The 230,686-nt window shown below is 56.0% G+C and carries 208 protein-coding genes, 7 tRNA genes and 1 pseudogene (2 of these 216 running past the window's edge); 70 read left to right on the forward strand and 146 right to left on the reverse strand.

Going from position 1 to position 230,686, the window contains the following annotated elements:
- The 3 genes in view from nrdA to yfaE are tightly spaced (at most 49 nt apart) and all read left to right on the forward strand, a layout consistent with a single transcriptional unit that may run on beyond the window.
- A protein-coding gene (nrdA, locus tag ELK40_RS15710) for a class 1a ribonucleoside-diphosphate reductase subunit alpha (protein ID WP_045908710.1) crosses the window boundary here: on the forward strand, positions 1-1,837 show its 3' portion. 449 nt of this gene lie to the left of the window's left edge; only the last 1,837 of its 2,286 coding nucleotides appear in the window; the start codon falls outside the window, past its left edge; the stop codon is at positions 1,835-1,837.
- A 49-nt stretch (positions 1,838-1,886) separates the two neighbouring features.
- Complete coding sequence (gene nrdB, locus ELK40_RS15715) at positions 1,887-3,017, forward strand: class Ia ribonucleoside-diphosphate reductase subunit beta (RefSeq protein WP_047074992.1); 1,131 nt, start codon at positions 1,887-1,889, stop codon at positions 3,015-3,017.
- On the forward strand, positions 3,017-3,271 hold the full coding sequence (gene yfaE, locus ELK40_RS15720; RefSeq protein WP_008500234.1) for a class I ribonucleotide reductase maintenance protein YfaE: 255 nt from the start codon (positions 3,017-3,019) through the stop codon (positions 3,269-3,271). Before nrdB ends, yfaE begins: the two co-directional genes overlap by 1 nt.
- A gap of 24 nt (positions 3,272-3,295) precedes the next feature.
- Here the strand turns inward: yfaE and glpQ are convergent, their stop codons facing one another.
- Both glpQ and glpT read right to left on the reverse strand, forming a co-directional pair.
- Positions 3,296-4,348 carry a glycerophosphodiester phosphodiesterase gene (gene glpQ / locus ELK40_RS15725; RefSeq protein ID WP_127731760.1) on the reverse strand — a complete coding sequence of 351 codons (1,053 nt, stop codon included), beginning with the start codon at positions 4,346-4,348 and terminating at the stop codon, positions 3,296-3,298.
- Between the two features lie 11 nt (positions 4,349-4,359).
- Positions 4,360-5,712, reverse strand: a complete 1,353-nt coding sequence (gene glpT / locus ELK40_RS15730) for a glycerol-3-phosphate transporter (RefSeq protein WP_045354273.1) — start codon at positions 5,710-5,712, stop codon at positions 4,360-4,362.
- A 251-nt stretch (positions 5,713-5,963) separates the two neighbouring features.
- Here glpT and glpA point away from each other — a divergent pair, with 251 nt between their 5' ends.
- From glpA to glpC, 3 genes are read left to right on the forward strand one after another with little or no spacing between them, the layout of a single operon-like run.
- A complete protein-coding gene (glpA, locus tag ELK40_RS15735) occupies positions 5,964-7,592 on the forward strand; it encodes an anaerobic glycerol-3-phosphate dehydrogenase subunit A (RefSeq protein WP_127731762.1) in 1,629 nt (542 codons plus the stop codon).
- Positions 7,582-8,799, forward strand: coding sequence for a glycerol-3-phosphate dehydrogenase subunit GlpB (gene glpB / locus ELK40_RS15740; protein ID WP_127731764.1), 1,218 nt, complete (start codon positions 7,582-7,584; stop codon positions 8,797-8,799). The genes glpA and glpB overlap by 11 nt, the downstream gene beginning before the upstream one ends.
- Positions 8,796-9,986: an anaerobic glycerol-3-phosphate dehydrogenase subunit GlpC gene (gene glpC, locus ELK40_RS15745; RefSeq protein ID WP_127731766.1), complete on the forward strand. Its 1,191-nt coding sequence runs from the start codon at positions 8,796-8,798 to the stop codon at positions 9,984-9,986. Before glpB ends, glpC begins: the two co-directional genes overlap by 4 nt.
- 33 nt (positions 9,987-10,019) lie before the next feature.
- Here glpC and ELK40_RS15750 read toward each other — a convergent pair whose 3' ends face one another.
- The 10 genes from ELK40_RS15750 to ELK40_RS15795 form a co-directional block, all read right to left on the reverse strand.
- A complete protein-coding gene (locus tag ELK40_RS15750) occupies positions 10,020-11,219 on the reverse strand; it encodes a nicotinamide mononucleotide deamidase-related protein YfaY (protein ID WP_127731768.1) in 1,200 nt (399 codons plus the stop codon).
- A 93-nt stretch (positions 11,220-11,312) separates the two neighbouring features.
- A complete protein-coding gene (locus ELK40_RS15755) occupies positions 11,313-11,852 on the reverse strand; it encodes a YfaZ family outer membrane protein (RefSeq protein WP_115875883.1) in 540 nt (179 codons plus the stop codon).
- A 124-nt stretch (positions 11,853-11,976) separates the two neighbouring features.
- Positions 11,977-13,338 carry an o-succinylbenzoate--CoA ligase gene (menE, locus tag ELK40_RS15760; RefSeq protein WP_127731770.1) on the reverse strand — a complete coding sequence of 454 codons (1,362 nt, stop codon included), beginning with the start codon at positions 13,336-13,338 and terminating at the stop codon, positions 11,977-11,979.
- Entirely contained in the window at positions 13,335-14,300 is a 966-nt protein-coding gene (gene menC, locus ELK40_RS15765) for an o-succinylbenzoate synthase (RefSeq protein ID WP_127731772.1), read from the reverse strand. The genes menE and menC overlap by 4 nt, the downstream gene beginning before the upstream one ends.
- Positions 14,300-15,157: a 1,4-dihydroxy-2-naphthoyl-CoA synthase gene (gene menB / locus ELK40_RS15770; protein WP_045402731.1), complete on the reverse strand. Its 858-nt coding sequence runs from the start codon at positions 15,155-15,157 to the stop codon at positions 14,300-14,302. The genes menC and menB overlap by 1 nt, the downstream gene beginning before the upstream one ends.
- Positions 15,154-15,930, reverse strand: coding sequence for a 2-succinyl-6-hydroxy-2,4-cyclohexadiene-1-carboxylate synthase (menH, locus tag ELK40_RS15775; RefSeq protein ID WP_127731774.1), 777 nt, complete (start codon positions 15,928-15,930; stop codon positions 15,154-15,156). Before menH ends, menB begins: the two co-directional genes overlap by 4 nt.
- Positions 15,927-17,597, reverse strand: a complete 1,671-nt coding sequence (menD, locus tag ELK40_RS15780; protein ID WP_127731776.1) for a 2-succinyl-5-enolpyruvyl-6-hydroxy-3-cyclohexene-1-carboxylic-acid synthase — start codon at positions 17,595-17,597, stop codon at positions 15,927-15,929. The genes menH and menD overlap by 4 nt, the downstream gene beginning before the upstream one ends.
- A gap of 88 nt (positions 17,598-17,685) precedes the next feature.
- Positions 17,686-18,981: an isochorismate synthase MenF gene (gene menF / locus ELK40_RS15785; protein WP_127731778.1), complete on the reverse strand. Its 1,296-nt coding sequence runs from the start codon at positions 18,979-18,981 to the stop codon at positions 17,686-17,688.
- Positions 18,982-19,067: 86 nt separating this feature from the next.
- On the reverse strand, positions 19,068-19,373 hold the full coding sequence (gene elaB, locus ELK40_RS15790) for a stress response protein ElaB (RefSeq protein WP_008500219.1): 306 nt from the start codon (positions 19,371-19,373) through the stop codon (positions 19,068-19,070).
- Between the two features lie 53 nt (positions 19,374-19,426).
- Entirely contained in the window at positions 19,427-19,888 is a 462-nt protein-coding gene (locus ELK40_RS15795; RefSeq protein ID WP_127731780.1) for a GNAT family N-acetyltransferase, read from the reverse strand.
- 71 nt (positions 19,889-19,959) lie between these two features.
- Here ELK40_RS15795 and rbn point away from each other — a divergent pair, with 71 nt between their 5' ends.
- Both rbn and ELK40_RS15805 read left to right on the forward strand, forming a co-directional pair.
- Entirely contained in the window at positions 19,960-20,877 is a 918-nt protein-coding gene (gene rbn / locus ELK40_RS15800; protein ID WP_127731782.1) for a ribonuclease BN, read from the forward strand.
- Between the two features lie 64 nt (positions 20,878-20,941).
- Complete coding sequence (locus tag ELK40_RS15805) at positions 20,942-21,946, forward strand: chemotaxis protein (RefSeq protein ID WP_023312530.1); 1,005 nt, start codon at positions 20,942-20,944, stop codon at positions 21,944-21,946.
- Positions 21,947-22,037: 91 nt separating this feature from the next.
- On the opposite strand, the gene nuoN is transcribed toward ELK40_RS15805, so the two are convergent.
- The 14 genes from nuoN to lrhA all read right to left on the reverse strand — a co-directional run bounded on the left by nuoN (position 22,038) and on the right by lrhA (position 38,547).
- Positions 22,038-23,495: an NADH-quinone oxidoreductase subunit NuoN gene (gene nuoN / locus ELK40_RS15810; protein ID WP_023312531.1), complete on the reverse strand. Its 1,458-nt coding sequence runs from the start codon at positions 23,493-23,495 to the stop codon at positions 22,038-22,040.
- A gap of 6 nt (positions 23,496-23,501) precedes the next feature.
- On the reverse strand, positions 23,502-25,031 hold the full coding sequence (gene nuoM, locus ELK40_RS15815; protein WP_023312532.1) for an NADH-quinone oxidoreductase subunit M: 1,530 nt from the start codon (positions 25,029-25,031) through the stop codon (positions 23,502-23,504).
- A gap of 76 nt (positions 25,032-25,107) precedes the next feature.
- Positions 25,108-26,949: an NADH-quinone oxidoreductase subunit L gene (gene nuoL / locus ELK40_RS15820; protein ID WP_023325763.1), complete on the reverse strand. Its 1,842-nt coding sequence runs from the start codon at positions 26,947-26,949 to the stop codon at positions 25,108-25,110.
- Complete coding sequence (nuoK, locus tag ELK40_RS15825) at positions 26,946-27,248, reverse strand: NADH-quinone oxidoreductase subunit NuoK (protein ID WP_003861496.1); 303 nt, start codon at positions 27,246-27,248, stop codon at positions 26,946-26,948. Before nuoK ends, nuoL begins: the two co-directional genes overlap by 4 nt.
- Positions 27,245-27,799: an NADH-quinone oxidoreductase subunit J gene (gene nuoJ, locus ELK40_RS15830; RefSeq protein WP_127731784.1), complete on the reverse strand. Its 555-nt coding sequence runs from the start codon at positions 27,797-27,799 to the stop codon at positions 27,245-27,247. The genes nuoK and nuoJ overlap by 4 nt, the downstream gene beginning before the upstream one ends.
- Before the next feature lie 10 nt (positions 27,800-27,809).
- The gene (gene nuoI, locus ELK40_RS15835) at positions 27,810-28,352 is read right to left on the reverse strand and encodes an NADH-quinone oxidoreductase subunit NuoI (protein WP_003861491.1); all 543 of its coding nucleotides are present in this window, start codon (positions 28,350-28,352) and stop codon (positions 27,810-27,812) included.
- A gap of 13 nt (positions 28,353-28,365) precedes the next feature.
- Positions 28,366-29,343: an NADH-quinone oxidoreductase subunit NuoH gene (gene nuoH, locus ELK40_RS15840; protein ID WP_008500211.1), complete on the reverse strand. Its 978-nt coding sequence runs from the start codon at positions 29,341-29,343 to the stop codon at positions 28,366-28,368.
- Positions 29,340-32,063, reverse strand: a complete 2,724-nt coding sequence (nuoG, locus tag ELK40_RS15845; protein WP_127731786.1) for an NADH-quinone oxidoreductase subunit NuoG — start codon at positions 32,061-32,063, stop codon at positions 29,340-29,342. Before nuoG ends, nuoH begins: the two co-directional genes overlap by 4 nt.
- A 55-nt stretch (positions 32,064-32,118) precedes the next feature.
- Positions 32,119-33,456: an NADH-quinone oxidoreductase subunit NuoF gene (nuoF, locus tag ELK40_RS15850; RefSeq protein WP_008500209.1), complete on the reverse strand. Its 1,338-nt coding sequence runs from the start codon at positions 33,454-33,456 to the stop codon at positions 32,119-32,121.
- Positions 33,453-33,953: an NADH-quinone oxidoreductase subunit NuoE gene (gene nuoE, locus ELK40_RS15855; protein ID WP_006176513.1), complete on the reverse strand. Its 501-nt coding sequence runs from the start codon at positions 33,951-33,953 to the stop codon at positions 33,453-33,455. The genes nuoF and nuoE overlap by 4 nt, the downstream gene beginning before the upstream one ends.
- 2 nt (positions 33,954-33,955) lie before the next feature.
- Entirely contained in the window at positions 33,956-35,758 is a 1,803-nt protein-coding gene (gene nuoC, locus ELK40_RS15860; RefSeq protein ID WP_023312537.1) for an NADH-quinone oxidoreductase subunit C/D, read from the reverse strand.
- 89 nt (positions 35,759-35,847) lie between these two features.
- Positions 35,848-36,522 carry an NADH-quinone oxidoreductase subunit NuoB gene (gene nuoB / locus ELK40_RS15865; RefSeq protein ID WP_003861482.1) on the reverse strand — a complete coding sequence of 225 codons (675 nt, stop codon included), beginning with the start codon at positions 36,520-36,522 and terminating at the stop codon, positions 35,848-35,850.
- Between the two features lie 15 nt (positions 36,523-36,537).
- Positions 36,538-36,978, reverse strand: coding sequence for an NADH-quinone oxidoreductase subunit NuoA (gene nuoA, locus ELK40_RS15870; protein WP_014171000.1), 441 nt, complete (start codon positions 36,976-36,978; stop codon positions 36,538-36,540).
- Positions 36,979-37,608: 630 nt separating this feature from the next.
- On the reverse strand, positions 37,609-38,547 hold the full coding sequence (gene lrhA, locus ELK40_RS15875; RefSeq protein ID WP_111965271.1) for a transcriptional regulator LrhA: 939 nt from the start codon (positions 38,545-38,547) through the stop codon (positions 37,609-37,611).
- 937 nt (positions 38,548-39,484) lie between these two features.
- On the opposite strand from lrhA, the gene alaA reads away from it, so the two are divergent.
- Positions 39,485-40,699, forward strand: a complete 1,215-nt coding sequence (gene alaA / locus ELK40_RS15880) for an alanine transaminase AlaA (RefSeq protein ID WP_008500204.1) — start codon at positions 39,485-39,487, stop codon at positions 40,697-40,699.
- Positions 40,700-40,793: 94 nt separating this feature from the next.
- The gene (yfbR, locus tag ELK40_RS15885) at positions 40,794-41,393 is read left to right on the forward strand and encodes a 5'-deoxynucleotidase (protein ID WP_010433329.1); all 600 of its coding nucleotides are present in this window, start codon (positions 40,794-40,796) and stop codon (positions 41,391-41,393) included.
- A gap of 54 nt (positions 41,394-41,447) precedes the next feature.
- Here the strand turns inward: yfbR and ELK40_RS15890 are convergent, their stop codons facing one another.
- From ELK40_RS15890 to yfbV, 4 genes are all read right to left on the reverse strand, one after another.
- Positions 41,448-43,280, reverse strand: coding sequence for an SLC13 family permease (locus tag ELK40_RS15890; protein ID WP_127731788.1), 1,833 nt, complete (start codon positions 43,278-43,280; stop codon positions 41,448-41,450).
- Positions 43,281-43,355: 75 nt separating this feature from the next.
- On the reverse strand, positions 43,356-44,015 hold the full coding sequence (locus ELK40_RS15895) for a sugar phosphatase (RefSeq protein WP_115875897.1): 660 nt from the start codon (positions 44,013-44,015) through the stop codon (positions 43,356-43,358).
- A gap of 11 nt (positions 44,016-44,026) precedes the next feature.
- Positions 44,027-44,521, reverse strand: a complete 495-nt coding sequence (locus tag ELK40_RS15900; protein ID WP_023617380.1) for a YfbU family protein — start codon at positions 44,519-44,521, stop codon at positions 44,027-44,029.
- Between the two features lie 91 nt (positions 44,522-44,612).
- Positions 44,613-45,068 (reverse strand): terminus macrodomain insulation protein YfbV, encoded by a 456-nt coding sequence (gene yfbV / locus ELK40_RS15905; RefSeq protein ID WP_023312543.1) that lies wholly within the window; start codon positions 45,066-45,068, stop codon positions 44,613-44,615.
- Between the two features lie 337 nt (positions 45,069-45,405).
- Between yfbV and ackA the strand changes: the two genes are divergently transcribed.
- Positions 45,406-46,608 carry an acetate kinase gene (gene ackA / locus ELK40_RS15910; protein ID WP_063145415.1) on the forward strand — a complete coding sequence of 401 codons (1,203 nt, stop codon included), beginning with the start codon at positions 45,406-45,408 and terminating at the stop codon, positions 46,606-46,608.
- 76 nt (positions 46,609-46,684) lie between these two features.
- Positions 46,685-48,826: a phosphate acetyltransferase gene (pta, locus tag ELK40_RS15915; protein WP_045327913.1), complete on the forward strand. Its 2,142-nt coding sequence runs from the start codon at positions 46,685-46,687 to the stop codon at positions 48,824-48,826.
- Between the two features lie 72 nt (positions 48,827-48,898).
- On the opposite strand, the gene ELK40_RS15920 is transcribed toward pta, so the two are convergent.
- The 5 genes from ELK40_RS15920 to ELK40_RS15940 form a co-directional block, all read right to left on the reverse strand.
- Complete coding sequence (locus ELK40_RS15920) at positions 48,899-49,852, reverse strand: transketolase family protein (protein ID WP_127731790.1); 954 nt, start codon at positions 49,850-49,852, stop codon at positions 48,899-48,901.
- Positions 49,845-50,675, reverse strand: a complete 831-nt coding sequence (locus tag ELK40_RS15925; protein WP_127731792.1) for a transketolase — start codon at positions 50,673-50,675, stop codon at positions 49,845-49,847. The genes ELK40_RS15920 and ELK40_RS15925 overlap by 8 nt, the downstream gene beginning before the upstream one ends.
- Complete coding sequence (locus tag ELK40_RS15930; protein WP_115875900.1) at positions 50,672-52,063, reverse strand: PTS ascorbate transporter subunit IIC; 1,392 nt, start codon at positions 52,061-52,063, stop codon at positions 50,672-50,674. Before ELK40_RS15930 ends, ELK40_RS15925 begins: the two co-directional genes overlap by 4 nt.
- 21 nt (positions 52,064-52,084) lie before the next feature.
- On the reverse strand, positions 52,085-52,357 hold the full coding sequence (locus tag ELK40_RS15935; protein ID WP_003861447.1) for a PTS sugar transporter subunit IIB: 273 nt from the start codon (positions 52,355-52,357) through the stop codon (positions 52,085-52,087).
- Between the two features lie 80 nt (positions 52,358-52,437).
- A complete protein-coding gene (locus tag ELK40_RS15940; RefSeq protein ID WP_115875901.1) occupies positions 52,438-52,881 on the reverse strand; it encodes a PTS sugar transporter subunit IIA in 444 nt (147 codons plus the stop codon).
- A 234-nt stretch (positions 52,882-53,115) separates the two neighbouring features.
- Between ELK40_RS15940 and ELK40_RS15945 the strand changes: the two genes are divergently transcribed.
- Positions 53,116-54,135, forward strand: a complete 1,020-nt coding sequence (locus ELK40_RS15945; protein WP_127731794.1) for a LacI family DNA-binding transcriptional regulator — start codon at positions 53,116-53,118, stop codon at positions 54,133-54,135.
- A gap of 3 nt (positions 54,136-54,138) precedes the next feature.
- Here ELK40_RS15945 and yfcD read toward each other — a convergent pair whose 3' ends face one another.
- From yfcD to yfcF, 3 genes are read right to left on the reverse strand one after another with little or no spacing between them, the layout of a single operon-like run.
- Positions 54,139-54,693 (reverse strand): NUDIX hydrolase YfcD, encoded by a 555-nt coding sequence (yfcD, locus tag ELK40_RS15950; protein ID WP_127731796.1) that lies wholly within the window; start codon positions 54,691-54,693, stop codon positions 54,139-54,141.
- A 55-nt stretch (positions 54,694-54,748) separates the two neighbouring features.
- Positions 54,749-55,300, reverse strand: coding sequence for a phosphodiesterase (gene yfcE, locus ELK40_RS15955; RefSeq protein ID WP_127731798.1), 552 nt, complete (start codon positions 55,298-55,300; stop codon positions 54,749-54,751).
- A 55-nt stretch (positions 55,301-55,355) separates the two neighbouring features.
- On the reverse strand, positions 55,356-56,000 hold the full coding sequence (yfcF, locus tag ELK40_RS15960) for a glutathione transferase (RefSeq protein ID WP_127731800.1): 645 nt from the start codon (positions 55,998-56,000) through the stop codon (positions 55,356-55,358).
- A 140-nt stretch (positions 56,001-56,140) separates the two neighbouring features.
- Between yfcF and yfcG the strand changes: the two genes are divergently transcribed.
- The 4 genes from yfcG to ELK40_RS15980 all read left to right on the forward strand — a co-directional run bounded on the left by yfcG (position 56,141) and on the right by ELK40_RS15980 (position 58,675).
- Positions 56,141-56,770 carry a GSH-dependent disulfide bond oxidoreductase gene (gene yfcG / locus ELK40_RS15965; RefSeq protein WP_023312554.1) on the forward strand — a complete coding sequence of 210 codons (630 nt, stop codon included), beginning with the start codon at positions 56,141-56,143 and terminating at the stop codon, positions 56,768-56,770.
- 75 nt (positions 56,771-56,845) lie between these two features.
- The gene (gene folX / locus ELK40_RS15970) at positions 56,846-57,214 is read left to right on the forward strand and encodes a dihydroneopterin triphosphate 2'-epimerase (protein WP_127731802.1); all 369 of its coding nucleotides are present in this window, start codon (positions 56,846-56,848) and stop codon (positions 57,212-57,214) included.
- 13 nt (positions 57,215-57,227) lie between these two features.
- Positions 57,228-58,121, forward strand: coding sequence for a TIGR01777 family oxidoreductase (locus ELK40_RS15975; protein ID WP_127731804.1), 894 nt, complete (start codon positions 57,228-57,230; stop codon positions 58,119-58,121).
- A 44-nt stretch (positions 58,122-58,165) separates the two neighbouring features.
- The gene (locus ELK40_RS15980; RefSeq protein WP_127731806.1) at positions 58,166-58,675 is read left to right on the forward strand and encodes a GNAT family N-acetyltransferase; all 510 of its coding nucleotides are present in this window, start codon (positions 58,166-58,168) and stop codon (positions 58,673-58,675) included.
- Between the two features lie 47 nt (positions 58,676-58,722).
- Here ELK40_RS15980 and hisP read toward each other — a convergent pair whose 3' ends face one another.
- The 15 genes from hisP to pdxB form a co-directional block, all read right to left on the reverse strand.
- Positions 58,723-59,496 carry a histidine ABC transporter ATP-binding protein HisP gene (gene hisP / locus ELK40_RS15985; RefSeq protein ID WP_014832781.1) on the reverse strand — a complete coding sequence of 258 codons (774 nt, stop codon included), beginning with the start codon at positions 59,494-59,496 and terminating at the stop codon, positions 58,723-58,725.
- An 8-nt stretch (positions 59,497-59,504) separates the two neighbouring features.
- Complete coding sequence (locus ELK40_RS15990) at positions 59,505-60,221, reverse strand: ABC transporter permease (protein ID WP_008502590.1); 717 nt, start codon at positions 60,219-60,221, stop codon at positions 59,505-59,507.
- Entirely contained in the window at positions 60,218-60,904 is a 687-nt protein-coding gene (locus ELK40_RS15995) for a histidine ABC transporter permease HisQ (protein WP_014832782.1), read from the reverse strand. The genes ELK40_RS15990 and ELK40_RS15995 overlap by 4 nt, the downstream gene beginning before the upstream one ends.
- 88 nt (positions 60,905-60,992) lie before the next feature.
- Positions 60,993-61,775 carry a histidine ABC transporter substrate-binding protein HisJ gene (gene hisJ / locus ELK40_RS16000; RefSeq protein WP_023336423.1) on the reverse strand — a complete coding sequence of 261 codons (783 nt, stop codon included), beginning with the start codon at positions 61,773-61,775 and terminating at the stop codon, positions 60,993-60,995.
- A gap of 226 nt (positions 61,776-62,001) precedes the next feature.
- Complete coding sequence (gene argT / locus ELK40_RS16005; protein WP_023616063.1) at positions 62,002-62,784, reverse strand: lysine/arginine/ornithine ABC transporter substrate-binding protein ArgT; 783 nt, start codon at positions 62,782-62,784, stop codon at positions 62,002-62,004.
- Between the two features lie 291 nt (positions 62,785-63,075).
- Entirely contained in the window at positions 63,076-63,645 is a 570-nt protein-coding gene (locus tag ELK40_RS16010) for a UbiX family flavin prenyltransferase (protein ID WP_127731808.1), read from the reverse strand.
- 89 nt (positions 63,646-63,734) lie between these two features.
- Positions 63,735-65,252 (reverse strand): amidophosphoribosyltransferase, encoded by a 1,518-nt coding sequence (gene purF, locus ELK40_RS16015; RefSeq protein ID WP_021241570.1) that lies wholly within the window; start codon positions 65,250-65,252, stop codon positions 63,735-63,737.
- 33 nt (positions 65,253-65,285) lie between these two features.
- A complete protein-coding gene (gene cvpA / locus ELK40_RS16020; protein WP_000262116.1) occupies positions 65,286-65,774 on the reverse strand; it encodes a colicin V production protein in 489 nt (162 codons plus the stop codon).
- A 165-nt stretch (positions 65,775-65,939) separates the two neighbouring features.
- Positions 65,940-66,638 (reverse strand): cell division protein DedD, encoded by a 699-nt coding sequence (gene dedD / locus ELK40_RS16025; protein ID WP_127731810.1) that lies wholly within the window; start codon positions 66,636-66,638, stop codon positions 65,940-65,942.
- The gene (folC, locus tag ELK40_RS16030) at positions 66,628-67,896 is read right to left on the reverse strand and encodes a bifunctional tetrahydrofolate synthase/dihydrofolate synthase (protein WP_111965257.1); all 1,269 of its coding nucleotides are present in this window, start codon (positions 67,894-67,896) and stop codon (positions 66,628-66,630) included. The genes dedD and folC overlap by 11 nt, the downstream gene beginning before the upstream one ends.
- A gap of 70 nt (positions 67,897-67,966) precedes the next feature.
- Complete coding sequence (gene accD, locus ELK40_RS16035; RefSeq protein WP_111965256.1) at positions 67,967-68,872, reverse strand: acetyl-CoA carboxylase, carboxyltransferase subunit beta; 906 nt, start codon at positions 68,870-68,872, stop codon at positions 67,967-67,969.
- Positions 68,873-69,026: 154 nt separating this feature from the next.
- Positions 69,027-69,686, reverse strand: a complete 660-nt coding sequence (locus tag ELK40_RS16040) for a DedA family protein (protein WP_008502599.1) — start codon at positions 69,684-69,686, stop codon at positions 69,027-69,029.
- Positions 69,687-69,714: 28 nt separating this feature from the next.
- Positions 69,715-70,527, reverse strand: coding sequence for a tRNA pseudouridine(38-40) synthase TruA (truA, locus tag ELK40_RS16045; protein WP_111965254.1), 813 nt, complete (start codon positions 70,525-70,527; stop codon positions 69,715-69,717).
- A complete protein-coding gene (locus tag ELK40_RS16050) occupies positions 70,527-71,540 on the reverse strand; it encodes an aspartate-semialdehyde dehydrogenase (protein WP_024908943.1) in 1,014 nt (337 codons plus the stop codon). Before ELK40_RS16050 ends, truA begins: the two co-directional genes overlap by 1 nt.
- Before the next feature lie 67 nt (positions 71,541-71,607).
- Positions 71,608-72,744, reverse strand: coding sequence for a 4-phosphoerythronate dehydrogenase PdxB (gene pdxB, locus ELK40_RS16055; RefSeq protein WP_127731812.1), 1,137 nt, complete (start codon positions 72,742-72,744; stop codon positions 71,608-71,610).
- 113 nt (positions 72,745-72,857) lie between these two features.
- On the opposite strand from pdxB, the gene flk reads away from it, so the two are divergent.
- Complete coding sequence (gene flk, locus ELK40_RS16060) at positions 72,858-73,862, forward strand: flagella biosynthesis regulator Flk (RefSeq protein WP_127731814.1); 1,005 nt, start codon at positions 72,858-72,860, stop codon at positions 73,860-73,862.
- Positions 73,863-73,904: 42 nt separating this feature from the next.
- On the opposite strand, the gene ELK40_RS16065 is transcribed toward flk, so the two are convergent.
- Positions 73,905-75,083, reverse strand: a complete 1,179-nt coding sequence (locus ELK40_RS16065; RefSeq protein ID WP_127731816.1) for an MFS transporter — start codon at positions 75,081-75,083, stop codon at positions 73,905-73,907.
- Positions 75,084-75,290: 207 nt separating this feature from the next.
- The gene (gene fabB / locus ELK40_RS16070; RefSeq protein ID WP_014832795.1) at positions 75,291-76,508 is read right to left on the reverse strand and encodes a beta-ketoacyl-ACP synthase I; all 1,218 of its coding nucleotides are present in this window, start codon (positions 76,506-76,508) and stop codon (positions 75,291-75,293) included.
- 158 nt (positions 76,509-76,666) lie between these two features.
- Here fabB and mnmC point away from each other — a divergent pair, with 158 nt between their 5' ends.
- Positions 76,667-78,664 (forward strand): bifunctional tRNA (5-methylaminomethyl-2-thiouridine)(34)-methyltransferase MnmD/FAD-dependent 5-carboxymethylaminomethyl-2-thiouridine(34) oxidoreductase MnmC, encoded by a 1,998-nt coding sequence (gene mnmC, locus ELK40_RS16075; protein ID WP_127731818.1) that lies wholly within the window; start codon positions 76,667-76,669, stop codon positions 78,662-78,664.
- A gap of 58 nt (positions 78,665-78,722) precedes the next feature.
- Here mnmC and ELK40_RS16080 read toward each other — a convergent pair whose 3' ends face one another.
- The 6 genes from ELK40_RS16080 to prmB are packed head-to-tail and all read right to left on the reverse strand — an operon-like array spanning position 78,723 to position 83,274.
- Positions 78,723-79,001, reverse strand: a complete 279-nt coding sequence (locus tag ELK40_RS16080; protein ID WP_048029667.1) for a YfcL family protein — start codon at positions 78,999-79,001, stop codon at positions 78,723-78,725.
- Positions 79,002-79,014: 13 nt separating this feature from the next.
- Positions 79,015-79,560, reverse strand: coding sequence for an elongation factor P hydroxylase (locus tag ELK40_RS16085; RefSeq protein WP_111965248.1), 546 nt, complete (start codon positions 79,558-79,560; stop codon positions 79,015-79,017).
- Positions 79,560-80,369, reverse strand: coding sequence for a sulfite exporter TauE/SafE family protein (locus ELK40_RS16090; protein WP_008502609.1), 810 nt, complete (start codon positions 80,367-80,369; stop codon positions 79,560-79,562). The genes ELK40_RS16085 and ELK40_RS16090 overlap by 1 nt, the downstream gene beginning before the upstream one ends.
- Complete coding sequence (gene mepA, locus ELK40_RS16095; RefSeq protein ID WP_115875912.1) at positions 80,369-81,193, reverse strand: penicillin-insensitive murein endopeptidase; 825 nt, start codon at positions 81,191-81,193, stop codon at positions 80,369-80,371. Before mepA ends, ELK40_RS16090 begins: the two co-directional genes overlap by 1 nt.
- Before the next feature lie 2 nt (positions 81,194-81,195).
- On the reverse strand, positions 81,196-82,281 hold the full coding sequence (gene aroC, locus ELK40_RS16100) for a chorismate synthase (protein ID WP_127731820.1): 1,086 nt from the start codon (positions 82,279-82,281) through the stop codon (positions 81,196-81,198).
- 60 nt (positions 82,282-82,341) lie between these two features.
- On the reverse strand, positions 82,342-83,274 hold the full coding sequence (gene prmB / locus ELK40_RS16105) for a 50S ribosomal protein L3 N(5)-glutamine methyltransferase (protein ID WP_008502612.1): 933 nt from the start codon (positions 83,272-83,274) through the stop codon (positions 82,342-82,344).
- 145 nt (positions 83,275-83,419) lie between these two features.
- Between prmB and smrB the strand changes: the two genes are divergently transcribed.
- Positions 83,420-83,971 (forward strand): endonuclease SmrB, encoded by a 552-nt coding sequence (gene smrB, locus ELK40_RS16110; protein ID WP_008502613.1) that lies wholly within the window; start codon positions 83,420-83,422, stop codon positions 83,969-83,971.
- Between the two features lie 46 nt (positions 83,972-84,017).
- Here smrB and sixA read toward each other — a convergent pair whose 3' ends face one another.
- The 4 genes from sixA to ELK40_RS16130 all read right to left on the reverse strand — a co-directional run bounded on the left by sixA (position 84,018) and on the right by ELK40_RS16130 (position 88,701).
- Entirely contained in the window at positions 84,018-84,503 is a 486-nt protein-coding gene (gene sixA, locus ELK40_RS16115) for a phosphohistidine phosphatase SixA (RefSeq protein WP_045330962.1), read from the reverse strand.
- A gap of 209 nt (positions 84,504-84,712) precedes the next feature.
- Entirely contained in the window at positions 84,713-86,860 is a 2,148-nt protein-coding gene (gene fadJ / locus ELK40_RS16120) for a fatty acid oxidation complex subunit alpha FadJ (protein ID WP_127731822.1), read from the reverse strand.
- Positions 86,860-88,170 carry an acetyl-CoA C-acyltransferase FadI gene (gene fadI, locus ELK40_RS16125; protein ID WP_127731824.1) on the reverse strand — a complete coding sequence of 437 codons (1,311 nt, stop codon included), beginning with the start codon at positions 88,168-88,170 and terminating at the stop codon, positions 86,860-86,862. The genes fadJ and fadI overlap by 1 nt, the downstream gene beginning before the upstream one ends.
- Positions 88,171-88,416: 246 nt before the next feature.
- Positions 88,417-88,701: a YfcZ/YiiS family protein gene (locus ELK40_RS16130; RefSeq protein ID WP_023294142.1), complete on the reverse strand. Its 285-nt coding sequence runs from the start codon at positions 88,699-88,701 to the stop codon at positions 88,417-88,419.
- Between the two features lie 372 nt (positions 88,702-89,073).
- Here ELK40_RS16130 and fadL point away from each other — a divergent pair, with 372 nt between their 5' ends.
- Positions 89,074-90,357, forward strand: a complete 1,284-nt coding sequence (gene fadL / locus ELK40_RS16135) for a long-chain fatty acid transporter FadL (RefSeq protein WP_127731826.1) — start codon at positions 89,074-89,076, stop codon at positions 90,355-90,357.
- 44 nt (positions 90,358-90,401) lie between these two features.
- On the opposite strand, the gene mlaA is transcribed toward fadL, so the two are convergent.
- Positions 90,402-91,154 (reverse strand): phospholipid-binding lipoprotein MlaA, encoded by a 753-nt coding sequence (gene mlaA / locus ELK40_RS16140; protein ID WP_115875917.1) that lies wholly within the window; start codon positions 91,152-91,154, stop codon positions 90,402-90,404.
- 313 nt (positions 91,155-91,467) lie between these two features.
- On the opposite strand from mlaA, the gene ELK40_RS16145 reads away from it, so the two are divergent.
- The 3 genes from ELK40_RS16145 (at position 91,468) to ELK40_RS16155 (ending at position 93,877) form a co-directional block, all read left to right on the forward strand.
- Complete coding sequence (locus tag ELK40_RS16145) at positions 91,468-92,397, forward strand: formate/nitrite transporter family protein (protein ID WP_115875918.1); 930 nt, start codon at positions 91,468-91,470, stop codon at positions 92,395-92,397.
- A gap of 75 nt (positions 92,398-92,472) precedes the next feature.
- A tRNA-Arg gene (locus tag ELK40_RS16150) sits at positions 92,473-92,547 on the forward strand.
- Between the two features lie 160 nt (positions 92,548-92,707).
- Positions 92,708-93,877: a tyrosine-type recombinase/integrase gene (locus ELK40_RS16155; protein WP_127731828.1), complete on the forward strand. Its 1,170-nt coding sequence runs from the start codon at positions 92,708-92,710 to the stop codon at positions 93,875-93,877.
- Positions 93,878-93,887: 10 nt separating this feature from the next.
- Here the strand turns inward: ELK40_RS16155 and ELK40_RS16160 are convergent, their stop codons facing one another.
- From ELK40_RS16160 to ELK40_RS22980, 6 genes and pseudogenes are all read right to left on the reverse strand, one after another.
- The gene (locus ELK40_RS16160; protein WP_127731830.1) at positions 93,888-94,622 is read right to left on the reverse strand and encodes an HNH endonuclease; all 735 of its coding nucleotides are present in this window, start codon (positions 94,620-94,622) and stop codon (positions 93,888-93,890) included.
- The gene (locus ELK40_RS16165) at positions 94,619-95,863 is read right to left on the reverse strand and encodes an AAA family ATPase (protein ID WP_127731831.1); all 1,245 of its coding nucleotides are present in this window, start codon (positions 95,861-95,863) and stop codon (positions 94,619-94,621) included. Before ELK40_RS16165 ends, ELK40_RS16160 begins: the two co-directional genes overlap by 4 nt.
- Before the next feature lie 462 nt (positions 95,864-96,325).
- Positions 96,326-96,598, reverse strand: coding sequence for an ogr/Delta-like zinc finger family protein (locus ELK40_RS16170; RefSeq protein WP_127731833.1), 273 nt, complete (start codon positions 96,596-96,598; stop codon positions 96,326-96,328).
- Between the two features lie 277 nt (positions 96,599-96,875).
- A pseudogene (locus tag ELK40_RS22895) lies at positions 96,876-97,778 on the reverse strand (alkaline-shock protein); the annotation flags it as partial.
- A gap of 140 nt (positions 97,779-97,918) precedes the next feature.
- Positions 97,919-98,200 (reverse strand): hypothetical protein, encoded by a 282-nt coding sequence (locus tag ELK40_RS16180; RefSeq protein WP_164850637.1) that lies wholly within the window; start codon positions 98,198-98,200, stop codon positions 97,919-97,921.
- A 122-nt stretch (positions 98,201-98,322) separates the two neighbouring features.
- On the reverse strand, positions 98,323-98,457 hold the full coding sequence (locus tag ELK40_RS22980) for a hypothetical protein (protein WP_274240462.1): 135 nt from the start codon (positions 98,455-98,457) through the stop codon (positions 98,323-98,325).
- Positions 98,458-98,738: 281 nt separating this feature from the next.
- Here ELK40_RS22980 and ELK40_RS16185 point away from each other — a divergent pair, with 281 nt between their 5' ends.
- The gene (locus tag ELK40_RS16185; RefSeq protein ID WP_127731835.1) at positions 98,739-99,146 is read left to right on the forward strand and encodes a hypothetical protein; all 408 of its coding nucleotides are present in this window, start codon (positions 98,739-98,741) and stop codon (positions 99,144-99,146) included.
- Positions 99,147-99,580: 434 nt separating this feature from the next.
- On the opposite strand, the gene ELK40_RS16190 is transcribed toward ELK40_RS16185, so the two are convergent.
- The 23 genes from ELK40_RS16190 to ELK40_RS22745 form a co-directional block, all read right to left on the reverse strand.
- Positions 99,581-100,912 carry a VasL domain-containing protein gene (locus tag ELK40_RS16190; RefSeq protein WP_127731837.1) on the reverse strand — a complete coding sequence of 444 codons (1,332 nt, stop codon included), beginning with the start codon at positions 100,910-100,912 and terminating at the stop codon, positions 99,581-99,583.
- A gap of 103 nt (positions 100,913-101,015) precedes the next feature.
- A complete protein-coding gene (locus ELK40_RS16195) occupies positions 101,016-101,486 on the reverse strand; it encodes a hypothetical protein (protein ID WP_127731839.1) in 471 nt (156 codons plus the stop codon).
- 14 nt (positions 101,487-101,500) lie between these two features.
- Positions 101,501-101,953, reverse strand: coding sequence for a type VI secretion system baseplate subunit TssE (gene tssE / locus ELK40_RS16200; protein ID WP_127731841.1), 453 nt, complete (start codon positions 101,951-101,953; stop codon positions 101,501-101,503).
- Positions 101,946-102,482, reverse strand: a complete 537-nt coding sequence (tssJ, locus tag ELK40_RS16205) for a type VI secretion system lipoprotein TssJ (RefSeq protein ID WP_181899766.1) — start codon at positions 102,480-102,482, stop codon at positions 101,946-101,948. The genes tssE and tssJ overlap by 8 nt, the downstream gene beginning before the upstream one ends.
- Complete coding sequence (gene tssG / locus ELK40_RS16210; RefSeq protein ID WP_127731843.1) at positions 102,463-103,566, reverse strand: type VI secretion system baseplate subunit TssG; 1,104 nt, start codon at positions 103,564-103,566, stop codon at positions 102,463-102,465. Before tssG ends, tssJ begins: the two co-directional genes overlap by 20 nt.
- Positions 103,521-105,284: a type VI secretion system baseplate subunit TssF gene (gene tssF, locus ELK40_RS16215; protein ID WP_127731845.1), complete on the reverse strand. Its 1,764-nt coding sequence runs from the start codon at positions 105,282-105,284 to the stop codon at positions 103,521-103,523. Before tssF ends, tssG begins: the two co-directional genes overlap by 46 nt.
- Before the next feature lie 20 nt (positions 105,285-105,304).
- A complete protein-coding gene (gene tssA, locus ELK40_RS16220) occupies positions 105,305-106,900 on the reverse strand; it encodes a type VI secretion system protein TssA (RefSeq protein ID WP_127731847.1) in 1,596 nt (531 codons plus the stop codon).
- Positions 106,900-110,307, reverse strand: a complete 3,408-nt coding sequence (locus ELK40_RS16225; protein WP_127731849.1) for an ImcF-related family protein — start codon at positions 110,305-110,307, stop codon at positions 106,900-106,902. Before ELK40_RS16225 ends, tssA begins: the two co-directional genes overlap by 1 nt.
- Positions 110,294-111,454: a hypothetical protein gene (locus tag ELK40_RS16230; protein WP_127731851.1), complete on the reverse strand. Its 1,161-nt coding sequence runs from the start codon at positions 111,452-111,454 to the stop codon at positions 110,294-110,296. Before ELK40_RS16230 ends, ELK40_RS16225 begins: the two co-directional genes overlap by 14 nt.
- 3 nt (positions 111,455-111,457) lie before the next feature.
- Entirely contained in the window at positions 111,458-111,724 is a 267-nt protein-coding gene (locus tag ELK40_RS16235; RefSeq protein WP_115875928.1) for a PAAR domain-containing protein, read from the reverse strand.
- Positions 111,725-111,751: 27 nt separating this feature from the next.
- Positions 111,752-112,522: a hypothetical protein gene (locus tag ELK40_RS16240; RefSeq protein ID WP_127731853.1), complete on the reverse strand. Its 771-nt coding sequence runs from the start codon at positions 112,520-112,522 to the stop codon at positions 111,752-111,754.
- On the reverse strand, positions 112,515-114,542 hold the full coding sequence (locus tag ELK40_RS16245; protein WP_127731855.1) for a lipase family protein: 2,028 nt from the start codon (positions 114,540-114,542) through the stop codon (positions 112,515-112,517). The genes ELK40_RS16240 and ELK40_RS16245 overlap by 8 nt, the downstream gene beginning before the upstream one ends.
- Before the next feature lie 461 nt (positions 114,543-115,003).
- A complete protein-coding gene (gene vgrG / locus ELK40_RS16255) occupies positions 115,004-117,871 on the reverse strand; it encodes a type VI secretion system Vgr family protein (protein ID WP_244599390.1) in 2,868 nt (955 codons plus the stop codon).
- An 80-nt stretch (positions 117,872-117,951) separates the two neighbouring features.
- Positions 117,952-118,179, reverse strand: coding sequence for a hypothetical protein (locus ELK40_RS16260; RefSeq protein WP_115875933.1), 228 nt, complete (start codon positions 118,177-118,179; stop codon positions 117,952-117,954).
- Positions 118,176-118,769, reverse strand: a complete 594-nt coding sequence (locus tag ELK40_RS16265) for a DUF2778 domain-containing protein (RefSeq protein WP_348523112.1) — start codon at positions 118,767-118,769, stop codon at positions 118,176-118,178. Before ELK40_RS16265 ends, ELK40_RS16260 begins: the two co-directional genes overlap by 4 nt.
- 13 nt (positions 118,770-118,782) lie before the next feature.
- Positions 118,783-121,431, reverse strand: coding sequence for a type VI secretion system ATPase TssH (gene tssH, locus ELK40_RS16270; RefSeq protein WP_127731859.1), 2,649 nt, complete (start codon positions 121,429-121,431; stop codon positions 118,783-118,785).
- A 155-nt stretch (positions 121,432-121,586) separates the two neighbouring features.
- Positions 121,587-122,078 (reverse strand): type VI secretion system effector Hcp, encoded by a 492-nt coding sequence (gene hcp / locus ELK40_RS16275; protein WP_023325816.1) that lies wholly within the window; start codon positions 122,076-122,078, stop codon positions 121,587-121,589.
- Between the two features lie 4 nt (positions 122,079-122,082).
- Positions 122,083-123,807 (reverse strand): OmpA family protein, encoded by a 1,725-nt coding sequence (locus ELK40_RS16280; RefSeq protein WP_206529367.1) that lies wholly within the window; start codon positions 123,805-123,807, stop codon positions 122,083-122,085.
- Positions 123,808-123,810: 3 nt separating this feature from the next.
- Positions 123,811-124,464: a type VI secretion system protein TssL, short form gene (gene tssL, locus ELK40_RS16285; RefSeq protein WP_115875936.1), complete on the reverse strand. Its 654-nt coding sequence runs from the start codon at positions 124,462-124,464 to the stop codon at positions 123,811-123,813.
- The gene (tssK, locus tag ELK40_RS16290; RefSeq protein WP_127731861.1) at positions 124,461-125,798 is read right to left on the reverse strand and encodes a type VI secretion system baseplate subunit TssK; all 1,338 of its coding nucleotides are present in this window, start codon (positions 125,796-125,798) and stop codon (positions 124,461-124,463) included. The genes tssL and tssK overlap by 4 nt, the downstream gene beginning before the upstream one ends.
- An 18-nt stretch (positions 125,799-125,816) precedes the next feature.
- Positions 125,817-127,361: a type VI secretion system contractile sheath large subunit gene (tssC, locus tag ELK40_RS16295; RefSeq protein ID WP_127731863.1), complete on the reverse strand. Its 1,545-nt coding sequence runs from the start codon at positions 127,359-127,361 to the stop codon at positions 125,817-125,819.
- Between the two features lie 32 nt (positions 127,362-127,393).
- On the reverse strand, positions 127,394-127,891 hold the full coding sequence (tssB, locus tag ELK40_RS16300) for a type VI secretion system contractile sheath small subunit (RefSeq protein WP_127731865.1): 498 nt from the start codon (positions 127,889-127,891) through the stop codon (positions 127,394-127,396).
- A 639-nt stretch (positions 127,892-128,530) separates the two neighbouring features.
- Positions 128,531-128,668, reverse strand: coding sequence for a hypothetical protein (locus ELK40_RS22745; protein WP_159427010.1), 138 nt, complete (start codon positions 128,666-128,668; stop codon positions 128,531-128,533).
- 12 nt (positions 128,669-128,680) lie between these two features.
- On the opposite strand from ELK40_RS22745, the gene lpxP reads away from it, so the two are divergent.
- Together lpxP and ypdK are read left to right on the forward strand one after the other, a co-directional pair.
- Positions 128,681-129,601, forward strand: a complete 921-nt coding sequence (gene lpxP, locus ELK40_RS16305; protein ID WP_024907634.1) for a kdo(2)-lipid IV(A) palmitoleoyltransferase — start codon at positions 128,681-128,683, stop codon at positions 129,599-129,601.
- A 358-nt stretch (positions 129,602-129,959) separates the two neighbouring features.
- Positions 129,960-130,031 (forward strand): membrane protein YpdK, encoded by a 72-nt coding sequence (ypdK, locus tag ELK40_RS16310; RefSeq protein WP_099458937.1) that lies wholly within the window; start codon positions 129,960-129,962, stop codon positions 130,029-130,031.
- Between the two features lie 52 nt (positions 130,032-130,083).
- Here the strand turns inward: ypdK and alaC are convergent, their stop codons facing one another.
- Positions 130,084-131,322, reverse strand: a complete 1,239-nt coding sequence (gene alaC, locus ELK40_RS16315) for an alanine transaminase (protein ID WP_127731867.1) — start codon at positions 131,320-131,322, stop codon at positions 130,084-130,086.
- Between the two features lie 386 nt (positions 131,323-131,708).
- Here alaC and ELK40_RS16320 point away from each other — a divergent pair, with 386 nt between their 5' ends.
- Together ELK40_RS16320 and ELK40_RS16325 are read left to right on the forward strand one after the other, a co-directional pair.
- Positions 131,709-133,415, forward strand: coding sequence for a sensor histidine kinase (locus ELK40_RS16320; RefSeq protein WP_115875940.1), 1,707 nt, complete (start codon positions 131,709-131,711; stop codon positions 133,413-133,415).
- 3 nt (positions 133,416-133,418) lie between these two features.
- A complete protein-coding gene (locus ELK40_RS16325) occupies positions 133,419-134,150 on the forward strand; it encodes a LytTR family DNA-binding domain-containing protein (protein WP_111965218.1) in 732 nt (243 codons plus the stop codon).
- Positions 134,151-134,185: 35 nt separating this feature from the next.
- Here ELK40_RS16325 and glk read toward each other — a convergent pair whose 3' ends face one another.
- On the reverse strand, positions 134,186-135,151 hold the full coding sequence (glk, locus tag ELK40_RS16330) for a glucokinase (protein ID WP_115875942.1): 966 nt from the start codon (positions 135,149-135,151) through the stop codon (positions 134,186-134,188).
- A 205-nt stretch (positions 135,152-135,356) separates the two neighbouring features.
- Here glk and ELK40_RS16335 point away from each other — a divergent pair, with 205 nt between their 5' ends.
- Positions 135,357-136,592: an ion channel protein gene (locus ELK40_RS16335; protein WP_127731869.1), complete on the forward strand. Its 1,236-nt coding sequence runs from the start codon at positions 135,357-135,359 to the stop codon at positions 136,590-136,592.
- Here ELK40_RS16335 and ipdC read toward each other — a convergent pair whose 3' ends face one another.
- Positions 136,593-138,251, reverse strand: a complete 1,659-nt coding sequence (gene ipdC, locus ELK40_RS16340; RefSeq protein ID WP_127731870.1) for an indolepyruvate decarboxylase — start codon at positions 138,249-138,251, stop codon at positions 136,593-136,595.
- A gap of 184 nt (positions 138,252-138,435) precedes the next feature.
- On the opposite strand from ipdC, the gene mgrA reads away from it, so the two are divergent.
- Positions 138,436-139,434, forward strand: a complete 999-nt coding sequence (gene mgrA / locus ELK40_RS16345) for an L-glyceraldehyde 3-phosphate reductase (RefSeq protein WP_127731872.1) — start codon at positions 138,436-138,438, stop codon at positions 139,432-139,434.
- 127 nt (positions 139,435-139,561) lie between these two features.
- Positions 139,562-139,903, forward strand: a complete 342-nt coding sequence (locus ELK40_RS16350) for a DUF2502 domain-containing protein (protein WP_111965213.1) — start codon at positions 139,562-139,564, stop codon at positions 139,901-139,903.
- Positions 139,904-139,934: 31 nt separating this feature from the next.
- On the opposite strand, the gene ELK40_RS16355 is transcribed toward ELK40_RS16350, so the two are convergent.
- Entirely contained in the window at positions 139,935-141,173 is a 1,239-nt protein-coding gene (locus ELK40_RS16355; RefSeq protein WP_127731874.1) for an Nramp family divalent metal transporter, read from the reverse strand.
- Positions 141,174-141,521: 348 nt separating this feature from the next.
- Here ELK40_RS16355 and ELK40_RS16360 point away from each other — a divergent pair, with 348 nt between their 5' ends.
- Positions 141,522-142,709 (forward strand): NupC/NupG family nucleoside CNT transporter, encoded by a 1,188-nt coding sequence (locus ELK40_RS16360; protein WP_008501591.1) that lies wholly within the window; start codon positions 141,522-141,524, stop codon positions 142,707-142,709.
- 44 nt (positions 142,710-142,753) lie between these two features.
- Here ELK40_RS16360 and ELK40_RS16365 read toward each other — a convergent pair whose 3' ends face one another.
- The 3 genes from ELK40_RS16365 to ELK40_RS16375 form a co-directional block, all read right to left on the reverse strand.
- Positions 142,754-144,943 (reverse strand): EAL domain-containing protein, encoded by a 2,190-nt coding sequence (locus ELK40_RS16365; protein WP_127731876.1) that lies wholly within the window; start codon positions 144,941-144,943, stop codon positions 142,754-142,756.
- Between the two features lie 215 nt (positions 144,944-145,158).
- Positions 145,159-145,234, reverse strand: a tRNA-Ala gene (locus ELK40_RS16370).
- Positions 145,235-145,275: 41 nt separating this feature from the next.
- A tRNA-Ala gene (locus ELK40_RS16375) sits at positions 145,276-145,351 on the reverse strand.
- 217 nt (positions 145,352-145,568) lie between these two features.
- Between ELK40_RS16375 and ELK40_RS16380 the strand changes: the two genes are divergently transcribed.
- Positions 145,569-145,931 carry a YfeC-like transcriptional regulator gene (locus ELK40_RS16380; RefSeq protein ID WP_115875947.1) on the forward strand — a complete coding sequence of 121 codons (363 nt, stop codon included), beginning with the start codon at positions 145,569-145,571 and terminating at the stop codon, positions 145,929-145,931.
- A gap of 1 nt (position 145,932) precedes the next feature.
- Positions 145,933-146,325, forward strand: coding sequence for a YfeC-like transcriptional regulator (locus ELK40_RS16385; RefSeq protein WP_127731878.1), 393 nt, complete (start codon positions 145,933-145,935; stop codon positions 146,323-146,325).
- Between the two features lie 44 nt (positions 146,326-146,369).
- On the opposite strand, the gene gltX is transcribed toward ELK40_RS16385, so the two are convergent.
- Entirely contained in the window at positions 146,370-147,785 is a 1,416-nt protein-coding gene (gene gltX, locus ELK40_RS16390; RefSeq protein ID WP_127731880.1) for a glutamate--tRNA ligase, read from the reverse strand.
- Between the two features lie 258 nt (positions 147,786-148,043).
- On the opposite strand from gltX, the gene ELK40_RS16395 reads away from it, so the two are divergent.
- From ELK40_RS16395 to ELK40_RS16415, 5 genes are all read left to right on the forward strand, one after another.
- A tRNA-Val gene (locus ELK40_RS16395) sits at positions 148,044-148,119 on the forward strand.
- A gap of 41 nt (positions 148,120-148,160) precedes the next feature.
- Positions 148,161-148,236: transfer RNA gene (locus tag ELK40_RS16400), tRNA-Val, on the forward strand.
- A gap of 29 nt (positions 148,237-148,265) precedes the next feature.
- Positions 148,266-148,341: transfer RNA gene (locus tag ELK40_RS16405), tRNA-Val, on the forward strand.
- Between the two features lie 4 nt (positions 148,342-148,345).
- Positions 148,346-148,421: transfer RNA gene (locus tag ELK40_RS16410), tRNA-Lys, on the forward strand.
- Positions 148,422-148,600: 179 nt separating this feature from the next.
- On the forward strand, positions 148,601-148,939 hold the full coding sequence (locus ELK40_RS16415; RefSeq protein ID WP_111965208.1) for a FlxA-like family protein: 339 nt from the start codon (positions 148,601-148,603) through the stop codon (positions 148,937-148,939).
- On the opposite strand, the gene ELK40_RS16420 is transcribed toward ELK40_RS16415, so the two are convergent.
- Positions 148,930-149,871 carry a LysR family transcriptional regulator gene (locus tag ELK40_RS16420; RefSeq protein ID WP_127731882.1) on the reverse strand — a complete coding sequence of 314 codons (942 nt, stop codon included), beginning with the start codon at positions 149,869-149,871 and terminating at the stop codon, positions 148,930-148,932. The genes ELK40_RS16415 and ELK40_RS16420 overlap by 10 nt on opposite strands.
- Before the next feature lie 89 nt (positions 149,872-149,960).
- Between ELK40_RS16420 and ELK40_RS16425 the strand changes: the two genes are divergently transcribed.
- Positions 149,961-150,956, forward strand: a complete 996-nt coding sequence (locus ELK40_RS16425; protein ID WP_111965206.1) for a bile acid:sodium symporter family protein — start codon at positions 149,961-149,963, stop codon at positions 150,954-150,956.
- A 1-nt stretch (position 150,957) separates the two neighbouring features.
- On the opposite strand, the gene ELK40_RS16430 is transcribed toward ELK40_RS16425, so the two are convergent.
- The 3 genes from ELK40_RS16430 to zipA all read right to left on the reverse strand — a co-directional run bounded on the left by ELK40_RS16430 (position 150,958) and on the right by zipA (position 154,261).
- Positions 150,958-151,173 carry a DUF3820 family protein gene (locus tag ELK40_RS16430; protein WP_003861328.1) on the reverse strand — a complete coding sequence of 72 codons (216 nt, stop codon included), beginning with the start codon at positions 151,171-151,173 and terminating at the stop codon, positions 150,958-150,960.
- 1 nt (position 151,174) lies between these two features.
- Complete coding sequence (gene ligA, locus ELK40_RS16435) at positions 151,175-153,190, reverse strand: NAD-dependent DNA ligase LigA (RefSeq protein ID WP_127731884.1); 2,016 nt, start codon at positions 153,188-153,190, stop codon at positions 151,175-151,177.
- Between the two features lie 69 nt (positions 153,191-153,259).
- Positions 153,260-154,261, reverse strand: a complete 1,002-nt coding sequence (gene zipA / locus ELK40_RS16440; RefSeq protein WP_127731886.1) for a cell division protein ZipA — start codon at positions 154,259-154,261, stop codon at positions 153,260-153,262.
- A gap of 230 nt (positions 154,262-154,491) precedes the next feature.
- Here zipA and cysZ point away from each other — a divergent pair, with 230 nt between their 5' ends.
- The 5 genes from cysZ to crr all read left to right on the forward strand — a co-directional run bounded on the left by cysZ (position 154,492) and on the right by crr (position 159,285).
- The gene (cysZ, locus tag ELK40_RS16445; RefSeq protein WP_111965203.1) at positions 154,492-155,253 is read left to right on the forward strand and encodes a sulfate transporter CysZ; all 762 of its coding nucleotides are present in this window, start codon (positions 154,492-154,494) and stop codon (positions 155,251-155,253) included.
- 163 nt (positions 155,254-155,416) lie between these two features.
- On the forward strand, positions 155,417-156,388 hold the full coding sequence (gene cysK / locus ELK40_RS16450) for a cysteine synthase A (protein ID WP_014884739.1): 972 nt from the start codon (positions 155,417-155,419) through the stop codon (positions 156,386-156,388).
- Between the two features lie 317 nt (positions 156,389-156,705).
- Positions 156,706-156,963 carry a phosphocarrier protein Hpr gene (gene ptsH / locus ELK40_RS16465; protein ID WP_045909449.1) on the forward strand — a complete coding sequence of 86 codons (258 nt, stop codon included), beginning with the start codon at positions 156,706-156,708 and terminating at the stop codon, positions 156,961-156,963.
- Between the two features lie 44 nt (positions 156,964-157,007).
- Complete coding sequence (gene ptsI, locus ELK40_RS16470; protein WP_023332954.1) at positions 157,008-158,735, forward strand: phosphoenolpyruvate-protein phosphotransferase PtsI; 1,728 nt, start codon at positions 157,008-157,010, stop codon at positions 158,733-158,735.
- A 40-nt stretch (positions 158,736-158,775) separates the two neighbouring features.
- On the forward strand, positions 158,776-159,285 hold the full coding sequence (crr, locus tag ELK40_RS16475) for a PTS glucose transporter subunit IIA (protein ID WP_003861316.1): 510 nt from the start codon (positions 158,776-158,778) through the stop codon (positions 159,283-159,285).
- A 45-nt stretch (positions 159,286-159,330) separates the two neighbouring features.
- Here crr and pdxK read toward each other — a convergent pair whose 3' ends face one another.
- From pdxK to ELK40_RS16525, 10 genes are all read right to left on the reverse strand, one after another.
- Positions 159,331-160,167 (reverse strand): pyridoxine/pyridoxal/pyridoxamine kinase, encoded by an 837-nt coding sequence (gene pdxK / locus ELK40_RS16480; protein WP_115875954.1) that lies wholly within the window; start codon positions 160,165-160,167, stop codon positions 159,331-159,333.
- Positions 160,168-160,172: 5 nt separating this feature from the next.
- Positions 160,173-161,084 (reverse strand): cysteine synthase CysM, encoded by a 912-nt coding sequence (cysM, locus tag ELK40_RS16485; protein WP_115875955.1) that lies wholly within the window; start codon positions 161,082-161,084, stop codon positions 160,173-160,175.
- A 118-nt stretch (positions 161,085-161,202) separates the two neighbouring features.
- Positions 161,203-162,297: a sulfate/thiosulfate ABC transporter ATP-binding protein CysA gene (gene cysA / locus ELK40_RS16490; protein ID WP_008501607.1), complete on the reverse strand. Its 1,095-nt coding sequence runs from the start codon at positions 162,295-162,297 to the stop codon at positions 161,203-161,205.
- On the reverse strand, positions 162,287-163,162 hold the full coding sequence (gene cysW / locus ELK40_RS16495; RefSeq protein WP_045325891.1) for a sulfate/thiosulfate ABC transporter permease CysW: 876 nt from the start codon (positions 163,160-163,162) through the stop codon (positions 162,287-162,289). The genes cysA and cysW overlap by 11 nt, the downstream gene beginning before the upstream one ends.
- Positions 163,162-163,995: a sulfate/thiosulfate ABC transporter permease CysT gene (gene cysT / locus ELK40_RS16500; protein ID WP_004123378.1), complete on the reverse strand. Its 834-nt coding sequence runs from the start codon at positions 163,993-163,995 to the stop codon at positions 163,162-163,164. The genes cysW and cysT overlap by 1 nt, the downstream gene beginning before the upstream one ends.
- A complete protein-coding gene (locus tag ELK40_RS16505; RefSeq protein ID WP_127731888.1) occupies positions 163,995-165,008 on the reverse strand; it encodes a sulfate ABC transporter substrate-binding protein in 1,014 nt (337 codons plus the stop codon). The genes cysT and ELK40_RS16505 overlap by 1 nt, the downstream gene beginning before the upstream one ends.
- Positions 165,009-165,180: 172 nt before the next feature.
- Complete coding sequence (locus ELK40_RS16510; protein ID WP_111965199.1) at positions 165,181-166,080, reverse strand: Dyp-type peroxidase; 900 nt, start codon at positions 166,078-166,080, stop codon at positions 165,181-165,183.
- Between the two features lie 92 nt (positions 166,081-166,172).
- A complete protein-coding gene (locus ELK40_RS16515) occupies positions 166,173-166,748 on the reverse strand; it encodes an RpoE-regulated lipoprotein (RefSeq protein ID WP_127731890.1) in 576 nt (191 codons plus the stop codon).
- Between the two features lie 63 nt (positions 166,749-166,811).
- Complete coding sequence (locus ELK40_RS16520) at positions 166,812-167,261, reverse strand: DUF2919 domain-containing protein (RefSeq protein WP_127731892.1); 450 nt, start codon at positions 167,259-167,261, stop codon at positions 166,812-166,814.
- Positions 167,248-167,673: a GNAT family acetyltransferase gene (locus ELK40_RS16525; RefSeq protein WP_014884750.1), complete on the reverse strand. Its 426-nt coding sequence runs from the start codon at positions 167,671-167,673 to the stop codon at positions 167,248-167,250. Before ELK40_RS16525 ends, ELK40_RS16520 begins: the two co-directional genes overlap by 14 nt.
- 212 nt (positions 167,674-167,885) lie before the next feature.
- On the opposite strand from ELK40_RS16525, the gene amiA reads away from it, so the two are divergent.
- Both amiA and hemF read left to right on the forward strand, forming a co-directional pair.
- Positions 167,886-168,761 (forward strand): N-acetylmuramoyl-L-alanine amidase AmiA, encoded by an 876-nt coding sequence (gene amiA, locus ELK40_RS16535; protein WP_023308739.1) that lies wholly within the window; start codon positions 167,886-167,888, stop codon positions 168,759-168,761.
- Positions 168,761-169,660 (forward strand): oxygen-dependent coproporphyrinogen oxidase, encoded by a 900-nt coding sequence (gene hemF / locus ELK40_RS16540; RefSeq protein WP_127731894.1) that lies wholly within the window; start codon positions 168,761-168,763, stop codon positions 169,658-169,660. Before amiA ends, hemF begins: the two co-directional genes overlap by 1 nt.
- A 45-nt stretch (positions 169,661-169,705) precedes the next feature.
- On the opposite strand, the gene maeB is transcribed toward hemF, so the two are convergent.
- Positions 169,706-171,985 carry an NADP-dependent oxaloacetate-decarboxylating malate dehydrogenase gene (gene maeB / locus ELK40_RS16545; RefSeq protein ID WP_115875960.1) on the reverse strand — a complete coding sequence of 760 codons (2,280 nt, stop codon included), beginning with the start codon at positions 171,983-171,985 and terminating at the stop codon, positions 169,706-169,708.
- Between the two features lie 289 nt (positions 171,986-172,274).
- Between maeB and tal the strand changes: the two genes are divergently transcribed.
- Both tal and tkt read left to right on the forward strand, forming a co-directional pair.
- Complete coding sequence (tal, locus tag ELK40_RS16550; RefSeq protein WP_115875961.1) at positions 172,275-173,225, forward strand: transaldolase; 951 nt, start codon at positions 172,275-172,277, stop codon at positions 173,223-173,225.
- 19 nt (positions 173,226-173,244) lie between these two features.
- The gene (gene tkt / locus ELK40_RS16555) at positions 173,245-175,233 is read left to right on the forward strand and encodes a transketolase (protein WP_127731896.1); all 1,989 of its coding nucleotides are present in this window, start codon (positions 173,245-173,247) and stop codon (positions 175,231-175,233) included.
- 42 nt (positions 175,234-175,275) lie between these two features.
- On the opposite strand, the gene ELK40_RS16560 is transcribed toward tkt, so the two are convergent.
- The 3 genes from ELK40_RS16560 to aegA all read right to left on the reverse strand — a co-directional run bounded on the left by ELK40_RS16560 (position 175,276) and on the right by aegA (position 179,057).
- Entirely contained in the window at positions 175,276-176,319 is a 1,044-nt protein-coding gene (locus ELK40_RS16560) for a DUF1176 domain-containing protein (RefSeq protein WP_111965192.1), read from the reverse strand.
- A gap of 101 nt (positions 176,320-176,420) precedes the next feature.
- Entirely contained in the window at positions 176,421-177,014 is a 594-nt protein-coding gene (nudK, locus tag ELK40_RS16565) for a GDP-mannose pyrophosphatase NudK (protein WP_127731898.1), read from the reverse strand.
- 66 nt (positions 177,015-177,080) lie between these two features.
- A complete protein-coding gene (aegA, locus tag ELK40_RS16570; RefSeq protein ID WP_127731900.1) occupies positions 177,081-179,057 on the reverse strand; it encodes a formate-dependent uric acid utilization protein AegA in 1,977 nt (658 codons plus the stop codon).
- Positions 179,058-179,209: 152 nt separating this feature from the next.
- Between aegA and narQ the strand changes: the two genes are divergently transcribed.
- On the forward strand, positions 179,210-180,904 hold the full coding sequence (gene narQ, locus ELK40_RS16575; protein ID WP_127731902.1) for a nitrate/nitrite two-component system sensor histidine kinase NarQ: 1,695 nt from the start codon (positions 179,210-179,212) through the stop codon (positions 180,902-180,904).
- Between the two features lie 142 nt (positions 180,905-181,046).
- Positions 181,047-184,160: a multidrug efflux RND transporter permease AcrD gene (acrD, locus tag ELK40_RS16580; RefSeq protein WP_127731904.1), complete on the forward strand. Its 3,114-nt coding sequence runs from the start codon at positions 181,047-181,049 to the stop codon at positions 184,158-184,160.
- Between the two features lie 109 nt (positions 184,161-184,269).
- On the opposite strand, the gene ypfM is transcribed toward acrD, so the two are convergent.
- Complete coding sequence (gene ypfM, locus ELK40_RS16585) at positions 184,270-184,329, reverse strand: protein YpfM (RefSeq protein ID WP_015572204.1); 60 nt, start codon at positions 184,327-184,329, stop codon at positions 184,270-184,272.
- Positions 184,330-184,716: 387 nt separating this feature from the next.
- On the opposite strand from ypfM, the gene ELK40_RS16590 reads away from it, so the two are divergent.
- The 3 genes from ELK40_RS16590 to ELK40_RS16600 are packed head-to-tail and all read left to right on the forward strand — an operon-like array spanning position 184,717 to position 186,427.
- Positions 184,717-185,067: an ArsC family reductase gene (locus ELK40_RS16590; RefSeq protein ID WP_115875967.1), complete on the forward strand. Its 351-nt coding sequence runs from the start codon at positions 184,717-184,719 to the stop codon at positions 185,065-185,067.
- 10 nt (positions 185,068-185,077) lie between these two features.
- Positions 185,078-186,205, forward strand: coding sequence for a succinyl-diaminopimelate desuccinylase (gene dapE / locus ELK40_RS16595; protein ID WP_115875968.1), 1,128 nt, complete (start codon positions 185,078-185,080; stop codon positions 186,203-186,205).
- Between the two features lie 24 nt (positions 186,206-186,229).
- On the forward strand, positions 186,230-186,427 hold the full coding sequence (locus ELK40_RS16600; RefSeq protein ID WP_008501627.1) for a YpfN family protein: 198 nt from the start codon (positions 186,230-186,232) through the stop codon (positions 186,425-186,427).
- A 38-nt stretch (positions 186,428-186,465) separates the two neighbouring features.
- Here ELK40_RS16600 and ypfH read toward each other — a convergent pair whose 3' ends face one another.
- The 6 genes from ypfH to dapA form a co-directional block, all read right to left on the reverse strand.
- Positions 186,466-187,161: an esterase gene (gene ypfH, locus ELK40_RS16605; RefSeq protein WP_127731906.1), complete on the reverse strand. Its 696-nt coding sequence runs from the start codon at positions 187,159-187,161 to the stop codon at positions 186,466-186,468.
- Between the two features lie 73 nt (positions 187,162-187,234).
- Positions 187,235-189,181, reverse strand: a complete 1,947-nt coding sequence (locus ELK40_RS16610) for a GNAT family N-acetyltransferase (protein ID WP_127731908.1) — start codon at positions 189,179-189,181, stop codon at positions 187,235-187,237.
- Positions 189,181-190,047 carry a neutral zinc metallopeptidase gene (locus ELK40_RS16615; RefSeq protein ID WP_111965183.1) on the reverse strand — a complete coding sequence of 289 codons (867 nt, stop codon included), beginning with the start codon at positions 190,045-190,047 and terminating at the stop codon, positions 189,181-189,183. The genes ELK40_RS16610 and ELK40_RS16615 overlap by 1 nt, the downstream gene beginning before the upstream one ends.
- Positions 190,048-190,167: 120 nt before the next feature.
- Positions 190,168-190,881: a phosphoribosylaminoimidazolesuccinocarboxamide synthase gene (gene purC / locus ELK40_RS16620; protein WP_008501631.1), complete on the reverse strand. Its 714-nt coding sequence runs from the start codon at positions 190,879-190,881 to the stop codon at positions 190,168-190,170.
- Positions 190,882-190,990: 109 nt separating this feature from the next.
- Positions 190,991-192,025, reverse strand: coding sequence for an outer membrane protein assembly factor BamC (bamC, locus tag ELK40_RS16625; protein WP_111965182.1), 1,035 nt, complete (start codon positions 192,023-192,025; stop codon positions 190,991-190,993).
- A 16-nt stretch (positions 192,026-192,041) separates the two neighbouring features.
- Positions 192,042-192,920 (reverse strand): 4-hydroxy-tetrahydrodipicolinate synthase, encoded by an 879-nt coding sequence (gene dapA, locus ELK40_RS16630; RefSeq protein ID WP_008501633.1) that lies wholly within the window; start codon positions 192,918-192,920, stop codon positions 192,042-192,044.
- A gap of 145 nt (positions 192,921-193,065) precedes the next feature.
- Between dapA and ELK40_RS16635 the strand changes: the two genes are divergently transcribed.
- Together ELK40_RS16635 and bcp are read left to right on the forward strand one after the other, a co-directional pair.
- Positions 193,066-193,635 carry a glycine cleavage system transcriptional repressor gene (locus tag ELK40_RS16635; RefSeq protein WP_023308758.1) on the forward strand — a complete coding sequence of 190 codons (570 nt, stop codon included), beginning with the start codon at positions 193,066-193,068 and terminating at the stop codon, positions 193,633-193,635.
- Positions 193,635-194,105: a thioredoxin-dependent thiol peroxidase gene (bcp, locus tag ELK40_RS16640; protein WP_014171119.1), complete on the forward strand. Its 471-nt coding sequence runs from the start codon at positions 193,635-193,637 to the stop codon at positions 194,103-194,105. Before ELK40_RS16635 ends, bcp begins: the two co-directional genes overlap by 1 nt.
- Before the next feature lie 95 nt (positions 194,106-194,200).
- Here bcp and ELK40_RS16645 read toward each other — a convergent pair whose 3' ends face one another.
- The gene (locus ELK40_RS16645) at positions 194,201-195,265 is read right to left on the reverse strand and encodes an AI-2E family transporter (protein ID WP_033146172.1); all 1,065 of its coding nucleotides are present in this window, start codon (positions 195,263-195,265) and stop codon (positions 194,201-194,203) included.
- A 221-nt stretch (positions 195,266-195,486) separates the two neighbouring features.
- On the opposite strand from ELK40_RS16645, the gene bepA reads away from it, so the two are divergent.
- Positions 195,487-196,950 carry a beta-barrel assembly-enhancing protease gene (gene bepA, locus ELK40_RS16650; RefSeq protein WP_111965181.1) on the forward strand — a complete coding sequence of 488 codons (1,464 nt, stop codon included), beginning with the start codon at positions 195,487-195,489 and terminating at the stop codon, positions 196,948-196,950.
- 18 nt (positions 196,951-196,968) lie between these two features.
- Entirely contained in the window at positions 196,969-197,325 is a 357-nt protein-coding gene (gene arsC / locus ELK40_RS16655) for an arsenate reductase (glutaredoxin) (RefSeq protein WP_127731910.1), read from the forward strand.
- Here arsC and ELK40_RS16660 read toward each other — a convergent pair.
- Positions 197,322-198,146, reverse strand: a complete 825-nt coding sequence (locus ELK40_RS16660) for a helix-turn-helix domain-containing protein (protein WP_115875972.1) — start codon at positions 198,144-198,146, stop codon at positions 197,322-197,324. The two genes, arsC and ELK40_RS16660, sit on opposite strands and share 4 nt — an antisense overlap.
- Positions 198,147-198,291: 145 nt before the next feature.
- Here ELK40_RS16660 and celB point away from each other — a divergent pair, with 145 nt between their 5' ends.
- From celB to ELK40_RS16675, 3 genes are read left to right on the forward strand one after another with little or no spacing between them, the layout of a single operon-like run.
- The gene (gene celB, locus ELK40_RS16665) at positions 198,292-199,611 is read left to right on the forward strand and encodes a PTS cellobiose transporter subunit IIC (RefSeq protein WP_115875973.1); all 1,320 of its coding nucleotides are present in this window, start codon (positions 198,292-198,294) and stop codon (positions 199,609-199,611) included.
- 3 nt (positions 199,612-199,614) lie between these two features.
- Positions 199,615-200,571: a N(4)-(beta-N-acetylglucosaminyl)-L-asparaginase gene (locus tag ELK40_RS16670; protein ID WP_115875974.1), complete on the forward strand. Its 957-nt coding sequence runs from the start codon at positions 199,615-199,617 to the stop codon at positions 200,569-200,571.
- Positions 200,571-201,992: a leucyl aminopeptidase family protein gene (locus ELK40_RS16675; protein WP_127732821.1), complete on the forward strand. Its 1,422-nt coding sequence runs from the start codon at positions 200,571-200,573 to the stop codon at positions 201,990-201,992. The genes ELK40_RS16670 and ELK40_RS16675 overlap by 1 nt, the downstream gene beginning before the upstream one ends.
- Positions 201,993-202,012: 20 nt before the next feature.
- On the opposite strand, the gene ELK40_RS16680 is transcribed toward ELK40_RS16675, so the two are convergent.
- The 4 genes from ELK40_RS16680 to ELK40_RS16695 form a co-directional block, all read right to left on the reverse strand.
- Positions 202,013-202,714, reverse strand: a complete 702-nt coding sequence (locus ELK40_RS16680) for a DnaA inactivator Hda (RefSeq protein ID WP_211438414.1) — start codon at positions 202,712-202,714, stop codon at positions 202,013-202,015.
- 96 nt (positions 202,715-202,810) lie between these two features.
- Positions 202,811-204,100 (reverse strand): uracil permease, encoded by a 1,290-nt coding sequence (uraA, locus tag ELK40_RS16685; RefSeq protein WP_045399708.1) that lies wholly within the window; start codon positions 204,098-204,100, stop codon positions 202,811-202,813.
- An 86-nt stretch (positions 204,101-204,186) separates the two neighbouring features.
- Positions 204,187-204,813: a uracil phosphoribosyltransferase gene (gene upp / locus ELK40_RS16690; protein WP_023308769.1), complete on the reverse strand. Its 627-nt coding sequence runs from the start codon at positions 204,811-204,813 to the stop codon at positions 204,187-204,189.
- 227 nt (positions 204,814-205,040) lie between these two features.
- Positions 205,041-206,471, reverse strand: coding sequence for a 6-phospho-beta-glucosidase (locus ELK40_RS16695; protein ID WP_127731912.1), 1,431 nt, complete (start codon positions 206,469-206,471; stop codon positions 205,041-205,043).
- 266 nt (positions 206,472-206,737) lie between these two features.
- Here ELK40_RS16695 and purM point away from each other — a divergent pair, with 266 nt between their 5' ends.
- From purM to ppx, 4 genes are all read left to right on the forward strand, one after another.
- Positions 206,738-207,775: a phosphoribosylformylglycinamidine cyclo-ligase gene (gene purM / locus ELK40_RS16700; RefSeq protein WP_127731913.1), complete on the forward strand. Its 1,038-nt coding sequence runs from the start codon at positions 206,738-206,740 to the stop codon at positions 207,773-207,775.
- Positions 207,772-208,413 (forward strand): phosphoribosylglycinamide formyltransferase, encoded by a 642-nt coding sequence (gene purN, locus ELK40_RS16705; protein WP_127731915.1) that lies wholly within the window; start codon positions 207,772-207,774, stop codon positions 208,411-208,413. Before purM ends, purN begins: the two co-directional genes overlap by 4 nt.
- Positions 208,414-208,620: 207 nt before the next feature.
- The gene (ppk1, locus tag ELK40_RS16710; protein ID WP_111965176.1) at positions 208,621-210,681 is read left to right on the forward strand and encodes a polyphosphate kinase 1; all 2,061 of its coding nucleotides are present in this window, start codon (positions 208,621-208,623) and stop codon (positions 210,679-210,681) included.
- Positions 210,682-210,684: 3 nt separating this feature from the next.
- Positions 210,685-212,223 carry an exopolyphosphatase gene (gene ppx, locus ELK40_RS16715; RefSeq protein ID WP_045399702.1) on the forward strand — a complete coding sequence of 513 codons (1,539 nt, stop codon included), beginning with the start codon at positions 210,685-210,687 and terminating at the stop codon, positions 212,221-212,223.
- A 4-nt stretch (positions 212,224-212,227) separates the two neighbouring features.
- On the opposite strand, the gene ELK40_RS16720 is transcribed toward ppx, so the two are convergent.
- Positions 212,228-214,468, reverse strand: coding sequence for an EAL domain-containing protein (locus ELK40_RS16720; protein ID WP_127731917.1), 2,241 nt, complete (start codon positions 214,466-214,468; stop codon positions 212,228-212,230).
- A gap of 353 nt (positions 214,469-214,821) precedes the next feature.
- Here ELK40_RS16720 and ELK40_RS16725 point away from each other — a divergent pair, with 353 nt between their 5' ends.
- A complete protein-coding gene (locus tag ELK40_RS16725; protein ID WP_021241815.1) occupies positions 214,822-215,010 on the forward strand; it encodes a YfgG family protein in 189 nt (62 codons plus the stop codon).
- Here ELK40_RS16725 and ELK40_RS16730 read toward each other — a convergent pair.
- On the reverse strand, positions 215,007-215,888 hold the full coding sequence (locus ELK40_RS16730) for a LysR family transcriptional regulator (RefSeq protein WP_127731919.1): 882 nt from the start codon (positions 215,886-215,888) through the stop codon (positions 215,007-215,009). The genes ELK40_RS16725 and ELK40_RS16730 overlap by 4 nt on opposite strands.
- Positions 215,889-215,985: 97 nt before the next feature.
- Here ELK40_RS16730 and ELK40_RS16735 point away from each other — a divergent pair, with 97 nt between their 5' ends.
- The 3 genes from ELK40_RS16735 to ELK40_RS16745 are packed head-to-tail and all read left to right on the forward strand — an operon-like array spanning position 215,986 to position 218,489.
- Positions 215,986-217,215 carry an MFS transporter gene (locus ELK40_RS16735; RefSeq protein WP_127731921.1) on the forward strand — a complete coding sequence of 410 codons (1,230 nt, stop codon included), beginning with the start codon at positions 215,986-215,988 and terminating at the stop codon, positions 217,213-217,215.
- Between the two features lie 51 nt (positions 217,216-217,266).
- Positions 217,267-217,734 (forward strand): DUF6130 family protein, encoded by a 468-nt coding sequence (locus ELK40_RS16740; protein ID WP_127731923.1) that lies wholly within the window; start codon positions 217,267-217,269, stop codon positions 217,732-217,734.
- An 11-nt stretch (positions 217,735-217,745) separates the two neighbouring features.
- Entirely contained in the window at positions 217,746-218,489 is a 744-nt protein-coding gene (locus tag ELK40_RS16745) for an alpha/beta hydrolase (protein WP_127731925.1), read from the forward strand.
- Between the two features lie 53 nt (positions 218,490-218,542).
- Here the strand turns inward: ELK40_RS16745 and iolB are convergent, their stop codons facing one another.
- The 10 genes from iolB to ELK40_RS16795 all read right to left on the reverse strand — a co-directional run.
- Entirely contained in the window at positions 218,543-219,367 is an 825-nt protein-coding gene (iolB, locus tag ELK40_RS16750) for a 5-deoxy-glucuronate isomerase (RefSeq protein ID WP_127731927.1), read from the reverse strand.
- 9 nt (positions 219,368-219,376) lie between these two features.
- Positions 219,377-220,267 carry a myo-inosose-2 dehydratase gene (iolE, locus tag ELK40_RS16755; protein ID WP_127731929.1) on the reverse strand — a complete coding sequence of 297 codons (891 nt, stop codon included), beginning with the start codon at positions 220,265-220,267 and terminating at the stop codon, positions 219,377-219,379.
- 11 nt (positions 220,268-220,278) lie between these two features.
- Complete coding sequence (gene iolC, locus ELK40_RS16760) at positions 220,279-222,183, reverse strand: 5-dehydro-2-deoxygluconokinase (RefSeq protein ID WP_127731931.1); 1,905 nt, start codon at positions 222,181-222,183, stop codon at positions 220,279-220,281.
- Between the two features lie 12 nt (positions 222,184-222,195).
- Complete coding sequence (locus ELK40_RS16765) at positions 222,196-223,329, reverse strand: Gfo/Idh/MocA family oxidoreductase (RefSeq protein ID WP_127731933.1); 1,134 nt, start codon at positions 223,327-223,329, stop codon at positions 222,196-222,198.
- An 8-nt stretch (positions 223,330-223,337) separates the two neighbouring features.
- Positions 223,338-224,366, reverse strand: coding sequence for an ABC transporter permease (locus ELK40_RS16770; RefSeq protein ID WP_008502116.1), 1,029 nt, complete (start codon positions 224,364-224,366; stop codon positions 223,338-223,340).
- A gap of 11 nt (positions 224,367-224,377) precedes the next feature.
- Positions 224,378-225,925: a sugar ABC transporter ATP-binding protein gene (locus ELK40_RS16775; RefSeq protein ID WP_025912800.1), complete on the reverse strand. Its 1,548-nt coding sequence runs from the start codon at positions 225,923-225,925 to the stop codon at positions 224,378-224,380.
- A gap of 54 nt (positions 225,926-225,979) precedes the next feature.
- Positions 225,980-226,909, reverse strand: a complete 930-nt coding sequence (locus tag ELK40_RS16780; protein WP_127731935.1) for a sugar ABC transporter substrate-binding protein — start codon at positions 226,907-226,909, stop codon at positions 225,980-225,982.
- Between the two features lie 31 nt (positions 226,910-226,940).
- Positions 226,941-227,927: an inositol 2-dehydrogenase gene (iolG, locus tag ELK40_RS16785; protein WP_127731936.1), complete on the reverse strand. Its 987-nt coding sequence runs from the start codon at positions 227,925-227,927 to the stop codon at positions 226,941-226,943.
- Between the two features lie 289 nt (positions 227,928-228,216).
- Positions 228,217-230,142, reverse strand: a complete 1,926-nt coding sequence (iolD, locus tag ELK40_RS16790; RefSeq protein WP_127731938.1) for a 3D-(3,5/4)-trihydroxycyclohexane-1,2-dione acylhydrolase (decyclizing) — start codon at positions 230,140-230,142, stop codon at positions 228,217-228,219.
- 11 nt (positions 230,143-230,153) lie between these two features.
- Positions 230,154-230,686, reverse strand: the 3' end of a protein-coding gene (locus ELK40_RS16795; RefSeq protein WP_127731940.1) for a CoA-acylating methylmalonate-semialdehyde dehydrogenase. The gene runs 973 nt beyond the window's last position; only the last 533 of its 1,506 coding nucleotides appear in the window; its start codon lies off the right edge, out of view; it ends in the stop codon at positions 230,154-230,156.

The following is a 230,686-nucleotide window of genomic DNA, read 5'->3' on the forward strand; positions in this document are numbered from 1 at the left end:
GCTCGAAGGCAAATACCTGGTTCAGAACCGTGTAACCGGCGAGATCTACGAAAGCGCCCAGTTCCTCTACATTCTGGTGGCTGCCTGCCTGTTCTCTAACTACCCGCGTGATACCCGTCTGGATTACGTGAAGCGTTTCTACGATGCGGTCTCCACGTTCAAGATTTCTCTGCCGACGCCGATCATGTCTGGCGTGCGTACCCCAACCCGTCAGTTCAGCTCCTGCGTACTGATCGAGTGTGGTGACAGCCTGGATTCCATCAACGCCACCTCCAGCGCCATCGTGAAATACGTCTCCCAGCGTGCCGGTATCGGCATCAACGCCGGTCGCATCCGTGCGCTGGGCAGCCCGATTCGCGGCGGTGAAGCGTTCCACACCGGCTGTATCCCGTTCTATAAACACTTCCAGACGGCAGTAAAATCCTGCTCTCAGGGCGGCGTGCGCGGCGGTGCTGCGACCCTGTTCTACCCGATGTGGCACCTGGAAGTGGAAAGCCTGCTGGTTCTGAAAAACAACCGTGGCGTGGAAGGCAACCGCGTGCGTCACATGGACTACGGCGTGCAGATCAACAAGCTGATGTACACCCGTCTGCTGAAAGGCGAAGACATCACCCTGTTCAGCCCGTCCGACGTCCCGGGCCTGTATGACGCGTTCTTTGCCGATCAGGACGAGTTCGAGCGTCTGTACACTAAATACGAAAAAGACGACAGCATCCGTAAGCAGCGCGTGAAGGCGGTAGACCTGTTCTCCCTGATGATGCAGGAACGTGCCTCTACCGGCCGTATCTACATCCAGAACGTTGACCACTGCAACACCCACAGCCCGTTCGATCCGGTGGTTGCGCCAGTGCGCCAGTCTAACCTGTGCCTGGAGATCGCCCTGCCGACCAAACCGCTGGAAGACGTGAACGACGAAAACGGCGAAATCGCGCTGTGTACGCTGTCCGCGTTCAACCTGGGCGCGATTAAGAGCCTGGACGAGCTGGAAGAGCTGGCCGTGCTGGCGGTTCGTGCGCTCGACGCCCTTCTGGACTACCAGGATTACCCAATCCCGGCCGCTAAACGCGGTGCGATGGGCCGCCGTACCCTGGGTATCGGCGTGATCAACTTCGCCTACTGGCTGGCGAAAAACGGCAAGCGTTACTCTGACGGCAGCGCCAACAACCTGACGCACCAGACGTTCGAAGCGATTCAGTACTACCTGATGAAAGCGTCCAACGAGCTGGCGAAAGAGCAAGGCGCGTGCCCGTGGTTCAACGAAACCACCTACGCGAAAGGCATTCTGCCAATCGACACCTACAAGAAAGACCTGGATGCGATTGTCAGCGAGCCGCTGCACCTCGACTGGGAAGGCCTGCGCGAGTCCATCAAGACTCACGGCCTGCGTAACTCCACGCTCTCTGCCCTGATGCCGTCTGAGACCTCTTCGCAGATCTCCAATGCCACCAACGGTATTGAGCCGCCGCGCGGCCACGTCAGCATTAAAGCGTCGAAAGACGGCGTGCTGCGTCAGGTGGTACCGGATTACGAGACGCTGGGTGACAACTACGAGCTGCTGTGGGAAATGCCAAACAACGACGGCTACCTGCAGCTGGTGGGTATCATGCAGAAGTTTATCGACCAGTCGATCTCTGCCAATACAAACTATGACCCGACGCGCTTCCCGTCAGGCAAGGTCCCGATGCAGCAGCTGCTGAAAGACCTGCTCACCGCCTACAAATTTGGCGTGAAAACCCTGTACTATCACAACACCCGTGATGGTGCGGAAGACGCGCAGGACGACCTGGTACCGTCAATTCAGGACGATGGCTGCGAAAGCGGCGCATGTAAGATCTAATGAAGGGCGGGGATATCCCCGCCTTTATTTCGTAAGACAGGACACACTCATGGCATATACCACCTTTTCACAGACGAAAAACGACCAGCTCAAAGAGCCGATGTTCTTCGGCCAGCCGGTCAACGTGGCACGCTACGATCAGCAAAAATATGACATCTTCGAAAAGCTGATTGAAAAGCAACTCTCCTTCTTCTGGCGTCCGGAAGAAGTGGATGTATCCCGCGACCGTATTGACTACCAGTCGCTGCCGGATCACGAAAAACATATCTTCATCAGCAACCTGAAGTACCAGACGCTGCTGGATTCCATTCAGGGACGTAGCCCTAACGTGGCGCTGCTGCCGCTGATCTCGATTCCTGAGCTGGAGACCTGGGTGGAAACCTGGGCATTCTCCGAGACCATTCACTCCCGCTCTTACACGCACATTATCCGCAACATCGTGAACGATCCGGCGGTTGTGTTTGACGATATCGTCACCAACGAGCAGATCCAGAAGCGCGCGGAAGGCATTGCTCACTACTACGACGAGCTGATCGAGATGACCAGCTACTGGCACCTGCTGGGCGAAGGCACCCACCACGTGAACGGTAAAACCATCACCGTGAACCTGCGAGCGCTGAAAAAGCAGCTGTACCTGTGCCTGATGAGCGTCAACGCTCTGGAAGCGATCCGCTTCTATGTCAGCTTCGCCTGCTCCTTCGCCTTTGCCGAGCGCAAGCTAATGGAAGGCAACGCCAAAATCATCCGTCTGATTGCCCGTGATGAAGCCCTGCACCTGACCGGCACCCAGCACATGCTGAACCTGCTGCGCAGCGGTACGGACGATCCGGAGATGGCGGAAATCGCTGAAGAGTGCAAGCAGGAGTGCTACGACCTGTTCGTGCTGGCCGCTCAGCAGGAGAAAGAGTGGGCAGACTACCTGTTCCGCGACGGCTCCATGATTGGCCTGAACAAAGACATCCTGTGCCAGTACGTTGAGTACATCACCAACATCCGCATGCAGGCTGTTGGTCTCGACCTGCCGTTCCAGACGCGCTCTAACCCGATTCCATGGATCAACACCTGGCTGGTGTCCGATAACGTGCAGGTTGCGCCGCAGGAAGTGGAAGTCAGCTCTTATCTGGTCGGTCAGATTGATTCTGAAGTCAACACCGACGACCTGAGCAACTTCCAGCTCTGATGTCACGCGTCACGTTAAGTCTTTCCGGCACTGAGGTACTGTGTCGGGAGGAGCACCCTTCTCTGCTGGTGGCGCTTGAGGCACATCAGGTAGAAGTAGAGTACCAGTGTCGTTCCGGCTACTGCGGCTCCTGCCGCTGCCGTCTGGTCGCCGGCCAGGTGGACTGGCTGACCGAGCCGCTGGCCTTTATCAACGAAGGGGAAATTTTGCCCTGCTGCTGCCGGGCAAAAGGCGATATAGAGATCGAGATGTAAAAAAGGGCCTTACGGCCCTTTTTTCTATTTTAAGAACGTCACCGCTTTATCCGGGAAATCCGTAAACAGTCCGTCCACGCCCGCCTGCTTATACAACACTTCATAAAGCTGATTCACGTCCGTGGCATATGGCGGCAGCTGGTCTGCACGCACGGTATACGGGTGCACCTGCATCCTGCTGGCGTGCGCCTCTTTCACCATCGCAGTCAGCTTCACGTGACCAGGCGTTGAACCTTCCGCCACCAGCATGTGGTAATCCGGCCCGATGCCGTCGGCGTACTGCGCAATCTGCTTCATCGCGCCCGGCTTAAACATCCAGTCGTAATTGTAGTTCACCCACGTTCCGTCCGGCTGCTTCTCCTGGGTTTCATTCCAGTCGGTATAGGCAATCAGCTGAACCAGATTGAGATCCATCCCCATCTTCGGCTCCAGCTCGGTTTTGATGCGTTTCAGCTCGGCGGCATCAAAACACTGCAGGTAGACCTTGTCCTTCTTGCCGGTGTAGCCGTACTGCTTCAGCACCTCGAGCGTCTTCGCGGCAATATCTTTTCCTTCCTGATGGTGGAACCACGGCGCTTTGATTTCCGGGTAGATGCCGATGTTTTTACCGGTTGAGTGGTTCAGCCCCTGAACAAACTCAATCTCTTCCTGGAAGGTATGGATCCGGAAGTCAGATTTGCCCATCGGGAAACGTCCCGGATAGACCTGCACCTTCTTGCCGTTTTCAATCTCAAAGCCCTCGGTAAACTTCAGGGAACGGATCTCCGCCAGCGTGAAGTCGATGGCATAGAAGCGGCCATCTTTACGGGCGCGGTCCGGGAAGCGCTCCGCCACGTCCGTCACGCGGTCAAGATAGTGATCATGCAGGACGACCAGCTGGTCGTCCTTCGTCATCACCAGATCCTGCTCCAGGTAATCCGCACCCTGCGCATAGGCCATCGCCTTCGCCGGGAGCGTATGCTCCGGCAGATAGCCGCTGGCGCCGCGGTGGGCAATAACAATTTTATCCGCCGCCAGCGCGGACCCGGTCATCAGGCCCGCCAGCAGCAGGCCGGTTGCAAGTTGGGTAAATTTCATCGCTAAGCTCCTTATTGACGACGCGCCAGCACTTCCGCGTGGTGACGTTTCTCACCGATCATCACAACAATCAGCAGCAGTACCGCCAGCACGCTACCGCCGATCATCACCATAAAGCCGCCGTCCCAGCCGAAGAAGTCAACGGTGTAGCCCACGATGGCGCTCGCCGCGACCGAACCGCCCAGGTAGCCGAACAGGCCGGTAAAGCCCGCCGCCGTGCCCGCCGCTTTTTTCGGCGCCAGCTCCAGGGCATGCAGACCGATCAGCATCACCGGACCGTAAATCAGGAAGCCGATGACGATCATGCAGGCCATATCTACTGATGGGTTGCCCGGCGGGTTGAGCCAGTACACCACGGTAGCAATGGTCACCAGCGTCATAAAGAAGACGCCCGTCGCGCCCCGGTTACCTTTAAACACCTTGTCCGACATCCAGCCGCAAAGCAGCGTGCCCGGGATCCCAGCATATTCATACAGGAAATAGGCCCAGGAGGATTTATCCAGCGCGAAGTGCTTCACCTCTTTCAGGTAGGTTGGCGACCAGTCGAGGATGCCGTAGCGCAGCAGGTAAACGAACACGTTCGCGACCGCGATGTACCACAGCAGCTTGTTCGGCAGCACGTACTTCATGAAGATCTGTTTCGCGGTCAGCTCTTCTTCGTGCTCCTTGCTGTAATCATCCGGATAGTCGTTTTTGTACTCTTCAATCGGCGGCAGGCCGCAGGACTGCGGCGTGTCGCGCATCAGGGCGAAGGCAATAATCGCCACCAGAATGGCGCCAAAGGCAGGCATATAAAGCGCCGCATGCCAGTCGTTGAACCAGGCCATCCCCAGCAGGAACAGCAGAGGCGGAATACCGCCGCCCACGTTATGCGCGCAGTTCCACACCGACACGATGCCGCCGCGCTCTTTCTGGGACCACCAGTGCACCATGGTACGCCCGCACGGCGGCCACCCCATCCCCTGGAACCAGCCGCAGAGGAACAGCAGCACGAACATGATGGCAATGCTGGAGGTTGCCCACGGCACAAAGCCCATGAACAGCATGACCGCGGCCGCCAGGATCAGACCGGCGGGCAGGAACACGCGCGGATTCGAGCGATCCGACACGGAACCCATGATGAATTTGGAAAAACCGTAGGCGATGGAGATCCCCGACAGCGCGAACCCCAGATCGCCACGGGAAAAGCCCTGCTCCACCAGATACGGCATGGCGAGCGCGAAGTTTTTACGTACAAGGTAGTACGCCGCGTACCCGAAGAAGATCCCCAGGAAGATTTGCCAACGCAGACGGCGATAGAGCGGATCTATTTCTGCCTCTGGCAGACGCGCCCTGTGCGGCGCAGGTTTAAAGATACTGAGCATAACAGCCTCCGTGGCCTTGAAATGAATGAGCAGGTGGCTCGCACCTGAATTCCAGAGGCGGGGATGTTAAGAAATCACGGTGATTGTTACTGTGAATCAACGCACAGATTGTTACAGAAATATGACAGAATGCGCAAAAAAGCGCATGAAATCACGTTTCACTTTCGAATTCCGCGCGTTTATGTTCGAAATCAAACAAACCACAAAATTAATATGGCTAAATGATAAAAAACGAACATAGAGGGTAAACAATGACCAGTCACGATCCTCGTTATAGTGATGTGATAATCATTGGTGGTGGCGCGACCGGCGCCGGGATCGCGCGCGATTGCGCCCTTCGCGGCTTAAGCGTCACGCTTCTGGAACGCCATGATATCGCCACGGGCGCAACCGGGCGTAACCACGGCCTGCTGCACAGCGGCGCCCGGTATGCGGTCACCGACGCTGAATCCGCGCGCGAATGTATTGCTGAAAACCAGATCCTTAAGCGTATCGCCCGTCACTGCATTGAGCCGACTGACGGCCTGTTTATCACTCTTCCCGAAGATGACCTCACCTTTCAGGACACCTTTATTACCGCCTGCTGTGCAGCGGGCATTAAGGCTGAGGCCATGGATCCGGCTCTGGCGCGGCGGCTGGAACCGTCGGTTAACCCGGCGCTTATCGGCGCGGTTAAAGTGCCTGACGGCACCGTTGACCCCTTCCGCCTGACTGCCGCCAACATGCTGGAAGCCCGCGAACATGGCGCTCACATTCTGACCGGACACGAAGTGACCGGGCTTATCCGCGAGGGAAACCGCATCTGCGGCGTACGGATCGTTGATACGCAATATAACGAACACAGCGAGCTGTATGCCGCCGTGGTGGTTAACGCGGCGGGGATATGGGGGCAGCGCATCGCGGAATACGCGGACCTGTCGGTGCGCATGTTCCCGGCGAAAGGCTCGCTGCTGATCCTCGACCACCGCATCAATAACCACGTCATTAACCGCTGCCGCAAACCGTCAGATGCCGATATTCTGGTACCAGGCGACACCATCTCATTAATCGGTACGACCTCAACCCACGTGGACTATAGCGAGATTGACTACAACCGCGTGACCGCTAAAGAGGTCGACATCCTGCTGCGCGAAGGGGAAAAACTGGCCCCGGTGATGGCGCAGACGCGTATTCTGCGCGCCTACGCAGGCGTGCGTCCGCTGGTCGCCAGCGATAACGATCCGAACGGGCGTAACGTCAGCCGGGGCATTGTGCTGCTCGATCACGCCGGGCGTGACGGCCTGGACGGGTTTATCACCATCACCGGCGGCAAGCTGATGACCTACCGCCTGATGGCCGAGTGGGCGACCGATGCCGTCTGCCGCAAGCTGGGCAATACCGAACGGTGCGTGACGGCAGAACAACCCCTGCCCGGCTCGCGTCAGTCCACCGAAAAAACGCTGCAAAAAATCATCTCCCTGCCCGCGCCGCTGCGCGGATCCGCTATTTACCGCCACGGCGACAGAACGCCGCAGTGGCTCGGTGAAGGGCGCCTGAGCCGCAGCCTGGTGTGCGAGTGCGAAGCCGTCACCGCCGGTGAGGTGCAGTACGCGGTGGAAAATCTGACGGTTAACAGCCTGCTCGATCTTCGCCGCCGCACCCGCGTCGGAATGGGTACCTGTCAGGGCGAGCTGTGCGCCTGTCGTGCCGCCGGACTGCTGCAGCGCTTTCATACCACCACCGCTACCCAGTCGCTCGATCAGCTCAGCGCGTTTTTAAACGAGCGCTGGAAAGGCATCCAGCCTGTCGCCTGGGGCGATGCCCTGCGCGAAAGCGAATTTACCCGCTGGGTCTACCAGGGGCTTTGCGGTCTTGAGAAGGAGCAACGCGATGAAATTTGATACCGTAATCGTCGGCGGCGGGCTGGCAGGCCTGCTCTGCGGCATCAGGCTCACCAGGCAGGGGCTGCGCTGCGCCATTATCACACGGGGCCAGAGCGCCCTGCACTTCTCGTCGGGCTCGCTGGATCTGGTGGACGAAACGTACCGCGATAAGCTGCCGCCGGAGCACCCCTATCACCTGATTGGCGCGCACAACGTTGACCGCTTTGCGCTGGAAACCGAAGCGCTGCTGGCGGACTGCGGCGCGCGTCTGAAGGGGAGCGCCCGGCTCAATCACCAGCGCGTCACGCCGCTCGGTACCTTACGCTCTGCCTGGCTCAGCCCGGAGGAGGTGCCCGTTGCGCCCGTCAATGCCGCGCGCGTCCGGGTCGTGGGTATTAGCGGTTTTCTGGATTTTCAGCCCCATCTCGCGGCGGCGTCGCTTTGCCGCCAGGGGATCAATGCCGAAACGGCAGAGATAGAACTACCTGAGCTTGATGTCCTGCGCGATAACCCGAGCGAGTTTCGCGCGGTGAATATCGCCCGATTTCTGGATAACGAGGACAAATGGCCGCTGCTGTATGACGCGCTCAGGCCCCTCAGCGACAGCTGTGACGCCCTGCTGATGCCCGCCTGCTTTGGCTTACGCGACAACCGGCTCTGGCGCTGGCTATCGGATCGTCTGCCCTGCTCGCTCGGCCTGCTGCCAACGCTGCCTCCGTCCGTACCCGGCATTCGTCTGCATACCCAGCTCCAGCGCCAGTTTGTCGCGCAGGGCGGCGTGTGGATGGCGGGTGATGAGGTGAAAAAAATCACCCTGACCGACGGCGCGGTGAGCGAAATCTGGACGCGCAACCACGACGATATTCCGCTTCGTGCGCGCTATACGGTGCTGGCAAGCGGCAGCTTCTTCAGCAACGGGCTGCTGAGCAGCCGGGAGGGTATCCGGGAAGCTATTATGGGACTGGATGTTCGCCAGCATGCCTCCCGCGCGGACTGGTATCAAAGTGATTTCTTCTCGCCGCAGCCCTGGCAGCAGTTCGGCGTGATTGTCGATAACCGGTTACACCCGCAGCTTGCCGGTAGACCTGTCAGTAATCTCTTTGCCATCGGCTCGCTGCTGGGCGGGTACGATCCTATTGCTCAGGGGTGCGGTGGCGGCGTCTGCGCCGTCACGGCGCTGTATGTGGCAGAGCAGATTAGCCAGCGCACGGAGGCTGAACAATGAACGATACCCGTTTTGAAAGCTGCATCAAATGCACGGTGTGTACCACCGTCTGCCCGGTCAGCGGCGTGAACCCACGCTATCCCGGACCAAAGCAGGCCGGACCGGACGGCGAGCGTCTGCGCCTGAAGGACGGCAAGCTGTATGATGAAGCGCTGAAATACTGCATCAACTGCAAACGCTGCGAAGTCGCCTGCCCGTCGGATGTGAAAATCGGCGATATTATCCAGCGCGCCCGGGCGCGCTACAGCACGCAAAAGCCGTCGCTTCGTGACGCAATCCTGAGCCATACCGATCTGATGGGCAGCGTCTCTACGCCGTTTGCCCCGCTGGTGAATGCCGCGACCTCTCTCAAACCGGTGCGCCAGCTGCTGGATGCCACGCTGAAGATAGACCATCACCGCAGCCTGCCGAAATATTCTCACGGAACCTTCCGCCGCTGGTATAAATCCGTCGCGGCGAAACAGGCTCAGTACGCCGAGCAGGTGGCCTTTTTCCACGGCTGCTACGTGAACTACAACCACCCGCAGCTGGGTAAAGATCTGCTGAAGGTGCTGAACGCCATGGGAACGGGCGTTCAGCTACTGAATAAAGAGAAGTGCTGCGGCGTACCGCTGATCGCCAACGGGTTTACCGATAAAGCGCGCAGGCAGGCTCAGAGCAATGTCACCTCCCTGCGCGAAGCGATTGTCGATAAAGGTATTCCGGTGCTGGCGACCTCTTCCACCTGTACCTTTACCCTGCGCGATGAGTACCCGCATCTGCTGGACGTAGACAACACCGGACTACGCGAGCACATCGAGCTGGCGACGCGCTTCCTGTGGCGCAAGCTGGACAGCGGACAGACGTTGCCGCTAGGGAAATTACCCCTGAAAGTGGTGTACCACACGCCGTGTCATATGGAGAAAATGGGCTGGTCGCTCTATACGCTGGAGCTGCTGCGGTTAATTCCGGGGCTGGAGCTGACGGTGCTGGATTCACGCTGCTGCGGGATTGCGGGAACCTACGGCTTTAAGCGTGAAAACTATGACACGTCGCAGGCGATCGGCGCCCCGCTGTTCCGTCAGATTGAGGAGAGCGGCGCGGATATCGTGGTGACCGACTGCGAAACCTGCAAGTGGCAGATTGAGATGTCCACCAGCAAGCGCTGCGAGCATCCGATTACGCTGCTGGCAAAGGCGCTCGGCTGAACATGGCCGGGGCGAAAGGCCCCGGCACAGGCGTTACTCCACGAACAGCGATTCAACCACGTTAATCCAGCCGTGCTCGCTGGCCACCTCTTTGCCATTCAGCCAGCGGCGCAGCATGTTCAGCGCCATCATGGCGCATACCTCCTGACGCACCGCCAGGCTGTGGCGGGTAATGCTCATTTTCACCCGCAGGGCGTGGGTGCCCTCGGGCGTCGCCAGCGCGAAGTTGAGGTGTTCTTCATCCAGCCCGCCGACGAACAGCGCCAGACCGGCAAAATGCTTCACCCTTCTCTCGGACGCCCAGCGGGCGGTCTGCGCCAGAGTCTCCTGCTGGAACGGCACCACTTCGCTGGCCAGCAGCGGCGCGTTGACGCGCGACAGCTGAAGTGCCAGCAGGCCACCGGTGAACTGCTCGCTTAAGGTCACGCTGAGCTGACGCGCCTGCAGCTGCTTCGCAATCAGCGCGGGCAACCCTTCCGTACCTTCAAAGATCAGGCTTTCGCCAGCCACGCGCTGCACCTCGGGCCACAACGCCAGTATCGCCTCTTTCTGCTCGGCCGGACCTGTCAGCTTAAGTTCAATGATCGGCATGGAGGAGCGATAGCCCATAGACACGCCCGGCGGCAGCAGAAGGTGATCGAGGCTTTGGGCCAGATCGCTTTCCGAGCGGCCAAAGGTGGTCAGACGCAGACACAGCGGCGGTTCCGGCAGGGTAAAACGATCGCGAAGGCGCGGCAGGATCTGCTGCTCGACCATCACTTTAAATTCTGAGGGCACGCCCGGCGTGAAGAACATCAGGCAGCGGTTCAGCTGCATGGCAAATCCGCACGCGGTACCCACCGGGTTATCAACCAGCTCGGCGCTGGCGGGAATTTCAGCCTGTTTGCGATTGCTGGGGGCCATGATGCGGCCACGTTCGGAGAAAAAGCGCTCCATCTGCGAAAGCCACGCCTCATGCAGCACAAGCCCTTCGCCTTTTGCGGTCGCGGCGGCCAGCGCGCTGAGATCGTCACTGGTAGGGCCGAGCCCACCGTTCACAATCAGCACGTCACAGTGCTCACTGCGTTCACGCAGAATAGCGACCAGTGACTCAAGATTGTCGCCCACCGTATTGCGGCGCGTTAACGGTAATCCTTGCTCAAAGAAAAGATCGGCAAGCCAGGCTGCATTGGTATCAATAATTTGTCCATGCAGCACTTCGTCGCCGGTGGATAACATCTCCACGTTAATCATTATGTTCTCCCGCTTATTTGGTCAAAACACTATAACGCAAACGCGGGGCGGATAAGAGAGAAACTGGCGCGACAGAATGCCGCGCCGGAGTGATTAAAAGCCTGCGCTGACGCCCACGTACGGGCCGTCGGCCAGCGCGTTGTCGCGGTTGCCGTCTTTACCGGCCAGGTTCAGATAACGATAGCCCGCTTCGATGGTAATCGGACGCATGATGGTCCAGCGCGCGCCGGCGTTAGCCTCTTCATAGCTTTCGATACCGCTTGAGAGGGAGTCCGGCGAATAGTAGTACTCACCAAACAGGCCGAAGCTGTCGCCAATTTTCCACTGCAGGCCGCCGCCCACTGCCGCCGCGTACCCTTCGTCACCGTCATTTGGATTGGTATAGATACCTTTACCGCCGACGGTGGCCAGGAACGGGCCAAGAGGAACGTTGAGACCCAGGCCGAGGCTGGCCGCATCGCCGTCATCATCGTTATGCGTCCAGCCGCCGGTCATCGCCAGACCGGATGTCTCGGTACCCATGCCAAAGCCCAGGTGGGTATAATCCTGACCCGCCGAGCCGTTAATGCTGATGGCGTTAGCCGCCGCAGATACAACCATCAGGCCGAAGCCCAGTAATGCCGCTTTTTTCATTGTCGTGATCCCGCACAATTATTATAAAGAAGTCCCAAAACCGCGAGATTTTAACCGGAGTCTCCCGGGGATCAAGCACTCTGCGTGCGGCAGGTCATCAGATTGTAACTATTTGAAACGGCTATTATCCCTTCAGCGATGCGTTCACCCACTGCTGCAACGCGCGGCGCGAGACTTTAATACCGCCATTTTTGAGTTCGGTCGGCAACAGCAGCCAGCGGACGGGTTGCTCAAAACGCGCCACCTTATCCCTCACCCAGTCAGGTAAACAGGTGATATCCGTTCCCGGCTCACACTCCACCACCGCCACCGGACGCTGCCCAAACTCGGCGTCGTCCAGCGGAACAATAAACACCTGGTTAACCTGCGGGTGCGTGGCGATAACGCGCTCCAGCGATTCCGGCTGGATCCCTTCTCCGCCGCTAAAAAAGAGGTTGTCCATGCGGCCCAGGATCGTCAGACGGCCGTTATGCCATTCGCCGCTATCGCGTGTGGCGAACCATCCCTGCGCGTTGGTCAGCGGAATCAGTTCGCCATCCCGCCAGTAGCCTGAGGCCATGCTTTGCGCCCTGATCCAGACTTCCCCGTTAACCACCTGAACCTCTCTGCCCGGCAGCGCATAGCCCACGTCCGGCTCGCCGTCCGCCTCTTTCGCGCAGACGGTAGAGGCAAACTCGGTCAGGCCGTAGCCGCAGAAGGTGCGTATATCCTGTTCTCGCGCCTGTTCGGTCAATTCAACAGGGATGGCCGCCCCGCCCAGCAGCACCGCTTTCAGTGCAATATGCTGGTGTGCATTAAGCAGACGCCAGAGCTGGGTTGGCACCAGCGAGGCGTGGGTACAGCCTTGCAACGCCTCCGCCAGCGGCTGTTTCTCGCGCACGGTTAACCGCGCGCCGGCCTGCAGCCAGCGCCATAAAATCCCCTGGCCGGAAACGTGAAACAGCGGCAGCGAAAGCAGCCAGTCGTCGTCTTCACCGTAGGGCATCAGCGACAAAACGCCGCGCGCGCTGGCAAGATGGGCCTCGCAGGTATGGACCGCCGCTTTCGGCAGCCCGGTGGAGCCGGAGGTCAGCGTCATGGACGCCAGCCGCGCCGGTTGCCACGCAGTGCAATACGCATCGGCGGTCTCGCGCATGCTCAGGGCAGGAAGACCGTCATAGCTGCCATCCAGTACCAGCGCAAAGCGCAGCGTCATCTGCGGGAGCAGCACGTCCAGCAGCGGGCGCGGCAGCTGCGGATTCACGGGAAGAATACGCGCCCCGCACTGGAGCAGCGCCAGCCACGCCAGCAGGGTGTGCGGATGATTATGGGCCAGCAACAGCACGCCGTCGCCCTCCTCCACGCCCTGACGGTGAAAGCCCGCCGCAAGGCGGTCAATGCGCGCGCGCAGCTGTTGCCAGGTAAGCGTCTCGTCGTTAAGACTCAGGGCCGGCTTATCGGCAAACTGCGCGCACCAGTGCCGCCACGGCCAGTCGGTAAAACTCATTGCAGCGGCTCCAGCGCCGTAAGGTCGAGGCAGGGCAGCGCGCTGTCCGGCCACGGGCGGAGAAGCTGGGCCTGCATCAGGTTCAGCGTGTCGAGACCAGGGACCGTATCAGGCGTTAACCAGGCGGCAATGCGCGCCAGCTGGGTTAGCCCAAGGCTGGACTCAATCGACGAGCTGATGACCGCCGTCAGCCCTAAGGCGTGCGCCGCCGCGACCTGCTCGCGCACTTTCGCCAGGCTGCCGGTCAGCGTCGGTTTAATCACCACCGCGCTGACGCCGGGTTCGGCGACAAATTCAAAATCGGCCTCGCGCAGGCTTTCATCCCAGGCGATGGCAATCCCCGTTTCGCGGGCAAACGCACGCGAATCATCGCGCGTCTTGCACGGTTCTTCGAGGAAGGCAATGCGGCTGCGGTACGCCGGATTGACGTACTTCGCAAACTGCTGCGCCTTAAGCGGCGTCCAGGCGCGGTTGGCGTCCAGACGCAGATGAAGATCGGGGATCGCTTCCAGCAGCAGGTTGGCGACCATGCCGTCGCGCACCGCCTCATAGAGCCCAACTTTGATTTTCGCGACCTTCTCGCCCGGCATAGCGGAGAGCAGCGCGAAGAGTTCGTCCGGATCGCCCGTGCAGAGCGGTGCCGCGCGGTAATTTCCCGCTTCCGGCAGGCTACCGTCCAGCTCCGCGAGCGCGCAGCTGATACCAAAAGCCGCGGAAGGCACATCCGGCAATGCCGGATTCGTGCCCTCACGCCACGCGTCTGCCCACGCCAGCAATGCTGACTGCGCGTCTTCCAGCGACTCCATGCTAAAGCCCGGCAGCGGTGAAATCTCGCCCCAGCCTTCCCGCTCGTCCTGCTGCAGATGCACGAAGAAGCCGTCACGGGTTTTTAACCGCCGTTCACGCAGCACCACGCCCACGTCCATCGGTATCTGCCAGCGGTAAACCTGCGCGCGACGCATTACGGGTTCCGTTTGTATTTGCTGAAGTCCGGCTGGCGTTTTTCGTTAAACGCGTTGCGCCCTTCCTGACCCTCTTCGGTCATGTAGAACAGCATGGTGGCGTTGCCCGCCAGCTCCTGCAGACCAGCCTGACCGTCACAGTCGGCGTTAAGTGCCGCTTTCAGGCAGCGCAGCGCCATCGGGCTGTTTTGCAGCATTTCACGGCACCAGCGCACGGTCTCTTTTTCGAGATCGGCAAGCGGCACCACGGTGTTCACCAGGCCCATATCCAGCGCTTCCTGCGCGTTGTACTGACGGCACAGGAACCAGATTTCGCGGGCCTTTTTCTGCCCGACGATGCGCGCCATGTAGGAGGCACCCCAGCCGCCGTCGAAGGATCCCACTTTCGGGCCGGTCTGGCCGAAGATGGCGTTCTCGGCGGCAATAGTCAGGTCACACATCATGTGCAGCACGTGGCCGCCGCCGATGGAGTAGCCCGCCACCATCGCCACCACCGGTTTTGGACAGGTGCGGATCTGACGCTGGAAATCGAGGACGTTCAGGTGATGCGTACCCGCGTCGTCCTGGTATCCGCCGTAGTCGCCGCGCACTTTCTGATCGCCGCCGGAGCAGAACGCTTTATCGCCTTCGCCGGTCAGGACAATCACGCCGATGTTATCGTCGTAGCGCGCATCCGCCAGGGCCTGAATCATCTCTTTCACGGTCAGCGGACGGAAGGCATTACGCACCTGCGGACGGTTAATGGTGATTTTAGCAATGCCGTCGGTGGATTTATGGTAACGAATGTCGGTGTAGCCTTCGGAGCAGTCTTGCCATTCAACCGGTGCATAGAGCATGTTTTCATCAGGGTAGATCATAGAGTGTCCTTTATGCGAAGACGCAGTATCTGAGCCAGACTTGCGGTAACCGCATCGGGATTTTCCCGGTGGGCGTTGTGTCCGGCGTTGGGAATTGCATGGCGAACGGCGTTCAGCTCAGCGGCCAGGGCCGCAAACTTCTCATCACGTTCGCCATAGAGATAATCAAAAGAGAAATCGCGCGCGCTCAGGGCAGCACGCAGGTCGGGCTGCACGGCCAGCGACGTTGCCTCGAGCATCAGCGCCAGCGTCGCGCCGCTGTTCTGGCTGCGCAGGGTAATCAGCGCGTCGCGCTGGGCGTCCGTAAGGGAGGCGAAAACGGGCTGTTGGTACCAGTCAGCGAACACTTTCTCCAGCGGTTCGGTACGAAAACGCGTTGCCCAGCGGCGGTCGGATGCCAGCCGCGCATTTCGCGCATCGTCATCCTGCAGGCCCGGATGCCCTCCCTCCACCACCACGCCCTGCAGCCCCTTCGGCTGCTGGCAGGCATGGAACATCGCAATGCGGCCGCCGAGGGAGTACCCGACAAGCCAGAATTTAAGTATGTTGTAACTAAGCAGGGTTCGGGTGAGCAACGCGCTCATCTCGTCAAACCCCTTCACACCCAGATTCCGGGATCCACCGTGCCCCGGCAGATCCAGATATAGCCTGGGATAATCGCTAAGTCCTGCACCGACCCTCTGCCACTCGCGACAGTCACCCGAAAAACCGTGCAAAAAGACCAGCCAGGGATAGCCTGGTTTTCCGGCCTGCAGCACGCCCGAAAGGATCACAGCTGGCTCACCTGCGCCAGCAGGCTTTGCAGGGCCTGCGCACCGTCAGCATCGTTCACCACAAGCTCAATCAGCGTCGCGCCCGGCTGTTTCCATGCGCTGTTTAACGCCGCGTCCAGCTGTTCCCAGCTTTCCGGGCGATGGTATTTCAGGCTAAACATCGCCGCGGCGTGTTCGAACTGCACGTTCTGCGGCATCAGATAGAAACGCTCGCGCTCGCTCTGCGGCGTAGGCAGCAGGGAGAAAATCTGCCCACCGTTGTTGTTGACCACAATCAGCACAAACGGGGCTGACGCCTGACGCAGCAGCGCCAGCGCGTTGAGATCGTAGAGCGCGGAGAGATCGCCCACGATCGCCAGCGTCGATTTCGCGCTGGCGCGCTGCACGCCCGCCGCCGTGGAGATCAGCCCGTCGATGCCGCTGGCGCCACGGTTGCTGTACACCGGGTAGCCCGCGGGCAGCTTCGAAAAAGCGTCAATCAGGCGCACCACCAGGCTGTTGCCGACAAACAGCTGCCCCTGCTCGGGCAGGTACTGGCGAATACGGTGCGCCAGCCCGGCTTCGCTAAACGCTTCACAGTGCGCTTTGGTTAGTTCCCACGCCTGGCGCGAAAGGTCCGGAATGGCCACCGCCCAGGGCTTGCGTTTTTCAGCGGGATGGAGCGCCAGCCAGGCGTCGATAGAGCTGACGAGACGACGACCGCGGTGGTGCGCCGGGTCAAGCCGCCCTTCCAGCGCGTCCACCAGCCAGTACTCGTCCGGTGTGCAGGTCGCCTGCCACTGCAGTAACCGTTTGCCGGTCAAGCTCGATCCAAGCTGGACCACAATCTGCGCCTGCGCCAGTTCGGTGACCGCTTTGGCATTACCCAACCAGAGATCGGTGCACGGCAGCGGCTGACCGGTCTGGGAAAGCACGTCGCCTATCAGCGGCCAGCCCAGGGTTTGCGCCCATTCGGCAACCAGCTTGCCTTCAGAGGCGCTCATGCGCCCGGCGATAACCACGCCGCGCTTCTGCCGCCAGAAGAACCAGTCGCGCTGTTTCGCGCTCTCAAGGTGCGTCTGCTCGCGCAGCCACGGTTTTTCACTCTCCCACCAGTCGCCGAGGGTCTGCTGCCAGTCAAGCCCCGTGTCGTCCAGCTCACCGTACAGCGGCTCGGCAAACGGGCAGTTGATATGCAACGGTCCGCTACGCAACGTCTCCATGGCGTGATCGACGGTGGAGACCAGCCAGCTTGCCGGAATATCCTGGGTGGGACGGGGCAGCGAAATCGTCTGCGAAGGATGCGAAGAAAAGAGTCCCGGCTGGCGAATGGCCTGATTGGCGCCGCAGTCGATAAGCTCAGGAGGACGATCGGCCGTCAGCAGAATCAGTTTTTCACCGGTTAACCCGGCTTCAATCAGCGCCGGATAGAGGTTCGCCACGGCGGTACCGGAAGTGACAATCACCGCCACGGGTTCTTTGCTGACCTTCGCCAGACCCAGCGCAAGATGCCCGAGGCCACGCTCATCAAAGTGGGTGTGGTGAATTAACGCCCGGTTTTCGGCGGCCGCCAGCGTCAGCGGCGTTGAGCGAGAACCCGGTGCAATACACACGTGCCTGACGCCATGGCGCGTCAGGGCTTCAAGGATCACCGCCGCCCAGCGTCGGTTAAAAGAACTTACTGACATGAGATTGTCCGGTATCAAGAATGCGACACAGTATAAATAATAGAAAAAATTGGAATTTTGATATGAATCGGGATTGCGCGAATCTGTATTAATCCCTTAGGAGCAGAGAGCGCAATCCGGCGGCTTTGTTTTCAATCTCCTGCCACTCCTGCTCCGGGTCAGACCCGCTGACGATACCGGCGCCGGCGTAGAGCCGCAGGGAGTCCTCCTGAACGCGCGCGGAGCGCAGCGCCACGCAGAACTCACTCTGCTCGGGGGATAAATACCCGGCCGAACCGGCGTACCACTCGCGGTTAAAGGGTTCAACCTTCTGAATAAACTCGCGCGCAGGCTGTCGGGGTAATCCGGCAACGGCCGCAGTCGGCTGCAACATGAGCAGACACTGCTCGTCATCAGCCTGTTTAAGCTCGGTCCAGATACAGCGGCGCAAATGCTGCACTTTACGCAGGCGTACCACCTGGGGGGGCAGTACCTCGAGCGTCTGCGTAGAGTGCTGAAGACGCTGACAGATATCCTCCACAACCAGCATATTTTCACGCTGGTTTTTATCATCGTTCAGCAGCCACTCGCCGAGACGCTGCGCCTGGCTATCATCGCTATGGCTGGCGACGGTGCCCGCCAGCGCTTCCGTGCGCAGCAGCGTGCCTCGCCGCCGCCAGAGACGCTCGGGCGTAGAGCCGAGAAACGCGTTGCGGGCGTCGAATACCATGCAGAAATGATAGCAATGTAAATTGAGGGCCCGGCTGGCTGCCATCAGCGCGACGGGGTTTACGCGCTGTGTAAAACGAATATCGGTTGCCCGGGCGAGAACCACTTTTTCAAATTCACCGCACGCAATGGTCTCTGTCGCCCTGCGGATAAGCGTCAGCCATTCGGCCTGCTGCGGCAGATGGGTTTCGTGCTCTACCTGAACGGACAGCGGGCGGATAGGCCTTGCAGGACGGAGCTGCTGTAAAAAATCCAGCGCGGCGCGGGCATCTTCCTGAAGAGAATAATTGCTCCACAACTGCAGGCGCAGCGTAGCGTTGCCGGCGGTACGTCGCCAGAGCAGCCGCGGTAAAAAGAGGCTCCCCTGCTCCGGATTAAAAGCGTTCAGGCCGCAGATACGGGTATCTTGTGCCGCATTTTGCTCGCGCAAAAACTGCGTGGCTAACGCCAGAGAGGAAAATTGGGTAACCGCCCCCAGCGCAGCCAGCTCTTCATCGCCGTTACGCTGTTGCCAGTAAAACTGCGGATAGCACTGCTGAGCTCCAAGCCAGGCGAGAGGGTCGAAGGCGTCGTTTAACGGGAAAGAGACGTCGAAATGACGTAAGCCGGGTGTTGCGGGTAACGCTTGCGAAAGCTGGGTACGCAATTGCTCCAGCGCGAGGAAAATCGAATTCACGCGAACCTCTCCCTGTTAAAACCTCGTATTATACGGGGTACTGACGATAAATAGCAGTACCCACGTATAGGGAGTGGTTAAGCGGTTTAGCGACGGGCCAGCAGCAGCCCCAGCACCAGCCCTACGGCAGCCCCCACGCCAATACCCTGCCACGGTTTTTCATGCACGTAATCATCGGCACGATACACTGCTTTTTTGGCCCGGTAGTAGTAGGTATCAGACGCATGGCTGACGCGGTTTTTCACTTCATGCAGCGCCTGCTCGGCGCGGGCTTTTAGCTCAATATATTTCTGATCGGCAGGGTCGCCCGAGGAACGTAACACCTCTTCCAGCGTTTCGCTCAGTAAAGCCAGGTCGTCGTCGATACGGGTATCCCAGGATTGAAATGACATATTTTTCTCCATGTTAGTACACCAGTCCGCTAACTATAGCCAACGACTCGCTATTACGCCTGCTTCGCTTCTCGCGCCATGCCGACGTGGGGAATGCCATCTTCATCGTACACATCGGTGACCGGCACGAAACCAAAGTGGCCGTAGAAGGACTGCAGGTGTGCCTGCGCGCCCAGGTATAACGCCTTGTCAGGCCACTGTTTCCGGCACGCCTCCAGCGTTTTTTCCATCAGCTGATAGCCCAGCTTTTCGCCGCGCGCCTTACCGCTGATGATGACGCGGCCAATGACGACAGGCTCAAAATCGTCTTCGCTTTTCAGAATCCTCGCATACGCCGCCAGCTCGTTATTCCGCCAGCCGAGTATATGGCGGTTCTCGCCAACGAGATCGTCGCCGTCGATGTCCTGATACGGGCAGGTCTGTTCAACCACAAAAACTTCGCAGCGCAGTTTCAGCAGGGCGTAAAGTGAATGAACGGTGAGGTCACTATGGTGTAAATCTTGCCACTGGGTCATGTCAGTCTCCTTCCTGGGGTTCATCACGTTATACTAAACCCCTCCCCGTTCGGCAAAGGGCTGATTGCGTTATGGAACTGATTTTTCTGGGTACGTCCGCTGGCGTGCCAACCCGCTCACGGAACGTGACGGCGATCCTTCTGGATCTTAAACATCCCACCCGCGGCGGGCTGTGGCTATTTGACTGTGGTGAAGGGACGCAGCATCAGCTGTTACACACCGCTTATCACCCCGGCAAGCTGGATAAAATTTTTATCACCCATCTGCATGGTGACCATCTGTTTGGCCTTCCCGGCCTGCTGTGCAGCCGCTCGATGGCCGGTAACGCCAACTCGCTGACGATTTACGGGCCTGCGGGTATTCGTGAATTTGTTGAAACCACGCTGCGCCTTAGCGGGTCATGGACGGATTATCCGCTGGAGGTCGTTGAAATTAGCGAAGGCCTGGTTTTCGATGACGGCGAATATAAGGTGAGCGCTCAGCCGCTCAATCACCCTGTCGAGTGCTATGGATACCGCATTGAAGCGCATGACAAACCCGGCGCGCTGGACGCCGCCGCGCTGATGGCCGATGGCGTCAAACCCGGGCCGCTGTTCCAGCGCCTGAAGCACGGTGAGACCGTCACGCTGGAGGACGGGCGCGTCATCAACGGCCAGGATTATCTCGCCGCACCGCAGCCCGGCAAAAAGCTGGCGATATTTGGCGACACGGCCCCGTGCCCGGCAGCGCTTCAGCTTGCCCAGGGCGTGGATGTGATGGTGCATGAAGCAACGCTTGAAACAGCGATGGAAGAAAAAGCCAACGGCCGGGGCCATAGCTCTACGCGTCAGGCGGCGCAGCTTGCCCGTGATGCGGGCGTCGGGAGGCTCATCATCACCCATGTCAGCTCGCGCTACGACGCGCGAGGGTGTGCAAATCTGCTTGCAGAGTGCCGCGCGCTGTTCCCGGAATGTGAGCTGGCCGAAGATTTCGCTCAGGTCAGCGTTTAGTCCTTCATTTTTCCCTCAGGATGCCGATAACGATTAAAAGGTCAGCATTTCTCTCGAGGGTAGAATGGATAATTTCCAGAAAGATATTGATGACAGGGCGAATCTGACCCTGTCGAACCGTTTTGAACTGTTGCTGTTCCGTCTTGGCACCTCTCTTAACGAAAATAAATCTGAGCTGTTTGGCATTAACGTCTTTAAGCTGCGTGAAATTGTGCCGATGCCGGAGTTCACGAAACCCGCCGGGATGAAATCACCGCTGATGGGAATGGTGAATATTCGCGATCAGGTGATCCCGGTGATCGACCTGGCCGCCGTGGCGGGCTGTAAGCCCACCACCGGGCTGAATATCCTGCTGATCACCGAATACGCGCGCAGCGTGCAGGCGTTTGCCGTGGAGTCGGTTGAGAACATCATGCGTCTGGACTGGAAGCAGGTGCACGCGGCGGAAACCGCCGTCAGCGGTCGCTACATCACCAGCATCGCCTGCCTGGATGAGAAAACGGATACCAACGATCTGGCGATGGTGCTGGACGTTGAGCAGATCCTGTACGACATCACTCCGGCCAATCACGATCTGCACGCCACGAATCTGAAGACCACCAAATTCCATATTAAGCCGGGCGCTGTCGCCATCGTTGCGGAAGATTCCAAGGTGGCGCGCTCGATGCTGGAGAAAGGTCTGCAGGCGATGGAGATCCCCGCGCAGCTGCATATCACCGGCAAAGATGCGTGGGAGAAAATTGGCGTACTGGCCGCTCAGGCGCAGGCTGAAGGAGTTCCCATCACCGACAAGATCGCGCTTGTGCTGACCGATCTTGAAATGCCGGAGATGGACGGCTTTACGCTGACGCGCAAAATCAAAACCGACCCGGTATTAAAGGACATTCCGGTGGTGATCCACTCTTCCCTTTCCGGTAACGCCAACGAAGACCATATTCGTAAGGTGAAAGCGGACGGGTATGTGGCGAAGTTTGAGCTAAACGAGCTGTCGTCGGTGATTGAGGAAGTGCTGGACCGCTCGATGAAGAAGATTGACGGGCCGCTTATAAGCAGGAAGCAGCTGGCTTAAGTCTGGTGCGGGCTGGTGCCCTCACCCCATCCCTCTCCCACAGGGAGAGGGCGAAAACCATAAAAAAACCCGCCGAGGCGGGTTTTTTGTTTTACATCAGCGGCATCGCTCGCTGCACGATATCAATCAGCGGCTGCGGATAGATACCGAAGATCAGCACCAGCAGTGCGGAGATGAGTACCACGATACCACCGGCGCTGTACTGCCAGTTGGTTGGGGCATCACGGTTGAGCTGCTGAGGCGCACTCAGGTACAGGCTTACTGCCACGCGCAGGTAGTAGTAGAGACCAATCGCGGACCCGATCACCACGCCCGCGGTCAGCCACCACAGGTGCGCCTGCACACCGACGGCCAGCACGTAGAATTTACCGATAAAGCCAAGCGTCATCGGGATACCTGCCAGAGAGAGCATCATCACGGTCATCACCGCAGACAGGATCGGACGGTGCCAGAACAGCCCACGGTAGGAGAACAGTGAATCGGCATCCGGACCACGGTACGGGCTGGACATCAGGCTCACCACGCCGAAGGCGCCGAGACTGCTGAACAGGTAACCGGCCAGATACACGCCCACGGTTTCCATCGACATCTCGCCGCTCTGCAGCGCAATCAGCGCCACCATCAGGTAGCCCAGATGAGAAATAGACGAGTAGCCCAGCAGACGCTTGATGTTGGTCTGGCTCAGCGCCATCAGGTTACCGAAGATGATGGAGACGAACGCGATAATGCCCAGCACCACGCGAACCGCTTCGCTGTCACCTACCGGCGCGTACAGGAACAGACGCATGACCACACCGAAGATAGCGATTTTGCTCGCCGTCGCCAGGAAGGTCGACACCGGAGCCGGAGCGCCCTGGTATACGTCTGGCGTCCACAGGTGGAACGGCACCAGAGAGAGTTTGAAGCCAAGGCCAACAATCATCATGCCCAGACCCGCCAGCAGCAGCGGCTCATGCAGCATGCCGTCGCCGAGGCTCTTGCCGAGCGCCATGAAGGAGAGATTACCGGACTGTGCGTACAGCAGCGCAATACCAAACAGCAGGAACGAGGATGCAGCTGCAGACAGAATAGTGTACTTGATGCTTGCTTCCAGGGAGCGCTTCTGACGGAAGGCGTAGCCAATCAGGCCGAACAGCGGCAGAGATATCAGCTCAATGCCGAGGAACAGCGCGGCCAGGTGGTTCGCATTCGCCAGCAGAATGCCGCCCAGCGCGGCAATCAGAACCAGCAGGTAAAACTCTTCTTTATTGTCGTTGTAGCCTTCGAGCCACGGGTACGCAAAGGTACAGGTTGCCAGGCTTGCCAGCAGCACCAGTCCGGTATACAGCATGGCGTAACCGTCAACGCGCATCAGCGGGGTGACGTCCATCGCCCCACCCTGACCAACAAACCAGAGAGAGACTAACGCGGCGTTCAGGCCGATGACCGACAGCGTGGCATTCAGGAAGTGATTGCGTCGCCACGCAATGGAGAGCATCACAACCACCACCGTCAATCCGACGATCAGCAGCGGTAGCAGCGCGATCAGTTGTTGTGGAGTTATTGTCATGGCGAATTACGGCCTTGTAGTAGAAGCAGAATTAACAAACCACTGCTGGATGTTACCCATCGCGCTGTGCGAGGTATCCAGAATTGGCTGCGGGAAGAAGCCCAGCAGCACCAGCAGTACGACCAGCAGCAGGATGATGAACAGCTCACGCAGCGACATCCCCGGCAGTTCTTGTGCAGCAATTTCGCTCTTCGCTTTACCGAAGTAAGCGCGGTGCAGCATCGCCAGCGAGTATACGGAAGCGAACACCAGACCAAACGTGGAGATCACGGTAATCACCGGTACCACTTTGAAGCTGCCGAACAGAATCATAAATTCGCCGACGAAGTTACCGGTACCCGGCATTCCCAGGGTAGCCACCGCGAAGAACATGGACAGCGCTGGCAGCCACTTAATTTTGCTCCACAGACCGCCCATCATACGCATGTCGCGGGTATGCAGACGTTCGTACAGCTGGCCGCACAGGATGAAGAGGCCGGCTGCAGACAGACCGTGCGCAATCATCTGGATCACCGCGCCCTGGTACGCCAGCTGGCTGCCGGTGTAGATAGCAATCAGCACGAAGCCCATGTGGGAAACGGAGGTGTAGGCAATCAGACGCTTGATGTCGTACTGCGTGAAGGCCATCCAGGCACCGTAGAAGATACCGATCACACCAAGCCACATGGCAATCGGTGCGAACTCTGCGGAGGCGTTCGGGAACAGCGGCAGAGCGAAACGCAGCAGGCCGTAGGCCGCCGTTTTCAGCAAGATGCCCGCCAGGTCAACTGAACCCGCCGTTGGCGCCTGAGAGTGCGCGTCTGGCAGCCAGCCGTGCAGCGGAACGACCGGCATTTTCACCGCGAACGCGATGAAGAAGCCCAGCATTAGCAGATATTCCACGCCGTGCGACATCGGGGTCTTCAGCAGGTCTTCGTAGTTGAAGGTCCAGGTGCCGGTCGCGTTGTGGTGAACAAACACCAGCGCCAGAATGGCAATCAACATCACCAGACCACTCGCCTGGGTATAGATGAAGAACTTGGTTGCCGCCGTGATACGCGTTTTACCGTCGGACGCCTTGTGGCCCCACAGCGCGATCAGGAAGTACATCGGCACCAGCATCATCTCCCAGAAGAAGAAGAACAGGAACATGTCGATGGCAAGGAACACGCCGATTACGCCGCCCAGGATCCACATCAGGTTCAGGTGGAAGAAGCCCTGGTATTTTTCGATTTCTCGCCAGGAGCAAAGTACCGCCAGAACGCCGAGCAGACCGGTCAGCACCACCATCAGCAGCGATAGGCCGTCAATCGCCAGGTGGATCGTAATGCCGAAACGTGGGATCCACGGCAGGATGAACTCAGACTGCCACTGCGGAATGCCCGCAGACTGGGTCAGTGAGTAACCGCCCTGCAACCACAGTTGCAGGCCAAGCGCGAGCGTCAATCCCATGGTGATCAGCGCGATCCAGCGCGGCATCTTCACGCCAAAGCGTTCAGTCTGCCAGCACAGGAAGCCGCCGATGAAGGGAATTAATATTAGCCAGGGTAGTAACATGGCGATTTACATTCCTTTTTAAGGCCCCCAGCAGGGGCCTGATTTTCAACGAATTCGAATAAAATTCACTTAACGATCAACGCAACACCATCAGCAGCGCCAGCACGACAACCGCACCGATGCTCATGGACGCCACATACCAGCGCAGGTAACCGTTCTCGCTGTACAGCAGGCCTTTACCTGCAAAGCGGGAAAGGATCGCCGGGATGTTCATCAAGCTGTTCAGCGGGTCGCGCTTCAGCAGCCACGCGATGCCCAGGAACGGCTTAACGAAGATCATGTCGTACAGCCAGTCGAAGCCCCACGCGTTGTACCACCAGGTGCCCAGCAGGCGGCCCGGCGCACTGTTGGCCACGGCAGTGACCAGCGTACGTTTGCCCAGCCACAGCCATGCTGCGATCAGGATGCCCGCGATAGCGACCACACCGGAGGTGATTTCAAGCGTCAGAACGCGACCGTGCTCAAGCTCGGTGGTGTCTGGCAGTACGCCCTGCAGCGGTGGCACAATCATCGCGCCAACGAAGGTGGACAGTACCAGCAGCACAATCAGCGGCAGGTGGTGGGTAATCCCCTTCCCTGCGTGAGCGTGAATTTGTTCTTTACCGTGGAATACGATGAAAATCATACGGAAGGTATACAGGGAGGTCATGAACGCACCGACCAGACCCGCAACCATCAGATTGATATGACCATTCGCCATGGCACCCGCAAGGATTTCGTCCTTACTGAAGAAGCCCGCGGTGATCAGCGGCAGTGCCGCCAGCGCCGCGCCGCCCACCAGGAAGCAGACATAAACCAGCGGAATGGACTTACGCAGTCCGCCCATCTTGAAGATGTTCTGCTCGTGGTGGCAGGCCAGAATCACGGAACCGGATGAGAGGAACAGCAGCGCTTTAAAGAACGCGTGCGTCATCAGGTGGAAAATGGCCGCGTCCCACGCCTGAACGCCCAGCGCCAGGAACATGTAACCAATCTGGCTCATGGTGGAATACGCGAGAACGCGTTTGATGTCGGTCTGCACCAGCGCGGCAAAGCCTGCCAGCACCAGCGTGACCGCACCGACGATACCCACCAGATGCAGAATTTCCGGGGTCATCAGGAACAGGCCATGGGTACGCGCAATCAGGTAAACACCGGCGGTAACCATGGTCGCAGCGTGGATCAGCGCGGAGACAGGGGTTGGACCCGCCATCGCGTCGGCCAGCCACGTCTGCAACGGCAGCTGCGCGGATTTACCCACGGCACCACCCAGCAGCATCAGCGTCGCCCACCACAGCATGTTGTTGCCTGCCGCGAAGTGCGCCGGCGCCAGTTCCACCATTTCGCGGAAGTTCAGCGTGCCCAGTTCGTTGTAAAGAATGAACAGCGCGAACGCGAGGAAGACGTCACCCACGCGGGTCACGACGAATGCTTTCATGGCCGCTGCGCCATTCTTCGGATCGGTATAGTAGAAACCGATCAGCAGGTAAGAACACAGACCTACGCCTTCCCAGCCCAGATACATCAGCAGCAGGTTATCGGCCAGCACTAGAACCACCATGCTGGCGATAAACAGGTTGGTGTAGGCGAAGAAGCGGGAGTACCCCTCTTCACCGCGCATATACCAGGAGGCGAACATGTGGATCAGGAAGCCGACGCCGGTGACCACGGAGAGCATGGTCAGCGAGAGGCCGTCCAGCACCAGGTTGAAGCCGATGTTGAAATCACCGACCGACATCCAGGTCCACAGCGGTACGCTGAAAGGCTGACGCCCGTTGTTAAAGAAGTCGATACCCGCATACGCTGTAACCAGCGCGGCCAGGCCAACAGAGCCCATGCCGACGGTCGCAGACAGATTCTCAGACCAGCGGCCGCGAGAAAACGCCAGCAGCACGAAGCCAATCAGCGGAAAAATAATGGTTAAGGCAAGCATGTTCATCCACGCAACTCACTTACTGAATCGATGTTCAGATTCTGGCGGCGACGATGGAGCTGCAGCAACAGCGCCAGGCCAATACTCGCTTCGGCAGCCGCGAGGCTGATGGCGAGAATGTACATCACCTGACCATCGGTCTGGCCCCAGTAGCTTCCGGCGACCACGAAGGCCAGCGCGGAGGCGTTAATCATGATTTCCAGCCCGATCAGCATAAACAGCAGATTGCGGCGGATAACCAGACCGGTCAGACCCAGAACGAATAAAATCGCAGCGAGGATCAGTCCATGTGTTAAGGGGATCATGCGCGCTCCTCCGTTTTTCTTTTCGAGCGGTCGTCAGTGCGGTTGCTCAGCACCTCGCCAGCACGCTCTTCGCGGCCAACGTGGAAAGCAACAACCAGACCTGCCAGCAGCAGCATTGAGGCCAGTTCAACCGCCAGAACGTATGGGCCAAAGAGCGTGATACCTACCTCTTTCGCGCCAATTGGCGTGCCGTCGATGCCCTGATCGTTAACACCCAGAATGGCGTACACGATCACCACCAGCATGATAGCCGACAAAATTGCCGGGCCGATCCACACCTGCGGTTTTAACCACTGACGTTCCTGCTCAATTTCAGAGCCGCCCAGGTTCAGCATCATCACCACGAACACGAAGAGCACCATGATGGCCCCGGCGTAGACGATGATTTCCAGCGCACCGGCGAAGTGCGCGCCCAGTGCGAAGAACACCCCGGAAATGGCCAGCAGCGAGATGATTAAGTACAGCAGCGCATGCACCGGATTGGTGTGCGTAATCACTCGCAGCGTAGCCAGGATGGCGATAAGGCCACAGATATAAAAAGCGAATTCCATTGCCCTCTCCTTACGGTAACAGGCTCTTGACGTCGATAGGCTTAGCTTCGTTCTCTGCTTCACCCTTATCTTTGCCGTCGATTGCCATACCCGCCATCCGGTAGAAGTTATATTCCGGGTATTTGCCCGGACCGGAAATCAGCAGATCCTCTTTCTCGTACACCAGGTCCTGACGCTTGTACTCACCCAGCTCGAAGTCTGGAGTCAGCTGAATCGCCGTGGTTGGGCACGCTTCTTCACACAGACCGCAGAAAATGCAGCGTGAGAAGTTGATGCGGAAGAACTCAGGGTACCAGCGGCCGTCTACCGTCTCGGCTTTCTGCAGAGAGATACAGCCTACCGGACACGCTACCGCACAAAGGTTACAGGCAACGCAGCGCTCGGAACCGTCCGGGTCGCGCGTCAGCACGATACGGCCACGGTAGCGCGGCGGCAGATATACCGGCTCTTCCGGGTACATCCGGGTTTCGCGTTTGGCAAACGCGTGCAGGCCGATCATCCAGATACTGCGTACCTGGGTACCGAAGCCTACCAGTAATTCTTTTAAGGTCATGGTCTATTGCCCCTTATGGCTGCTGCCAGAGAATGACAGCGGCCGTTACCAACAAGTTGACGAGCGTCAGCGGCAGGCACACTTTCCAGCCGAAGGACATTACCTGGTCATAACGCGGACGCGGTAACGCTGCGCGAATCAAAATGAACATCATCATGAAGAACGCGGTTTTCAGCGCGAACCAGATGAACGGCGGTAAGAACGGGCCATGCCAGCCACCGAAGAACAGCGTTACCATCAACGCCGAAATGGTGACGATACCGATGTACTCGCCCACGAAGAACAGACCGAATTTCATACCGGAATATTCGATGTGGTAACCGTCGGCCAGTTCCTGTTCGGCTTCTGGCTGGTCAAACGGGTGACGGTGACACACTGCCACGCCCGCGATGGCAAAGGTAATAAACCCAAAGAACTGCGGAATAACGTTCCAGATGTCGGCCTGGTTATTGACGATGTCGGTCATGTTGAATGAACCGGCCTGCGCCACCACGCCCATCAGGGAAAGACCCAGGAACACTTCGTAACTCAGGGTCTGCGCGGAAGCACGCATCGCACCCAGCAGCGAGTATTTGTTGTTACTGGACCAGCCTGCGAACAGGACCGCGTAAACCGCGAGGCCTGCCATCATCAGGAAGAACAGAATGCCGATGTTCAGGTCAGCGACCACCCAGGTCGGGCTGACCGGAACGATAGCAAACGCCAGCAGCAGCGAGGTGAAGGCGATCATCGGTGCCAGAGTAAAGATCACGCGATCCGAGAAGCGCGGGATCCAGTCCTCTTTAAAGAACATCTTGATCATATCCGCGACCAGCTGGAGTGAACCACCCCAGCCCACGCGGTTCGGTCCGTAACGGTTCTGGAACAGACCGAGCAGACGACGTTCACCAAAGCTCATGAACGCGCCGCAGGTGACCACCACCAGCAGGATTACAATCGCTTTCAGAATGCTCAGCAGGATGTCGATAAGATCCGGCGTTAACCAACTCATGCTTTTGCCTCCTGCAGATTATCAAGACGCGCACCCGCCAGAACCGGCGCGATGCCTGGCATACCCATCGGCAGCCCCACCTGCCCTGCTGTCAGACTTTCAGAAATAATCAGCGGCAGGCTGATGGTCTGGCCGTCATAGCTAAAGGCGATGTTTGCACCCGCGTTAACGCCAAGCTTCGCGGCGTCAGCCGGGTTAAGCTTGATGTACGGCTGCGGCATACGGGTCTGGAAGACCGGTGAACGCTGGGACAGCTCGTCGCTACCGAACAGGTGGTAGTACGGGGCAATACGCCAGCTACCGTCCTGCGCCTGGAAACTCGCCGGTACGGTGGTGAAGAAGTCCAGACCGGTTTCGGAGGCTTCAATCAGACGCACGCCCGGATCGCCGTGGCGCAGGGAGCCGCCCACTTCAGCCTGGAACTTGTTCCATGCCTGCGGGGAGTTCCAGCCCGGTGCCCATGCGAACGGGATTTGCGAACGCGGCGCAGACGGCTGGTTGTTCCCTTCCATCGAGAAGGCGAACATGGTGTCTTTATCCTGCGGCTGGCGCGGTTCGTGCACGCTGATGTTGGCACGCATCGCAGTACGGCCACTGTAACGGTGCGGTTCACGCGCCAGTTTCTGGCCGCGAATGCGGAAGCTTGCTTCAGGCGCGGCATCTTTAATGCCTGCCAGCTGAGGCAGTTTTTCGACTACCGCGTCGATAACGTGGTCGAGCTGCGTCCAGTCCACTTCACGGCTCTGCACGGTGCTGTGCAGGGAGTGCAGCCAGCGCCAGCTTTCCAGCATCACGGTGTTGCTGTCGTAGTACGCCGGGTCATAAACCTGGAAGAAACGCTGGGCGCGACCTTCGTTGTTGATAACGGTACCGTCGCTTTCTGCGAAGCTTGCCGCAGAGAGCACCAGGTGCGCTTTGTCCATAATCGCGGTGCGCTGATGGTCAATGACCATCACCAGCGGGGCTTTGGAGAGCGCAGCGTCTACGCGAGCGGCAGAAGCATGACGATGCAGGTCGTTTTCCAGCACCACCACGGCGTCAGCGGCACCGGATTCCAGTTCGCTTAACGCTTCTTCCAGCGAGCCGCCGCCAATCATGCCCAGACCAATGCTGTTCACCGCACGGGCAATCATGGTCACACCGACGTCAGCACCGCGGCCTTTCAGAGCTTTGGCCACGTTGGCTGCTGCCTGAATGATCTCTGCGCTACCGGCGTTGGTACCGGAAATAATCAGCGGTTTCTTCGCACCGGCCAGGGCCTGAACAATCACGTCGACCTTGTTTTGCAGGTCGCGATCCAGCTCAACGGCCGGTGAGCTGTTGTCCAGCGCGTGGGCAATCGCAAAGCCGAGGCGCGCCTGATCTTCAACCGGTGCGCAGTAGGTCCACGCCGCGATATCGTCCAGACGGGTGTTGTCGACGTTGGTCACAAACAGAGGATGCTTCGCGCGCTGACCGATGTTCAGGATCGCCGCAATCTGCCAGTCAGCCACTTTTTGCGCCGCTGCCATTTCACGTGCTTTACCCTTCACCGCCTGGCGAACCGCCAGAGCCGCGCGTGCGCCGGTCTGCGTCAGGTCTTCACCCAGCACCAGGACCGCATCATAGGATTCGATTTCGCGCAGCGCCGGGGTATGGATACCGCCTTCACGCAGCACTTTCAGTACCAGCTGCAGACGTTCCTGCTCGCCCTGGGCGATACCGGTATAGAAGTTTTCCGCCCCGACCAGCTCGCGCAGCGCGAAGTTGCTTTCGATGCTGGCACGCGGGGAGCCAATACCAATCACTTTCTTCGACTGGCGCAGAATATCTGCCGCGCCCTGCATCGCCTGTTCAGCGTTTAGGGTAATGAAGTCGTCGCCACGGCGCTGAACCGGCTGACGCGGACGGTCCTTCAGGTTCACATAGCCATAGCCGAAACGACCGCGGTCGCACAGGAAGTAGTGGTTAACGGTACCGTTGTAACGGTTTTCGATACGACGCAGTTCGCCGTAGCGCTCACCCGGGCTGGTGTTACAGCCGAGAGAACACTGCTGGCAGATGCTTGGCGCAAACTGCATGTCCCATTTACGGTTGTAACGCTCGGAGTGGGTTTTATCCGTGAATACGCCGGTCGGGCAGATTTCTACCAGGTTACCGGAGAATTCGCTTTCAAGCGTACCGTCTTCCGGACGACCGAAGTAGACGTTGTCATGCGCGCCATACACGCCCAGATCCTGACCGTCTGCATAGTCTTTGTAGTAACGCACGCAGCGGTAGCAGGCGATGCAGCGGTTCATTTCGTGAGAGATGAACGGCCCCAGATCCTGGTTACGGTGGGTACGCTTGGTAAAGCGATAGCGACGGAAGCTGTGGCCGGTCATCACGGTCATATCCTGAAGGTGGCAGTTACCGCCCTCTTCACAGACCGGACAGTCGTGCGGGTGGTTGGTCATCAACCACTCCACCACGCTCTCGCGGAACTGTTTGGCTTCTTCGTCGTCAATCGAAATAAAAGTGCCTTCGGTGGCTGGCGTCATACAGGACATCACCAGGCGACCACGCGTGTCTTCCGCGTTTTGATATTGCTTCACCGCACACTGGCGGCAAGCACCGACGCTGCCCAGCGCCGGATGCCAGCAAAAGTACGGAATATCGAGGCCAAGAGACAGACAAGCTTCCAGCAGGTTGTCCGCCCCGTTGACTTCGTATTCTTTGCCGTCTACATGAATCGTAGCCATTAGCATGCTTCCAGTTGGCTCGGTCGAAACCGAGCGTTAATCAAAATTCTTGTCGTTACCAGCGCGCTTTAAGCAGGTTCGGCTGAATCCCATTGATGGCATGAGTATTGCTGAACGGCTGCTTGATGCCTGCTTCGAACTCGTCGCGGAAATATTTGATCGCGCTCTGCAGAGGTTCGACGGCACCCGGTGCGTGGGCACAGAAGGTTTTACCCGGGCCCAAGAATCGACACAGTTGCTCAAGCGTTTCGATATCGCCAGGCTGGCCTTCGCCACGTTCGATTGCACGCAGGATCTTCACGCTCCACGGCAGACCATCACGGCACGGTGTACACCAGCCGCAGGACTCACGGGCGAAGAACTCTTCCAGGTTACGCACCAGCGAGACCATGCCGATCTCGTGGTCGACGGCCATCGCCAGCGCCGTACCCAGACGGCTGCCTGCTTTACCAATGCTTTCGAACTCCATCGGCAGGTCAAGGTGGGCTTCGGTCAGGAAGTCTGTCCCTGCCCCACCCGGCTGCCAGGCTTTGAATTTCAGGCCATCACGCATGCCGCCAGCGTAGTCTTCAAGAATTTCACGTGCGGTGGTACCGAACGGCAGCTCCCAGACGCCAGGATTTTTAACGCGACCGGAGAAGCCCATCAGCTTGGTACCGGCATCTTTGCTTGAGGAGATGCCCTGATACCACTCCACGCCGTTGGCGAGGATAGCCGGAACGTTACACAGGGTTTCGACGTTGTTTACGCAGGTCGGTTTACCCCACACGCCGGAGCTTGCCGGGAACGGTGGCTTGGAACGCGGGTTCGCGCGGCGGCCTTCCAGGGAGTTAATCAGCGCAGTTTCTTCACCGCAGATGTAACGCCCGGCGCCGGTGTGCACGAACAGTTCGAAGTCAAACCCGGTGCCCAGGATGTTTTTACCCAACAGGCCCGCTTCGGTGGCTTCGGCAATCGCGCGACGCAGGTTTTCCGCCGCTTCGATGTACTCACCGCGCAGGAAGATATAGCCACGGTACGCTTTCAGCGCGAACGCGGAAATCAGCATGCCTTCCACCAGCAGGTGCGGCAGCTGTTCCATCAGCAGGCGGTCTTTATAGGTGCCCGGCTCCATTTCATCGGCGTTACACAGCAGGTAACGGATGTTCATGGATTCATCTTTTGGCATCAGGCTCCACTTCAGACCGGTGGAGAAGCCCGCGCCGCCGCGGCCTTTCAGGCCAGACTCTTTTACCGCGTTAACGATGTCGTCCGGCGCCATGCCGCCAAGGGCTTTACGCGCACCGGCATAGCCGTTTTTGCTCTGATATTCGTCGAGCCATACCGGCTGTTTGTCATCACGCAGACGCCAGGTCAGCGGATGCGTCTCAGCAGTACGAATTACAGTTTTCATTTGTACTGCTCCAGCAGGTCAGGAATCGCTTCCGGCGTCAGATGGCTGTGAGTGTCCTCATCAATCATCATGGTCGGCCCCTTGTCGCAGTTACCCAGGCAGCAGGTTGGCAGCAGAGTAAAGCGTCCATCGAACGTGGTCTGGCCCGGCTTGATATTGAGCTTCTTCTCAATCGCAGCCTGGATGCCCTGATAACCGGTGATATGGCAGACAACGCTGTCACAGTAGCGGATCACATGGCGGCCAACCGGCTGACGGAAGATCTGGCTGTAGAACGTGGCTACGCCTTCTACGTCGCTTGCCGGAATACCCAGCACTTTCGCGATCTCATAGATCGCCCCATCCGGCACCCAACCACGCTGTTTCTGTACGATTTTCAGCGCTTCAATGGACGCCGCACGCGGGTCTTCGTAGTGGTGCATCTCGTGCTCAATGGCGGCACGTTCTGCTTCACTCAGCTCAAAAGCCTCGGTTTGTGGTTGTTGATTCTCGTGCATAATTAGCGGTCCACATCTGACATAACAAAATCGATACTACCCAGATACACAATCAGGTCAGAGACCAGACTGCCGCGGATGGCGGACGGGATCTGCTGCAGGTGCGCAAAGCTCGGCGTACGCACGCGGGTACGGTAGCTCATGGTGCTGCCGTCACTGGTCAGGTAGTAACTGTTAATACCCTTGGTCGCTTCAATCATCTGGAAGGATTCTTGCGCCGGCATGACCGGACCCCAGGAAACCTGCAGGAAGTGTGTGATCAGGGTTTCGATATGTTGCAGCGTGCGCTCTTTCGGCGGCGGCGTCGTCAGCGGGTGATCCGCCTTGAACGGGCCTTCCGGCATGTTGTTGAGGCACTGCTCAAGGATGCGCAGACTCTGGCGCAGCTCTTCCACTTTCAGCATCACGCGGGTGTAGCAGTCGGAAACACCGCCGCCCACCGGGACTTCAAAGTCGAAGTTCTCGTAGCCAGAGTAAGGACGGGCTTTACGCACGTCGAAATCAATACCGGTCGCACGCAGACCTGCACCTGTTGTCCCCCACTCCAGCGCTTCTTTCGCGCCGTAGGCAGCAACGCCCTGGGAACGGCCTTTCAGGATGGTGTTACGCAGCGCGGCTTTCTCGTAAGACGCCAGACGTTTTGGCATCCAGTCGAGGAATTCACGCAGCAAACGGTCCCAGCCGCGCGGCAGATCGTGTGCCACACCGCCGATACGGAACCAGGCCGGGTGCATACGGAAACCGGTAATCGCTTCCACCAGATCGTAGATTTTCTGACGGTCGGTAAAGGCGAAGAAGACCGGGGTCATCGCGCCGACGTCCTGAATGAACGTGGAGATGTACAGCAGGTGGCTGTTGATACGGAACAGTTCTGACAGCATAACGCGAATCACGTTAACGCGATCCGGCGTAACGATACCCGCCAGTTTCTCAACGGCCAGCACGTATGGCATCTCGTTGACGCAGCCGCCGAGGTACTCGATACGGTCCGTATACGGAATGTAGCTGTGCCAGGACTGACGCTCGCCCATCTTCTCAGCACCACGGTGGTGGTAACCAATGTCAGGCACGCAGTCGACAATCTCTTCGCCATCGAGCTGAAGAATAATACGGAATGCACCGTGCGCAGACGGGTGGTTCGGACCTAGGTTGAGGAACATGAAGTCCTCGTTGTCGGTACCGCGCTTCATGCCCCAGTCTTCCGGTTTGAAGGTCAGCGCTTCCATCTCCAGATCCTGCTTGGCTTTAGTCAGCTCAAACGGATCGAATTCGGTTGCACGTGCCGGGTAGTCTTTACGCAGCGGGTGGCCGGTCCAGGTCTGCGGCATCATGATGCGCGTCAGGTGCGGGTGGCCGTCGAAGGTCATGCCGAACATTTCCCAGGTTTCACGCTCATACCAGTTGGCGTTCGGGAAAAGTTTGGTGATCGTCGGCAAATGCATGTCGTTTTCAGACAATGCCACCTTGAGCATGATATCCGTATTACGGTCTATTGAGATCAGGTGGTAGAAAACGGAAAAATCCGCAGCAGGGAGCCCCTGGCGGTGGGTACGCAGACGTTCATCCATGCCGTGTAAGTCAAACAGCATGACGTACGGTTTTGGCAATTTCTTGAGGAAATCGACAACTTCCAGCAATTGCTCACGCTTCACCCAAACAACGGGTACCCCGGTGCGGGTAGCCTGAACAGTAAAGGCATCCGGCCCAAAACGGTTGCGCAGTTCGCCAATGACTGGGTCATCCAGATGATCCCGGGTCTGCCAGGCGGCTTCTTGCGCGGTTAAGTCGGTCATATTGTTCACCATTGCAAATGGTCCGTGGTGACTGTTGAGCCTGGCTTCGCGCTATTTGAGTAGTGATATGCGAAGGTGTTCTCCAGGCCTACAGGCGCAATTTAAATTTCGTCAGGCGTACGCAGATTGGTGACGGCAATACGTTCACCACGTTTACGCTCGCGCTCAGACTGCATGTTCGCGCGATACACACCCTGATCGCCAACAACCCACGACAGTGGGCGACGTTCTTTACCGATAGACTCCTGCAGCAGCATCAGCGCCTGCATATAGGCTTCCGGACGTGGCGGGCAACCCGGGATGTACACATCCACTGGGATAAATTTATCTACGCCCTGTACGACGGAATAGATGTCGTACATACCGCCAGAGTTAGCACATGCCCCCATGGAGATAACCCATTTAGGCTCCAGCATCTGGTCATAAAGACGCTGAATAACAGGTGCCATTTTGGTAAAGCACGTACCGGCTACCACCATCAGGTCAGCCTGACGCGGGGAAGCACGGAGTACCTCTGCCCCAAAACGCGCAACGTCATGCACCGCAGTGAATGACGTCACCATTTCAACGTAGCAGCAAGAAAGGCCAAAGTTGTAAGGCCAGATGGAGTTCTTACGACCCCAGTTGACCATATCGTGCATGGCATGTTCGAGTTTGCCCATGTACACGCTTTTATTGACTTCTTGCTCCAGGGGGTCGGTTACGATCTCCTGTTTTTGCAGGGGGTAACGGTCATTCTCACCGTTAGGATCTATGCGGGTGAGCGTATAATCCATCTTATTGCCTCGCTGTTACTGCTGACGATTAGAGATACTGTTTTCCGGGTTGATGTGTTCACGACGTGAACGCGCAGGCGTCCAGTCAAGCGCGCCAATACGCACCAGATAAACCAGACCGGCCAGTAGCACTAAAATGAAAATTGCGGCCTCGACAAAGCCCACCCAACCACTTTCGCGGATGGACGTTGACCATGCGAAAAGGTAAAGCGCTTCCACGTCGAAGATGACGAAGAACATGGCTACCAGATAGAACTTGGCAGACAGGCGTAAGCGAGCGGAACCTACTGAATCAATACCTGATTCGAAAGGTGTGTTTTTGTGCCTTGCACGGGCGCGACCGCCCAGGAACCAGCCGCCGACTAACATCAGGCAGCACAGGCCAATGGCTACAATAAGAAAGATTGCGAATGCCCAGTGATGAGCGATGACTTCTGTGGATGTTGACATACTCATTGCTTACTCATCAAAAGTGATACCAACGACACTGCTCTTGCTGGCAGATGGGCATCACATCGATTCATGGGGAGGAACAAATAACCTTACACTAACTGTCAGAAATGAGACGTAGACAGCAAAATGATGGGGTTTTTTACTCCTTTCTATAACCTATTGTCAACTTTAACAAAGGTTTCTTCACATTAAATTACATCGAGCGATTCTCATTAACATTTGGTGCCCTTTAACCCTGGTGGGTGCATGACTTTCCGTCAAATGTATGTTGTTGAATCGTGTCCGTTTCGGAAGTAAAAAAAATAACCCTCCTATTTTGACAGGATTTGCCAACGATTCCTCCCCCCAAATAGGAGTATTTTCTTGATCTGTGACACGCTTTTGTTAATTCAACCAGGAAAACGGCAACATATTTCCTGTTTTTTTAACATGAGAGGGATATGGATGAAGTTAGAACGGAAAACGGACAATATGTAAGCAAAATCATTTAGCTTATTGATAAATAGAGAGTATCCTGAAAATCCATATGCTATAAGCGGATATTATTGCTAAAAAAAAGCCACTGCATGCGAAAATCACACGAGTGGCTTTTTTTTACACTTACATTTTGTTACCAGAATTTTGAGCTGGCGATCACTCAAAATCCCCTTCAACGATCAGGGAATCATCCCCCCCTTCGGAGGTAACGCGCTCGAACTGCCACGGGTTATGGTAGTTTTCCATCGCGTCGAACACCACCTTTGCCAGCTCGTTATGGCTGGACGAATTGTGGCAGAGCAGATATTCCGTATCCGGCAGCGCAGGCAGGCCATCGGACTTCCCCAGAACGCGCAGATCGGGGCTCATCATCTCTACCGGACGCGCCGTTACACCCAGACCGGCCTTCACGGCTGCACGGACCGCTGGTAACGTGGAAGCCACATACGCCAGACGCCACGGAATGTTGGCCTCATTCAGCGCCGTGAGCACCATATCGCGAAACGGGCTCGGGTCATCCAGTAAGACCAGTGGCACCGGTTCCCCTTTTTGCAGCACGTATTCGGCTGCACAATACCAGTGCGTAGGCGATGTACGCAGCGTCAGGCAATCAAACTGCCCGGGACGATGCGTAGTCACCACCAGGTCGACTTTATTCTCATTTAACATCTCAACCATAAAAGCATTACGCTTTACGCTAACGTCCAGTGCAAGCTTCGGATAAACCGAACTGATACGATTGAGGAGAAACGGCAATATTGTATCCGCTGACTCATCAGATGCGCCTAACGTTAGCACCCCTTGTAGGTTGCTAAACATTAATGACATACATGCTTCATCATTAAAGCGAAGAATTTTCCTGGCATAACCCAGAAGCTGAATACCGTGTTCCGTTAAGAGCTTATTACGCCCATGACGCGCAAAAAGCTCTTTACCAACCAGTTGCTCCAGCCGCTGCATTTGCTGGCTGACGGCGGACTGAGTTCGGCAAACGGCGGCAGCAGCTGCTGCAAAAGTGTTGAGATCGGCGACCGCAACAAACGTTCTCAGCAGATCGAGGTCGAGATTCATTATCGGACGATTTGCATTTATCATATCTATTCACTTTCAGGTTGCTCGTGCGGAGCTGCCCGGGTTGAAGCTGTGTGTAACAGTTAAGCAATTCCCTCTGAAGGTTTTCCCTCGCATCCCGGCCCGGCAGACTGCCTGACAGATAGTTATTGTGCTGCTTTATATCAACAGTCAGAAAGCACGTTTCATGACGTTATTTTTATTCTCTTAAACGTTCAGGATATTTAGATGTTCGCAGGTTTATGTAAATTACATTAAAGGTATAACACCTTTTCTGCCATCTTTATCGCAGCGCTGTCAACGTAGCAGGAGATGTTCGACACATTCCAGCCAGAGATAACTCCAACAATAACAATCAATTAATTCGGAAAATCAGTTACAGATATACAAAAACCGTGTATCTGCCCCCTGCTTTCCTGTAAGACATCTTAACCCAAATCCACTTTATTTATAAGTCTTATTGCAATATTGAGGATTAAAGAAGAATGTTAAGCTTCTAAACTAATTTTATTAAAATTAACTAAAGTTGCATTTTATAGGTTAATAATAAATAAATTTTAATTTAGATTAAGACCATTCATTAATGGCACTTAACATTAATTTCACATGAGTAACTTTTAGCCACATTATGCTTTTACAGGAACATTCCTCAAGCATTCAGGATTTACGAAAAGTCACTCAGGGTGATTGCTACCGTCGTCCGGCTCACCACTTATTTTATTCAGCACAATATACAGGATTTTGAAAAATTAATAGCATATTCGACCCATCCTGGTACCGTAAGTGCAACTTTAAGCCAGTATAAAAGCGAATGTGCAGCGAAAAAGATTTATCAATTTTTTGCTGCCGGCACAAAATCTTCTACTGCACACCCTTCAAAACGAAGCGAGGGGGGAGTACATTATTCCGTGCTGACTTCCACGGCAGGGAGCGGCAATAATAGCGAAAAGGTTAAAGGTTCATGTCCCCTATCGAAAAATCCAGCAAGCTAGATAACGTCTGTTATGACATCCGCGGCCCGGTTCTGAAAGAGGCAAAACGCCTTGAAGAGGAAGGCAACAAGGTTCTGAAACTCAACATTGGTAACCCTGCGCCATTTGGTTTTGAAGCGCCGGATGAAATTCTGGTTGATGTGATCCGCAACCTTCCTACTGCACAAGGCTATTGCGATTCAAAAGGACTTTACTCCGCACGTAAAGCCATCATGCAGCACTACCAGGCACGCGGCATGCGTGATGTTACCGTTGAAGATATTTATATTGGCAACGGCGTCTCCGAACTGATCGTGCAGGCGATGCAGGCGCTGCTGAACAGCGGGGACGAAATGCTGGTTCCCGCACCGGACTATCCGCTGTGGACGGCTGCAGTATCCTTGTCCAGCGGTAAGGCCGTGCACTATCTTTGCGACGAGTCCTCCGACTGGTTCCCGGACCTCGATGATATTCGCGCAAAAATCACGCCCCGCACGCGCGGCATCGTGATCATTAACCCGAACAATCCAACGGGTGCGGTATACTCAAAAGAGCTGCTGATGGAGATCGTCGAGCTCGCCCGCCAGCACAACCTGATCATCTTTGCCGACGAAATTTACGACAAGATCCTATACGACGCGGCACAGCACCACTCAATCGCAGCGCTGGCCCCGGATCTGCTGACCGTCACCTTTAACGGCCTGTCTAAAACCTACCGCGTGGCCGGTTTCCGTCAAGGCTGGATGGTATTAAACGGTCCGAAAAAGCACGCCAAAGGCTATATTGAAGGGCTGGAGATGCTGGCCTCCATGCGTTTATGTGCCAACGTTCCGGCGCAGCACGCAATCCAGACGGCGCTGGGTGGTTATCAGAGCATTAGCGAGTTCATCGTGCCCGGTGGACGCCTGTACGAACAGCGTAACCGCGCGTGGGAGCTGATCAACGATATTCCGGGGGTTTCCTGCGTGAAGCCGAATGGGGCGCTCTATATGTTCCCGAAAATTGACGCGAAGCGCTTCAATATTCACGATGATCAGAAAATGGTGCTTGATTTCCTGCTGCAGGAAAAAGTGCTGCTGGTCCAGGGCACGGCGTTTAACTGGCCGTGGCCGGATCATGTGCGCATCGTGACGCTGCCGCGCGAAGATGACCTCGAAATGGCCATCAGCCGCTTTGGTCGCTTCCTCTCTGGATACCATCAGTAATCTTAAAATCAGGCTACTTCGGTAGCCTGATTTGCATCTTCCCTCCCCTCCCCGCACAATGAACGCCTGTCGCAGTGAAGACAAAAGGTATCCTATGAGTCAGAGTCATTTCTTTGCCCACCTCTCCCGCCTGAAACTCATCAACCGCTGGCCGCTGATGCGCAACGTGCGCACAGAGAACGTGTCAGAGCACAGCCTGCAGGTTGCCATGGTCGCTCACGCGCTGGCCGCCATTAAAAACCGCAAATTCAACGGTCAGGTCAATGCAGAGCGCATTGCCCTGCTGGCGATGTACCACGATGCGTCAGAAGTGCTGACCGGCGACCTGCCTACGCCGGTGAAATATTTCAACTCGCAAATTGCGCAGGAATATAAGGCCATCGAGAAGATTGCCCAGCAGAAGCTGATCGACATGGTGCCGGATGAGTTGCGCGACATCTTTGAGCCGCTCATCGATGAGCATCAGTACACGGAAGATGAAAAGTCGCTGGTCAAACAGGCCGACGCGCTCTGCGCCTATCTGAAGTGTCTTGAAGAGTTGTCCGCAGGGAATAACGAATTTTTACTGGCAAAAACGCGCCTGGAAAAAACGCTGGAATCCCGCCGCAGCGAAGAGATGGATTATTTTATGCAGGTGTTTGTACCGAGCTTCCATTTATCGTTGGATGAGATCAGTCAGGATTCGCCATTGTAATTTTTCGCCGGGTGGCGGCTTCGCCTTACCCGGCCTACGTTTCTGCGCTCACGCTTAAAACGGGAACAGGATCGGTATCAATACCACGCACACCACCATCACCAGCACGGTGAACGGCACGCCCAGCTTCACGAAATCGCTGAACTTATAGTTCCCGGGCCCGAGCACCAGCGTGTTCACCGGTGAAGAGACCGGCGTCATAAATGCCGCGGAAGCGGCCATCGCCACCATCATCGCAAACGGGTACGGCGATACGCCCATGGACTTTGCCATCGCCAGCGCGATAGGCGCCATCAGTACCGCCGTCGCGGTGTTGGAGATAAACAGACCGATGGTGGCGCACATGATAAACAGGCAGACCATCATCATGTACGGCCCATACCCGCCGCCGACGTCCATTAAGCCTTTAACGATCAGATCCACGCCACCGGTTTTTTGCAACGCCAGGGCGAAAGGCATCATCCCGACGATGAGAATAATGCTCGGCCAGTGAACGGCTTTATAGGCGCTTTCGGCGTCAATACAGCGGAATTTACCCATCAACAGGCAGGCGATGATTGCCGCGACCGGATTGGGAATTTCATCGGTCAGCATCAGCGCCACCATCAGCACCAGACAAAAAATAGCGTGAGGCGCCTGGCTGTGCGCAGGCGACGCGTCGCTCTCCTCAACAGGCATGTTGAGCACCACAAAATCACGCCCTTTTTGCCCGAGCTGGCTTATCAGCTTCCAGTTACCGACAACCAGGAAGATGTCGCCCAGCAGGATCGGCTCATCGACTACCGCCCCTTCCATCGCCACGCCATCGCGCTTCAGCCCCACGACGTTAAGGCCATAACGGGTACGGAATCCCATTTCCCGCACGGTTTTACCTAACAGTTCCGACTCCGGGATTAGCGACACCTCGGCCATGCCGACATCCAGCGCCTGATCGGAGAAATACTCCCCGCGAAGCACCATAGGTTCCAGCAGCTGTTCGCTGCAAAAATCGCGCAGATCCACGTCCGCGGTGGACATATCAATCAGCAGGACGTCACGCGCGCGGAATTCCGACACCCCGTTGACGTTAACGATCACTCGACGAAAACGTCGCCAGCGCTCTACGCCAATCACATTCGCGCCATAGCGCTCACGCAGTTTCAGATCATCAAGCCGCTGCCCAACCATCGGCGATCCGGGGCGAATAGCCAGACGGCGCGCGCGCCCGGTAAGGCGGTACTCTTTAATCAAATCGCGGAAGGTGCGTCGCTTCCATCCTTCTTTATTTTTGTCCTGTTTTTCACCTTTAAGGGCAAAACGGGTCAGCAGCATGTAGACCACGCCCATTACAAGAATAACCAGCCCAAGCGGGGTGACGCTGAAAAAACTGAAGCCCTCAAATCCTTCCCGGATCAGCTCGCTGTTGACGACCAGGTTCGGCGGCGTTGCCACCAGCGTCATCATTCCGCTGATCAAACCGGCGAAACTCAGGGGCATCATCAGGCGCGACGGCGAGCTCTGCATCCGCATGGAAACGCTCAGCACCACCGGGATAAAGATGGCGACCACGCCCGTGGAGCTCATAAACGCCCCCAGTCCGGCGACGGTCACCATCAGGTAGATCAGCATTTTGGTTTCGCTGCTGCCCGCCACTTTCACTAGCCACGACCCCACAATGGTCGCCACGCCGGTGCGCACCAGCCCATCACCAATAATAAACAGGGCTGCAATCAGGATAACGTTGGGATCGCTAAACCCGGAGAAGGCTTCCGGCAGCGTGAGCGTACCGCTCAGCACAAACGCGACGATGACAAACAAGGCGACGGCGTCCATGCGTACCTTGCCCGTTGCAAAAAGAAGGATGGCGATTAAAAGCAGGCTCAGGACCCAAATCAGTTCACCGTTCACAACATGTCCTTGTCAGTGGGAGATGAGAAATTTTGCCATAAAAAAGCCCCATCAGCGTGGGGCTATATCATGGGTTTACATTTTTAGCGAGACGGTTACAACACCATCAGAGGCTTTCGAAACAGCCAGTGCCGTCAGTGAATCGAGCACCAAATCTGCCTCCTCCAGGCGGGGAGATCCCGCCGGAACGTTAACAGCGATGACGTGGCTCCCTGCGTTCAGCCCGGCCAGTACGCCAGCCGCCGCATCTTCCACCACCACGCACTCTGCCGGGTCGAGGCCCAGCAGTTCAGCGCCCAGTAAAAATGCATCAGGCTCCGGTTTACCCCGCTTCACGCGCTCCGCCGTAATAAACACGTCAGGCGTCGGCAACCCTGCCGCCTTGTGTCGGGCGTGGGCAACCGGTACGGAACCGGAGGTGACGATAGCCCACGGGATCTGCGCCTCGTTCAAATGCTCAAGCAGTTCGCGCGCGCCCGGTAATGCGGTGATACCGTCAGTATCGGTGGCTTCAATATGCTCCAGGTATTTGAACTCCGCCTGAATTTCGTCCTCAGTGCGTCCGGCCAGGAAGTGCCGTAGCGAGGTAATGGCCTGTTTGCCATGGATAAAATTCAGCACGTCCTGATGGTCGATGCCATGTCTGTCAGCCCAATGGCACCATGAACGCTCAACAACCGGCAGCGAGTCCACCAGCGTACCGTCCAGATCAAACAGAAAACCTCTACACTGCACACGCACCTCCGTCAGGCATTAATGATTTGTTGAATTTCGTTGCTGCTTAAATGGTACTGACGCGGACAGGCATGCCACGCGCTCAGCATGCGCTGATACTTATCCCACATCGGGGTCTGCGCGTTGAAGCCGTGGGTGCCCGCGTCAAAGTGGGTATAACGCCCTTCAGTATTCACCATAAAACGAACATAGCTCAGATAACGCGCTTCCGTTGCGGCATCAAAGCCTAAAAAGGTCACGCGGCGCTCGTCAATGGACTGCCGATCTTTGAGATTCGTCCAGGACACGTGCAGAGCGTGATACATCTCCATAATATCGATCACGATGCGGCAGGTTTCTTCTTTCAGCTCGCCAAACTCGCGGTCCAGTTCACGCATTTGCAAACCAAAGCCGCGTTCGACGATGGTTTGCAGGCGGCTGTAGCGCGCAGCGTTATCGGGATCAAGCATAGTCATCATCTTGTACTGGTTAGACAAAATCAGACGTTGAGCATGGGTCATTTCCATCTTTCGACTCCTGTAGCGCATTGCACTTAAAAAAAAGACACGGTAACTGATTGTTACTGTGCCTTCTTTTCGTCGTCGTTTCGATGATCAATCACAAATCATCGAGGAATGTTTTATCCAGTTGCTTAAAAGCACGCTTTAACGTGTCCGCCAGCGCCTGGTAATCCGGCTTGCCTTCAACCGGAGCGAGCGCCTGCCCGGCCTCTTCCAGCTTACCGCGCACTTCATAAAACCAGTGTAAAATAGAAGGTGGAAGTGGGGTGATGGACCGTTTACCTAACCACCACAGGCCCTGCATCGGCAGGCTTAATGCGAAGAGCGCCGTGGCGACGGCAGGTCCAAGCTGCCCACCCAGCGCAATCTGCCAGCACAGCGTAAAGACAGCGACAGGCGGCATAAAACGAATCGCATAGCGCGTGGCGCGGATGGTGCGATTCTCAATAAACATCGGCGCAAGGCGCTTTTCCATTGGCCACGTCTTTGCGTAATGCTGTCCCCGACGAAACAGACTGAAGAAATTTACGGACGGGTTCTCTGGTGTCGACATGGCTGTACCTCAACTTCACATATAAAAATTAAAATTTTCGTGCAAAACCACAACAAGCTATGACAACGTTCAAAATATTTTGTCATCTCTACCCCGTATCGGGTATCCTGTGCCAGCCTGATAGGGCCATAGACGAGAATCATTAGCTCGTCAAATTATTGCATATTATGCCATTGGCTGAAAATTGTGCAAAATGGCATAAAATCATAGTTATTTCTTCCATCATGCCACAATGTTCGTTTGGCATGATGTTAATCATAAATGTCCGAGTCATCATGCGTTACGCTGTTAGACTCACTGACGTTTTTTTAGCCACGTATCAATAATAGGTACTTCCATGTCGAGTAAGTTAGTACTGGTTCTGAACTGCGGTAGCTCCTCACTGAAATTCGCCATCATCGATGCGCTCAACGGTGACGAATACCTCTCTGGTTTGGCCGAATGTTTCCATCTGCCTGAAGCACGTATCAAGTGGAAGATGGACGGCAGCAAACAAGAAGCGGCTTTAGGTGCAGGCGCCGCTCACAGTGAAGCGCTGAACTTTATCGTTAACACTATTCTGGCACAAAAACCAGAACTGTCTGCTCAGCTGACTGCGATTGGTCACCGTATCGTCCACGGCGGCGAAAAATACACCAGCTCCGTCGTCATCGACGAATCTGTGATCCAGGGCATCAAGGACTCTGCGTCCTTCGCACCGCTGCACAACCCGGCTCACCTGATCGGTATCGCTGAAGCACTGAAATCCTTCCCGAATCTGAAAGACAAAAACGTGGCCGTATTCGATACCGCGTTCCATCAGACCATGCCGGAAGAGTCTTACCTCTATGCCCTGCCATACAGCCTGTACAAAGAACATGGCGTACGTCGTTACGGCGCGCACGGCACCAGCCACTTCTATGTGACTCAGGAAGCGGCAAAAGTGCTGAACAAGCCGGTTGAAGAACTGAACATCATCACCTGCCACCTGGGCAACGGTGGTTCTGTTTCGGCTATCCGCAACGGTAAATGTGTTGATACCTCCATGGGTCTGACCCCGCTGGAAGGTCTGGTGATGGGTACCCGTTCCGGTGACATCGACCCGGCAATCATCTTCCACCTGCATGACACCCTGGGCATGAGCGTTGACCAGATCAACAAAATGCTGACCAAAGAGTCTGGCCTGCTGGGTCTGACCGAAGTCACCAGCGACTGCCGTTACGTTGAAGACAACTACGCAGAGAAAGAAGACGCTAAACGTGCAATGGACGTTTACTGCCACCGTCTGGCGAAGTACATCGGCTCTTACACTGCGCTGATGGAAGGCCGTCTGGACGCGGTTATCTTCACCGGTGGTATCGGTGAGAACGCGGCAATGGTTCGTGAACTGTCCCTGGGCAAACTGGGCGTTCTGGGCTTTGAGGTTGATCACGAGCGTAACCTGGCTGCCCGCTTCGGCAAGTCTGGCTTCATCAACAAAGAAGGCACCCGCCCTGCTCTCGTAATCCCAACTAACGAAGAGCTGGTCATCGCGCAAGACGCGCACCGCCTGACTGCCTGATTCCACACCGCCAGCAATGCTGGCGGTGCTGTTTTGTAACCCGCCCAATCGAGGCGGTAACGAAAGAGGATAAACCGTGTCCCGTACTATTATGCTGATCCCTACCGGAACCAGCGTCGGCCTGACCAGCGTCAGCCTTGGCGTTATCCGTGCTATGGAACGCAAAGGCGTTCGTCTGAGCGTCTTTAAGCCAATCGCCCAGCCACGTGCCGGTGGCGATGCGCCAGACCAGACCACCACCATCGTGCGCAAAAACTCCAATCTGCCAGCGGCCGAACCGCTGAAGATGAGCCACGTTGAATCTCTCCTCTCCAGCAACCAGAAAGATGTGCTGATGGAAGAGATCATCGCCAACTACCATGCTAACGCGCAAGACGCGGAAGTGGTGCTGGTAGAAGGTCTGGTTCCAACCCGCAAACATCAGTTTGCTCAGTCTCTGAACTTTGAAATTGCGAAAACCCTGAACGCAGAGATCGTTTTCGTGATGTCTCAGGGCACCGACACCCCAGAGCAGCTGAACGAGCGTATCGAGCTGACGCGCAGCAGCTTCGGCGGCGCGAAAAACACCAACATCACCGGCGTGATCGTCAACAAGCTGAACGCGCCAGTGGATGAGCAGGGCCGTACTCGCCCTGACCTGTCCGAGATCTTCGACGACTCTTCCAAAGCGAAAGTCATCAAAGTTGACCCGGCTAAGCTGCAGGAATCCAGCCCGCTTCCAGTTCTGGGCGCGGTGCCATGGAGCTTCGATCTGATTGCCACCCGTGCAATCGACATGGCGCGTCACCTGAACGCCACCATCGTTAACGAAGGCGACATCAACACCCGCCGCGTGAAGTCCGTGACCTTCTGTGCGCGTAGCATTCCGCACATGCTGGAACACTTCCGCGCAGGTTCCCTGCTGGTGACCTCCGCAGACCGTCCAGACGTGCTGGTTGCAGCCTGCCTGGCCGCGATGAACGGTGTGGAAATCGGTGCGATCCTGCTGACCGGTGCCTACGAGATGGACCCACGCGTCAGCAAGCTGTGCGAACGCGCGTTCGCCACCGGCCTGCCGGTCTTCATGGTGAATACCAACACCTGGCAGACCTCCCTGAGCCTGCAGAGCTTCAACCTGGAAGTGCCGGTTGATGACCACGAGCGTATCGAGAAAGTTCAGGAATACGTTGCGGGCTACATCAACGCAGACTGGATCGAATCCCTGACTGCGACCTCCGAGCGCAGCCGTCGTCTGTCTCCTCCAGCATTCCGTTACCAGCTGACCGAGCTGGCGCGCAAAGCGGGCAAACGCGTTGTTCTGCCAGAAGGCGATGAACCACGTACCGTTAAAGCAGCGGCTATCTGTGCAGAGCGCGGCATCGCGACCTGTGTGCTGCTGGGTAACCCGGATGAGATCAACCGCGTAGCGGCATCTCAGGGCGTTGAGCTGGGCGCTGGCATCGAAATCGTTGACCCAGAAGTGGTTCGCGAAAGCTACGTTGCCCGTCTGGTTGAGCTGCGTAAGAGCAAGGGCATGACCGAAGCCGTTGCGCGCGAGCAGCTGGAAGACAACGTAGTGCTGGGCACGCTGATGCTGGAGCAGGACGAAGTTGACGGTCTGGTTTCCGGTGCGGTTCACACCACGGCGAACACCATCCGTCCACCGCTGCAGCTGATCAAAACCGCGCCAGGCAGCTCTCTGGTTTCTTCCGTGTTCTTCATGCTGCTGCCTGAACAGGTTTACGTTTACGGCGACTGCGCGATCAACCCGGATCCAACTGCAGAACAGCTGGCCGAGATCGCTATCCAGTCCGCAGACTCCGCGACCGCTTTCGGTATCGAGCCGCGCGTGGCTATGCTCTCCTACTCCACCGGCACCTCAGGTGCAGGTAGCGATGTAGAGAAAGTGCGTGAAGCGACCCGTATTGCGCAGGAAAAACGTCCTGATCTGATGATCGACGGCCCGCTGCAGTACGACGCCGCGGTTATGGCTGACGTTGCAAAATCTAAAGCGCCGAACTCGCCGGTTGCAGGCCGCGCTACCGTGTTCATCTTCCCGGATCTGAACACCGGTAACACCACTTACAAAGCGGTACAGCGTTCTGCCGACCTGATCTCCATCGGGCCAATGCTGCAGGGCATGCGTAAACCTGTGAACGACCTGTCTCGTGGCGCACTGGTAGACGATATCGTTTACACCATCGCGCTGACGGCGATCCAGTCTTCGCAGCAGCAGTAATGTTAAAAAGCCCGGTGGCGCTAGCGCTTACCGGGCAAGAAAGGCGACCACTTAACCGGTCGCCTTTTTTATTTACAGCAGCTCGCGCGCCGCCGATACAATGTCATGTGCCGTCAGGCCATACTCTTTCTGCAGAAAATCCTGCGTCCCCACCTGGCCGTAACGCTCCTTAACGCCCACCCGCCGCATCGGCACCGGGCAGGTTTCCACCAGCACTTCCGCCACCGCCGACCCGAGGCCGTTGTGAATGCTGTGGTTTTCACAGGTGACGATGCGCCCGGTCTTCTCGGCGTAGTTTTTCACCAGCATCCGGTCGATAGGCTTCAGGGTAAACATGTCGATGACCGCCGCGCTGACGCCCTCCTGCTCAAGCTGGCGCGCAGCTTCCAGCGCTTCCGACACCATGATGCCGTTGGCAATCAGGGTAATATCGGTTCCTTCGCGCAGCACGTTGCCTTTGCCGATTGTGAAGGTTGAGCCAGGCGCATACACGCTCGGAGCCTGCTTACGGATGGTCCGTACCCAGTAGAAGCCGTCGAGATCGATAAGCTGGCGCAGCACGTCCTCGAACATCACCGCGTCGGTCACCTCCAGCACCACCGAGTGCGCCAGACCGCGCACGATGCCCATATCCTCAAACGACATATGCGTTCCGCCGTTGTGGCAGGCCGTCACGCCCGCGTCTGAAGCAATCACCTTCACGTTGTTGCGCTGATAGTCCAGGGACATAAACAGCTGGTCAAAACAGCGGCGGCTGGCAAAGGCGGTGAAGGTGTGAACGAAAGGCTTGCGTCCGGTAAGCGACAGCCCCGCCGCCGTGCCGATGACGTTGGCCTCCATAATGCCGCAGTTAATCACGTGCTGCGGATAATCTCGCGCTACGCCGTCCATCGCCATCGAGCTCATCAGGTCTGCTTCGAGCGCAATGATGTCACTTCCGGACTCAATCTGTTTTGCCACGAAGCCAGCGTAGACCTTACGCATCTCAACGGCGTCTTTCTGTCCTGCCGGTGCAACCTTAATCATGTGAAGCCTCCAGTTGGCGAATCGTCTCGTTGAGGGCCGCTTTGCTCTCCGCGGTCAATCGCAGGTGGTGCGAGTTGCTGAGCTGCTCCAGATACGGCACCCCCTGGCCTTTGATGCTGTCGAGGATGACGACTAACGGACGCGCATCGGCTGCCCGGATCCGCGACGTCACTGCCAGCAGACCCGGAATGTCGTCCCCCTTCACCGTCGCCACGTCAAAGCCAAAGGCGCGGAATTTCCCCTCCAGGTCGAACGCGCTGATGATCTCGTCCAGCTCGCCGTCGAGCTGCTGTTTGTTCCAGTCGACAAATACCGTCAGGTTGTTCAGGCGATGGTGAGCAATAAACTGGAATGCTTCCCAGCACTGCCCCTCGTTCAGCTCGCCGTCGCCGACGATGCAGAAGACCCGATTCGGTCGCCCGGCCAGCCTGTGCGACAGCGCCATACCGCCGGCGATGGAAATCCCCTGTCCCAGCGAACCGGTGGTAGCATCTACGCCGCGCGTTTTCAGGCGGTCCGGATGGCTCGGCAGGCGCGTGCCGTTCTGGTTTAGCGTGCTTAGCTCTTCCACCGGGAAGTAGCCCTTGATTGCCAGCGTGCTGTAGAGCGCCGGGCCCGCATGGCCTTTCGACAGGACAAAATAGTCTCGCTCCGGCCAGTCCGGATCCGCCGGGTCGATTTTCATCACCGCGCCGTAGAGTACGGCCAGCGTTTCAACCACCGACATGCTGCCGCCGTAGTGGCCAAAGCCCAGCTGCGTCAGCGACTTCAGCGTCTCAAGGCGGATCTGACGCGCGAGTTCGGTTATCTCATTCTCATTCATGATTTGGCTCCGGTGTTTTCCTGCGCGTTACCGCCTGCAGGTTTGTTTTTCGCGAAGATGTTGTACGCCACCAGCAGCGCAAACAGCGCCACGACCAGCCCGGTGATGGCCAGCGGCGACAGGAAGCGCGCCAGGTTGCCGAGCACAATCCCGACCGCGCCGAAGTCGGCGTCCGAGAAGGTGGTGTTGGCAAAACCAATGGCGCCCAGTACCGGCAGCAACAGGACCGGCAGGAAGGTAATCAGCAGGCCGTTGGCAAACGCACCGATCATCGCCCCGCGACGTCCACCAGTGGCGTTACCGAACACGCCCGCCGTTGCGCCGGTGAAGAAGTGCGGCACGACGCCCGGGAGGATCAGCACCCAGCTAAACTGACCGCAGATGAACAACCCCACAATCCCGCCGAGGAAGCTGAACAGGAAGCCAATCAGCACCGCGTTTGGCGCATAGGGGTACACCACCGGGCAGTCCAGCGCAGGACGCGCGTTCGGCACCAGTTTCTCCGAGAAGCCGGTAAAGGCCGGGACGATTTCTGCCAGAATCAGGCGTACGCCCTGCAGGATGATGAACACGCCCGCCGCAAAGGTGATCGCCATGATGATGGCATAGACGAGGTAGTTCTGGCCGGCGCTGAAGGTAGCCTCGACGTACTCGCGCCCGGCGCTCACCGCCATGATCAGGTAGATAATCATCATGGTCAGGGAAATGGAGATCGAGCTGTCGCGCAGGAAGCTCAGATTCTTCGGCAGGTTCATCTCTTCGGTTGAGCGGGAGCCTTTGCCGACCTTGCTGCCAATCCAGCCCGACAGCACGTAGCCCAGCGTGCCAAAGTGGCCGAAGGCAATCTCATCGTTGCCGGTAATGCGCTTCATGTAGCGCTGCGCAATCGCCGGGAAGAAAGCCATGATCAGGCCGAGGATCAGCGAGCCGGTAAAGACCAGACCCACGCCCTCAAAGCCTGCTACCGTCAGGATCACGCCAATCATGCACGCCATGTAAAACGTGTGGTGCCCGGTCAGGAAGATGTACTTCAGGCGAGTAAAGCGCGCGACGATAATATTCGCCACCATGCCGAAGGCCATAATCAGCGCGGTCGCTGCACCGTATTTTTCCAACGCAATGGACACAATGGCTTCATTGTTTGGAATAATGCCCTGAATCGTAAAGGCGTGTTCGAACATACCGCCTAACGGATTTAATGACCCGACCAGCACCGTGGCGCCGCCGCCCAGCACAATAAAGCCCAGAATAGTTTTAATGGTTCCTTTCACCACGTCCGAAAACGCTTTTTTCTGCGCAACCAGACCAATAAGCGCAATTAAACCGACCAGCACCGAAGGGACTTTTAAAATATCAACAACGAAATTCAGCGTTTCAAGGATAAACATATCCACCTCGCCTTATCAGGGTTATTGTCTTTCGAACCAGGCGCGCAGCTGCGCTTCAAGTTCATTGATGTCGATGATGTTGTTGATCACCACCAGCTGGCTTTCCGGCACGCTGGCGCTGGCCGCAATGTCTTTTGCCATCACGAACAGATCGGCCGCGCCCGGCGTGGCCGAGGAGAGATCGGAATGTTCAACCTCAGCCTCAATCTCCAGCTTTTTGAGCACCTTTTTTATATTCATTTCGACCATAAAACTGCTGCCCAGGCCAGAACCGCAAATAGCCATGATTTTCATTGTTGTCCCCTTATTTTGAGTAGAGTACGCCCCATCACGCTGACGCGTAATGTTGTGAAAAACCGGATTAAAGAATTAAATCAGAAGCGGTTAATAATTGTTTTAATTTCCTCCCGCGTATTCGCCTGATGCAGTTTCTCCATATCCTCGTCGCTGGAAAATAACTCTGCCAGCGACGAGATCATCTCGATATGGCTATTTTTGTCGGGTGCCGCGAGCATAATAATGACGTCGACAGGGTCAAACTCACCGGCACCAAACGAGACGCCCTGTTTTAGTTTTAATAACGACAACCCCAGTCCTTTGGCGCCTTCCTCCGGCCGCGCATGCGGCATCGCCAGCCCTGGTGCCAGCACATAATAAGGTCCTAACGTGTGGTGCTGCTGAATGATGGCCGTGACGTATTCAGGCTCAATCACCTGCAAATCCAGCAGCGGCTTCGCGCACAGCTCCAGCGCCTGCGGCCAGTTTTCCACGCTATCCTGCAGCGTGATGGTTGTATCATATATCCATTTTTTGAGCACTTTTTACTCCCGCTACACGCTAAAGATGAGCAAACTTTATTCAACACATCGCTGGATGACTGCGATCGGGATCACAAAGATAGCGCTACCAATCGTTAACATGCAGAAATGTGATAGCGCTATCAAATTACATTCACGGCGCTAAATCACAGCAAAAAAAGGGATTTAAGGCGTATACTGCCTGTCACGTGAAGCGAAGGAAATGAAGAACGCGTCTTGTCAGCAGGAAGGTGTATGTCTCTAACCCGAAAACGGCGCAGTACTGGTAAAGTGACACTCGCCGATGTCGCACAGCTTGCCGGTGTGGGCACGATGACCGTGTCCCGTGCACTCCGCACGCCCGAACAGGTTTCCGATAAACTACGAGAAAAAATTGAAGCTGCCGTGCAGGAGCTGGGTTATATGCCTAATCTTGCCGCCAGCGCGCTTGCCTCGGCGTCGTCGTGGACAATAGCCATGGTGGTGCCCAACCTCTCCGAAGCCGGCTGCTCGGAGATGTTCGCCGGGCTACAGCAGGTGCTGCAGCCTGCCGGGTATCAGATCATGCTGGCAGAATCCCAGCATCGCCTGGAGCAGGAGGAGAAACTGCTGGAGACGCTGCTGGCGTCGAACATTGCCGCCGCTATCCTGCTCAGCGTTGAACATACCGATACCGTTCGCCACTGGCTGAAAAACGCCTCCATTCCGGTGATGGAGATGGGTGCCATGCGCGCCGACCCGATTGATATGAATATCGGGATTGATAACGTAGCGGCCATGTATGAGCTCACGGAAATGGTGATTAAGCGCGGCTACCAAAATATTGGCCTCCTGTGCGCCAACCAGGAGCAGTGGATTTTCCAGCAGCATCTGCAGGGCTGGTACAAGGCCATGCTTCGCCACCATATGTCGCCGAACCGGGTCATTAACGCGGCGATGCCGCCGAGCTTCTCGACCGGCGCGGCGCAGCTGCCTGAATTCCTGCTGGCGTGGCCGGAGCTGGATGCGTTGGTGTGCGTCTCTGACGAGCTGGCCTGCGGCGCGCTATACGAGTGCCAGCGCAGGCGAATCAAAGTGCCGGACGATCTGGCAGTGGTAGGGTTTGGCGATAGCGACGTGAGCCGCGTCTGTCAGCCGCCGCTGACGACGATGGCGGTGCCGCATCGTAAGATTGGAGTTGAAGCCGGGAAAGCACTACTGGAGCGACTGAATGGCGGCGACTGGCGCGATCAAAAGCCCATCGCGTCCAGTCTGTGTCTGAGAGAGAGTTGCTGAAGCTTACTCAGCCTCTTCCTCTTTCTCTGATTTGGTCGATTCGTTTTTGGCGTTGCGGGTCATCCACAGCGCCAGCGCTTTTAATGAATCCGGCGTAAACTCGTCGCAACGCGCGGTAATTTCTTCCGGCGTCATCCAGCAGACTTCACTCACCTCTTCTTCCTGCAGGGCAAACGGGCCGTGAGAAACGCAGCTAAACAGCCCGCCCCAGACGCGACAGTTTTCGTCTTCGAAATAGAACTGACCGTGCTCGGCAAACGGCACACCGGCGATACCTAGCTCTTCTTCTGCTTCTCGACGCGCGGAATCCAGCAGCACTTCATCTGCCTGGACAACACCGCCTGCGGTGGCATCCAGCATACCCGGGAGAAAATCTTTGGTGTTCGTGCGGCGCTGGACCAGAATTTTGCCCATACCGTCATGCACAACGATGTACGTTGCGCGGTGACGCAGACGCTCCGCACGCATTTGTTCGCGGCTGGCCTGCGCGATCACTTCATTCTCTTCGCTGACAATGTCAACCCACTCTGTACTTGCCAAATGACTCTGCTCCACCATCGGGAAACCTTCTCTTCTAAGCGCTCTTTCGGCGCGTTTGCAGTTGAGGTGTAACTTACGGATTAATCGCTACCTGCGCAATAACTTGCTGATCATTAAGTGCGATAACGCTCAGGGTATTTCCTTCCAGCATGCCGTAGCTCGCAGGATATCCGCCTTTTGGGATGCTGACCGAGCCCGGATTAAAGTGATAAATCTCACCGCGTTTTTCCGCAACCGGAATATGAGTATGACCGTAAACCAGGACATCGCCAGCCGCGAGCGCCGGGAGATTATCTGGGCTAAAAAGATGCCCGTGCGTCAGGAACAGGCGGCTTTGTTCCAGCAGCACCTGCTGCCACGGCGCGGTAAGGGGAAAATGCAGCAGCATCTGGTCCACTTCGCTGTCGCAGTTGCCGCGAACGGCGATGATGCGCGAGGCGTACGGGTTGAGCTTTTCCGCGACCTGCGCAGGATCATAGCCTTCCGGCAGCGCGTTGCGCGGGCCGTGATTCAGCACGTCGCCCAAAATAATCAGCCACTGCGCACCGCTTTGTGCAAACAGGGAAAGGACACGCTCGGTTGCGGGCAACGATCCATGGATATCCGACGCAAACATCAGTTTCATCAGTCACTCCTCGGTAAAACAGACTGCCCCATCATACCTTAAGCGTCTGGGCTTATCAGCCCGCGCGCTTAGCCGAGAGTGCCACATAGCGCTGCACGGAGGCACGCTGCCACTGAAACGCAGCATAATCCACCAGCAGCTGCGGCACCTCATCACCGTTGAGGATCAGGCGGTTTAGCATCAACGCCAGATCGGCGTCGGCAATGCACCACTCGCCAAAAAGATTCGGGTTGCCATGGGCAAGCAGCGAGGTGGCGGTTTCAATCAGTTTCTTCGCGCTTTCTACACCTTCTGCGCTCAGCGCCGGCTTTTTCACCCCGGCAAACACAACGTCCGTCGAGCGTTCGACGCGAATCGGCACCAGATCGCTACGCAGCCACGCCTGGATCTGCCGCGCCCGCGCGCGCTTTTGCAGATCGTGAGGATAGATACGTTCCCACTCCGGGGGGGCGAACCGATCTTCCAGATACTCATCGATCGCCGACGATTCGCTCAGGGCAAAACCGTCAATCTCCAGCACCGGCACGCGTCGGGTCAGGTCGTAACCCTGCCACTGTGGCTTGAGATGTTCACCGCCGTCGAGATCAACGGTCTTCAGCGTAAAGGTGAGTCCTTTTTCGGCCAGCGCAACGTATACGCTCATAACATAGGGAGAAAAGAAATTCGCATCGGACCACAACGTGATTACGGGCTGGTTCATAACATCCTCATAGGCTGATCGGTTTTTACTCAACATATAATCTCTTTGCGTCGCTGTCACTTGATGAAAACTCACGATTTACAACAAACACCTATACTCATTTGTCATGGCACCACTATTCGCATGGACAGGAGTTGAGAATGATCGACCTTTATTACGCCCCTACCCCAAACGGCCATAAGATCACCCTCTTTCTTGAAGAAGCCGAGCTGGATTACAGGATCATTCGCGTGGATATCAGCAAAGGCGAACAGTTCAGCCCTCTCTTTCTGGCTATTTCGCCGAATAATAAAATCCCAGCCATTATTGATAACCAGCCGGCGGACGGGGGCAGACCATTGAGCCTGTTTGAATCCGGTGAAATTTTGCTCTATCTGGCGGAGAAAACCGGCAAGCTGCTGAGCGGCGAACTGCGCGAGCGTCACCATACCCTGCAATGGCTTTTCTGGCAGGCAAGCGGGCTGGGCCCCATGCTGGGACAAAATCATCATTTTACCGCTTACGCCCCGCAGCCTATTCCTTACGCGATAGAACGCTATCAGGTTGAGACTCAACGGCTCTATGACGTTCTGAACCGTCGGCTGAAGAAAACGCCGTGGCTCGGGGGCGATCATTACAGTATTGCCGATATCGCCTGCTGGCCGTGGGTGAATACGCATGAAAAACATCGCATTGACCTGGCCGCTTACCCGGCGGTGAACAACTGGTTTGAGCGCATCCGGACCCGCCCGGCGACCGAGCGGGCGATGCAAAAAATCCAGCAAATTTAACCCGGTATGAGGCTGGGTGCCTGTGAAGCTCTCATGTATTATGGGCAGGAAATACTGACACGGAGAAGACCTGCAATGTCACAGCCAGACGCTATTATTCGCATAAAAAATTTACGCCTGCGTACCTTCATCGGCATCAAAGAGGAAGAGATCGCCAACCGTCAGGATATTGTCATTAACGTGGTAATTCACTACCCCGCAGACAAAGCGCGGGCCAGCGAAGACATCAACGACGCGCTGAACTACCGCACAATCACCAAGAACATCATTCAGTACGTTGAGAATAACCGCTTCTCTCTGCTGGAAAAATTAACTCAGGATGTGCTCGATATCGCACGCGAACATCACTGGGTCACTTATGCTGAAGTTGAGATCGATAAACTTCACGCCCTGCGCTATGCCGACTCCGTCTCCATGACGTTAACCTGGCGGCGCCAGGCGTAAACCTGGAGGTTGTATGAAGATTTTGCTGACCGGCGGTACAGGCCTGATTGGTCGTCACCTCATTGCGCGTCTGCAGGCCTTGCATCACGACATTACCGTGGTCACGCGCAGCCCGGAGAAAGCGCGCCAGGTGCTGGGGGCAGGCGTTGATATCTGGAAAAATCTGGCCGAGCAGCAAAATCTGGACGGCTTCGACGCCGTCATTAACCTCGCGGGTGAACCCATCGCCGATAAGCGCTGGACGGAAGAGCAAAAACAGCTGTTGTGCAGCAGCCGGTGGAACATCACCGAAAAGCTGGTCGAGCTGATCCGCAATAGCCACACGCCGCCTTCGGTGCTGATTTCGGGTTCCGCAGTGGGCTACTACGGCGATCTTGGCGAGGTGGTTGTAACCGAGGAAGAGCCGCCCCATAACGAGTTTACCCATAAGCTCTGCGCCCAGTGGGAGCGTATCGCCTGCGCGGCGCAGAGCGAGCGGACCCGCGTCTGCCTGCTGCGGACCGGTGTCGTTCTCGCGCCGAAAGGCGGCATTCTGGCTAAGATGCTTCCCCCTTTCCGGCTCGGACTCGGTGGCCCCATCGGTAATGGTCGTCAGTACCTGGCCTGGATCCATATCGACGATATGGTCAACGGGATTCTCTGGCTGCTGGATAACGATCTGCGCGGGCCGTTCAATATGGTTGCGCCGTATCCGGTGCGTAATGAACAGTTTGCCCACGCGCTGGGGCATGCCCTGCACCGTCCGGCAATTTTGCGCGTGCCTGCGACGGTTATTCGCCTGATGATGGGTGAAGCGTCTGTTCTGGTATTAGGCGGGCAGCGGGCACTGCCCAAACGGCTGGAAGCGGCCGGCTTTGCGTTCCGCTGGTATGAATTAGAAGAGGCGCTGGGGGATGTGGTGCGGTGAATATGGTACAGTGACAGGCCGTGTTCCGAAGATATGGCGTAACAATGGCAACCATCACCACACCCCGGCTTTACCTCACCCCTTTCGAACCCACTGACTGGGCCTTCTTCCGCTCGCTACGAGAAGATCGCAGTATCATGCGCTACATGGCCGCCATCGCGCCGGAAAAAGAGACCCGACGCGTGTTTGCCGCGCGACTCGCTGCTGCTCATGTGTTTGTCATTCGCTCCCGGAATGATGATACGCCGCTGGGCGATATCGGCCTGCAAATCAGCGCAGAGAATCGTGATGAGGCGGATATCGGCTATACGGTTGTGCCTGCCGCGCAGGGCAAAGGTATCGCCAGCGAAGCGCTGCGCGCGGTGTGTGATTATGCGTTCAACCAGACCGGCGTGAAAGCGATTAACGCGTATGTCCTGGCGGACAACGGCGGGTCGGTGCGGGTGCTGGAGAAAGCCGGGTTTGTGCGTATGCAGGTGCTGGAAAAGGCGTATGAGATTGACGGCGTGCACTATGACGACTGGGTGTACAGGTTGGAGTGCGGTGCGGCCTGATGCCCTCAACTCGCCCCTCTCCCATAGGGAGAGGGGAAAGACAAAATCTACTTCAACGACCCCTTCAGGAACTGTTGCAAACGCGGGCTTTGCGGGTTCGCCAGCACTTCGTCCGGGTGCCCCTGCTCTTCAATTTTCCCCTGATGCAGGAAGATAACGTGGTTCGAGACGTTACGGGCGAAGCCCATCTCGTGCGTCACCACCACCATCGTTTTGCCCTCTTCGGCCAGCTTCTGCATGATGCGCAGCACTTCGCCAACGAGTTCAGGGTCCAGCGCGGAAGTCGGTTCGTCGAACAGCAGCACCTCGGGCTCCATAGCCAGCGCGCGGGCGATAGAGACACGCTGCTGCTGACCACCGGAGAGATGCACCGGGTATTTCATCTGCTGGCGCTCGTCGATACCCACTTTCGCCAGGTATTTCACCGCGCGCTCGCGAGCTTCATGCTTGCTCAGGCCCAGCACCTGAACCGGCGCTTCCATCACGTTCTCCAGCACCGTCATGTGGCTCCAGAGGTTGAAGTGCTGGAACACCATCGTCAGGCGGGTACGCAGCAGGCGCAGCTGATTTTTATCCGCAACCTTCAGCTGGCCGTCTTTATCACGGACCAGGTTAATATTCTGCCCGCTCACCACAATCGAGCCTTCGCTCGGTTTTTCGAGGAAGTTAATGCAGCGCAGGAAGGTACTTTTCCCCGAGCCGGATGAGCCGATGATACTGATTACGTCGCCAGCATTTGCCTGCAGCGACACCCCTTTCAGCACTTCATGTTCGCCGTAGCGTTTGTGCAAATCAATAACGTTTAATTTGTTCTCAGCCATCATCTTTCTCAGTGCGTCGAAGAAGGTTTTATATGCTGCAACCAGCGTTTTTCAGCCTTACGGAACAGGCTAATCAGAACATAAGAGATAATTAAATAGAGCACCGCCGCAATGCCAAACGCGGTAAACGGCTGATAGGTCGCGGAGTTAATATCGCGCGCGATTTTGAGCAGATCCGGCACCGTCGCGGTAAAAGCGAGCGCGGTGGAGTGCAGCATCAAAATCACTTCATTACTGTACGCCGGTAACGCAATACGCAGGGCCGACGGCAGAATGATGCAGCGGTAGAGTTTCACCGACGAGAAGCCGTAGGCCCGCGCAGCTTCTATCTCACCGTATGGAACCGAACGAATCGCCCCCGCGAAAATCTCGGTGGTGTAGGCGCAGGTGTTGAGCGTCAACGCCAGCACCGTACAGTTCAGACCGCTGCGGAAGAACGCATTCAGCATCTCAGTGCCTTTTACGATCTCAAGCGTATACATCCCCGAATAGAACACCAGCAGCTGCACGTACAGCGGCGTACCGCGAAATACGTAGGTGAACAGCCAGATCGGGAACTGGATGAATTTATTGTTCGACACGCGGCCAATGGCGAGAAACACCGCCAGAATACCGCCCATCACCACGGAGGAGATCAGCAGCCAGAGGGTAATCGCCACGCCGGTAAAGCGGTAGCCATCTGTCCACAGCAGCGATTTCCAGTATTCCTGAATAATCTCAATCACAGGTCAGCCCTCTTCACACCCACGGAGTAGCGACGCTCGAGAAGAAGCAGCACACCATTGGAGACGGTCGTAAAGACCAGATAGATCACGCCGCAGACCACCGCAAAGTAGAACGGCTCCCAGGTGCTCTTGCCCGCCAGCTGAGTCGCTTTCACGACGTCTTCCAGACCGAGCAGCGAGACCAGCGCCGTGGCTTTAAGGATAACCTGCCAGTTGTTGCCGATGCCCGGAAGCGCATAGCGCATCATGGCCGGGAACATAATCCGACGAAACGTTTGTGAAGAGGTAAAACCAAATGCGGTTGCCGCCTCAATGTGGCCTTTCGGCACGGCCATGTAGGCGCCGCGGAAGGTTTCGGTGAAGTAGGCGCCGTAGATAAAACCGAGGGTAATAATACCGGCCACCATCGGGTCGATATCAATTTGTCCCATGCCCATCGCGTCCGTTACGCTGTTCAGCGCAATCTGCAGACCGTAAAAGATAAGCAGCATCAGCACCAGATCGGGAACGCCGCGAATAAGCGTGGTGTAGCCTTCAAAGATCAGCGCCAGCGGTTTATTAGCCGAAAGCTTCGCCCCTGCGCCTGCCAGACCTATCAGCACCGCCAGCACCACGGAGCTGATAGCCAGCTCAAGGGTGACAAGCGCGCCCTGTAAAATAACGCCAGAAAATCCGTACAGCATACCGCGAGCCCTGTCGTATCGTGAGTGGTGGAACCGTGTCTTTTCCCCTCCCGCAGCGGGAGGGGCCGCACGTTATTTGACGGGGCGATTAGCCGCCGTAAACATTAAAATCAAAGTACTTTTTCGCCAGCTTGTCGTAGGTACCGTCAGCACGCATTTCAGCGAACGCTTTGTTCAGCGCCTCACGCAGCTCGTTGTCTTCTTTGCGCAGGCCCATACCGGTGCCCACACCAAACAACTTCACGTCCTTAATGGACGGGCCGCCAAACTTGTAATCTTTACCCACCGGCGTTTTCAGGAAGCCTTCGCTTGCCGCGACTTCATCCTGGAATGCCGCATCAATTCGGCCTGCCGTCAGGTCAGCGTAGATATTTTCCTGGCCCTGATAGGAGACGATTTCAATCCCCTTCGGCGCCCAGTGTTCGTTGCCGTAGGTTTCCTGCGTGGTGCCCTGCAGCACGCCGACGCGTTTGCCTTTTAGCGACTCCAGCGTTGGCTGAATGTCAGAAGCTTTAGCTACTACCAGACGTGAATCGGCCGCATAGAGTTTGTCGGTGAAGGCAATCTCCTGCTGGCGTTTTTCGGTGATGGAGAGCGAGGACATGATTACGTCGATTTTTTTCGCTTTCAGGGACGGGATCAGCGCATCCAGCGGGTTCTCAACGTAGGTACACTGTGCTTTGATGCGTTTGCACAGCTCGTTGGCCAGATCGATGTCAAAACCGACCAGTTCACCCTTTGAATTCTTCGATTCGAACGGCGCATAGGTTGGATCGGTACCAATTCGGATTTTCTGCGGAATGGCTGCGAATGCCGCGGTGGCGCTGGAAAAGGCCAGTACCAGAGATAGTGACAACACGAGTTTTTTCATATTTATCCTCAACAAACTGTCTTCATACGGGATTTTTACGACGACGGGGTGGTGCTAATGTGCCATTAATCCCCTCTGCCAGGCAAAGACTAATGCCCTTCAGGCGGGAATTTTTGCATTATAAATGCGTAAGTATGCACAAAGCGATCCAATACAGTGCATTTAATGCACTGTATTGGGTCAACCGCTCCCGCAACGCACCTCTCCGGTGCGTTACCGTCAGGTGTTATTCACCGTATACGTTGAAGTCGAAGTATTTCTTCGCCAGTTTGTCGTAAGTACCGTCTTTACGCAGCTCTGCAAAGGCTTTGTCGAAGGCGGCTTTCAGCTCGGTATCATCCTTACGCAGGCCAATACCGGTGCCGTCACCAAAGTACTTTTTGTCTTTTACAGACGGGCCAGCAAACGCGAATTCTTTGCCCGCAGGCTGCTTCAGGAAGCCTTCGCTCGCGGCGACTTCATCCTGGAATGCAGCATCCAGACGGCCTGCCGCCAGGTCAGAGTAAATCAGATCCTGGTTCTGGTAAGCCACCACGTCTACGCCCTTCTCACGCCAGTTAGCATTGGCATAGCCTTCCTGCGTCGAGCCCTGAAGCACGCCGACGTGTTTGCCCTTCAGAGAGTCGATGGTGGGCTTAATCGGGGAGCCTTTCGGCGCAATCAGGCGAGAATCCGCGGCGTAGAGCTTGTCAGAGAAGGCAATCTCCTGCTGACGTTTTTCGGTGATGGAGAGAGAAGAGATAATGGCGTCAATTTTCTTGGCTTTCAGCGACGGGATTAACGCGTCAAAGTCGCTGCCCACCCATGTGCATTTCACCGCAATGCGCTTGCACATTTCATTACCCAGATCGATATCAAACCCTACGAAATCACCTTTCGCATCCTTGGAAGAGAATGGCGCGTAGGTTGCGTCTGTACCGATACGAACCGTCTGTGGAAGCGCTGCGTAGCTACCTGCTGCCGCACTTAACCCCACGAGCAAAGACAGAGCCAGAACCGTCTTCTTCATACATTTACCCTCAAGTACCGTGATTTTATTATGTATTGTGTTGTGTGTTGTGTTGCAGGCTTCATCTTGCAGGTCTTATGCCACATTGCCGTCTGGTCAAAACTTCGACGTTAAATATGTTAATAAAACGTTGCGATATTGCCTTAATGGTGAAAGATAGCAGGTCTGCCGAACGAACCGGAAAGAGAAAAAGGGAAAAAACGAATTAAATGTCGAGGATATGATCGCCGTTGCATAATTGCCCTGAAACAGGGCAACTTGTCTTTTCATGCACCTGTTTTGTGCACAGATTCAGGCTCCCTGCCAGCGGCTGAAGAGATCGTCGGGCAGGTCGATGTCAAACTGATCCAGCACGCGGTTAACGGTCTGATTAATCACGTCATTCAGCGAGGTCGGGCGATGATAGAACGCGGGTACCGGCGGCATGATGACAGCCCCCAGCTCCGCAGCCTGCGTCATTAAGCGCAGATGGCCCAGGTGCAGCGGCGTTTCCCGCACGCACAGCACCAGGGGACGCCGCTCCTTCAGCACCACATCCGCCGCGCGCGTCACCAGGGTGTCCGTATAGCTGTTCACAATGCCGGAGAGCGTTTTAATTGAACAGGGCAGGATAACCATGCCGGCCGTTTTAAACGAGCCTGAGGAGATGCTGGCAGCGATATCACGGGCATCGTGAACGACATCCGCCAGCGCCTGAACATCGCGCAGGGAGAGATCGGTTTCCAGAGAGAGGGTCTGCCGCGCCGCCTGGCTCATCACCAGATGGGTTTCGACGTCCGCCACGCTACGCAGAACCTGTAACAAACGTACGCCGTAAATCGCGCCGCTGGCGCCGCTGAGCCCAACAATGAGTCGTTTCATGATTTTTGCCCTTACTGATTTCAGGGCAGACTGTGCAGGATTTTGCGGGGAGTTGCAAGTGAGGGCATTCGCCCTCACCTGCCGGAGCATCAACCTTCGTTGTGCATCTCTAAGCTTTCGAGATCGTTCTGCAGCTGGACGGCTTTGGCGTCGTCGTTGCGCAGTGAATCAAGATAGTCGAGGTACTGCTGGTCAACGTCTTTGGTCACGTAAATACCGTTAAACACGGAGCATTCAAACTGCTGAATTTCCGGATTCTCGGCACGCACCGCGTCGATAAGATCGTTCAGATCCTGGAAAATCAGGCCGTCGGCACCGATGATCTGACGAATTTCATCCACTTCACGACCGTGAGCGATCAGCTCGTTGGCGGTTGGCATATCAATACCGTACACGTTCGGGAAGCGAATCTCCGGCGCAGCAGAGGCCAGGTAGACTTTCTTCGCACCCGCTTCGCGCGCCATCTCGATAATCTGCTCAGAGGTGGTGCCGCGAACGATGGAGTCATCCACCAGCAGAACGTTCTTGTCGCGGAACTCCGCGCGGTTGGCGTTCAGCTTGCGGCGCACGGACTTACGGCGCAGATGCTGCCCCGGCATGATAAACGTCCGGCCAACGTAGCGGTTCTTCACGAAGCCCTGACGGTATGGCTTATCCAGAATGCGGGCGATCTCCAGCGCGATATCGCAGGAGGTTTCCGGGATAGGAATAACCACGTCGATGTCGAGATCGTCCCACTCGCGGGCAATCTTCTCGCCCAGCTTCGTGCCCATGTTGACGCGCGCGCTATAGACGGAAATCTTGTCGATGAAGGAATCCGGGCGGGCGAAGTAAACGTATTCAAACAGGCACGGGTTGCTGACCGGGTTGTCGGCACACTGGCGGGTAAACAGCTGGCCCTTCTCGGTGATGTAGACCGCTTCGCCCGGCGCAACGTCGCGCAGGAATTCGAAGCCCAGGGTATCCAGCGCCACGCTTTCAGAGGCAACCATATATTCAGTACGGCCATCGCCAAGGTCGCGCTTGCCGAGCACCAGCGGACGAATGCCGTTAGGATCGCGGAAGGCGACCATACCGTGACCGATGATCATCGCCACGCAGGCGTACGCGCCGCGGATCTGGCGGTTTGTCGCGGCAATGGCAGCAAAGATGTTGTCTGCTTCCAGCGGATAGTGACGGAAGTTATCCAGCTCGCTGGCGAACACGTTGAGCAGGATTTCAGAATCAGAGGTGGTGTTAATGTGGCGACGTTTCTCTTCGAACAGCTTTTTACGCAGCTCATGTGCGTTCGTCAGGTTGCCGTTATGGGCAAGGGTGATGCCATACGGTGAGTTGACGTAGAAAGGCTGTGCCTCGGAGGCGCTGGAACTGCCAGCAGTAGGATAACGAACGTGACCGATCCCCATATTACCTTGCAGACGCTGCATATGGCGGGCTTCAAACACATCGTTTACCAGGCCATTCGCCTTGCGTAAACGGAAGCAGTTGTTTGCATCAATGGTGATGATACCCGCAGCATCCTGCCCACGGTGCTGAAGCACCGTTAACGCGTCATAAATCGACTGGTTTACCGGCATGAAACCGGCGATACCGACAATACCGCACATTCGTCTTTTCCTCGTTAAGCCACATCTCAGGGTTTATGCCCTGGGCAAAAAACTCGACGAGCTTTGCAGATAGTCAAAGAACCATCTGATGATGAAGCTGAACTCTGGAATGAGCTGCGATTTCTGCCAGTCTTCGCTTTTGGAGAACCCGGTGAAGGTATCCAGGAAGAACAGGATCGCGGCCACAATCAGCACGCCTCGCAACGCTCCGAAACAGATCCCGAGCACCCTGTCCGTTCCTGACAGACCGGTTTTCTCGACCAGCTGACCTATCACGTAATTCACGATAGCGCCGACAATCAGCGTTGCGATAAACAGCACCGCGATGGCAATTCCGTTTCGGACCAGTTCATCTTCAAAGCCCGTGAACCAGACAGACAGGTAAGTGTAGTAATGACTGGCGACAAAGAAAGCACAACCCCAAGTCACCAGCGATAACGCTTCACGAACAAAGCCACGGATCAGGCTAACCAGACAGGAAAAACCAATCACCGCAATGATGGCGTAATCAATCCAGACCATATGTGTCCCACGATTAAACGCCCTGTCATCCAGTTCGGGGCGAATTCTAACAGAAAAAGAAAACGTTTGCGTAGGGATTTCCTTCCCGCGCGTAAATAAAAAAGGCGCTGAAAAAATGTTCAACGCCGTGGCTTATCGCCTCTCTCTTAAAGGAGCAGGTCGTACTTAGTTTGCGCTGTAACCCATCACCACACCGCTCAGGCCGGAGATCTGCTTCAGCTCACCCAGCGACCCTTTCAGTTTGTCTTTAGACGCTTCTGGCCCCACGAGGATACGGGTAATTTTACCCTGCACCGGCGTGGAAGGTGAAGTGTAAACACGGTATCCCGCACTTCTCAGTTTGCTCACGACCTCGTTGACTTTGTCGGCGTTTTTCAGCGCACCGAGCTGCACCACGTAGGCTTTACCCGTTGGGGCAGCAGCGTCCTGCTGCGCTGGTTTTGCTGGCGGTGAGGTTTCTGACGCCGCGGCGAGCTGTTCTGCCGTTTTATCCCGCTGCGGTTTCGGCTGCGGCTTCTCAACCGGCTTCGGTTTTTCAACCGGTTTAGGCTGCTCTACCGGCACCGGATCGATATCGCTGCTGCTCGCTGCCGCCAGGCGAGACGGATCGAGCGACGGTGCTGCGGCATCGCCCGCGCGCACCTCTTCCGCCGCCCCTTCCGGTGGCTGAGCAGGGAGCGCCTGCGTCGCCGCGGGCAGCATATCCGGCTCATCGCGGTCACCCGGTTTAGGCACCAGCGGAATAGCGGCAAACTCATCCTGATAATGCTTTTTCTGCCCGTCGAGCAGCCCGGGAAGAATAATCACCCCGAGCGCGACCAGCACAATGGTTCCTGTTAAACGGTTCTGAAACTTACTCGCCACCGGTTCTCCCCGCGTCCATCACTTCCATGACATGTGCCACCGTGTGGAATGAACCACACACCAGCACGGTATCTTCTGGTTTAGCATCCGCCATCGCGGCATGCCAGGCCTGAGCCACGCTACTGTAGATTGCGCCTTTGCCGAGATGTTCCATCAGCTGCTCGGCCGTCGCGCCGCGCGGCCCCTCCAGAGGAGCACAATACCAGCTATCGACCACACTCTCCATGCAGGCCAGCGTCCCGCCGATATCTTTATCATGAAGCATACCGATAACCGCCAGCACGCGCCCGGTTTTTGGTAACGATTTGAGACGTCCCGCGAGATACGCCGCCGCATGCGGGTTATGCGCCACGTCCAGAATCAGGCGCGGTGACTCGCTGACAATCTGGAAACGCCCGGGCAAAATTGCGCTCTGAATGCCGTCGCGAATTGCCTGCTCGCTCACCACCAATCCGCTGGCGCGCAGTGCCGCCAACGCGGTGGCCGCGTTTGGCTGCGGGACCTGCGGCAGCGGCAAGTTATCCAGTGCCCCCTGAGCGTCGCTAAAGCGCCAGCCGTTGTCCTGAACCTCATACTGCCAGTCAACGCCGCGGCGCAGCAGCTGCGCGCCCTTCTCGTTTGCCACGTCAGCAATGGTGTGCGGCATATCCGGTTCGCCGACCACGGCGGGTTTATTTGCGCGGAAAATACCGGCCTTCTCGCGGCCAATGCTTTCACGATCCGGACCCAGCCAGTCGATATGATCCAGCGCGATGCTGGTAACCACCGCCACATCTGCATTCACGATATTGGTTGCATCAAGACGTCCGCCGAGGCCAACCTCAAGGATCACCACATCCAGCTGCGCCTGTTTAAACAGCCACAGGGCCGACAGGGTGCCGTATTCAAAATAGGTTAATGAGATCTCACCGCGCGCGGCTTCAATTTCTGCGAACGACGCCGTATGCGCGGATTCCGGCAGTTCGCGATTTTGCACGCGAACCCGCTCGGTGTAGCGGACCAGGTGTGGAGAGCTGTAAACGCCTACCCTGTAACCGGCCGCCATCAGGACGGACTCCAGCGTGCGGCAGGTCGTGCCTTTACCGTTGGTCCCTGCGACGGTGAACACGAAAGGTGCCGGTTTGAGCACATCAAGACGCGCGGCAACCTGGCTCACCCGTTCAAGCCCCATATCGATGGTTTTACTGTGCAGGTTTTCCAGATAAGAAAGCCACGCGGCCAGGGGCGACGTGGCTTGGGGAATGCTTTTATTTTCCATAATGCCCGGTTGTCATTAACAGATTAGAAAGCAAAAGGGCAGCGCCAACCGGCCCTGCCCTTTTCAGTTATCAGGCCTCGGGTTCCTGATCCGGTACCACCACGCCTTCGCGCGGCTCATCCGGGTTTGGCGCTGGCAGATTCATCAGCTTCGCCAGGATGCTCGCCAGCTTCAGGCGCATTTCCGGACGGCGGACGATCATATCGATGGCGCCTTTCTCGATGAGGAACTCACTGCGCTGGAAGCCCGGCGGCAGTTTTTCACGAACGGTCTGCTCGATAACGCGAGGACCCGCAAAGCCGATCAGCGCTTTTGGCTCAGCGACGTTCAGGTCGCCCAGCATCGCGAAGCTCGCGGAGACGCCGCCCATGGTTGGGTCGGTCAGCACGGAGATGTACGGCAGACCGCGCTCCTGCATCTTCGCCAGCGCTGCAGAGGTTTTAGCCATCTGCATCAGGGACATCAGCGCTTCCTGCATACGTGCTCCGCCGGAGGCAGAGAAACAGATCAGCGGACAGTTGTCTTCCAGCGCCTGCTCAACGGCACGCACGAAGCGCGCACCGACCACGGAGCCCATTGAGCCGCCCATAAAGGAGAACTCAAACGCAGCGGCAACAACCGGCATCCCATGCAGGGTGCCTTTCATGACGACCAGCGCGTCTTTCTCGCCGGTCTCTTTCTGTGCGGAGGCCAGACGATCTTTATATTTCTTGGAATCGCGGAACTTCAGCACGTCTTTTGGCTCAAGCTCGCTGCCCAGTTCTACCAGAGAACCTTCGTCCAGCAGGCTATGCAGGCGGTTGCGCGCCGACATACGCATATGGTGGTCACACTTCGGACACACCTCAAGGTTGCGTTCCAGCTCTGCGCGATACAGAACCTGACCGCAGCTATCACACTTCGTCCATACCCCTTCAGGAATGCTCGCTTTGCGCGTTGGGGTAATGTTGCTTTTAATTCGTTCAATCCAGCTCATTGATAACCTTTCTGCCTGAACCTGGTCGTATGCCAGTTTTGCTATAAGAGGCGAATAATGCCATTTTTGCCTCCAACAGACCATGAATGTTGCACATTAAAACATAACAGCCCGAAACTTTGGATAAAAAAGTGGTCGAACCGCCAGCGTGCATTTACTTCGCTTGTTTTGCCGCCGCACGTTTGTGACGAATAATTTCGATAACGCCGGGCAGTACGGAAAGCACAATAATCGCTACAATCAGTAACTTAAGGTTTTCCTGGACAACCGGAAGATCGCCAAACAGGTAACCCGCATAGGTAAACAGCAGTACCCACAGCAGCGCCCCCACGACGTTATACATGGCAAAATGACGATAGGACATATGTCCCATTCCCGCCACAAACGGTGCAAATGTGCGCACAATAGGCACAAAACGCGCAAGGATAATGGTTTTACCGCCATGGCGTTCATAAAACGCATGGGTTTTATCTAAATAACTGCGACGGAAAATTTTCGAATCCGGATTGCTGAAAAGCCGCTCACCGAATACGCGACCAATCGTATAGTTGACCGCATCACCGACAATGGCGGCAATTACCATCAGCACAACCATAAGATGCACGTTCAGGTCATTGGTGGGTAACGCCGATAACGCCCCGGCAACGAACAGCAGTGAATCCCCTGGCAGGAATGGGGTAACGACCAGACCGGTTTCACAAAACAGAATGAGGAACAGAATGGCGTAAACCCAGACGCCGTACTGCGCGACCAGCTCCGCCAGGTGAACATCAATATGCAAAATGAAATCAATCAGAAAACGTATTACGTCCATATTGTCTAAGCCCTTATTGCACCTTTGTTTAGTCCGCTAAAAACAGCGGGCCCATTGGCGGTTTCGGCAGGTCAAATCGTTCCGGATAGTCTACTGAGACCAGATACAATCCTTCCGCTTTCGCCGTGGCTGCCGCAAGCGTTCTGTCCTTCGCTGCCAGCAGGTCTGCAATCCAGCTCTCCGGCTGGTGTCCGGCACCTACTTCCATCAGGCTGCCCACAATATTCCGAACCATATGATGTACAAAGGCATTGGCTTTGATATCCACCACCACATACGCGCCAAAACGGCTGACGTTGATGTGCATAACGTTGCGCCACGGCGTACGGGATTGACACTGCACCGCACGAAACGACGTAAAGTCATTTTCACCAATCAGACACTGCGCCGCGCGATGCATACGTTCTGCGTCGAGCGGTTCATAAAAATGCGTCACGCCCTGGCTTAACACAGCCGGACGCAGGCGCTGGTTGTAGATGACGTAGCGGTAACGGCGCGCCGTGGCGCTGAAGCGCGCGTGAAAATCATCCGGCACAGCTTTCACCCAGCGCACCGCAATGTCACCAGGTAAATTCGCATTTACGCCCAGCGTCCAGGCGGCATCCTTACGCACGGCGGTGGTTTCAAAGTGAACCACCTGCCCCGTGCCGTGAACGCCGGCATCCGTACGGCCTGCGCACAGGACGTTAATCGGCTCGTTTGCCACCTGAGAGAGCGCTTTCTCCAGCTTCTCCTGAACGCTGCGAACCTCATTCTGACGCTGCCAGCCATAATATTTACTGCCGTCGTATTCAATACCGAGGGCAATTTTATGAACCGGCGTTTGTTCCACGTCTGACATCAGTACAGGTACTCCTGCACCAGTTTTTCAGCGATCTTGACCGCCATCAGCGCGCCGCCGAAACGAACGTTGTCGGCAACGGACCAGAACTGGACCTGCTCCGGCATACCGTAGTCGTTACGCACGCAGCCAACGGAAAGATGCGCGCTACCGGTAGCATCGCCCACCTGGGTCGGGAACTCGCTCTCTTCAGAGAGGACGATGTCTTCCCCGCGGCCAAACGCATCGCGCGCCTCTTCTGCCGCCAGCGGACGCAGCGCTTCAAAGCCGACCATCTGGGCATGACCGTAGAAGACCGGGGACTGCACGACGTTTGCGGAGATCATCAGGCCATCGTCCTGCAGAATTTTACGCACCTCATCGACGATACGGCGCTCTTCGCGCACGGAGCCCTCGCGATCCGGCAATAACGGCAGCATGTTGAACGCCAGCTGGCGGCCAAAGAAATCATCTTCATCAATTGGAATGCCGTTCAGCAGCTTCGCGCTCTGCCCGGCCAGCGCGTCAACGGCCTTTTTGCCGTTTGCGGACGCCGACAGCAGGCTGGTGACGGTAATGCGCGACAGGCCGCCATCGTCGATCAGCGGTTTCAGTGCAGTCAGCAGCTGGCTGGTCAGGCTGTTGGGGACCGCAATAACGTTACGGTTGCGGTAGTCAGCCAGCACAAACGGGTTCACGTCCGGCACCACCAGCGGCACATCCGGCTCCATGGAGAACAGGCCGCTCAGATCGATGACCAGGCAGCCTGCGTTGGTCGCCTCTTCAACGTACGCCGCAGTGGCTTCAGCGCCCGCGGCGAAAAACGCCAGCTGCGCCTGCGTCCAGTCGAACGCCGCCGCATCCTGAACCATGACGGATTTACTGTTAAAACGCAGATGCTCACCCGCGCTGTCGGTACGCGCCAGCGCATAGATGTCGCCCACCGGGAACTGACGCTCAGCAAGCGTTTCGAGCAGGGCTTCGCCCACGGCACCCGTGGCACCTAAAATGGCAATGTTCCAGCCTTCAGACATGGTGGTTTACTCCAGAAATAAAAAAGCGTCCCTGTCGGAGTATCCGACAGGGAGCATTAAGAAGACATTAATGCGCCGGGTGATGAACGGCGCTAAACCCCAGCTTGTGCAGCAGCGTCGCCGCCGGGGCGTCGTCGCACATCACATACAGGGAAGACCACTCGCGGCGCTCAACGTAGTTCTTGCGCAGCTTATCAAACTCGCCCGGGATCCCCGCCACTTTACGCAGCAGCGCATCATCGCGGCGCACATCATACACCAAATGCACCAGCCTTTTCAGCGTTGCCTGATCGAGCGGGCCGTGGAGAGTAATGCGGCCAAATTCAGGCGCGGGGAGTAAGGTATCCAGCGCCACCTGCTGCGGATGACCGATAAAGGCGCTGTAGGCCTCGAAGACCTGCGTCGTGCCGCGGGCTTTCCCTTCGAGGGTATAACCGGCGATATGCGCGGTGCCCACGTCCACCTTGTTAAGCAGCTCAACGTTGAGGTCCGGCTCCGGCTCCCAGACGTCCAGCACCACGCTGAGGTCTTGTCCTTCGTTCAGACACGTCAGCAGCGCGGCGTTGTCTACCACAGGACCACGACAGGCATTTATCAGAATAGTGCCAGCCTTCAGACGGCGAATGAGCGCCTCATCGGCAAGATGCAGCGACTTATACGGACCCTCTTTAAACAGCGGCGTGTGGAACGTCAGCACGTCACACTGTTCAACCAGCTCGTCCAGCGAGCGGAAATCCCCGTCCTCGCCGTTGTCTTTGCGCGGCGGATCGCACAGCAGCGTGCGGATCCCTAACGCTTCAAGGCGCTTTTGCAGGCGCCCGCCGACGTTACCCACGCCGACAATCCCCACGGTGCGGTCTTTCAGCGCAAAACCGTCGCGCTCGGCCAGCATTAGCAGCGAGGAGAAAACGTATTCCACGACGGCAATCGCGTTACAGCCCGGCGCGGCGGAGAAACCGATTCCGGCCTGCTTCAGCCATTTATCATCCACATGATCGGTCCCTGCCGTTGCGGTCCCAACGAACTTAATCGCCTTACCGGCGAGCAACGCCTCATTTACTTTGGTCACCGAGCGCACCATCAGGGCGTCGGCATCGTCCAGTTCGTTGACCGGGATCGGGCGACCAGGAACAGCCTTAACGTTACCCAGGCGGCTAAACAGCTCACGGGCGTAAGGCATATTTTCATCAACGAGGATTTTCACGTCTGAGTACCTGTTTGAGAGGAAGAAAACCTGCCAAGTGTGCCATAATCTGGCCGCCAGGCATATACGTCTGCCAGGTTTACGCTGAGTTTTGACTTTAAGGATTTTTGACGATGCAGCCCATTTCAGGTACGCCGCCACGCCCTCCGGGTGAAGGCCCGGTCACGCCAAACGTTGCCGGTGAACAACCGCTATCCACGCAACAGCGCACCGTGCTGGAGCGACTGATCACGCGCCTGATTGCGCTGACTTCGCAGCAAAACGCGGAAGTCTGGGCCGGGGTGAAGCATGATTTAGGCGTGAGGAACGACGCACCGCTGCAGTCGCGCCATTTCCCGGCGGCCGAACAAAATCTGAACCAGCGTATTACGACCGCGCAGCAGAACCACACCACGCGCCAGATTGTTTCTCAGCTGACGGAGCTGCTGGGCCAGGGAAATAATCGCCAGGCGGTGAGTGATTTTATTCGCCAGCAGTATGGTCAGACCGCGCTGGGCCAGCTGACGCCCGACCAGCTCAAAACCGTGCTGACCCTGCTGCAGAATAACGAGCTGTCTATTCCGCAGCCACAGGTGCGCCCGGCGACCGAGCGTCCTCTGCTGCCCGCCGAGCACAATACGCTCAAGCAGATGGTGACGAAGCTGGCAGCGGCCACCGGTGAACCAACGAAGCTTATCTGGCAATCCATGCTGGAGCTGTCCGGCGTGAAGGCGGGTGAGTTAATCCCGGCCAAACAGTTTACCCATCTGGTGACCTGGCTTCAGGCGCGCCAGACGCTCAGCACCCAGAGCGCCCCTACCCTGCATACCGTCCAGGCCGCGCTGAAACAGCCGCTTGAGCCGAACGAGTTCGAGGTGATTCGGGAATACGCCCAGCAAAACTGGCAAGCCACGCCGCAGACGGTACTGACCACCGCGCAGGTGCAGGATCTGCTCAACCAGATCTTCGTTCGCCGCGCAGAGCGTGAAGGCGGCGTGCCGGAGGTAAGAAACATTCAGCCGATCTACAGCCCGCTGTTTGCGCCGGTCGTGGAAACCTTCAGAACGCTCTCCGCGCGTCCGGGGTTGATGTTTATTGCGCTACTGATTGCACTGGCGATTTTCTGGCTGGTTGTCTGAGGTTTGGCCCGGTGGCGCTGCGCTTACCGGGCCTACAACGGCTCAAGTCCTGCGAAACGCCACCAGCGTCACCACAATCCCAACCACCGCGGAAACCGCACCTGCCAGGAAGACGGACGGATAGCCAAACGAGGTGGCTAACACCCCGGCCAGCGGTCCGGTTACCCCGTATGAGATATCCTGAAACGCCGCATAGCCGCCCATCGCCGTACCGCGCACCTGCGGGGCCACGCGCTTCACCACTTCAACACCCAGCGCCGGAAAGATCAGTGAACAGCCGCAGCCGGTCAGCGCCGCACCAAGCAACGCAACGGAAGCCACGGGAGCATTCCACAGCAGCAGCAGACCGATGGTCTCAATCACCAGCGACGCCACCGCCACCTTCACGCCGCCAAAGCGATCCGGCATCCAGCCGAAGAAGACGCGCATTAGCACAAACGCGCCGCCAAAAGCGGTGAGCGTAAAACCGGCCATCGCCCAGCCACGGCTCATAAAATAGAGCGAAACGAACGTCCCAATCACCGCAAAACCCACGCCCTGCAGCGCCAGGCCAAGACCCGGCTGCCAGATTTGGCCTACCACGCTCCACAGGGAAGGTCGCTCGCCTTTGTGCGCGGGCACCTTACGCACCGAGCCGTTAAACGCCCACGCCAGCAGAGGTAAAACCATGGTGGTTGCGGCCAATGCCGCAAATCCAAACTGGCTATTGATAAGCAGCCCAAGCGGCGCACCGGCAGCCAGCGCGCCATAGATGGCCATACCGTTCCAGGACATCACCTTACCGGAACGAGCAGGCCCCACCAGCCCCATTCCCCAGGTCAGGGTGCCGGTCAGCAGCTGGCTTTCACCGAAGCCAAGAATTAAACGGCCCAGTACAAGCAGCGCAAATTTATACGCGGCATCGACCGGCAGTAGAGCCGCCAGCAGCCAGGCGCCGCCCGCCAGCCCGCAGGCAAACATGCCCTGCAGCGCCGAGCGCTTGGCACCGTGCTGATCCGCCAGACGTCCGGCGTAACCGCGGGTTAATACCGTGGCTAAAAACTGAATGCCCACGGCAATGCCGACCATGGTGTTGCCATAGCCCAGTTCCTGATGAACGAAAAGCGGGATCACCGGCAGCGGCAGGCCAACGGTCATATAGGTCAGGAATACCGCAAAGGCGATACGGAACAGCGAGACGTTCGCTGAAGGGGTTGTTTCTGTTTGAGTTACTGCAGTCATGCTTTACTCCGAAATGAAGAGTAAGGCGGGAAAATGCCACGCCCCCTCTACCTGATTATCAGGATTAAGGTGCGTTGGTTGACGTTAAACGCTTACGCATTATCGTGAGGATAATGTTGAGGGGTGAAGTTTGCCTGTGAGATCAGCCGCTTGTCAATGCATAAAAAAGGGAGCCTTATGGCTCCCTTTCAGAATCAAACTTAAAGCTTATGCTTTCAGCTTACGCATAACCAGCGTGGCGTTGGTACCACCGAAGCCGAAGCTGTTTGACATTACGGTAGTCAGCGTCGCTTCCGTTGGTTTGGTCACGATGTTCAGGCCGGCAGCCTGCTCGTCCATCTCTTCAATGTTGATGCTTGGCGCGATAAAGCCGTTTTCCAGCATCAGCAAAGAGTAGATCGCTTCCTGCACGCCAGCCGCACCCAGAGAGTGACCGGTCATGGCTTTAGTCGCGGAGATCGCCGGGCTGTTGTCGCCGAAGACTTCACGGATCGCACCCAGCTCTTTCACGTCGCCTACAGGAGTAGAGGTACCGTGGGAGTTCAGGTAGTCGATTGGGGTGTCAACGCCGTGCATCGCCATCTTCATGCAGCGCACCGCGCCTTCGCCGGATGGCGCAACCATGTCGGCACCGTCAGACGTCGCACCGTAGCCAACGATTTCAGCGTAGATGTGCGCGCCACGTGCCAGGGCGTGCTCCAGTTCTTCAACCACAACCATACCGCCGCCGCCCGCGATAACGAAACCGTCACGGTGCGCATCGTAGGTACGAGAGGCTTTGTCCGGGGTTTCATTGTACTTGGTGGACAATGCGCCCATCGCGTCGAATTCACAGGCCATTTCCCAGCCCAGCTCTTCACCGCCGCCAGCAAATACGATGTCCTGTTTACCCAGTTGGATCTGCTCAACAGCATTACCAATGCAGTGCGCGGAAGTCGCACACGCGGAGCTGATGGAGTAGTTCACACCGTGGATTTTGAACGGGGTCGCCAGGCACGCGGAAACCGCAGAACCCATGGCTTTAGTTACCACGTACGGACCTACCGCTTTCAGACCACGCGGGCTACGCATTGCGTCAGCACCGAATACCTGCGCTTTAGATGAGCCGCCGGAACCGGCAATCAGACCCACGCGCGGGTTGTTCTGATAAACCTCTTCGCTCAGGCCGGAATCTTTGATCGCTTCCTGCATGGAGAGATAAGCATAAATAGAGGCATCGTTCATGAAACGAACCACTTTGCGGTCGATCAAACCGGTGGTGTCCAGTTTGACGTTACCCCATACGTGGCTACGCATACCTGAATCTTTAAACTCTTCAGAGAAAGTGATCCCGGAGCGTCCTTCACGCAGAGATGCCAGGACTTCCTGCTGGTTATTACCGATGCTGGAAACAATGCCCAGGCCAGTAATCACTGCACGTTTCATTCAATACCTCTGTAAGTCGCACTATAGTAAGTTTCGAGTCGCACAATAGCGTACACTTGTACGCCGAACAAGTCCGATCAGACATTTTCTGCGGAAATTTGCACCGATGGACTCACATCGTTAAGATCGTGCCACTGCCTGTCAGACGAGTAACTTACGTGAAACAAAACGCTATACAACCCGCCAACCTCGAATTCAACGCTGAGGGTACACCTGTTTCCCGAGATTTTGATGACGTCTATTTTTCTAATGATAACGGACTCGAAGAAACTCGCTATGTTTTCCTCGACGGAAACCAGCTCAGCACCCGCTTCCCGGCGCACCCGCGGAGCCTGTTTGTGGTCGCGGAAAGTGGATTCGGCACCGGGCTGAATTTTTTAACCCTCTGGCAGGCGTTTAACCAGTTCCACGCTGCTCACCCCGAGGCTACGCTACAAAGATTACATTTCATCAGTTTCGAAAAATTCCCGCTCACCGCGCACGATCTGCGGCTTGCCCACCAGCACTGGCCGGAGCTTGCGCCCTGGGCAGAACAGCTTCAGGCGCAGTGGCCGGCCCACATCGGCGGCTGTCACCGTCTGATTCTGGACGGTGGACGCGTCACGCTGGACTTATGGCTCGGCGACATCAACGACCTGACCGACAGGCTCGATGATTCGATGAATCAGAAGGTCGACGCGTGGTTCCTGGACGGTTTTGCCCCTGCCAAAAACCCGGACATGTGGAGCCAGCATCTGTTTAACGCGATGGCGCGGCTGGCGCGCCCTGGGGCTACCCTTGCCACCTTCACCTCGGCGGGCTTTGTCCGCCGTGGGCTGCAGGAGGCGGGCTTTACCATGCAGAAGACCAAAGGCTTTGGCCGCAAGCGCGACATGCTGGTTGGCAGGATGGAGCAGACGCTGGACATCCCCGCTCAGACGCCCTGGTTTGCGCGCCGCGCCAGCGCATCGCGCGACGTAGCAATCGTTGGCGGCGGGATCGCCAGCGCCCTGCTCTCGCTCGCCCTTCTCCAGCGCGGCTGGCAGGTCACGCTCTACTGTGCTGACGACGCGCCCGCCAGCGGCGCGTCCGGCAACCGTCAGGGGGCGCTCTATCCGCTTTTAAGCGCGCACGACCCGGCTCTGTTCCAGTTTTTCCCGGCAGCGTTTACCTTCGCTCGTCGCCTTTATGACGCGCTTCCGTTGGCCTTCGACCATGACTGGTGCGGCGTCACGCAGCTCGGCTGGGATGAGAAGAGCCAGCAGAAGATCGCGCAGATGCTGTCTCTGGGCCTGCCCGAAGAGATTGCCCGCGCGGTAAGTGCGCAAGAGGTGGAAGACACCGCTGGCGTGGAAACCGGGTGTGGGGGCATTCAGTATCCGCTCGGCGGCTGGCTGTGCCCGGCTGAACTGACCGCGGCGGTCATTACCCTGGCGCAGTCGCGCGGGCTGACTGTGCAGTATGCCTACAAGGTTGAATCGCTGAGCCGGACAGAATGCTGGGATCTGCGTTTTGCTAATGGCAAAGAGGCACGCCATGCCAGCGTTGTGCTGGCAAACGGACATCACATCAGCCAGTTTGCCCAGACGGAGTCGTTGCCGGTTTATCCTGTTGGCGGCCAGGTAAGCCATATTCCCACCGCGCCTGAGCTCGGCAAACTGCGCCAGGTGCTGTGCTATGACGGCTATCTGACGCCGCAAAATCCGTCTAACGGCCATCACTGCATCGGGGCCAGCTATCATCGTGGCGAAACGGATATGCGCTACAGCGAAGTGGATCAGGCGCAGAACCGCCAGCGTCTGATTGACTGCTTCCCGGATGCGGCGTGGGCGAAAGAAGTCGACGTCAGCGCCGGAGACGCGCGCTGCGGCGTGCGCTGCGCCACCCGCGATCATCTGCCGATGGCGGGCAATGTGCCGGACTATCAGGCAACGCTTGAGGTTTATCAGGACCTTGCTAATAACCGGGATAAAGCGGTGAGCGCTCCGGTTTATCCGGAACTGTATATACTCGGCGGGCTGGGTTCTCGCGGGCTGTGTTCTGCGCCGCTGCTGGCCGAAGTCTTAGCCGCGCAAATGAGCGGAGAGCCGATTCCGCTGGACAGAATTACGCTTGCGGGCCTGAATCCGAATCGATTGTGGGTGCGGAAACTGCTGAAGGGGAAGAAGATTAAATAGGGTGCGTTCCGGGGCCCTCACCCCGCCCCTCTCCCACTGGGAGAGGGTGGTGAAACACTTACTTCGCTTTTGCCTGCTGGAACAGGTTGTCCCACATGCCCAGCACCAGAGACTGGTCGCGCGGAGAGAGTTCCCCGGCCTGAATGGCTTTCTCCAGACTGCGGGTCACTTCTTCGTGAACGGCGTCGGCAGAGTGATCGTCCCCCGCTTCAAGCTCGGCTACCGCGAGCGTCAGGTGACCACGCAGATAACCGCTGGCGAACAGCTCATCATCGCTGGCGTGTTCCACCATGTCATCAATTAACGCCAGAATGCGTGATTCAAATTCTGCGATCATCTTCTTTCCTCTGTTAAAGATCTTCCGGCCAAGGGAAGCATTCCGCCGCGATCGCCGGCGTGTGGTAATAATTCTGTAAGGCCTCGATCAGGCGCGCCGGACGTTCCGGGATGCCTTTCTCAAGATATTCCATCACCTGCGCATGCACGCGGCGCTGGAAGACGATACGGTCTGGCTCGAAGTCGCCTTCGAGGTTATCGCAGCTGACGTTGAACGGGAAACCCGCCGCGACGCAGAACAGCCATTCCAGCGCCTGCGGTTTGACTTCAACATCTTCAAACTGCCCCTGCGTCGCGGCGTCACGTCCGTCCGGGCAGTACCAGTAACCAAAGTCTACCAGCTCGCGCCGCGCTTTTCCGGCGATGCACCAGTGCGAAATCTCGTGCAAGCCGCTGGCGTAAAAGCCGTGGGCAAAGACGATGCGGTTATACGGAACCTCGTCATCTGCAGGAAGATAGATCGGTTCGTCGTCGCCTTTAATCAGACGGGTATTAAAATCGTCAGCAAAACAGCCGTCGAAAATCTCAATCAGCTGTTCGTATTTATGCGTACTGTTCATTAGTGCATCCCCAACCAGGTGAGGATCTCCTGTCCATGGCTGTCATAAAGTAGTTTGGCGCTCATCACGGCCGAGACGATGACGATCATCGGGCGAATCAGTTTTTGCCCTTTGCTTAATACCAGGCGCGAGCCCGCGCGCGCGCCCAGGAACTGCCCTGCCATCATCACAAACCCGGTTGCCCAGATAACCTTGCCGCCAATGATAAACAGCAGCAGGCCGCCGACGTTCGAGGTGGCGTTGAGCACTTTGGCATGGGCGGTCGACTTGGCGAGGTTAAACCCGGCCAGCGTCACGAACGCCAGCGCGTAAAACGAGCCTGCCCCCGGGCCGAAGAAACCGTCGTAAAAACCGACGCAGCCCCCGGCAATCAGGGCAAACGGCAGGCCGTGCAGACGACGCTGGCGGTCTTCCTCGCCGAGTTTTGGCATCAGCAGGAAGTAGAGACCGATGCAGATAACCAGCACCGGCAGGATCTGGCGCAAAATATCCGACTGCACGTGCTGCACCAGCAGCGCGCCCGACGTTGAGCCGATAAAGGTCATCAGGATATTGAGCTTCTGATCGGCCAGGCTCACCACCTTGCGGCGAATAAAATAGAGCGACGCCGAGAGCGAGCCGCCGCAGGCCTGCAGCTTATTGGTGGCAAGCGCCTGCGCCGGGCTCATGCCCGCCGCCAGCAGCGCAGGTACGGTTAATAACCCGCCGCCGCCCGCAAGGGCATCAATGAAACCTGCCAGCATGGCCACGAAGAACAGCACCACCAGCAGCAGCGGTGACACCATAAACAGATCGACGAAATTATCCATTAAAGTACATGCTCATCCAGTAGCGCCTGGCAGGAAGGCGGCAGCGGAGGCGGTGTCTTCTTCTCAGGCTTAGAGGTTCCAGGTTTTGCCGGTTCAAACCAGCTTTGCAGTTCCGCACCGCAGCCATCGCCCGGCGGAGGTAGCGGCTGATCTTCACATTCCAGGCTATTCGCCGGGCAGCGCAGACGAACGTGCATGTGCGCTCGATGCTGGAACCACGGCCGCACTTTGCGCAGCCAGTCACGATCGGTTCCGGCATCCAGGCAGAGCTGCTGCTTGATGGCAGGGTTAACGAAAATCCGCGTGACGTCGTTATCTTCTGCCGCCAGCTTGATCATGCTGGAGACCTCTCGCGTCCACAGGGACGGCACAACGCGCTTGCCGTCGCTCGCCACCAGATCCAGCGCCTGCGGTTTCAGCAGTTGGGCGGCGGTCCAGCGGGCTTTCGGCAGCTGCAGGAAGATATCCACATCCAGTCCGGTCTGGTGACTGGCGTGTCCACCGTTAAAACGACCGCCGGCAGGCATCCCCATATCGCCGATCAGCATCGTGCCCAGCCCCAGGTTATGAACCTGGTTTCCCAGTCGCTGAATGAACAGCACCAGATCCGGGTGGCCGAAGTAACGACGCTGGTCGGTACGCATCACCTGATAGGTCTCCGATTGCAGCGGAAGTTCCTGCGCGCCCACGATACAGCCGTTGGAAAAAGCGCCGATCGACTGCGCGCTCCCCGCCACCGGATGGGTGATTTTTTGCCACGGTGTGGCGGCCAGACTGGCTCCACTGGCAAGCAGCGCCAGCAAAGCAATTGCGGTTTTTTTCATGTTTACCAGCGTGGAATGGTGGTCGTCACATCCGCATTCTGCGCGCGCTGGCGCAGGAAGTGATCCATCAGCACGATCGCCAGCATCGCTTCTGCGATCGGCACCGCGCGGATCCCCACGCACGGATCGTGACGTCCTTTGGTGATCATCTCAACTTCTTCGCCATCGCGGTTAATCGTGTGGCCCGGCACGGTAATGCTGGAGGTTGGCTTCAGCGCGATGTTGGCAACAATCTGCTGCCCGCTGCTGATCCCGCCCAGGATGCCGCCCGCGTGGTTGCTCTGGAAGCCCGCTTTCGTGATTTCGTCGCGGTTCTGGCTGCCGCGCAGGGATACCACGTCAAAACCGTCGCCAATCTCAACGCCCTTCACCGCGTTGATGCTCATCAGCGCGTGGGCGATGTCGGCGTCGAGACGGTCAAATACCGGCTCGCCCCAGCCTGGCGGGACGCCATCGGCCACCACGGTCACTTTCGCCCCGATGGAGTCGCCCTCTTTTTTCAGGCCGCGCATCAGTTCGTCCAGCGCCTCAAGCTTGTCGGCATCGGCGCAGAAGAACGGGTTTTGCTCGACCTGGTCCCAGTCCTTGATCGCCAGCGGAATGTCGCCCATCTGGGTCAGACAGCCGCGGATAACGATACCAAATTTCTGCTGCAGGTATTTTTTGGCAATGGCGCCAGCCGCCACGCGCATTGCGGTTTCACGGGCGGAAGAGCGTCCGCCGCCGCGATAGTCGCGGAACCCGTACTTTTGTTCGTAGGTATAGTCGGCATGGCCCGGACGGAACACGTCTTTGATGGCGCCGTAGTCCTGGGAGCGCTGATCGGTGTTTTCAATCAGCAGACCAATGCTGGTGCCGGTGGTTCGGCCTTCAAAGACGCCGGAGAGAATTTTGACCTGGTCCGGCTCGCGACGCTGCGTGGTGTAGCGAGAGGTGCCCGGACGACGACGGTCGAGGTCGTGCTGTAAATCGGCTTCGGTCAGTTCGATGCCTGGCGGTACGCCATCAACGATACAGCCCAGCGCCAGCCCGTGTGACTCGCCAAAGGTGGTCACGCGGAATAACTGTCCAATAGTGTTTCCTGCCATCACGGCTCCGATGTTGTTGTTTGTGTTTGAGCGTTGTGAAACGGGCCGAAGCCCGCTGGATTAATCTTTATAGATGCTGAAGTGTTCGCGCGCGTCGAGCAGCTGCGCTTTGGTCAGCATAAAGACGCCGTCACCGCCGTTGTCGAACTCAAGCCAGGTGAACGGCACATCCGGGTACTGCTCTATCAGATGTACCATGCTGTTGCCCACTTCACAAATCAGAACGCCGTCGTCGGTCAGATAATCCGGCGCGCAGGCCAGAATGCGGCGGGTCAGCTTCAGGCCGTCAGAGCCAGAAGCCAGACCCAGCTCCGGCTCGTGGCGGTATTCGTTCGGCAGATCGGACATATCTTCCGCATCGACGTACGGCGGGTTGGTGACGATCAGATCGTACTGCAGCGTCGGCAGATCGCGGAACAGATCGGAGCGAATTGGCGTAACGTGATGGATCAGGCCGTGCTCTTCAATATTGTGTTCGGTCACGGCCAGCGCGTCGGTGGAGATATCGACGGCGTCCACTTCCGCTTCAGGGAAGGCGTACGCGCAGGCAATCGCGATGCAGCCGCTGCCGGTACACATATCGAGAATGTGCTGCGGCTGATGGCCGATCAGGCCTTCAAAGTGGTTGTTAATCAGCTCGCCAATCGGCGAGCGCGGCACCAGCACGCGTTCATCGACATAGAACTCGTGGCCGCAGAACCAGGCTTTGTTGGTCAGATAGGCGACCGGAATACGCTCGTTCACGCGGCGGATCACGCGCTCAACGATGCGGTGTTTTTCGCTGGAGGTCAGGCGCGCGGTGCGCATGTCTTCCGGGATATCCAGCGGCAGGTAGAGTGACGGCAGCACCAGCTGCACGGCTTCATCCCATGGGTTATCGGTACCGTGACCGTACCAGATATTGGCGGCGCTGAAGCGGCTAACCGACCAGCGCAACATGTCCTGTATGGTATGCAGCTCGTTTACTGCTTCATCGACAAATATTTTATCCACTCTTTCCTCCAGGGCATGCTCGCATAATTTTCGGCGGCTAGTTTGCCATGAAGACGGCGATAAATCAGCAATGACGCGTCGCGCTTGAGGTTAAAAAATGCGTTTAGTCGGGTACACTATCGGAAATACGAGATGAGAATGACGAATGAAAAAGAAAACATCGCTCAGCGAGGAGGATCAGGCGCTCTTCCGACAGCTGATGACCGGGACGCGTAAGATCGCGCAGGACACCATCGTTCATCGCCCGCAGCGTAAAAAAATCAGCGAAGTCCCGGTCAAACGCCTGCTGCAGGAGCAGGCCGATAACAGCCACTATTTTTCAGATGAATTTCAGCCGCTGCTTAATACGCAAGGGGCTGTTAAGTATGTACGCGAAGACGTCAGCCATTTTGAGCTGAAAAAATTACGCCGCGGGGATTATTCGCCGGAGCTGTTTCTCGATCTCCACGGCTTAACGCAGATGCAGGCCAAACAGGAGTTGGGGGCATTGATCGCCGCCTGCCGTCGCGAACATGTTTTTTGCGCCTGCGTAATGCATGGCCACGGTAAACATATTCTCAAGCAACAGACGCCCCTGTGGCTGGCGCAGCACCCGCACGTGATGGCTTTTCATCAGGCACCGAAAGAGTACGGCGGAGATGCCGCGTTGCTGGTGTTGATTGAAGTGGAAGAGTGGCAACCGCCAGAGTTGCCCTGACAGAATGGCGGGAAGCACATTGCACCCCGCCATATCGCACGTCACGTCAGATCGCTTTTGCCATCTTCAGGTTGCACGGACTCATTTGCCAGTTGAAGACACCTTTGCCCGTTTCGTCGAGAGAAACATTGGCAATAGCGGATGTCGTGAACATAGGCGGGGTCTCGCCAGGGCAAAGCTCAGATACCAGATAGCCAACCAGTGGCAGGTGGGAAATGACCAGCGCGGAAGCGACACCTTCATTGCACAGCGCCTGAAGATAAGCGCTGACAAGGCCTACATCGCCACACGGGGTGAGTTCAGGGAGAACATCCACGCTGGATGGTAGGTTCATACACTCCCCTACCACGTCCAACGTCTGTTCTGCACGCAGGAACGGACTCACCAGAACGCGTTCGATGTCCACTTTTTGACCGTTAAGCCAGGTCGCCATCAGACGAGATTCGTCGCAGCCACAGACGGTCAAAGGACGTACTGAGTCACTGGCGGCATCGAGTGCCGCGTCGCCGTGACGCATGATAAAAACTTGCATATTGCACCGCTTTTGTTAACCAGAATCACCGGCGTTAACTACCCGCGATAAATGCTGAGAGGTAGAAAACCCGATGGCCGGGCATTGTGCCTGATCCATTCGGTGAATGAAACGCTGTTTTTTACCTCAATGGCGTAAGTATAGTCAATCTCTGTTTACAAAATCGCCAGAACAGGTTCCTTTACTTCAGGATTTACCCTTCTTTGACCTCAGCTTACGAGGACAGTTTCCCTTGCTGGCCAAAATGTCTGGCCCCGTTCCGCCATCTGCAATAATTGGTCACACGGTGTAAACCGTGGACCATACTGCGAAGCCAGACGTTGCAGGATTGCAACCACTTCACCCGCGCCGAGCGTATCCATGTAACGGAACGGGCCGCCAAGGAACGGCGGGAAACCAATGCCAAATACCGCACCAATGTCTCCATCGCGCGCGCTCTTGATCGCCTGCTCACCAAAGCAGCGCGCCGCTTCATTGAGCATCATCATCACGCAGCGCTCAGCGCACTGAACGGCGGAGAGTTTTCCCTGACCAGAAGTCGTAATAAGTCCATAAACCGAAGGGTCGACCTGTTTCCTGCTTTTACGCCCTTTCGCGCCGTAAAGATAGAAACCGCGTTCATTTTTTCTGCCTTTGCGATCGTCCTTCAAAATCGCAGAAACAATATTTGCAGGTGGGCTGAAACGATCGCCATATGCGGCTTCCAGCACTGGTATAATTTTAGTGCCGGTGTCTATTCCCACCTCATCCAAAAGTTGGATTGGACCTACGGGGAAACCAAACTTTACCAGCGCCTCGTCGACGTGCTCGATCTTCTCTCCCTCCGTCAGCAATCGCATGGCTTCATTAATATAGGGAGCCAGAATGCGGTTAACGTAGAAGCCGGCCTTATCTGCTACTACGATCGGCGTTTTCCCCTGCTTCTTCGCAAGTTTGACTACCGTGGCGATGGTTTGCGGACTGGTCGTCGCGTGTGGAATGACTTCCACCAGCGGCATTTTTTCGACCGGGCTAAAGAAGTGCAGCCCAATCACCTGCTCCGGACGCGCGGCTTTCGCCGCGATATCGCCAATCGGTAATGACGACGTATTGGAAGCAAAAATGGTATGCGGAGCACAATGTTGCTCAACGTCTGCCACCATCTGCTGCTTAAGCGCCAGATCTTCAAACACGGCTTCAATCACCAGATCGCGGTGCGCAAAACCGCTGTAATCCGTCGTACCGGAGATCATCGCCAGGGTTTTATCACGCTCGCTTGCTTTGATATGGCGGCGTTTCACCTTTTGATCAAGGTTCTGCCAGCTGTACTGCAGCGCGTGGTTGATACCCTTCGGATTGATGTCTTTGATACGTACAGGTAATTTGCCTTTGCTGGCGGTAACAAAAGAGATACCGCCGCCCATGAGCCCCCCACCCAGTACGCCAATGGCACGCAGCGGTGCAGGCTCAGCCTCGCTGCCGGGATCTTTTTTCACGTCCGTGCTGGCGAAGAAGATGCTGCGCAGCGCCTGTGACTGCGGCGTCATCGCCAGTTCGCCAAAGGCTTTGGCCTCCGCGGCATAGCCGCTGCTGCTGCCCCGCGACAGCCCGGTTTCGATCACTTCCAGGATCCGCTTTGCCGCCGGGTAGTTGCCTTTGGTTTTTTGTTCAGTCTTTTTGCCCACCATGTTGAACAGAAGCGTTCTTCCCAGCGGGCCAGCCAGCACGCGCTCGCGTACCGGCAAAGGACGTTTTGCCTGACGCCCTTTCAGCGCAAGCTCGACGGCGGCTTCCAGTAAAATAGACTGCGGCACGACGTCATCGACCAGACCGGCTTTTAGCGCCTGACGGGCGCGCAGCTGTTTACCGGTTAAGATCATCTCCAGCGCCGTGCTGACGCCCACGAGGCGCGGCAATCGCTGCGTTCCACCAGAACCAGGCAGCAGACCCAGCTGCACTTCCGGCAGGCCCAGAATGGTTTTTGCATCGTCAGTACAAATCCGGCTGTGACATGCCAGCGCCAGCTCAAGCCCACCGCCCAGACAGGCGCCGTGGATCGCTGCGATAACCGGGATCGGCAGGCTGTTGATCTCCGACATTACCTGCTGGCCCTGACGCGCCAGCTCTTCGGCTTCCAGTGCGTTTTGCGCCCGGTCGATCATGTTGATATCCGCCCCGGCTATAAAGTTGTCGGGTTTGGCTGAGATAAACACCAGGCCGCGAATGGCTTTGTTTTCGCGGATCTGCTTTAGCATCGCGCGCACCTGAACACCAAATTCGGCCTTCAGGGTATTCATCTTTTCATCAGGCACATCAATAGTGATAACGGCCACGTTATCGAGGCGAACCGTCAGATTAAATGCAGATGGCATATCCATTATTCAGCCTCCAGAACCATTGCTGCGCCAAGGCCACCCGCCGCACAGGCGGTTACGAGGCCAAACCCGCCGCCGCGGCGACGGAGTTCATGTAATGTTTGCGTGATCATTCGCGCACCGGTGGCGGCAAACGGGTGACCGTAGGCGATAGAACCACCCAGCACGTTGAACTTACTCTGATCCACTTCGCCTGTGGCATGGGCGCGGCCCAGCACATCGCGCGCGAAACGCTCGCTTGCCAGTAGCTGAACGTTTGCCAGAGTCTGCGCGGCAAACGCTTCATGCATATCAATCAGGGTTAAATCAGCCATCGTCAGCCCCGCGCGCTCCAGCGCCAGCGGCGTGGACCATGCCGGACCTAACAACATGTCCTTCCAGACATCAATGGCGGTGAAGGCATAGCTGCGTAAATAGCCCAGGGGAGTGATGCCCAGCTCTTTCGCGCGGGATTCGGTCATCAGGATCACGGCGGCGGCCCCGTCCGTCAGCGGCGTACTGTTCGCCGCCGTCACCGTGCCGTGCTTGCGGTCAAACGCCGGGCGCAGCTTTGCGTAATCCGCCAGCGTCGAGGTGCCGCGAATATTGTTATCTTCCGCAAGCGGTTCGCGATAGGGCGGAATGTAGGCGGTCATGACCTCATCGGTCAGCTTGCCTTCCGACCAGGCTTTTGCCGCGAGCTGATGCGAGCGATGCGCCAGCGCATCCTGCTGCTCACGGGTAATGCCGTAGGTTTTAGCCATCTGCTCGGCGGTATCGCCCATGCGCAGGCCGGTGGAGTATTCCGCGACGGCGGGGGGGACAGGCACGAGGTCGCGCAGGCGTAAACGCGAGAAGAGTTTGAGTTTTTGGCCCGTTGTACGGGCTTTGTTGGCATCCACCAGGATGCGCGCCAGCTTTTTACTGACCCCAATCGGCAGCACCGAAGAGGAGTCAGCCCCACCCGCAATTCCGGCGCGAATAGTGCCCGCCATCAGGCTTTCGGCGACGTTAGCCACGGCCTGGAAACTGGTTGCGCAGGCGCGGCTGACGCTGTAGGCATCGGTATGCACGTTCATCCCGGTACCGAGTACGATTTCCCGCGCAATATTGGGAGCTTCAGGCATCTGCACGACCTGACCGAACACCAGCTGCTCGATGACCTCAGGCGGAATTTCGCTGCGAGCCAGCATCTCCCCCACTACCATTTTCCCCAGGTCAACGGCCGGTATGCCATGAAACGCCGTTGCCTGACGCGCAAATGGCGTTCGCAATCCACTGACTATGGCAATGCGATCGCCCTGACGGGTAATTAGCGGTAATGCCTGACTCATAACACTCCCCTGTAAAAAATTTTTCGCAAACATAAAGTGGTCTGACCTGATAATAGTCTTAACCATTTTTTTACATTCAGCCAATCGGGGAAACGAAAAAATGCGAGCTAAAACACAGAGAAGAAAAAGAAAATGCCCCTGCATGGCAGGGGCATTTGTGCGGTTTGTTGCCGGGTGGCGGCGTTGCCTTACTCGGCCTACACGATCGTAGGCCCATGCAAGCGAAGCGCCGCAGGGCAAAAAGGATTAACGCAGACCCAGCTGGAAAATCAGCGTTTCTGCTTCGCAGGCGAAAACAAAGTCGATGTCCAGCTTCACGCCGCCTTCCACTTCGGTGAAGGTCGACTTGATTTCACACGGATCGGATTCAACATCACGCGCACGCTTGCTCAGCGCGGCCAGGGTCTCTTCCGCTTCGGCACGGTTAGTGAACACACGGCTGTAAGACGCGGTGCAATCGGAGTTGTCCATGATGGTCCCAACATCCATACAGCAGCAAACCGGGGTTTCATCAGCACTGCATTTACTCATAGCTCAATTTCCTCTGTATTCGCGCAGCGCGCGAGATAAACACGATGCTGATATTTTACGCCCCGGCGCGGGCTCTCTCCAGCCGTTAATGGCGCAAAAACGGATAAGTGACCAATATCACACTAAAAAATGATCCAGAACAAAAACCACCCTTTTGGGTGAGTCGCGATGGTCACAATTTTGCCAACCAGATCTCGTTTCGCGAAACATGTTTGAAAATATTAATAAACAAACTTGCAACATTCTGGCTGGTCAGACCTATACTCTGGCCACTGGTCTGATTTGTCTGTCATACCTCAGACCCTACACTTCGCGCTCCTGTTACGGTATGTAACAATTATTGAATAAAAATAACTCAATGAGGTTATGGTCATGAGCCAGAAAACCCTGTTCAACAAGACTGCGCTGGCAGTCGCAGTGGCACTCGTCTCCACTTCCGCCTGGTCAGCGGGCTTTCAGTTAAACGAATTTTCTTCCTCTGGCCTTGGCCGTGCGTATTCCGGGGAAGGCGCTATTGCTGATGATGCGGGTAACGCGAGTCGTAACCCCGCGTTGATCATGATGTTCGATCGTCCGACTTTCTCTGCCGGTGCGGTTTATATCGACCCTGATGTCAACGTTTCTGGTAAGTCGCCTTATACGGGTGCGAGCCTTAAAGCGGACAACATTGCCCCAACAGCATGGATCCCCAACCTGCACTTCGTTGCTCCTATTAACGAACAGTTTGGCTGGGGTGCATCCGTAACGTCTAACTACGGCCTGGCTACCGAGTTCAATAACAACTACCCGGCTGGTGAATACGGCGGTAAAACAGACCTTACTACGCTGAACCTCAACCTGAGCGGTGCGTATCGCCTGAACGATAACTGGAGCTTTGGTCTGGGCTTTGATGCCGTTTACGCCGATGCCAAAATCGAACGTTATTCCGGGGAACAGACTGCGCGCCTGCCTAAAAACAGCAATAAAATTGCCAGTCTTGAAGGTGATGAGTGGGGCTATGGCTGGAACGCCGGTATCCTGTACGAGCTGGACAAAAACAACCGTTGGGGCCTGACCTATCGTTCCGAAGTGAAAATTGACTTCGACGGCGATTACAAGAGCGGCATCCTGACGCCTGTGAACAACCTGGTTCCTGGTGCGGGTACAATCATTCCTTGGGGAACGTCCAACCAGACCGTTCCAGGTTCACTGTCACTGCATTTGCCAGAAATGTGGGAAGTGTCCGGTTACAACCGTGTTGCGCCGCAATGGGCTATCCACTATAGCCTGGCCTATACCAGCTGGAGCCAGTTCCAGGAGCTGAAAGCGACCGGAACCAATGGCCAGACGCTGTTCTATAAGGACGAAAGCTTCCACGACGCCTATCGTATTGCGTTGGGTACCACCTACTACTACGATAAAAACTGGACTTTCCGCTCCGGTATCGCATTTGACGACAGCCCGGTTCCGGCAGACAAACGTTCCATTTCCATTCCGGATCAGGACCGTTTCTGGTTAAGCGCGGGCGCGACGTATGCGTTCAACGAGAATGCATCCATCGATGCGGGCGTATCTTATATGCACGGTCAGAAAGTGACGTTCCAGGAAGGCCCTTACGAGTTTACCTCTGAAGGTAAAGCCTGGCTGTTCGGTACGAACTTCAACTACGCGTTCTAACCGCGACAGAATCAAAAAAGGTGAGCATTGCTCACCTTTTTTATTTACTCAGAATCGATATCTTTTAGTTCGTTCTCGATCGCCTTCGCGTTTGGATTCTCTTCCGGCTTCAGCTTACCGCCGTTGGCAATAAAGTCATGATTCTGGAAGTACGCTTCACGTACCATAATGTACGGGTCAGAAGACTGGCGCAGCAGGCCATCAGAGTCGAGCAATTGCGCGCGGGTTTCAATCCCTTCCACCGTCCATTTACCCACCGACAGTGGCCAGGTCAGCCATGACAGAACCGGATACAGCGTATCGACCATATCACCGCCGTCATCACGCACGGTGAAGCTGCCATAGAACGGCAGATGAACGTAAGGGCCGTAACCGACACCATAATGCCCCAGCGTACTACCAAAGCGGTGCGGCTGTTCACGCTGCAGTTTCGGGTTCGCCATGCCTGCGACGTCAATAAAGCCGCCCATCCCCAGAATGGAGTTCAGGAAGAAGCGGGTAAAGTGGACCATCCCCTGGTAGGGGTCGCCCTGCAGGAAGTAGTTCACCATTACCGCAGGCTCTTCGAGGTTGCTGGTAAAGTTACTTAACCCATTACGCGCGGGCTGTGGAACATAATCGCGCCATGCCACTGCCACCGGGCGAACCACATACGGGTCCAGCACGTTGTAGTTTAAGCTATACATGGAGCGGTTAAATCCTTCGAGAGGATCGGAGCGGCCCGTTTGCTCCCCAGAGCTGGCGCAGCCCACAAGCATCGTCGCGCCCAGCGCAAGCGCCGACAGCCGAAGTTTCATAAATATCTCCCTGTTCAGTATGGCTATCGTTGATTGCCATCCGTAACGGAGCCTGATGCTCCGTCTGTAAACGTGCAAGCGATTGTAACAGCACGTTTACCGATGTCTATGAGCACAATTACGGGCAGTAACCACCGTGACTCTGATCTCAGCATAGCCTGGCTTTTAGAATTCGTTTCGCTGGCAATTTTATAATGCCTTTGAAAGAGATGTATCACCTTTGTTGTCATTGCTGCCAATTTAAGAGCATCCCCACAGGCATCCCGACAAAAGCCGCTACGCTTAACAGAAAGATCAATCTCCGGGAGCATATATGAAAGAAGTGGGCGAAGAAAAAATTGGCGAGAGCAATGAGGAACTTGAAATTGAAAGCGAGGAGAAAGCGCGCGGCGAGAAAATAGAAATTGACGAAGATCGACTCCCTTCCCGCGCAATGGCCATTCACGAGCATATCCGCCAGGACGGTGAAAAAGAGATGGAGCGCGACGCGATGGCTCTCTTCTGGTCAGCCATCGCTGCAGGGCTCTCAATGGGCGCATCTCTGCTTGCGAAAGGGATATTTCATGTGCAGCTGGAGGGCGTACCCGGCGGTTTTTTACTCGAGAACCTCGGTTATACCTTCGGCTTTATTATCGTCATCATGGCCCGCCAGCAGCTATTTACTGAAAACACGGTGACCGCGGTTCTGCCGGTGATGCAAAACCCCACACTCGGGAATTTCGGTTTATTGATGCGGCTCTGGGGCGTGGTCCTGCTGGGAAATATCATCGGCACGGGCATCGCGGCCTGGGCGTTTGAATATATGCCGATATTTGATGAACCCACACGGGATGCGTTTGTAAAAATCGGCATGGATGTAATGAAAAACACGCCGGTCGAGATGTTCTCGAATGCCATCATCTCCGGCTGGATTATCGCCACGATGGTGTGGATGTTCCCTTCAGCAGGCAGCGCCAAAATTGTCGTGATCATACTGATGACCTGGCTGATTGCGCTGGCGGACACCACGCATATTGTGGTCGGTACCGTTGAAATCCTCTATCTGGTCTTTAACGGTACGCTTCACTGGAGCGATTTCTTCTGGCCGTTTGCCCTTCCGACGCTGGCGGGAAACATCTGCGGCGGAACGTTTATCTTCGCGCTGTTAAGCCACGCCCAAATCCGTAACGACATGTCAAACAAACGCAAAGCTGAGCTTAAGGCACGGGAAAATGATGATAAATCGACAAAAAAAACGACCTGAATGGTGACTCTTTGAGCAGTCAGGCGGCGATGCGCTTAACGCAAAGTGTAAATAAGGCTATACTCGTGCCGCCTCGTCCCCTTAGTTAAATGGATATAACGAGCCCCTCCTAAGGGCTAGTTGCAGGTTCGATTCCTGCAGGGGACACCATGACCACATCTCAACAAGTCTCATAACTTCCATAACTCACTGATTTAAATGCTAATCAACAATCTTGTTCGTCCAGTAAAGTGCCATTATTTCTAATAAAATCTATACATCTTTGCGTATATGATTGTGTATAACTGAGTTCGATCTTTTTTCTATACACATGCTGCTTTCTGACATCCAAATAAAACGAGCAAAACCAAAGGATAAGACCTATACATTGAATGATGGCATTGGATTATCACTTCTTGTTGACACATCAGGCAGTAAAGGCTGGCGCTATCGTTACCGCTTCGAAGGCAAGCCGAAGATGATTTCCTTTGGCGTATACGGTGATGTATCGCTTGCAAAGGCGCGTGCTAAACGTGACGAAGCTCGTTCGATGATGGCCAAAGGGATCAACCCTAGCGAGGCCAGAAAGGCTGAAAATATTGCGTTGCAGTTTGCACATGAGAACAGCTTTGAATCTGTAGCAAGGGAATGGCATGGTTCAAAAAAAGCCACGTGGTCAGAAGGGTACGCAAAAGAAGTTCTCAACTGCATGGAAAAGGATATTTTCCCGTTTATCGGCCAACGCCCAATCGAACAGATTGAACCGCTGGAGCTGCTCACCGTTCTGCAAAAGATTGAGAAAAGAGGTGCTTTGGAGCAAACCAGTAAGATCCGCCGCCGTTGCGGTGAAGTTCTACGCTATGCCATCGCCACCGGACGGGCGAAATATAACTTTGCTCCTGACCTGGCTATTGCACTCAACAAGCCTAAAACTCAACACTTCCCATTCCTGACTGAAAGTGAATTACCTGCTTTTGTCAGTGCTCTGGATAACTATCAAGGCAGTTTAGTAACGAAGTACGCCACACAGCTGCTGATGCTGACAGGTGTACGCACAATCGAACTGCGTGCCGCAGAATGGGCTGAATTTGATTTAGAAAATGCATTGTGGGAAATCCCCAAAGAGCGCATGAAGAAACGCCGCCCTCATCTGGTTCCGTTATCTACACACGCGATCAGCATCCTAGAAAAGCTACAAGTCCTTACCGGAAAATACGGCCTCGTTTTCCCCGGCCGTAATGACGTCAGGAAGCCGATGAGTGAAGCCAGCATCAATAAAGTAATAAAACTCCTTGGCTATCATGGACGTTTAACAGGCCACGGTTTTAGACACACAATGAGCACAATTTTGCATGAACATGGCTTTGAAAGCGCTTGGATTGAAATGCAACTTGCGCATGTTGATAAGAACTCTATCAGAGGCACTTACAATCATGCGCAATATTTAGACCAAAGACGAAAAATGCTTCAATGGTATAGCGATTTGATTAAACCATATTAACCTTTTGGGTCTATCCTATTAACTCTTTAGCTTTTAAGTAATAAATGTCGTCTTTTATTATCTCTGAACAAAAGAAACTATGAGAACTCTCTGGCTTAGTAAATTCTTCAAGTGTATTTACTTTATCCTTTAATTTCCCCAATCGTATTTCATATTTTCTGTCAGTGTCAGACTCTAATAACACATCGGTCCACTGTCTAATTTCTTCAGTCTGAATCTGTAGTTTCGCCAACATTCCAACACGTGAACTGATCAGCCTGTCTGAATTCAACGACACTTCTTTCTCAGTATTTACTGCTTTCACACTCTGTAAATTTGGCAAAATTTTAAGATAGCTTACAGAAAAAGCCCCATCAATTTCATCATCATAAGGGTTAAGTATCTCAACATTTTTTGTATCTAGTGTCCCTTTATTATTGTTACATATCCCACAACATGGGAGAAAATTTTCCCATGCAAAGCATTCATTTGGATATGTAGACTTAGGATGAAAATGCTCAACCTGGACATAATTTCCGCCTTCAGAAGGAATACATTCGCAAAATGCACATTTGTCATGTGAGGTTGCAAATAAAACATCCTTAATCTGCTCATTACGATAATGTGATACTACTTTTTTCTTAATGTCATCTGGGATTTTGTCATAACCTTGGTACTTCTCAACCTCAGTTAATAAGTCATGAGTCCAAGCGTCTTTATTAGTGCTCAGAACAGCAGGTTCATTCCCTCTAGCCATCTTTATCATTTAATGCCTCGCTCAATTTTTAACTGAACGACATCTATTTGTTTCTTTAGAATCATTGCCGTAGGATCTGACTCTGGTATTTTTTTAGAATATTCATCAATTAAAGATAAAGCCTCGTCAAAAAACTCACCACTGATTAAATCCTCAACTTTATTCACAACATCAGAAAGTGTCTGCTGATGTACCGTGCTTACCCCCATAATCATAGAATAAATGTCATCAGTTTTCCATGCATCCAGTGGTTTATCTATTACATCATAGCCCATCTCTTTGCCTACACGCTTTAAAACTATGACTTCCCCCCCCTCTGCACTACTAATTATATGAGGAGAGTGCGATGTAACTATAAATTGAATACAAGGGAATAATGTCTTTAATATTTCTCTAATTTTTGTTTGCCATGAAGGATGTAAATGTGCATCTAACTCATCAATTAAAACAACACCGGTTGCAGTTTTAATATCCATATTACTTCTATCATTTGTTTTTTCTATCCATTCAACAATTGATAACACAATTGACAATATTGACTTAAATCCTGATGAGAGATCTTCCAAGTAGACTAGTGACCCGTCCAGATTAAAACTGGGTTCAAGATCCCTCTCAATATTACCAAAAGAAAAACGCCCATCAGATCCAAAAATAAAATCAAGATTAGATATTATATAATCCCAGTTTTTCTTCTCTTCAATAGCCCAGTCTTTCTCTATAATAAAATACCTGTTAATCATCCATTGTTTTATTTCTGGAGTGTAACCATTTGCCAAATGCATAAATGCATTATTTAAATATTCCACCCGGTATTCTTTTGGTGTTCTCTCTGATTTCATACCTTCTATTTTTTGATAAAAAATATTTCTATTCGGCCCAATAAAAAGAGGTGAAAAATATTCGGAAATATCATTTTTGTATATATATTCAGATCTTCCATCTCTGTGAACATAACTTCCTGGACCGCCCATAAATTGGCTTGCTCTGCGAGAAATCATGCTATATGAGTTTCGACCAAAGCCACAAATATCCCGCTCATTATTCCTATTGGTAAAATCGATTTTGCATTGAGTGTTTTCATTTAATGGCAAAGGACCATAAGAAATCGTAATCGCACTAGCAATTGCAAATAATACGGAAGACTTACCAACCCCATTAGGACCTGATAAAATTGTAAAGTTAGTATTAAATGGAATTTTAATCCGATCAAATCCTTTAAAACAATCGGCATCAACCTCATGTAAGTACATTACTACCCCTCCATTAGCATAATAGCTTTATCTATGTGAAATGCGTTTTGTTATAACCAAATCAACCTTCATGATGCATGCTCCAAATAAAATATCATGCGATGACCAAAATCGCACTACACCGCACCCGCCTGCGGTTTTCAGATCACAAAATTTTTTCAGTTTGGATTTTTTACAAACGATACCACCAAGCCTTGCCACTGCTGGGGATGTACCGCGATGTAGGAACTGAAAAGAGTGAAAAGAAATTCAGTTTTTTTCAGTTTTAATTTGCTATGACATCAACCGGCTTTGAATCAATGCATTGATAATAAAGGAAAATTAATTTTTAGGTGAGATTTTTAATGGCAATAACGAAAGCGTTAAAAACGCAACCTTATGATATATATAGATATTTAATTTTAAGTAACTGAAATTTAGTGAACTGAAGCCGGGAACATTTTACCTAATCCCGGCTATCGACTACTGGCTTTCTTTGGCGGCCAGTAAGAGCTCTAAGGCCTCCTCCCGTTCATCTGGTGGTAAGGCATCCATTAACGCTTTTATCCTGCCTTGCCCTCTAAGAGCACTGGGGCTTATCGTATGTGAGAAACAAACGTTCATCACAAACGTATGCCCGCACTCAACATTTGAGCAATAGCAGTACACATCTGATAACTTGGGATGCTTCCGGTTAGTTTTTCTCACCGTAGCCGCGGACATACATTCCGGGCAGAAAATTTTCAATACTCGCATCACTGGCCCTCTGTTGCCTGCCAGAAGAAGGGATTTTGGTTCCCTCCCTCTTGTTCTGAACGTGTAACACTGGTAACACGTGTAACATCGTTGATTTAATTGAAATTAATCTGTTACCAGTGAGCCAAATAAAGAGGTAACGCGTGGTAACACACTGATTTTTGTTACCACTGTTACCAGTGGATATTTCTGACTGGTAACACTGGCAAGCCTCGTCATTGCTGCCTGTTACCTCTGTTACCAGTGTTACCTCATAAAAATAAGACTCACGCGATTACTATTCGGGATCTACGCTACCCAATACTTGCGTATTAAACTGGTACACGCGCTTAAGCCCTATTTCTGGCAGGCGAACGCTGTTTTTGCGTTCTCCCGTCCTCCCCGGCCTTCAGCCAGCCCGCCTCAACACACAATCTGGCCACCTTTGGCGAATCGAACCCTTTACAAATTTCTTTCCAGCCAGATGGCAATACGTAGAAGGTCACAGTGGATTCCGTCACGTTGTCGCCCTTATCCACTTTCCTGAACCCCATCATCGACAGTGGGCGGTTCTTATCATCGTGCCAGTCAGCAAAGCGGCTGAACTGGTTACGTGTCATATAATCCCTGACCTGCTCCAGAGCGGTTTTATCCTCCTGGTTCGCGGTATGTCCACGATCAGCCATCCATGAGGCCAGGCAACACTCAGCAGCCCTGACGCCTCACCCTCAGGCCATCCGGTTATCCCGGCTTGTGTGGCAAGTTCTCCAGCCATAGCAACCAGCGCAAAACGGGTAACGGCGCGCCCAACCTGATTTCCTGCATCCGCAGGGGTTAATCTGCAGGTGTAGCCCTTCAGCAGCGCTTTCGCCTAGCTAGTCAGTTCCTGGAGATCGGCTGTCAGACAATGCAGCCAGTCGCGGAAGGGTGAGCCATGATAATGAATTACGGCGTGTTCCAGATGCTCCGCCAGCGCTTTACCACCACTAAAGCCGTGCAGCTCCTCAAATACTCCATGCTTACCCGAATCACTCGGGATCTGGATCATGCGTACTTCTACCCCGGCGTAGGTTCGCTCTCCGGCATTGGCGGCGTGCTCGACCAGTGACGGCTCCCCCGTGGATAGAAACAACAAATTCCAGCGGTTTGTTTCCCGTACCGAACCATCAGTTCGGGCGGGGGCATTGCCCTGGCCGTTCGCCTGCAACACGGTGTCATTAAGGTTCTTTTTGAATTCTATATGACACCTTTTTCGAGGATTTTCGTTAAGTGTCGTTAGGGTGTACCCAATAGCACTTACAAAAAATCCCCAGAAGGGGATTTTGTTGCTAGCGCCAATCATTAACGTGAAAGCAGCTGTACATCAACTTGCTCGTTACTCTCATCCTTGTTAATGATTGTGCCGTCATCACAAACAAGTAATTCGTCCGTCTGAAGCCACAACTGCGAGTCAAGCTCACCACCACCAGTCACACGCCAAACAGAACCATCTTCCAAAGTAAGTATTGTTCCATCGTCGTTTTTGGTCTGGAGCCAGTGGCCCGACTCGCAGTTAGCCCATGAAAAAGATGGAAAGGCCAACAGCAGAGCTACAACCCCTGCACTGGTTAATATATTTTTCATTATTCACTCTCAAAGCCAGAAATTGTTTTGGAATGCATTAATGCATTGTCATTACCCAGTTTGAGCCAGAAAGCATCATTAGTACATGGCTCCCGCATGGTTGCCCCCCCGGAATTCGTAGCTTACTCATAGGAACAATACCCACCCTTATGATGGCTGCCCGTGCCGCCGTGCGGGTGCTCTCCCTTAGGACAGGCTAGCGCCACACTTGCAATGAACATCAAACCAATTGCCATCATTATTTTTTTTCCTTTCATGATTATTTCCTTAGCCAATAAAAATCCCATATATAATGCATGGATTAATCATTATGTTTTAATGCCTAAGTGCGTTCAAATGACAATCACAACTTTTATCCATTCATTAACACGATCGACTCTACTTGGGCTTCAGTGCCGATTGCCCCGCCCTTTCCCGTCACCGCCAAAGGATCATCTTGTTTACTAAAAGCCCCTTCCAAAAACTAACTGCCGCCGTACAGCAACTTCGTAAACATGAACAGGCGATTCGATTAACTCCCGAATATGAGGTGTTCACTATGCCCCAAACAATACACTCGATATACGCGCTTAAGCTATTGAGCCTATACGACAAGCTTTCCTGTGAGGCCCTTACCTCATGGTTTGGTTATGTCAGGGCGCAAATCAAGGCGACCCGTGACGAACTTGATGTAGAGGGTAAAAAGAAATACGAGGCCTACATTGGGAAAGCCGCAGAAAAGGCACCAACGCCATTCGGGAGCCTTAAGCGCCCCCCGGATACTCTCACTGACTTGATAAATATTCCCTCAGGAGAAGCGCAGAAGACAGACGGGAGATTTCTGAAAGACTTTGGATTGTTACTAGTTTCCTTGAGGAATATCGCTATCAGGGCATTGATGATAGATATAGAGAATATGCCCGCACTATCATTGCCGGAATTGACACCGATCAGCTTCCTCAGATGATTACAGGTCTTATTGTTCGTGAAATTTTCAAGTTGGTGCATACCGATTGCCGCGCTGACGTGCTGGCGTTCGTTAATTCTGGTATCACAGACCATGAGTTTTGGCGGCATACGGCCCCGGACGAATATGCCGAGGTTTTCCTGATTATGAGTTGTCCCCTGAATCCTGGACGCTAAAAAACGCCGGGATATATTGTGCGCACGAGGGGATTGCACGGCGGAGTCTTTGGTATGGACATGATGTTTATGTGGATGAGTTTATCGTGTCTTTGGCTGGTAGCCTTCTGCATAGGAAATATCCCTGAGAGTATCCCTCTTAATCCTCACACTTATTAATATGCTTTATGGTCATGTGTTTAATCGGGTGATACATTCCTGCAGGGGACACTTGACCTCCACGCGTTTTCGAACACATTCGCCTGTGCGCCGCAGAATTCACGGTGCGGAAGAATCCCGTTTTATTTGAGCATAACGCGTTGCCAGCTGTCTTAGACGCAACTCCAGCTGGGTCTTTTCGGCTTCAGGAAGCGCACTTTCAGCACTATGCTCTGACAGGCGCCGGAGTTGTTCTTCAGCCGGTATAGTTTGGTTAAAGGACTGTATTGTCGAAAAAACCACCGATTTAAGCTCACTTACCGTGATATATTTTCCTTTTTGCTCATCCAGACTACTCAGCCTATGGCTCAGTTGCTGAAGCTTCATCATTCCCTGATACCAGCTGTTCATGGAATCGACAGGTAACGCTGCCGCGTTAATTTTTTGCTTCCACTGCACGGTGAGCGACTTCGCTTCCTCCGGCTGCAATGTCTGGAGTTGCGCTAACAACTGAAGGCTGTAGGAAATATTCCAGTCAGGTGGCAGCTTATCCAGTCGGGCAAGCTGCTGCTGCGTGTCGGTGATAAACGTGGATGGAATGGTGCCTCGCTGCGCTAACGCGTCTTGCTGAACAGGAGTAAGCACTTCAGGTAACGGCGCCAGCGAGGCAATGGCCTGAGTCGTTAAGGGATCCGGTCTCGACAGAAAGCCCCCTCCCCACGCCACGGCGAGGCTGACCACCAGCACAGAACACATCCCGGCAACAAAGGGTTTCCATGGTCTGACAGACCCGTGCGCAGTCGGACGATCCTTTGTATCCGGCTGATTTTCCTGCTGCACAACGTAGACCCATTTCACTTCGTCAATCGGTTCTGCCCTTTCCTGAGGTAACTCGCGACCGGGCATTATGATCGCATCCAAATCTGATGCGTCATTACCGCTTTCCAGCCGTTCAGCACTTGAACGTATCAACGTTCGTAACGTATCGAACTGGCTAAGGTGTTTGAGTTCGAGACGCTGGAACACCGCGCTCAGGCTGGTAAGCAACGCTTCAGCACTATAAAGCTCACGTAGATGGCTGTTGTTCAATGCAAGCATGCGCATGCGCTGCTGCAGGCGCTGGCTCAGGCCACTAAGGATTTCCAGACGAGCGTGTAGCGTCTTCGGCCAGAAAACGTCCCACTGGTGGCTAATCAGGGCCTCCAGAATTGCCAACCCTTCGTTCAGGCCAGCTAATCCAGACAGGTGAGTACGGGCAAGGGTGTACCAGGCCGCAGTCTGCAACTCCACACCGTTTTGTTCAAACAGAGAGAGACAGAGTTTTTCGACATATTGCCAGTTCACATCCGGGCGAGCAGGATGCGTAAGCTTACTGAGTTCATCGCGAAGGGCGGCGTAATCTGGCAGCGTACGCGGGTCGCCGCCGGTTTTTAACGTTATATGTGTGGTCATCCTGAAGGGCCTGCATATCCGTGTAGTTAATTTCGTCAGTTGAGATGTAAGGCTATTTTGCGATTAAAAATGCAGTGACTAATAAAAGGAATGAATGTTATCGCTATGGCAGCAGCGCTAAAATCAGACCGTAAAAAATGCCTTCATCAAATAGTTGTCCTGAACGGGATGAGATATCAGGGGGCGTAAAGATCCAGCCATTTACGCTCCCCACTCGCATGAACAGGCGTCCCTGAGAAATCACCTTATCCCCGGAACAGAAAGTCACCTCGACACAACCTGCTACGCCCTGTCCATACAGAAAGATCGGCATAAATCTGACCGCTCGGCTGCCATAACGCAGAACGATACCGGAAATCTCAAAAGCCCCGCCCTCCACCAGCAGATCCGGAACGGATACCGTCAGTGGCTCCACATTCAGTCCCGTATCTGTCAGCCACGCGTTCATCTCATCCTGAAGCTCAGCCATTCGCTGGCGAAACTCTGCAATATCAGCCTGACTCCTGCTGATTGCAGGAACAGGTGCAGGTTGTCTTGCCTGCAACTTCTTCAGGAACTGTGATTTTACGGACATGATGTTATCGGACCTTATATACGGAGAGTGGTGTCGAGATACTGCTGTTGCCTGAGATGCCTTAACAGGACCCGCCCTTCGGGCATAAATTCAGTCCCGTAGCGCACCAGGCCAATCCCTTTAAGTTCAGCGTCAATGGCATAGCGCAGTTCACCGGGGACATTCTGTTCCAGCAGGACAACGGTTATTTTTTTCAGGCGTGGTTCATATTTGAGCAGGACAGCAGACAATGTGCCCATAAGCTCATGGGCCGTTCCCGGCATGCCCTGCAGGATTTTGGTCATGTCCGGAAGGCCATAGTCAGGCAGATGCGCCAGCGTGCCGGCGCGGCAGTTAAGGATACGCTGCATGTTATCGAGTACGGACAAAACGACCTGGTTCTGCTCGCTGACCTGATGCAGGTCGAGGCCGCCGGTGAAGTTGCCATAAAGTGTTTCATACAGTGAAGGACGGAATGACTCACTCATCTTTCAGCGCCTGCAGAGTCAGTCGATTGTTGCCCGCGTCAATAACCCGGGCCTTATCCGGATCAAGCTCATCGCGGCTCAATACTACACGCCAGGTGTTGTTCTCCTGGTCCGGTGACATAAACATCCCGGCCACTGCCACATACTGCGCATCTTTTTCCATTGGCATATCAACCGTGACCGCCCCCCCGGGCTGCAGCCTTATATCTTTCTCCGCCATGAGGTCTGCCTTGACGGCCTGGCTGTCGTCTTTAAACAATGAGGGGTAGTCTGTGCTATCAAAGGTTTTGCGGTCTTTAAGCTGATAAATACGCACCACCGTCGACAGAGCGACACCACCAGCATTGCTGTTCACGGCTTCACGGGCACGAATATCGAGATGCAGAATCTTCACCTGCTTATAAAAAATCGATTTAGTCACGGCGACAGTGCCGTCCGTAACACTCTGAGTAAGTCCACAGCCTGCCAGTATCAGCGTAATGCCTGTAGCCAGCGTAACCAGAGGAAATTTACCAGCGGTAATCGCCATCTTCATCGGTCTCCCTGCGGTGAATATTTTCCTGTACGCGCTCGTAGCGGCCAAGATTGATGGTTATTGTTTTTGGATGTGATGCGGTCTTAGCCGCATTCAGCGGTCGCATCACGGCAGTGCGGCCCAGCTGCACCGCCCCGGCGTTGGGTTTACTGCTCATTGTCGCGTCCGGCAGCAGGCTACGGTCGACACACAGCTGTAACCGCACATCGAGGCGGGAGCCAAGATAGACATGCAGGAGCGCCATCAGGTCCGTGTGAAGCTCCCCATCCGGTAACCAGCCCCGCACCTCTGCCGGGTCAGTGGTGGTCAGACGCATCAGCACCTGACTGTTTACGTCGGTGGCATAGTTCCCCATCACCGGACGGCTGGTCAGGGTGACGGGCTGCCTGACGCTCATGGTCAGTGGCTTCTTCAGCGGTACACGGCGTTTGTCGTGGTGCCAGATTTTCGCCTGCGTGTTGGGTGCCAACAGGCGCACCAGCGAGGCCATGCCTTCTGCGGTACGCCCCGGCAGCAACATGACCGGCAACAGTGCCAGAAAGCGCGAAGCCGGAGCCGCGATATTGTCCGTGCAACCGTTAATCCCGAGCCCGGCCAAACCCAGCAGATACTGTGAAGTTTTGTCCTTACCGCCTTCTGCAAACGTTGCCGGATACGAATATTTACGCCAGATACGGTAGTACTGAGCAATCAGCCGGTGGTTGAAGATATCAAGGAAGTCCGCGTTAGCTTCGTACCCTTCCCGTCTCTGGGCGATGTCATCGATATAGTGCGTCGGCAGCGGAGACTCCACGCCGTAGAGCCCCATAAAGGTGGTACGAATCGTGGTTGGAAGGTGCGGATGTTCCGGTAGCTCTGCCCCTTTGATTTCAGAGGCCGGGAACCCCATCCCCGAATGGGGTCGAAAGCGTACCGGCTCTTGTCGCACCTGCCAGGTGCTGCCAGTGACCGGTTTATCCGGCTGGCTCTGCTCCAGTAGCTGACAGAAACGGTAAAAATTCATGTACGGCAGTCGGTCGCCCAGCTGCACTATCAGCCTGGCAGACGCGGACTGTGATTCTCTTTCCACCGGATGCATTTTCCTTCTGGCTGAACAATGAGGGTAAGCTGATTGAACTGGTTCATATCGGCATACAGCGCAAAGAACCGGTTGAGCATTTCACCGAACAGGTGAATATCGCCCTCGCCGGTGAAGCCGTTGCTGTCGAGGGTCACTTCGATATCCAGCCCCCGAAGCAGGTAGCCCTGTTCAAAACGTTGAAGGCGATGGTGCTCCACGTGCTGAATCGCCTCCAGACGCCGGGTGTTCAGTTCATCTTCCTGCCAGTTATAGAGCGCCAGCGTCCCGCGCAGCACTTCGGCAGTACTCATCATGTTCAGGAACCCGGATCCCAGGTGGCTCAGCACCCGCCAGTGAAAACGGTCTTCAGAAGGCGGATAGACTGGCAGCGTTGGTTTGCAGAGGTTGCGTACTGAAAGTTGTGTACTGACCACCTGCTCACAGCGGTCAAGCAGCGTACTCTGTAGTGCACGGCGCGGCAGCTGGCCGTTGGTGCCGGTGATTTGCAGCGATACGGCTTCACGCTCAAACAGGCGGTCCTCTTCCCACTGGTGCCCCCCAAGGATAAGCCAGGTGTCATACAACCCGGTCACGCTGCGCTTTACGCGGGTGTGGTAGTAACGGGGTGGTGCATGACGGCGCATCATCCCGCCCTTGTGCCTGAAGCTGCTGAACGGCACATACTCTGCGTCACTGGTCCGGTTTGAGCCTGTCACCGAATCCACCGAATAAATCTCGGTATGTCCGTCCTGCAGACGTTTGGGGCGCAGCAGGTACTCGCTTTCAAGCCCGGTAATGGTGAGTGGGTCAGCTTCCAGTGTGAACAGGTTAATCACCGGCACACAGTGCAGACGAACCGCGTCATCGGTGACCGGCAGCTCTGATGGCCACGGTGTGCTGAACACGACTTCGATGTCGAAATACTCTGCTCCGGCAGATGGCGTAATGCCGTCCAGCCCGTTGAGGTGGACAAACATAAACTTGTCACGGAAAGTGAAGTACTCCAGCAGCAGCTGGTAGCCGCTGAAGGCGGTATCGCCCTTCGGCCACAGGCAGTCTTCCTCCGCAAAACCACCCGGCGAGAAATACCCGTCGAGGCGAATACGGTCGGTCTGCCCGGGCAGACGCATATACAGGGCAGCCTGTCGTTTGGTGAGCATCAGGTGCAGCTGGCTGCTGACCGGGGCATCCGCCCCGAGATACAAACTGAGGTGGCTGAGATCAGCATGGGACCAGTCCGCCTGGGTGCTGCAGGCAAAACGCATCCGCAGCAGAGAGCGCCCGTCCGGCTCAGTGGTCATGGTCACCCAAGAGATATTCAGCGGGTTAAGCATCACATCGCGGGTGGTGCGGTAGCGACAGACCGTGTTTTTCGGCCCCACCGGGCGGGAATACACTTCCAGCCCCGCGGGCATCACTTCCGCCATCTTAACAGTCTGAAGCGCAGGCGTGAACGCAACCACTGAGAGTGACGGAATGGTGCGCAGGTAATGGGGCCAGAGCATGCTGACCAGCCCTTCGGTCAGTTCCGGCAAGTCGTCGTCAATCTTTTCGCGCAGCCGCCCCATTGAGAAGGCAAACCCTTCAAGCAGGCGTTCAACATAGGGATCGGGTGTGCCGGCCTTATCCAGGTCGAGCATTGCTGCGCGATCTGGATGGGTTTGAGCGAACTCTTTCGCGGCTTCACGCAGGTACCGTATTTCTGCGTCGTAATAACGCAGGGTCAAATCTTCCATTTATTTCTGTTCCTGTGGATTTAACCGCAAAGCACGGCGGCACGGGCTGGATCGACGGCGATCAGTCCGGCAAGTAACTGGTCCATTACCGGTGTAAGGCGGGCCTTTTCAGCCTCGCTGCGACCGGCTTTCAGGCGCAGGAGTTTCAGATGGCGGGCCTGCACCTCAAACATCAGCTCAGGCTCCCAGTCACTGAGGGTCACTTCTATTGCACGTTCACCCAGTTCTGCAAACAGGTGTACCGCCAGGTCATTTTTACCGTACTGCTCAGCAATGCGTCCCATCAGCAGACGCAACAGCCACTTCTGACGATCGGTGGTCATGCCCGGCCGGGTCTGCAACCAGCCCAGCGCGGCATCCGGGCCTTCACTGTCGGCCAGCGCCACGGCTTCCGGCTCCAGCGCCAGAATGTCATCATTACCGGCGGTGGCCGGGGCTGATGGCGTATCGTTGTCCCACCCACCAGTGGTATCAATCACGCTATTCTGGATCCAGTTCAGCGTCACTTCGTCCGCAAACGGTGTACCGTCACTGAACGCCAGTGTCTCCAGCCCGGACAGGCGAGACAGCAGCCCTTTCAGGTCAGCCACGACAATGTCGGCCAGCGTCTCCTGACCGGATTTCGTCAACGCCTGGTGGATATACCATTGCAAATCCAGCCACAGGTGATTGGCACCGCGGGAAAATGTGCTGTCGGCCGTTTCCAGCATTTCAGTCCAGTTCTGCTGCAGGTAGAGACGTTTGAGTAAAGCGCGTTGATCCGCCCTTGGCGGCTCAATGCGTGTGCGCCCCTGCGCATCCGGGGCCGGGATGGCCCGCAGGGTGTCGTGCCGCAGGCTTTTCATCAGATGGTGTGCTGACAGCCAGCCGTCCGGCTGCTCGCGCAGATATTCAGTAAGGGTGCGGGCCTGGGCCAGCAAATCCTGACCGGAGGTGATCCGCCCGATGGCCGGGGCATCGCTGTGGCTGGCAGCCGAAGGGGTTTCGCTGGTACTGGCATTCTGCGGTACCACCGCATCCACGCCGCCCGCTTTCTGCAGACGACTTTCCAGCGCGCTATACAGCGCATTGAGTTCTGGACGGGTTTCATCCGGCTCATTCTCAATAAGCTGTGATATCAGCAGCAGCGCACCGGTGGTTCGCATCGCATCGATCCTGACCACCTCCGGGTACAGGGAAAGCGAATCAGTCATGCGCGACCCGGCCAGCCATTCCAGTGCCGCCTTACGGCTACGGTCACGCTGCGGGTGCAGCTGTGGTCCAAAGCGCTCCAGCAGACCAGCCAGCAACTCGAGTCCTTCGGCCAGACCCCGCTCACCTTCGCGGTGCAGCTTTGCCCAGCAGTAGTATGTGGCCACACGGATATCTTTGGCGGTGCTGGTCAGCAGCTTCTCAGCAAGCCGGCAGATGAGTTCGGTATCCGCTCCGGAAAGTTTATTGACCTCTTCACGCATCTGCTGGAAGTCATCGTCATAGCCCGGGTCGTTACCAAGTGGTGATGACCCGGACAGCGGCTGCAGCCAGTTGTCCCACTGCGCCACACGTTCTCGGGTTGCTACAAGCAGTGGTTCCTGTTCTGTCTGGCAGGCACTGAGTAAGGCATTGAGCGTGCTCATCAGTAGACCTCCTCTGCATCACTGGCCGCACTGGCGACCTGGTCTGACGCGACGGTCGTGCTGAAGATGGTTTCCGGCAGACGGAAATTGCGCAGCTTCAGCAGCGCCAGCGGCCCCTCGCCGGCTTCGGTACGCAGGGTATAATTGAGCGTGCGACCATCCTGTGCCTTCCAGCTCAGGCTGTAGCTGCTGCCCACGCCCGGATAAGCCTTGATCGCAGCCTTATCGAGCAGGCGTATCCAGCCCCAGGCCCCCGGAATATCGGCGTACTGGCGGGTGCCAGCCTGCGTGCTAATCCAGCTAAGATTGGCCCCCGGGGCTTCAGTATCAGCAGGCCAGGTGAACCGCTTCCATGCCGGCACCTGGTTCACATAGGTCAGCTTCTGACTGTCGATAATCATGTCGGTCTGCATAACCCCATCGGCGGTGCCCGGGCGCAGTTCGAAGTTCATGCCGGCGTTGCCTTCGGTGAAGGCCACATCCGAGATATGACTCAGGGTGTTGATGGCGTTAAGGAACGCCGGATTAAACGCCAGCCCCTGCGAGTTGATGCTGTCCGGCACCCAGTGGTTGCCCTCTTTGTGCAGCACGCCTTTGAGACGGGTCTGCAGGAACTGAGCGATACGCCCGGAATCCGCGTTGAGGTATTTGGCCAGCAATGGCAGAGAAACATCGCTGCTGGAACTGTTAAACGGATAACGACCTCCAAAGGTACTGTTCCACTCAGCCACCACCGCCTGCTGCCACTGGGCATTGAGGCTCTCGGCCGCCGGGGTCAGCACCTGCTGCCAGGCCTGCTCCATCGGATTCACAAACACCGTACGCCCAAAGCCGCTCCACTCCTGCCCCAGACCGGCGGCAATGAGACTTCCGTAGTCGCGGGTTTCGGTCAGGTCCACGGCTTTACCCTGGAATACAGTCTGGGCAATGGTCTGGGTCATCGCCTGAGGGTCTGCGGCATTAGTCACCTGCTGCAGGCGCAGACGAACCTGCGTCACGCGAGTCAGGTACGACTGCAGGCTCAGCGCCTGCGCACCGGTGTTGCTTTTATCCATCAGTGCCAGTACCGGACCAAAGGTTGCATCCAGCGGACCGTGAACGCCGGCACTCTGGTCAATGGCATCCTTGTTATCACCACCGAGCAGATTTTTGGCTGATTTAACCAGAGAATCTGATATCGCTTCGCCTGTCTGTCCGGTACGCCCCTGAACATTCAGAGTGTTCATCAGCGCCACCAGAGGTGACTGACGCACGTCGGCCATCAGGGTCAGCTGGTCAATGGAATCCGACAGCGTGGTGGCCTGGTTCCAGCGCAGGCTGTTGAGGAATTCCAGCCAGGCGCCGCCAAAATCGGCAAAATAACGCTCCGTCAGGCGATTTTTAAGTGCTTCCGGGGAGATTTCATCCTGCTTATTGACCGGACGTTTGCTGTCAGTCAACACCCAGTCGAGCTCGTCCCGGCGCGCCTTCACCACCTTCTCGATGGCAGGCTGGATGGCCTGCTCCCAGGCCTGGCGGGTAAACATGCCTGGCACGATCTCAGTGGTGCTGAACAGGCGGGCTGCATCAGTATCGCCGGTCATATCTTCGAGACGCATATCCACATACAGATGTGCCACCTGTGAAAGCATTTTCTGGTACAGAGTCGATTCGCTATTACGCACCCCCATCAGGCGAACCAGCAGGGAACGCGCCTGGCTGACCATGTTTTCATCAGCTCGCAGTTTCCACTCAGGATGTGTGACCAGTTGTTCACCATAAAACGACAGCAGAGACGGGGCCACGCCTAGCCAGATACCGTCCTTCACACCGTCACGCTTCGGCCAGTCCTGAAGCAGCACCGTGCTAAACCAGTCACCATCCATATGCTCAGGACGCGCCAGCATCAGGTAAAGTTTCAGCTGGTCATAGGTTGCTTTTGCCCTCTGCTCGCGCAGCGGGCTATCCGGAGGCAGCGCGTTAAAGGCACTGACCTGCTTCTGCAGATGGTCTGCAGCCGCATCCCGCAACAGCGGCAACGCGCTGTCCTGATAGCGTGGCCAGAGTGCGGCCAGCAGGGCGTTATTCTGGCTCAGCCCGGCCTTTTCGTACCATGGCACACCATGCTCAGAGCGGTACTGCAGGCGGGCCAGCGTTTTCTGGAGTTCAGACAGCGCGTGCAGGCGCTGCTCCAGCGGCTGATTCTGTCGGGCGGCAAGTTCGGCCTGGGCATTCGCACCGGCAATCTGGCTGCGGTTGGTGACATAAGCGATGCTCATCCACATAGCCCAGCTCACCATCGTAAGCGCAGCAGCAGATGCCATTACCTTGCGCCATGGAATACCGGGCTTGCGAGGACGCAGCCCGGCAGGAAGCGTCCGGACTGATTCAGGCAGAACATCCCAGCGCTTATCCATGCCCCAGTGGTGCGGCACGGCACGTTCGGCACCGGCAGAGGGCTGACTGAACACCACACCGGCCAGCGGCAGCGGGCGGTAGGGATTGAGCATCACCGACAGCGGTGCGGTCACGCTCTGTGGCTCACGAATCAGCTGGTCGGCAAGCGTCAGCAGGAAGTTATGTTTTACCTCACCGCAGGTCTGCTGCAGACCCTGTGATATCAAATCTGGCGTCAGGGCGGAGAGTTGTTCTGCCAGCCCCTCGGTACGACAACCGGCAGGCAACAGGCAGCCGGTCGCCTGCGTAATGCGTCCTTCCTGCTTACCGGCTCGTGGGTGCAGGCACCAGACATAAAGCGGGAGTTTCCAGCCAAGCGTATCCATACGCGCGCTGATAGCATGAGACAGGGAATCCATGGTGCTTTCTGAAGGTACCGGTAGCGGCTGCTCCAGCCCAGGCGCTGAGAACTGGTCAAAGGCCGAGGTGACCCACACCAGACCATCCACCGGACGGCGGCGCAGTTTGCGCAGCGCGGTCAGCCAGGCACTGTCGGCTGGGGTATTGAGGTCACCGCCCCACAGCAACAGCGTGCCTCGGTCTTCCTGCCAGAGCTGGCCCGTAAGACCAGGAGTCAACTGCTCCACCTCAGATATGGTCCCGGTGACCAGCAGAATGCGTGTTTTACGTCCCCAGGGCCGACCGTAGAGGTTACGCATGGCGTCACGGATAGTATCAACGGTGACATTGCGTGGCGGAGTCCGGGCAACTCTTGATTCATCAGAAGGCAACGCATTGTTCTTCTGTTCCCGCCAGCGATGATATCTTTCCTTCATAAACCGGAACATGAACGGCGTATAGAAAACAATCAGCAGGACTATCCATACGGCAACGAATGCAAGCACTTGCATCGGTCGGGTATCAAGGCCATGCGAGGGGCCGAAATAAAGGATCAAGGCCACTATAATCGCTGAGATGCAGGCTATTATGCCGGCAAGCCCTCCTCTGCTCCATGTACTACCCGGCATCATTATTTTCACTCCCTGAGGTAACAGTACTGACAAAACGATCAGCACCTGAGGTAAACAACCCTAAAACAGGTTTGTTGCTGACGGACACGATGTCGGCCAGTAATGTGGCTAGAAGCCACGCACTCCCGCCCCCTGGAATTCCGTTATATTTTTCCAGTACATCAATTTCCTGGGGCACCCACGGTGTCAGATGTGATTGAGCCGCGGTCATTAGGTCAGCAAATCCGTCATTCCAGTGCCCGTAATCACAGAACACGTTTGACGTCTGACAGGCGATCGTTTGTGTTTCGAGGAACAACCCCATATCAGCCCTGAAATTTGTCATGTCCAGCGGCATCGGTCGCAATATGCGGGCGGAGTGTGAAAGCTGGTATTTTTCAGCAACATCATCGCTGGTAAGTACCATCGCTGCGAGTGCATCGGAATACTGTTCAGCACCCTGATTCTGCAATATCAGGATCAAATCAATATCGAAAACGGGATTTTTAAGGCGCTCCTCGATCCAGACAAAAGAAAGGGCTTCAAAACATGAGATCGAACCTGTTAGCTCACGCCCAGGATAAATTTTTCCCCATGATTTGCGAAACCGGGTCTCGAAGTCTGACGAAATTATGTCGCTCACAATGGTGACGTTGAATGGTACTGTCGCAGGCAACATTGATATTGCCTCTTGTACACCGGCCAGTCCCATTTCGAGCAAGGAGGTGGACGTCGTCGATTTCGCATCAAAATGGCAGGTCAGTGAAAGAAATTGCGGAGCATCTGCAGCATCTGATTTAGCAATGGCGTCAGAGGTCACTCCGGAAGGTAGCAGTATGCTGCTTCCAAGTACGGCCAGATAACGTCCAGCCCAGGCTTCCCACTGTTGCTGTCCGTATTCAGCTTCCTTCTGCAAAAACTGATGTTCATTGATTATTCTTCCCCACAGCCATCCCCGCAAACAAAACAGAAAAAACCAGCCAAGAACCGGGCTGGATGCCAGCCACCAGATATTGAATGCAGTCAGAGCCTTAACCATGCCTGACGCATGCAGGATAAACAGCAAAACCCCCACAACTGCGGCAACAACTCCTGCTAACAGCCATCCAAAAAATGATGGCTCAGGAGGCAACTCCATTGTTGTTGCTTTCGTCCTTTCCCAGCCCATTGATTATCCTACTGTGCTGTTCTGAGCACTTGAAATTACAGTACAACCGCACTGACATTTGCAGCCATCAACGACAACAGCGCGACCGTTAAAGGTACGGTGCGGTGATCCTTCCACGATAGGATTAGTTCCATGCCCATCTACCGGACAACTCACCATATCACCCACTAATGCGGCTTTTTTCCCGTCGACAGTAATATTGGAAGAGGCGGAGATCACTTTTCCGCCGTGAGAAGTATTGTCACCAAGCAAAACTAAGCCTTTCGTCATGTTGAATACTCGAAAAATAAATAAGAATCAATTAACATTCATTTTGTCGATCTTATCAAAATCAGGAAAAAGAGTTTTTTCAGGAGCAACACTTCCATCCGGATAAATTATCTTGGAGTACACACCATCAATTTTTTTTTCTGGCTCTATATATCTAACAACTTTCATCTCATCAACTTCAGGATAAAAATAAATATTGCTAAGTTTAGAAACTCTATAAGAAAGAAAGTTCTCTTTCCCTAGCAGGGAGAGCGTTTTTGTTTTCTCTGCTATTTTTCTTTCTCGAATATATGGGTAATATTTAGGCGAAATATTTAAGTCGCCTGTAGCGAAGGTGAATTGACCATTCCGCGCGGCATCATTATCAAAAGCAAGCGATACCCCTACGGCAGTACCGGGTATCAAATCCTCGCCAAGATGTGTTGCATCAATGTATTCGATACCTAAATTGACCGCACTCAACGTCCATTTACACGAGCCACCCCCGGTCATAGCCACTTTTGCTTTCCAGATATCCCCGCTCTCTTGCTGCATGGGGATCCCGATAACGTTATAGCTGGGTTCCGTAATAACTGAACCATCAAATCCACTGATTCTTTTTTTCTTACATTCATAAGAGATGTATCTGACTTCGAGCGGGAAGGGTTTTGTATACTGAGACGGATTTTTTACTTCAACATTCACCCATTTTGTATCCGCTGGCGGAGATAAGGTTTTATTAACAGTTCTACTTATGCTGCACCCTGATGATGAAAACAACACTAATGAAAGCAAAATGATTTTTGATTGATTAGACATTTTCCATTACCTCTTCTCCGTATTGAGCAAACCGCAAAAGTGTATCGTTGCCAGACGGTATGGACAACGTAGGGGAAAGCGATGCATCCAGCAGTCCTTCTATATTCAGAAAGATGTTATTTCTTGCTACCTCTCTCTCCGGTATGTCATTTTTATTTTCTGCCATCTGCTCCCGGAATGCATCCACATTATACCGGTGCTCAGTAAAGGTACGTTTTTCCACTATCCCGGCATTATCAATCAGCTCTAGCACTTTGTTATACATATAAGGCATATAGGAGGTCATGAAGTGTTCAAAAAGATTTAAATTAACGCCTCTGTCCGGATTACTGCCTTTGGGGAAAAAGTTCTTTAGATCTGCCTGCGTTAATGACGCTTTAAATTCTTTCTGCTTCTGACCAGCCTGCTGCATCTCCTGCTCTGCCAGTGCAGGGACCAGGTAAAGTTTAGCCTTAAGAGGTAGTAAATTCCTGATGGTAATACACCCTGCCGGCGTTGGCAGGTCTCGCTTGCACTCATGCCATTCCCGACTCTGGGTAGCTGTGAGAAAAGCCACCGTATTGCCGTGGTGCCAGAAGCAGTCTCCCCAGGTAACCATCTGGTTAGCCAGAAGCTCACCCAATGACCAGAAAAAGCCCAGAGTCCCACCAAACCATCCCCATAATTTATATAACTCGTTATCCAGGTTAGCTTCCGCGGGCACGGCTGGAATAGGATCATTATCGTTTACATGACGGAAATGGGTAATCTCCGATAATTGCATTACGGCATCGCGGGTAAAAGTTCGCGGCATTCCATAAGTGTAAAGTATCGGATTAAAATTCTTCAATTTGGCTGCATGAATTAATGCCAATGCACCGCCTAAACTATGCCCACAGATAAACAACTTAAGATTTGCGAGCAGATCTTTTAATGTTTCGATCTGTTCTTTAAATTTCTTTTCAACACGACTATATCCGCTCCAGAACCCGGTATGTACTTTTCCAGCAGGCAGTAAGCTAGTACATTGTGTTTTATCCATATCACAAACTTCAGTATTCACCGGTCTGAACGCCAGATCCGTTCCCACATCAAACAAGCTGGCCGTTCCACGCCAGGCAACAATCACCTTATCCGCGTTATAAACATAATAAAGCTGCGTATCACCGTCTGCCTTTGTTGCAGCAGTGTCATCCTCTGCCTGTACTGTTCCATGTGGGTTCTTCTCGTCTTCCTTAGGTGACGTGTCTCGTGAGGTATCCATAAATACCGGGGGATGATATCGTTCACTAAAGGGAACATCCTGTACTAACGTATTCCATGCAGAGCCGTCTTTATAAAGCTGAGGTAAGCGGGATAGATCCTGGCACTGGTTAATAAAAAAGCGCGTAATTGATACCGTATCCAGAGTACTGTCGTCTGCATAGGCAAGCGTTGCTGCCGCACCAAGATTAATTCCGTTCGCAATGGAATAGTCCTTTTGATGATGCAGAACAAGCTCCCAAGCTCTGAAAGGACATATTTCAATAACGTGTCGCTTTTCAAGCTCATTGGTTCTTACAATCACCCCTTTCATAATTTTCTGCGGAGGGAAATGGAATGGCGGCCACACTTCTCTTTTACGTAGTTTAACAGAGGGAAGGGTACGGCAAAGTTCGCCGATAACAGCGTAGTGCCAGATATACCCTTTCTCTTCAGCTTCAGGACGAACAACAGAATCATTTTCCGCATCCCTGCTAACACGCAAGGTACGTTTTTCCATTTCAGTAGCCAGTTGATTGCCATCTAACGTCAGCCTCAGCTCCAGACCGTGCGGCATGTCGACCCTGATTAGCCCGTCAGCATCGCTCTGACCAGAATAAGTGAATCCCTCCACCGGCCCGGAAACTGGATGAGAACTTTCAACAGTCCATGGCATATTTGCCACAGAATCACCCTGTTCATCTACCAATTGAAACTCAACCCAATAAGGTTTTTGCCTTCCCGCCGTAGCTTTTGTCTCTGTATGTGTCACAGATGTCACTAATGAATTTTCTGCCATAAACATCCCTCTTTATTCAGATTTAACAAAAATTCATGAACTCTTTTCTCTTGTAAGATAAAATGTCCCAAGCTTAATTATCTCTGATAAGGATACAGCGGCAAGAAACATCGCTCCAACTTTAATTGACATAGTTTTGAACATCCATGGTAATATCGAAAAAGAAGGGATCATGAAGAATAGTCTGAATGGCGTTTGAACATAGACTATCCAATTCGCATACTTCCACTTTTTTAAGAACATTACAGCAGAAAATATAACTGACACGTTAAACAGCAACGAGAAAGAAAAAAGGATTAGCGAATAAACACCTTGCTGCGGATAGATTTCACTAAAAGATAATATATCATCAACTAAAGGAATTCGGCCCTGTGAGATATTCAAGCAACCAAATCTGATAATGTAAAAGAGGTCAAATATGGCCCAACAATGCAATACACGATTCCGTTTTAAAATAAATTTCATTTACTTCCCTCATAGACATCATCAGCGGTCGTTGGTTGCCAGTGCCACGACTGACCTGTAACAGCCCAGGCATCATCACCTTCCAGAAAAGTTTGCGTGACCTTTCTCTGTTCTCCGTAACGATGTACTGCCGATTGCTGCGCTATCTCGTCTGTAGCATCAGATGGCAAAGGCAGCCATTCCTGAATTTTATCTCTTTTCGTATTCATATAGTCCTTTCCTTCAGAACCAAAAACACGTCCTTCATCTCCCATAGAGGTTAAGCGATTGATTGCCATAATTGCAGTATTTTTCAACCCATGATAATCATGATCAACAGTAACCCAATGCCCAGGCCCTTCATTCTTTTGCTCACGTGGAAATTCAATGTTTACGTTGCCAGGCATCGACGTGTAAAGCGGTGCGGTCTTTCCTGACAAGTCGGATATTCCTTCAAATATCTCACCATCAGGAGACGTTACTTTATAACTGGTGAATGGTTTAATATCTCCTGATTCGGGATCGGTAACGGTAAAAGTTCCGCCATATCCTTTAGTGAAAGTCACCGGCGGTGTATCTAAACTGGCAGGACCAGTCTGATTAACATTGGCCGCTTTCAGCAAAATATTTCCCGGACATCCCAGTTCAATATTACCGCCGCTAAGCTTTATATAAGCACCACCACAACTTAAAATCAGTTCCTTGCTGGCATTTACCTTCACGCTCCCCTGACCACTGGCGACAGTGATGTCCTGTAATGCTGAGACATTCATGGCATCAGCTTGTGCCTGAATATCAACCGTCCCTGCCCCCGCATACATTTTCATTCCTGCAGCCTGTGCAAACAAACTTACAGCCTCGCTTGCCGCCACAGTGAACGATTGCCCGGCGCTGATATCTGTGTTTTTACCTGACATGAGGCCAATACTTGCCCCGCCTGAAGCAAGCCGGACAGCCTCAGGACTCAGAATACCTATACCAGCAGGTGCACTGGCCAGCATTCCTGGCATTTTCAGATATTTCAGTGAACTGTTAAGCGTCTTTTGGCTGTCGATATCTGATACCGTTGCCTTCGCTCCTTTCGCCGCTGACTGGAGGCTTCTTGCCAGCGTGAGTGCCTGCTCCAGTTGTTCTACAGCCCTGTCCATTTCCAGCATTTTACTGCCGACGTCAGGCTGAGCATCTGCAGTAAGCAGAATGCCCTTACCACCACGAACGCTGACCCAGTCGTTAGTGCGCAGCTCCGCCCCCTCGCCACGGAGAGTTCTGGATGCATTGACGTTGTGACCTAAATTGAGTTGGGTTTTGCCGCCATACTCCGTGCTGAGCTTAATGTGCTCTTCACCACGCTTGTCTTCCATCCGCAGTTTGTTCAGGCCAGCGGTGCGGATAACGTTACGCGCGCTGTTCAGTTCAGTGACATGGTCAGCGTGGCGGGAGTCGTGGAGGGCGTGAGCGATGTACGGACGGTCTGGGTCACCTTCATGGAACGCAATGGCGACTTCAGTACCCTGTATCAGCGGAAAGTGAAAACCGTATTTGTCACCCCCATAAGGTTTGGCAAAACGCACGGGCATACTTTCCATGCCCTGTTTTTTGTCATCACGGTCGGCATCAAACTTCACCCGGTACATGCCGGATGCATCCTGCCAGGCGTAGATGTCGTTATCTTTGGCACTGGTCACACGCGCCATCAGGGTGCCGCTGACCACCGGACGCTTTTTCGCGGCGGGACGCCAGCAGCGGTTCTCGTAGTACGGCATAGCCGCCCATTCAACCTTCAGCGCGTTCTGACGGCTGGCGGAGTAACCCGCGCTGATGATGACAAGGCCGTTTTCGGTTTCACGCGGCAGCGTCGGCGGGATAGCCGTCTCGGTGATAGACAGCACTTGGGCCGGCCCCAGGGTATGGTCGGTACTACTGCCGGTCACGGTGGTCTGAGTGGACAGGAAGCGCTCATGCTCCAGACGCGCCCAGAAGTTACCAGTTTCTGCCGTCGGGGTAATTTTGTCGCCACGTTCAAGGTGCCGTGGGCGGTAGTGATACACGTCCCCGTAGGTATTCCCCTCCCCGTCACCGCGGGTCATGTCAGCCGGTACGGAGGTCAGGATGTTCTGGGCCTCACGGTGGTTATAGTCGCTGGCCGTGACCGAGCGCTCCACCACGTTATGCCAGACATGCACATCCCACACCGAGTCGGCCGCATTGTCATTCGCCCCTGACGGGCTGCTCAGCGGGAGTTTTTTACCAAACGTCCAGGCGCTCTGCTTGTCCGCAAAGTGCACCACTTCGGTCTGGGTATCAGGCTGGAGGGTGAAGAAGTAAAAAATCCCCACCTCCGCCAGCAGGCGTTCAATAAAGGCGAGGTCGTTTTCCTGATACTGGTTAATCTGCTCACGCTTTGGATAGTCGGCTTTGAGGGTAAACTCAAACTCCCAGCCTTTGAGCCCATGTTCCGTGAGCACCTCTGCAACCACTTCCGGCACCGACTTGTTGACGAAAAAGCGATGGGTGCGGAACTGATTCCCCAGCAATGCGAGGAACGGTTCCAGCACAATGCAGTACTTCGCTTCATCCGCGGAGCCACCGGTACGCTCGAAACGGGTCACCACCCCGTGAACCACCTTGCGCTGCGTAAGGGAAAGCAAATCGCCCGCGCCCATGGTCAGGGTCGCCGGCTTGCTCAGCATCTGGCGGGCATCAATGTTCTTGTCGGCACTGGTGAAGTTGATGGTGTAGCTGTAAAGCTCGCTCATCGCTTCTGAACCACTGAAGTCCTCCACGTCGATATCGGCCGTGCAGGAAGGGATATCGAGGCGGTAGCGATTCAGGGCTTTTCCGGTGACGGTGGCCACCATCGTGTTCAGGGTATCCGTCAGGCTCATGGCGTTGACTCCATTGTGTATTTGGTTATTCCGTCAGGGCTGGCGCGGGCCAGTATCGGTCACAGGAAGTGAAAAAGAGATTATTTTTTTCGACGCGTTTTCAACCAGTAGAATAGCTTCATCAGGAGGTACGCCCCGACAGCACACAACGTTGTTTTAATCACGATGATATGCATCTCGAAGCTGTCCATCGCTTCTTCCCCGTCACCGCTAATCGGGATATGGGCCTTCACAAAACTCGCAACCCATACATCAGGAATGAAGTGGATTCCGCTCCAGAACAGCACACTAAACAGCAGGATTTTCATTCGGCATTCCCCGCCCGCTTTTTCAGGGCCTGCTGCATCCGGCGTTTCTCAGCCTCTTTTCGTTCTTCGGTTTCTTTATCACACAGGCTGTAGTCCGGGGTACCACGCACATCGATACGGGCATAGGCCTTCAGGCCATTGCCGCCAGGAACAGGGAACGTCCCCCGCTGCAGTAGCAGACGTCGCAGATGCTGAAAATCACTGGATCGGCGAAGGGTGATACAGCCCCAGGACTCACCGGAACCATCGCTGTTCAAAGGATGAAGACGAAATCCTGTACGGTTCAGGCCATTCACCATGATGCCGTCTCTTTTAGTTTTATCGCTGAAAAGGGCAAACCATTCGGAATGGTGATTTCGGTAACCATGCCAGGCATCGATCGCCTCTGCCCGGACTCGGTTATACAAGCTGCCGGCAGGCCTGTCGATCACCCAGTAAGTCCCCGGGGGGATAGCAGCATTTTCATGGTCAGCACAGTCAGGATTATTGATATAAAAATCCACGCCCGTCAGCACTTCAAAAGTCCCGATGCCGTAGCATTTCAGGTACGCCGTTTTGCCATCCGCCGACAGGTTGCCGTAATCCATCATGCAAATCTGCATTTCAGCCTCCGTGCGCCTCATTAAACGCCAGTACAATCCCTTCTTCATCATTCCAGCCGAGCGTCAGGCAGTGTGGTTTCTGTTTCGCAGCCATGTGGGTCAGCAGCTGCTGACTTAGCACCGGCAGAATCTGCTGATTGAGCAGACTGTCAATGTTACGCGCACCGGTATCCGGCAGCAGGCAGGCAGAAGTGAGAGCGTCATACAGGCTCTCATCTATCTGCGTGGTCAGACCGTAGTGACGGTTCAGTCGCTTGCTGACCTGTGCGAGTTTCATCTCAACGATGGTGCGCATAGCCGCTTCCGCCAGAGGACGGTAAATCACGGTCTGGAAGCGGGCCAGCAGCGCGGGCTGGAAGTGATCACGCAGGATCGGACGCAGCAGTTCATGCAGATCGCCTTCGGTGGCCTCCGGCTGTTCGTCAAGCAGTTGCATCAGGTGATCGCTGCCGAGGTTGGAGGTCATGAGGATGACGGTATTGCGAAAGTCGATTTCGCGCCCTTCGCCGTCGCGCATAAAGCCGCGGTCGAATACCTGATAGAACAGGTTCATGACGTCACGGTGTGCTTTTTCCACCTCATCGAGCAGCACCACACTGTACGGGCGCTTGCGAACCGCTTCGGTGAGAATGCCGCCCTGACCGTAACCCACATAGCCCGGAGGCGAGCCTTTCAGCTGCGACACCGTATGCGGCTCCTGATACTCGGACAGGTTGATGGTGATGAGGGATTTCTCACCGCCGTACAGCACGTCTGCCAGTGCAAGCGCAGTTTCAGTCTTACCGACGCCACTCGGACCAACCAGCAGGAACACGCCCTGCGGACCGTTCTCGGACGTAAGCCCGGTTTTCGCCGCACGCAGACGCTGAGCGATAGCGTTAAGGGAGGCATCCTGCCCGACCACACGTTTACCGATTTCATTTTCCAGGGTCAGCAGTTCGGTCTGTTCATCTTTCATCAGTGAGGAAAGTGGTACGCCCGTCCAGTCTGCAATCACGTTGGCAACCATACGGACATCCACATCCGGCCGGATAAGTGCACCGTCCTGCTGCAGAAAATTCAGCTGTTGCTGCAGGGTGTGAATATCTGCCTGACGACTGATGTCCTGACGGCAGGCTATCAGCTCCCCAACCAGCTGGTGCTCTACCTCCAGACGGGCTTCCTGCGTTTTCAGCTCCGATTCAAGCTCCGTACGCAGCGTGTCGATGATTGCCAGCCGGTCACCGTGTGGCGATGCTCCTGCGGCAATGTCCTCCAGCAAGTCCTGTGTTTCCATCCCAAGTGCTATCAGACGGGATTTCAGGCGTACAATGGCTTCCGGCACGGTATCAAGACTCATGCGCACGCGCGCGGCGGCGGTATCCAGCAAATCAACAGCCTTATCCGGCAGCTGGCGGCCCGTCAGATAGCGGCGGGAAAGCGTAACAGCAGCGCGCACCGCATCGTCGGTAATGTGCACGTTATGGTGCTCGGCGTAACGGGATTTCAGACCACGGAGCATCAGGCAGGCGGTGTCGTCGTCAGGCTCATCGACTTTTACCATCTGGAAACGACGCTCCAGGGCCGCGTCGCGTTCGAAGTACTGCTTGTACTCGCTCCAGGTGGTGGCCGCAATAGTACGCAGTTCACCACGCGCCAGCGCCGGTTTCAGCAGGTTCGCTGCATCGGCGCCGCCCGCCTGGTTGCCCGCGCCGATGATGGTATGCGCTTCATCAATAAATAGCAGGATCGGGGATGGGGATTGCTGCACCGCATCGATGACGTTTTTCAGCCGCTGTTCGAACTCGCCTTTCACGCCTGCACCGGCCTGCAGCAGGCCCAGGTCAAGGGTACGCAGAGTGACCGCTTTCAGGGATTCAGGCACATTACCCTCGGCAATACGCAATGCCAGACCTTCAACCAGTGCGGTTTTCCCCACGCCCGGCTCGCCGACCAGAATCGGGTTGTTTTTGCGGCGACGAGAGAGGATATCCACCATCTGACGGATTTCTGTGTCGCGGCCAAACACCGGATCGATCTTCCCTTCCTTCGCTTTGGCGGTGACATCGAGGGTGAATTTATCAAGCGTGTTCTGCAGCGCAGGGCTCAGCTCCCCCTCTTTCATTTCCACGCCAGCCGGACGCCCGACAAACTCCACCTCACCACCGTGGTTCTGTGCCAGCTCGGCTTCGCGCTGCATTTCCGGACGCTCATCCGATTGCGCATCCAGCAACGGTCGCAGGCGCTCCAGCTGGCTTTGAGCAAGCGTTAACAACGGCCAAAGGCCGTCACAACGTGCCAGTTTCGGTTTTTCCACCAGGGCCATCAGCAGATGGACGCTGCGAATGTGCTCTTCACCATTGAGTGAGGCCAGTAGCCAGGCTTGCTGCATCAGAGTCTGGATGTCATCAGAGAGCTGGGGCCGATGGCGCACGGAGCGAGGTTGTCTGTCGAGCCAGCCGAGCAGATCCTGCCAGATGCCATCCATATCCCACTCGTAGCGGCGTGCCAGCACCGTCAGGTCACCTTCCCCCTGCTCCAGCAGCTTCAGCAGCCAGTGCTCCGGCAGAATTTCGGCATGGGCACGGGTCTGACAGAGCGAAGCTGCGCCTTCCATCGCTCGGGCACAGTAAGGGTTCAGACGACGTAACAGGATGGCTGGATTTTCCATGAGATTCTCTCTTTGTCGGTTCCTGGACACGCTACCGCCCCTCGCTGTTCACCAAAGCGCATAAGGTCAGGCAGGCAGATTTTTTCTTTGCTGAGTGCCCGTATCTCAGGCACTCAGCAAAAAACTGCGGACAGGAAAACCTGCCCGCATCAGGATTACGCCGTGGCGCGTTCGTTCCAGGAATCGGAATGAATGATGTTGCCGTCTTTGTAGGTCCAGGTGATTTTTTCGTAACGCAGTTCAACGCGTTCAAGGTGGTTGTGCTTCTCTTTAGAAGGATCCTTGATGTCATACATTTCAGGATTCACTTTCACTACCTTCACGTTTTCCAGTTTGGTGTTGAAGTACTCCACTTCCTGGCCCGCGTCGTTGATTTTGTACCACTTGAATTCAGCGGATTTCAGGGTCTGACCGGTGGTCACCGCCTTGTACAAGTACGGGCTGGAGGAATCGATTTCCTTGGTGAACAGGAACGGGGTATGGATACGGGTACCGGTCAGCTTGCCGGTGTTGTTGTCGGTCGGGATGTACAGATTATGTTCCTGAGCGACCACTTCGATGCTGCCTTCACGATCCTGAACGTCAACAGACCCTTTGATGTCCGCGCCGCCGTCGTCCTTCAGCCAAAGATAAACAGGAATTGCCATGGAATTACTCTCCATTGTGTAGTGAAGCGCCATCATCCTGCGATGACGCCGGGTGTTTGCCGGGTATCTGACAGGCGTTCGCCTGCGGTACCAGACTAATTTCGACACGGCGGTTAAGCGCACGCCCTTCCGGGGTGTCGTTGGTTGCGACAGGGCGGCTTTCGCCATAGCCCTGCACCGCAAAACAGCTTTCGGGTACGTCGCCGGTATCCCGCATCCAGTCGCGCACTGCTTCGGCACGTTTCTGAGAGAGTGTCTGGTTCAGTTGCGGATTGCCGGTGTTATCGGTATGCCCTGACACGACAATCAGCCAGCCCGGCTTCGCCTTCACGCCGACCAGAGAATTCACCAGCATTTTGATCGAACCGGCTTTTAGCGCCGATTTACCCGAATCGAACAGCGACATGCTGTCGAGACGAATGGTTTTCGGACCCTGAATAATTTTCTTAATGACCGGAGGCGGCGGTGGTGGAGGTGCCCAGTCACTGACTGCGGCCTCAACGGGCGGAATTAGTCGCAGTCCCTGATACAGACCCAGGCGATAACGCAGTGGCTCCCCGCGACGTTGCCAGTCGTCCAGCAATGCGCCATCGGCCCGCAGGCGCTGCTGCGCACGCAGTTTCGGGGCAACAGGCTGACCCGTCAGCTGGTGATATAACGCAAGGTGATCGCCAACGTTACGAATGAGGAGCTGGTTGTTCATCCAGGACGCCAGCATCGCCAGCGCGAGAAAAATCCCGCCCAGTAATCCGGCATAACGCCAGAACACCATCCTGCGGCTCACGCCACGTCGGCGCGGCAACGCCGGCAGCAGCAGTTCAGGCAACGGCAGTGGCTCGGTGCTCACAAACGCATCCGGTGGCAGCGCCGTCACGGAAGTGACGTGTTGTTGCCAGAGATTGCCCGCGATACCATTCACCGGCACCATGCACATACCCTGCACGCAGGGCGACATCACCGGTAACTCCCCCCGCCGTACCGACAGCAGGTCATTCACCGCGCTCTTTTGCCAGGCAAGCAGACTGTCCAGCCACAAGCCATGGCTCAAACGCGAAAGACGCCCGTCCGTTCCAATTTCCAGAGGCCAATCCGTCAGTGACACATTACCCTGACCGGGCTGATACACCTGTATACCGCTTCGCGGGCTTACCGTGGTAAACCAGACGGGTTCAGCCTCTGCACAGGCCGCAGGAGGAGATACCCAGGTCACGGTCCACAGCGGGGGGATAGTGCCAAATGCCGCACGGCACCGGACGACAGCACGCTGCCAGCCCCGAAGATGCTGGATAAAATCATCGCCGGAGGTGTGCTGTTCAGGTACCACCGCCAGCATGACGGAGATTTGCGGCACCTGAGCCGGACGCACCAGGCTCAGGTGTTGTGCCAGGAGTGGCAACTGCTCCGCATCCTTCACCCACAGATACCAGCCCTGTCGGGTTTCCCGGTTACGGGAGCCGGACACAAACAGTGGGCAGTTGTCGCCACAAACAAGGATCACCGCACCCTGAAAATCTTCCGGCGGCAGATTTTCATCCACAATTTCCCGGACAGCGGTCGCCCGTGCCTGAGAAGCCCGGCGCTGACGCCAGAGCATCACCCCGGAAACCAGCACAACCAGCAGACTGAGTGCCACACGGCTGCCCAAGGACAGTGGCCAGAATCCCAGAATGAGCCACAGCGCCAGTACAGCACCCAGGGCAGTTAACAGACTTCGGTACGCATCCCGCATCGCTTACCCCGGCCTGACGATCTGGCTTACCAGCTCGGTAAGTGAAGATGAAAGGAAAAACCAGAGCGCAGCCAGGGCGACAGCGACCACAACCCAGCTCAGCCAGTACCCGCGACGGCCGCTGCGCAGACGCGATGCGCGGGCAACAATGGGGGCATCCTGTGCCAATGTGAAGGCGGGCACCCGCTCTGCGAGAGCGCGAACAATATCTTCCCTACGCTCATCATCCTGAGCGCGATACTTTCCCACGAACCCCAGTTGCAGAGTCCGGTACATACAGGTCAGGACGGCGGTATCAGGGGCAGTTTCTTTCAGCAGGTTACGGATTCTTTCCCATAGCTCTTCACCAGCATTGAGTGTACCGAAGAAGTGAGCCTGCAGCGGGTCACGGCGCCAGGTCAGGTAGCCGTCATCGGTGGTTCCCCGGTTCATCACGCTCTCATCAAGCAGTGCACACAGGGCATACACCATATGGTCACGGCTGATGTCGCTGTAACCTGCCTCTGTGAGCGCAGCTTTCGCCTCCCTTACCAGACGGCAGGCACGGCGATAGAGCCCTTCCCCGTCACGCACTTCCTGACCACCCTGCAGTTGGCTGGCCATCAGCCAGCCCGGGTAGAAGATATTTTCTATCTGACTGAGTTCAGATTTATTCATGTACGCAACACCGCAAAGAGTTCGAGATCAACATCACCCAGCGAGCGTGGGGTATAGAAGGTACAACAGCCCATCTCAAGCATTGCGCGAGCCGCCTCACTGCTCAGATCCAGCGAGAAATACTGGTTCTCAAGGCGCAGCGGGATAGCGGCCGGAACATGCGTCAAAGGCTTAATCAGCATCCCACTCAGAGCCACATTCACCACATCCGAAACATCATCGAAGCTGCCCGCTTTACACAACTGCGGGAATTTAATCTGAAGCTCATGGTTCGGCATGGAAGAACGTACTGAGAGGTAGAAGTCCGCCCCTTCGCGCAGGCGTGCATCGTGCAGTGCACCCTTCCAAATCTGGTCCTGATGCTCCAGGTGAATACTTACTACCCGCGACGGCAGGCTCGCTTCCAGAAGCTTGTCCAGCAGTGCCAGCAGCGGTGGGAATACCCGTTCAGGTGCATCGTGCTGGTAAGCAGGGATGTCACCAGCGTCATGCTCCAGTGAGAATGTCAGCAGACTGCCGGCAAGACGGGTCAGTTCGCGATACAGGAGTTCCGGGTGACGAGCGGGCGTCTGCAGAAGTTCCGTTAACACCGGCTCGGCGCTGTTCAGAGCATTCAGCAGCCAGAACAGGGAAACATCTGCGACAGCAAAGTCAGCCATCCGCTCATTGCTTTCACGGCGCATGGCCATCAGGCGACGGCGGCGGGCCTGCAGACGAACCAGCAGGTCACCCAGTTCGGTGGTCAGCGAAGGGCTGGCAGAAACGGAAAGCATGGGGGGAATGAAAGCAGGGTCCCGACCCCACTGCCCCTGAGCATTACGCACCAGACGGGTCACCGGACAGGTTAAGTATGCCGTGTTTTCCTGGCTGGACAGACGCAGTGTTAGCGCATTACGTAGAATGGCGAGTTCCCCGCTTTCATGACCAGCCAGTTCCTGCACCACCACACGTTCGGCTTTCCAGCGACGTGGGCGTTCACTATCCTGCCCGTTATCGAGGTTGCCACCACTGGCGCTCAGCAGCGGCAATGCGGCAACCACCTCAACAGCCTCAAAGCCGTTTGCGGCAGACAAATCACAGACCGGCGGAATATTATCCGCCAGATCCGTATCAACAATCGTGCCATCCTGGAAACGTACGACCAGACGGATGGCATTCAGACGCGAGAGCGCAAGTGCAGCATCATCAAATTCTGCCGCAACCACGCCCCAGGGATGAGAAATACCCATCCGGGCGACCATGCTGGCAACGTGCTCACTCCAGCGGACCTGCTGCTGGAACTGTTGCGGGGCCAGAGCGGCCCCATCCTCCCAAAGTGGGCGGTAAATTTTCATCCCTGATCACCCCTCGCCTTACGATTTCGCTTTCGGCATCTGGGAAACCAGCGACAGGTTGACGTCCATCCCTTCCACCTGGAAGTGTGGAATCGCATACAATTTCACGCGGAAGAAGCCTGGGTTATCTTCAATATCTTCCACCACCACTTTTGCATCACGCAGTGGATGAGACGCCTGGAGTTCGTCGCCCGGGTCGGTCATTTCGGTCACCAGACTGCGGACCCAGGTGTTCAGTTCCAGCTCCAGTAGTCGACGATCCTTGGTGGTACCGATGTTCTCGCGCTGAATTAGCTTCAGGTAGTGGGCAATACGCGACAGCAGGAAGATGTACGGCAGACGCGCGTTGATACGGCTGTTGGCCGTTGCATCAGCGGTGTCATACAGCGCCGGTTTCTGAGTGGAGTTTGCTGAGAAGAAGCAGGCGTAGTCGCGGTTTTTGTAGTAGGACAACGGAATAAAGCCCAGATTCGCGAATTCGAATTCACGCGTTTCAGGGATCATCACTTCGCTCGGTATTTTTACCTGATTGCCTGTCCCCAGATCATAAAGATGGATAGGCAGATCCTGAACCGCACCGCCGGCCTGCGGGCCACGGATTTGGACACACCAGCCGTTATTAATAAAGCTACGCACCATGTTGGAAGCGAAGGCAAACGACGCATTCGTCCACAGGTATTTGTCGTGATCCGGACCTTTGACTTCTTCTACATAGTTGAAACTGCGAACCGGAACGGTATCCGGGCCATACGGTAAACGTCCCAGTACGCGCGGCATCACCAGACCGATGTAGCGAGCGTCGTCCGTATCGCGGAACGATTTCCACTTGATATACTCGGCGCGATCAAAATAGTTACCAATATCTTTAATCGCAGCGACGTCTTCCATTGATTCTTTGAGGAAGAATTTCGGGCCTGCCGAGCCGATAAATGGCATATGTGCAGCCGCAGATACTTTTGAGATGTTGCGCAGCAGAGCGACATCCTGCGCTGAAGCATCGAACTCATAAGCGGAAACCAACGCCGCAATCGGCTCGCCGCCTGGGGTATCGTATTCATCAATGTAGGTGTGTTTATACAAACCACTCTGGATGACTTCCGGGCTGTCTTCAAAGTCCTGGCGCAGCTCTTCTTTAGACATGCTCAGAAGCTCGATTTTTACGTTCTGGCGAAAATCTGTTTTATCAATCAGCGACTTCACTCCGCGCCACAGGCTCTCAACCGACTGAAACTCTTCATGGTGCATAACGGCGTCCAGCTGGCGGCTTATCTGGTAGTCGAGCTCAGCGATGTGGTGATCGATCAGGCTTTTATCCAGTTTTTCGACCTTCGAGCCTGCCTTGGTCAGGCATTCCAGAAAGACCTGCATACCTGCGGTGAGACGCTCGTCAGCGGTCGCATCCGACATCGCCTGCGCATCTTGCCAGATATCCAGCGCGCTCAGTTCGGAGACTGGGTTCAGATTGATTTTCTCAAACAGTGAAGCGTATACCCCACCCACAGCAGGGCGTTCCAGCACCACGCTTTCCCCGCCAGCAGTATTATTTTGTACAGACATGAGCATTCCTTGATTAATCCGTTAAAACAGCATGATGATTAAGGTTTTTTTGAAGCCAGCGCGGATAACTCATTTCGCAACTCAGCACTAAGCGTCTGGTCAAGAACGATTTTCTCCAGCTCTTTTCGGAAAGTCTGGTTATCCAGCAGGTTGGCCTTCAGATCGCGGAGCAAGTTGCGCATCGCCAGCATCGCCTTAAGCTGTGGAATTTGGGCCGCCACCTGCTCTGGCGTGAAATCTTTCATGCTCTGGAAAGTCAGCTGAATGTTGTCCTCACCGCCATCTTCAGACAGCGTATTTTTAACGGCCAGATTAACTTTTGGGGAATATTCGGAAAGAACGCTATCAAAATTATTTTTGTTGATATTAACTTTTTCACGTTCTGATATTGGTGCAGTTTCCTGCCCATTACTGAAATCACCTGTAACAAGCAATTTCAAGGGTAATTCCATTTTCTTGCTTGCTCCGCCAGTATGCAGGTCAAGCTTCAGGTTAATACGTGCCTTAGGCACCTCATTCTGAAAACTGTCAGCCATTTAATCATCCCTCTTTGTTTAGCTATGCCAACTTCACGGTATCGTTCTTAATGCGCAATAATAGAATAATGATCGAAACAAAATCAAATGCACAGATCATTTATCCACGACAAGAATTTTCTTAAGAATTTTCCTCTAATACATTATCGCAAATTGCCTAATTAACTCAGAAAAAGAAACTGCTCTTTTAGCACAAATCGAATATTTGTATCGCAGAAGGGATTGCAGCCAGAGAGATGTTAATAAAAACATCTTGTTTTGATTTGCATCACAGCACCACGCCAAAAAACGCTAAAGAACTGCAATATCTTATTGCGGCACGATTAAAAGGGGAACGTAATCGAGGAAAGAAGGCGACCACTCCATTGACAGCATGAATAATACTTAAGAATTTTCATAAAGAAAATTCTTAAGTATTATATGAAGGGATAAATAAACGCGTAAATATTTAATTTGGCGAAAATCAACGACGCATTTTTTTCGTTACGCTTTCTTTCTGAACGCTAACGCTACTGCGTTCCGCTGGAGGAGGAAAGGCGCTTTCCATGTGAAAGTCGATAAAATCTGTAAAATCAAGGACCTCTCGGACTGCCGCTTTTTTAATCAAAAACGAGTAATAGCACATATCGTATAACGGTGCTACATTACGCCGCCCGCCCAAATCAGCAGTGGCCAGGCAACGCCGTAAAGTTCGGTAAAGCCTGCAACCATCACCTTGAAGAACGGTCTTATCGGCACGTCGTATCGCAAACTCTGCGCTACCTTTACAGGCTTCACATAGGTTCTACTATTTTGTCTCAATCCAAATTTCAACGCGCGTTTTTACACCCGCGTTACTGGTTTACATGGTTTGGTCTTGGCGTACTCTGGCTGCTGGTTCAACTTCCATACCCTGTCCTGCGCTTGCTGGGGTCGAAACTGGGCAGCGCTTCCCGCGTTTTCCTGAAACGACGCGAATCCATCGCGCGTAAAAATATTGAGCTTTGTTTTCCGCAGTACAATGCCGAAGAGCGCGAGAAACTCATTGCTGAAAACTTCAAGTCTATCGGCATGGCGCTGCTTGAAACGGGCATGGCCTGGTTCTGGCCGGATGAGCGTGTCCGCAAGTGGTTTGACGTGGAAGGACTGGATAATCTGAAACGCGCGCAGATGCAAAAACGCGGCGTGATGGTCGTCGGCGTTCACTTTATGTCGCTGGAGTTGGGTGGCCGCGTGATGGGGCTTTGTCAGCCAATGATGGCAACTTACAGACCGCACAACAGCGCTCTGATGGAGTGGGTGCAAACGCGTGGCCGCATGCGTTCCAATAAGGCGATGATCAGTCGTAATAACCTGCGCGGTATGGTCGGCGCTCTCAAGAAAGGAGAGGCCGTCTGGTTTGCACCCGATCAGGATTATGGACGTAAAGGCAGCAGCTTTGCCCCCTTCTTTGCGGTGAAAGACGTTGCGACGACTAACGGTACCTTTGTCATTTCTCGATTATCGGGCGCCTCCATGCTGACCGTGACGATGGTGAGAAAAGCAGATAAATCAGGCTACCGTCTGCACATCTCCCCTGAAATGGCTAACTATCCGGAAAACGAGTGCGAAGCCGCAGCGTTTATCAATAAAGTCATCGAAACTGAAATCATGCGTGCTCCAGAGCAGTATCTGTGGATGCATCGTCGTTTCAAAACACGCCCTCTTGGCGAAGCCTCGCTCTATATTTAAGCTCTGCATGAAGGTTAGTTTCGCTAAGAAACTAACCTTTTCAATCACCTGTCTTCCCGCTGAAAACCCGTCACTCATTGCGTCGCTCAAAGTGAATTTATTGCGTTGTGAAATCAAACTGTCGCCGTTCCACGACACTCGTAAGTAGCAGAAATTATTTAAAAAAATCCCTCTTGTCACCCTTCATTTTTAGGCGTACATTAGCGCCGTCTGGCAACAGGAAAGCACAGAATTCTGAGCTGGAGTCGGCGGCGTAACGGGAAAATTCTCATTTTCGTTTTGACCGGATTTCAGCTCTCTATAATCAGGTGGACTCTGTTTTTAAATGCGTACCACAAGATACGCGGAGCGATGAAACGTGAAATATTTCTTTATGGGCATTTCGGTGATTGTTTTAGTCTGGGCCGGAACCTTTGCCCTGATGATTTAGTGAAGAACATGCAGTCAAAAAAACAGGAGCCATCGGCTCCTGTTTTTTTATGTCATGACGATGCGGGATGTTCTGCGACGCTCTTTGAGGTGAGAAGACCATCGGCACGGAACATACTCTTGATGCCCCTCACCGCCTGACGAATACGGTCGCTGTTTTCAATCAGGGCAAATCGCACATGGGTGTCGCCATAATCACCGAATCCAATGCCAGGCGAGACACACACTTTTGCATCCGGGAGCAGTTTTTTGGCAAACTCCAGCGATCCCATCGCCGCGTACGGTTCCGGAATTTTTGCCCAGACGTACATAGACGCCTTCGGCATTTCCACCATCCAGCCCGCTTCATGCAAGCCTTTTACCAGCACGTCACGGCGGCGCTTATACTGGGCGGCAATCTCGTGAACGCACTGCTGGTCGCCCTCCAGGGCAGCGATAGCCGCGACCTGCAGCGGCGTGAAGGTGCCGTAATCGTGGTAACTCTTAATGCGCGCCAGTGCGCTCACCAGCGTTTTGTTACCCACCATAAAGCCAATACGCCAGCCCGCCATGTTGTAGCTTTTCGACAGGGTAAAGAACTCTACCGCCACGTCACGCGCGCCCGGGACCTGCATAATCGACGGGGCTTTCCAGCCGTCATAGACGATGTCAGCATAGGCTAAATCGTGAACCACCAGCACGTCATAACGCTTAGCCAGCGCAACAACTTTCTCGAAGAAATCAAGCTCCACGCACTGCGCCGTTGGGTTCGACGGGAAGCCGAGGATCATCATCTTCGGTTTCGGATAACTTTCACGAATCGCACGTTCCAGTTCGTTAAAGAAATCGACACCTTCCACCAGCGGCACAGAGCGGACCTGGGCGCCGGCAATCACCGCGCCGTAGATATGGATCGGATAGCTTGGATTAGGCACCAGCACCGTATCGCCATGATCCAGCGTAGCCAGCATCAGGTGTGCCAGCCCCTCTTTCGAGCCGATGGTGACAATCGCTTCACTTTCCGGATCGATATCAACCTGATAGCGATCCTGATACCAGCGCGAGATCGCGCGACGTAACCTGGGAATACCGCGAGAGGTTGAGTAGCCGTGCGTATCCGGACGCTGGGCAACCGTGCAGAGCTTCTCAACGATATGCGGTGGCGTTGGGCCGTCAGGGTTACCCATGCTGAAATCAATAATATCTTCGCCGCGCCGACGCGCAGCCATTTTCAGTTCAGCTGTGATATTGAAAACATAAGGGGGGAGACGATCGATACGCGTAAAACGGCGTTCAGGACTGAATTCAGCCATAGATTCCTCAGATTAACGTTAGCGCCCGGACCGTCCGAGCGACGTTGCCACCGATGTGGCATGTTTAGAAAATAACCTGAAAAAAATCATGCTGTCGAGAGGGAAGTGAAAAAAAAGCAATCGCCTGAAAACCGGAACCCTGCTGTGACGAAAAGCGGAAGCCCCTGTTTCAGGGTTGGCTTTCTGATAGCCGTTATTTAACAGGATGATATCAAAACAGTTACCTGACGATACGCAGGCTATAAAAAATCAGGACGTGTCCGTTACCGACAGACAATCCCCTTTAGAAATTATGGTTTTTCCTCATTTGATAAACCTGACGGATAGCTGGTCAATACGCGCCAGGTTTTTTATCATGGTTCTTTCCCGTTTTCCCAGGTCTACTCGTGCACGAAATATTCACTATGCTGCTGGCGGTTTTTGACCGTGCGGCATTAATGCTGATTTGCCTGTTCTTCCTCATTCGCATTCGCCTGTTTCGCGAGCTGTTGCACAAATCCGCACACTCGCCAAAAGAGCTGCTGGCCGTTACCGCTATCTTTTCCCTGTTCGCCCTGTTCAGCACCTGGTCAGGCGTGCCGGTAGAGGGTTCGCTGGTTAACGTGCGCATTATCGCCGTGATGTCCGGCGGAATTTTGTTTGGCCCCTGGGTGGGCGTCATCACCGGCGTGATTGCCGGAACCCATCGCTATCTGATTGATATCGGCGGGGTGACGGCGGTGCCCTGCTTTATCACCAGCATTATCGCCGGGGTGCTATCCGGCTGGATCAGCCGCAAAATCCCGAAAAAACAGCGCTGGCGCGCCGGGATCGTGGCGGGCATGGTGTGCGAAACGCTGACCATGATCCTGGTCGTTATCTGGGCCCCCACCACCGCGCTGGGGCTGGATATCGTCTCGAAAATCGGTATTCCGATGATTCTGGGCAGCGTGTGCATCGGCTTTATTGTGCTGCTGGTGCAAAGCGTTGAAGGCGAAAAAGAAGCAAGCGCCGCACGTCAGGCCAAGCTGGCGCTGGATATCGCCAACAAAACGCTGCCGCTCTTCCGTCACGTTAACGCGGAATCATTGCGTCAGGTCTGCGAGATCATTCGCCACGACATTCATGCTGACGCTGTCGCCATCACCAATATTGACCACGTGCTGGCCTACGTCGGCGTGGGGGAACACAACTATCGCGACAACGATGACACCATTAGCCCGACCACCAGACAGGCGATTAACTACGGTAAAATCATTATTAAAAACAATGATGAAGCCCACCGAACGCCGGAAATCCACTCCATGCTGGTGATCCCGCTGTGGGAGAAAGGCGTCGTGACGGGCACGCTGAAAATTTATTACTGCCACGCGCATCAGATCACCTCCACGCTGCAGGAGATGGCCATCGGCCTGTCGCAGATTATCTCGACTCAGCTGGAGGTTTCCCGGGCAGAACAGCTGCGTGAGATGGCAAATAAGGCAGAGCTTCGCGCGCTGCAGAGCAAAATCAATCCCCATTTTCTGTTTAACGCGCTGAACGCGATCTCCTCGTCCATTCGTCTTAATCCGGACACCGCGCGCCAGCTGATTTTTAATCTGTCGCGCTATCTGCGCTACAACATCGAGCTGAAAGATGACGAGCAGATCGACATCAAAAAAGAGCTGTATCAGATAAAAGACTACATCGCGATTGAGCAGGCGCGCTTTGGCGACAAGCTCACGGTCATTTACGATATTGATGAAGAGGTCAACTGCGTGATCCCGAGCCTGCTTATCCAGCCGCTGGTCGAAAACGCGATTGTTCACGGCATTCAACCCTGTAAAGGCAAAGGGGTGGTCACTATCAGCATCACCGAAAGCGGAAACCGGGTGAGGATTGCCGTGCGCGATACCGGCCACGGAATTGATCCTAAAGTCATTGAGCGCGTCGAGTCTAACGAGATGCCCGGAAATAAAATCGGCCTGCTGAACGTGCACCACCGGGTCAAGCTGCTTTACGGCGATGGACTGCACATTCAGCGTCTTGAACCGGGCACCGAAATTGCTTTTTACGTCCCGAATGAGCGCTCTCCGGTCCATTCGACAACATCACTGTTGCCCCAGGTGGAGTAACCCATGAAAGTTATTATTGTCGAAGATGAAATTCTGGCTCAACAGGAGCTAACCTGGCTTATCAACACCCACAGCCAGATGGACATTGTGGGTACGTTTGATGACGGCCTGGACGTGTTGAAGTTTTTGCAGCATAACCGGGTCGACGCCATTTTTCTGGATATCAATATTCCGTCGCTGGATGGCGTATTGCTGGCGCAAAACATCAATCAGTTTGCCCATAAGCCGTTTATTGTTTTCGTTACCGCCTGGAAAGAGCACGCCGTAGAGGCCTTCGAGCTGGAGGCGTTTGACTATATCCTTAAGCCTTACCAGGAATCGCGGATTGTCAGCATGCTGCAAAAGCTGGAGGCCGCATGGCAGCAGCAGACAGCCCCTGCTAACGCCAGCCCAACGGTAAGGGACAACGACACCATTAATCTGGTCAAAGATGAGCGCATCATCGTGACGCCGGTCAATGATATCTACTATGCCGAAGCCCATGAAAAGATGACCTTTGTCTATACGCGGCGGGAATCTTACGTGATGGCGATGAACATCACCGAGTTTTGCAGCAAGCTGCCTGCGTCGCACTTTTTCCGCTGCCACCGCTCGTTCTGCGTGAATTTAAACAAGATCCGCGAGATCGAACCGTGGTTTAACAATACCTATATATTGCGTCTGAAGGATCTGGATTTTCAGGTGCCGGTGAGCCGCAGCAAGGTGAAAGAGTTCCGCCAGCTCATGCACCTGTAACGAAAAAGCCCTCTCCCGCGGGAGAGGGCCAAGCATCAGAGAATCTGACCGAGAACCTGACGCAGGTGGGCACCCGACCCCAGCAGGCCTGGGTTATCATGCACGATCAGATAAACCGGAATGTCCTGCACGTAGCTTCTGAAGCGCCCTTTATCCTCGAACCCGCCGCGGAAGCCGGAGGCTTTGAAGAACTCCAGGAAGCGCGGCACAATGCCGCCCGCAATATAAACGCCCCCGAAGGTGCCCAGCGTCAGCGCCAGGTTGCCGCCGAAGCGTCCCATAATCACGCAGAACAGCGACAGGGCACGACGGCAGTCAATGCAGCTGTCCGCCAGCGCGCGTTCGGTAACGTCTTTTGGCTGCAGATTTTCCGGCAGACGACCGTCTGATTTCACAATCGCCCGGTACAGGTTCACCAGTCCCGGACCTGAAAGGACGCGCTCGGCGGAGACGTGGCCGATCTCAGCGCGCAATTCTTCGAGGATAATGCCCTCTTCTTCGCTGTTAGGCGCAAAGTCCACGTGACCACCTTCACCCGGCAGGCTCACCCAGCGCTGAGCGACATGCACCAGATGTGAAACGCCCAGGCCGGTACCGGCCCCGTAGACCGCAATCGGCTTACCCTCGACCGGTTCAGCGCCGCCAAACTGGATCAGATGCTCAGGCTTCAGCATCGGGATCGCCATGGACACCGCGGTGAAGTCATTGATGATTTCAAGATGCGCAAAGCCGAGGTTTTTTCTCATTTCGGCGATGGAGAATGCCCAGGTATGGTTGGTCATGGCGACCCAGTCGCCGGTTATCGGGCAGGCAATTGCGATGCAGCCATCTTCAACACTCACCTGATGTTCTTCCAGATAGACGCGGACAACGGCCTCAAGGCTTGGATAATCCAGCCCGGAATAGGTTTTCGCCCGGGAAATTTCACCGCTACTTACATCGCATAATGCGAGGCGCGCGTTCGTGCCGCCCACATCACCTACCAACGCATACTTTGTCATTCTTCAACTGCTCCGCTAAAGTCAAAATAAATCTTTGGGACACTGTAAATTCAAGGCGTGATAACAACAACGACCGGAAGGTGAATGCCCATGGATTATCGATCTTCGTCACAGAATAACTTTACCGTTTCAGCACCTTTTGCACTATTGCCATAAGGCTTAATGTGCAAAGTAACGTAATACCGTTTTGTACAAGGAAATCATCATGCTCCACCCGCGAGCCAGAACCATGCTATTGCTGGCCATTCCGGCGCTCATCATTGGCGTGGTTTCAAGTCTGGTGCTCATTGTCGTGATGAAAGTCGCGTCGGTGCTGCAAACACTATTATGGAACGCGCTTCCTGCAGGACTGGGCGTCCCCGCTGATTCTCCTGCCTGGATCGTTGGAATGCTGACGTTAACCGGTATAGCGGTGGGTCTGGTGATCCGTTTCAGTCCCGGCCATGCCGGCCCCGATCCGGCACAGGAACCGTTGATTGGTGCCCCGGTTGCGCCCTCGGCGTTGCCAGGGCTAATCATTGCGTTGATTCTGGGCCTTGCCGGCGGCGTCAGTCTGGGTCCTGAGCACCCGATTATGGCCGTGAATATTGGCCTGGCGGTTTTTCTCGGTTCACGCATTTTGCCTCGTGTCGGCGCGCTGGACTGGACCATTCTCGCCTCCGCAGGCACCATCGGGGCGCTTTTCGGCACGCCCGTTGCGGCAGCACTGATCTTTTCGCAGACGCTCAGTAGCAATAACGACGTCCCGCTGTGGGATAAGCTGTTTGCGCCGCTGATGGCCGCCGCAGCCGGGGCGTTGACCACCAGCCTGTTTTTCCATCCCCATTTTTCACTCTCCCTGCCCCACTACGGCCAGATGCAAATCGCTGATATTTTCAGCGGCGCCATCGTCGTCGCCATCGCCATTGCGCTGGGCATGGTGGCGGTATGGTGTCTTCCACGTCTGCACCGGCTAATGCACAGACTCAAACACCCGGTGTTGATTCTGGGAGCCGGCGGTTTGATCCTCGGTATCTTAGGGGCAATCGGTGGGCCGGTGACGTTGTTCAAAGGTCTGGACGAGATGCAGCAGCTGGCCTTCAGCCAGGTATTTAGCGTCTCCGACTATCTGCTGTTTGCCGTGATCAAGCTGGCAGCGCTGGTGGTGGCCGCCGCCTGTGGTTTCCGCGGTGGACGCATCTTCCCGGCGGTCTTTGTCGGCGTCGCGCTGGGGCTGATGCTGCACGAGCATGTCGATGCGGTCCCTGCGGCGATTACCGTCTCTTGTTCTATTCTGGGGCTGGTTCTGGTGGTCACGCGCGACGCCTGGCTAAGCCTGTTTATGGCGGCGGTAGTCGTACCGGATTCGACGCTTTTCCCTCTGCTTTGTATCGTGATGTTGCCCGCCTGGCTCCTGCTGGCGGGCAAACCGATGATGATGGCCTGGCGAAACGACAAATAATCAGGCGCTATTGCGCGCCTCCAGCGCTTTGGTAATCGCCCCCAGCAGCGGCGGGATATCCGCTTTCGGCAGCATCACCTCAATCAGCGAGAGCCGCTCGTGGTGCGCTACTTTTTCAAGGACGTCCGCCAGCTGCTCCGCTTCACTGACCCGCCAGCACTGGGCCTGAGGATCAAGGCTCAGAGCCTGCGGGATTTGCGTCCAGTTCCATAGCGCAATGTCGTTATACCGCTGCTCAGGCCCATGGATCGCTCTTTCCACCGTGTACCCTTCGTTGTTAAGAACCAGAATGATGGGGTGTTGTTTATCCCGCAGCATCGAGCCGAGCTCCTGGATGGTGAGCTGCGCCGCGCCATCCCCCGTCAGAACAATCACGCGCCGGTTCGGGCAGGCCGTCTGTGCGCCAAATGCCGCCGCCAGCGTATAGCCAATCGATCCCCACAGCGGCTGGACGATAAAATTCACGTCCGCCGGCAGACGAAGGTCGATCGCGCCGAAGGCCGAGGTGCCCTGATCCGCAAGAATGATGTCTCCCGGACGAATAAACGTCTGCAGCGTTTGCCAGAAATTCGCCTGCGTCAGCGAGCCATCCGGCTGCGGGTAGGCCATCAAGTTTTGAGAGGACGGTACGGGCGTACCGTGCACGTGCTGTTTACACAACTCCACCAGCGTTTCGATTGCCTGAAGCATGGGGATGCCGGTAAACCAGATATCACCAACGCGTGAAGCATGAGGCTGAACTTCTATCGTTTGTGCCGGGGTGAGCTGATGCGTGAAGCCGGCGGTAAGGGTATCGGTAAATCGCGTCCCGATGCACAGCACGGTATCCGCCCCTTCAATCGCCTCTTTTACCGCGCCGGCGCTCGCCGAACCGCTGTAGGTGCCGTAAAAACCAGCGTGACGTTCGTCGAATATACCCTTGCCCATCAGCATGGTGGCGTGTGCCATCGGTACGTCTTTGACCCATTTCTGTAGCGCATGCTTCAGGCCGTGGCGCAGGGCAAGGAAATCGGCCAGCAGCGCAGTACGCTTGCTTCTGGCAAGCTTGTTCTCAGCGGCCTCCCGGAACGCTTTCAGGCAGGCGCTATCGGCATGCGCATGGCGGAGCGTGAGAGCGCTTACAGGAGGCGTGGCGGCCTTTTTTGCCACGTCGGCAGGCAGCATCAAATAGCCGGGGCGACGCTCCCGGAGCATAGTGGTTAACACCCGGTCGATTTCATAGCAGGCGTTTTGTTCGGTCAGGATCGCCTGTGCAGCAGTAATCGGCTCGCTCATATGATAAAAATGACGAAACTCACCGTCGCCCAGCGTGTGGTGCAGCAGCTCACCTCTTTGCTGTGATGCCATCCCCGGCGCTCCCACAATATGCAAGACCGGAACGTGCTCGGCGTAGCTGCCCGCAATGCCGTTCATGGCGCTTAATTCTCCTACGCCAAATGTCGTCAGCAGCGCGGCGAAGCCCTTACATCGGGCATATCCGTCCGCGGCATATGAGGCGTTTAACTCGTTGGCACAGCCCACCCAGCAGATATCGGGGCTGTCTATCACGTGGTCGAGAAACTGCAGGTTATAGTCGCCCGGCACGCCAAACAGATGATCGGCTCCACAATCTGTAAGACGGTCCAGCAGGTAATCGGCGACGCAGTATGGGGTACGCATGAACAGGTATCCTTCTAATGTTGACCTCACCTTGAGTATTAAATAAGCGTGATGGCTGTCCAGAATTGGCGATAAGAAGGGCATGGAAAGAATGCTTTACAAAAAAGGCTGCGCTATGCTGCTTTTTTCCTAAAAATGTAAACGCATACACTGATTTTTCACTTCAGCGCCAGAGGTTTCGAAAATGGGTTATCAGCCGGACAAAAATCGTTACGGGACAATGGAGTATCGCCGCTGTGGGCAAAGCGGGCTCAGGTTGCCCGCCATCTCGCTCGGGCTGTGGCATAACTTCGGTGACGCCACGCTTATCGAAAACAGCCGTCAACTTTTACAGCGTGCGTTCGATCTGGGCATTACGCATTTCGACCTTGCCAACAACTATGGCCCGCCACCGGGATCGGCCGAACGTAATTTCGGCCGTATTTTACAGGAGGACTTCCAGCCCTGGCGCGACGAGCTAATCATCTCAACCAAAGCGGGCTATACCATGTGGGAGGGTCCTTACGGCGACTGGGGGTCACGCAAATACCTGCTGGCAAGCCTCGATCAAAGCCTGAAGAGGATGGGGCTGGAGTATGTGGATATCTTCTATCATCACCGTCCTGACCCGCAGACGCCGCTGCTGGAAACCATGAAAGCGCTTGACCATGCGGTGCGTCAGGGGAAGGCTCTGTATGTTGGATTATCCAACTACCCCGCTGAACTGGCCCGCAAGGCGATTGATATCCTTGACGATCTCGGTACGCCCTGCCTGATCCACCAGCCGAAATATTCCCTGTTTGAGCGTGCGCCGGCAGAAGAATTGCTGGACGTGCTGCAGGAAAAAGGAGTCGGCTGTATTCCCTTCTCGCCGCTGGCCGGTGGGCAACTGACCAACCGTTATTTGAACGGCATTCCCGCAGACTCACGCGCGGCAAGCGGCAGTCAGTTCCTTAACCCCGACCAGCTCACCGAAGAGAAGCTGGAGAAGATTAGAAAGCTGAACGCCATGGCGGAAGAGCGCGGCCAGAAGCTGTCCCAGATGGCGCTGGCCTGGGTATTACGTCATGAGAGTGTGACCTCAGTGCTGATTGGGGCGAGTAAAGCGGCTCAAATTGATGACGCCGTGGGGATGCTGGCAAACCGCCATTTCTCTGTGGATGAGTTGGCCCGTATAGACGCGATCCTGAGCAGTTCAATATAAAACCGTTTTTAGCAAAAAGTGCTCTCCCCCAGGAATTCGGAGTTGAGGCGATGATACGAAGCTTTACCAACTCGTAAAATTGCGTTAACAGGCCCACCAAAGGCCCCGATCGTGAAGGAGAAAGAGTATGTTCAGGTCACTGATTCTTGCAGCGGTATTACTGGCTTCGGCGCCGCTGATCGCCACTGCGGGCGAAATCACCCTGTTGCCATCAGTAAAATTACAAATTGGCGATCGTGACGACTACGGCAGATACTGGGACGGCGGCTACTGGCGCGACCGTGACTACTGGCACCGTCATTATGAATGGCGCGGCGATCGCTGGTGGAAACATGATAACGGCAGACACCGCGGCTGGTATAAAGACAACGCGTATGAGCGCGGCTACCGTGAAGGCTGGAACGATCGTGACGACCGTCGCGGCGGCTGGGGTCGCGGGAAAGGTCATGGTCACGGCCATCACCACTAATAAAAAAGGAGCCATGGAGGCTCCTTTTTTGTTAAAGACCCAGTGCGGTTCCCGCCAACAACCACAGGTTCAGCGCAACGACCACTACCACGATGGCCCACCCGGTTCGTTTTACCAGCGTTGAGTTAACCAGCTCGCCCATCAGAGTTTTGTTGCTGGTAAAGATCAGCAGCGGCACCAGCGCCAGCGCGATACCAAAACTCAGCAGAACCTGGCTCATGACCAGAATTCGCGTTGGGTCGAGACCCATCAGAATCACCACAAATGACGGCAGCATGGTGACGGAGCGACGAACCCACAGCGGAATGTGGAAGCGGACAAACCCCTGCATCACAACCTGGCCTGCCAGCGTGCCCACCACCGTAGAAGAGAGGCCGGCAGCTACCAGGCTGAGACCAAATATCGTGGCGGCAGCATGGCTCAGCAACGGCTCCAGCGTGAGATACGCCTGGTCGAGATCGGCAATACCGGTATGACCGTTAAAGTGGAAAGCCGCGGCTGCAGTCGCCATCATCGCCAGGTTTACAAACCCTGCGATGGTCATAGCGATCGCGACGTCCCACTTGGTGGCGGAGTAACGCTCTTTACGCGTCCCACCGTGGAGATGCTGCGTCAGCGAGGAGTGCAAATAAATCACGTGCGGCATGATGGTCGCCCCCAGCACCCCGGCGGCCAGGAACACCGCTTCCGACGTTGGCAGGCTTGGGATCGCCATCCCTTTACCGAGCTGTGCCAGATTCGGCTGTGAGAAAATCAGCTCGACAATGTAGGCCGCCGCCACAAAAAGCAGCAGACCACCAATCACCTTCTCCAGCGGCTTTTGACCCCGACGCTGCAGCATCAGGATGAGGAAAGTGGCAATCCCGGTCAGCACCGCCCCTTGCAACAGCGACACGCCCAGAATCAGCTTAAAGCCGATCGCTGCACCGATAAACTCAGCGAGGTCAGTGGCCATGGCGATGATTTCAGCCTGAACCCAGTAGAGCCAGACGGCGGGGCGCGGGTAATGGTCGCGAATTTGCTCCGCCAGGTTTTTACCCGTCGCAATCCCCAGCTTTGCGGAGAGCATCTGAATCAGCATCGCCATCAGGTTAGCCCAGACGACCACCCACAGCAGCTTATAGCCGAAGCTGGCCCCGGCCTGAATATTGGTCGCAAAGTTTCCTGGATCGATATAGCCAATGGCAGCGATGAATGCAGGTCCCATTAATGCGAACCGCAACTTGCGCGCGGCTCTGCCACTGCTACCCTCTACGCGACTGTTTGTCATTTCTGCCTCTGAAATATAGCCTTTGCTATGTTTAATGCTATCAAAATGAGAATGATTATCAAGATCATTTATAAAGTTTGCAGTGATTTCTCTGATAGCTTTGAACGATAGACGGGCGTGTAAGTGGGGCGATCTAACCGAAACTGAAATCGCGCATGCTTTTGTGAAGACTAGCACACAAACTTAACTTTTCACTCATTTACCTAACATAACAAAAATGTATTGTGGATCACTATTTTTGAGACTCGTCACAGGATGTAACTATAGTGTGTCCTCGATCTCGTTTTCTTTTCGCTTGTTACATAGAATGTGCACGAAAATTAAACCTGCCTCATATTTGGAGCAAATATGGACCGCGTCCTTCATTTTGTCCTGGCACTTGTTGTCGTTACTGCACTTGCATTGCTGGTCAGCACAGACCGCAAAAAAATTCGTATCCGTTATGTTGTTCAACTGCTGGTCATTGAAGTTTTACTTGCGTGGTTCTTCCTGAACTCCAACGTAGGCCTCGGCTTCGTGAAAGGCTTCTCCGAAATGTTTGAAAAACTGCTCGGATTCGCCAACGAAGGGACCAACTTTGTCTTCGGTAAAATGAACGACGAAGGTCTGGCGTTCTTCTTCCTGAAGGTTCTCTGCCCTATCGTCTTCATCTCCGCGCTGATCGGTATTCTGCAGCACATCCGCGTTCTGCCGTTCGTGATTCGTGGAATTGGTTTCCTGTTATCCAAAGTGAACGGTATGGGCAAGCTGGAATCCTTCAACGCCGTCAGTTCCCTGATCCTCGGTCAGTCTGAGAACTTCATCGCGTATAAAGATATTCTCGGCAAGATGTCCCGCAACCGCATGTACACCATGGCGGCAACCGCAATGTCTACCGTTTCCATGTCTATAGTGGGCGCGTATATGACCATGCTGGAACCAAAATACGTGGTTGCTGCGCTGGTTCTGAACATGTTCAGCACCTTTATCGTTCTGTCGCTGATCAACCCGTACCGCGTTGACGCAAGCGAAGAGAACATTCAGATGTCAAACCTGCACGAAGGCCAGAGCTTCTTCGAAATGCTGGGTGAGTACATTCTGGCCGGTTTCAAAGTCGCGATTATCGTTGCCGCCATGCTGATCGGCTTCATTGCGCTGATTTCTGCGCTGAACGCCCTGTTCGCTGCGGTGCTGGGTATCTCCTTCCAGGGGATTCTGGGCTACATCTTCTATCCGGTTGCATGGGTGATGGGTGTTCCGGCTCACGAAGCGCTGCAGGTGGGCAGTATCATGGCAACCAAGCTGGTTTCTAACGAATTCGTTGCAATGATGGATCTGCAGAAAATTGCCAGTACGCTTTCTCCGCGTGCGGAAGGCATTCTCTCCGTGTTCCTGGTCTCCTTCGCGAACTTCTCGTCCATCGGGATTATCGCGGGTGCGATTAAAGGTCTGAACGAAGAACAGGGTAACGTGGTATCTCGCTTCGGCCTGAAACTGGTTTACGGCTCTACGCTGGTGAGCGTCCTGTCAGCGTCCATTGCGGCACTGGTCCTGTAACGTTTACCGTGAAACAAAAACCGGGAGCCAGGCTCCCGGTTTTTTTATGTCCGTAATTCTTCCAGCGGTTTGGGTTTGCCTATCAGGTAGCCCTGCAGGTAATCCACACCGAAGCGGAGCAGCATCTCCCGCTGCGCCGGAGTTTCCACATATTCCGCGACGACGCAGAGCGATTTTGTCTTTGCCAGATTACACATCGACTGCACAATCATTGCATCCATGTCGTCTGTACAAATGTCTTTCACAAAGCAGCCGTCGATTTTAATGATGTCCGCCTGCAGGCGTCTGAGACGTTCATAGTTAGCGTAGCCAGTACCAAAATCATCGATGGCGATCCGGAAACCATACTCCCGCAATTGCTGAATATTATTGATACTCGTGCCTGAATTTGAGAAAGCCTGCTCTTCAGTAATCTCGATCACGACGGCCTGCGGTGCCACGCCGTACCGTTCAAACAGCGCGCAAATCTCGGTCGCCACCTCTTTTTGCATCAGCGTCAGCGGCATCAGGTTGACGGAAAAACGGGCGCCAGCGTGCGTTGCAGGGTTATCTCGCAGCCATACCAGTAATTTTTCCATGACGCACATATCAAACCGGTGGCTGAGGTTGAACTGCGCAATCAGCGGAATAAAGCGGTCAGGGGTAATAATCTCCCCCTCGCTCTCCATTCGCGTCAGGATTTCATAGTACCCGCTCCCGTCCGCCTTCTGGATCGGCTGCGCATACAAATTGAACTGCCCCGCCTCCAGGGCATGCTTAATCCGAGCCAGCATCAGGACACGCTCTGTCGTTTGCCCTGATGCCACCTCAAGACTATTCGTTAGCGCGAGTACGTTTTGCTCTCCGCAGGCCTGTTCTGCCAGCCAGCTTAGCTGCCCCAGCGTGTGATGCAGTTTCTCGCCGTCTTCGACCATTCCCCATGACGCGCCAAACTCAATATCCAGCCCGGTGTTGTTCCAGAAAATCTTATTGCTGTTGAGCCGATCGACCATATGCTGGAGACGTTCAGCAATTTCCGGCCCGAGCAAGACCAGCACCAGCTCGCTTCCGGGCAGCTGGAAGAGCAGCTCATCTTTTTGCAGGAGCGGCTGAAGCGACGTGGCGATCGTTCGTTTGCAGTGGACCCGCATGATAATCCCGTAGTGGCGGCTCAAAAACTCCAGATTATCCATGCGCAAAATGCACACTTTGGCATCCGGATGAATTTCAAGGTAATCCTCCAGCGCACGAATATTAGGCAGACCGGTAAGAGGATCGGTCAGCGCCCTGTCCTGCCAGCCCCGCTTCAGCCACTCGCTGCGCTGGTAAATTCGCGACATGTAAAGCAAGCAGATGGCGAAAGAGATCAGCACGGAGAGGATAAAGGAGAGCGAATGTCCCGATTCCACCCCGTTAAGGAAATTATAGTTGTATGTCAGCAGCAGGAGCGCTGAGGTGGCCCACAGCAGAGAAATCAACGCATAGGTCAGGCGGCTTATCGCTAAGGTAAAAAGAATAAATATCAGCGGCATCAAATAGCCCGCAATGACCGGTGACTCAAAAGGACCACATAAAATGACAAGAATGAAGCTTAAAAGCGCTAACCAGACAAAAATATATAATGGATTCTTGTGATAAAACACGGGCTTCACGCTTCGCCGCCAGAAGGTGACGGCATAACGAGGATTAATTATCATTCTTAGCGGGTAATAGAACATCATGGTAAAAATCAGCGCCGCGCATATCAGGCTTTGAATATCCACAACGTTATAAATTACCGTGCCTTCGCCGAAATAGGTCGAAATTGTCACCGGAAAATCAAACAAATAGCCTGCCATATACATCGACAGCTTAATACCTAATGGCACGACAAAACCGAGCCAGAATATACGAAGCCCGATGTGTTTGTTAGGGATACTGTAGCGCCAGCGCTTGCCCAGCATAAGGCGTAGCAGGCCGCATCCCGCGAATAACGCAAAGGTCTGACAGAACAGTAAAACTGGATATTGTAGCGGCGCTAAATTAATATAGAATAAATTAGTGACAGTAAAACCTAACAGAATGGGAAGAATTGCTCTGCGCCCAAATATCAGAATGATCGCCAGCATAACGCTGAGTGGCAACCATGCTAAATAAACGTCGTGACCATTAACAATTGCGCGTGGAGAAAGATAACGGGAGACAGGTACCGCAATCAGGCAAAGTACCAGGGCAATCGTAAATATCTTTACATTATCATACGTTTTTTTATTCATTAATCAGGGACGTTATTTTCCAGGAGAATCATTGACCGGATGGATAATAGGTTTATTAATTGCGCGAATCAAGTTCAAGTCTATTTATAGACCGGTTTATTGATTACGATTGAGGTGAGGTACAGAAATACCTTCTTTTTGATAACAAAATGCGGTAAAGGGCGTTACAAACAGATAAAAAAAAACCCCCGTCATTCGACGAGGGTTTACAATTTTGGTGGAGCTAAGCGGGATCGAACCGCTGACCTCTTGCATGCCATGCAAGCGCTCTCCCAGCTGAGCTATAGCCCCACATATGACTTTACTGACCGCACTCTGTTGGGTTCAGAGTTTGGTGGAGCTAAGCGGGATCGAACCGCTGACCTCTTGCATGCCATGCAAGCGCTCTCCCAGCTGAGCTATAGCCCCATCGTAAAGCTGTCATGTTGACGGGCGGCATAATATGAATTCCGCTGCGGAGTGTCAACGGCAAAATCAATTCCAGCTATTCAATCGCCGAAAAATCATGCAAATGAATCACTTTGCGAGCCTGCTCGCAGTCAGGAGTTAAGCCTGTCACGTTTTCACGTTAAAGGGTGCTATAAAATGAGCCGCTAATTAACCCCACAGATATTCAGGAAATTGCATGATCAAGGAACGAATGACGCCAGAAGAGTTAGCCCTCCTCACTGGCTATAGCCGACAGACCATCAATAAATGGGTACGCAAAGAGGGTTGGATTACGTCACCAAAGCCAGGCGTCCAGGGCGGGAAAGCGCGTCTGGTACATGTGAACGAAAAAGTCCGTGAATTTATCCGCAGTGCACGTCGGGCAAGCGAAACATCCGAACTGCCAGAAGGCGTCAGTCATGATAGTTCACTTCACACCCTGCTCCTGACGCTAGCCAATGAAATGACGCCGGAAGAGCAGAAGCAGATGACATCGCTATTACTGCGGGAAGGGATCACCGGATTATTGCAACGTTTAGGGATTCGCGATCGGGACTGATATGAAAAGATTACGGAGCAAAATGACCACGGAAGAGCTGGCGGAGAGTTTGGGCGTCGCCAGGCAAACGGTTAATCGTTGGATACGCCAGCAGGGATGGAAAACCGAAGGGCTCAACGGCGTGAAAGGCGGTCGCGCGCGACTCATTCATGTCGATGCGCGCGTGAAGGAACATATTATGAGCCTCCCGGCAATTCGCACCCCTCACGAGGTTTACCATCTCGCGGAGGCCAAGTCTTCCTACAATACCCCCTCTTCAAACCTGTATCCGGGCATTATTGAGACGCTGGAGAGTATGACTAAGCCGGAGCAGAAGCGTCTGGATGCGTTATTGAAGCGCGAAGGCATACACGGATTTCTTAAGCGTCTGGGGATAGCAGGAGAAGAAGCATAAAAAAACGGCAGGTTCCCCTGCCGTTTGTTTTATCTGAGACGTTATTACTGCTGATTTTCTCGTTCAGCGATAAAGTCCAGCGCCTTGTTAATGCGCGAAACGCTGCGTGATTTGCCGATGGCATGAACCGTTACGTCCAGCGCCGGAGACTGACCCGCACCGGTCACCGCAACGCGCAGTGGCATACCGACTTTACCCATGCCGATTTCCAGCTCGTCCGCCGTCGCCTGAATGGCGTGATGCACATTCTCAGCGGTCCATTCGGTGAGCGCAGCCAGCTTGTCACGCACCACTTCCAGCGGCTGACGCGCAACCGGACGGAGGTGTTTCTTCGCGGCGTCCGCGTCGAACTCAGCAAACTCTTCATAGAAGTAGCGGCAGCTTTCAGCAATCTCTTTCAGAGTTTTGCAGCGCTCGCCGAGCAGTTTCACCAGATCCGCCAGCTCAGGGCCAGTGCGGGTATCAATATTTGCCTGCTCAATGTGCCACTGCAGGTAAGTCGCTACATATTCTGGCTGCATGGTATTGATGTAGTGATGGTTCAGCCACTGGAGCTTGTCGGTATTAAACGCGCTCGCTGATTTGCTGACAGAGCTCAGAGAGAACAGTTCGATCATCTCTTCACGGCTGAAGATCTCCTGGTCACCGTGAGCCCAGCCCAGACGCACCAGATAGTTCAGCAGCGCTTCTGGCAGATAACCGTCGTCGCGATACTGCATGACGCTGACCGCGCCGTGACGTTTAGACAGCTTTTTCCCGTCGTCGCCGTTGATCATGGAGACGTGCGCATAAACAGGCACAGGGGCGTTCAGCGCCTTCAGGATGTTGATCTGACGTGGCGTGTTGTTGATGTGGTCTTCACCACGGACAACGTGAGTAATTTCCATATCCCAGTCGTCAACCACCACGCAGAAGTTGTAGGTTGGGGAACCATCGGTGCGGCGGATGATCAGATCGTCCAGCTCCTGGTTGCTGAATTCGATCGGGCCACGGATCTGGTCGTCAAAGATCACAGACCCCTCTTGCGGGTTAGCAAAACGCACAACGCAAGGCTCATCAGCAGCATGCTCGCTGTGGTCATGGCGGCAGCGGCCGTCATAACGCGGCTTTTCACCATTCGCCATCTGCTCTTCGCGCAGCGCATCCAGACGCTCTTTGGAGCAATAGCACTTATACGCCGTGCCCGCGACCAGCATTTCATCAATGACGGCGTTATAGCGGTCAAAGCGTTTGGTCTGGAAATAAGGGCCTTCGTCCCATTCCAGATTCAGCCAGTTCATCCCATCCATAATGGCTTCAATTGCTTCCGGCGTGGAGCGCTCAAGATCGGTGTCTTCAATACGCAGCACGAACTCACCTTTGTTGTGGCGTGCGAAAAGCCAGGAATAGAGAGCGGTACGTGCACCACCGACGTGCAGATAGCCTGTCGGGCTCGGCGCGAAGCGAGTTTTGATTTTCATGAAATGGCCTTACGTTATAAAGATGCCGGCAATCGGCAAATCCTGGGGAAAAAACGATGGGCAATATTCTATCACTGTGGGGGGATTCCTCAATGTTGATCCCTTTATCGTGACCGAGTTTGCGATTTTTGTTTAGAAATCATGCGCCACAGCCCGTTTCGCGATCGTTTTGCTTAATTTTACGACGAACGAATAAAAACTTTAGAAAATGCGTTGACTCATTTTCAACTCTCCCTATAATGCGACTCCACACAGCGGGGGTGATTAGCTCAGTTGGTAGAGCATCTCCTTTACACGGAGGGGGTCGGCGGTTCGAGCCCGTCATCACCCACCATCTACTTCGGTAGACCCGCAGTGTAGATAAGAATTGAGATTGGGCGATTAGCTCAGTTGGTAGAGCATCTCCTTTACACGGAGGGGGTCGGCGGTTCGAGCCCGTCATCGCCCACCATTCTCACCTTATCGCAGCAGTTCCGAAATGGGCGATTAGCTCAGTTGGTAGAGCATCTCCTTTACACGGAGGGGGTCGGCGGTTCGAGCCCGTCATCGCCCACCATTTCGGGTCGTTAGCTCAGTTGGTAGAGCAGTTGACTTTTAATCAATTGGTCGCAGGTTCGAATCCTGCACGACCCACCAATGTAAAAAGGCGCCCTAAAGGCGCCTTTTTGCTATCCGCAGTTTGTCTACTTCCCTGCCTTCAACGTCGCAATCAATACTGATTGTGTATCGATGCAACTCCCTGCCAGATATGGCAGTTTTTCTCAAGCTAATCCCATTGGTGCCGATACCTCTGTTTTATAACGCGAGGAAAAAGTATGACGACCATTCAGGCTTCAACCCAACAGATTCAAACCAGCGGCGCGAGTGGAACTTCGAGCAGTAACGATATCTCTGCGCAAATCACCCGCATTCTCGACAAGATTAAAAAACTGACCCAGCAGTTAAAAGAGCTGTCGAACAGCCCCATCAGCACCGACGAGAAGAAAAAGCAGCAGGAACTTATTCAGACCCAGCTCAAAGTGCTGCAGGCTCAGCTCGCGGCGCTGCAGCGCCAGCAGGCCGAAGAGGCCCAGAAGAAGCAGGAACAAAAACTGGGCAAAGTGGAAGGTGTGAATAGCCCGTCAGACAATAATCAGATTGATATCTACATCTGATCTTCTGATGCGTTAAACAGTGGGTCGCGTATGCGGGCTTCGGTTAATCGTTGTGCCTGGATACGCACCACTTCCCAGATAGCCTGCGCCGCCCCCGAGAGTGAACGATTTTTTCGCCGCACCAGCATCAGCTTTCGCTCGACAACGGGTGTTAATCGCCTGACGGCCAGTCTGCTTCCCTGCGGCAGGGGGAGCGCCAGGGCGGGCAATACGCTGATACCAATGCCGGCTTCCACCATGGGAAACAGCGTCGCCGGGTGACCAATCTCCTGCACGATTGTTGCCTTTACGCCCTGATTCAACAGCGCGGAATCAATCAACGGACGGCTGCCCGAGGCATAATCCTGTAATACCAGATTCGCGCGCTGCAGGGACTGCCAGCTGACCTCCGGCAACGAGGCCAGCGGATCGTCGTCACGGCAGAGCAGCAAAAAAGGCTCAGAGAGTACGCTTTCGCACGCCAGATCGCTTGCCTGACCGGGATCGATAACAATACCAAAATCGACATCCCCCTGGCGGATGCTTTCCAGCACCCACTGTTGCGGCCTGTCATGCAGCACAAAATCAATGTCCGGGTAGCGATGGCTTCCCTCGGCAATACACTGAGGTATAAGGTGAGCGGATATCGTCTGGCTGGCCGCGACCCGCACGGTACCCGAAAGCTGCTGGCCAAGCCTCCCAACGTCTCTGAGCGTTCTGTTGAGCTCATCCAGCAACCGTTCAAGGCGCAGAGCGAGCTGCTGCCCCGCTTCGGTCAGCACCACTTCACGCGTGGTTCGGTCAAGTAACCGGACGCCAGTCTGATTTTCCAGCTCTTTCACGCTGTGGCTAACCGCCGACTGGCTCAGGCCAATCATCTCCCCTGCCCGGCTAAAGCTACGAGCCTGCGCCACGGTGACAAAAACACGAAGCTGACGGAGTGAATAATTCATCTTTTTAATTCATGAATGGATGCAATAAATCAATTTTATTTCTCAAATGAAAAAAAGCACAATAGCGTCATCTGTTTTCAGGAGTCATTATGAAACTATTTCGTATTGTTGATCCGTTTACGCTCACCCTGGTAGTTACCGTTTTACTGGCCTCTTTCTTCCCCGCACGCGGCGGTTTCGTTCCGTTTTTTGAAGGGCTGACGACGGCCGCCATCGCGCTACTGTTCTTTATGCACGGCGCAAAGCTCTCCCGCGAAGCCATTATCGCGGGCGGTAGCCACTGGCGACTACACCTGTGGGTGATGTGCAGCACGTTCATTCTGTTTCCGATCCTCGGGGTGCTGTTTGCCTGGTGGGCGCCGGTTAACGTCGACCCGGCGCTTTACACCGGTTTCCTGTATCTCTGTATTCTTCCAGCCACGGTGCAGTCCGCCATTGCCTTTACCTCTCTCGCGGGAGGGAACGTGGCGGCCGCGGTCTGCTCGGCATCGGCATCCAGCCTGTTAGGGATTTTCGTTTCGCCGCTGCTGGTAGGCCTGCTGATGAACATGCACGGTGCGGAAGGTAACCTTGAGCAGGTGGGCAAAATCTGTCTGCAGCTGCTGCTGCCGTTTGTGCTGGGGCATCTTTCCCGACCGTGGACCGGCGCGTTTGTGGCGAAGCATAAAAAATGGATTTCAAAAACCGACCAGACCTCGATTCTGCTGGTGGTTTACTCCGCCTTCAGCGAAGCGGTCGTAAACGGGATCTGGCACAAGGTGGGGGCAGGCTCGCTGCTGTTTATCGTGGTGGTCAGCATCGTCCTGCTGGCGATTGTTATTGCCGTTAACGTCTTTGTGGCACGCAAATGCGGCTTCAACAAAGCGGATGAAATTACGATCGTATTCTGCGGTTCGAAAAAGAGCCTGGCGAACGGCATCCCGATGGCCAACATTCTGTTCCCGACCTCGGTGATTGGGATGATGGTGCTGCCGCTGATGATTTTCCACCAGATCCAACTGATGGTCTGCGCGGTGCTGGCGCGTCGCTACAAGCGCCAGACCGAAAAGCTGGCGCAGGAAGAGACCCGCGCCGCGAAGGCTTAAGTTAAGGACGTTTCAGGGGCTGCACCAGCTGAGTCAGCCCCTCGGTTTTGATCAGTAACGTGATAGCCATCAGCTCGCCCAGTCGCCCTGCCGGGAATTCATCCTTACGGGCAAACCACAGCAGATACTCCTCCGGCAAATCAATCAGCCTGCGGCCCTTGTATTTACCGAACGGCATCTCGGTATTGGCGATCTCAACGAGCTGCTCTTTCTCCACGTTACTCTCCTAACAGACGCATCATTTCCACTTCGTCGATAACCTCAATGCCGAGCTCCTGGGCTTTCGCCAGCTTCGAACCCGCCGCTTCACCGGCGATCACCAGGTCGGTTTTCTTCGACACGCTGCCCGCCACTTTTGCCCCCAGCGCCACCAGACGCGCTTTTGCATCGTCGCGTGAAAGCTGGCTCAGGCTGCCGGTCAGCACCACCGTTTTACCGGCGAACGGGCTGTCGATCTCTTCAGCGTTAACCACCACCGGCGCGGGCCATTTAATGCCCTCTTCCAGCAGTTCGCCGATGACGTTACGGTTGCTCTCTTCGGCGAAGAAGTTAAAGACGTGCGTGGCGACGACAATACCTACGTCCGGGACTTTCTGCAGCTCCTCGATGCTCGCCTTTTCCAGCGCCTCCAGCGTACCAAAGTATGCTGCCAGACCTGCTGCGGTTGCTTCACCCACTTCACGAATGCCCAGCGCGTAGAGGAAACGGGCGAAAGTCGTCTCTTTTGCGGCTTCCAGCGCGTTAACCACATTCTGGGCAGACTTTGGTCCCATGCGGTCCAGACCGGTCAGTTTACCAGCGGTCAACCTGAAGAGGTCCGCTGGCGTGTGGACGTACTCTTTCTCAACCAGCTGATCGATAATCTTGTCGCCCATGCCGTCAACGTCCATTGCGCGACGGGAGACGAAGTGCTTCAGTGACTCTTTACGCTGCGCGCCACAGATTAAGCCACCCGTACAGCGCGCCACCGCTTCACCTTCCACACGCTCAACGTCAGAACCGCACACCGGGCAATGGGTTGGGAAGACAACCTCGCGCGTATCGTCAGGACGTTCTGACTCCACAACGTTAACCACCTGCGGGATCACGTCCCCTGCGCGGCGAATCACCACTTTGTCACCAATGCGAAGGCCCAGGCGTTCGATTTCATCGGCGTTGTGCAGCGTGGCGTTACTCACCAGCACGCCCGCCACCTGCACTGGTTCCAGACGGGCGACCGGTGTAATAGCCCCCGTTCGACCGACCTGGAACTCCACGTCGCGAACGAAGGTCATCTGCTCCTGGGCAGGGAACTTAAACGCCACCGCCCAGCGCGGCGCGCGCGCCACAAAGCCCAGCTGCTCCTGCAGCACCAGTGAATTCACCTTGATGACGACGCCATCAATATCAAAACCGAGCGTCGGACGGTCCTCTTCAACCTTGTGGTAGAACGCCAGCACCGCTTCCGGCGAGTCGCAGAGCTGAACGCGGTTGCTCACCGGCAGGCCCCACGCTTTAAACTGCAGCAGGCGTCCAAGGTGCGTATCCGGCAGCTCGCCGCCCTCAAGAATACCCACACCGTAGCAGAAGAAAGTAAGCGGTCGCTTCGCGGTAATACGTGGGTCGAGCTGGCGCAGCGAGCCCGCCGCCGCATTACGCGGGTTAGCAAACACTTTCCCGCCGGTGCGACGAGCCTCTTCGTTAATTTTCTCGAAGCCCGCCTGCGGCAGGAACACTTCGCCGCGCACTTCCAGACGTGCAGGAATGTTGTCACCCTGCAGCCTCAGAGGGATCGCGCGGATGGTACGCACGTTGGTGGTGATGTCTTCGCCCGTCGTGCCGTCGCCACGCGTCGCGGCACGCACCAGCACGCCGTTTTCATAGAGAAGACTGACCGCCAGGCCATCCAGCTTCAGCTCGCAGCACCAGGTGAGAGAGTCGCTGCTTTTCAGGCGATCCTGCACGCGCTTGTTAAACGCGAGGAAGCTCTCTTCATCGAAGACGTTATCCAGCGACAGCATCGGCACTTCATGACGCACCTGGCTGAAAGCGCCCAGCGGCTCAGCGCCGACGCGCTGGGTGGGGGAATCCGGCGTGATGAGTTCAGGATGCTGCGCCTCTAGTTCGCGCAGCTCGCGCATCAGGCGGTCATACTCCGCATCCGGCACTTCCGGCGCGTCCATAACATGATAGAGGTATTCATGATGGCGAAGCGTGGTTCGCAGTTCAGTGAGTTGTTGTTCGATTGAGTCCATATCGCACCATCAATGAGAAAAAACCCCCGACATGCGGGGGTTGAGGAGGAGTTGAAGTCAACGCGGCGATTACGCGTTAGCTTCCTTAACTTCGCGGATGCGGTCCTGATACTCGCGCAATTTCTGCGGGGTCATCATTCGACGCTGATCGTCGAGCACCACGCCACCGACTTCGTCAGCGATGTGCTGAGCGGACTGCAGCATCAGCTTAAAGTTTTGCAGTTCATCACCGTAGGACGGCACCTGCATAAAGATAGTGACGCCCGGGGTAACGAAATCACCGGTCATTTCCGGATCGAAGGTGCCAGGGTTAACCATGTTGGCCAGGCTGAACAGCGCCGGACCGCTACCGTCAGGGCTCAGGTGGCGATGGAAAATATTCATATCGCCAAACTTGAAGCCTGCCTGTTGAATACTGTTAAGCAGCACATCGCCATTGAGATGGCTACCGTGATGCGCGGCCACGTTCATGATGATCACCGCTTCTTTACGCTGCGGTTTTTCAACAACCGGCTCTGGCTCTGGCTCTGCAACGGGCTCAGGCTCAACGTGCGGGGCCGGAGCAGGCTGAGGCGCAGGCTGTACGTGAACAGGCTGCTGCGGTTGTTGTACTGGCTGAGCAGGTTGTTGATGCACGGGCTGCTGAACCGGTTGCTGTACCGGTTGCTGTTGAACCGGCTGTGGCGCAGCAGGCTGCTGATAGACAGGCTGTTGCGGCGGCTGGCGCACCGGCTCTTCCACAGGCTGCGGCGCTGGCTGGCGCGGCTGTGCAGAAGCATACGGCGGTTGATACTGGTGCTGCGAAGGACGAGGCGCTTCATGCTCCCCATGGCCTGCGCCGGGCGCAGTATTGACCCGATGAACACGAACTTCACCCACGCCGTCGTCATCGCTACCGTCGATGTCATCTTCACTGTCATCGTCGTCACGACTGGACTTCATGCGCTTCAGTGGGCGATCGCGAAACATCGAGGAACGCTCTTTACGGCTGGTCCAGAAACCATGTACCAGTAAAGCGATTATGGCGATCGCGCCAACAATGATTAATATCAGACGCAAATCCTGCATCATTATATTCTCTGTTGTTCTAACACCTTGCCACCACGGCAAACATTTACTCACTAAGAGTATTTGCCGTTTACGTCAAGTGCAAGTGTGTGCAGAGCATTCACAGCATAAAGATGAAGGAAATCGTGCTTTTTGCTGGTTTTTCGAACATTTCCGAACTGGTCATTGCTCAGTAAGTGGATAATATAGGCGGGCAATTCCACTGGTTGTGTAAAAAGGAGTACAGCCTGGCTATGGTTTCAACATCTTCTTCCCCCCCGCGCAGCGGCGTCTGGTATTTTTCTCAGGGCTGGAAACTGGTCTCCCTGCCGGGGATTCGACGCTTCGTCATTCTGCCGCTGTTGATCAACATTATTCTTATGGGCGGCGCGTTCTGGTGGCTGTTTACAAAGCTGGAGAGCTGGATCCCGTCGCTGATGAGTTACGTGCCGGACTGGCTGCAGTGGCTTAACTACCTGCTCTGGCCGGTGGCGGTGATCTCCGTGCTGCTGGTGTTTGGCTACTTCTTCTCGACAATTGCAAACTGGATAGCCGCACCGTTTAACGGTCTGCTGGCGGAACAGCTGGAAGCGCGGCTTACCGGTGCGACGCCGCCGGACACAGGGATATGGGGGATCATGAAAGACCTCCCTCGCATTATGAAGCGCGAATGGCAGAAGTTTGCCTGGTACCTGCCCCGCGCGCTCGTGCTGCTTATCCTCTATTTTGTGCCAGGCATTGGCCAGACCGTGGCACCAGTGCTGTGGTTCCTGTTCAGCGCCTGGATGCTGGCCATTCAGTACTGCGACTATCCTTTCGATAACCACAAGGTACCGTTTAAAGAGATGCGCACCGCCCTGCGCAGCCAGAAGGTCGCCAATATGCAGTTTGGCGCACTGACCAGCCTGTTCACCATGATTCCCTTCCTGAATCTGTTCATCATGCCCGTCGCCGTTTGCGGCGCGACGGCGATGTGGGTCGACTGCTACCGTGCTAAGCACGCGTTATGGAAATAATGCAAAAATGTGTAAAGCAGGGGTGGCTTATGCCGCCCCTTATTCCATACTGATCCCCATTATTTCCTTGCAGTATATAGATATGCGAATTCCTTACTTCCCCCTACCTGCTCAACAGGTATGCTGGGTCGGTATCCCAATTTCATACAGTTAAGGACAGGCCATGAGTAAGATTTATGAAGACAACTCGCTGACTATCGGTCATACGCCCCTGGTTCGACTGAACCGTATCGGTAATGGACGCATCCTGGCGAAGGTCGAATCACGTAACCCGAGCTTCAGCGTTAAATGCCGTATCGGTGCAAACATGATTTGGGATGCTGAAAAACGTGGCGTACTGAAGCCTGGCGTTGAGCTGGTGGAACCAACCAGCGGTAACACCGGTATTGCTCTGGCCTATGTTGCTGCTGCGCGCGGCTACAAGCTGACGCTGACTATGCCAGAAACGATGAGCATCGAGCGTCGTAAGCTGCTTAAAGCGCTTGGCGCGAACCTGGTGCTGACCGAAGGCGCGAAGGGCATGAAGGGCGCCATTCAGAAAGCCGAAGAGATTGTGGCCAGCGATCCGGCGAAATATCTGCTGCTGCAGCAGTTCAGCAACCCGGCAAATCCGGAAATTCACGAGAAGACCACCGGTCCGGAAATCTGGGAAGATACCGACGGCCAGGTTGACGTCTTTATCTCCGGCGTGGGTACCGGCGGTACGCTGACCGGCGTGTCACGCTATATTAAAGGCACAAAGGGTAAAAAAGACCTGATCACCGTTGCCGTTGAGCCGACTGACTCACCGGTTATCACCCAGGCCCTGGCCGGTGAAGAGCTCAAACCAGGCCCGCATAAAATCCAGGGTATTGGCGCAGGCTTCATTCCGGGCAACCTGGATCTGAAGCTGATCGATAAAGTGGTCACCATCACTAACGAAGAGGCCATCTCTACCGCGCGTCGCCTGATGGATGAAGAAGGCATTCTGGCGGGTATCTCTTCCGGTGCGGCCGTTGCGGCAGCGCTCAAGCTGCAGGAAGACGAAGCCTTTACCAATAAGAATATTGTGGTTATCCTTCCGTCCTCGGGTGAGCGTTACTTGAGCACCGCACTGTTTGCCGATCTGTTTACCGAAAAAGAGCTGCAACAGTAGTGCCAGCATGTTAATAACGCGTAAAAAAGCACCTTTTCAGGTGCTTTTTTGTGGCCTGCTTCAAACTTTTACCCCTCCTGGCATTGCTTCACCCCGTTGGGTCTGGTATTTAAACCAGCAATTATTTTGATGCGTGAAATTAATCGGTGAATGAAATAGCCTTGCTGAATCGATTTTATGATTTGGTTCAAGTCTTGCTTTCGCTGCATAATGTTTAATGACGATCGAAACGTCAGCGCTAACAATACAGGCTAAAGTTCAGTCGCCAGGCTAGACTTTAGTTCCACAACACTAAACCTATAAGTTGGGGAAATACAATGTTCCAGCAAGAAGTTACCATTACCGCTCCGAACGGTCTGCACACCCGCCCTGCTGCTCAGTTTGTTAAAGAAGCAAAAGGCTTTTCTTCTGAAATCACTGTGACTTCCAACGGCAAAAGCGCGAGCGCAAAAAGCCTGTTCAAACTGCAGACTCTGGGCCTGACTCAGGGCACCGTTGTCACCATCTCTGCGGAAGGTGAAGACGAGCAGAAAGCAGTTGAGCATCTGGTAAAACTGATGGCTGAGCTCGAGTAAGTTTCCGGGTTCTTTTAAATATCAGTCACAAGTAAGGTAGGGTTATGATTTCAGGCATTTTAGCATCCCCGGGTATCGCTTTCGGCAAAGCACTGCTGCTGAAAGAAGACGAGATCGTCATCGACCGGAAAAAAATTTCTGCCGACAAGGTTGATCAGGAAGTTGAACGTTTTCTGAGCGGTCGTGCCAAGGCATCTGCGCAACTGGAAGCAATCAAAACTAAAGCTGGCGAAACTTTCGGTGAAGAAAAAGAAGCCATCTTCGAAGGGCACATCATGCTGCTCGAAGATGAGGAGCTGGAGCAGGAAATCATAGCCCTGATTAAAGATAAAGGCATGACGGCCGACGCGGCTGCGCATGAAGTTATCGAAGGTCAGGCAACTGCCCTGGAAGAACTGGATGATGAATACCTGAAAGAGCGTGCGGCTGACGTACGTGACATCGGTAAGCGCCTGCTGCGCAACATCCTGGGTCTGGCCATTATCGACCTGAGCGCAATTCAGGATGAAGTGATCCTGGTTGCCGCGGACCTCACCCCGTCTGAAACCGCACAGCTGAACCTGAAAAAGGTCCTCGGTTTCATCACCGACGCGGGTGGCCGTACCTCCCACACCTCTATCATGGCGCGCTCTCTGGAACTGCCTGCCATCGTGGGTACCGGTAGCGTCACCTCTCAGGTGAAAAACGGCGACTATCTGATTCTGGATGCCGTAAACAATCTGGTTTACGTCAACCCAACTAATGAAGAGATCGATAAACTGCGCGCGGTTCAGGAGCAGGTTGCGACTGAAAAAGCGGAACTCGCTAAGCTGAAAGACCTGCCAGCTATCACCCTGGACGGCCATCAGGTTGAAGTGTGCGCAAACATCGGTACCGTCCGCGACGTTGATGGCGCTGAGCGCAACGGTGCGGAAGGCGTAGGTCTCTATCGTACAGAATTCCTGTTCATGGACCGCGACGCGCTGCCAACGGAAGAAGAGCAGTTTGCTGCCTATAAAGCCGTGGCTGAAGCGTGTGGCTCTCAGGCGGTTATCGTCCGTACTATGGACATTGGTGGCGACAAAGAGCTGCCGTACATGAACTTCCCGAAAGAAGAGAACCCGTTCCTGGGCTGGCGTGCGATTCGTATCGCGATGGATCGTAAAGAGATCCTGCGTGACCAGGTTCGCGCGATCCTGCGTGCCTCTGCTTTCGGTAAACTGCGCATCATGTTCCCGATGATCATCTCTGTTGAAGAAGTGCGTGCACTGAAGAAAGAGATCGAAATTTACAAGCAGGAACTGCGCGACGAAGGTAAAGCGTTTGACGAGTCAATCGAGATCGGCGTAATGGTGGAAACACCTGCGGCGGCGACTATTGCGCGTCATTTAGCCAAAGAAGTTGATTTCTTTAGTATCGGCACCAATGATTTAACGCAGTACACCCTGGCAGTTGACCGTGGTAATGATATGATTTCACATCTCTACCAGCCAATGTCACCGTCCGTACTGAACTTGATCAAGCAAGTTATTGATGCTTCTCATGCAGAAGGTAAATGGACTGGCATGTGTGGTGAGCTTGCAGGCGACGAACGTGCTACACTTCTGTTGCTGGGTATGGGTCTGGACGAATTCTCTATGAGCGCCATTTCCATCCCGCGCATTAAGAAGATTATCCGTAACACGAACTTCGAAGATGCGAAGGTGTTAGCAGAGCAGGCTCTTGCTCAACCGACAACGGACGAGTTAATGACGCTGGTTAACAAGTTCATTGAAGAAAAAACAATCTGCTAATCCACGAGATGCGGCCCAAATTACTGCTTAGGAGAAGATCATGGGTTTGTTCGATAAACTGAAATCTCTGGTTTCTGATGATAAGAAAGACTCCGGAACTATTGAGATTGTTGCTCCGCTCTCCGGCGAGATCGTCAACATCGAAGACGTGCCGGATGTAGTGTTTGCTGAGAAAATCGTTGGTGATGGCATTGCTATCAAACCAACTGGCAACAAAATGGTTGCTCCAGTTGACGGCACCATCGGTAAAATTTTTGAAACCAACCATGCGTTCTCTATCGAATCTGATAGCGGTATCGAACTGTTCGTTCACTTCGGTATCGACACCGTTGAACTGAAAGGCGAAGGCTTCAAACGTATCGCGGAAGAAGGCCAGCGTGTTAAAGTTGGCGACCCGGTGATTGAATTCGATCTGCCACTGCTGGAAGAAAAAGCCAAGTCTACCCTGACGCCGGTAGTTATCTCCAACATGGACGAAATCAAAGAACTGATCAAACTGTCTGGCAGCGTCACCGTGGGTGAAACCCCGGTTATCCGCATCAAGAAGTAATTCTTGCCCGCACAGAAAAATGGCGCCTTCGGGCGCCATTTTTGTTTATGCCGGGAGGATAAGCTCGTCGTAGCCTTTCGACTGGGTATAGAGCATCACGTCCGTCACCCGATCGCCGGCCATGCGAATGGCATCTGCAACGGTTTTCCCCTCTACAATTCCGCTCACCAGCTCTGAACAGAACAGGTCGCCCGTCCCTTTCAGATCGGTTTCTACGCGCGGGTGCGCGCTGACGGTCACGCCATCGCGGGTGACCAGCACCACGTGGATGTTTTGCGGGTCGTCAGCGACCGGCGCGCTGGTAATCGCCACCCATTTCAGGCTGTCAGAGAGCAGTCCCTGTGCCGCCGCGATGGCGCTTTCCGGCGTGCGGCACGGTTTGCCGCTTAACACTTCCAGCTCGTAGACGTTTGGCGTAATCCCCTGCGCCAGCGGCAGCAGGTGCTCCCGATACGCCTGCGGGATATCCGGCTTCACGTACATCCCGCTGTCGATATCGCCAATAACCGGGTCGACCAGCACCAGCAGATCAGGATGCTGAGCTTTGACCGCCTTCAGCCACTGCGCCAGCAGGACGATCTGGCTGGCATTTCCCATATAGCCGGTGGTAACCGCCTTAAGCTCGCGCAGGATCTCGCGCTCTTCCAGCGCCTTCAGGTAGCCGCTGAACCACTCATCGGGGATCACGCCACCATAGAAGGTGTCATAGTGTGGCGTGTTGCTGAACAGTACCGTTGGCACGGCGGTGACGTTCAGCCTGTGGGTTCGAATATTAGGAACCGCAATGCTGTTACCCACGCTCCCGTACACCACCTGCGACTGTACCGCGACAATATCAGTTTGCTGCGCCCGGGTATTATCCCGGAATAGAATCATCTCCATGACGCTTAAATCCCCGCCCCCTGCGAATAACTCTCTTCACCAAAGACGCCGGTAGACAGATAGCGATCGCCTCGATCGCAAATAATCGCCACCACCACAGCGCCCGGGTTTGCCTGCGCTACCCGAATCGCGCCCGCTACCGCGCCGCCCGAGCTGACGCCGCAGAAGATACCTTCGCGTACGGCCAGCTCACGCATGGTATTTTCCGCCTCGCGCTGGTGAAGATCCAGCACCTGGTCCACAAGCTGCGCATTAAAGATGCCGGGCATATACTCCGCCGGCCAGCGGCGAATGCCCGGAATGCTGCTCCCCTCTTCCGGCTGCAGGCCCACAATGGTGACGGCTTTGTCCTGCTCGCGCAGAAAACGCGATACGCCGGTAATGGTGCCGGTGGTGCCCATGCTGGAGACAAAATGGGTGATTCGCCCGTCGGTTTGCTGCCAGATTTCCGGGCCGGTGGTGGTGTAGTGCGCGTACGGGTTGTCCGGGTTATTAAACTGATCGAGCAGTTTACCTTCGCCGCGCTCGGCCATTTCTAACGCCAGGTCGCGCGCGCCTTCCATCCCCTGCTCTTTGGTCACCAGAATCAGCTCGGCCCCGTAGGCACGCATCGCGGCGCGGCGCTCCTGGCTCATGTTGTCAGGCATCAGCAGCTTCATGCGGTAGCCTTTCAGCGCCGCAATCATCGCCAGGGCGATACCGGTGTTACCGCTGGTGGCTTCAATCAGTACGTCGCCCGGCTTAATCTCGCCGCGCTTTTCAGCCTGGACAATCATCGACAGCGCGGCACGATCTTTTACCGACCCCGCCGGGTTATTGCCTTCGAGTTTGACCCAGATTTCGCTGCCGTTAGCCGGCCCCATGCGCTGAAGTTTGACCAGAGGGGTGTTGCCGATGGTGTGTTCGAGTGTATTCACGTTTTTTACTCAATAAAAAAGCCGGGTGGCGTTTCGCTTACCCGGCCTACAAGACGCAGTGATAACTGTAGGCCCGGTAAGCGCAGCGCCACCGGGCGATAAACATCCTAATAACCTATCAGGCTGACTCCGCCAGAGCAATATCCTCGCGCGTCTCGATGCGCTCCTTCCCGTGATAAATCCGGGCATGCTGCAGCCCGACAAACAGGCGCTCCCCCCGGTGCGGCGGGACATCGTCGCGCATGACCACGGTCAGCGGCTCGGTATACCAGCCCAGCGGCTGTACCACCAGTTGGGTGTAGTGACCTTTAGGGCTCGCTTCCAGCACCTGCACCGGCAGCGGTGAATCCAGGCTGGTTCGGCGGCTCACGTCCACTTCCCACGGACGCAGGAACAGATCGACCGGGCCCTGGTGCGCGGAGGTATAGCCCAGCGGCCAGCGGTGCGCGCCCACGTGGAACTGACCGCCGCGAATAGTGCCCTGCAGACGGTTCACCTCGCCCATAAACTCCAGCACGAAGCGGGTCGCCGGTTCACGCCAGAGCTGCTCCGGTTCGTCAACCTGCTCAATGTTGCCCTGGCTCATGACCACCACGCGATCCGCAACTTCCATCGCCTCTTCCTGATCGTGGGTCACGAAGACGCTGGTGAATTTCAGCTCTTCATGGAGCTGACGCAGCCAGCGGCGCAGCTCTTTACGCACCTGCGCATCCAGCGCGCCGAAGGGCTCATCCAGCAGCAGAATTTGCGGTTCAACGGCCAGCGCGCGAGCCAGCGCCACGCGCTGTTTCTGCCCGCCGGACAGCTGGGCCGGGAAACGATCCGCCAGGTGAGCCAGCTGCACCATCTCCAGCAGTTTGGTCACCTTCGCCTTAATGGTTGCCGCATCCGGGCGCTCGCGACGCGGCAGCACGGTAAGCCCAAACGCGATGTTGTCAAACACGGTCATGTGGCGGAACAGCGCGTAATGCTGGAACACAAAACCCACTTTACGATCGCGGGCGTGCAGGCGGCTCACGTCGGTGCCGTGGAAGCGGATGTGCCCGCTGGTCTGGTGCTCAAGCCCGGCGATAATACGCAGCAGCGTGGTTTTGCCCGAGCCGGACGGCCCCAGCAGCGCCACCATTTGTCCGGAAGGGATATCCAGCGAGATATCATTCAGCACCTGGGTGCGACCAAAAGACTTCTTAATATTGGCAATCTCAATGCTCATGATTTCCCTCCTGATGCTGACGTTTTTCCTGATTTTCTAAACGCCACTGCACCACACTCTTCAAAAACAGGGTCAAAATGGCCATCAGCGTCAATAACGCTGCGGCAGTAAACGAGCCGATGGTGTTGTAGTCCTGCTGCAGCAGTTCAATCTGCAGCGGCAGCGACAGGGTTTCACCCCGGATAGAGCCGGAAACAACGGAAACGGCACCGAACTCGCCAATCGCGCGGGCGTTGGTCAGCACCACGCCATAAAGCAACGCCCAGCGGATGTTCGGCAGCGTCACGCGGCGGAACATTTGCCAGCCCGAAGCCCCCAGCAGCACCGCCGCTTCGTCTTCGTTGCTCCCCTGGCTTAACATCACCGGCACCAGCTCGCGCACCACAAACGGGCAGGTCACGAAGATGGTGACCAGCACCATGCCCGGCCAGGCGAACATTATCTGCAGGTTATGCGCATCCAGCCAGCCGCCCAGTGGGCCGTTGGAGCCGTAAAAGAGCAGGTACACCAGGCCCGCCACCACCGGCGACACGGCAAACGGAATATCCAGCAGGGTCAGCAGCAGCTGACGTCCGGGGAAGTTAAAGCGCGTCACCAGCCACGCCAGCAGGGTCCCGAACACCAGGTTCACCGGGACGGTGATCAGGGCAATCAGCACGGTGAGCCAGATGGCATGGAGCATATCCGGGTTCGCCAGGTTTTCCAGCGCGGGCATCAGACCCTTGCTGAACGCCTGAACGAAAATATAAATCGTCGGCACGACGAGAATGAGGGCGGAAACCAGCACGCCCGCCCCAATCAGAAACCATTTACCCCAGTTGATGCGGGGCGCATCGTATCGCTTCAATTGCGTAACTTCCGCCATCAGTGACCTACCACACGTCGACCAAAGCGACTTTGCAGAGTGTTAATCGAGTACAGCAGCAGCAGCGAGGCGGCGAGGATCACCGAAGCAATCGCGCTCGCCGCCGGATAATCAAACTCCTGCAGGCGGATGAAAATCATCAGCGAGGTCACTTCCGTTTTCCAGGCGATGTTCCCGGCGATAAAAATCACCGCGCCGAACTCACCGAGGCTGCGGGTAAACGACAGCGCGACACCTGCCATCAGCGCTGGAGAGAGCTCCGGCAGCACCACCTTGCGGAAGCTCTGCCAGCGCGTGGCGCCCAGCGTTTCCGCCGCTTCTTCGTATTCCGGACCCAACTCTTCCAGCACCGGCTGCACGGTACGTACCACAAACGGGATGCTGGTGAAGGCCATCGCCACCGCGATACCGAGCCAGGTGTAGGTTACTTTGATATCAAATTTCGCCAGCCACTCGCCGTACAGCCCGTTTACAGAGAAGAGCGACGCGAGGGTCAAACCCGCCACCGCCGTCGGCAGCGCAAACGGCAGATCCATCAGGGCGTCAAGCAGCGTGCGGCCCGGGAAGCGATAGCGGGTCAGGATCCACGCCATCAGCAGGCCAAACACGCCGTTAAAAATGGAGGCGACAAACGCCGACAGCAGCGTCACCTTATAGGCCGCCACCACCTGCGGGTTGGTGACCACGTCCCAGTACTGCGCCCAGCTCATCTGAGCAAGCTGCATCACCAGCGCGCTGAGCGGCAACAGCAGGATCAGGCAGACGAACAGCAGGCTGGTCCCGAGGCTTAAGGTAAAGCCCGGCAGGACGCGTTTTGTCGAAACTGCAAACATTACTTATGCCCCGCCGCCAGCAGTTTGTCTAACTCACCGCCGCTGGCAAAATGCGTTTTCATCACATCAGGCCAGGAGCCGAAATGATCTTCGACGCGGAACAAATCGGTCTGCGGGAACTTATCTTTCAGCTTGTTCATTACGTCCGGGTTGTTTACGCGGTAGTAGTAATCGGTAATGATGGTCTGCGCCTGAGGGCTGTACAGGTAGTTGAGATAGGCTTTTGCCGCTTTCTCGGTACCGTTCGCCTGCACGTTTTTATCCACCCATGCGACCGGGAACTCGGCCAGAATGTTGGTTTTCGGGATAACCACCTCAAAGCCCTGCGCTTCATACTGCTTGCGGATGTTATTCACTTCCGATTCAAAGCTGATCAGAACATCGCCGAGACCTCGCTCCGCGAAGGTCGTTGTCGCCCCGCGGCCGCCGGTATCAAATACTTCGACGTTTTTCAGGAACTGGGTCATGAACTGCTCGGTTTTGGCTTTATCGTTACCGTCAGCCTTGTCCGCCGCGCCCCACGCGGCTAAATAGGTATAACGCGCGTTACCGGAGGTTTTTGGGTTCGGGAAAATCAGCTTCACGTCGGAACGCACCAGGTCGCTCCAGTCGTGGATATTCTTCGGGTTGCCCTTACGCACCAGGAAGCCCATGGTGGAGTAGAACGGCGAGCTATTGTTCGGCAGTCGGCTCTGCCAGTCCGCCGGGATGAGGTTGCCTTTGTCGTGCAGGATCTGCACGTCAGTCACCTGGTTGTAGGTCACCACATCCGCTTTCAGGCCCTGCAAAATCGCCAGCGCCTGCTTGGACGAGCCGGCATGGGACTGCTTGATGGTCAGCTTGTCGCCGTTATTGTCTTTCGCCCACTGCTGTTCGAACGGGGGATTAAGGGCGGCAAACAGCTCGCGGGAGACGTCATACGAACTGTTTAACAGTTCAGTCGCCTGCGCCTGTGCCACCAGCAGTAAACCTGCCAGCGCCAGAGTTCCTTTTTTCAGTACAGTAACGGCCATTGCGCACCCTTATAAATGTGATGACTATCTTATAGTCATAATATTTATAACGGGGATGAAAGGAGTAACGGTTTTATATACCGTTTGGTGATTTACAAGCAGAAAAGGGAATAAGGGTGAGGCCTGATGCCCTCACCCCGGCCCTCTCCCGCAGGGAGAGGGAGAAATGCCATTACAGCGCTAGCAAACGCTCAACGGACGGCGCAAAGTAGTAGCCGCCGGTCACCGGTTTGGTGAAGCGCAGCATGGCGTCGCGCTTGCCGTCGGTATCGCCGAACATGCTCAGCAGCTGCTGCTCGATGTTATACAGGCGCGCGCAGTAGGCGCAGAAGTAAAGGCCGTGCGTTCCGCTTGCCGTACCGTACGGCAGGCTCTGGCGGACAATCTTCAGCCCTTTGCCGTCTTCTTTGAGGTCAACGCGGGTCAGGTGCGAGGTAACGGGACGGTCGTCGCCGTCGATCTCTTCGTTAGCCTCTTTCGTACGGCCAATCATCATCTCCTGGTCGTGCACGCTCATGCGGTTAAGCTGCTTGAGGTTGTGCTCCCAGCGCTGCACGAACACGTAGCTGCCGCCCGCGTCCACGCCGTCTTTAATCACCGCCACCTCACGACGCGTCTCTTCGCCCGCCGGGTTTTCGGTACCGTCGACGAAGCCGCTCAGATCGCGCTCTTCGACCCAGCGGAAGCCGTGAACCTCTTCCTGCACATCAATGCTGTCGCCAAAAGCCGCTACCGCCGCCTGGGCAACGGAAAAGTTCACATCGTGACGCAGGGAGAGAATGTGGATCAGCACGTCGTATTGGGTTGCCGGAGCCAGACCTTTGCCGTATGGGATGAAGTCTTTCAGCTCTTCCGCCCCTTCGCCACCGCTCAGCTGACGCCAGACGTTATTGCCAAAGGCGACAACGGCGCCGAGGTGTGCTTCCGGGAATTTGGCCTGGAAGGTCGCCAGTTTATCAATAAACGCTTTGCTGGCCGCACGCAGGGCATCCACGTCCCCTTTAACATTGGCTTCAATCCAAATCGCCGCGCGGCAATGTTCTGGCAAAATGCCACTCTGAACCTGAGACATCGCTCCTCCTGAAATAAAGATGCCACGTCAGCGTGGCATTGATGGCGGGTATTATACCCGGATTTCAGCGAGGCGGTTTGCTCAGGCGCAAATTACTGCTTCCAGAGTATTTTGCTCACTTTCCAGCTCTTAAGCGTGTCGTCAGACGGCATCAGTCCTTCCGGGCCGCTCCAGGTGCCGGTGAAGACATAGCTGATGTGCTGGCTGCCTTCAGCCTTACATTCCACCGCAACCTTGTCGTCAGACGGCACGCTGGCGCAGTTGCCAAAGGCCTGCTTATAAAGATCGCTAAACGGGGTCCCCACCTTCACACCGCTCGCCGTCGGAATATCGTCATCCATCACCGCAATTCGGTTGACCGTGCCTTTGTCACCGTTGATCACCAGCGCCAGCTTGTCGCCCTTCAGCGCCTCGTAGTAGCGAACAATATTGCCATTCTCCGTTTTCATGCCGCTGCGCAGGCGGTAATCACTGCTGAGCGCATCCTGGATAGCATTCTGATCCAGCGCCGTCGCGGCGGTAATTTTCCCCACGCCCTGCTCGGTTACTTCCGTTGATGAGCCAAACCAGTTCCACGGATACGCAGCGGACCAGTTAATGGAGGAGAGCGTCGAACAGCCGGTCAATGCCAGCGGGAGAGCGCATAAGAGTAAACGCAGCGATTTCATTGAAACGTCCTTACTTGTTAAATCAACGCTTGTTGGAGTGCGACATCGGCAAAAAGTGCCGGATTAATCATCCTGAGGCGCAAAACAGGCACAAAGACGCGGGTTGGTCATCAGCCACAGCAGCGCCACAATATCGGCAACCACCAGCGCAACGCCGGTGCCCGTCAGCGGTTCACCGTACCACCAGAGAACCGGCTGCCATAAGAGCAGCGCAGTCTGGGCAAGGATTAGCAGCCAGCGAAGCGTGCGCCAAAAACGAGGGATCAGGTGCCGTCGTCCGCTACACAAAAAAGCCACCACCGCCGGTACGCCCGGCAGTAAGCCGAGCCAGAAAGCATCGTGATCGGGATAAAAAAGATTCAGCAGCGTATCGCCCTGCCCGCGCGACGCGGCGGCCATCACAAACAGCACCCAGGTACGGGCCTGGAGCAGCAGAACGCACCAGAATAAAAAGGGCAGCCTGACGCGGCCCTGCGCGTCATAGTCTGCCGGATGAATCTCAGTACTCTTCATCTTCGATCAGACGCTTTCCCAGATTCAGCACGTCAGAATGCTCGTAGCCCAGACGCTCATACATGCCCAGCACCACATCGTTATCTTCCCGCACCATAATCTGGATTTTCGGGCAGCCGCGGGCGATCAGCTTCTTCTCGAGCCGGTTAAGCAGCGCATTGGCAATGCCGCGACCACGGTATTCCGGATGGACGCCCAGATAATAGGCCGAGCCGCGGTGGCCGTCGTAACCGCCCATTACCGTCCCCACAACCTCACCGTTGACTTCCGCGACCAGGAACAGACTGACGTCGTGATTTACCTTACGTTCGATATCCATTTCCGGATCGTTCCACGGACGCAGCAGATCGCAGCGCTCCCAAAGGGTAATCACCTCTTCGAAATCTTCCTGGCGAAAAACGCGTATCTCCATGGTATTAACCGCCTTTTCGGGTTTAAAAACTGTGATTATGGCGCGAAGCTCGCCTTTAGCCAATAACCGGGGAAAATCTCGCCAAAATTTGGCATAATGTCACTTTGTCACGTATTGAAATGAAAAGTAAAACAATTCTCAACATGGACTGTCGTAACGGGAAACACGATACGATATAACACCAGGACCCCATTTTTTAGTATTCAGGCCGCATGAGCACATTCAAACCATTAAAAGCACTCACATCGCGTCGTCAGGTTCTCAAAGCGGGGCTGGCGGCCTTAACGTTAACGGGTATCGCAAAGCAGGCTCAGGCGAAAGACGAGAGCACGCTTAAAACCAGTAACGGACACAGCAAACCGAAAACGAAAAAGCCGGGCGCGAAGCGTCTGGTGATGCTCGACCCGGGCCACGGCGGTATTGATACCGGCGCCATCGGCAAAAACGGGTCAAAAGAAAAGCACGTCGTGCTGGCGATTGCAAAAAATGTGCGGGCGATTTTACGCAGTAACGGCATTGACGCCCGTCTGACGCGCTCTGGTGATACCTTTATTCCGCTGTATGACCGCGTAGAGATCGCCCACCAGCACGGTGCGGATCTGTTTATGTCGATTCACGCGGACGGCTTTACCAACCCTTCTGCGGCAGGTGCCTCGGTGTTTGCGCTTTCCAACCGCGGCGCCAGTAGCGCCATGGCGAAATACCTCTCCGATCGCGAAAACCGGGCGGATGAAGTCGCCGGGAAAAAAGCCACCGACAAAGACCACCTGCTACAGCAGGTGCTGTTCGACCTCGTGCAGACGGATACGATCAAAAACAGCCTGACGCTTGGCTCGCACATCCTGAAGAAGATTAAGCCGGTGCATCGCCTGCACAGCAAAGGCACCGAGCAGGCGGCGTTCGTGGTCCTGAAATCACCGTCCATCCCGTCCGTGCTGGTGGAAACCTCCTTCATCACCAACCCGGAAGAGGAGCGACTCCTTGGCACCACGGCATTTCGTCAGAAGATCGCCAACGCTATCGCCTCCGGCATTATCAGTTATTTCAACTGGTTCGATAACCAAAAAGCGCACTCCAGGAAACGTTGATGAAACCCGATGCACAACTGGTCAAAACTTTCCTGCTGAAGCTGCAGGATGAGATTTGCCAGAAACTGGCCGCCGCAGACGGCGGAGAATTTCAGGAAGATACCTGGCAGCGCGAGGCCGGCGGCGGCGGGCGCAGTCGCGTGCTGCGTAACGGCGGCATCTTCGAACAGGCTGGCGTGAATTTTTCCCACGTTCACGGCGACGCCATGCCCGCATCTGCGACGGCACATCGTCCCGAACTCGCGGGCCGCAGCTTCGAAGCGATGGGCGTCTCGCTGGTGGTGCACCCGCACAACCCGTTCGTGCCAACCAGCCACGCCAACGTGCGCTTTTTCATTGCGGAAAAGCCGGGGGCCGATCCGGTCTGGTGGTTTGGCGGCGGTTTCGACATGACGCCCTACTACGGCTTCGAAGAGGATGCCGTGCACTGGCACACCACCGCGCGGGATCTTTGCCTGCCGTTTGGCGAAGACATTTACCCGAAATATAAAAAGTGGTGCGACGACTACTTTTACCTGAAGCATCGCGACGAGCAGCGCGGCATCGGCGGACTGTTCTTTGACGATCTCAACACGCCTGATTTTGATACCGCGTTCAGCTTTATGCGTGCGGTGGGTGAAGGCTATACCGACGCGTACCTGCCTATCGTCGAACGCCGTAAAGACACCAACTACGGCGTGCGCGAGCGCGAGTTCCAGCTCTACCGCCGCGGGCGCTACGTGGAGTTCAACCTGGTGTGGGATCGCGGGACGCTGTTCGGCCTGCAGACCGGCGGGCGCACGGAGTCAATTCTGATGTCGATGCCGCCGCTGGTGCGCTGGGAGTACTGCTACGAGCCAAAAGAAGGCAGCCCGGAGGCTGCCTTAAAAGAATTTATTCAGGTTCGGGATTGGGTGTAACCCTAACCCTCTCCCTTTGGGAGAGGGTTAGGGTGAGGGTAAAAATTACAGCGGCTGCGTCTGCGCCTCAACCACCGCCAGCGCCACCATATTCACGATACGGCGCACGGAGGCAATCGGCGTTAACACGTGCACCGGTTTTGCCACGCCCATCAGCACCGGTCCTACGGTCACCCCTTCAGAGCTGGAGACGCGCAGCAGGTTATAGCTGATACGCGCCGCTTCCACGTTCGGCATAATCAGGATGTTTGCCGATCCTTTCAGCGGGCTGTCCGGCATACGTTCGTTACGGATGCTCTCCACCAGCGCGGCATCGCCGTGCATTTCCCCGTCAATCATCAGCTCCGGCGCACGCTCGCGCACCAGCGCCAGCGTCTCACGCATTTTGCACGCCGCCGCTGATTTGGACGAACCGAAGTTAGAGTGCGACAGCAGTGCCACCTTTGGCTCGATACCGAAGCGGCGCACGGTCTCGGCGGCCATCACGGTGATCTCCGCCAGCTCGTCCGGGCTCGGATCGTCGTTAACGTAGGTGTCAGCGATAAAGGTGTTCCCGCTCGGCAACAGCAGGGCGTTCATCGCCCCGGCGGTATGGACGCCGTCGCGATAGCCGAAGATCTCCTGCACCACGCTAAAGTGCTCGTGATAATCCCCGATGGTACCGCAGATCAGCGCATCCGCCTCGCCGCGATGGACCATGATCGCGCCGATCACCGTCGTGTTGCTGATGACGGCTTTCTGCGCCTGCTCCTGGGTGATCCCCCGGCGCTTCATGATCGCGTAGTATTCGCTCCAGTACTCTTTGAAGCGCGGATCGGATTCGTTGTTTACGATCTCGAAGTCGACGCCCGGCTTAATCTGCAGGCCCAGCTTCTGGATACGCATTTCAATCACGCTCGGACGACCAATCAGGATCGGTTTCGCCAGGCCTAAGGTGATCAGCTCCTGGGTGGCGTGCAGCACGCGCGCCTCTTCCCCTTCCGCCAGCACCACGCGCTTCGCGTCGGCGCGCGCCTGAGAGAAGATCGGCTTCATGAACAGGTTGGTTTTATAGACAAACTCGGTGAGTTTATCGACGTACGCGTCGAAGTCGTGAATCGGACGCGTCGCCACGCCGGAATCCATTGCCGCTTTGGCAACGGCTGGCGCAATTTTAACAATCAGACGCGGGTCGAACGGTTTTGGAATGATGTAGTCAGGGCCAAAGCTAAGATCCTGATCGCCATAGGCTGAGGCAACCACTTCGCTCTGCTCGGCGTGGGCCAGCTCCGCGATGGCGTGAACGGCTGCAAGCTTCATCTCTTCGTTGATCGCCGTCGCGCCGACGTCCAGCGCGCCGCGGAAGATGAACGGGAAGCAGAGCACGTTGTTGACCTGGTTCGGGTAGTCCGAACGGCCGGTACAGATGATGGCGTCTTCACGCACCGCTTTCGCCAGCGGCGGCAGAATTTCCGGTTCCGGGTTGGCCAGGGCCAGGATCATTGGCGCACGCGCCATCTTCTTCACCATCTCCTGGGTCAGCACCTTCGGACCCGAGCAGCCGAGGAAGATATCCGCGCCGTCAATGACGTCCTCAAGCGTGCGCTTGCCGTCGTCTTCTACCGCATACGCCGCTTTGGTTTCCGCCATGTTCGGCTCGCGGTCTTTATAAATAACGCCCTTGGAGTCACAGACCACAATGTTGTGTTTCTGCATACCCAGCGCCACCAGCAGGTTCATACAGGCGATGGCCGCGGCGCCGGCGCCGGAGACCACCATGCGCACGTCGGAGAGGTTTTTCTCAACCACGCGCAGGCCGTTCAGAATCGCAGCGGTGCTGATAATGGCCGTACCGTGCTGGTCATCATGGAACACGGGAATATTCATACGCTCGCGCAGCTTCTGCTCGATATAGAAACATTCCGGCGCTTTGATGTCTTCCAGGTTGATCCCGCCGAAGGTAGGCTCCAGCGCGGCCACTACGTTGATGAACTTGTCAGGATCGAGTTCATCCACCTCGATATCGAACACGTCGATACCGGCGAATTTCTTGAACAGCACCCCCTTGCCTTCCATCACCGGCTTACCGGCCAGCGCGCCGATGTTGCCCAGCCCCAGCACCGCCGTGCCGTTAGAGATCACGGCGACAAGGTTGCCGCGCGCGGTGTATTTGTAGGCCGCCAGCGGGTCTTTTTCGATTTCCAGACACGGGGCAGCTACGCCCGGGGAATAGGCCAGTGCCAGATCGCGCTGAGTTGCCAGCGGCTTGGTTGGGGAGACCTGGATTTTGCCCGGGACAGGGAACTCGTGAAAATCGAGGGCACTCTGTTTCAACTGCTCATCCATCTTATTTTTCCTTTCACGTATCGGTCAAAAGGGTGACGTAAGCGATCCTGATGCACACCCTGGTGTGCCGCCTAGTATCGCCTCAGGCCGCCTCCTAAACTTTGAAGGCAGCCAAACTCTCACCATCACACATTAAAAATTGTTATCAATTTATAACAGCCATGTTACCCGTCTCAAAAGCAATGCCTCCCCCGTCTGCTATGCTTTTTTGTTAAGTCCATCATGATTTTTCCAGAAGTGTGAACTAACGCACTCATCTAACTCTTTTATTTCCAAGGAGTAATCATTTATGAACCAGCTAGACGGCATCAAACAATTCACCACGGTGGTGGCAGACAGCGGCGATATCGAGTCGATTCGCCACTATCAGCCGGAGGATGCGACCACCAACCCTTCGCTACTGCTCAAGGCTGCCGGGCTTACCCATTTTAGTCATCTGATTGATGACGCCATTGCCTACGGTAAAAAGCGCGGGAAGACGCAGGAGCAGCAGGTCGCCGAAGCCAGCGACAAGCTGGCGGTTAATTTTGGTGCGGAAATTCTTAAAAGCATCCCGGGCCGCGTCTCGACCGAAGTCGACGCCCGCCTCTCTTTCGATAAAGAAAAGAGCATTAACAAGGCGCGTCGCCTCGTGGAACTGTACGAGGAACAGGGGATCGATAAATCACGCATTCTGATCAAGCTCGCCTCCACCTGGGAAGGCATCCGCGCGGCAGAGGTACTGGAAAAAGAGGGCATCCACTGCAACCTGACGCTGCTGTTCTCCTTTGCCCAGGCGCGCGCCTGTGCCGAAGCGGGCGTGTTCCTGGTGTCACCGTTTGTCGGGCGCATCTACGACTGGTACCAGGCGAAACAGCCGATGGATCCGTACGTGGTGGATGAGGATCCGGGCGTGAAATCGGTCCGTAATATCTACGACTACTACAAGCAGCACCGCTACGAAACCATCGTGATGGGTGCCAGCTTCCGCCGTACCGAGCAGATCCTCGCCCTGGCAGGCTGCGACCGCCTGACAATTTCACCCAACCTGCTCCAGGAGCTACAGGACAAAGAAGAAACGGTGATCCGCAAGCTGGTGCCGACCTCCACCGTTCTGCCAAAACCGAAAGCCATGACCGAAGCGGAGTTCCGCTGGGAGCACAACCAGGACGCCATGGCCGTGGAAAAACTGGCGGACGGTATCCGCCAGTTCGCCGTCGACCAGCGCAAACTAGAAGATCTTCTCGCCGCCAAACTTTAACCTTGCCACGGAGTGAACTATGTCCCGTAAAGAGCTAGCCAATGCCATCCGCGCCCTCAGCATGGATGCCGTGCAGAAAGCCAATTCCGGCCACCCCGGCGCGCCGATGGGCATGGCTGATATAGCCGAAGTACTGTGGAACGACTTTCTGAAGCACAACCCCAATGACCCCACCTGGTACGATCGCGACCGCTTTATTCTCTCCAACGGTCACGCCTCAATGCTGCTCTACAGCCTGCTGCACCTTTCCGGCTACGATCTGCCGCTTGAGGAGCTGAAAAACTTCCGCCAGCTGCACTCCAAAACCCCGGGGCACCCGGAGATCGGCTATACGCCAGGCGTGGAGACCACCACCGGGCCGCTCGGCCAGGGGCTGGCAAATGCGGTCGGGCTGGCGATTGCCGAACGCACGCTGGCGGCACAGTTCAACCAGCCGGACCACGAGATTGTCGATCACTACACCTACGTGTTTATGGGTGACGGCTGTCTGATGGAGGGGATCTCCCATGAGGTATGCTCCCTGGCGGGCACCCTGGGGCTCGGCAAGCTGATCGGGTTCTACGATCACAACGGCATCTCCATCGACGGGGAAACCGAAGGCTGGTTTACCGACGACACGGCAAAACGCTTCGAAGCCTACCACTGGCACGTGGTGCATGAGATCGACGGTCACGACCCAGAGGCGGTGAAAAAAGCGATTCAGGAAGCGCAAAGCGTGAAGGACAAACCGTCCCTGATTATCTGCCGCACCACGATCGGCTTCGGCTCGCCGAACAAGGCGGGTAAAGAAGAGGCGCACGGCGCGGCGCTGGGCGAGGAGGAAGTGGCGCTGACCCGGCAGAAGCTGGGCTGGAAACATCCGCCGTTTGAGATCCCGAAAGAGATCTACCGGGCATGGGATGCCCGCGAAGAGGGTGAGAAAGCGCAGCACGCATGGAACGATAAATTTGCCGCCTACAAAAAAGCGCATCCTGAACTGGCGGCCGAGTTTTCCCGCCGCATGAGCGGCGGCCTGCCGGAAGACTGGGACGATAAAACCCAGGCGCTGATTGAAAAACTGCAGTCCAACCCGGCGAAAATCGCCACCCGTAAGGCGTCGCAAAATACCCTGAATGCAATCGGCCCTCTTCTGCCCGAACTGCTCGGCGGATCGGCGGATCTGGCGCCGAGTAACCTGACTATCTGGTCGGGTTCGAAATCGCTGAAAGAGGACATCGCCGGGAATTACATCCATTACGGCGTGCGCGAGTTCGGGATGACCGCGATTGCCAACGGCATCGCCCATCACGGCGGCTTCGTGCCCTACACCGCCACCTTCCTGATGTTCGTCGAGTACGCCCGTAACGCGGCGCGCATGGCAGCGCTGATGAAGGCGCGGCAGATTATGGTCTATACCCACGACTCCATCGGTCTGGGAGAAGACGGCCCCACCCACCAGGCGGTTGAACAGCTGGCGAGCCTGCGCCTGACGCCGAACTTCAGCACGTGGCGTCCCTGCGATCAGGTCGAAGCTGCGGTGGGCTGGAAGCTGGCGGTAGAACGCCACAACGGCCCAACGGCATTAATTCTGTCGCGCCAGAACCTGGCGCAGATTGAGCGTACCCCGGAGCAGGTGAAAAACATCGCCCGCGGCGGCTACATCCTAAAAGACAGCGGCGGCAAGCCGGACGTGATCCTGATTGCCACCGGCTCCGAGGTGGAAATCACGGTGAAAGCGGCGGAGAAACTGACCGCCGAAGGCCACGCGGTGCGCGTGGTGTCCCTGCCTTCTACGGATATTTTCGATGCCCAGGACGAGGCGTACCGCGAATCGGTACTGCCCTCAAACGTCGCAGCGCGCGTGGCGGTGGAAGCCGGTATTGCCGACTACTGGTACAAATATGTGGGTCTGAAAGGGGCGATTGTCGGAATGAGGGGCTACGGTGAGTCCGCCCCTGCCGACAAGCTGTTCCCGTACTTCGGCTTTACCGTTGAGAACGTGGTTGAGAAGGCGTTAAGCGTGCTGTAGCGCGGTCTGCGTGCCCGGTGGCGCTACGCTTACCGGGCAAAACTAGCGCGTGATCCACAGCGTGGGCCAGGCATCTGGCCCGTTCCAGTTATCACAGCTGGGCTCCTCGGCGTAGCGCACCAGGCGGAATCGCTGTCCGTCAAAACGCCAGCGCGTCTGGACTCCGCAATCGCCCAAACCGCGCCCCAGCGCCAGCGTTGTCAGCTCGCGCGTCTTTTCATCGAAGCTGGCATTCATCAACTCCATTTCGCTTCCGTCGCCTGACGGCGTAAACGGCAGACGCAGCCTGACGCTGCGTGCGGTGAACGGTTTTTTACGTGATACCAGCCACGCCAGATCGACCGTGTTATAGGCCCCCGCCTCGCAGCTGACGATCAGCAGCGCTTTCTCATCGGTTAACGCGGTGACGCGCACTTCACGGCGGTTAGGATCCAGCGAGCACTGGCTGCTGTTCATCCTGCCGGTGCCATAGTCCAGCAGGTCGTTCAGTTCGGCGTGGGAGAGTGGCGTCGGGGTCGGATTGACGACCGCCACCTTTTTTAAGGCGGGTGCAGGCGGAACGCTTAACGGCGGATCGTCACCTTTCTTGATCCACGCGGTTTCGCTGCCGACGCGCTTTTGCTGCGCATCAATGAACAGCAGTGCGGCCTTAAGCCCTGTCAGTGAAATGACCTGCTTACCGCCGCGCAGAGTCAGGGCCTTCCCTTCCTGGATATTTTTCAGAAAGGCGGTGATGGTGGCCGCATCGTCCGTTTTCAGATGCCATGGCGTGAGCTGCCAGCGCTGTTTGTCCAGCTTCAGAGGAACGCTATCCAGCAGCAGCCGGGGGGCAATCTCTGGCTCTTTGATCGAGGGTGTATCAAGACCGCCAAGATCGATACGCAGAGTGGCATCCGTTTTCGCCCCGGCGCTACGGGTGAGCGTCATGACCAGACCACGGTGTTCACCCGTGTTGCGTGCAAGGCAAAAATTCTGGTTATTGCAGGTTACCTGCCAGTCAGAAAAGGCTTGCTGCGCAGGTGCAGCCCGCACCTGCGGCGCGAGAAGCACACAAAACAGGTAAAACAAAAAGACGCTGTAGCGCATGAATGACACAATCCCGGAACGAAAACGCTTAACTGGGCAGTATCTTCGTGTTCCCGGCGGGGTTGCTCAATCGGATTTATCAGATATACCCGAAAAATGCACTACATCCGCTCGAAAGCAGCGTTCATCAACCCGGTCGTCTGTAAATACTGCAATAATATCACTGCCTTACCATCCCTGATTTCGCCTGAACGCATCATCTCCAGCGCCCGGATAAAAGGAAGCTCCAGCACTTCAATATCTTCATCCTCTACGCCACCGCCCCGGTGCGTGCGCTGGGCGTCGCTGTATTCGGCAATGAAGAAATGCACAATTTCCGTTACGCCGCCCGGAGACATAAACAGCTCGAAGACCTTTTTGACCTCACCCACTTCGAAGCCGGTTTCTTCCACGGCCTCTTTGCGGATACAAACTTCCGGCTCATCGTCATCGAGCAGGCCCGCGCAGGTTTCAATCAAACGTCCATCAGGGTTGCCATTAACCCATGTCGCCACCCTGAACTGACGGATTAGCACCACGCTCTGCTTGTCACGGTTATAGAGCAGAATGGTCGCTCCGTTGCCGCGGTCGTAGACCTCGCGTTTGTGGCGGATAACCTCACCGTTGCTACGTGTAAGATCATAGGTGATGTTACGCAGGACAAAGTAGTTTTCAGAAAGAATTTTGTCTTTTATAACGTCAATTTTCAGGGTCATACGGGCTCCACAGCACAATGAGTCGTCCTATACTACGCCGTGAATCCCGCTTTGTCGCCCGCCGGTTTAATGATGTTTTGGCGCGTTAACCCCAAGCCAGTCGAGGATCCCTTGCGCGGCATGGCGTCCTTCCGCCATTGCGGTCACCACCAGATCCGCGCCGCGTACCGCATCGCCCCCGGCGAAGATCTGCGGGTTGGTCGTCTGGTAACGGTAACGGCTCTCGACCGAGGCCACGATCCGCCCCCTGTCATCCGTTTCGACACCCTGCGCCTGCAGCCACGGCATCGCGTGCGGGTTAAAACCAAACGCCATGATGACCGCATCCGCGGCCATCACAAACTCGCTGCCCGCCACCGGAACCGGTCGCCGCCGTCCCTGCGCATCCGACTCTCCGAGCTCGGTACGCAGCATCCGGATACCGTTGACCTTTCCGTTCGGATCCAGCGTCAGCTCAACCGGCTGGACGTTAAATTCAAACGCCGCCCCCTCTTCTCTGGCGTTCTTCACCTCTTTCTTCGAGCCCGGCATGTTGGCCTCATCCCGACGATAGGCGCAGGTCACCTTCGCCGCACCGTGGCGTAACGCGGTTCGGACGCAGTCCATCGCGGTATCGCCCCCACCAAGCACCACCACGTTCAGGCCATGGGTGTCGATGAACGGTTCGCTTGCCGTTGCCTCCAGCCCCATAACATGGCGCGTGTTGCCCACCAGGAAAGGCAGCGCGTCGTAGACACCTGGCGCGTCTTCATGTGGGATACCCGCCTTCATCGAGCGATAGGTTCCCACGCCAATAAACAGGGCGTCGTAATCGTGCTTTAACTGCGACATCGACACGTCCTGGCCCACCTCGCAGTTAAGCTCGAAGCGGATCCCCATCGCGGTAAATATCTCTCTGCGCCGCGCGAGCAGCGATTTGTCCAGCTTGAACGCCGGGATGCCAAAGGTCAGCAATCCGCCAATTTCCGGGTGCCGGTCATAGACCGTCACGCTCACGCCGCGGCGCGCCAGCACGTCGGCGCACGCCAGCCCGGCAGGCCCCGCGCCGACGATCGCGACGCGTTTACCTGACGACGTGACGGCGGACATATCCGGCCGCCAGCCCATCGCCAGCGCCCGATCGGAGATATAGCGCTCGATGTTGCCGATGGTCACGGATCCTGCCTCTTCACGTATTGTGCAGGCACCCTCGCATAATCGATCCTGCGGGCAGACGCGGCCGGTAATTTCAGGTAAACAGTTAGTCTGATGAGAAAGCTCGGCCGCGCCGGCGATATCTCCCGAGTTGAGGCGCTCGATCCACTGCGGAATGTGGTTGTGCAGCGGGCAGGTCCACTCGCAAATGCTGTGCTCTCCGCATTTCAGGCAGCGCGACGCCTCGCGAACGGCCTGTTCGGCCCGGAACGGCAGGTAAATTTCGTTAAAATGGCCCACGCGTTCTGCGGCAGCCAGCTTGTCGGGCTCGCCGCGTGGCGCCGTCGCCTGCATCTGCTGCAGTTTGGTACGCGGCGCGTCCACGCCGACGACCTCCGCATGCCAGGGCTGCGCCTCCAGGCAGGCCGTGCGCTGTCGGCGTGATTTCGTCAGATTGTCCAGCACGGCAGACGTCGCCAGGGAGAGGACATCCGCCGGGCAATTTTCGATACAGGCCGGGCCGTGTGGACGCGTCAGGCAGAGATCGCATTTATTCGCCGAAGCCTTCACGCTGCCGTTGTCGAGCGGGGTGACGATAATCTCCATCGTGCCAAACGGGCAGGCCACCACGCAGGCCTTACAGCCGATGCATTTTTGTTGATTCACCTGTACGCTGTCATCGCATTTGCTGATGGCGCCGTTCGGGCAGCTTTGCGCGCAGGGCGCGTTTTCGCAATGATGACAGGTCACGGGGCGGCTCTTCTCGCCAGCTCTCAGGACCGTGATACGCGGATGAAAATGGCGCTCGCTCAGGACATGCTGCTCATCGTTGTGCGCCATCACGCAGGCCACTTCGCAGGCGTGACACCCAATGCACTGCTGGCTGTTAGCCATAATAAAACGATTCATAACCACACCTGTTTTTGGTTCAATAACCTTTCTCTTTATAAGAGTATGGTATTTACGCATCACGGTGCGATCGGGCAACTTTCAAATGCCTGAAGCGCCCAATTATTTCCAGTGAACCTGTGGCAGATCAATTTTATTCAGAGAGCCGTTCTGTGACCGTTAAACGACCCGTTTCCGGAAGCCTTGCCTGGGCTTTCTTTTCGATCATAGCCCTGTCCGTGCTGACCAGCACCGTCGCGCTGCTGACGCTGGCAAGCAGCCAGCGTGATGCCGAAGCCATCAATATCGCCGGTTCGCTGCGCATGCAGAGCTATCGCATGGGTTACGAGATGCAGCGCAACAGCCCTTCTCTTGCGGCACATCGCGAGAGCTGGCAACAGACGCTCGGCGCGCCTGCCCTGCAAAAGCTGAACCGCTGGTACGTCCCCGACAATGTTAAAGCACGATATCAGCAGCTTCATGTGGCCTGGCAGGAGATGGATGCGCGCATCGCCCGCGGCGACAGCGCGTGGTATCAACGCAATATTGAAGATTTTGTCGGCCGCATTGATGCCTTTGTGCTCGCCCTGCAGCACTACACTGAACATAAAATTCAGACGGTCACCCTGCTCTCGCTGGCTGGCGCACTCGGGATCCTGCTGCTGACGCTGTTTACCCTGCGACGCATCCGCCGCCAGGTGGTGCTACCGCTGAATAACCTGGTAGCGGCCAGCGAACGCATTGAGCGCGGCGAGTTTGCCACGCCTGCGCCGGATAGCGCCCTGCCGAACGAGCTGGGCCAGCTTTCGCGCGCCTTTAACCACATGTCAGCCGAGCTGGATACGCTCTACCGTTCTCTCGAAGCCTCGGTCGCGGAAAAGACGCGACATTTGCATGAAGCCCACCAGCAGCTCGACATGTTGTTTAAGTGCTCTCAGGCGCTGAATACCGGCCAGATAGACAGCCACTACTTCCGGCATATCCTGCAGATTGTCCATGACTATACGCAGATGAATTATCTGGAACTGCGCACCAGCGACGACTGGCGGCTGTGTGAAGGGACGGAGGCTGAGGGTATCCCTCTGCAAAACCTGCCGGTACTGATGCAGGACACGCTCTACGGCGAGCTGCGCTGGCAAAGCGAGGCGGACAGCGTCCCCCTTCCGCTGATGAGAAGCGTGGCGACTATGCTCGGGCGCGGGCTGTACTTTAACCAGGCGCAAAAGCATTACCAGCAGCTGCTGCTGATGGAAGAGCGCGCCACCATTGCCCGCGAGCTGCACGATTCGCTGGCGCAGGTGCTGTCGTATCTGCGCATTCAGCTTGCGCTGCTCAAACGCGCCGTGCCCGAGGAAAATACCCCGGCGCAGACCATCATCACCGACTTCTCCCGCGAGCTGAACAATGCCTGGCAGCAGCTGCGCGAGTTGCTGACCACCTTCCGCCTGACGCTGAACCACGCGAACTTACCCGCGGCGCTGCAGGAGTCCCTCGACGGGCTGCAGAACCAGACGCAGGCCAAACTGCATCTGGACTGTCGTCTGTCCTCGCTGGCGCTCGATGCGCAAAAGCAGGTGCATTTGCTGCAGATCGTCCGCGAGGCGGTGTTGAATGCCATTAAGCACGCGCAGGCCAGCGAGATCACCGTAAGCTGCGTGACCTCAGTGGACGGGACGCACAGCGTCAGCATTCGTGATAACGGCATTGGGATTGGCGAGGCCAGCGAGCCGCCGGGACATTACGGCCTGAATATTATGCGCGAACGCGCGCAACGGCTCGGCGGGATGCTGCACTTCTCGCAGCCGCAAAACGGCGGCACGCTGGTCAGCGTGACGTTCCCGGCACCCACGCCGATAACGGGTAAATAACGGTAAAGAGGGAGGCGCAGGGAAAAGCGCATGATAATTTACATTATCTCCTTTATTTCTCCACGTTTGACCTGGGCCTTACCGCTAAAGTTATGCGGGCAATAAACAATAATGACGTGCAGCAAAACGAGGTCACACTTTCATGGCGAATTTTTTTATCGATCGCCCCATTTTTGCCTGGGTGCTTGCCATCCTGTTGTGTCTGACGGGCGTCCTGGCGATTACTTCACTTCCCGTTGAGCAATACCCCGACCTGGCACCGCCGAACGTGCGCGTCACCGCAAACTACCCCGGCGCGTCGGCACAGACGCTGGAAAATACCGTCACGCAGGTTATCGAGCAGAACATGACGGGTCTGGATAACCTGATGTACATGTCCTCACAAAGCAGCGCCACGGGACAGGCGACGGTCACCCTGAGCTTTAAGGCGGGCACCGACCCGGACGAAGCGGTGCAGCAGGTCCAAAACCAGCTGCAGTCGGCCATGCGCAAGCTGCCCCAGGCGGTGCAAAACCAGGGCGTGACCGTGCGCAAAACCGGCGATACCAACATATTGACCATCGCCTTTGTCTCGACAGATGGCTCAATGGATAAACAGGACATCGCGGACTACGTCGCCAGTAATATTCAGGATCCCATCAGCCGTATTAACGGCGTCGGGGATATTGACGCCTACGGCTCACAATACTCCATGCGCATCTGGCTCGATCCCAACAAGCTCAACAGCTATCAGATGACGGCGACCGACGTGACGAATGCCATCAAAGCCCAGAACGCCCAGATTGCGGTGGGGCAACTGGGGGGAACACCTTCCGTTGATAAGCAAGCCCTGAACGCCACCATCAATTCGCAATCCCTGCTGCAGACGCCGGACCAGTTCCGCAACATCACCCTGCGCGTGAATCAGGACGGGTCGGAAGTGCGTCTGGGCGATGTCGCCACGGTGGAAATGGGGGCCGAAAAATACGACTACCTTAGCCGCTTTAACGGCAATCAGGCTTCCGGTTTGGGGATTAAACTGGCCTCCGGCGCGAACGAAATGGCGACGGCAAAACTGGTGTTAGACCGTCTGGATGAGCTTTCACAGTATTTCCCGCACGGGCTGGAGTACAAAGTCGCCTATGAAACCACCTCCTTCGTTAAAGCCTCCATTGAGGACGTGGTGAAGACCCTGCTGGAAGCCATCGCGCTGGTGTTCCTGGTCATGTACCTGTTCCTGCAAAACTTCCGCGCGACGCTGATCCCCACCATTGCAGTCCCCGTGGTGCTGCTTGGGACCTTTGCGGTGCTTTACGCGTTCGGGTATAGCATTAATACCCTGACGATGTTTGCGATGGTGCTGGCAATCGGCCTGCTGGTGGATGATGCCATCGTCGTGGTTGAAAACGTCGAGCGCATCATGAGCGAAGAAGGGCTCTCTCCGCGCCAGGCGACGCGTAAATCCATGGGTCAAATTCAGGGGGCGCTAGTCGGTATCGCGATGGTACTGTCGGCTGTCTTTATCCCGATGGCCTTCTTTGGCGGCACCACCGGGGCGATTTATCGCCAGTTCTCGATCACCATCGTCTCGGCGATGGTGCTCTCCGTGCTGGTCGCGCTGATCCTCACCCCCGCGCTGTGCGCCACCCTGCTGAAACCGCTGCATAAAGGGGAGCATCACGGGCAGAAAGGGTTCTTCGGCTGGTTTAACCGCATGTTCGACCGCAACGCCGCGCGGTATGAATCTGCCGTTGGGCGTGTACTGCACCGCAGCCTGCGCTGGATGATGGTTTACGTCGTGCTGCTGGGCGGGATGGTGTGGCTGTTCCTGCACCTGCCCACCTCGTTCCTGCCGATGGAAGACCGAGGGATGTTCACCACCTCGGTGCAGCTGCCGAGCGGCGCAACGCAGCAGCAGACGCTGAAAGTGGTCCAGAAAGTGGAGCAGTATTTCTTTACTAAAGAGAAAGATAACGTCGTATCCGTCTTCTCTACCGTCGGTTCCGGGCCGGGCGGGAACGGGCAGAACGTCGCCCGCATGTTCGTCCGCCTGAAGGACTGGGACGAGCGCGATACCAGAACGGGAACATCATTTGCCATCATTGAACGCGCGACCAAAGCCTTCGCGCACATCAAAGAGGCGCGCGTCTTTGCCAGCAGCCCGCCGGCAATCAGCGGCCTTGGCAGTTCCGCCGGGTTTGACATGGAGCTGCAGGATCACGCCGGTGCGGGACACACGGCGCTGATGGCGGCACGCGATAAGCTGTTAGCGCTGGCGGGCAACGATCCCGGCCTGACCCGCGTTCGCCATAACGGTCTGGATGACAGCCCGCAGCTTCAGGTGGATATCGATCAGCGTAAGGCGCAGGCGCTGGGCGTATCGATCAACGATATCAACGATACCCTGCAAACGGCGTGGGGCTCGAGCTATGTGAATGACTTTATGGATCGTGGCCGCGTGAAAAAAGTCTATGTCCAGTCCGCCGCGCCGTTCCGCATGCTGCCGGATGATATTAACCGCTGGTTTGTCAGGAATAACGCTGGCGGCATGGTGCCGTTCTCTGCCTTTGCGACTTCGCACTGGGAGAGCGGATCGCCACGCCTGGAGCGCTATAACGGCTACTCTGCGGTTGAAATCGTCGGGGAAGCCGCGCCGGGCGTCAGCACCGGTACCGCCATGGACACTATGGAAAAACTGGTGCAACAGCTGCCCGCCGGCTTTGGTCTGGAGTGGACGGCCATGTCTTACCAGGAGCGTCTCTCCGGGGCGCAGGCTCCCGCACTTTACGCACTCTCTCTGCTGGTGGTCTTCCTCTGCCTTGCCGCCCTGTATGAAAGCTGGTCGGTCCCGTTCTCCGTCATGCTGGTCGTGCCCCTTGGCGTCATTGGTGCCCTGCTCGCGACCTGGATGCGCGGTCTGGAGAACGATGTTTACTTCCAGGTGGGTCTGCTCACCGTGATTGGGCTGTCGGCGAAAAACGCCATTCTGATCGTTGAGTTTGCCAACGAGATGAATGCCAAAGGCCACGAGCTGATGGCGGCCACGCTGCACGCCTGCCGTCAGCGCCTGCGCCCGATCCTGATGACGTCACTGGCGTTTGTCTTTGGCGTACTGCCGATGGCAACCAGTACGGGAGCAGGCTCCAGCAGCCAGCACGCCGTCGGGACGGGGGTCATGGGCGGCATGATTTCCGCCACCATCCTGGCCATTTATTTCGTTCCGCTGTTCTTTGTGCTGGTGCGTCGTCGCTTCCCGCTAAAGGAACGTGCTGAGTAAGTAATTGAAATAAAAAAAGGCGGCTTTATCGGCCGCCTTTTTACTGTGTGATTAATTCACACTATGGTTATTTTACTTATTTTAGTGCTCTTACAATTCTTACTGAATGTCATTTACGAAGCATGCCTTCGATAAAATCTTTCCAGTTCCCCAGTTCACGTTCAATCATAACTACCTCTCTTATTATTATGCGCATTCTACAAAAACGGGCCATCATTGTGAAGACTATTTAACCAATTGCTGTGATTGTAACCCACGTCCTGCGGGGATTTATGATAAATATGAACGGTGAGACCTCAATTTTTTGTGACGGCCAGCAATATTTTGAAATAACCCTACGGATGGGTGAGTTTTATTTTATTTGCTGAGTTTATTGGGTTTTTAAAGTTTATGGACATCTATGCTTAAATGGTGAAAGAATATTCAGCGCACAGATGTGAGTTGAATTGATATAAAGTGTAAATCCAGACGATTCCTGAATGTGTTATATTCCACTTAAGGATATATCTTCGAATTTACTGAACATTTAATCATCATAAGGTCAAAAGGATTCACCATGGTTGTGATGTACGGCATTAAAAATTGCGACACCATCAAAAAAGCCCGTCGATGGCTGGAAGCGAACGGCGTGGAGTACCGCTTCCACGATTACCGCGCCGATGGGCTTGATGCAGAATTTCTGCATAGCGCTATCCGCGAACTGGGCTGGGAAGCTCTGCTGAACACTCGCGGTACCACATGGCGTAAACTGGACGAATCTCTGCGCGCCAGCATCACCGATGCAGACAGCGCGGCAAAACTGATGCTCGAGATGCCGGCAATTATCAAACGCCCATTGCTCTGCGCGCCAGGGCAGCCTATGCTGCTGGGTTTCAGTGAAACCCTTTATTCCGACTTTTTTCGTTGAGGTGTAGTTTATGTCATGCCCGGTCATTGAGCTGACTCAGCAGCTTATTCGCCGTCCTTCCCTTAGCCCGGACGACGCAGGTTGTCAGGCTCTTATGATTGAACGCCTGCGTGCCATCGGTTTTACCGTTGAACGCATGGATTTTGGCGATACCCAGAACTTCTGGGCGTGGCGCGGCCAGGGCGAAACGCTGGCCTTCGCCGGGCATACTGACGTCGTTCCCGCCGGTGACGCGGACCGCTGGATTAACCCACCGTTTGAGCCGACCATTCGCGACGGCATGCTGTTTGGTCGCGGCGCGGCAGACATGAAAGGTTCTCTGGCGGCGATGGTCGTGGCGGCAGAGCGCTTTGTGGCGCAGCATCCGAACCACAAAAACCGCCTCGCGTTTTTGGTAACCTCCGACGAAGAAGCCAGCGCGCACAACGGTACCGTGAAGGTTGTTGAAGCGCTGATGGCACGCAACGAGCGTCTCGACTACTGCCTGGTCGGTGAGCCGTCCAGCACCGAAGTGGTGGGTGACGTCGTCAAAAACGGACGCCGTGGCTCTCTGACCTGTAACCTGACCATTCACGGTGTACAGGGCCACGTAGCTTATCCGCATCTGGCCGATAACCCGGTCCACCGCGCCGCGCCAATGCTGAGCGAGCTGGTGGCGATTGAGTGGGATAAGGGCAACGAGTTCTTCCCGCCGACCAGCATGCAGATTGCGAACGTCAAGGCCGGGACCGGCAGCAATAACGTGATCCCGGGGGATTACTTCGTCCAGTTCAACTTCCGCTTCAGCACTGAGCTGACCGATGAGATGATCAAGGCGCGCGTTGTTGCCCTTCTGGAAAAATATCAACTGCGCTACACCGTGGAGTGGTGGCTTTCCGGCCAGCCGTTCCTGACGCAGCGCGGCAAACTGGTGGATGCGGTGGTGAACGCCATCGAGCACTATAATGAAATTAAGCCACAGCTGCTGACAACGGGTGGCACCTCAGACGGACGCTTTATCGCCCGTATGGGTGCACAGGTTGTCGAACTGGGGCCAGTGAACGCAACCATTCATAAAATAAATGAGTGTGTCAATGCGGCAGATTTACAACTGCTGGCCCGTATGTATCAACGTATTATGGAGCAACTCGTCGCCTGACGAACGCTCTGAGAGGAATAGCGAATGGATTGGCTTTCAAAGTACTGGTGGGTTCTGGTGTTGGTTTTTCTGGTCGGCGTACTGCTTAACGTGATTAAAGACCTTAAGCGCGTGGACCATAAAAAATTTCTCGCCAACAAACCGGATCTTCCCCCGCACCGTGATTTCAACGACAAGTGGGACGATGACGACGACTGGCCGAAGAAAGACCAGAAGAAGTAACCGGTCCGTATCCCCTCTCCTGTGGAGAGGGGATAACCTCACATAAACTCAACAATATCATCATTATCCGGCTTACCGCCGCTGAGCGCTTCATCAAAGTAGTGCTTCGGTACGGTATAGCGCAAACGATCGAGCGCGAACTGCATGCTGCGGTCGTCAATGGCGTGGCCCAGATCGTCAACGATATCCAGCGTCACATCTCCGCCTTCGCGAATCAGCGCTTCCTGGGCAGCAACCGCATGCGAGAGCTCAATCACCCGGTCTTCACCGCCGTGGATTAAGTGGATCGTGGTTTGCGTGGTTGCGCTCGTCGGTAACGTCGCAAAACGGCCGTTAAACGCAATCACCCGTGACACCAGACCCGGGTGCGCCTTTACGCTTTCCAGCGACATGATTGACCCCTGAGAGAAGCCAATCAGCGCGGTCGCCTCGGCACCCACGCTGCTCTGCTGCTGCCAGTAGCGGACGACGTCGATAAAGGTCGGCATGATGGCGTCAATGCGCGCCTGACGGTTCTCTTCCGTCACGCCCTGAACCGAGAACCACTGGCGCCCGTTCGGGCCGCATGGCTCTACGCCACCGATGCTGACAATCAGCGCTTCGGGGAAAACGGGCGCAAACCAGCTGCCAATCTGCCCCATATTGACGGCATTATCGCCAACCCCATGAAACAGAAGCAGTAACTGTTTAGCCGGTTTGTCAGGGCTTTGAACAACAAAATGATCGTGTTTCATGGTGGTCTCCTTAATAGATGACCTGGATTCTACGCCTCCCGACGTGAATGACCATGCCACTTTACTGAAGAAGTCATTGAAAAAATTGCCATTGCAAAATGTCTTCCTTCAACTGCTGGCAGCGGGGATAATCAAGGCTTTCAAGCGCTTGCGCGGTTTCACTGCGCAGCTTTGCCAGCAACGCTTTTCGCCCGACGTCTTCCGTTTTTCCTGCCATTTTCCCACGCAGGGCCGGAAGCGGCATGTCCACGGCTAACAACAGCCGCGTCAGCGCGGCAACCGAGGTTGAAAACGCCCGATGTGCAAAAGCAAACCCCGCCAGCTCCAGCCAGTCGTCACTATTAAGGGTAGCTTCCCATCGGTCTTCCACGGGGATCTTTTCACCGTTCCAGGCAGACAGGACGCGCATATCCCGGCACAAACGCTGATGTTCCTGCGCGCACAGCCGACGCCCTGCCTCGCTAAGCGGCAGCAGCGCCATCGCCGTGTAGCAGCCGCTGCTGGCTTCACGATGGCTGCCCATCCGCACCAGCACAAAGCCGCACTGCTGCCAGAAACGCCACAGCTCATCGGTATAACCAAAGCTCACCGACAGATAATCTTCGCCGCAGGCGCTGCGAACAAGCGCCTGGCCAATCCCTTCCCGCTGACGGCGAGGGTGCACGGCAATGCGGGTCACCCGCCGTCCTCTGAGCGTCGCCGCCAGCGGAGAGCCGCCGTGTGCCGCCAGAGACTGCGCCACCAGGTTCCCGCGCGGACGCCGGAACCCCGCCCACACGGCGCGGCTAAGCTCAGGGAACAGCCCGCCCTCCTCCACCAGCCATAGCGCCCCGGCGATAACCGGGTTCGTTTCGGCAACGGCAAACTGCTGCCCGGGCGCGTCCATCATGCGGCGCAAATCGAGCGGCGAGGTGCGGTAATGCGCCGCGCAGAGGAGCTCATACACGCTCGCGGCAAGCGCCGGGCGGCTTTCCCATGCCGTCGGCGCCAGAGACGTTAAATGCACCTCTCCTTCAGGGCGACGGTCGATCAGCGTATCGTCAAACAGCAGCGCGCTGGCGACGATACGCTCAAGCGGGCAGCCCGCCGCCCAGCGTACAGGTGTAGATAAGCTGTAGCGCTGCAGCCCGGCAAACCGACCGCAGAATTTAAGCAAAAATCCCCGGCCCGTCCCTTCATAGCCCTGCACCGTGGTGGTCAACAGCACGCGGGGGAAACGGGCAACTAACTTTTCCAGCAGAGGTCCGGGGATCGCAGCGGCTTCATCAACAATCAGCCAGTCTGCCTGGCGTGAAGAGGCAAGCAGCGCGTCCGGGGCCATAAAATGAAAACGCTCTCCGGCAAAACGGGCGATGATATCCGTTGCCCCCTTCGACGGCGCGGTAACCACGGCGCTGCCAGCAATGCGGCTCAGCAACATTCCCGCCAGGGCTGATTTTCCGCGCCCGCGCGCGGCGGTGACGGCCACGATGCCACCCGACATCCCCTGCAGCACATCCAGGATCTCAGCCTGTTCGCGCTGCGGGGCGCCGCTGGCAGGCTGCCAGTCTGGCGCGTCGGGTAAAGGCGGAAGGGATAACGCGCGGCCCTGAAGCCAGACAATCGCGTCGGGATCGGCTGCAATCGTCCGGGAGAAATGGTGGACAAAATGCGGCGTGGCTATTGCTTCCGCGCTGTCGCTCCAGCGCAGTGAATCGCTGTCTGGCAACCCGGCCCACGCGTCGAGTGGCGGAACCCGCAGCACCAGAAGGCTTCCGGCGCTCAGCGTTCCGCTCAGGGCGGCAAACGCGGCGACATCAAACCCGGCGCTGGCGTCAAAAACAGCATGCCGGAACTCGCGTCCCAGCAGGCCGCTGATGGCTTTTGAAGGATGTTCGTCAAGCCAAACCCAGTCTCCAGGCAGGGCGGCACGCAGGGCAAGCGCCTGGGTTAACGTCCACTGTACCTCGCCGCTGAGCACCACCAGCCGGCGATGGCCGGTGCGCTCAAGCTCGCGTATCAGCTGTTCAAACGCCAGCATTACATCGCTTTGCCGAAGGTATTACACTGCGCCGGGTCGCCGCTGTCGAAGCCGCGTTTGAACCAGCTGTAGCGCTGCTGTGAGGTACCGTGAGTGAAGCTGTCCGGCACGACGCGCCCCTGGCTCTGCTGCTGAAGACGGTCGTCACCGATAGCCTGAGCGGCGTTTAACGCCTCCTCAAGATCGCCGGATTCCAGGACGCCCTGCTGCTGCATGCTGTGGCCCCAGACGCCCGCGAAGCAGTCCGCCTGCAGCTCCATTTTGACGGACAGTCGGTTAACTTCTGCCTGCGAGGCATTTTGCTGCAGCTGGCGCACCTTAGGCTCAATCCCCAGCAGCTTTTGCACGTGATGGCCGACTTCATGCGCGATCACGTAGCCCTGGGCAAAATCACCGTCAGCGCCAAGCTTGCGTTTCATGTCATCGTAAAAGGAGAGATCGATATAGACGGTGCCGTCTGCCGGGCAGTAGAACGGGCCCATCACGGACTGTCCGGTTCCGCATCCGGTGCGGGTGGCGCCGCGGTACATCACCAGCTTCGGCTGCTGGTAGGTACGCCCCATCTTCTCAAACAGCTGACCCCAGGTGTCTTCCGTTGTGGCGAGGATAACGGAGGTAAATTTGGCCGCTTCATCTTCATTCGGGCTGATGGAGTGCTGAGATTGCTGCTGTTGCAGCGGCTGACCGGTCATCAACCCTGTGAGGTCAACGCCGTAATAACCCGCGACTAAAACCACAATCAGCAGGATGATGCCGCCCTTACCGCTGGGTAACCGGAAGCCGGGTCCCCCCATTGAAGGACCGCCGCCGCCATCACTGCGTCTGTCTTCTACATTGTCACTTTCACGACGCCCTTGCCAGCGCATAACCACCTCTAACTATTCCATTTATAATAGCTATGATCGTAGGCGGTTAACGGCAAGATTACCATAGGAAACAAAGGTAAGACGCCAAAGGATGCGAACATCCTTTGGCAAGTGAGGGAGTTAGTCGAGCTTAACGCCTAAACGGTGAGCAACCGCTTCGTACGCTTCAATCAGGCCACCCAGGCTCTGACGGAAACGGTCTTTGTCCATTTTATCCAGCGTTTCTTTATCCCACAGGCGGCTACCGTCTGGTGAGAACTCATCGCCCAGCACCACTTCGCCTTTGAACAGACCAAACTCCAGCTTGAAGTCGACGAGGATCAGGCCCGCGTCATCAAACAGTTTTTTCAGCACGTCGTTGGCTTTGTAGGTCAGCTCTTTCATGCGCGCCAGGTTCTCTTTGTTCACCCAGCCGAAGGTTTCGCAGTAGGAATCATTGACCATCGGATCGTGCATGGCATCGTTTTTCAGGAACAGGTCGAACAGCGGTGGATTCAGTTCGATACCTTCTTCAATGCCGAGACGCTTCACCAGGGAGCCCGCCGCACGGTTACGAATAACGCACTCAACCGGAACCATATCCAGTTTTTTCACCAGACATTCCGTATCGGACAGCAACGCTTCCATCTGGGTCGGGATACCCGCTTCGGCCAGTTTGGTCATAATGAAGTGGTTGAACTTGTTGTTCACCATGCCTTTACGATCGAACTGCTCAATGCGTGCGCCATCCCCTGCTGACGTATCATTGCGGAACTCGAGCACCAACAGATCCGGGTTTTCCGTGCTGTATACGGTCTTCGCTTTGCCACGATACAACTCAGCTTGCTTCTGCATCTTCATTACTCCTGGTGTGATGATTTGTGTTCAAAACTGGGAATATTATGCCACGCACACGTTTGCGTGGCACTAAAATAAAAAGGGCTGGATTCACCAGCCCTCGTATTTATTTGCTGAATGCGGCCTGGAAGACAGCGACCAGCGCATCGTTCTGCGACTGGGTCAGCGTGTGACCTTTTGGATCGATAAACTGCAGACTGCTGCGGTTATCAAGGTCACCGACCTGAATTTTGTAGTCACCGGAGGCAAGCTGAGGATCTTTCGCACCCAGTTCCTGCCACGCGCTGTCGGAGAGCGGCTTATAGGTTGCCGTCATGCTGCCGGTTGAACGCGTGCTGTCGGTCACTTTCATGCCCACTTTTTCCAGCGTCGCTGGCAGACGTTGCCAGGTCTGGTTAAACGGTGCACGCACCACCAGCATTGGCAGGCCGGTATCATCCGCGCCGCTCTGAACATCGAAGGTCACACCGTTACGGCTCTGCGCAGCGTTGGCGGCATCGGTAGCGGTCTTATCCAGACCTGCGGCAATCACGTTCAACATTTCGGTACTGTAACGCTGCAGGGACGCGGCATCCGCAACCGGTTTACCCGCCTGCTCCAGGTTCAACAGCTTAACGTTGACCGCCTGCTGATAACCCTGTGGTTTAACGGAGACTTGATAGCGACCGCGGTACTGCTGGTCTTCATCCAGACGGTTCCATTCGATCCAGTCGGTGGTTAACGTCTGGCTGGCGTCATCGCGTTTATCGATGGTGTAGTTCTTCGACTGAATGACGCTGACAACCTGCGGCCACAGATTGCTACCGCGCGCGCTCTCAACCATCAGAGACGCCGTATCACCGGTGAACTGGGTACGCGCCCCGCTAACCAGCGCCAGAGGCTGTGCTGGCGGACGAATATCAAGCGCTTTACCGACCAGGCCGCTGCCGTTGGTCACGGGAATATTATAATCGCCGTTCTGAATCGGCAGGATCATACCAGCCGGTGCGTGAAGTTCAGCAAGCGGGGTCGCATCCAGATAGGATTCATCACCGCTCACCTGGCGCTTGTAGCGCGAGTCTGAACTACAGGCAGCGAGCAGCATAACAAGCGAAACACTCGCAACCTTCGCCAGGCGCGACTTCTGTACTGAATAAGCCATCAAATCTCCCTAAACTCTACAGCAAACCGGCATGCTTCAGCGCAGCCCTGACGATATCACGACCGTGGTCGGTGATCGGTGTCATTGGCAGACGCAGCGTATCGGTTGCTACAAGACCCAACTCCTTGCATGCCCATTTCACTGGGATCGGATTGGGTTCGACAAATAATTTATTGTGCAGCGGCATCAGACGCTGATTAATGACGCGCGCTTCATCAAAATGACCTGCTGCGGCCAGTTTGCACATTTCAGCCATGTCGCGCGCCGCAACGTTTGCCGTTACGGAGATCACGCCATGGCCACCGAGCTGCATAAAGTCCAGCGCGGTCGCATCATCACCACTCAACAGGATAAAGTCGTCTGAAACCAGCTCTTTGATCTGATGAACGCGACTTAAGTTCCCTGTCGCCTCTTTAATACCGATAATATTTTTTACTTCCGAGAGACGACCAACGGTTTCCGGCAGCATATCGCAACCGGTACGGGACGGCACATTATACAGAATTTGTGGCAAGTCAGTATGTTCAGCGATGGCTTTGAAGTGCTGGAACAAACCTTCCTGAGTAGGACGGTTGTAGTAAGGAGTCACCGTCAGACAGCCAACGATGCCGCTGTCGTTAAAACGTTTGGTCAGGCTGATAGCTTCTGCGGTTGCATTAGCCCCTGTGCCCGCGATGACCGGAATACGTCCGTCAGCCAGTTCCAGGGTCAGCATCACCACATCGCCGTGCTCGTCGTGGCTCAGCGTTGCGGATTCACCGGTAGTCCCTACCGAAACGATCGCCGAGGTTCCGTTGGCGACATGGTAATCAATGAGCTTCTTCATGCTTGACCGGCAGACATTACCTTTTTCATCCATCGGTGTAACAAGCGCGACAATACTTCCCGTGAACATGAGCCATCCTCTGTGCGAACAAGAGCCTCAATGTTACGTTTGGAACTGTAATAAAAGCAAGCGACCTGAGGCTCTCAGGCGGTTGTATGCATGTTTTTTTTATGCTTTCCTTAGGAAGACTTAACCATGCAAAGGAAGAACAGGTTTGACAACCTCATCACAACATTACCTGGTTATCACTGCGCTGGGTGCCGACAGGCCGGGTATCGTGAACACCATCACCCGCCACGTAAGCAGCTGCGGCTGTAATATCGAAGACAGCCGTCTGGCGATGCTCGGTGAAGAGTTCACATTTATTATGTTACTTTCCGGGACATGGAACGCCATCACGTTGATTGAATCGACCCTGCCGCTGAAAGGGGCCGAACTGGATTTGCTGATTGTCATGAAGCGCACCACTGCGCGTCCGCGTCCGGCACTGCCTTCTACCGTCTGGGTACAGGTTGAAGTGCCTGATTCTCCGCATCTGATTGAGCGTTTCACGGCGCTTTTTGACAGTCATCAGATGAATATTGCCGAACTGGTTTCCCGTACGCAGACAAGCGATGACCATGGTCTTCCGGTGCTGTTTATTCAAATTACCGCGCACAGCCCTGCCTCACAGGATGCGTCAAATATCGAGCAAGCGTTCAAAGCCCTCTGTACAGAATTAAACGCGCAGGGCAGTATAAGCGTCGTCAATTATTCGCAGCACGAACAGGATGGAGTTGAGTAATGAACCCACTGAAAGCCGGTGACATCGCACCGAAATTTAGCTTACCGGATCAAGACGGCGAGCAAGTAAATTTGACCGACTTCCAGGGACAGCGTGTTCTGGTCTATTTCTACCCGAAAGCCATGACCCCCGGCTGCACCGTACAGGCCTGCGGCTTACGCGACAACATGGACGAGTTGAAAAAAGTCGGCGTGGAAGTGCTGGGTATCAGCACCGATAAACCAGAAAAGCTGTCACGATTTGCTGAAAAAGAGCTGCTGAACTTCACGCTGCTTTCCGATGAAGATCATCAGGTATGCGAGCAGTTCGGCGTCTGGGGCGAGAAGACGTTTATGGGTAAAACCTACGACGGCATCCACCGCATCAGCTTCCTGATTGACGCTGACGGTAAAGTTGAACACGTGTTTGACGACTTCAAAACCAGCAACCACCACGACGTGGTGTTGAACTGGCTGAAACAAAGCGCCTGATAAACAGCAAAACGGCAACCCAGGTTGCCGTTTTTCATGTTTTCTCCCTCTCCCCGTGTGAAGGGGTCGGGGTGAGGGCATCAGGCCGCCCCCCTCTACTTCTCTTCCACCGCCGGCACATCCGGCCACGCGTGGACGACCGCTTTAATCAGCGTAGCCAGCGGAATAGCGAAGAACACGCCCCAGAATCCCCACAGCCCGCCGAAAATCACCACGGATAAGATAATCACCAGCGGATGCAGGTTCACCGCTTCGGAGAACAGCACCGGCACCAGCAGGTTACCGTCCAGGCCCTGAATAATCAGGTACACCGCGAAGCAGCTCCAGAACTCAGTCCCCAGCCCAAACTGGAACAACGCGACCCCAACAACCGGAATGGTCACCACAAACGCGCCTATGTACGGGATCAGAACCGACAGCCCCACCAGCACCGCCAGCAGCAGCGAGTAGTTCAGGCCGAAAATCAGGAAGCCAATCCAGGTCGCTACCCCCACGACAATCATCTCCAGCACCTTGCCGCGAATGTAGTTGGTGATCTGCTGGTTCATCTCTTCCCAGACCTGCCCTGCCAGCCCGCGGTTGCGCGGCAGAATACGGCGCACGGCGTTGAGCATTTGATCTTTATCTTTCACCAGGAAGAAGACCATCAGCGGCACGAGCACAAGGTAAACCGCCAGCGTCAGCAGTCCGACCAGGGACGCCAGAGAGTACTTCACCACCGAATCCCCCATCGTCATGATGCGGGCGCGCATATTTTCGGCCATCGCGTCGATAATTCCGGCATCCATCAGGGCCGGATAACGGCGCGGCAGCGTGGCGGCAAAATCAGACAGCTTGTTCAGCATGCCGGGCATGTCGCGGATCAGGTTAATTCCCTGCTGCCAGGCGACCGGCATCACCACAAAAGCCATTAACAGCAGGATGCCGACAAACAGCACCAGCACGATGCTGGTCGCCCAGCGGCGGGAACAGCCGATATGTTCCAGACGCGCCGTGGGCCACTCCAGCAGATACGCCAGCACAATCGCCACCAGCAGAGGGGCGAGCAGGCCGCTGAAGAAGAACAGAATACCGAACCCGGCAACCAGAATAACCAACAAAGCAATGGCTTCCGGGTCGCTGAACCGACGCCGGTACCACTGCATTAACATTTCGAGCATACAACCCTTCCCTGAATCGAATGGCGGGAGTGAGACGGTGAATTGTATCTAACTGTCACAAAAAAGACTTTCGCTTTTTGTATCCCGATCGCAATCCGCAAAACCCTGATGAATGGGATTTTCTTCATGCTACAACACGGCTACACTCGCAGGGCAGCAGAGATGAACGATATGCCGGTTCATTGGTCAAATTAGCACATCCAACATACAGGACAGTGGTTATGTTCAGGCAATTGAGAAAAACACTGGTTGCAACACTGATTGCCGCGGTGACGGTCGGTCAGGTGTTGCCCGCTTTTGCTGACTCGTCCGATTCATTGCCGGACATGGGCACCACAGCAGGAAGCACGCTCTCTATTGGGCAAGAGATGCAAATGGGGGATTACTATGTTCGCCAGCTGCGCGGCAGCGCCCCGCTGATCAACGACCCTTTGCTGGTGCAGTACATAAACGGGCTGGGGATGCGTCTGGTAGCACACGCCGACTCGGTAAAGACCCCCTTCCATTTCTATTTAATCAATAATGACGAAATCAACGCCTTCGCCTTCTTTGGCGGTAACGTGGTGCTGCATTCGGCGTTATTCCGATATTCAGACAACGAAAGCCAGCTGGCCTCGGTAATGGCGCACGAAATTTCGCACGTCACACAGCGTCACCTGGCGCGTGCGATGGAAGACCAGAAACGTAACGCTCCCCTCACCTGGGTGGGTGCACTGGGATCGATTCTGCTGGCGATGGCCAGCCCGCAGGCCGGGATGGCAGCCCTGACCGGTACGCTGGCGGGAACACGTCAGGGGATGATCAGCTTTACCCAACAAAACGAGCAGGAAGCGGACCGCATCGGGATTCAGGTGCTGCAGCGCTCGGGCTTTGACCCGCAGGCCATGCCGAGCTTCCTGGAAAAACTGCTCGATCAGGCGCGTTACTCTTCCCGTCCGCCGGAAATCCTGCTGACGCACCCGCTGCCTGAAAGCCGACTATCGGACGCGCGTAACCGTGCAAACCAGATGCGTCCTGTGGTGGTCCAGTCTTCGCAGGATTTCTACATGGCGAAAGTGAGAACCCTGGGAATGTACAATTCCGGGCGTAACCAGCTCACCAGTGACCTGCTGGATACCCTGGCGAAAGGCAACGTGCGTGAGAAAAACGCCGCGCAGTATGGTCAGGCGCTTCAGGCGATGGAAGCCAGCAAATACGACGAGGCGCGTAAAGCGCTGCAGCCGCTCCTTGCTGCCGACCCGAACAACCCGTGGTATCTCGATCTTTCGACGGATATCGATCTGGGGCAGAAGAAAACCGCCGATGCGATTAACCGTCTGAAAGGGGCGAAAGACGTCCGTACCAACCCGGTACTGCAGCTTAACCTGGCGAATGCTTACCTGCAGGGCGGCCAGCCGGGTGAAGCGGCGACCATCCTGAACCGCTACACCTTTAATAATAAAGACGATCAAAACGGCTGGGATCTGCTCGCTCAGGCGGAAGCCCAGCTCGGCAACCGCGATCAGGAGCTTGCGGCGCGTGCCGAAGGCTTTGCCCTGGTGGGCCGCCTCGATCAGGCGATTTCCGCGCTCAGCAGCGCCAGCTCGCAGGTCAAGCTCGGTAGCCTACAGCAGGCCCGTTACGACGCGCGTATCGATCAGCTTCGCGGCCTGCAGCAGCGCTTTAAGCCGTACGAGAAGATGTAATAAAGGAGAATTCACGTCATGACAGACGCCGTAAAAATCTATCACAACCCTCGCTGCTCCAAGAGCCGCGATACCCTGAGCCTGCTGAAGTCTAACGGCGTTGAGCCGGAAGTGGTGCTTTACCTTGATACACCACCTGACGCGCAAACCCTCCGCCAGCTGCTGCGCATGCTGGGAATGGGCAGTGCTAGAGAGCTGATGCGTCAGAAAGAAGATCTGTATAAGTCGCTCAACCTGGATGACAGCCGTCTCACCGAGGCTGAGCTGATCCAGGCGATGGTTGAAAATCCAAAGCTGATTGAGCGCCCGATTGTGGTGGCGAACGGCCAGGCGCGCATTGGACGTCCGCCGGAAGACGTGCTCGAGATCCTCTAATCGTTACGCCGCAGCGCTTCAAGAAAGGCCTGCGGCGTACTCTCTCCTAACTTTTTCTGCGCTTTTCCCCGGTTGTAAAATTCGCACAGCTGGATCAACAGCTCGCCTGCCGGCTCACTGTTCAGGCGTGGAATGATTTCACAGAGCGGCTGAGCAACCTGAACGGCGCGGTACTGCTGCGGATGCACCGTAACGGTGGTATTACGCTCCTCTGGCTTCACCTCGAAACCAAAAGTCTCAATAGATTGAATATCAGCCGGACAGGCTTCCAGCGCGTCGTGCGCCCAGCGGGCCAGCAGCTGCGGAGAAGTGCCCGCGTACAGCCGGGCGTAGCACCAGCCGCTCACCGGTTCACGCGCCCAAAGCAGATGCTGTTCTCCGCCATCGTCCATATGCAGAGACAGAGGCTGATGATGTAACAGAAGTTTTTGCGGCACGATACCTGCCTTGAGCGCCTTTTTCCCCTGCAACGGAGCCCCTTTTTGTTGCGCAGAGGTCGGTTTGAGGTAGCGGTTCAATGTCGCCCGGGATACGGGGATCCCCAGCACGCCGTTTACAATCTGCAGCAGTTCATCAAGCGGCGCTCCCGAGACGTCACGCAGGACATTCACCAGTGCGATCTGCTCTTGTCTCAACGCTTTGTGTATCACTTTTGGCGTTGTGTGGTTGTCCGAAATCTGCTCGCGGTTGCGCCAGCGCCTGACGGTAGTGACCGAAATGCCCAGCTCAGCGGCAAGCTCTCTGTCGCTTTTATCTGACTGCTGAAGATAGCGACGGATGCGCGGCGTCGTGGTGGCATTAGCATGCAGTTTAATTTCCATCGCAAGTCCTCAGAACTAATCTTATGAGATTTATACTACAGCAGCGATTGCTTTGTGACCGATTTCACCTTTCGCTCGCCACGCTTCACTGATAATTCCCAGACATAACACAACCAACACCCCTCAATCTTGTACGGAGTTCACAATGAACAATGTTCTGGGATTTCTTGAAGCAAAACTGATGCCGCTGGCGGCCAAAACGGCCCAGCAGCGTCATCTCGGGGCCATTCGCGGCGCCTACGTATCCTTCATGCCGTTTATCATCGTCGGCTCCGTTCTGCTGGTGATCTCGTCATTCCCGAATCAAGCCTATCAGCAGTTTATGTCTCAGGCCTTTGGTGAGAGCTGGAGCGCCATTATTGAAATCCCGTTCAACGCGGTGTTCTCCACCATGTCGCTGTTCATCAGCTTCCTGGTGGCCTTCCGCCTGGCGGAACACTACGGTGAGGATCGCATCTCCTGCGGCATCCTGGCGCTGGTCGCCTTTCTCATCCTGACGCCCTTTATCAAAGTGGCGGAAAACGGCGGTATTACCGTCATTCCGGTGGAGTGGATTGGCAGCAAAGGGCTGTTCGTGGCGATGATTGGTTCTCTGCTGTGGACGGAACTGTTCTGCTGGCTCAAGCGCAAAAAACTGGTCATCAAAATGCCGGACGGCGTGCCGCCGGCGGTGCAGGAGTCGTTCGCGGCATTAATCCCGGCCCTGCTGGTGATGATTCTGGTGCTGGGTATCCGTATCGTGTTTGAAAACACCCACTACAACACTATCCACCAGTTTATTTACGAAGTAGTGGCCACGCCGGTGCGCCACTACGGTACCTCTTACTTTGGCGCGCTGATGACGGTCTTCAGCATCACCATTCTCTGGTCAGTGGGCATTAACTCCGGCTCGATGATTAACGGCATCATTCGCCCGCTGTGGATGGAGAACCAGACCGACAACATCGCGGCCATTCAGGCTGGCGCCACGCCGCCGCACATTATCACCGAACAGTTTTTTGACATGATCTGGATGGGCGGCGCGGGGGCCACGCTGTCGCTGGTCATTGCGATGCTGATTTTCGCCCGCAGCAAAAACATGCGGGAAGTGGCGCGCCTCGGCGCCGGGGCGTCAGTGTTTAACATCAACGAACCGATCCTGTTTGGCCTGCCGGTGATCATGAACCCAATCATGCTTATCCCGTTCAATCTGGTGCCGCTGGTGCTGGTTACCGTGCAGTATGCAGCGATGAAGATTGGCGCGGTTGCCGTCACCACCGGGGTGTTTATTCCCTGGACGCTGCCACCCGTTATCAGCGGTTTTATCGTTACCGGGCACCTGAGCGGCAGCGTGATGCAGCTTATCAACCTGCTAATTGGCGCCATGCTGTACCTACCTTTCATGCGTATCGTGGACAAACAGTACCGCGCGGCGGAAATGGTCACCGTTACGCAAACCGACACCACCCTTGCAAAACAGGAGTAAAGCATGTGGGGAATTATCGCGACCTGGAGAATGGCGCTTGAAGGCGTCACCGAGTCTGCATCTGCGCTGGCTGCGGGGAAACCGGTCTCGGCAGCGGTGGTGGATGCCGTCGCCGCCGTCGAAGATTTTCCGTTTTATAAATCCGTCGGCTACGGCGGGCTGCCCACCGAAAATGGCGAAGTGGAGCTGGACGCCGCCTACATGGACGGCGATACGCTGGCGTTTGGTGCCGTGGGCAACCTGGTGGATATCGCCAACCCGGTGCGGGTGGCGCATGCGTTAAGCCGCCAGCGCTACAACAGCCTGCTGGTGGGCCAGGGCGCGCGCGAATGGGCGCTGAGCCAGGGCTTTGCCGACAAAACCATGCTCACTGACCGCGCCTTGCAGCACTACCGCAAACGCTGCCTTGAAACGCTGGATAAGGGCTTAAGCCCTTACGACGGGCATGACACCGTCGGCATTATCGGCCTCGATAAGCAGGGCTCGATGAGCGTCGCCACCTCCACCAGCGGCCTGTTCATGAAAAAGCGCGGTCGACTCGGGGATTCGCCCATTATTGGTTCCGGATTTTACTGCGACAGTGAAACCGGCGCCGCCACCGCCACGGGCGTCGGTGAAGATCTGATGAAAGGCTGCACCAGCTACGAAATCGTCCGCCGCATGGCGCAGGGCATGACGCCCCAGCAGGCTGCCGATTCGGTAGTGTTCGAACTGGAAGACAAGCTGATGTCGCGCTTTGGCCGCGCGGGCGATCTCTCAGTGGTGTGCATGAACAACAAAGGCGAATTTGGTGCCGCAACCAACATCAAAACCTTCTCGTTTGTGGTGGCGACGGCTCGCCAGCCTCTCACCGTTTTTCGTACCGAACGCCTGCGGGAGAAAACGCATTATCACGCGGTAGATGATGAGTGGATGCAGGCCTATGCCGCGCGGATCCGCGCGCCGATTGAGGAGTCATGATGATTACGTATCAGTTTATCAACGCGCTTTCTGACGCGGCTCCGCAGAGCCTTTTGATTGCGTCCGCCTCCTGTACGCATTTGCCCGAAACGGCGCTGGTCGCAGAAATGCGCGAGTCTGCCAGCATCGCTGACACCCGCTTTGGCTGCGCCCCGTTTGCCCGGATCACTCTGCTGCCAGATGCCCTCTGGCAGGATAGCCTGACCGAAGGATTGCTGACGGCGCTGCGCCCGCTGCTGGCCTCGCCCGTCAGCCCCGAGCTGATACTGGACGTTACCAATATCGACGATGTGGTGCTGGCGCAGGTGCTGCGTTTTCTTTTTAATCAGGCGCACAGGCTAAGCGATCTGAAGCTGAAGAAAACGGATGAATCGACAGTGCGCCTTACGCACATTACTGCCCTTTGCCTGCCGGAACAGCAGGCAAAACTGGAGGGAATCTTCCGCCAGCAGCAGGCCATCGCCCACGGCATGGTCGCTGCGCGACGGCTGGCGGATATCCCTCCCGACCGCTGCACGCCGCAGTTTGTGGTGGAAGAGGCGCAAAAACTGTGTGCCGCCTTCCCTTTACTGCGCTGCGAGGTGTTGGATGAAAAGCAAATCGTTGAGCAGAGTCTGGGGCTGCTGCACGCCGTTGGCAAAGGGGCTACCTGTCCGCCACGTCTGCTGGCGATCCATTATGACGGCGTCAACGACGGACCGGTGCGCTGCTATGTGGGTAAAGGCATTACATTTGATACTGGTGGCCTGTGGCTGAAGGAAGGCGCGGGCATGTATACCATGAAATACGACATGTGCGGTGCGGCTAACGTGCTGGGCCTGATGCTGACCGCCGCAGAGCTGGCGCTGCCCGTACGCATTATGGGCGTGCTGGCACTGGCGGAAAACGCCATTGGCCCGAACGCCATGCAGCCCGGCACGGTAGCAACGGCCTGCAACGGGATCACCGTTGAAATCAACAATACCGACGCCGAAGGCCGACTGGTGCTGGCAGACGCCATCGCCTGGGCCAGCCAGCGGCATCCGCAGGCGCGCTATATCATTGATATGGCCACCTTAACCGGTGCGGTCGTGAAGGCGCTGGGGTATGAGCTGAGCGGGCTGATGACGCAGGATGAACCGCTGCGCGCGGCGCTGACGCTGGCGGGTAAGCAGAGCGGCGATGAAGTGTGGTCCCTGCCGCTGGATGCTCGGCTGAAAAAGCAGACCGACAGCGCGATCGCCGATCTGTGCAACACGCCGACCAACAATGCGGCGATTAGCGCTTCGGCGGCGTGGCTGCTGCACCACTTCTGCCCGCCAGCCATTCCGTGGGCGCATCTGGACATCAGCGGTACGGCGCTGTGGCGCGAAAACGGACGGAGCGTGGCATCGGGAAGACCGATTCCACTTCTGGTTGAGCATCTAATTGGGGATATTTAGCCGCCACCGGGCGAGAAAATTCAAAGCTTGAGAATATCTTTCACAAACGGAATGGTCAGCTTGCGCTGGGCGGTAATGGAGGCGCGATCGAGCTGATCGAGCGTGTCAAACAGCGTACGCATTTCGCGATCCAGCCGCTTGAGCAGAAAGCGGCCCACGTCTTCCGGCAGCTCAAATCCGCGCTGTTTTGCGCGCAGCTGTAACGCCTGAAGCTTATCTTCATCCGACAGCGGCTGGAGCTTGTAGATTTGCCCCCAGTCCAGACGAGACGCCAGATCCGGCAGCCCCAGATTCAGCTGTCGCGGTGGACGATCGCCGGTGATCAGCAGCCGGGTTTTGCCCGACTCCAGGATGCGGTTGTAGAGGTTGAAGATCGCCATTTCCCACGGCTCGTCCCCCGCCACGCACTCGATATTATCGATGCAGACCAGCGAGAGATGTTCCATTCCCTCCAGCACCTCAGGCACGAACCACGTACGTTTATCCAGCGGCACGTAGCCTACTGCATCACCGCGCGCTGAAAGCTCCGCGCAGGCGGCATGCAGCAGATGGCTGCGCCCCGCGCCTTCGCGTGACCAGATATAGATGTATCCGCTGTGATCCTGGCGCAGCACGTTTTGCAGTGCAGCCAGTAAAGAGGGGTTATCACCCGGCCAGAAACTCGCGAAAGTTTCGTCGTCAGGGAGATAAAGTGGCAGAGAGAGCTGTGCCGGTCCGTTCAGAAATACCTCAACCAGAGATCCTACGTAAAATCGGAAAGGAGTTTAACACGGAACCTGCAAGGAGAGAACCGGGCGATCCCTCGCCCGACTTTTCGATCAATGTGACGCTTTTTCGCTTTCGTCCGCGTCCAGTACCACCTCTTCAGGGCGGATCACCGAGATCAGCTTGAAGATCAGGCTCAGGCCAACGCCGACGATGGTCGCCAGCGCCATGCCCTTCAGCTCGGCCGCACCGATGTGCACCTTCGCGCCGCTCACGCCGATAATCAGGATTACTGAGGTCAGGATCAGGTTCTGCGCCTTGCTGTAATCCACTTTGGATTCAATCAGCACGCGAATACCGGAGGCACCAATTACCCCGTACAGCAGCAGAGACACGCCGCCCATCACCGGCACCGGGATGATCTGAATCGCTGCCGCCAGCTTGCCGACGCAGGAGAGCAGAATGGCGATGATCGCCGCGCCGCCGATAACCCAGGTACTGTAGACGCGGGTAATCGCCATCACGCCGATGTTCTCACCGTAGGTGGTGTTTGGCGTGGAGCCAAAGAAACCGGAGATAATGGTGGAGAAACCGTTAGCAAACATGGAACGGTGTAGACCCGGGTCACGGATTAAATCGCGCTTAACGATGTTCGCCGTCACCACCAGGTGGCCGACGTGCTCCGCAATCACCACCAGCGCCGCAGGCAGAATGGTGAAAATCGCAAACCATTCGAAGCGAGGGGTGTAGAAGGTTGGCAGCGCGAACCAGTGCGCCTCGGCAATCGGAGTGGTGTCCACCACGCCCATCGCGAAGGAGAGCGCGTAGCCCGCCAGCACGCCGATCAGGATCGGGATGATCGCCATAAAGCCGCGGAACAGGACGGAGCCAAACACCGTTACGCCCAGCGTAACCAGCGAGATGATAATGGTTTTGGAATCCGGTGACTGGCCGTCAGCAGGCAGCAGACCGGCCATATTCGCCGCCACACCCGCCAGTTCAAGACCGATGACCGCAACGATGGCGCCCATTGCCGCAGGCGGGAACATGACGTCCAGCCAGCCGGTACCGGCTTTCTTCACAATGAAGGACACCACGCAGAACAGGACGCCACACATGATAAAGCCGCCCAGCGCGACTTCATAACCCAGCGGCAGCAGCAGCAAAACCGGCGAGATAAACGCGAAGCTTGACCCGAGATACGCCGGGATTTTGCCTTTACAGATAAAGAGGTACAACAACGTACCGATGCCGTTGAACAACAGCACGGTTGCCGGGTTAATGTGGAACAGGATTGGCACCAGCACGGTTGCGCCAAACATGGCGAACAGGTGCTGCAAACTAAGCGGGATAGTCTGTAAAAGCGGCGGTCTTTCACTCACCCCGATAGCACGGCGCGTCATAGTGTTTTCCTCTGAGTAGTATTGTTGTTGGTGTTTTATTCAAAAAAAAGCCGACTATCAAAGTCGGCTTATTTATCGTTATTCGATTATTTCGTACCAAAGATCTTATCGCCGGCATCGCCGAGCCCCGGAATGATGTATCCGTGCTCGTTCAGGCCCTGGTCGATAGAGGCGGTATACAGCTCAACGTCCGGGTGCGCTTTTTCCAGCGCCGCGATCCCTTCCGGAGCCGCAACCAGCACCAGCACCTTAATGCTGTTACAGCCTGCATTTTTCAGCAGGTCGATGGTGGCGATCATCGAACCACCGGTCGCCAGCATCGGGTCAACCACCAGCGCCATACGCTCGTCGATGTTAGACACCAGCTTCTGGAAGTAAGGAACCGGCTCAAGGGTTTCTTCGTTACGGTAGATCCCGACCACGCTGATGCGCGCGCTTGGCACGTGCTCCAGCACGCCTTCCATCATGCCGAGACCGGCACGCAGGATTGGCACCACGGTAATTTTCTTACCTTTGATCTGCTCAACCTGCACCGGGCCGTTCCAGCCTTCGATGGTGACTTTTTCTGTTTCCAGATCGGAGGTCGCTTCGTATGTCAGCAGGCTGCCGACTTCAGATGCCAGTTCGCGAAAACGCTTCGTGCTGATGTCATGCTCACGCATCAGGCCCAACTTGTGTTTAACGAGTGGGTGTTTCACTTCCACAATCTTCATTCTCTTTCTCCTCTGAGGCGGCGTCCGCAAAAAAATCGCGGGATTATACCGCTTTTTTCGGATTAGGCCATACCCATCTTGCTTGACGTATATCAAGCAAAGTGATTTAGAGACAAAAAAAACCGGAGGCGAGACTCCGGCTTGGGTGCGGGTTCTGCCCGGTGGCGCTGCGCTTACGCGGACCTACGTGTAGTGTAGGTCGGGTAAGCGTTAGCGCCACCCGGCAATTACAGGCTATCGCCGTTGCTCGCAATTACCTGCTTATACCAGTCGAACGATTTCTTCTTGCTGCGGTTCAGCGTGCCGTTGCCTTCATTGTCTTTGTCGACAAAGATAAAGCCGTAGCGTTTTTTCATTTCGCCCGTACCGGCAGAAACGAGGTCGATACAGCCCCACGGGGTGTAGCCCATCAGATCCACGCCATCTTCCTCCACCGCTTTTTTCATCTCGCGGATGTGGGCGGACAGGTAGTCAATGCGGTACTGGTCGTTCACCGTGCCGTCGCTCTCCTGCACGTCGATCGCGCCAAAGCCGTTCTCAACGATAAACAGCGGCAGCTGATAGTGATCCCAGAACCAGTTGAGAGAGTAGCGCAGCCCCACCGGGTCAATCTGCCAGCCCCAGTCCGATTTCTGCACGTACGGGTTAGTGACCAGGCTCTTGCTCTCGTCGTAATCCAGCTGCGGGTTATCCGCCGTCGCCTTGGTGGCGAAGGACATATAGTAGCTGAAGCCGATGTAGTCCACGCAGCCCTGCGTCAGCGCGGCTTTATCTTCTTCGGTAATATCCAGCGTAAAGCCGCGACGCGCAAAGTAGTTGAGCAGATGCTGCGGGTACCTGCCGCGCACGTGCACGTCGGTGAACCAGTAGCGGCGGTGCATGGCATTCATCGCCATCATCATATCGTCCGGCGCGCAGGTGAGCGGGTAGATAGGACACATGGCAATCATGCAGCCAATCTGCAGCGACGGGTTAATCTCGCGCCCCGCCTTCACCGCCAGGGCGCTGGCCACCAGCTCATAGTGCGCCGCCTGGAACATCACCGGCTCACGGTCTTCACCCGGCGCGTACTTCAGCCCGGAGTTAGTGAACGGCGCAAAGTCTTCGTGGAAGTTGGCCTGGTTGTTGATCTCGTTGAAGGTCATCCAGTACTTCACTTTATGCTGATAGCGCTGGAATACCACTTTTGCAAAACGAACGAAGAAGTCGATCAGCTTACGGTTGCGCCAGCCGCCGTATTCCGTGACCAGATGGAAAGGCATCTCGAAGTGAGACAGGGTGATAACCGGTTCGATGCCGTACTTCAGGCATTCGTCGAACAGGTTGTCATAGAATTTCAGGCCAGCCTCGTTAGGCTCAAGCTCGTCGCCTTTCGGGAAGATCCGCGTCCAGGCAATAGAGGTGCGGAAGCATTTGAACCCCATCTCGGCAAAGAGTTTGATGTCTTCTTTATAGCGGTGGTAGAAATCAATGGCTTCATGGTTAGGGTAATTTTTCCCTTCCAGCACGCCGTTGGTGATTTCACGCGGCACGCCGTGCGCGCCCGCGGTCATGACGTCGGCCACGCTCACGCCTTTTCCGCCCTCTTTCCAGCCGCCTTCCAGCTGGTGCGCCGCAACGGCCCCACCCCACAGAAAATCTGCTTTAAATCCTGACATTCGCTTTCCCTCATTCTGCGTTATTATCTGCAAAAACAATTACAGAAACCGGTTTCAGTTCGATGATGTGCAAAGGGAATAACCGTTGCAAGCAGTTCTCAGAAACCGGTTTCATTTTCGTGAACAGAGTCAAGTTTGGCTGCATTCACGGGGTGCACAGAAAAAAAGATCTCCACGTCCAGAATAGGCTCGCAAACGTTTGCCTGGACTGTTAGAATTGCGCCGATTTTTCTTACTAGCTATGCAATCGCGTGGGGATTTAAGCCGTGACCAACAAAACTTCTCTCAGCTACAAAGATGCCGGTGTTGATATTGACGCAGGTAATGCGCTGGTTGACCGAATCAAAGGTGTGGTGAAAAAAACCCGCCGCCCGGAAGTGATGGGTGGTCTGGGTGGATTCGGCGCACTGTGCGCGCTGCCGCAAAAATATCGTGAACCTGTTCTGGTCTCGGGTACTGACGGTGTAGGCACCAAGCTGCGCCTGGCGATGGATTTAAAACGTCACGACACGATCGGTATCGATCTGGTCGCGATGTGCGTGAATGACCTGGTGGTACAGGGCGCAGAGCCGCTGTTCTTCCTCGATTATTACGCGACCGGCAAACTGGACGTAGATACCGCGGCAAGAGTGATTAACGGTATCGCCGAAGGCTGTCTGCAGTCTGGCTGCGCGCTGGTCGGTGGTGAAACCGCAGAAATGCCGGGCATGTATCACGGCGAAGATTATGACGTCGCGGGCTTCTGCGTCGGCGTAGTAGAAAAATCAGAAATTATCGACGGCAGCAAAGTGGCCGATGGCGATGTGCTGATCGCGCTGGCCTCCAGCGGCCCGCACTCCAACGGCTACTCCCTGGTGCGTAAAATCCTCGAAGTGAGCGGCTGTGACCCGCTGACGACCGAACTCGACGGTAAACCGCTGGCCGACCATCTGCTGGCGCCGACCCGCATCTACGTGAAGAACGTGCTTGAGCTTATCGAGAACGTCGACGTTCACGCCATTGCCCACCTGACCGGCGGCGGCTTCTGGGAAAATATCCCGCGCGTTCTGCCGGACAACACCCAGGCGGTGATCGACGAATCCTCATGGCAGTGGCCAGCCGTGTTTAACTGGCTGCAGACCGCGGGCAACGTGAGCTCTCACGAAATGTACCGCACCTTTAACTGCGGCGTGGGCATGGTTATCGCCCTGCCGGCGAGCGAAGCGGATAAAGCAGTGAAGCTGCTGACGGAGAAAGGTGAAAACGCGTGGAAAATCGGTACGATTAAAGCCTCCGATTCCGAACAGCGTGTGGTCATTGAATGAAAAACATCGTGGTGCTCATTTCCGGCAACGGAAGCAATTTGCAGGCCATCATAGACGCCTGCAAGCAGAAGAAAATCAACGGCACCATTCGGGCAGTATTCAGCAACAAGGCCGACGCGTTCGGCCTTGAGCGCGCGCGGGAAGCCAACATTCCCGCGCACGCGCTGGAAGCCAGCCAGTTCGCCGGGCGTGAAGCCTTTGACCGCGAGCTGGTGCATGAGATTGATGCCTACGCGCCGGACGTCGTGGTGCTGGCGGGCTATATGCGCATTCTGAGCCCGGCTTTTGTTGCGCACTACGCCGGACGTCTGCTGAATATTCACCCTTCTCTTCTGCCGAAATATCCCGGCCTGCACACCCATCGTCAGGTTCTGGAAAATGGCGATGAGGAGCACGGCACCTCCGTGCATTTCGTTACCGACGAGCTGGACGGCGGCCCGGTTATCCTGCAGGCGAAAGTCCCGGTCTTTGACGGCGATAGCGAAGAAGACGTGACCGAACGCGTGCAGACCCAGGAACACGCCATTTACCCGCTGGTGGTAAGCTGGTTTGTCGACGGACGTCTCGAGATGCGCGACGGCGCTGCCTGGCTGGACGGCGTTAAGTTACCTCCGCAGGGCCATGCGGCGGAAGAGTAGTTTATTATGTCGGGTGGCGCTTCTGCGCTTACCCGACCTGCCTGATGCATTACCCGAATATCCCCTCCCCAACCCTTTAAATTCCCCAACAAAAAAAATAACTGTCATACTTTTCTGGCACTGTTGGACATATCGTGGAAATGCTCGCCATAATAAGGACGAGACGGATTTACCACGTCCTGTGATTGAACTGGAGTGTGAGCTGTAATGGGTCAGGAAAAGTTATATATCGAGAAAGAGCTAAGCTGGTTAGCATTCAACGAACGTGTACTCCAGGAAGCGGCAGACAAAAGTAACCCGCTGATCGAGCGCATGCGTTTTTTGGGTATTTATTCGAACAACCTGGATGAGTTCTACAAAGTTCGCTTTGCCGAGCTGAAAAGACGCATCATCATCAGCGAAGAACAGGGCTTAAACTCGCACTCGCGGCATCTGCTGGGCAAAATCCAGTCCCGCGTGCTGAAAGCCGATCAGGAATTTGACGGCCTGTATAACGAACTGCTGCTGGAGATGGCGCGCAATCAAATCTTCCTGATTAACGAACGCCAGCTTTCCGTTAACCAACAAAACTGGCTGCGCCACTACTTCAAACACTATCTGCGCCAGCACATTACCCCGATTCTGATCAACCGCGAAACCGATCTGGTGCAGTTTTTGAAAGATGACTACACCTACCTGGCGGTGGAAATTATTCGCGGTGAATCTATCCGTTACGCGCTGCTGGAGATCCCATCCGACAAGGTGCCGCGCTTTGTGAACCTGCCGCCGGAAACCCCGCGCAGACGCAAACCAATGATCCTGCTGGATAACATCCTGCGCTACTGTCTGGACGACATCTTCAAAGGCTTCTTCGATTACGATGCGTTAAACGCCTACTCGATGAAAATGACTCGTGACGCCGAATATGACCTGGTGCACGAGATGGAAGCCAGCCTGATGGAGCTGATGTCATCCAGCCTGAAACAGCGCCTGACGGCTGAACCGGTGCGCTTCGTCTATCAGCGCGATATGCCGGACGCCATGGTGGAGATGCTGCGTGAGAAACTGACCATTTCGCGCTATGACTCCATCGTTCCGGGTGGTCGTTACCACAACTTTAAAGATTTTATTGGCTTCCCGAACGTCGGCAAAGCCAATCTGGTAAACAAGCCGCTGCCGCGCCTGCGCCATCTCTGGTTCGATAAATTCCGCAACGGATTCGACGCCATCCGCGAACGCGATGTCCTGCTCTACTATCCGTATCATACGTTTGAGCACGTGCTGGAACTGCTGCGTCAGGCCTCGTTCGACCCGAGCGTGCTGGCGATCAAAATCAACATCTACCGCGTGGCAAAAGATTCCCGCATCATCGATGCGATGATCCACGCGGCGCACAACGCCAAAAAAGTGACCGTGGTGGTGGAGCTGCAGGCGCGCTTCGACGAAGAGGCGAACATTCACTGGGCGCGTCGTCTGACGGAAGCCGGTGTACACGTCATCTTCTCCGCGCCGGGGCTGAAAATTCACGCCAAGCTGTTCCTGATCTCCCGTAAAGAGGGCGACGAGGTGGTGCGCTACGCCCACATCGGTACCGGGAACTTTAACGAGAAAACGGCGCGAATCTATACCGACTACTCGCTGCTGACCGCCGATGCCCGCATCACCAACGAGGTGCGCCGGGTCTTTAACTTTATTGAGAACCCGTACCGTCCGGTGAGCTTTGACTATCTGCTGGTCTCGCCGCAGAACTCGCGCCGTCTGCTGTACGATATGATCGATAAAGAGATCGCCAATGCCCAGAAAGGGCTGTCGTCCGGCATCACGCTGAAGCTTAACAACCTGGTCGATAAAGGGCTGGTGGACAGGCTGTATGCGGCGTCCAGCTCCGGCGTACCGGTTAATCTTCTGATCCGCGGCATGTGCTCGCTGATCCCGGAACTGGAAGGCATCAGCGACAATATTCGCGTGATCAGCATTGTTGACCGCTACCTGGAGCACGATCGGGTCTATATTTTCGATAATGCGGGTGATAAGCAGGTCTATCTCTCTTCGGCTGACTGGATGACGCGCAATATTGACTACCGAATTGAAGTCGCGGCACCGCTGCTGGATCCGCGCCTGAAGCAGCAGATCCTCGACATCATCGAGATTCTGTTCAGCGATACCGTGAAAGCACGCTATATCGACAAAGAACTCAGTAACCGCTATGTACCGCGCGGCAACCGCCGTAAAGTGCGGTCGCAACTGGCGATTTACGACTATATCAAATCACTCGAGCAACCCGATTAACCTATGCCGATAAATGATAAGACCCCACGCCCGCAGGAATTCGCCGCGGTCGATCTTGGCTCTAACAGTTTCCACATGGTCATCGCCCGTGAGGTGGATGGCGCGCTGCAGATCATCGGTCGTCTGAAGCAGCGCGTACACCTGGCGGATGGTCTTGATGAACGCAGCATGCTCAGCGAAGAGGCGATGGAGCGCGGGTTAAACTGCCTGTCGCTGTTTGCTGAGCGCCTGCAGGGCTTCTCGCCCTCCAGCGTGTGCATCGTGGGCACCCATACCCTGCGCCAGGCCCTGAATGCCCCTGAGTTTCTCAAGCGGGCCGAAAAGGTGATCCCCTACCCGATTGAGATCATCTCCGGCAACGAGGAAGCGCGTCTGATCTTCATGGGCGTCGAGCACACCCAGCCGGAAAAAGGGCGCAAGCTGGTGATCGACATCGGCGGTGGTTCTACGGAGCTTGTGATCGGCGAAGACTTTGAGCCGCGCCTGGTGGAAAGCCGCCGTATGGGCTGCGTCAGCTTCGCACAGATGTATTTCCCGGGCGGTAGCATCACCCGCGAGAACTTCCAGCGTGCGCGGATGGCGGCCGTCCAGAAGCTGGAAAACCTGGCCTGGCAGTACCGTATCCAGGGCTGGAACGTGGCGCTTGGCGCGTCGGGTACCATCAAAGCGGCGCATGAAGTGCTGCTGGCGATGGGTGAAAAAGACGGGTTTATCACGCCCGAACGCCTGACATTGCTGACCGAAGAGGTGCTGAAGCATAAAAGTTTTGACGCCTTAAGCCTGCCGGGGCTTTCCGACGAGCGTAAGGTGGTCTTCGTTCCGGGGCTGGCCATCCTCTGCGGCGTGTTTGATGCCCTCGCCATTAAAGAGCTGCGCCTTTCCGACGGCGCGCTGCGCGAAGGTGTGCTGTATGAGATGGAAGGCCGCTTCCGCCATCAGGATATTCGCAGCCGCACCGCGCAAAGCCTGGCTAACCAGTACAACATCGACCGCGAGCAGGCGAAGCGCGTGCTGGACACCACGGTGCAGATGTACGAGCAGTGGGAAGAGCAGAATCCGAAGCTCGCGCACCCGCAGCTTGCCGCGCTGTTAAAATGGGCCGCAATGCTCCACGAGGTGGGGCTCAACATCAACCACAGCGGGATGCATCGCCATTCGGCCTACATTCTGCAAAATAGCGATCTGCCTGGCTTCAACCAGGAGCAGCAAACCATGATGGCGACCCTGGTGCGTTATCACCGCAAAGCTATCAAGCTCGACGACCTGCCGCGCTTCACGCTGTTCAAGAAAAAACAGTTCCTGCCGCTTATACAGCTGCTGCGTCTGGGCGTACTGCTCAATAACCAGCGCCAGGCCACCACCACGCCGCCCACGCTGAAGCTTAAAACCGACGACCATCACTGGACGCTGAGCTTCCCGCACGACTGGTTCAGCCAGAACGCTCTGGTCCTGCTGGACCTGGAAAAAGAGCAGCAGTACTGGGAAGCGGTCACCGGCTGGCTGCTTAAAATTGAAGAAGAGAGCGCCGACGTCGCCGCGTAACGGTTCAGGCGTCCGCGCAGGACGCCTCAGCTTCCAGCAGCGACTCAAGCGGCGCCGGTCTGCCAATCAGATAGCCCTGCACATAATCGATGCCTAGCGCGTGAACCGCGCTACGTATCTCTTCGGTCTCGACGTACTCCGCCACCACCAGCATCTTCTTCATGCGCGCCAGATGGCAGATAGACGCCACAATCTGATAATCCAGGCTGTTGTTGACGATATTGCGGATAAAGCTGCCGTCGATCTTGAGAATATCCGCATCCACGCTTTTCAGCCGCGCATAGCTCGCATAGCCGGTGCCAAAATCATCAATCGCAATACGTACCCCCATTTTCTGCAGCTGCCGGAGGATGTGTAGAGCCTGCTCCGCATTGCAAAAGGTGCTGCACTCCGTCACTTCAAAAATCAGCTGCCACGGCTCAATGGTGTATTTCGCCAGCAGGCGACTGACCTCAAGCGGAAACTGCACCCGACATACGGTTGAGGGGGCCAGATTAATGGCGAAACGCTGGCCGGGCAGCCTTTCGCGATGCGCGGCCAGGAAGCGCAGAGTATACTCCAGCACCCATAAATCCACCCGCGAGGAGAGGCCAAACTCCTGCGCGACGGGCAGGAACCGATCGGGAGAGATCAATAGCCCGTTGGCATCCGGCATCCGGAGCAGGACTTCGTGATAGCAATCGCCACGCAGGCCGCGAACGGGTTGAACCAGCAGGGTGAATTCGTCGTTATCAAGCGCCTTTTGCAGGCGGCTCATCATCGCAACTTTATCCTTCAGGTTACGCTGCAAATGGACGGCCCCACGCTGCTGAAGATTTTCCGGATGGTTGGAGGCGAGCGACAGGTCGGCAACCACGCCCAGTTCACCCAGCACCAGATACAGATGGTTAACCGGGGACCGGACATAGCAATAGCTCACTCCCACCTGAGGCTGAAGCGGCATGCCGTCCCAGACAAAGCGGAACTGTTTGATATGCTCGTCCAGGGTTTCAATCCGCTGCTGGTGCGATTCCGCGTTGAGGCGTACCGCCATGTCGCACCCGGTCAGGTGGTACACCTGCTCGCTGGGCTGGAGAGTACCGTTCACCCACTGCGCCAGCTGCTGCTTGTACTGAATCCGCAGCAACACGCCGTAATTTCGGCCCAGAATTTCCAGCTCCGGAATACGCAGCAGGCAGAGCGCCGACCACGGGTTTTTCGCCAGATCGCGCGACAGCGCCCGCAGGTTAGGCATATGGACGACCGGATCGAGCAGCGCCAGCCTGCGCGAGCGTTTGTTCACCGCGCGCTGCCGGGTTGCGAGCATCGACATATAAATCACCACGAACGAGAAGACCAGGTAACTGGAAGAGGTGATCGCCAGCTGAATGTCATACCCCGGGTTCACCGGGATATAGCGGTAAAAATAGTGAATAGATACCAGCAGTATCGGCGTCCAGATAAGCGAAATCAGCTTATAGCCAAAACGCATCGCGCCCCAGAGCATCACCGGCATGAGCAGCGACAGGGTGTAGTTCGTGGTGAAAATGGAGCTGTTTTCATTCATCGGGAGCAGCAGCAGCGTAAGCAGCCCGCCTAGCGCAATCGCCCACATCAGAAACTCAATGACCGTCACCTTTTTATCTATCTGGGAACGGATCTGCGAGAAAAGGCTTTTGAGATAGCGCGGATGGCGAATCAGGCGGATCAGCAGATAGCTCAGCGGCACGCCCGTCAGCCCGCTGACCAGCAGCGTCTGATAGTTGATGAGCGTGCGAATATTAAGAGGGTTTAATCCCGCAAGGCTCTGCCGGCTCTCATACACGCCTAAATACACCGCAAACTGAAACAGCACCAGAAATAGCGTCGCGGGGTAGAAGACCTGCCAGAAGATGCGCTGCGCCATCAGCCGGATGTCGCCGTATGCGGTCATATTCCGTCTGGGCGCAAACACCCGGTAGCCGCCCCAGCTCAGCACTAAAGGGACGACAAAATGGAGCATACCAGCGACCGTTTCGAACATGCCGACCGAGGGGTAATAGCGGATAAACAGCGACAATACGATCCCGGGCAGCGCTTCCAGCCCAAAGAACATCATCAGCGAAAGCAAAAATGAGAGGGGTAAATAATAGAGTGCCGCAATGCCGTCTCCCAGCTGCGTGAAGGTATTCGCGATGCTCAGCACGGGAAGTAAAACCACAGGCAAAATAAGCGGCAATGCCCACCAGCGGTTTTCATTTTTTTTCAGGAAAGCGAGAATGTTCATAGATGCCCGGTTAAACCCCTTTCGCTCCAGAGGGAAAATAAAGACAGGCATCCAACCTGACGTACGCGCCGCCCGGCGGCGTGCGGGGCGAACTGTGTGGAGGAAGGATTTTAAATATAAGGGCCGGGAATCCGTTGACTTAAATCAAACTACTTTACGCAAATTACTCTTTGTGGCGTTTTTTTTGAAATAATTTTCTTCATATTATCAATATGGTAAATGCATTAATTAAATTCAATAACATTAATAAATGTATACATTGACGGTTATTTACACACTGCAGAATTGACCCCATCTTCCCGCTGTGCCTTAATATCCTTATCGCCCAAAAGGGCTTACCCAGGATAAACAGAGTGAGTCAGGTCACGCGTATGCGCAAACGACATCGATTTAACACCCGAATGACCCGCATCATACTGCTCATCAGCTTTCTGTTTTTCTTTGGCCGCTTCGTTTACTCCTCGATTGGCGCCTGGTACCACCATCAGGACAAAACCCAGTCGCAGCAATCCAGCCTCACCGTCGACACCGCTGACCGCTAAACCGCTAGCACGAGCCGAATAATGGCCGCTATCCCTTTGCTGAGGATTTTATCCTGTCGCATCACCACCGCCAGCTGCCGCTGCAGCATGGGCGTAAGCGACATCACGCATAGCCCTTCGCGATCGTCATCCTGTTCTACCGCCATTCGAGGCACGATGCTGTAGCCCAGCCCCGCGCGAACCATGCGTTTGATCGCCTCGATGCTGCCAAGCTGCATCACCGGTGCGATCGCTAATCCATTAGCCGCAAACCAGCCATCGATCAGCGTCCGGGTTCCGCTACCTGATTCAAAGGCAATCAGCGGCTGAGCGTGCAGCGCATCCGGGGTAAAGTCTCTGAAAACATCCTTCAGCTCCGGCGAGGCGATAAAAACAAACTCTTCGTCCATCACCGGCATGACGTCCAACGCCTTGCCACTCACCGGCAGCGTGACCAGCCCCATATCGAGACGGTTCTCTTCGATGGCCCTGACGATATCGCGGGTGTTGCCCGTCGTCACCCCCACGTTCAGGAGCGGATAGTCGCGTCGTAGCTGCTCCAGCAGAGGTGGCAGAAAATGAATGCAGGCCGTTGCCCCCGTGCCAAGCGTAATAGTGCCGCTCACATCGTGGCTGAATGCGCTCACCGACCGAATGGCGTCATCCACCACCTGCTGAATACGCTCCCCATGCGCCAGCAATGCCTCTCCGGCTGCCGTCGCCTTTATCCCTCGCCCGGTACGCTCCACCAGCCGCGTTTGCAGAAACTGCTCCAGCTGGCGTATTTGCAGGCTGACGGCGGGCTGGGAGATACCCAGCACATCCGCTGCTGCTGAAAAGCTGCCGCGCTGGATCACCAGACGGAAGGTGGCGAGATAGCCCAGATTAAGCGTCGTCATTCAAAGTTTCTCTTATACCGCGCATAAGGTTGCAGCCCTGCCAGCACAATACCGCGCCCGTTATGCTCAGGACAACTGCATAGCGGAATGAAAAATAATGGAAACACCTGCCCTGCCACGCCGCCTCGCCCTCACAGCCGGATGTAATCAACTCATCAACTGGGGGATCTCGTTTTATATGCCGGGCACCTTTGCGCTGGCCATTTCAGCCGACCGTGGATGGTCTTCACCGCAGATTTACCTCGGCCTGACGCTGGCGATGCTGGTGATGGCGGCGGTATCCCCTTTTATAGCCCGCCTGCTGGCATGCTTTGGCGGTCAGACGGTGGTGATGAGCGGAACGTTGCTGATCGCCGCAAGCTGCGCAGGGATGGCGTATACCCAGACGCTTTTTGGCTGGTACTGTGCCTGGCTGGTCGCCGGCACAGGCATGCGCCTGTCGCTTTACGATGCGCTGTTCGCCGCGCTGGTGAACCTCTACGGGCAGCAGGCGCGCAGAACAATCTCACGCGTCACGCTGGCGGGCGGACTGGCCTCCGCCGTCTTCTGGCCGCTGGGCGATGCTCTGCTTCAGGTTATGCGCTGGCAGGACGCGCTGCGCGTCTATGCTCTGCTCGGCCTGCTGAGCGCGGCGCTGATAAGAACGCTTCCCCGTCAGCGGCGAACGATTACGACAAAGCTCACCTCGCCGCCTTTGAGCAACGAGCGGCGTAACGGCTGGCTTTATGCCATCTTCATTACCCTCATTACCTTTGTTTCGAACGGCACGTCCACCCATCTGCCGGAGTTTATTGCCCACTTCGGTCTGCCTGTCGCCATCGGCATGCTGTGGGGGATCGGCCAGACGGGTGCTCGCTCGCTGGAAGTGCTGGCGGGCGCCCGCTTAACCCCCTTCAAACTCACGCTTTTTACCGCGCTCGCCATGCCGCTCTGCTTTCTGGTTGGGCTAAGCAGTTCCCAGTTTGTCTGGTGCGCAGCCGGGTTTGTGCTGGGTTACGGTGCCATCAACGGGTTGGTCACCATCGTGAAAGCCACGCTGCCGCTGGAACTGTTTAGCACCGAAAGCTATGCCCGCCGTACGGGCATGCTGCTTATCCCCGGCCAGCTGATGGCCGCAGCCTCACCGTTTGCCTATGCGTGGCTGAACAAAACGCTGGGGATCGCTGGCGCAATGGGGGTGTCGACGGGGCTGACGCTGGTGATTGCCGGGCTGGCGATAGCGATCGTGCGCTGTCCCGGGAAGCAAACTGTATCGCACTGTATCCAGAGCGCCACGCTGACAAACGGGTACAAAACGCCGCCTCCGGCAAATATCTCCGATACATAAAAATGGTTTTCTTTCCCTGTCGCCATTCAGAACCGATGAGGAGAGAGACCGATGACCCGTCGTTATGCACTTATCACCCTGCTTGTCCTGGCATCTGTAGCCCATGCCCAGGCCACGCCGCTGGACAACCTGAGCGCCGGGGACGTTAACGGCCCCGCCGCCGTTGCCCCGCTGGCGCAGCCGCAGCCGCCAGCAAAGCTGATCGTCGATCCCCCGCTTGCCGGGCCGCTGAGCAAAGGCGCGGTGTTTATACAGTACCGTGCCGAAAACCTGCGCATCGAGCCGGTATTCGGACCTGAAGCGCTCAAGGTCACCCCGCGCGTCGGACACATTCACGTGGTGGTGGATGACGCGCCCTGGCACTGGGCTGACGCCAGCGGAGAGCCGGTAATTCTGGTGGGGCTGCCCGCAGGGAAACACAAGGTGACGATTATTCTGGCCGACCCGACGCACAAGCCGCTCGACCACAAAACCATTGAATTCACCGTACCGCCCCACGCGGCGGTCCACCATTTTTAAGGAGTCTCAAGATGAAAGCACTGACTGTACTAACGGCAGGCCTGCTGGCGCTCTCCGCAAGCGCCTTTGCACAGGGTAAAACAAGCGTCGTGCTGGTTCACGGCGCGTTTGCCGACGGCAGCAGCTGGAATAAGGTGATTACCCTGTTGCAGAAACAGCACGCCGAGGTCATTGCCGTTCAGCTGCCGCTCACGTCGCTCAACGATGACGTTGCCGCCACAAAGCGGGCCATCGCCCGTGCCCAGGGTGACGTAGTGCTGGTGGGCCACTCCTGGGGCGGCACCGTGATTAGCGAGGCGGGAAACGATGCGCGGGTAAAATCGCTGGTGTACGTGGCGGCGTTCGCCCCGGATTCCGGCCAGTCGACGGCGGATCTGGCAGGAAGCTACCCTGCGCCGCCGGGTAGCGCGGGCATTGCCAAAACGGCGGACGGCTATTTATACCTGCCGACGGAAGCCGTCAGGAAGGATTTCGCGCCTGACGTCAAGCCAGCCATTCAAGATACGATTGCAGCCACGCAGGGGCCAATTAAGGCTGAGGCGTTTGGTGAAAAAGTCGTCCACGCGGCGTGGCATGACAAACCGAGCTGGTATGTGGTTAGCAAGAATGACCGAATGATCAACCCCGATCTTGAACGGGCGATGGTGAAGACGATCCACGCGAAAACCACAGAGGTGGCGGCAAGCCACGTGTCTATGGTCAGCCAGCCGCAGATCGTTGCCCGGACGATTGAGCAGGCGATTGAAGCAAAATAATATTTTGTAAATTGTAGGCCGGGTAAGCGCAGCGCCACCCGGCAAAAATAGCCTCAGTGCCCGCTATCCCCGGGATAATCGCGATTAATCCACGCGTGGTCCTCCTCCCAGGTGAACATCCATTTGCGCACCGGCCCGGCCATCACGTTGAGGTAGTAGCTGTCATACCCGGCCATCGTCGCCACCGGGTGGTAGCCCTTCGGCACCATCACCACGTCACGGTTATAGACCGCCATACACTCATCCAGCGTTCTGTCGTCGGTGTAGACGCGCTGCATGCAGAACCCCTGCTCCGGGTTGAGGCGATGGTAGTAGGTCTCCTCCAGATAGGTTTCCTGCGGCGGGTTATCCGTGTCATGCTTGTGGCTCGGGTACGAGCTGGTGCAGCCCTCGTTAGTCCAGACCTCCACCACCAGCAGGCTATCGGCGGGCCTGTCTTCCGGCAAAATGTTGTGCACATAGCGCTGGTTGTGACCTTTGCCGCGCGCTTCACCGTCGATATCCTGCGGCGCAATCAGCCGCGTCGGATACGTGCCCTTGCCAGGCGCGGCGCAGACCGCCAGCTCAAGCTTCGTCAGCGCCTTCACCTGCACCGTCTCCTGCGGGGTGACGTACACCACCCACGGCTTGATGCGCTCGAACGGGCTCATTCGCCCGCCAATGTCGGTAAACTGCGCGGAGGGCGTGCTGATGGAGGCGCGTCCGGCGACCAGCACCAGACAGCGCTCTTCGCTGACGGCGGGCAGCGTCAGCGTCTGCCCCTCCTGCAGCTCATACGCCTCAAAGCCGACATATCCCCACCCTGCGCTTTCCGGCGTGACGGACTGGGTGCGTCCCTCCGCGTTCGGCTGTTGCCAGCGTGATAGCAAACGTGACATGTCGCCTCCTCAGATAAGCCCGGCGTCGCGCGCCAGGCGGCTCAGGTTGTTGTACCCCAGACGGGCGTAGGTAAGCGGATGGGCAATGGCCGGATCCTGCTCCGCCTCGACCACCAGCCAGCCGTGATAGTCCTGCGCCTTCAGCAGCTGCATAATCGGCGGATAATCCACGCAGCCATCGCCCGGCACCGTAAACACGCCGCTCAGTACCGCATCAAGGAAGCTGGTTTTACGGTTTTTCACGTCCGCCAGCACGTCGGCACGCACGTCTTTGCAGTGAACGTGGTTGATACGCGACGCCCAGCGCTGCGCCACCGCCAGCGGATCGGCCCCGGCAAAGGTCAGATGGCCGGTATCGAGTAATAGCCCCACCGCGTCGCCGGTGTGGGTCATCAGGTTGTCCACGTCGTCGGCGGACTCAATCACCGTGCCCATATGGTGATGATAGGCAATCTGCACGCCCTGCTGCTGGGTGTAGCGGGCAAATTCGGTAAGCTTCTCACCGTACTCCTTCCAGCGTGACTGCGGGAAGCGCGGGCGCAGATGCACCGGGGTCTGCTGCTCGCCGTGAATGCAGCCGCTCACTTCCGCAAAGACCAGCACCTTCGCCCCCAGCTCGCGCAGCAGCGCCAGGTGGGACTGCACGGCGGCGATCTCCTCCTCCACGCTGCGCTCCAGCAGGCGGCCGGAATACCAGCCGGAGACCAGCTGCAGGTCGTGGCGCTGCAGGATGGGGCCGAGCAGGCGCGCTTCGCGCGGGAACTTATTGCCCAGCTCGAAGCCGGCGAAACCGGCCTCTTTACCTTCACTCAGGCAGGTCTCCAGCGACGTCTCTGCGCCCAGAGAAGGCAGATCGTCGTTCGTCCACGTCAGCGGGTTAATGCCCAGTTGTACACTCATTGTCTTCTCCATTATGCGTGTCCGCGCTCGCGCCACCAGGCGATAAGCTGCAGGTAGTTGTCCCTGATGCGCGCCACCAGCTGCGCATCGTCAATATCGTGTTTCAGCCACGCGCGGGAGGCATCGCCAAACAGCGTGCGCCCTACGGCGAAGCCTTTCACCAGCGTCTGACCCGCTGCGGCTTTAAAGTCAGCGCGCAGCTGTTCCGCCGGGGCGTCCAGGCCGAGGATCACCACTCCGCGGCAGTGCGGGTCCCGGCGTTCGATAATCTCGCTCAGCGCCGTCCAGCCGTCGGCGGAGAGCGGCGGCAGCTTCCACCAGTCCGGGTAAATGCCGAGGTTGTAGAAGCGGGAGATAGCGCGCAGGTAGAGCTCGTCGCTGCGCGGCATGGTCGCGGGCAGGATCACCTCCAGCAGCAGCTCGTGCCCGGACCGGCAGCAGGCGTGGTACACCTCGGCAATTTTCTGCTCCTGCTCCAGGCGCAGGCCGTGGGCGTCTTCCGGATGGAAAAAGACCAGGCATTTCACCACGTGCTCCTGCGGCCAGCTGATGAGCTGGGTGCCGATGTTGCCATGCTCCATCTCCAGCGGACGCGAGCCCGGCAGCTCAATGGGGCGGCCAATCCACCACCCTTCGCCGGTAATGGCGTTCAGCGCGTCCTGACCAAAGGTGCCGTCGCACAGCAGACCGGCTTTGCCCTCCAGCCCGGCGCGGCTCGCAGCCTCGCGGCTGGCCTGCAGGATCAGCTGCTTCAGCGCCGGAATGCGCTTAAGCGACGCGCCGCACTGCATCGCCATATCCTCAAGCTGGCTGCGGTGGTCGAAGGCCATCACGCACAGCTCCGGCCACTCGCGGCGTCGGGTGGTCACCCGGTGGAGATGGTTAAGACGCGGGTCGAGATCCGGGCGCGGCACATCTGCAGCGCGCGAAAGATAGTCATCCAGCTCGATTTTGCTCGGCATCGCCGGGGCGCAGCCGTGGCGCGAGACCACCAGCGCGCCGCAGGCGTTGGCGTAGCGGCACGCCTGCTCCCAGCCCTCGTCGTTCAGATAGCCGCGCAGCAGGCCGGACATAAACGCGTCCCCCGCGCCGAGGACGTTCAGCACCTCCACGCGCACGCCGGTCACCGTCAGGCCGTCGTCCAGCCGGGACGGAATGGCGTCGGTATAGACCGAGCAGCCGAGCGCGCCGCGTTTGCAGACCAGCGCTGCGTCACTGACTGCACGCACCTGCCCCAGCGCCTGCAGGGTATCCGTGCTGCCGCCCGCAATGTGAAACTCCTCCTCGGTGCCGACAATGACGTCGAAGAGGTGCAGTACCTCCTGCAGCTCGCGGGTGACCTTATCGGCGGCGATAAAGCGCGTTTCGCCGTCGCCTAAGGCGGTGAGCCCCCACAGCACCGGACGGTAGTCAATGTCCAGCACCGTCCGGACGCCGTGACGGCGGGCATAGCCCAGCGCCGTCAGCACCGCCTCGCGGGTCTGAGGATGAGAAAGGTGAGTCCCGGTGATGGCAAGACACCGTGCGGAGGCAATGTAGCTTTCGTCCACATCGCTGGCCGTAATGGCCATATCCGCGCAGTTATCGCGATAAAAAATCAGAGGAAAGGTGTCCCGGTCTTTAATGCCGAGTAGCACCAGCGCCGTGAGGCGGTCTTTATCTGTAATCAGATGGCTGGTATCGCAGCCCACCTGGTTGAGCTCTTCGCGCAGGAAGCGGCCCATATGTTCATCGCCGACGCGCGCCAGCATCGACGAGCGCAGGCCCTGGCGCGCGGTGCCGTACGCCACGTTGCCGGACGAGCCGCCGAGGTATTTGGCGAAGCTCGACACATCCTCCAGACGGGCACCAATCTGCTGACTGTAGAGGTCTACCGCCACGCGGCCCATGCATATCACATCAAACTGCTTTTCCACGTTGATACCTCATCAGACAATGTCGTTCACGTTCAGCCAGCGGCCTTCCCGGTGCGAGAGCGCGATTGCATCCAGCACGCGCGATACCTTCCAGCCCTCTTCGAAGTCCGGCCACATCGGCGCGTCGGCGGCAATCCCGTCCACCAGATCGCGCACCTCCACCGTTTTTTGATCGTTAAAGCCAATCCCGTGGCCCGCGCCCATGCAGAACGCGGCGTAGTCCGGGTGAGCGGGGCCGACGAGCAGCGTGCGGAACCCCTGACGGTTAACCGGATCGTCATGCAGATAGAGCTTCAGCTCCGCCATGCGCTCCTGGGTGAAGCTGATAGCGCCTTTCGTTCCGGTTATCACATATGACAACCCCATTTTGCGGCCGCAGGCGACACGGGAGGTTTCAATCACCCCCTGCGCCCCGCCCGCGAAGCGCACCATTGCGTGGGCCTGATCCTCGTTTTCGACGGCAATCATGTCCGACGCTCCGGCCTTCGCCGGGCGCTCCGGGACCACGATCTTCAGATCGCCGCAGACCTGCTCGATATCCCCCACCAGGTACTGAGCCATGTTGACGATGTGCGCCGCGAGGTCGCCCAGCGCCCCCAGCCCGGCGGTCTCTTTAAAGCAGTGCCAGTGAATAGGCGACAGCGGGTCGGCCATATAGTCTTCGTTGTGGGTGCCGTAGAAGTGGATCACCTCGCCTATCTCGCCGCGGGCGATAATCTCCTTCGCCAGCTGCGCCGTCGGGTTCTTCATGTAGTTGAACCCCACCAGCGTTTTCACCCCGGCCTGCTTCGCGGCGTCAACCATCTCCCGCGCGTCGTGGGCGTTCAGCGCCAGCGGCTTCTCCGAGTAGACGTGCTTGCCGTGGCGGATCGCCTCCAGCGCCATCTCTTTATGCAGATGGTTGGGTGAGCAAATATCCACCACGTCAATAGCCGGGTCGGCCACCAGCGCCCGCCAGTCGCCGGTGGAGCGGTTGAAGCCAAACGCCTGCGCGCGCTCTGCCGCCAGCTCCGGCGTGACTTCAGCCACCATCTCGCGCACCAGCCTGCCGCGCAGGTTGAACACCGTTGGGGCCTGGGCATAGGCGATAGCGTGCGCCTTGCCGATATACCCGGTGCCAATTAATCCAATACGAACCTCTTTCATCGTGATCCTCACAGTGCGCCGCGACGGCTCTTGGCGTAGGTGTCAAACGCCACCGCCAGAACGATAATTAATCCGGTGATAATTTGCTGGTAGTAGGCCGAGACGTTCATCAGCACCAGGCCGTTAATCAGAATCCCCATGATGATGGAGCCGATAATGGTGCCGCCGATGCGCCCGTAGCCGCCCATCAGCGAGGTACCGCCGATCACCACCGAGGCGATGACGCGCAGCTCAAAGGAGATCCCGGCCACCGCCTCGGCGCTCCCCAGACGCGCGCTCAGGATGAAGCCCGCCAGTCCCGCCAGACAGCCGATCAGCACATAGACGCTGACCAGCACGCGCTTGACGTTCACCCCCGCCAGGCGCGCCGCCTCCGGGTTACCGCCGATGGCGTAGACGAAGCGGCCCCAGCGGGTTTTATGCAGCGCCAGATAGCCGCCGAGGGCGACGATGGCGAAGATCCAGATCGGAATGGAGATGCCGAGCAGCTCCCCGCGCCCCCACCAGCGGTAGCCCTGATCGAAACCGGCAATCGGCGCGCCGTCGTTGATCACAAGCGTCAGGCCGCGCCAGATGGTCATCCCGCCGAGGGTCACGATGAACGGCGGCAGGCGCAGGCGTGTTACGCCCAGACCGTGCAGGAAGCCAATCGCCGTGCCCATCGCCAGACAAATCCCCAGACCAATCAGCCAGCTCATGCCGCCCCAGGCGTTCGGGTCGACGGTGGTGAAGTTGTCGCCCTTAATCACGTACGCCGCGGTCATGGCGCAGACCGCCAGAATGGAGCCGACGGAAAGGTCAATCCCGGCGGTCAGGATGACAAAGGTCATCCCCACGGCCATGATCCCGTAGATGGAGACTTCGGTCAGGATGTTGAAAATATTGCGTTCAGAGAAAAAATTACTGTTCTGCGACTGGAAGAAGATCAGCAGCAGGATCATGAAAATCAGCACCCCGAAGCGCTCGAAGAAGGCGATGGGATCGATGCGTCCGGCGCGTTTGACCGGGGCCTGCGTTTTAGAAATCATCTGCGTCATGAGAAACTCCGTTATGCCGCGTTCAGGGCGTTGTGGTTGATGGCCATCATCGTCATCAGCCGTTCTTCGTTAGCGTCGTCACCGTGGATCTCGCCGGTCACTCGCCCTTCGCTCAGGGTGATGATCCGGTCTGACACCGCCATCACTTCAGGCAGATCGGAGGAGATCACGATCACCGCCACGCCCTTTTTCGCCATGTCAAACAGCACCTGGTGCACTTCTGATTTGGTCCCCACGTCAATGCCGCGCGTCGGCTCATCTACGATCAGCACCCGCGGGTTGAGCGCCATGCAGCGCGCGAGGATCACCTTTTGCTGGTTACCGCCGGAGAGCTTGCGCACCTCCTGCGCGCTGTTGACCATTTTGATCTGCAGCGCCTTGCGGTAGGACTCGATCAGATCGTCCTCTTTGCGGGTGTTCACGAACCAGCGCCACTGCAGCAGCGAGGAGAGGCAGGAGAGCGACAGGTTGTCGCGAATGGACAGCCCCAGCACCGCCCCCTCTTTTTTGCGGTCTTCCGGCACCAGCGCCACGCCCTGATCGAGCGCATAAAGCGGGTCGCGCGGCTGGTACGGCACGCCGTCCAGTTCAAAGCTGCCCGAGGTAAAGGCATCTGCGCCAAACAGGCAGCGGGCCACTTCGGTGCGCCCTGCGCCCACCAGTCCGGCAATGCCTAAGACCTCCCCGGCGTGAACGTGGAAGCTGATGTCGTGCAGGGCGATGCCGTGCGGATCCAGCGGCGGCTTTTCGCGGCTCAGTCCCTTCACCGCCAGGCGGACGGGTTTGTCTTCATGATGCGTTTCGCTGGCGGGACGACGGTTAAAGGCCACGTCACGACCGACCATCAGGCGGATCAGCTGTTCGACGTTGGTCTCCGCCACCGCGCCGGTGCCGGTGAAGCGGCCGTCCTGGAAAACGGTGAAGCGATCGCAGAGCTGGAAAACTTCGTGCAGACGGTGGGTAACGTAAATAATGCTTACGCCGCGGTTTTTAAGCTCCCGCACCACGCGATGCAGGCTTTCCACCTCGCTGTCGCTCAGCGCGGCGGACGGTTCGTCCATAATGATCAGCCTGGCGTTGAGGGTCAGCGCCCGGGCGATCTCCACCATCTGCTGCTGGGCAACGCTCAGACGGGCGACAGGCGTGGTCGGCGCAACGTTCAGCTGCAGATAGTCGAGAATGACCTGCGCTTCCTGATTAACCGCCTTTTCGTCGACGATCAGGTTGCGTTTACGCGGCTCGCGCCCGAGAAACATGTTTTCCGCGACGGTCATGTTGGGCAGCAGATTAAATTCCTGATAGATGGTGATAATGCCCTTGTTCTGGCGCTCCACCGGGGAGTCGTCCACCGGCAGCGTTTCGCCGTTGAACCAGATATCCCCGCGGGTTTGCGGCTGCGCCCCCGCGAGCGCCTTCAGCAGCGTGGATTTACCCGCCCCGTTTTCCCCCAGCAGGGCGTGGATCTCGCCCGCGCCGACGGTCAGCTGGGCGCTGCTTAACGCCCAGACGCCGGAAAAGCTTTTTGCCAGGTCGGTCACTTTCAGTAAGGGTTGCGACATCGGTCTGCTCCTCCTTTAGAGTGAGCCGCCGCGCCAGCGGCGGCTGCGGATAAATCAGTTACCGGCCTCACCGATACGCTCAGCCTGCTGCAGGTTCTCTTTAGTGATCAGCGTCGGCGGGTAGTCGGCCCCGGTGATGGCTTTCTTCTCGCGCACGTTGGCCACCAGCTGGCTCATCGCCGTCTGCACCGCAAAGCCCGGACGCTGGTCCGCCGTCACCGCCAGCCAGCCGTCGCGCACGCGGGCCAGCGCTTCCGGTACCGCGTCAAAGCCTGTGACCAGAATTTCGCCCGGCTTCACGCCCTGGCTCTGCAGCGCTTCGATCGCCCCCAGCGCCATGTCGTCGTTAGCGGAGAGGATCACCTGCGGGCGTTTCGGCAGCGAGGGCAGCACGCTTTCCACGATGCGCATCCCTTCAGAACGCATCCAGTTGCCGGTCTGATCGGCGACAATCTTGTACTTATCCCCGCCCGCCTTCAGGCTGTCGCGGATCCCTTTGGTGCGTTCGATGTTGGAGGAGGAGCCCGGCTGGCCGGTCAGCAGAATGATCTCCGCCCCGTCGGGGAATTTGGTTTTAACGAAGTCGCCAATCGCCTGGCCGCCCTTGTAGTTGTTGGCGCCAAAGTGCGGCACCTTCTTCTGGCTGTCGACGGAGCGGTCAAGGGTGACCACCGGCAGCTTCGCATCCTGAATTTCATCCACCGCGCTGGAGACCGCGTTCACGTCGTTCGGGGAGACGATAAAGCCCTGCGCGCCGCGGGTGATGGCGTTTTCCAGGTCAGCCACCTGCTTCGGCGAACTGCCCTGCCCGTCCAGTACCTGAAGCTTCACGCCCATCTCTTTTGCGGCTTGCACCGCCGTGCGCTGCATGTGAACTTCAAACGGCATGGCCAGGTTTGGCGTACTGAAAACGATTTGCTCGTTTTCGGCGAGGGCGGCCCCGGACGTCATGGCGATGAGGGCGGCTACGATCAGTTTTTTCATTATTATGTCTCTCTGTGTAGGGTTGTGGTGTTTAGAGGACGATCTCGCGCTGGCTGCGCAGTGACTCCAGCGCTTTATCCGCGAGGTACAGCGCACGTTCACCATCATCGCCGCTGCAGTCAGGCACCGCTTCGCCGCGCAGGACCGCGACAAAGTGTTCCCATTCCGCGGCGTAAGCGGATTTGTAGCGCTGCAGGAAGAAGTGTTCCGGCAGCGCGCTGGTGCAGCCCTGTTTGCCGTAGTGCTGCACCTGGTTTTCCAGAATGTTGCCCGCGCACAGCAGCCCTTCAGAGCCGTGCAGCTCCAGGCGCTGGTCGTAGCCGTAAGATGAGCGGCGGCTGTTGACGATGGTCGCCATCGCGCCGGAAGCGTATTTCAGGACGATAAACGCAGTATCGATGTCCCCCGCCTCGCCAATCGCCGGATCCACCAGGTTACTGCCCTGGGCATACACCGACACCGGCTCTTCGCCCATGATGAAGCGGGCCATGTCAAAGTCGTGAATGGTCATATCGCGGAACATGCCGCCGGAAACGCGCACGTACTCCGCAGGCGGCGGAGACGGGTCGCGGGAGATGATGAGCAACGATTCCGGTTTGCCGATGCACCCGGCCTGCGCGTCGGTTTTCACGCGGCGGAACTGCGGATCAAAGCGGCGGTTAAAGCCGATAAACAGCGGCACGTCATACTCTTTTACCACCTTCAGGCAGTCGCGCACGCGGGCGAGGTCGAGGTGGACCGGCTTTTCGCAGAAGATGGCCTTGCCGTGGCGGGCGGCCATTTCAATCAGGTCCGCGTGGGTATCGGTGGCGGAGGCGATCAGCACGGCGTGAACGTTAGGGTCGGTCATCGCTTCATCCAGGCTCTGCTGGCGGGCCTGATACTGCGTGGCGAGACGGGTGGCAAATTCCTGATTCGGGTCAACCACGGACCAGAGCGTGGTCGCGCCGTGGCTGGCGATGTTAGCTGCATGTACCTGGCCAATTCGGCCAGCGCCCAGTAAAGCAATGTTAAACATAACGGCTCCCGGTGTTGGTGAATGCTGTGAACTAACGACCCTATAAATAAAACATTTATTTCATTTTTATAAATAGTGAAAATTATGTTTTTGAGTGCGGGTTAACACTTTTGAGATGAATGAGATAAATTTTGTTATCAATCTCACAACATGGCGGGAGGGATGTCCTCGCCATTACAAAGGGGCGAGGGAGAAAAAACCGCACCGATCCGTCCCCTCTCCCTGTGGGAGAGGGTTAGGGTGAGGGGAAAACAAAAATGAAATGAAAATTTCGTTACGAAGAGAAAACTCAATACTGCCGGGCTTTTTTCACCTGCGCCTGCGTTTGCTCAGCGGCCTCACGCACGGCAGACGATTCCGCCACCTGCGCATCACCGGTTCGCCACCAGGAGGCGTAGTCGTGGGTCATGGTCTTCGGCAGCACCTTGATGTCCAGCAGCGTCGGGCCCGGATGGGCGCGTGACGCCTCCAGCGCCGCCAGCAGGCTTTGCTCGTCGTGCACCCGCCACGCGCGGCAGCCGTAGCTCTCCGCGTTTTGCGCAAAATCGACCTTCACCAGCGGACCGTCAAGCCGTCCGGTTTCCGGGTTGCGATGGCGGTTTTCCGTGCCAAAGCTGCCCATACCGTGCCCCATCTGCAGGTTGTTAATGCAGCCGAAGCTGGCATTATCAAACAGCAGAACGGTGACCTTAATGCCCTCCTGCACCGCGGTTTGCAGCTCGGAGTGCAGCATCATGTAGGAGCCATCCCCCACCATGGCGTATACCGGCTGCTCGGGTCGGGCAAGCTTCGCGCCGATGGCTGCCGCAATCTCGTAACCCATGCAGGAGTAGCCGTACTCCAGGTGATAGCTGTCCGGCGTTTTGACCTGCCAGAGGCGCTGTAAATCGCCCGGCAGCGAACCGGCCGCGCCCACCACGATGGCGTTATCTTCCACATGCTGGTTGATCAGCCCCAGCACCCGCGTCTGGGTCAGGCGGGTATTGAGCGTCTTGCCGTACTCCGCCAGCTGCGTATCCAGGTGCCCCGCCACTTCGGGTGCGTCGTCCGGACGCCACTGGCGATCCCACAGGCGACGGCACTCGTCGCGCCAGGCGGATTTCGCCTCAGCGATCGCCTCTCCCCAGCCGCTGCGGTAATCACCGAGCGCGTGGGTCAATGCCTGGAGTCCGGTTTGAGCGTCGGCAATCAGCGCCGTAGCGTCCAGCTTCAGAGCGTCAAACTCGGCCACGTTCAGTAGCAGAAATTCGACGTCCGGATGGGAAAAGAGCGCCTTGGAGCCGGTGGTAAAGTCGGTCAGGCGCGTGCCGATGCCAATCACCAGGTCAGCCTGCGGCGCGAGCTGGTTGGCCGCCATTCCGCCCGTCACCCCTACGCCACCGAGGTTAAGTGGGTGGTCACTTACCAGCGCCCCCTTTCCGGCCTGAGTTTCGGCAAACGGCAGCTGCAGCGTCTCGACAAAGTCGCGAAACGCCTCATGCGCGCCGGAATAACGCACCCCGCCGCCGCACACCACCAGAGGGCGACGCTTGCGGGCGATCAGCGCCCGCGCCTGCGCCAGACGCTGCGGATCGGGCGGACGACGCTCGATGTGGTGCACGCGACGCGCAAAGAAGCTTAGCGGGTAATCCCACGCTTCCCCCTGCACGTCCTGCGGCAGGCAAATCGTCACCGCACCGGTATCTGCCGGGTCAGTAAGCGTTCGCATCGCGCTAAGCATTGCGCTCATCAGCTGCTCGGGACGGTAGATGCGGTCCCAGTAGCGGGAGACCGGACGGAAGCAGTCGTTGGTGCTGATGCTGAGATCGTGATACTGCTCGATCTGCTGCAGCACCGGGTCCGGCTGGCGGCTGGCATAGATATCGCCCGGGAGCAGCAGCAGCGGGATGCGGTTCGCCGTGGCGGTTGCCGCGGCCGTGACCATATTGGCGGCGCCCGGCCCGACGGAGGAGGTGACGGCAAATATGCGCTGACGACGGTGCTGTTTGGCAAATCCCGTCGCCATATGGGCGATGCCCTGCTCGTTGCAGCCCTGCATCACCTGCAGATGGCCGGGATCCTGCTCCAGCGCCTGGCCGATACCCAGCACGTTGCCGTGTCCAAAGATGGTGGCGACGCCCTCCACGAAGGGCGTTTCGTTGCCATCCACGCTAACGTACTGTTGATTAAGGAACCGGACCAGCGCCTGGGCCATGGTCATACGTTCGGTTTGCATAACGCCTCCTGTCAGCCCAGCGTCGGCATGGAGAACGCAGCGCCTGTCTCCTGCTGCATTTCCGGCCAGCGCGCGGTGATGGTTTTCATTCGGGTGTAGAAACGCACGCCGTCGCTGCCGTGGACGTTGAGCGCGCCGAAGATGGAACGCTTCCAGCCGCCGAAGCTGTGGAATGCCATCGGCACCGGGATCGGCACGTTGACCCCCACCATACCCGCCTGCACCTCTTCGCAGAAGCGGCGCGCGCAGCCGCCGTCGCGGGTGAAGATTGCCGAGCCATTACCATATTCATGGCGGTTAATCAGGTCCACCGCGCTGGCGTAATCTGCTACGCGCACCACAGAAAGCACCGGGCCAAAAATCTCTTCTTTATAGATGGTCATCTCAGGAGTGACGTTATCGAACAGCGTCGGCCCGACGAAGTAGCCCTGCTCGTGCCCCTTCACGCTAAAGCCGCGTCCGTCAACGCGAAGCGTCGCCCCCTGCGCTTCCCCGCTGTCGATGTAGCCCAGCACCTTGCTGCGGTGCGCGGAGGAGATGAGTG

Origin of the sequence: Enterobacter sp. N18-03635, from assembly GCF_004006055.1 — a bacterium.
Classification (GTDB): Bacteria; Pseudomonadota; Gammaproteobacteria; order Enterobacterales; family Enterobacteriaceae; genus Enterobacter; species Enterobacter vonholyi.

Coding starts and splice junctions, on each gene's coding strand:
- nrdB (WP_047074992.1), top strand. CDS start 1,887: ATGGCATATACCACCTTTTCACAGACGAAAAACGACCAGCTCAAAGAG.
- yfaE (WP_008500234.1), top strand. CDS start 3,017: ATGTCACGCGTCACGTTAAGTCTTTCCGGCACTGAGGTACTGTGTCGG.
- glpQ (WP_127731760.1), bottom strand. CDS start 4,348: ATGAAATTTACCCAACTTGCAACCGGCCTGCTGCTGGCGGGCCTGATG.
- glpT (WP_045354273.1), bottom strand. CDS start 5,712: ATGCTCAGTATCTTTAAACCTGCGCCGCACAGGGCGCGTCTGCCAGAG.
- glpA (WP_127731762.1), top strand. CDS start 5,964: ATGACCAGTCACGATCCTCGTTATAGTGATGTGATAATCATTGGTGGT.
- glpB (WP_127731764.1), top strand. CDS start 7,582: ATGAAATTTGATACCGTAATCGTCGGCGGCGGGCTGGCAGGCCTGCTC.
- glpC (WP_127731766.1), top strand. CDS start 8,796: ATGAACGATACCCGTTTTGAAAGCTGCATCAAATGCACGGTGTGTACC.
- ELK40_RS15750 (WP_127731768.1), bottom strand. CDS start 11,219: ATGATTAACGTGGAGATGTTATCCACCGGCGACGAAGTGCTGCATGGA.
- ELK40_RS15755 (WP_115875883.1), bottom strand. CDS start 11,852: ATGAAAAAAGCGGCATTACTGGGCTTCGGCCTGATGGTTGTATCTGCG.
- menE (WP_127731770.1), bottom strand. CDS start 13,338: ATGAGTTTTACCGACTGGCCGTGGCGGCACTGGTGCGCGCAGTTTGCC.
- menC (WP_127731772.1), bottom strand. CDS start 14,300: ATGCGTCGCGCGCAGGTTTACCGCTGGCAGATACCGATGGACGTGGGC.
- menB (WP_045402731.1), bottom strand. CDS start 15,157: ATGATCTACCCTGATGAAAACATGCTCTATGCACCGGTTGAATGGCAA.
- menD (WP_127731776.1), bottom strand. CDS start 17,597: ATGTCAGTAAGTTCTTTTAACCGACGCTGGGCGGCGGTGATCCTTGAA.
- elaB (WP_008500219.1), bottom strand. CDS start 19,373: ATGTCATTTCAATCCTGGGATACCCGTATCGACGACGACCTGGCTTTA.
- ELK40_RS15795 (WP_127731780.1), bottom strand. CDS start 19,888: ATGACCCAGTGGCAAGATTTACACCATAGTGACCTCACCGTTCATTCA.
- rbn (WP_127731782.1), top strand. CDS start 19,960: ATGGAACTGATTTTTCTGGGTACGTCCGCTGGCGTGCCAACCCGCTCA.
- ELK40_RS15805 (WP_023312530.1), top strand. CDS start 20,942: ATGGATAATTTCCAGAAAGATATTGATGACAGGGCGAATCTGACCCTG.
- nuoN (WP_023312531.1), bottom strand. CDS start 23,495: ATGACAATAACTCCACAACAACTGATCGCGCTGCTACCGCTGCTGATC.
- nuoM (WP_023312532.1), bottom strand. CDS start 25,031: ATGTTACTACCCTGGCTAATATTAATTCCCTTCATCGGCGGCTTCCTG.
- nuoL (WP_023325763.1), bottom strand. CDS start 26,949: ATGAACATGCTTGCCTTAACCATTATTTTTCCGCTGATTGGCTTCGTG.
- nuoK (WP_003861496.1), bottom strand. CDS start 27,248: ATGATCCCCTTAACACATGGACTGATCCTCGCTGCGATTTTATTCGTT.
- nuoJ (WP_127731784.1), bottom strand. CDS start 27,799: ATGGAATTCGCTTTTTATATCTGTGGCCTTATCGCCATCCTGGCTACG.
- nuoI (WP_003861491.1), bottom strand. CDS start 28,352: ATGACCTTAAAAGAATTACTGGTAGGCTTCGGTACCCAGGTACGCAGT.
- nuoH (WP_008500211.1), bottom strand. CDS start 29,343: ATGAGTTGGTTAACGCCGGATCTTATCGACATCCTGCTGAGCATTCTG.
- nuoG (WP_127731786.1), bottom strand. CDS start 32,063: ATGGCTACGATTCATGTAGACGGCAAAGAATACGAAGTCAACGGGGCG.
- nuoF (WP_008500209.1), bottom strand. CDS start 33,456: ATGAAAACTGTAATTCGTACTGCTGAGACGCATCCGCTGACCTGGCGT.
- nuoE (WP_006176513.1), bottom strand. CDS start 33,953: ATGCACGAGAATCAACAACCACAAACCGAGGCTTTTGAGCTGAGTGAA.
- nuoC (WP_023312537.1), bottom strand. CDS start 35,758: ATGGTGAACAATATGACCGACTTAACCGCGCAAGAAGCCGCCTGGCAG.
- nuoB (WP_003861482.1), bottom strand. CDS start 36,522: ATGGATTATACGCTCACCCGCATAGATCCTAACGGTGAGAATGACCGT.
- nuoA (WP_014171000.1), bottom strand. CDS start 36,978: ATGAGTATGTCAACATCCACAGAAGTCATCGCTCATCACTGGGCATTC.
- lrhA (WP_111965271.1), bottom strand. CDS start 38,547: ATGATAAATGCAAATCGTCCGATAATGAATCTCGACCTCGATCTGCTG.
- alaA (WP_008500204.1), top strand. CDS start 39,485: ATGTCCCCTATCGAAAAATCCAGCAAGCTAGATAACGTCTGTTATGAC.
- yfbR (WP_010433329.1), top strand. CDS start 40,794: ATGAGTCAGAGTCATTTCTTTGCCCACCTCTCCCGCCTGAAACTCATC.
- ELK40_RS15900 (WP_023617380.1), bottom strand. CDS start 44,521: ATGGAAATGACCCATGCTCAACGTCTGATTTTGTCTAACCAGTACAAG.
- yfbV (WP_023312543.1), bottom strand. CDS start 45,068: ATGTCGACACCAGAGAACCCGTCCGTAAATTTCTTCAGTCTGTTTCGT.
- ackA (WP_063145415.1), top strand. CDS start 45,406: ATGTCGAGTAAGTTAGTACTGGTTCTGAACTGCGGTAGCTCCTCACTG.
- ELK40_RS15920 (WP_127731790.1), bottom strand. CDS start 49,852: ATGATTAAGGTTGCACCGGCAGGACAGAAAGACGCCGTTGAGATGCGT.
- ELK40_RS15925 (WP_127731792.1), bottom strand. CDS start 50,675: ATGAATGAGAATGAGATAACCGAACTCGCGCGTCAGATCCGCCTTGAG.
- ELK40_RS15930 (WP_115875900.1), bottom strand. CDS start 52,063: ATGTTTATCCTTGAAACGCTGAATTTCGTTGTTGATATTTTAAAAGTC.
- ELK40_RS15935 (WP_003861447.1), bottom strand. CDS start 52,357: ATGAAAATCATGGCTATTTGCGGTTCTGGCCTGGGCAGCAGTTTTATG.
- ELK40_RS15945 (WP_127731794.1), top strand. CDS start 53,116: ATGTCTCTAACCCGAAAACGGCGCAGTACTGGTAAAGTGACACTCGCC.
- yfcD (WP_127731796.1), bottom strand. CDS start 54,693: ATGGTGGAGCAGAGTCATTTGGCAAGTACAGAGTGGGTTGACATTGTC.
- yfcE (WP_127731798.1), bottom strand. CDS start 55,300: ATGAAACTGATGTTTGCGTCGGATATCCATGGATCGTTGCCCGCAACC.
- yfcF (WP_127731800.1), bottom strand. CDS start 56,000: ATGAACCAGCCCGTAATCACGTTGTGGTCCGATGCGAATTTCTTTTCT.
- yfcG (WP_023312554.1), top strand. CDS start 56,141: ATGATCGACCTTTATTACGCCCCTACCCCAAACGGCCATAAGATCACC.
- folX (WP_127731802.1), top strand. CDS start 56,846: ATGTCACAGCCAGACGCTATTATTCGCATAAAAAATTTACGCCTGCGT.
- ELK40_RS15975 (WP_127731804.1), top strand. CDS start 57,228: ATGAAGATTTTGCTGACCGGCGGTACAGGCCTGATTGGTCGTCACCTC.
- ELK40_RS15980 (WP_127731806.1), top strand. CDS start 58,166: ATGGCAACCATCACCACACCCCGGCTTTACCTCACCCCTTTCGAACCC.
- hisP (WP_014832781.1), bottom strand. CDS start 59,496: ATGGCTGAGAACAAATTAAACGTTATTGATTTGCACAAACGCTACGGC.
- ELK40_RS15995 (WP_014832782.1), bottom strand. CDS start 60,904: ATGCTGTACGGATTTTCTGGCGTTATTTTACAGGGCGCGCTTGTCACC.
- hisJ (WP_023336423.1), bottom strand. CDS start 61,775: ATGAAAAAACTCGTGTTGTCACTATCTCTGGTACTGGCCTTTTCCAGC.
- argT (WP_023616063.1), bottom strand. CDS start 62,784: ATGAAGAAGACGGTTCTGGCTCTGTCTTTGCTCGTGGGGTTAAGTGCG.
- ELK40_RS16010 (WP_127731808.1), bottom strand. CDS start 63,645: ATGAAACGACTCATTGTTGGGCTCAGCGGCGCCAGCGGCGCGATTTAC.
- purF (WP_021241570.1), bottom strand. CDS start 65,252: ATGTGCGGTATTGTCGGTATCGCCGGTTTCATGCCGGTAAACCAGTCG.
- cvpA (WP_000262116.1), bottom strand. CDS start 65,774: ATGGTCTGGATTGATTACGCCATCATTGCGGTGATTGGTTTTTCCTGT.
- folC (WP_111965257.1), bottom strand. CDS start 67,896: ATGGAAAATAAAAGCATTCCCCAAGCCACGTCGCCCCTGGCCGCGTGG.
- accD (WP_111965256.1), bottom strand. CDS start 68,872: ATGAGCTGGATTGAACGAATTAAAAGCAACATTACCCCAACGCGCAAA.
- ELK40_RS16040 (WP_008502599.1), bottom strand. CDS start 69,686: ATGGACGTAATACGTTTTCTGATTGATTTCATTTTGCATATTGATGTT.
- truA (WP_111965254.1), bottom strand. CDS start 70,527: ATGTCAGACGTGGAACAAACGCCGGTTCATAAAATTGCCCTCGGTATT.
- ELK40_RS16050 (WP_024908943.1), bottom strand. CDS start 71,540: ATGTCTGAAGGCTGGAACATTGCCATTTTAGGTGCCACGGGTGCCGTG.
- flk (WP_127731814.1), top strand. CDS start 72,858: ATGCAGCCCATTTCAGGTACGCCGCCACGCCCTCCGGGTGAAGGCCCG.
- ELK40_RS16065 (WP_127731816.1), bottom strand. CDS start 75,083: ATGACTGCAGTAACTCAAACAGAAACAACCCCTTCAGCGAACGTCTCG.
- fabB (WP_014832795.1), bottom strand. CDS start 76,508: ATGAAACGTGCAGTGATTACTGGCCTGGGCATTGTTTCCAGCATCGGT.
- ELK40_RS16080 (WP_048029667.1), bottom strand. CDS start 79,001: ATGATCGCAGAATTTGAATCACGCATTCTGGCGTTAATTGATGACATG.
- ELK40_RS16085 (WP_111965248.1), bottom strand. CDS start 79,560: ATGAACAGTACGCATAAATACGAACAGCTGATTGAGATTTTCGACGGC.
- ELK40_RS16090 (WP_008502609.1), bottom strand. CDS start 80,369: ATGGATAATTTCGTCGATCTGTTTATGGTGTCACCGCTGCTGCTGGTG.
- mepA (WP_115875912.1), bottom strand. CDS start 81,193: ATGAAAAAAACCGCAATTGCTTTGCTGGCGCTGCTTGCCAGTGGAGCC.
- aroC (WP_127731820.1), bottom strand. CDS start 82,281: ATGGCAGGAAACACTATTGGACAGTTATTCCGCGTGACCACCTTTGGC.
- smrB (WP_008502613.1), top strand. CDS start 83,420: ATGAAAAAGAAAACATCGCTCAGCGAGGAGGATCAGGCGCTCTTCCGA.
- sixA (WP_045330962.1), bottom strand. CDS start 84,503: ATGCAAGTTTTTATCATGCGTCACGGCGACGCGGCACTCGATGCCGCC.
- fadJ (WP_127731822.1), bottom strand. CDS start 86,860: ATGGATATGCCATCTGCATTTAATCTGACGGTTCGCCTCGATAACGTG.
- fadI (WP_127731824.1), bottom strand. CDS start 88,170: ATGAGTCAGGCATTACCGCTAATTACCCGTCAGGGCGATCGCATTGCC.
- ELK40_RS16130 (WP_023294142.1), bottom strand. CDS start 88,701: ATGAGTAAATGCAGTGCTGATGAAACCCCGGTTTGCTGCTGTATGGAT.
- fadL (WP_127731826.1), top strand. CDS start 89,074: ATGAGCCAGAAAACCCTGTTCAACAAGACTGCGCTGGCAGTCGCAGTG.
- mlaA (WP_115875917.1), bottom strand. CDS start 91,154: ATGAAACTTCGGCTGTCGGCGCTTGCGCTGGGCGCGACGATGCTTGTG.
- ELK40_RS16145 (WP_115875918.1), top strand. CDS start 91,468: ATGAAAGAAGTGGGCGAAGAAAAAATTGGCGAGAGCAATGAGGAACTT.
- ELK40_RS16155 (WP_127731828.1), top strand. CDS start 92,708: ATGCTGCTTTCTGACATCCAAATAAAACGAGCAAAACCAAAGGATAAG.
- ELK40_RS16160 (WP_127731830.1), bottom strand. CDS start 94,622: ATGATAAAGATGGCTAGAGGGAATGAACCTGCTGTTCTGAGCACTAAT.
- ELK40_RS16165 (WP_127731831.1), bottom strand. CDS start 95,863: ATGTACTTACATGAGGTTGATGCCGATTGTTTTAAAGGATTTGATCGG.
- ELK40_RS16170 (WP_127731833.1), bottom strand. CDS start 96,598: ATGCGAGTATTGAAAATTTTCTGCCCGGAATGTATGTCCGCGGCTACG.
- ELK40_RS16180 (WP_164850637.1), bottom strand. CDS start 98,200: ATGAAAAATATATTAACCAGTGCAGGGGTTGTAGCTCTGCTGTTGGCC.
- ELK40_RS22980 (WP_274240462.1), bottom strand. CDS start 98,457: ATGAAAGGAAAAAAAATAATGATGGCAATTGGTTTGATGTTCATTGCA.
- ELK40_RS16185 (WP_127731835.1), top strand. CDS start 98,739: ATGCCCCAAACAATACACTCGATATACGCGCTTAAGCTATTGAGCCTA.
- ELK40_RS16190 (WP_127731837.1), bottom strand. CDS start 100,912: ATGACCACACATATAACGTTAAAAACCGGCGGCGACCCGCGTACGCTG.
- ELK40_RS16195 (WP_127731839.1), bottom strand. CDS start 101,486: ATGTCCGTAAAATCACAGTTCCTGAAGAAGTTGCAGGCAAGACAACCT.
- tssE (WP_127731841.1), bottom strand. CDS start 101,953: ATGAGTGAGTCATTCCGTCCTTCACTGTATGAAACACTTTATGGCAAC.
- tssJ (WP_181899766.1), bottom strand. CDS start 102,482: ATGGCGATTACCGCTGGTAAATTTCCTCTGGTTACGCTGGCTACAGGC.
- tssG (WP_127731843.1), bottom strand. CDS start 103,566: ATGCATCCGGTGGAAAGAGAATCACAGTCCGCGTCTGCCAGGCTGATA.
- tssF (WP_127731845.1), bottom strand. CDS start 105,284: ATGGAAGATTTGACCCTGCGTTATTACGACGCAGAAATACGGTACCTG.
- tssA (WP_127731847.1), bottom strand. CDS start 106,900: ATGAGCACGCTCAATGCCTTACTCAGTGCCTGCCAGACAGAACAGGAA.
- ELK40_RS16225 (WP_127731849.1), bottom strand. CDS start 110,307: ATGATGCCGGGTAGTACATGGAGCAGAGGAGGGCTTGCCGGCATAATA.
- ELK40_RS16230 (WP_127731851.1), bottom strand. CDS start 111,454: ATGGGCTGGGAAAGGACGAAAGCAACAACAATGGAGTTGCCTCCTGAG.
- ELK40_RS16235 (WP_115875928.1), bottom strand. CDS start 111,724: ATGACGAAAGGCTTAGTTTTGCTTGGTGACAATACTTCTCACGGCGGA.
- ELK40_RS16240 (WP_127731853.1), bottom strand. CDS start 112,522: ATGTCTAATCAATCAAAAATCATTTTGCTTTCATTAGTGTTGTTTTCA.
- ELK40_RS16245 (WP_127731855.1), bottom strand. CDS start 114,542: ATGGCAGAAAATTCATTAGTGACATCTGTGACACATACAGAGACAAAA.
- vgrG (WP_244599390.1), bottom strand. CDS start 117,871: ATGAGCCTGACGGATACCCTGAACACGATGGTGGCCACCGTCACCGGA.
- ELK40_RS16260 (WP_115875933.1), bottom strand. CDS start 118,179: ATGAAAATCCTGCTGTTTAGTGTGCTGTTCTGGAGCGGAATCCACTTC.
- ELK40_RS16265 (WP_348523112.1), bottom strand. CDS start 118,769: ATGATGGATTACGGCAACCTGTCGGCGGATGGCAAAACGGCGTACCTG.
- tssH (WP_127731859.1), bottom strand. CDS start 121,431: ATGGAAAATCCAGCCATCCTGTTACGTCGTCTGAACCCTTACTGTGCC.
- hcp (WP_023325816.1), bottom strand. CDS start 122,078: ATGGCAATTCCTGTTTATCTTTGGCTGAAGGACGACGGCGGCGCGGAC.
- ELK40_RS16280 (WP_206529367.1), bottom strand. CDS start 123,807: ATGCGGGATGCGTACCGAAGTCTGTTAACTGCCCTGGGTGCTGTACTG.
- tssL (WP_115875936.1), bottom strand. CDS start 124,464: ATGAATAAATCTGAACTCAGTCAGATAGAAAATATCTTCTACCCGGGC.
- tssK (WP_127731861.1), bottom strand. CDS start 125,798: ATGAAAATTTACCGCCCACTTTGGGAGGATGGGGCCGCTCTGGCCCCG.
- tssC (WP_127731863.1), bottom strand. CDS start 127,361: ATGCTCATGTCTGTACAAAATAATACTGCTGGCGGGGAAAGCGTGGTG.
- tssB (WP_127731865.1), bottom strand. CDS start 127,891: ATGGCTGACAGTTTTCAGAATGAGGTGCCTAAGGCACGTATTAACCTG.
- alaC (WP_127731867.1), bottom strand. CDS start 131,322: ATGGCTGAATTCAGTCCTGAACGCCGTTTTACGCGTATCGATCGTCTC.
- ELK40_RS16325 (WP_111965218.1), top strand. CDS start 133,419: ATGAAAGTTATTATTGTCGAAGATGAAATTCTGGCTCAACAGGAGCTA.
- glk (WP_115875942.1), bottom strand. CDS start 135,151: ATGACAAAGTATGCGTTGGTAGGTGATGTGGGCGGCACGAACGCGCGC.
- ELK40_RS16335 (WP_127731869.1), top strand. CDS start 135,357: ATGCTCCACCCGCGAGCCAGAACCATGCTATTGCTGGCCATTCCGGCG.
- ipdC (WP_127731870.1), bottom strand. CDS start 138,251: ATGCGTACCCCATACTGCGTCGCCGATTACCTGCTGGACCGTCTTACA.
- mgrA (WP_127731872.1), top strand. CDS start 138,436: ATGGGTTATCAGCCGGACAAAAATCGTTACGGGACAATGGAGTATCGC.
- ELK40_RS16350 (WP_111965213.1), top strand. CDS start 139,562: ATGTTCAGGTCACTGATTCTTGCAGCGGTATTACTGGCTTCGGCGCCG.
- ELK40_RS16355 (WP_127731874.1), bottom strand. CDS start 141,173: ATGACAAACAGTCGCGTAGAGGGTAGCAGTGGCAGAGCCGCGCGCAAG.
- ELK40_RS16360 (WP_008501591.1), top strand. CDS start 141,522: ATGGACCGCGTCCTTCATTTTGTCCTGGCACTTGTTGTCGTTACTGCA.
- ELK40_RS16365 (WP_127731876.1), bottom strand. CDS start 144,943: ATGAATAAAAAAACGTATGATAATGTAAAGATATTTACGATTGCCCTG.
- ELK40_RS16380 (WP_115875947.1), top strand. CDS start 145,569: ATGATCAAGGAACGAATGACGCCAGAAGAGTTAGCCCTCCTCACTGGC.
- ELK40_RS16385 (WP_127731878.1), top strand. CDS start 145,933: ATGAAAAGATTACGGAGCAAAATGACCACGGAAGAGCTGGCGGAGAGT.
- gltX (WP_127731880.1), bottom strand. CDS start 147,785: ATGAAAATCAAAACTCGCTTCGCGCCGAGCCCGACAGGCTATCTGCAC.
- ELK40_RS16415 (WP_111965208.1), top strand. CDS start 148,601: ATGACGACCATTCAGGCTTCAACCCAACAGATTCAAACCAGCGGCGCG.
- ELK40_RS16420 (WP_127731882.1), bottom strand. CDS start 149,871: ATGAATTATTCACTCCGTCAGCTTCGTGTTTTTGTCACCGTGGCGCAG.
- ELK40_RS16425 (WP_111965206.1), top strand. CDS start 149,961: ATGAAACTATTTCGTATTGTTGATCCGTTTACGCTCACCCTGGTAGTT.
- ligA (WP_127731884.1), bottom strand. CDS start 153,190: ATGGACTCAATCGAACAACAACTCACTGAACTGCGAACCACGCTTCGC.
- zipA (WP_127731886.1), bottom strand. CDS start 154,261: ATGATGCAGGATTTGCGTCTGATATTAATCATTGTTGGCGCGATCGCC.
- cysZ (WP_111965203.1), top strand. CDS start 154,492: ATGGTTTCAACATCTTCTTCCCCCCCGCGCAGCGGCGTCTGGTATTTT.
- cysK (WP_014884739.1), top strand. CDS start 155,417: ATGAGTAAGATTTATGAAGACAACTCGCTGACTATCGGTCATACGCCC.
- ptsH (WP_045909449.1), top strand. CDS start 156,706: ATGTTCCAGCAAGAAGTTACCATTACCGCTCCGAACGGTCTGCACACC.
- ptsI (WP_023332954.1), top strand. CDS start 157,008: ATGATTTCAGGCATTTTAGCATCCCCGGGTATCGCTTTCGGCAAAGCA.
- crr (WP_003861316.1), top strand. CDS start 158,776: ATGGGTTTGTTCGATAAACTGAAATCTCTGGTTTCTGATGATAAGAAA.
- pdxK (WP_115875954.1), bottom strand. CDS start 160,167: ATGGAGATGATTCTATTCCGGGATAATACCCGGGCGCAGCAAACTGAT.
- cysA (WP_008501607.1), bottom strand. CDS start 162,297: ATGAGCATTGAGATTGCCAATATTAAGAAGTCTTTTGGTCGCACCCAG.
- cysW (WP_045325891.1), bottom strand. CDS start 163,162: ATGGCGGAAGTTACGCAATTGAAGCGATACGATGCGCCCCGCATCAAC.
- cysT (WP_004123378.1), bottom strand. CDS start 163,995: ATGTTTGCAGTTTCGACAAAACGCGTCCTGCCGGGCTTTACCTTAAGC.
- ELK40_RS16505 (WP_127731888.1), bottom strand. CDS start 165,008: ATGGCCGTTACTGTACTGAAAAAAGGAACTCTGGCGCTGGCAGGTTTA.
- ELK40_RS16510 (WP_111965199.1), bottom strand. CDS start 166,080: ATGTCTCAGGTTCAGAGTGGCATTTTGCCAGAACATTGCCGCGCGGCG.
- ELK40_RS16515 (WP_127731890.1), bottom strand. CDS start 166,748: ATGAAATCGCTGCGTTTACTCTTATGCGCTCTCCCGCTGGCATTGACC.
- ELK40_RS16520 (WP_127731892.1), bottom strand. CDS start 167,261: ATGAAGAGTACTGAGATTCATCCGGCAGACTATGACGCGCAGGGCCGC.
- ELK40_RS16525 (WP_014884750.1), bottom strand. CDS start 167,673: ATGGAGATACGCGTTTTTCGCCAGGAAGATTTCGAAGAGGTGATTACC.
- amiA (WP_023308739.1), top strand. CDS start 167,886: ATGAGCACATTCAAACCATTAAAAGCACTCACATCGCGTCGTCAGGTT.
- hemF (WP_127731894.1), top strand. CDS start 168,761: ATGAAACCCGATGCACAACTGGTCAAAACTTTCCTGCTGAAGCTGCAG.
- maeB (WP_115875960.1), bottom strand. CDS start 171,985: ATGGATGAGCAGTTGAAACAGAGTGCCCTCGATTTTCACGAGTTCCCT.
- tal (WP_115875961.1), top strand. CDS start 172,275: ATGAACCAGCTAGACGGCATCAAACAATTCACCACGGTGGTGGCAGAC.
- tkt (WP_127731896.1), top strand. CDS start 173,245: ATGTCCCGTAAAGAGCTAGCCAATGCCATCCGCGCCCTCAGCATGGAT.
- ELK40_RS16560 (WP_111965192.1), bottom strand. CDS start 176,319: ATGCGCTACAGCGTCTTTTTGTTTTACCTGTTTTGTGTGCTTCTCGCG.
- nudK (WP_127731898.1), bottom strand. CDS start 177,014: ATGACCCTGAAAATTGACGTTATAAAAGACAAAATTCTTTCTGAAAAC.
- aegA (WP_127731900.1), bottom strand. CDS start 179,057: ATGAATCGTTTTATTATGGCTAACAGCCAGCAGTGCATTGGGTGTCAC.
- acrD (WP_127731904.1), top strand. CDS start 181,047: ATGGCGAATTTTTTTATCGATCGCCCCATTTTTGCCTGGGTGCTTGCC.
- ELK40_RS16590 (WP_115875967.1), top strand. CDS start 184,717: ATGGTTGTGATGTACGGCATTAAAAATTGCGACACCATCAAAAAAGCC.
- dapE (WP_115875968.1), top strand. CDS start 185,078: ATGTCATGCCCGGTCATTGAGCTGACTCAGCAGCTTATTCGCCGTCCT.
- ELK40_RS16600 (WP_008501627.1), top strand. CDS start 186,230: ATGGATTGGCTTTCAAAGTACTGGTGGGTTCTGGTGTTGGTTTTTCTG.
- ypfH (WP_127731906.1), bottom strand. CDS start 187,161: ATGAAACACGATCATTTTGTTGTTCAAAGCCCTGACAAACCGGCTAAA.
- ELK40_RS16610 (WP_127731908.1), bottom strand. CDS start 189,181: ATGCTGGCGTTTGAACAGCTGATACGCGAGCTTGAGCGCACCGGCCAT.
- ELK40_RS16615 (WP_111965183.1), bottom strand. CDS start 190,047: ATGCGCTGGCAAGGGCGTCGTGAAAGTGACAATGTAGAAGACAGACGC.
- purC (WP_008501631.1), bottom strand. CDS start 190,881: ATGCAGAAGCAAGCTGAGTTGTATCGTGGCAAAGCGAAGACCGTATAC.
- bamC (WP_111965182.1), bottom strand. CDS start 192,025: ATGGCTTATTCAGTACAGAAGTCGCGCCTGGCGAAGGTTGCGAGTGTT.
- dapA (WP_008501633.1), bottom strand. CDS start 192,920: ATGTTCACGGGAAGTATTGTCGCGCTTGTTACACCGATGGATGAAAAA.
- bcp (WP_014171119.1), top strand. CDS start 193,635: ATGAACCCACTGAAAGCCGGTGACATCGCACCGAAATTTAGCTTACCG.
- ELK40_RS16645 (WP_033146172.1), bottom strand. CDS start 195,265: ATGCTCGAAATGTTAATGCAGTGGTACCGGCGTCGGTTCAGCGACCCG.
- bepA (WP_111965181.1), top strand. CDS start 195,487: ATGTTCAGGCAATTGAGAAAAACACTGGTTGCAACACTGATTGCCGCG.
- arsC (WP_127731910.1), top strand. CDS start 196,969: ATGACAGACGCCGTAAAAATCTATCACAACCCTCGCTGCTCCAAGAGC.
- ELK40_RS16660 (WP_115875972.1), bottom strand. CDS start 198,146: ATGGAAATTAAACTGCATGCTAATGCCACCACGACGCCGCGCATCCGT.
- celB (WP_115875973.1), top strand. CDS start 198,292: ATGAACAATGTTCTGGGATTTCTTGAAGCAAAACTGATGCCGCTGGCG.
- ELK40_RS16670 (WP_115875974.1), top strand. CDS start 199,615: ATGTGGGGAATTATCGCGACCTGGAGAATGGCGCTTGAAGGCGTCACC.
- ELK40_RS16675 (WP_127732821.1), top strand. CDS start 200,571: ATGATTACGTATCAGTTTATCAACGCGCTTTCTGACGCGGCTCCGCAG.
- uraA (WP_045399708.1), bottom strand. CDS start 204,100: ATGACGCGCCGTGCTATCGGGGTGAGTGAAAGACCGCCGCTTTTACAG.
- upp (WP_023308769.1), bottom strand. CDS start 204,813: ATGAAGATTGTGGAAGTGAAACACCCACTCGTTAAACACAAGTTGGGC.
- ELK40_RS16695 (WP_127731912.1), bottom strand. CDS start 206,471: ATGTCAGGATTTAAAGCAGATTTTCTGTGGGGTGGGGCCGTTGCGGCG.
- purN (WP_127731915.1), top strand. CDS start 207,772: ATGAAAAACATCGTGGTGCTCATTTCCGGCAACGGAAGCAATTTGCAG.
- ppk1 (WP_111965176.1), top strand. CDS start 208,621: ATGGGTCAGGAAAAGTTATATATCGAGAAAGAGCTAAGCTGGTTAGCA.
- ppx (WP_045399702.1), top strand. CDS start 210,685: ATGCCGATAAATGATAAGACCCCACGCCCGCAGGAATTCGCCGCGGTC.
- ELK40_RS16720 (WP_127731917.1), bottom strand. CDS start 214,468: ATGAACATTCTCGCTTTCCTGAAAAAAAATGAAAACCGCTGGTGGGCA.
- ELK40_RS16730 (WP_127731919.1), bottom strand. CDS start 215,888: ATGACGACGCTTAATCTGGGCTATCTCGCCACCTTCCGTCTGGTGATC.
- ELK40_RS16735 (WP_127731921.1), top strand. CDS start 215,986: ATGGAAACACCTGCCCTGCCACGCCGCCTCGCCCTCACAGCCGGATGT.
- ELK40_RS16740 (WP_127731923.1), top strand. CDS start 217,267: ATGACCCGTCGTTATGCACTTATCACCCTGCTTGTCCTGGCATCTGTA.
- ELK40_RS16745 (WP_127731925.1), top strand. CDS start 217,746: ATGAAAGCACTGACTGTACTAACGGCAGGCCTGCTGGCGCTCTCCGCA.
- iolB (WP_127731927.1), bottom strand. CDS start 219,367: ATGTCACGTTTGCTATCACGCTGGCAACAGCCGAACGCGGAGGGACGC.
- iolE (WP_127731929.1), bottom strand. CDS start 220,267: ATGAGTGTACAACTGGGCATTAACCCGCTGACGTGGACGAACGACGAT.
- ELK40_RS16765 (WP_127731933.1), bottom strand. CDS start 223,329: ATGAAAGAGGTTCGTATTGGATTAATTGGCACCGGGTATATCGGCAAG.
- ELK40_RS16770 (WP_008502116.1), bottom strand. CDS start 224,366: ATGACGCAGATGATTTCTAAAACGCAGGCCCCGGTCAAACGCGCCGGA.
- ELK40_RS16775 (WP_025912800.1), bottom strand. CDS start 225,925: ATGTCGCAACCCTTACTGAAAGTGACCGACCTGGCAAAAAGCTTTTCC.
- ELK40_RS16780 (WP_127731935.1), bottom strand. CDS start 226,909: ATGAAAAAACTGATCGTAGCCGCCCTCATCGCCATGACGTCCGGGGCC.
- iolG (WP_127731936.1), bottom strand. CDS start 227,927: ATGTTTAACATTGCTTTACTGGGCGCTGGCCGAATTGGCCAGGTACAT.
- iolD (WP_127731938.1), bottom strand. CDS start 230,142: ATGCAAACCGAACGTATGACCATGGCCCAGGCGCTGGTCCGGTTCCTT.